This is a genomic window from Pseudomonas aestiva, assembly GCF_039908605.1.
Taxonomy (GTDB): Bacteria; Pseudomonadota; Gammaproteobacteria; order Pseudomonadales; family Pseudomonadaceae; genus Chryseomonas; species Chryseomonas aestiva.
This window is the reverse complement of the sequence record NZ_CP150916.1, coordinates 3,797,501-4,025,071: the sequence shown is the minus strand read 5'-3', so window position 1 is coordinate 4,025,071 and position 227,571 is coordinate 3,797,501. Positions and strand designations below refer to the sequence as shown.

General features: G+C 65.1%; 205 protein-coding genes, 4 tRNA genes, 1 other RNA gene and 1 riboswitch (2 of these 211 only partly in view). Of the genes, 123 read left to right on the top strand and 87 right to left on the bottom strand.

What is annotated here, in order from left to right:
- The 4 genes in view from ileS to ispH are tightly spaced (at most 34 nt apart) and all read left to right on the top strand, a layout consistent with a single transcriptional unit that may run on beyond the window.
- Nucleotides 1–1,150, top strand: the 3' end of a protein-coding gene (ileS, locus tag AABM56_RS18675; protein WP_133861311.1) for an isoleucine--tRNA ligase. Its footprint begins 1,685 nt before the window's first position; 1,150 of the gene's 2,835 nt are visible here — the last part of the coding sequence; its start codon lies beyond the left edge, outside the window; it ends in the stop codon at nt 1,148–1,150.
- Nucleotides 1,143–1,646: a signal peptidase II gene (gene lspA / locus AABM56_RS18670; protein WP_133861310.1), complete on the top strand. Its 504-nt coding sequence runs from the start codon at nt 1,143–1,145 to the stop codon at nt 1,644–1,646. Before ileS ends, lspA begins: the two co-directional genes overlap by 8 nt.
- On the top strand, nt 1,639–2,085 hold the full coding sequence (locus tag AABM56_RS18665; protein WP_133861309.1) for a peptidylprolyl isomerase: 447 nt from the start codon (nt 1,639–1,641) through the stop codon (nt 2,083–2,085). The genes lspA and AABM56_RS18665 overlap by 8 nt, the downstream gene beginning before the upstream one ends.
- A gap of 34 nt (nt 2,086–2,119) precedes the next feature.
- Nucleotides 2,120–3,064, top strand: a complete 945-nt coding sequence (gene ispH / locus AABM56_RS18660) for a 4-hydroxy-3-methylbut-2-enyl diphosphate reductase (protein ID WP_133861308.1) — start codon at nt 2,120–2,122, stop codon at nt 3,062–3,064.
- 15 nt (nt 3,065–3,079) lie between these two features.
- Here ispH and AABM56_RS18655 read toward each other — a convergent pair whose 3' ends face one another.
- The 7 genes from AABM56_RS18655 to AABM56_RS18625 form a co-directional block, all read right to left on the bottom strand.
- Nucleotides 3,080–3,538 carry a type IV pilin protein gene (locus AABM56_RS18655; protein WP_133861307.1) on the bottom strand — a complete coding sequence of 153 codons (459 nt, stop codon included), beginning with the start codon at nt 3,536–3,538 and terminating at the stop codon, nt 3,080–3,082.
- On the bottom strand, nt 3,535–7,434 hold the full coding sequence (locus AABM56_RS18650) for a PilC/PilY family type IV pilus protein (RefSeq protein ID WP_166655910.1): 3,900 nt from the start codon (nt 7,432–7,434) through the stop codon (nt 3,535–3,537). Before AABM56_RS18650 ends, AABM56_RS18655 begins: the two co-directional genes overlap by 4 nt.
- Nucleotides 7,435–7,450: 16 nt before the next feature.
- The gene (locus AABM56_RS18645) at nt 7,451–7,921 is read right to left on the bottom strand and encodes a PilX N-terminal domain-containing pilus assembly protein (RefSeq protein ID WP_133861305.1); all 471 of its coding nucleotides are present in this window, start codon (nt 7,919–7,921) and stop codon (nt 7,451–7,453) included.
- Entirely contained in the window at nt 7,918–8,925 is a 1,008-nt protein-coding gene (locus AABM56_RS18640) for a PilW family protein (RefSeq protein ID WP_133861602.1), read from the bottom strand. The genes AABM56_RS18645 and AABM56_RS18640 overlap by 4 nt, the downstream gene beginning before the upstream one ends.
- Nucleotides 8,922–9,413, bottom strand: coding sequence for a type IV pilus modification protein PilV (gene pilV, locus AABM56_RS18635; RefSeq protein ID WP_133861304.1), 492 nt, complete (start codon nt 9,411–9,413; stop codon nt 8,922–8,924). Before pilV (AABM56_RS18635) ends, AABM56_RS18640 begins: the two co-directional genes overlap by 4 nt.
- Entirely contained in the window at nt 9,410–9,886 is a 477-nt protein-coding gene (locus AABM56_RS18630; RefSeq protein WP_133861303.1) for a GspH/FimT family pseudopilin, read from the bottom strand. The genes pilV (AABM56_RS18635) and AABM56_RS18630 overlap by 4 nt, the downstream gene beginning before the upstream one ends.
- Before the next feature lie 105 nt (nt 9,887–9,991).
- Nucleotides 9,992–10,516, bottom strand: a complete 525-nt coding sequence (locus tag AABM56_RS18625) for a GspH/FimT family pseudopilin (RefSeq protein WP_133861601.1) — start codon at nt 10,514–10,516, stop codon at nt 9,992–9,994.
- Between the two features lie 95 nt (nt 10,517–10,611).
- Between AABM56_RS18625 and thiO the strand changes: the two genes are divergently transcribed.
- Complete coding sequence (thiO, locus tag AABM56_RS18620; RefSeq protein WP_133861302.1) at nt 10,612–11,715, top strand: glycine oxidase ThiO; 1,104 nt, start codon at nt 10,612–10,614, stop codon at nt 11,713–11,715.
- Here the strand turns inward: thiO and AABM56_RS18615 are convergent, their stop codons facing one another.
- From AABM56_RS18615 to AABM56_RS18605, 3 genes are read right to left on the bottom strand one after another with little or no spacing between them, the layout of a single operon-like run.
- Nucleotides 11,716–13,056, bottom strand: a complete 1,341-nt coding sequence (locus AABM56_RS18615; protein ID WP_133861301.1) for a sigma-54 dependent transcriptional regulator — start codon at nt 13,054–13,056, stop codon at nt 11,716–11,718.
- A gap of 2 nt (nt 13,057–13,058) precedes the next feature.
- Complete coding sequence (locus tag AABM56_RS18610) at nt 13,059–14,633, bottom strand: ATP-binding protein (protein ID WP_133861300.1); 1,575 nt, start codon at nt 14,631–14,633, stop codon at nt 13,059–13,061.
- Nucleotides 14,617–14,865 carry a PP0621 family protein gene (locus tag AABM56_RS18605; RefSeq protein WP_133861299.1) on the bottom strand — a complete coding sequence of 83 codons (249 nt, stop codon included), beginning with the start codon at nt 14,863–14,865 and terminating at the stop codon, nt 14,617–14,619. Before AABM56_RS18605 ends, AABM56_RS18610 begins: the two co-directional genes overlap by 17 nt.
- Before the next feature lie 131 nt (nt 14,866–14,996).
- On the opposite strand from AABM56_RS18605, the gene AABM56_RS18600 reads away from it, so the two are divergent.
- Nucleotides 14,997–16,619 carry an NAD+ synthase gene (locus AABM56_RS18600; RefSeq protein ID WP_133861298.1) on the top strand — a complete coding sequence of 541 codons (1,623 nt, stop codon included), beginning with the start codon at nt 14,997–14,999 and terminating at the stop codon, nt 16,617–16,619.
- Between the two features lie 67 nt (nt 16,620–16,686).
- Here the strand turns inward: AABM56_RS18600 and AABM56_RS18595 are convergent, their stop codons facing one another.
- Nucleotides 16,687–17,712 (bottom strand): outer membrane protein assembly factor BamD, encoded by a 1,026-nt coding sequence (locus AABM56_RS18595; protein ID WP_007160812.1) that lies wholly within the window; start codon nt 17,710–17,712, stop codon nt 16,687–16,689.
- A 188-nt stretch (nt 17,713–17,900) separates the two neighbouring features.
- Between AABM56_RS18595 and rluD the strand changes: the two genes are divergently transcribed.
- The 11 genes from rluD (at nt 17,901) to AABM56_RS18540 (ending at nt 29,389) form a co-directional block, all read left to right on the top strand.
- Nucleotides 17,901–18,860: a 23S rRNA pseudouridine(1911/1915/1917) synthase RluD gene (rluD, locus tag AABM56_RS18590; protein WP_133861297.1), complete on the top strand. Its 960-nt coding sequence runs from the start codon at nt 17,901–17,903 to the stop codon at nt 18,858–18,860.
- Nucleotides 18,857–19,588 (top strand): peptidoglycan editing factor PgeF, encoded by a 732-nt coding sequence (gene pgeF, locus AABM56_RS18585; RefSeq protein WP_133861296.1) that lies wholly within the window; start codon nt 18,857–18,859, stop codon nt 19,586–19,588. The genes rluD and pgeF overlap by 4 nt, the downstream gene beginning before the upstream one ends.
- Before the next feature lie 130 nt (nt 19,589–19,718).
- The gene (gene clpB / locus AABM56_RS18580) at nt 19,719–22,283 is read left to right on the top strand and encodes an ATP-dependent chaperone ClpB (protein ID WP_187980245.1); all 2,565 of its coding nucleotides are present in this window, start codon (nt 19,719–19,721) and stop codon (nt 22,281–22,283) included.
- A 162-nt stretch (nt 22,284–22,445) separates the two neighbouring features.
- Nucleotides 22,446–22,521, top strand: a tRNA-Asn gene (locus AABM56_RS18575).
- A 10-nt stretch (nt 22,522–22,531) separates the two neighbouring features.
- Nucleotides 22,532–22,608, top strand: a tRNA-Pro gene (locus AABM56_RS18570).
- Nucleotides 22,609–22,613: 5 nt separating this feature from the next.
- Nucleotides 22,614–22,689 (top strand) — tRNA-Lys (locus tag AABM56_RS18565).
- Nucleotides 22,690–22,959: 270 nt separating this feature from the next.
- Nucleotides 22,960–23,493, top strand: a complete 534-nt coding sequence (locus AABM56_RS18560; RefSeq protein ID WP_347883617.1) for a GspH/FimT family pseudopilin — start codon at nt 22,960–22,962, stop codon at nt 23,491–23,493.
- Nucleotides 23,494–24,090 carry a type IV pilus modification protein PilV gene (pilV, locus tag AABM56_RS18555; RefSeq protein WP_347883616.1) on the top strand — a complete coding sequence of 199 codons (597 nt, stop codon included), beginning with the start codon at nt 23,494–23,496 and terminating at the stop codon, nt 24,088–24,090.
- Nucleotides 24,091–24,093: 3 nt separating this feature from the next.
- The gene (locus AABM56_RS18550; RefSeq protein WP_347883615.1) at nt 24,094–24,879 is read left to right on the top strand and encodes a prepilin-type N-terminal cleavage/methylation domain-containing protein; all 786 of its coding nucleotides are present in this window, start codon (nt 24,094–24,096) and stop codon (nt 24,877–24,879) included.
- Complete coding sequence (locus AABM56_RS18545) at nt 24,876–25,481, top strand: PilX N-terminal domain-containing pilus assembly protein (protein ID WP_347883614.1); 606 nt, start codon at nt 24,876–24,878, stop codon at nt 25,479–25,481. Before AABM56_RS18550 ends, AABM56_RS18545 begins: the two co-directional genes overlap by 4 nt.
- Nucleotides 25,478–29,389: a PilC/PilY family type IV pilus protein gene (locus AABM56_RS18540; RefSeq protein WP_347883613.1), complete on the top strand. Its 3,912-nt coding sequence runs from the start codon at nt 25,478–25,480 to the stop codon at nt 29,387–29,389. The genes AABM56_RS18545 and AABM56_RS18540 overlap by 4 nt, the downstream gene beginning before the upstream one ends.
- A gap of 70 nt (nt 29,390–29,459) precedes the next feature.
- Here AABM56_RS18540 and cyoE read toward each other — a convergent pair whose 3' ends face one another.
- The 6 genes from cyoE to AABM56_RS18510 all read right to left on the bottom strand — a co-directional run bounded on the left by cyoE (nt 29,460) and on the right by AABM56_RS18510 (nt 34,713).
- The gene (gene cyoE / locus AABM56_RS18535) at nt 29,460–30,347 is read right to left on the bottom strand and encodes a heme o synthase (protein WP_252977194.1); all 888 of its coding nucleotides are present in this window, start codon (nt 30,345–30,347) and stop codon (nt 29,460–29,462) included.
- Between the two features lie 11 nt (nt 30,348–30,358).
- Nucleotides 30,359–30,697: a cytochrome o ubiquinol oxidase subunit IV gene (gene cyoD / locus AABM56_RS18530; RefSeq protein WP_133861289.1), complete on the bottom strand. Its 339-nt coding sequence runs from the start codon at nt 30,695–30,697 to the stop codon at nt 30,359–30,361.
- Nucleotides 30,697–31,311 carry a cytochrome o ubiquinol oxidase subunit III gene (locus AABM56_RS18525; protein WP_133861288.1) on the bottom strand — a complete coding sequence of 205 codons (615 nt, stop codon included), beginning with the start codon at nt 31,309–31,311 and terminating at the stop codon, nt 30,697–30,699. Before AABM56_RS18525 ends, cyoD begins: the two co-directional genes overlap by 1 nt.
- A gap of 4 nt (nt 31,312–31,315) precedes the next feature.
- On the bottom strand, nt 31,316–33,304 hold the full coding sequence (gene cyoB, locus AABM56_RS18520; RefSeq protein ID WP_133861287.1) for a cytochrome o ubiquinol oxidase subunit I: 1,989 nt from the start codon (nt 33,302–33,304) through the stop codon (nt 31,316–31,318).
- Between the two features lie 3 nt (nt 33,305–33,307).
- Nucleotides 33,308–34,231, bottom strand: coding sequence for a ubiquinol oxidase subunit II (gene cyoA / locus AABM56_RS18515; RefSeq protein ID WP_133861286.1), 924 nt, complete (start codon nt 34,229–34,231; stop codon nt 33,308–33,310).
- Nucleotides 34,232–34,637: 406 nt separating this feature from the next.
- Nucleotides 34,638–34,713: transfer RNA gene (locus AABM56_RS18510), tRNA-Thr, on the bottom strand.
- A gap of 290 nt (nt 34,714–35,003) precedes the next feature.
- Between AABM56_RS18510 and AABM56_RS18505 the strand changes: the two genes are divergently transcribed.
- Complete coding sequence (locus tag AABM56_RS18505; RefSeq protein WP_347883612.1) at nt 35,004–36,002, top strand: SDR family oxidoreductase; 999 nt, start codon at nt 35,004–35,006, stop codon at nt 36,000–36,002.
- A gap of 110 nt (nt 36,003–36,112) precedes the next feature.
- Here the strand turns inward: AABM56_RS18505 and AABM56_RS18500 are convergent, their stop codons facing one another.
- The 4 genes from AABM56_RS18500 to AABM56_RS18485 form a co-directional block, all read right to left on the bottom strand.
- Nucleotides 36,113–37,009, bottom strand: a complete 897-nt coding sequence (locus AABM56_RS18500) for a glycosyltransferase (protein ID WP_347883611.1) — start codon at nt 37,007–37,009, stop codon at nt 36,113–36,115.
- Nucleotides 37,006–37,917, bottom strand: a complete 912-nt coding sequence (locus tag AABM56_RS18495; RefSeq protein WP_347883610.1) for a glycosyltransferase family 2 protein — start codon at nt 37,915–37,917, stop codon at nt 37,006–37,008. The genes AABM56_RS18500 and AABM56_RS18495 overlap by 4 nt, the downstream gene beginning before the upstream one ends.
- Nucleotides 37,905–39,230, bottom strand: coding sequence for a Wzy polymerase domain-containing protein (locus AABM56_RS18490; protein WP_347884133.1), 1,326 nt, complete (start codon nt 39,228–39,230; stop codon nt 37,905–37,907). Before AABM56_RS18490 ends, AABM56_RS18495 begins: the two co-directional genes overlap by 13 nt.
- Nucleotides 39,231–39,665: 435 nt before the next feature.
- Nucleotides 39,666–40,100, bottom strand: coding sequence for a pilin (locus tag AABM56_RS18485; protein ID WP_347883609.1), 435 nt, complete (start codon nt 40,098–40,100; stop codon nt 39,666–39,668).
- A 212-nt stretch (nt 40,101–40,312) separates the two neighbouring features.
- On the opposite strand from AABM56_RS18485, the gene pilB reads away from it, so the two are divergent.
- The 5 genes from pilB (at nt 40,313) to yacG (ending at nt 45,109) form a co-directional block, all read left to right on the top strand.
- Nucleotides 40,313–42,007: a type IV-A pilus assembly ATPase PilB gene (gene pilB, locus AABM56_RS18480; protein WP_347883608.1), complete on the top strand. Its 1,695-nt coding sequence runs from the start codon at nt 40,313–40,315 to the stop codon at nt 42,005–42,007.
- 210 nt (nt 42,008–42,217) lie between these two features.
- The gene (locus AABM56_RS18475; protein ID WP_347883607.1) at nt 42,218–43,435 is read left to right on the top strand and encodes a type II secretion system F family protein; all 1,218 of its coding nucleotides are present in this window, start codon (nt 42,218–42,220) and stop codon (nt 43,433–43,435) included.
- Entirely contained in the window at nt 43,435–44,307 is an 873-nt protein-coding gene (locus AABM56_RS18470) for an A24 family peptidase (protein WP_347883606.1), read from the top strand. The genes AABM56_RS18475 and AABM56_RS18470 overlap by 1 nt, the downstream gene beginning before the upstream one ends.
- On the top strand, nt 44,304–44,915 hold the full coding sequence (gene coaE, locus AABM56_RS18465) for a dephospho-CoA kinase (protein WP_347883605.1): 612 nt from the start codon (nt 44,304–44,306) through the stop codon (nt 44,913–44,915). The genes AABM56_RS18470 and coaE overlap by 4 nt, the downstream gene beginning before the upstream one ends.
- Complete coding sequence (gene yacG / locus AABM56_RS18460; RefSeq protein WP_007160931.1) at nt 44,912–45,109, top strand: DNA gyrase inhibitor YacG; 198 nt, start codon at nt 44,912–44,914, stop codon at nt 45,107–45,109. Before coaE ends, yacG begins: the two co-directional genes overlap by 4 nt.
- A 12-nt stretch (nt 45,110–45,121) precedes the next feature.
- Here the strand turns inward: yacG and AABM56_RS18455 are convergent, their stop codons facing one another.
- On the bottom strand, nt 45,122–45,619 hold the full coding sequence (locus AABM56_RS18455) for a hypothetical protein (protein ID WP_347883604.1): 498 nt from the start codon (nt 45,617–45,619) through the stop codon (nt 45,122–45,124).
- A 181-nt stretch (nt 45,620–45,800) separates the two neighbouring features.
- Between AABM56_RS18455 and recC the strand changes: the two genes are divergently transcribed.
- The 4 genes from recC (at nt 45,801) to rmuC (ending at nt 56,622) form a co-directional block, all read left to right on the top strand.
- On the top strand, nt 45,801–49,232 hold the full coding sequence (gene recC / locus AABM56_RS18450) for an exodeoxyribonuclease V subunit gamma (protein WP_347883603.1): 3,432 nt from the start codon (nt 45,801–45,803) through the stop codon (nt 49,230–49,232).
- Entirely contained in the window at nt 49,229–52,891 is a 3,663-nt protein-coding gene (recB, locus tag AABM56_RS18445) for an exodeoxyribonuclease V subunit beta (protein ID WP_347883602.1), read from the top strand. Before recC ends, recB begins: the two co-directional genes overlap by 4 nt.
- A complete protein-coding gene (recD, locus tag AABM56_RS18440) occupies nt 52,884–54,965 on the top strand; it encodes an exodeoxyribonuclease V subunit alpha (RefSeq protein ID WP_347883601.1) in 2,082 nt (693 codons plus the stop codon). The genes recB and recD overlap by 8 nt, the downstream gene beginning before the upstream one ends.
- Nucleotides 54,966–55,038: 73 nt before the next feature.
- A complete protein-coding gene (gene rmuC, locus AABM56_RS18435) occupies nt 55,039–56,622 on the top strand; it encodes a DNA recombination protein RmuC (protein ID WP_347883600.1) in 1,584 nt (527 codons plus the stop codon).
- Nucleotides 56,623–56,725: 103 nt separating this feature from the next.
- Here the strand turns inward: rmuC and AABM56_RS18430 are convergent, their stop codons facing one another.
- The 3 genes from AABM56_RS18430 to AABM56_RS18420 all read right to left on the bottom strand — a co-directional run bounded on the left by AABM56_RS18430 (nt 56,726) and on the right by AABM56_RS18420 (nt 60,922).
- Nucleotides 56,726–58,309, bottom strand: coding sequence for a peptide chain release factor 3 (locus tag AABM56_RS18430; protein WP_133861275.1), 1,584 nt, complete (start codon nt 58,307–58,309; stop codon nt 56,726–56,728).
- Between the two features lie 93 nt (nt 58,310–58,402).
- Nucleotides 58,403–59,578 carry an acyltransferase gene (locus AABM56_RS18425; RefSeq protein WP_347883599.1) on the bottom strand — a complete coding sequence of 392 codons (1,176 nt, stop codon included), beginning with the start codon at nt 59,576–59,578 and terminating at the stop codon, nt 58,403–58,405.
- 297 nt (nt 59,579–59,875) lie between these two features.
- Nucleotides 59,876–60,922, bottom strand: coding sequence for a glycoside hydrolase family 5 protein (locus AABM56_RS18420; RefSeq protein WP_347883598.1), 1,047 nt, complete (start codon nt 60,920–60,922; stop codon nt 59,876–59,878).
- 1,213 nt (nt 60,923–62,135) lie between these two features.
- Between AABM56_RS18420 and AABM56_RS18415 the strand changes: the two genes are divergently transcribed.
- From AABM56_RS18415 to AABM56_RS18400, 4 genes are read left to right on the top strand one after another with little or no spacing between them, the layout of a single operon-like run.
- The gene (locus tag AABM56_RS18415) at nt 62,136–62,846 is read left to right on the top strand and encodes an ABC transporter permease (protein ID WP_347883597.1); all 711 of its coding nucleotides are present in this window, start codon (nt 62,136–62,138) and stop codon (nt 62,844–62,846) included.
- Nucleotides 62,847–62,855: 9 nt separating this feature from the next.
- A complete protein-coding gene (locus AABM56_RS18410) occupies nt 62,856–63,758 on the top strand; it encodes a glycine betaine ABC transporter substrate-binding protein (protein ID WP_133861271.1) in 903 nt (300 codons plus the stop codon).
- A gap of 3 nt (nt 63,759–63,761) precedes the next feature.
- A complete protein-coding gene (locus tag AABM56_RS18405) occupies nt 63,762–64,421 on the top strand; it encodes an ABC transporter permease (protein ID WP_133861270.1) in 660 nt (219 codons plus the stop codon).
- Between the two features lie 10 nt (nt 64,422–64,431).
- Nucleotides 64,432–65,586, top strand: coding sequence for an ABC transporter ATP-binding protein (locus AABM56_RS18400; RefSeq protein WP_347883596.1), 1,155 nt, complete (start codon nt 64,432–64,434; stop codon nt 65,584–65,586).
- A 215-nt stretch (nt 65,587–65,801) separates the two neighbouring features.
- On the opposite strand, the gene AABM56_RS18395 is transcribed toward AABM56_RS18400, so the two are convergent.
- A complete protein-coding gene (locus AABM56_RS18395) occupies nt 65,802–66,338 on the bottom strand; it encodes a murein L,D-transpeptidase family protein (protein ID WP_208692612.1) in 537 nt (178 codons plus the stop codon).
- A gap of 23 nt (nt 66,339–66,361) precedes the next feature.
- Nucleotides 66,362–66,916, bottom strand: coding sequence for an NUDIX hydrolase (locus tag AABM56_RS18390; protein WP_347883595.1), 555 nt, complete (start codon nt 66,914–66,916; stop codon nt 66,362–66,364).
- 128 nt (nt 66,917–67,044) lie between these two features.
- Between AABM56_RS18390 and AABM56_RS18385 the strand changes: the two genes are divergently transcribed.
- The 4 genes from AABM56_RS18385 to AABM56_RS18370 all read left to right on the top strand — a co-directional run bounded on the left by AABM56_RS18385 (nt 67,045) and on the right by AABM56_RS18370 (nt 70,745).
- A complete protein-coding gene (locus AABM56_RS18385; RefSeq protein WP_347883594.1) occupies nt 67,045–67,632 on the top strand; it encodes a CoA pyrophosphatase in 588 nt (195 codons plus the stop codon).
- A 219-nt stretch (nt 67,633–67,851) separates the two neighbouring features.
- Nucleotides 67,852–68,049 (top strand): DUF1289 domain-containing protein, encoded by a 198-nt coding sequence (locus tag AABM56_RS18380; RefSeq protein ID WP_208692610.1) that lies wholly within the window; start codon nt 67,852–67,854, stop codon nt 68,047–68,049.
- 21 nt (nt 68,050–68,070) lie between these two features.
- Nucleotides 68,071–69,252: a formate-dependent phosphoribosylglycinamide formyltransferase gene (gene purT / locus AABM56_RS18375; RefSeq protein WP_347883593.1), complete on the top strand. Its 1,182-nt coding sequence runs from the start codon at nt 68,071–68,073 to the stop codon at nt 69,250–69,252.
- 125 nt (nt 69,253–69,377) lie between these two features.
- The gene (locus AABM56_RS18370) at nt 69,378–70,745 is read left to right on the top strand and encodes an IS4 family transposase (protein WP_347883592.1); all 1,368 of its coding nucleotides are present in this window, start codon (nt 69,378–69,380) and stop codon (nt 70,743–70,745) included.
- Nucleotides 70,746–70,751: 6 nt separating this feature from the next.
- Here the strand turns inward: AABM56_RS18370 and AABM56_RS18365 are convergent, their stop codons facing one another.
- Complete coding sequence (locus AABM56_RS18365; protein ID WP_133862630.1) at nt 70,752–72,056, bottom strand: MFS transporter; 1,305 nt, start codon at nt 72,054–72,056, stop codon at nt 70,752–70,754.
- A 188-nt stretch (nt 72,057–72,244) separates the two neighbouring features.
- Nucleotides 72,245–73,045 (bottom strand): cytochrome c biogenesis protein CcsA, encoded by an 801-nt coding sequence (locus AABM56_RS18360; RefSeq protein WP_347883591.1) that lies wholly within the window; start codon nt 73,043–73,045, stop codon nt 72,245–72,247.
- A gap of 420 nt (nt 73,046–73,465) precedes the next feature.
- Here AABM56_RS18360 and ffh point away from each other — a divergent pair, with 420 nt between their 5' ends.
- The 13 genes from ffh to AABM56_RS18295 all read left to right on the top strand — a co-directional run bounded on the left by ffh (nt 73,466) and on the right by AABM56_RS18295 (nt 85,608).
- The gene (gene ffh, locus AABM56_RS18355) at nt 73,466–74,845 is read left to right on the top strand and encodes a signal recognition particle protein (protein WP_347883590.1); all 1,380 of its coding nucleotides are present in this window, start codon (nt 73,466–73,468) and stop codon (nt 74,843–74,845) included.
- Nucleotides 74,846–75,095: 250 nt separating this feature from the next.
- Nucleotides 75,096–75,344: a 30S ribosomal protein S16 gene (gene rpsP / locus AABM56_RS18350; protein ID WP_017640797.1), complete on the top strand. Its 249-nt coding sequence runs from the start codon at nt 75,096–75,098 to the stop codon at nt 75,342–75,344.
- A gap of 5 nt (nt 75,345–75,349) precedes the next feature.
- Nucleotides 75,350–75,886, top strand: a complete 537-nt coding sequence (gene rimM, locus AABM56_RS18345) for a ribosome maturation factor RimM (RefSeq protein WP_347883589.1) — start codon at nt 75,350–75,352, stop codon at nt 75,884–75,886.
- 3 nt (nt 75,887–75,889) lie between these two features.
- Nucleotides 75,890–76,627, top strand: a complete 738-nt coding sequence (gene trmD, locus AABM56_RS18340; protein ID WP_133862626.1) for a tRNA (guanosine(37)-N1)-methyltransferase TrmD — start codon at nt 75,890–75,892, stop codon at nt 76,625–76,627.
- A gap of 42 nt (nt 76,628–76,669) precedes the next feature.
- Complete coding sequence (gene rplS / locus AABM56_RS18335; RefSeq protein WP_007160957.1) at nt 76,670–77,020, top strand: 50S ribosomal protein L19; 351 nt, start codon at nt 76,670–76,672, stop codon at nt 77,018–77,020.
- Nucleotides 77,021–77,089: 69 nt separating this feature from the next.
- Nucleotides 77,090–77,503, top strand: a complete 414-nt coding sequence (locus AABM56_RS18330) for an acyl-CoA thioesterase (RefSeq protein WP_133862625.1) — start codon at nt 77,090–77,092, stop codon at nt 77,501–77,503.
- Nucleotides 77,500–78,390 (top strand): site-specific tyrosine recombinase XerD, encoded by an 891-nt coding sequence (gene xerD / locus AABM56_RS18325; RefSeq protein WP_187980224.1) that lies wholly within the window; start codon nt 77,500–77,502, stop codon nt 78,388–78,390. The genes AABM56_RS18330 and xerD overlap by 4 nt, the downstream gene beginning before the upstream one ends.
- A 62-nt stretch (nt 78,391–78,452) precedes the next feature.
- Nucleotides 78,453–79,178, top strand: coding sequence for a thioredoxin fold domain-containing protein (locus AABM56_RS18320; RefSeq protein WP_007160960.1), 726 nt, complete (start codon nt 78,453–78,455; stop codon nt 79,176–79,178).
- Between the two features lie 60 nt (nt 79,179–79,238).
- A complete protein-coding gene (locus AABM56_RS18315) occupies nt 79,239–80,543 on the top strand; it encodes a homoserine dehydrogenase (RefSeq protein ID WP_027600220.1) in 1,305 nt (434 codons plus the stop codon).
- A gap of 46 nt (nt 80,544–80,589) precedes the next feature.
- On the top strand, nt 80,590–81,999 hold the full coding sequence (gene thrC / locus AABM56_RS18310) for a threonine synthase (protein WP_263258829.1): 1,410 nt from the start codon (nt 80,590–80,592) through the stop codon (nt 81,997–81,999).
- Between the two features lie 176 nt (nt 82,000–82,175).
- The gene (locus AABM56_RS18305) at nt 82,176–82,715 is read left to right on the top strand and encodes a YaeQ family protein (protein WP_133862621.1); all 540 of its coding nucleotides are present in this window, start codon (nt 82,176–82,178) and stop codon (nt 82,713–82,715) included.
- The gene (gene recJ / locus AABM56_RS18300; RefSeq protein ID WP_347883588.1) at nt 82,715–84,436 is read left to right on the top strand and encodes a single-stranded-DNA-specific exonuclease RecJ; all 1,722 of its coding nucleotides are present in this window, start codon (nt 82,715–82,717) and stop codon (nt 84,434–84,436) included. Before AABM56_RS18305 ends, recJ begins: the two co-directional genes overlap by 1 nt.
- A 68-nt stretch (nt 84,437–84,504) precedes the next feature.
- The gene (locus AABM56_RS18295) at nt 84,505–85,608 is read left to right on the top strand and encodes an NADH:flavin oxidoreductase/NADH oxidase (RefSeq protein ID WP_347883587.1); all 1,104 of its coding nucleotides are present in this window, start codon (nt 84,505–84,507) and stop codon (nt 85,606–85,608) included.
- 39 nt (nt 85,609–85,647) lie between these two features.
- Here the strand turns inward: AABM56_RS18295 and AABM56_RS18290 are convergent, their stop codons facing one another.
- Nucleotides 85,648–86,118, bottom strand: coding sequence for a nuclear transport factor 2 family protein (locus tag AABM56_RS18290; RefSeq protein WP_280311498.1), 471 nt, complete (start codon nt 86,116–86,118; stop codon nt 85,648–85,650).
- 191 nt (nt 86,119–86,309) lie between these two features.
- On the opposite strand from AABM56_RS18290, the gene AABM56_RS18285 reads away from it, so the two are divergent.
- Nucleotides 86,310–87,005 (top strand): tellurite resistance TerB family protein, encoded by a 696-nt coding sequence (locus tag AABM56_RS18285; RefSeq protein WP_208692565.1) that lies wholly within the window; start codon nt 86,310–86,312, stop codon nt 87,003–87,005.
- A gap of 3 nt (nt 87,006–87,008) precedes the next feature.
- Here AABM56_RS18285 and AABM56_RS18280 read toward each other — a convergent pair whose 3' ends face one another.
- Nucleotides 87,009–87,911 (bottom strand): LysR family transcriptional regulator, encoded by a 903-nt coding sequence (locus AABM56_RS18280; protein ID WP_347883586.1) that lies wholly within the window; start codon nt 87,909–87,911, stop codon nt 87,009–87,011.
- Nucleotides 87,912–88,057: 146 nt separating this feature from the next.
- On the opposite strand from AABM56_RS18280, the gene AABM56_RS18275 reads away from it, so the two are divergent.
- The 8 genes from AABM56_RS18275 (at nt 88,058) to AABM56_RS18240 (ending at nt 97,859) form a co-directional block, all read left to right on the top strand.
- The gene (locus tag AABM56_RS18275; protein WP_347883585.1) at nt 88,058–89,731 is read left to right on the top strand and encodes a GMC family oxidoreductase; all 1,674 of its coding nucleotides are present in this window, start codon (nt 88,058–88,060) and stop codon (nt 89,729–89,731) included.
- 109 nt (nt 89,732–89,840) lie between these two features.
- A complete protein-coding gene (locus tag AABM56_RS18270) occupies nt 89,841–91,463 on the top strand; it encodes an MFS transporter (protein ID WP_187980217.1) in 1,623 nt (540 codons plus the stop codon).
- A 100-nt stretch (nt 91,464–91,563) separates the two neighbouring features.
- A protein-coding gene (prfB, locus tag AABM56_RS18265) for a peptide chain release factor 2 (RefSeq protein WP_133862613.1) occupies nt 91,564–92,659 on the top strand; the annotation gives its coding sequence in 2 pieces (ribosomal slippage) (nt 91,564–91,635 and nt 91,637–92,659; 1,095 coding nt in all).
- A 96-nt stretch (nt 92,660–92,755) separates the two neighbouring features.
- Nucleotides 92,756–94,258 (top strand): lysine--tRNA ligase, encoded by a 1,503-nt coding sequence (gene lysS / locus AABM56_RS18260; RefSeq protein ID WP_158891302.1) that lies wholly within the window; start codon nt 92,756–92,758, stop codon nt 94,256–94,258.
- A gap of 258 nt (nt 94,259–94,516) precedes the next feature.
- Nucleotides 94,517–95,524, top strand: a complete 1,008-nt coding sequence (locus AABM56_RS18255; protein WP_347883584.1) for a transporter — start codon at nt 94,517–94,519, stop codon at nt 95,522–95,524.
- 227 nt (nt 95,525–95,751) lie between these two features.
- The gene (gene cbpA / locus AABM56_RS18250) at nt 95,752–96,696 is read left to right on the top strand and encodes a curved DNA-binding protein (RefSeq protein ID WP_347883583.1); all 945 of its coding nucleotides are present in this window, start codon (nt 95,752–95,754) and stop codon (nt 96,694–96,696) included.
- Nucleotides 96,696–97,016, top strand: coding sequence for a chaperone modulator CbpM (locus AABM56_RS18245; RefSeq protein WP_133862609.1), 321 nt, complete (start codon nt 96,696–96,698; stop codon nt 97,014–97,016). The genes cbpA and AABM56_RS18245 overlap by 1 nt, the downstream gene beginning before the upstream one ends.
- A gap of 99 nt (nt 97,017–97,115) precedes the next feature.
- Nucleotides 97,116–97,859 (top strand): TIGR00266 family protein, encoded by a 744-nt coding sequence (locus AABM56_RS18240; RefSeq protein WP_187980213.1) that lies wholly within the window; start codon nt 97,116–97,118, stop codon nt 97,857–97,859.
- Between the two features lie 36 nt (nt 97,860–97,895).
- Here AABM56_RS18240 and AABM56_RS18235 read toward each other — a convergent pair whose 3' ends face one another.
- Nucleotides 97,896–98,804, bottom strand: a complete 909-nt coding sequence (locus tag AABM56_RS18235; protein WP_133862607.1) for a helix-turn-helix transcriptional regulator — start codon at nt 98,802–98,804, stop codon at nt 97,896–97,898.
- Between the two features lie 332 nt (nt 98,805–99,136).
- Here AABM56_RS18235 and AABM56_RS18230 point away from each other — a divergent pair, with 332 nt between their 5' ends.
- From AABM56_RS18230 to AABM56_RS18215, 4 genes are all read left to right on the top strand, one after another.
- Complete coding sequence (locus tag AABM56_RS18230; protein ID WP_133862606.1) at nt 99,137–100,471, top strand: MFS transporter; 1,335 nt, start codon at nt 99,137–99,139, stop codon at nt 100,469–100,471.
- A 185-nt stretch (nt 100,472–100,656) separates the two neighbouring features.
- Nucleotides 100,657–101,406, top strand: coding sequence for a fumarylacetoacetate hydrolase family protein (locus AABM56_RS18225; RefSeq protein WP_263258830.1), 750 nt, complete (start codon nt 100,657–100,659; stop codon nt 101,404–101,406).
- Nucleotides 101,403–102,167, top strand: coding sequence for an SDR family oxidoreductase (locus AABM56_RS18220; protein WP_263258831.1), 765 nt, complete (start codon nt 101,403–101,405; stop codon nt 102,165–102,167). Before AABM56_RS18225 ends, AABM56_RS18220 begins: the two co-directional genes overlap by 4 nt.
- A 20-nt stretch (nt 102,168–102,187) precedes the next feature.
- On the top strand, nt 102,188–103,144 hold the full coding sequence (locus tag AABM56_RS18215; RefSeq protein WP_347883582.1) for a 2-hydroxyacid dehydrogenase: 957 nt from the start codon (nt 102,188–102,190) through the stop codon (nt 103,142–103,144).
- 7 nt (nt 103,145–103,151) lie between these two features.
- Here AABM56_RS18215 and AABM56_RS18210 read toward each other — a convergent pair whose 3' ends face one another.
- From AABM56_RS18210 to AABM56_RS18195, 4 genes are all read right to left on the bottom strand, one after another.
- Nucleotides 103,152–104,048, bottom strand: coding sequence for a metal ABC transporter ATPase (locus AABM56_RS18210; RefSeq protein WP_133862602.1), 897 nt, complete (start codon nt 104,046–104,048; stop codon nt 103,152–103,154).
- Between the two features lie 98 nt (nt 104,049–104,146).
- Complete coding sequence (locus AABM56_RS18205; protein WP_133862601.1) at nt 104,147–104,962, bottom strand: aldo/keto reductase; 816 nt, start codon at nt 104,960–104,962, stop codon at nt 104,147–104,149.
- The gene (locus tag AABM56_RS18200; RefSeq protein ID WP_347883581.1) at nt 104,959–106,134 is read right to left on the bottom strand and encodes an FAD-dependent oxidoreductase; all 1,176 of its coding nucleotides are present in this window, start codon (nt 106,132–106,134) and stop codon (nt 104,959–104,961) included. The genes AABM56_RS18205 and AABM56_RS18200 overlap by 4 nt, the downstream gene beginning before the upstream one ends.
- A 62-nt stretch (nt 106,135–106,196) precedes the next feature.
- Entirely contained in the window at nt 106,197–106,529 is a 333-nt protein-coding gene (locus tag AABM56_RS18195; RefSeq protein ID WP_187980208.1) for a multidrug efflux SMR transporter, read from the bottom strand.
- A gap of 84 nt (nt 106,530–106,613) precedes the next feature.
- Between AABM56_RS18195 and AABM56_RS18190 the strand changes: the two genes are divergently transcribed.
- Nucleotides 106,614–107,498, top strand: coding sequence for a LysR family transcriptional regulator (locus AABM56_RS18190; protein WP_347883580.1), 885 nt, complete (start codon nt 106,614–106,616; stop codon nt 107,496–107,498).
- 220 nt (nt 107,499–107,718) lie between these two features.
- Nucleotides 107,719–109,005: an MFS transporter gene (locus AABM56_RS18185; protein WP_263258834.1), complete on the top strand. Its 1,287-nt coding sequence runs from the start codon at nt 107,719–107,721 to the stop codon at nt 109,003–109,005.
- On the opposite strand, the gene AABM56_RS18180 is transcribed toward AABM56_RS18185, so the two are convergent.
- Together AABM56_RS18180 and AABM56_RS18175 are read right to left on the bottom strand one after the other, a co-directional pair.
- Entirely contained in the window at nt 109,002–110,366 is a 1,365-nt protein-coding gene (locus tag AABM56_RS18180) for an MFS transporter (protein WP_133862596.1), read from the bottom strand. The two genes, AABM56_RS18185 and AABM56_RS18180, sit on opposite strands and share 4 nt — an antisense overlap.
- Before the next feature lie 166 nt (nt 110,367–110,532).
- Complete coding sequence (locus AABM56_RS18175; RefSeq protein WP_133862595.1) at nt 110,533–111,480, bottom strand: LysR family transcriptional regulator; 948 nt, start codon at nt 111,478–111,480, stop codon at nt 110,533–110,535.
- Between the two features lie 108 nt (nt 111,481–111,588).
- On the opposite strand from AABM56_RS18175, the gene AABM56_RS18170 reads away from it, so the two are divergent.
- Genes AABM56_RS18170 through waaA form a run of 3 tightly spaced genes read left to right on the top strand, consistent with a single transcriptional unit; the run spans nt 111,589 to nt 115,901 of the window.
- Nucleotides 111,589–112,770: a fumarylacetoacetate hydrolase family protein gene (locus tag AABM56_RS18170; protein ID WP_133862594.1), complete on the top strand. Its 1,182-nt coding sequence runs from the start codon at nt 111,589–111,591 to the stop codon at nt 112,768–112,770.
- A 32-nt stretch (nt 112,771–112,802) separates the two neighbouring features.
- Nucleotides 112,803–114,587 carry an IlvD/Edd family dehydratase gene (locus AABM56_RS18165; RefSeq protein WP_347883579.1) on the top strand — a complete coding sequence of 595 codons (1,785 nt, stop codon included), beginning with the start codon at nt 112,803–112,805 and terminating at the stop codon, nt 114,585–114,587.
- Between the two features lie 48 nt (nt 114,588–114,635).
- Nucleotides 114,636–115,901, top strand: coding sequence for a lipid IV(A) 3-deoxy-D-manno-octulosonic acid transferase (gene waaA / locus AABM56_RS18160; RefSeq protein ID WP_347883578.1), 1,266 nt, complete (start codon nt 114,636–114,638; stop codon nt 115,899–115,901).
- On the opposite strand, the gene AABM56_RS18155 is transcribed toward waaA, so the two are convergent.
- Nucleotides 115,847–117,343, bottom strand: coding sequence for a TolC family outer membrane protein (locus AABM56_RS18155; protein ID WP_263258836.1), 1,497 nt, complete (start codon nt 117,341–117,343; stop codon nt 115,847–115,849). The genes waaA and AABM56_RS18155 overlap by 55 nt on opposite strands.
- A gap of 109 nt (nt 117,344–117,452) precedes the next feature.
- A riboswitch (TPP riboswitch) is annotated at nt 117,453–117,579 on the top strand.
- A gap of 102 nt (nt 117,580–117,681) precedes the next feature.
- Here AABM56_RS18155 and thiC point away from each other — a divergent pair.
- Together thiC and cytX are read left to right on the top strand one after the other, a co-directional pair.
- The gene (gene thiC / locus AABM56_RS18150; protein WP_133862590.1) at nt 117,682–119,559 is read left to right on the top strand and encodes a phosphomethylpyrimidine synthase ThiC; all 1,878 of its coding nucleotides are present in this window, start codon (nt 117,682–117,684) and stop codon (nt 119,557–119,559) included.
- A 97-nt stretch (nt 119,560–119,656) separates the two neighbouring features.
- Nucleotides 119,657–120,919, top strand: coding sequence for a putative hydroxymethylpyrimidine transporter CytX (gene cytX / locus AABM56_RS18145; RefSeq protein ID WP_347883577.1), 1,263 nt, complete (start codon nt 119,657–119,659; stop codon nt 120,917–120,919).
- 206 nt (nt 120,920–121,125) lie between these two features.
- Here the strand turns inward: cytX and AABM56_RS18140 are convergent, their stop codons facing one another.
- On the bottom strand, nt 121,126–121,875 hold the full coding sequence (locus AABM56_RS18140) for an RsiV family protein (RefSeq protein WP_263258839.1): 750 nt from the start codon (nt 121,873–121,875) through the stop codon (nt 121,126–121,128).
- A gap of 186 nt (nt 121,876–122,061) precedes the next feature.
- Here AABM56_RS18140 and AABM56_RS18135 point away from each other — a divergent pair, with 186 nt between their 5' ends.
- The 8 genes from AABM56_RS18135 to AABM56_RS18100 all read left to right on the top strand — a co-directional run bounded on the left by AABM56_RS18135 (nt 122,062) and on the right by AABM56_RS18100 (nt 130,548).
- A complete protein-coding gene (locus tag AABM56_RS18135; protein WP_263258840.1) occupies nt 122,062–122,682 on the top strand; it encodes an NUDIX domain-containing protein in 621 nt (206 codons plus the stop codon).
- Nucleotides 122,673–123,128 (top strand): DUF1249 domain-containing protein, encoded by a 456-nt coding sequence (locus tag AABM56_RS18130; protein WP_132832828.1) that lies wholly within the window; start codon nt 122,673–122,675, stop codon nt 123,126–123,128. Before AABM56_RS18135 ends, AABM56_RS18130 begins: the two co-directional genes overlap by 10 nt.
- Before the next feature lie 122 nt (nt 123,129–123,250).
- Entirely contained in the window at nt 123,251–124,075 is an 825-nt protein-coding gene (gene cpdA, locus AABM56_RS18125; protein ID WP_178083930.1) for a 3',5'-cyclic-AMP phosphodiesterase, read from the top strand.
- 93 nt (nt 124,076–124,168) lie between these two features.
- Entirely contained in the window at nt 124,169–124,777 is a 609-nt protein-coding gene (locus AABM56_RS18120; RefSeq protein WP_133862585.1) for a YqiA/YcfP family alpha/beta fold hydrolase, read from the top strand.
- A gap of 7 nt (nt 124,778–124,784) precedes the next feature.
- Nucleotides 124,785–126,683: a DNA topoisomerase IV subunit B gene (gene parE / locus AABM56_RS18115; RefSeq protein WP_133862584.1), complete on the top strand. Its 1,899-nt coding sequence runs from the start codon at nt 124,785–124,787 to the stop codon at nt 126,681–126,683.
- A 140-nt stretch (nt 126,684–126,823) separates the two neighbouring features.
- Nucleotides 126,824–129,076 (top strand): DNA topoisomerase IV subunit A, encoded by a 2,253-nt coding sequence (gene parC, locus AABM56_RS18110; protein ID WP_263258842.1) that lies wholly within the window; start codon nt 126,824–126,826, stop codon nt 129,074–129,076.
- Nucleotides 129,077–129,170: 94 nt separating this feature from the next.
- Nucleotides 129,171–129,869, top strand: a complete 699-nt coding sequence (locus tag AABM56_RS18105) for a membrane integrity-associated transporter subunit PqiC (RefSeq protein WP_263258843.1) — start codon at nt 129,171–129,173, stop codon at nt 129,867–129,869.
- Nucleotides 129,870–129,957: 88 nt separating this feature from the next.
- On the top strand, nt 129,958–130,548 hold the full coding sequence (locus AABM56_RS18100) for an LON peptidase substrate-binding domain-containing protein (protein ID WP_263258844.1): 591 nt from the start codon (nt 129,958–129,960) through the stop codon (nt 130,546–130,548).
- Nucleotides 130,549–130,854: 306 nt separating this feature from the next.
- Here the strand turns inward: AABM56_RS18100 and AABM56_RS18095 are convergent, their stop codons facing one another.
- On the bottom strand, nt 130,855–131,394 hold the full coding sequence (locus AABM56_RS18095) for a type 1 glutamine amidotransferase domain-containing protein (protein ID WP_263258845.1): 540 nt from the start codon (nt 131,392–131,394) through the stop codon (nt 130,855–130,857).
- 157 nt (nt 131,395–131,551) lie between these two features.
- Between AABM56_RS18095 and AABM56_RS18090 the strand changes: the two genes are divergently transcribed.
- The 3 genes from AABM56_RS18090 to AABM56_RS18080 are packed head-to-tail and all read left to right on the top strand — an operon-like array spanning nt 131,552 to nt 133,649.
- Nucleotides 131,552–132,439 (top strand): HDOD domain-containing protein, encoded by an 888-nt coding sequence (locus tag AABM56_RS18090; RefSeq protein WP_133862579.1) that lies wholly within the window; start codon nt 131,552–131,554, stop codon nt 132,437–132,439.
- A 26-nt stretch (nt 132,440–132,465) separates the two neighbouring features.
- Nucleotides 132,466–133,278: a bifunctional DNA-formamidopyrimidine glycosylase/DNA-(apurinic or apyrimidinic site) lyase gene (gene mutM / locus AABM56_RS18085; RefSeq protein WP_093256224.1), complete on the top strand. Its 813-nt coding sequence runs from the start codon at nt 132,466–132,468 to the stop codon at nt 133,276–133,278.
- A complete protein-coding gene (locus AABM56_RS18080) occupies nt 133,275–133,649 on the top strand; it encodes a cytochrome c family protein (RefSeq protein ID WP_133862578.1) in 375 nt (124 codons plus the stop codon). Before mutM ends, AABM56_RS18080 begins: the two co-directional genes overlap by 4 nt.
- An 8-nt stretch (nt 133,650–133,657) precedes the next feature.
- Here the strand turns inward: AABM56_RS18080 and AABM56_RS18075 are convergent, their stop codons facing one another.
- From AABM56_RS18075 to AABM56_RS18060, 4 genes are read right to left on the bottom strand one after another with little or no spacing between them, the layout of a single operon-like run.
- Nucleotides 133,658–135,184, bottom strand: a complete 1,527-nt coding sequence (locus AABM56_RS18075; protein ID WP_133862577.1) for a DHA2 family efflux MFS transporter permease subunit — start codon at nt 135,182–135,184, stop codon at nt 133,658–133,660.
- 54 nt (nt 135,185–135,238) lie between these two features.
- Nucleotides 135,239–136,450 carry an efflux RND transporter periplasmic adaptor subunit gene (locus tag AABM56_RS18070; RefSeq protein ID WP_133862576.1) on the bottom strand — a complete coding sequence of 404 codons (1,212 nt, stop codon included), beginning with the start codon at nt 136,448–136,450 and terminating at the stop codon, nt 135,239–135,241.
- A 16-nt stretch (nt 136,451–136,466) separates the two neighbouring features.
- Complete coding sequence (locus AABM56_RS18065) at nt 136,467–137,921, bottom strand: efflux transporter outer membrane subunit (protein ID WP_133862575.1); 1,455 nt, start codon at nt 137,919–137,921, stop codon at nt 136,467–136,469.
- A gap of 3 nt (nt 137,922–137,924) precedes the next feature.
- Nucleotides 137,925–138,395 carry a MarR family transcriptional regulator gene (locus AABM56_RS18060; RefSeq protein WP_347883576.1) on the bottom strand — a complete coding sequence of 157 codons (471 nt, stop codon included), beginning with the start codon at nt 138,393–138,395 and terminating at the stop codon, nt 137,925–137,927.
- A 182-nt stretch (nt 138,396–138,577) separates the two neighbouring features.
- On the opposite strand from AABM56_RS18060, the gene AABM56_RS18055 reads away from it, so the two are divergent.
- A complete protein-coding gene (locus AABM56_RS18055) occupies nt 138,578–139,516 on the top strand; it encodes an alpha/beta hydrolase (protein ID WP_133862573.1) in 939 nt (312 codons plus the stop codon).
- Nucleotides 139,517–139,522: 6 nt separating this feature from the next.
- On the opposite strand, the gene AABM56_RS18050 is transcribed toward AABM56_RS18055, so the two are convergent.
- On the bottom strand, nt 139,523–140,260 hold the full coding sequence (locus AABM56_RS18050; protein WP_133862572.1) for a DUF2059 domain-containing protein: 738 nt from the start codon (nt 140,258–140,260) through the stop codon (nt 139,523–139,525).
- Between the two features lie 178 nt (nt 140,261–140,438).
- Between AABM56_RS18050 and AABM56_RS18045 the strand changes: the two genes are divergently transcribed.
- Both AABM56_RS18045 and AABM56_RS18040 read left to right on the top strand, forming a co-directional pair.
- Nucleotides 140,439–141,071, top strand: a complete 633-nt coding sequence (locus AABM56_RS18045; RefSeq protein WP_133862571.1) for a 2OG-Fe(II) oxygenase — start codon at nt 140,439–140,441, stop codon at nt 141,069–141,071.
- Nucleotides 141,072–141,102: 31 nt separating this feature from the next.
- Nucleotides 141,103–141,597 (top strand): DUF523 domain-containing protein, encoded by a 495-nt coding sequence (locus AABM56_RS18040; protein ID WP_133862570.1) that lies wholly within the window; start codon nt 141,103–141,105, stop codon nt 141,595–141,597.
- On the opposite strand, the gene AABM56_RS18035 is transcribed toward AABM56_RS18040, so the two are convergent.
- The 10 genes from AABM56_RS18035 to osmE form a co-directional block, all read right to left on the bottom strand.
- Entirely contained in the window at nt 141,594–141,794 is a 201-nt protein-coding gene (locus tag AABM56_RS18035; RefSeq protein WP_007162082.1) for a hypothetical protein, read from the bottom strand. The two genes, AABM56_RS18040 and AABM56_RS18035, sit on opposite strands and share 4 nt — an antisense overlap.
- 121 nt (nt 141,795–141,915) lie before the next feature.
- Nucleotides 141,916–143,274 (bottom strand): nucleobase:cation symporter-2 family protein, encoded by a 1,359-nt coding sequence (locus AABM56_RS18030; RefSeq protein WP_133862569.1) that lies wholly within the window; start codon nt 143,272–143,274, stop codon nt 141,916–141,918.
- Nucleotides 143,275–143,385: 111 nt separating this feature from the next.
- Nucleotides 143,386–145,272 carry a methyl-accepting chemotaxis protein gene (locus AABM56_RS18025; RefSeq protein WP_347883575.1) on the bottom strand — a complete coding sequence of 629 codons (1,887 nt, stop codon included), beginning with the start codon at nt 145,270–145,272 and terminating at the stop codon, nt 143,386–143,388.
- 165 nt (nt 145,273–145,437) lie between these two features.
- A complete protein-coding gene (locus AABM56_RS18020) occupies nt 145,438–146,205 on the bottom strand; it encodes an ATP-binding cassette domain-containing protein (RefSeq protein WP_042137188.1) in 768 nt (255 codons plus the stop codon).
- A complete protein-coding gene (locus AABM56_RS18015; protein ID WP_133862568.1) occupies nt 146,205–147,287 on the bottom strand; it encodes an ABC transporter permease in 1,083 nt (360 codons plus the stop codon). The genes AABM56_RS18020 and AABM56_RS18015 overlap by 1 nt, the downstream gene beginning before the upstream one ends.
- 106 nt (nt 147,288–147,393) lie before the next feature.
- A complete protein-coding gene (locus tag AABM56_RS18010; RefSeq protein ID WP_007162077.1) occupies nt 147,394–148,422 on the bottom strand; it encodes a sugar ABC transporter substrate-binding protein in 1,029 nt (342 codons plus the stop codon).
- 63 nt (nt 148,423–148,485) lie between these two features.
- Nucleotides 148,486–149,679 (bottom strand): carbohydrate porin, encoded by a 1,194-nt coding sequence (locus AABM56_RS18005; RefSeq protein ID WP_133862567.1) that lies wholly within the window; start codon nt 149,677–149,679, stop codon nt 148,486–148,488.
- A 473-nt stretch (nt 149,680–150,152) separates the two neighbouring features.
- Nucleotides 150,153–151,988, bottom strand: a complete 1,836-nt coding sequence (gene ilvD, locus AABM56_RS18000) for a dihydroxy-acid dehydratase (RefSeq protein WP_133862566.1) — start codon at nt 151,986–151,988, stop codon at nt 150,153–150,155.
- Nucleotides 151,989–152,392: 404 nt separating this feature from the next.
- Nucleotides 152,393–152,914 (bottom strand): hypothetical protein, encoded by a 522-nt coding sequence (locus AABM56_RS17995; RefSeq protein WP_132832850.1) that lies wholly within the window; start codon nt 152,912–152,914, stop codon nt 152,393–152,395.
- Nucleotides 152,915–153,106: 192 nt separating this feature from the next.
- Complete coding sequence (osmE, locus tag AABM56_RS17990) at nt 153,107–153,445, bottom strand: osmotically-inducible lipoprotein OsmE (protein WP_133862565.1); 339 nt, start codon at nt 153,443–153,445, stop codon at nt 153,107–153,109.
- 279 nt (nt 153,446–153,724) lie between these two features.
- Between osmE and AABM56_RS17985 the strand changes: the two genes are divergently transcribed.
- Nucleotides 153,725–154,945, top strand: coding sequence for an N-acetylmuramoyl-L-alanine amidase (locus AABM56_RS17985; protein ID WP_133862564.1), 1,221 nt, complete (start codon nt 153,725–153,727; stop codon nt 154,943–154,945).
- On the top strand, nt 154,942–155,346 hold the full coding sequence (locus AABM56_RS17980) for a hypothetical protein (RefSeq protein ID WP_133862563.1): 405 nt from the start codon (nt 154,942–154,944) through the stop codon (nt 155,344–155,346). Before AABM56_RS17985 ends, AABM56_RS17980 begins: the two co-directional genes overlap by 4 nt.
- Nucleotides 155,347–155,353: 7 nt before the next feature.
- On the opposite strand, the gene AABM56_RS17975 is transcribed toward AABM56_RS17980, so the two are convergent.
- Nucleotides 155,354–156,007 (bottom strand): sulfite oxidase-like oxidoreductase, encoded by a 654-nt coding sequence (locus AABM56_RS17975; RefSeq protein ID WP_133862562.1) that lies wholly within the window; start codon nt 156,005–156,007, stop codon nt 155,354–155,356.
- Between the two features lie 148 nt (nt 156,008–156,155).
- On the opposite strand from AABM56_RS17975, the gene AABM56_RS17970 reads away from it, so the two are divergent.
- Nucleotides 156,156–156,392, top strand: a complete 237-nt coding sequence (locus tag AABM56_RS17970) for a DUF2171 domain-containing protein (RefSeq protein WP_133862561.1) — start codon at nt 156,156–156,158, stop codon at nt 156,390–156,392.
- A 62-nt stretch (nt 156,393–156,454) separates the two neighbouring features.
- Here AABM56_RS17970 and AABM56_RS17965 read toward each other — a convergent pair whose 3' ends face one another.
- The 4 genes from AABM56_RS17965 to AABM56_RS17950 are packed head-to-tail and all read right to left on the bottom strand — an operon-like array spanning nt 156,455 to nt 159,808.
- A complete protein-coding gene (locus AABM56_RS17965; RefSeq protein ID WP_133862560.1) occupies nt 156,455–157,027 on the bottom strand; it encodes a BON domain-containing protein in 573 nt (190 codons plus the stop codon).
- A complete protein-coding gene (locus AABM56_RS17960) occupies nt 157,024–157,617 on the bottom strand; it encodes a phosphoheptose isomerase (protein ID WP_007162067.1) in 594 nt (197 codons plus the stop codon). The genes AABM56_RS17965 and AABM56_RS17960 overlap by 4 nt, the downstream gene beginning before the upstream one ends.
- A 32-nt stretch (nt 157,618–157,649) precedes the next feature.
- Nucleotides 157,650–158,024, bottom strand: a complete 375-nt coding sequence (locus AABM56_RS17955; RefSeq protein ID WP_133862559.1) for a YraN family protein — start codon at nt 158,022–158,024, stop codon at nt 157,650–157,652.
- Nucleotides 158,021–159,808, bottom strand: a complete 1,788-nt coding sequence (locus AABM56_RS17950) for a penicillin-binding protein activator (protein WP_263258848.1) — start codon at nt 159,806–159,808, stop codon at nt 158,021–158,023. The genes AABM56_RS17955 and AABM56_RS17950 overlap by 4 nt, the downstream gene beginning before the upstream one ends.
- 123 nt (nt 159,809–159,931) lie before the next feature.
- Here AABM56_RS17950 and rsmI point away from each other — a divergent pair, with 123 nt between their 5' ends.
- The 17 genes from rsmI to lpxC all read left to right on the top strand — a co-directional run bounded on the left by rsmI (nt 159,932) and on the right by lpxC (nt 178,334).
- Nucleotides 159,932–160,783 (top strand): 16S rRNA (cytidine(1402)-2'-O)-methyltransferase, encoded by an 852-nt coding sequence (gene rsmI, locus AABM56_RS17945; RefSeq protein WP_263258849.1) that lies wholly within the window; start codon nt 159,932–159,934, stop codon nt 160,781–160,783.
- 66 nt (nt 160,784–160,849) lie between these two features.
- Nucleotides 160,850–161,205: RNase P RNA component class A (rnpB, locus tag AABM56_RS17940), an RNA gene on the top strand.
- 288 nt (nt 161,206–161,493) lie between these two features.
- Nucleotides 161,494–161,949: a division/cell wall cluster transcriptional repressor MraZ gene (mraZ, locus tag AABM56_RS17935; protein ID WP_007162063.1), complete on the top strand. Its 456-nt coding sequence runs from the start codon at nt 161,494–161,496 to the stop codon at nt 161,947–161,949.
- 2 nt (nt 161,950–161,951) lie between these two features.
- Nucleotides 161,952–162,893: a 16S rRNA (cytosine(1402)-N(4))-methyltransferase RsmH gene (rsmH, locus tag AABM56_RS17930; RefSeq protein WP_187980180.1), complete on the top strand. Its 942-nt coding sequence runs from the start codon at nt 161,952–161,954 to the stop codon at nt 162,891–162,893.
- Nucleotides 162,890–163,183, top strand: coding sequence for a cell division protein FtsL (gene ftsL, locus AABM56_RS17925; protein ID WP_059315975.1), 294 nt, complete (start codon nt 162,890–162,892; stop codon nt 163,181–163,183). The genes rsmH and ftsL overlap by 4 nt, the downstream gene beginning before the upstream one ends.
- Nucleotides 163,180–164,928, top strand: a complete 1,749-nt coding sequence (locus AABM56_RS17920; protein WP_263258850.1) for a penicillin-binding protein 2 — start codon at nt 163,180–163,182, stop codon at nt 164,926–164,928. Before ftsL ends, AABM56_RS17920 begins: the two co-directional genes overlap by 4 nt.
- On the top strand, nt 164,925–166,394 hold the full coding sequence (locus AABM56_RS17915) for a UDP-N-acetylmuramoyl-L-alanyl-D-glutamate--2,6-diaminopimelate ligase (protein WP_133862554.1): 1,470 nt from the start codon (nt 164,925–164,927) through the stop codon (nt 166,392–166,394). The genes AABM56_RS17920 and AABM56_RS17915 overlap by 4 nt, the downstream gene beginning before the upstream one ends.
- A complete protein-coding gene (gene murF / locus AABM56_RS17910) occupies nt 166,387–167,754 on the top strand; it encodes a UDP-N-acetylmuramoyl-tripeptide--D-alanyl-D-alanine ligase (protein WP_133862553.1) in 1,368 nt (455 codons plus the stop codon). Before AABM56_RS17915 ends, murF begins: the two co-directional genes overlap by 8 nt.
- Nucleotides 167,754–168,836, top strand: a complete 1,083-nt coding sequence (gene mraY / locus AABM56_RS17905) for a phospho-N-acetylmuramoyl-pentapeptide-transferase (protein WP_007162057.1) — start codon at nt 167,754–167,756, stop codon at nt 168,834–168,836. The genes murF and mraY overlap by 1 nt, the downstream gene beginning before the upstream one ends.
- A gap of 5 nt (nt 168,837–168,841) precedes the next feature.
- Entirely contained in the window at nt 168,842–170,185 is a 1,344-nt protein-coding gene (gene murD, locus AABM56_RS17900; protein ID WP_347883574.1) for a UDP-N-acetylmuramoyl-L-alanine--D-glutamate ligase, read from the top strand.
- Nucleotides 170,185–171,384, top strand: a complete 1,200-nt coding sequence (gene ftsW, locus AABM56_RS17895; protein WP_133862632.1) for a putative lipid II flippase FtsW — start codon at nt 170,185–170,187, stop codon at nt 171,382–171,384. Before murD ends, ftsW begins: the two co-directional genes overlap by 1 nt.
- Nucleotides 171,374–172,444: an undecaprenyldiphospho-muramoylpentapeptide beta-N-acetylglucosaminyltransferase gene (gene murG / locus AABM56_RS17890; protein ID WP_133862551.1), complete on the top strand. Its 1,071-nt coding sequence runs from the start codon at nt 171,374–171,376 to the stop codon at nt 172,442–172,444. The genes ftsW and murG overlap by 11 nt, the downstream gene beginning before the upstream one ends.
- A gap of 34 nt (nt 172,445–172,478) precedes the next feature.
- Nucleotides 172,479–173,894, top strand: a complete 1,416-nt coding sequence (murC, locus tag AABM56_RS17885) for a UDP-N-acetylmuramate--L-alanine ligase (protein ID WP_218568719.1) — start codon at nt 172,479–172,481, stop codon at nt 173,892–173,894.
- Nucleotides 173,895–173,959: 65 nt separating this feature from the next.
- Nucleotides 173,960–174,814, top strand: coding sequence for a cell division protein FtsQ/DivIB (locus tag AABM56_RS17880; RefSeq protein WP_133862549.1), 855 nt, complete (start codon nt 173,960–173,962; stop codon nt 174,812–174,814).
- A gap of 16 nt (nt 174,815–174,830) precedes the next feature.
- Nucleotides 174,831–176,075: a cell division protein FtsA gene (gene ftsA / locus AABM56_RS17875; protein WP_017640704.1), complete on the top strand. Its 1,245-nt coding sequence runs from the start codon at nt 174,831–174,833 to the stop codon at nt 176,073–176,075.
- Nucleotides 176,076–176,128: 53 nt separating this feature from the next.
- Nucleotides 176,129–177,310, top strand: a complete 1,182-nt coding sequence (gene ftsZ / locus AABM56_RS17870; RefSeq protein ID WP_133862548.1) for a cell division protein FtsZ — start codon at nt 176,129–176,131, stop codon at nt 177,308–177,310.
- Between the two features lie 109 nt (nt 177,311–177,419).
- Entirely contained in the window at nt 177,420–178,334 is a 915-nt protein-coding gene (lpxC, locus tag AABM56_RS17865; protein WP_017640702.1) for a UDP-3-O-acyl-N-acetylglucosamine deacetylase, read from the top strand.
- A gap of 57 nt (nt 178,335–178,391) precedes the next feature.
- Here lpxC and AABM56_RS17860 read toward each other — a convergent pair whose 3' ends face one another.
- From AABM56_RS17860 to AABM56_RS17845, 4 genes are all read right to left on the bottom strand, one after another.
- Nucleotides 178,392–178,730, bottom strand: a complete 339-nt coding sequence (locus tag AABM56_RS17860; protein ID WP_133862547.1) for a HopJ type III effector protein — start codon at nt 178,728–178,730, stop codon at nt 178,392–178,394.
- On the bottom strand, nt 178,727–179,020 hold the full coding sequence (locus AABM56_RS17855) for a DUF1244 domain-containing protein (RefSeq protein WP_133862546.1): 294 nt from the start codon (nt 179,018–179,020) through the stop codon (nt 178,727–178,729). Before AABM56_RS17855 ends, AABM56_RS17860 begins: the two co-directional genes overlap by 4 nt.
- 15 nt (nt 179,021–179,035) lie before the next feature.
- Nucleotides 179,036–179,734, bottom strand: a complete 699-nt coding sequence (folM, locus tag AABM56_RS17850) for a dihydromonapterin reductase (protein WP_133862545.1) — start codon at nt 179,732–179,734, stop codon at nt 179,036–179,038.
- Between the two features lie 96 nt (nt 179,735–179,830).
- On the bottom strand, nt 179,831–180,391 hold the full coding sequence (locus AABM56_RS17845) for an antibiotic biosynthesis monooxygenase (protein WP_133862544.1): 561 nt from the start codon (nt 180,389–180,391) through the stop codon (nt 179,831–179,833).
- 221 nt (nt 180,392–180,612) lie between these two features.
- Between AABM56_RS17845 and AABM56_RS17840 the strand changes: the two genes are divergently transcribed.
- From AABM56_RS17840 to AABM56_RS17830, 3 genes are all read left to right on the top strand, one after another.
- The gene (locus AABM56_RS17840; protein ID WP_133862543.1) at nt 180,613–181,062 is read left to right on the top strand and encodes a flavodoxin; all 450 of its coding nucleotides are present in this window, start codon (nt 180,613–180,615) and stop codon (nt 181,060–181,062) included.
- 112 nt (nt 181,063–181,174) lie between these two features.
- Nucleotides 181,175–181,558 (top strand): CidA/LrgA family protein, encoded by a 384-nt coding sequence (locus AABM56_RS17835; RefSeq protein WP_166655938.1) that lies wholly within the window; start codon nt 181,175–181,177, stop codon nt 181,556–181,558.
- Nucleotides 181,551–182,240: an LrgB family protein gene (locus AABM56_RS17830; protein ID WP_133862541.1), complete on the top strand. Its 690-nt coding sequence runs from the start codon at nt 181,551–181,553 to the stop codon at nt 182,238–182,240. The genes AABM56_RS17835 and AABM56_RS17830 overlap by 8 nt, the downstream gene beginning before the upstream one ends.
- Here the strand turns inward: AABM56_RS17830 and AABM56_RS17825 are convergent.
- A complete protein-coding gene (locus tag AABM56_RS17825; RefSeq protein WP_133862540.1) occupies nt 182,237–183,043 on the bottom strand; it encodes a SirB1 family protein in 807 nt (268 codons plus the stop codon). The two genes, AABM56_RS17830 and AABM56_RS17825, sit on opposite strands and share 4 nt — an antisense overlap.
- A 207-nt stretch (nt 183,044–183,250) precedes the next feature.
- Here AABM56_RS17825 and AABM56_RS17820 point away from each other — a divergent pair, with 207 nt between their 5' ends.
- Nucleotides 183,251–183,724, top strand: coding sequence for a phosphate-starvation-inducible protein PsiE (locus tag AABM56_RS17820; RefSeq protein ID WP_133862539.1), 474 nt, complete (start codon nt 183,251–183,253; stop codon nt 183,722–183,724).
- Between the two features lie 79 nt (nt 183,725–183,803).
- Here the strand turns inward: AABM56_RS17820 and AABM56_RS17815 are convergent, their stop codons facing one another.
- Entirely contained in the window at nt 183,804–186,419 is a 2,616-nt protein-coding gene (locus AABM56_RS17815) for a DEAD/DEAH box helicase (protein ID WP_133862538.1), read from the bottom strand.
- A 124-nt stretch (nt 186,420–186,543) separates the two neighbouring features.
- Between AABM56_RS17815 and AABM56_RS17810 the strand changes: the two genes are divergently transcribed.
- On the top strand, nt 186,544–186,714 hold the full coding sequence (locus tag AABM56_RS17810; protein ID WP_166655937.1) for a hypothetical protein: 171 nt from the start codon (nt 186,544–186,546) through the stop codon (nt 186,712–186,714).
- 97 nt (nt 186,715–186,811) lie between these two features.
- Here AABM56_RS17810 and pyk read toward each other — a convergent pair whose 3' ends face one another.
- The gene (pyk, locus tag AABM56_RS17805) at nt 186,812–188,263 is read right to left on the bottom strand and encodes a pyruvate kinase (RefSeq protein ID WP_133862537.1); all 1,452 of its coding nucleotides are present in this window, start codon (nt 188,261–188,263) and stop codon (nt 186,812–186,814) included.
- 196 nt (nt 188,264–188,459) lie between these two features.
- Here pyk and AABM56_RS17800 point away from each other — a divergent pair, with 196 nt between their 5' ends.
- Complete coding sequence (locus AABM56_RS17800; protein WP_133862536.1) at nt 188,460–188,846, top strand: tol-pal system YbgF family protein; 387 nt, start codon at nt 188,460–188,462, stop codon at nt 188,844–188,846.
- Between the two features lie 57 nt (nt 188,847–188,903).
- Entirely contained in the window at nt 188,904–189,266 is a 363-nt protein-coding gene (locus AABM56_RS17795; RefSeq protein ID WP_007162035.1) for a PilZ domain-containing protein, read from the top strand.
- Here the strand turns inward: AABM56_RS17795 and AABM56_RS17790 are convergent.
- The 3 genes from AABM56_RS17790 to AABM56_RS17780 are packed head-to-tail and all read right to left on the bottom strand — an operon-like array spanning nt 189,251 to nt 192,236.
- Complete coding sequence (locus tag AABM56_RS17790; RefSeq protein ID WP_133862535.1) at nt 189,251–190,045, bottom strand: hypothetical protein; 795 nt, start codon at nt 190,043–190,045, stop codon at nt 189,251–189,253. The genes AABM56_RS17795 and AABM56_RS17790 overlap by 16 nt on opposite strands.
- A complete protein-coding gene (locus AABM56_RS17785) occupies nt 190,042–191,037 on the bottom strand; it encodes a MoxR family ATPase (RefSeq protein WP_133862534.1) in 996 nt (331 codons plus the stop codon). Before AABM56_RS17785 ends, AABM56_RS17790 begins: the two co-directional genes overlap by 4 nt.
- On the bottom strand, nt 191,034–192,236 hold the full coding sequence (locus AABM56_RS17780) for a DUF4350 domain-containing protein (RefSeq protein WP_263258853.1): 1,203 nt from the start codon (nt 192,234–192,236) through the stop codon (nt 191,034–191,036). Before AABM56_RS17780 ends, AABM56_RS17785 begins: the two co-directional genes overlap by 4 nt.
- Before the next feature lie 108 nt (nt 192,237–192,344).
- Between AABM56_RS17780 and sbcB the strand changes: the two genes are divergently transcribed.
- On the top strand, nt 192,345–193,790 hold the full coding sequence (gene sbcB / locus AABM56_RS17775; protein ID WP_263258854.1) for an exodeoxyribonuclease I: 1,446 nt from the start codon (nt 192,345–192,347) through the stop codon (nt 193,788–193,790).
- Between the two features lie 244 nt (nt 193,791–194,034).
- Here sbcB and mvaT read toward each other — a convergent pair whose 3' ends face one another.
- Nucleotides 194,035–194,418 (bottom strand): histone-like nucleoid-structuring protein MvaT, encoded by a 384-nt coding sequence (gene mvaT / locus AABM56_RS17770; protein ID WP_187980162.1) that lies wholly within the window; start codon nt 194,416–194,418, stop codon nt 194,035–194,037.
- A gap of 300 nt (nt 194,419–194,718) precedes the next feature.
- On the opposite strand from mvaT, the gene purU reads away from it, so the two are divergent.
- Together purU and AABM56_RS17760 are read left to right on the top strand one after the other, a co-directional pair.
- On the top strand, nt 194,719–195,570 hold the full coding sequence (gene purU / locus AABM56_RS17765) for a formyltetrahydrofolate deformylase (RefSeq protein ID WP_133862531.1): 852 nt from the start codon (nt 194,719–194,721) through the stop codon (nt 195,568–195,570).
- On the top strand, nt 195,542–195,793 hold the full coding sequence (locus AABM56_RS17760) for a hypothetical protein (RefSeq protein ID WP_133862530.1): 252 nt from the start codon (nt 195,542–195,544) through the stop codon (nt 195,791–195,793). Before purU ends, AABM56_RS17760 begins: the two co-directional genes overlap by 29 nt.
- Here the strand turns inward: AABM56_RS17760 and AABM56_RS17755 are convergent.
- Both AABM56_RS17755 and nadC read right to left on the bottom strand, forming a co-directional pair.
- Complete coding sequence (locus AABM56_RS17755; protein WP_133862529.1) at nt 195,781–196,002, bottom strand: hypothetical protein; 222 nt, start codon at nt 196,000–196,002, stop codon at nt 195,781–195,783. The two genes, AABM56_RS17760 and AABM56_RS17755, sit on opposite strands and share 13 nt — an antisense overlap.
- A gap of 118 nt (nt 196,003–196,120) precedes the next feature.
- Entirely contained in the window at nt 196,121–196,969 is an 849-nt protein-coding gene (gene nadC / locus AABM56_RS17750; protein WP_347883573.1) for a carboxylating nicotinate-nucleotide diphosphorylase, read from the bottom strand.
- 285 nt (nt 196,970–197,254) lie between these two features.
- On the opposite strand from nadC, the gene AABM56_RS17745 reads away from it, so the two are divergent.
- Complete coding sequence (locus tag AABM56_RS17745) at nt 197,255–199,429, top strand: DUF1631 domain-containing protein (RefSeq protein WP_263258856.1); 2,175 nt, start codon at nt 197,255–197,257, stop codon at nt 199,427–199,429.
- A 67-nt stretch (nt 199,430–199,496) separates the two neighbouring features.
- On the opposite strand, the gene AABM56_RS17740 is transcribed toward AABM56_RS17745, so the two are convergent.
- Nucleotides 199,497–200,789: an NAD(P)/FAD-dependent oxidoreductase gene (locus AABM56_RS17740; RefSeq protein ID WP_133862526.1), complete on the bottom strand. Its 1,293-nt coding sequence runs from the start codon at nt 200,787–200,789 to the stop codon at nt 199,497–199,499.
- A 257-nt stretch (nt 200,790–201,046) separates the two neighbouring features.
- The gene (locus AABM56_RS17735) at nt 201,047–201,526 is read right to left on the bottom strand and encodes an MOSC domain-containing protein (RefSeq protein WP_133862525.1); all 480 of its coding nucleotides are present in this window, start codon (nt 201,524–201,526) and stop codon (nt 201,047–201,049) included.
- A gap of 83 nt (nt 201,527–201,609) precedes the next feature.
- On the opposite strand from AABM56_RS17735, the gene AABM56_RS17730 reads away from it, so the two are divergent.
- Nucleotides 201,610–202,086 (top strand): FAD/FMN-containing dehydrogenase, encoded by a 477-nt coding sequence (locus tag AABM56_RS17730; RefSeq protein WP_133862524.1) that lies wholly within the window; start codon nt 201,610–201,612, stop codon nt 202,084–202,086.
- On the top strand, nt 202,086–202,646 hold the full coding sequence (gene ampD, locus AABM56_RS17725) for a 1,6-anhydro-N-acetylmuramyl-L-alanine amidase AmpD (protein WP_133862523.1): 561 nt from the start codon (nt 202,086–202,088) through the stop codon (nt 202,644–202,646). Before AABM56_RS17730 ends, ampD begins: the two co-directional genes overlap by 1 nt.
- On the opposite strand, the gene AABM56_RS17720 is transcribed toward ampD, so the two are convergent.
- Both AABM56_RS17720 and cra read right to left on the bottom strand, forming a co-directional pair.
- Nucleotides 202,643–203,440, bottom strand: a complete 798-nt coding sequence (locus AABM56_RS17720; protein ID WP_347883572.1) for a TatD family hydrolase — start codon at nt 203,438–203,440, stop codon at nt 202,643–202,645. The two genes, ampD and AABM56_RS17720, sit on opposite strands and share 4 nt — an antisense overlap.
- Nucleotides 203,437–204,429, bottom strand: a complete 993-nt coding sequence (gene cra / locus AABM56_RS17715; protein ID WP_133862521.1) for a catabolite repressor/activator — start codon at nt 204,427–204,429, stop codon at nt 203,437–203,439. Before cra ends, AABM56_RS17720 begins: the two co-directional genes overlap by 4 nt.
- Nucleotides 204,430–204,710: 281 nt before the next feature.
- Here cra and ptsP point away from each other — a divergent pair, with 281 nt between their 5' ends.
- From ptsP to AABM56_RS17695, 4 genes are all read left to right on the top strand, one after another.
- The gene (gene ptsP, locus AABM56_RS17710) at nt 204,711–207,593 is read left to right on the top strand and encodes a phosphoenolpyruvate--protein phosphotransferase (protein WP_133862520.1); all 2,883 of its coding nucleotides are present in this window, start codon (nt 204,711–204,713) and stop codon (nt 207,591–207,593) included.
- Nucleotides 207,590–208,558 carry a 1-phosphofructokinase gene (pfkB, locus tag AABM56_RS17705; RefSeq protein ID WP_347883571.1) on the top strand — a complete coding sequence of 323 codons (969 nt, stop codon included), beginning with the start codon at nt 207,590–207,592 and terminating at the stop codon, nt 208,556–208,558. Before ptsP ends, pfkB begins: the two co-directional genes overlap by 4 nt.
- Nucleotides 208,555–210,312 carry a PTS fructose-like transporter subunit IIB gene (locus tag AABM56_RS17700; RefSeq protein ID WP_133862518.1) on the top strand — a complete coding sequence of 586 codons (1,758 nt, stop codon included), beginning with the start codon at nt 208,555–208,557 and terminating at the stop codon, nt 210,310–210,312. The genes pfkB and AABM56_RS17700 overlap by 4 nt, the downstream gene beginning before the upstream one ends.
- A gap of 73 nt (nt 210,313–210,385) precedes the next feature.
- On the top strand, nt 210,386–211,741 hold the full coding sequence (locus AABM56_RS17695) for a chloride channel protein (protein ID WP_263258858.1): 1,356 nt from the start codon (nt 210,386–210,388) through the stop codon (nt 211,739–211,741).
- Between the two features lie 144 nt (nt 211,742–211,885).
- Here AABM56_RS17695 and AABM56_RS17690 read toward each other — a convergent pair whose 3' ends face one another.
- The gene (locus AABM56_RS17690; protein WP_133862516.1) at nt 211,886–212,632 is read right to left on the bottom strand and encodes an SDR family oxidoreductase; all 747 of its coding nucleotides are present in this window, start codon (nt 212,630–212,632) and stop codon (nt 211,886–211,888) included.
- A gap of 316 nt (nt 212,633–212,948) precedes the next feature.
- On the opposite strand from AABM56_RS17690, the gene AABM56_RS17685 reads away from it, so the two are divergent.
- The 4 genes from AABM56_RS17685 (at nt 212,949) to AABM56_RS17670 (ending at nt 219,703) form a co-directional block, all read left to right on the top strand.
- A complete protein-coding gene (locus AABM56_RS17685; RefSeq protein WP_133862515.1) occupies nt 212,949–215,390 on the top strand; it encodes a glycogen/starch/alpha-glucan phosphorylase in 2,442 nt (813 codons plus the stop codon).
- Between the two features lie 266 nt (nt 215,391–215,656).
- Complete coding sequence (gene glgX / locus AABM56_RS17680) at nt 215,657–217,753, top strand: glycogen debranching protein GlgX (RefSeq protein WP_263258859.1); 2,097 nt, start codon at nt 215,657–215,659, stop codon at nt 217,751–217,753.
- Between the two features lie 164 nt (nt 217,754–217,917).
- Nucleotides 217,918–218,928: a class 1 fructose-bisphosphatase gene (locus AABM56_RS17675; protein ID WP_133862513.1), complete on the top strand. Its 1,011-nt coding sequence runs from the start codon at nt 217,918–217,920 to the stop codon at nt 218,926–218,928.
- A gap of 169 nt (nt 218,929–219,097) precedes the next feature.
- Entirely contained in the window at nt 219,098–219,703 is a 606-nt protein-coding gene (locus AABM56_RS17670) for an outer membrane protein (protein WP_187980150.1), read from the top strand.
- 33 nt (nt 219,704–219,736) lie between these two features.
- On the opposite strand, the gene copD is transcribed toward AABM56_RS17670, so the two are convergent.
- The 8 genes from copD to AABM56_RS17630 all read right to left on the bottom strand — a co-directional run.
- Nucleotides 219,737–220,633, bottom strand: a complete 897-nt coding sequence (gene copD / locus AABM56_RS17665; protein ID WP_133862511.1) for a copper homeostasis membrane protein CopD — start codon at nt 220,631–220,633, stop codon at nt 219,737–219,739.
- A gap of 2 nt (nt 220,634–220,635) precedes the next feature.
- On the bottom strand, nt 220,636–221,007 hold the full coding sequence (gene copC, locus AABM56_RS17660; protein ID WP_133862510.1) for a copper homeostasis periplasmic binding protein CopC: 372 nt from the start codon (nt 221,005–221,007) through the stop codon (nt 220,636–220,638).
- A gap of 33 nt (nt 221,008–221,040) precedes the next feature.
- Entirely contained in the window at nt 221,041–222,831 is a 1,791-nt protein-coding gene (locus AABM56_RS17655; RefSeq protein WP_263258860.1) for a SulP family inorganic anion transporter, read from the bottom strand.
- A gap of 207 nt (nt 222,832–223,038) precedes the next feature.
- Complete coding sequence (locus tag AABM56_RS17650) at nt 223,039–224,250, bottom strand: ammonium transporter (RefSeq protein WP_133862631.1); 1,212 nt, start codon at nt 224,248–224,250, stop codon at nt 223,039–223,041.
- Between the two features lie 195 nt (nt 224,251–224,445).
- Complete coding sequence (locus tag AABM56_RS17645; protein WP_133862508.1) at nt 224,446–225,030, bottom strand: YigZ family protein; 585 nt, start codon at nt 225,028–225,030, stop codon at nt 224,446–224,448.
- Nucleotides 225,027–225,683, bottom strand: coding sequence for a TetR/AcrR family transcriptional regulator (locus AABM56_RS17640; protein ID WP_133862507.1), 657 nt, complete (start codon nt 225,681–225,683; stop codon nt 225,027–225,029). Before AABM56_RS17640 ends, AABM56_RS17645 begins: the two co-directional genes overlap by 4 nt.
- 70 nt (nt 225,684–225,753) lie before the next feature.
- Nucleotides 225,754–227,130, bottom strand: coding sequence for a uracil-xanthine permease family protein (locus AABM56_RS17635; RefSeq protein WP_133862506.1), 1,377 nt, complete (start codon nt 227,128–227,130; stop codon nt 225,754–225,756).
- Between the two features lie 69 nt (nt 227,131–227,199).
- On the bottom strand, nt 227,200–227,571 hold the 3' portion of the coding sequence (locus AABM56_RS17630; protein ID WP_133862505.1) for an outer membrane protein OmpK. The gene runs 426 nt beyond the window's last position; the window shows 372 of its 798 coding nt (coding positions 427–798); the start codon falls outside the window, past its right edge — the gene reads right to left on this strand; the stop codon is at nt 227,200–227,202.

Genomic DNA, 227,571 nt, shown 5'->3' with positions numbered 1-227,571 from the left:
AGCCGATCTCTACCTTGAGGGTTCCGACCAGCATCGCGGCTGGTTTCACTCCTCGCTGCTGACCGGTTGCGCCATCGACGGCCATGCCCCCTACAAGGAACTGCTGACCCACGGTTTCACCGTGGACGAACAGGGCCGCAAGCAGTCCAAGTCGCTGGGCAACGTGGTCGCTCCGCAAAAGGTCATCGACAGCCTGGGTGCCGACATCCTGCGCCTCTGGGTCGCCTCGACCGACTACACCGGCGAGATGGCGGTCTCCGACCAGATCCTGCAGCGCAGCGCCGACTCCTATCGTCGCATCCGCAACACCGCGCGCTTCCTGCTCTCCAACCTGTCCGGCTTCGATCCGGCGGTCAACCGGGTCGCGCCCGAAGACATGATCGACCTGGATCGCTGGGCCGTGGATCGCGCCCTGCTGCTGCAGCAGGAAATCGAGCAGGCCTACGCCGAGTACCGCTTCCTCAACGTCTACCAGAAGGTGCACAACTTCTGCGTGCAGGAGCTGGGCGGCTTCTACCTTGACATCATCAAGGACCGCCAGTACACCACCGGCGCCGACAGCCTGCCGCGGCGTTCCTGCCAGACCGCGCTGTATCTCATCGCTGAAGCCCTGGTGCGCTGGATCGCGCCCATCCTGTCCTTTACCGCCGACGAGATCTGGCAGTACCTGCCGGGCGAGCGTGAAGAGTCGGTGATGCTGACCACTTGGTACGACGGCCTCTTCGCCCTGCCCGAGAGTGCGACCCTGGATCGCGCCTACTGGGATCAGGTGATGGCGGTCAAGGCCGCGGTCAACAAGGAGCTGGAGAACCAGCGCGCCGCCAAGACCCTGGGTGGCAGCCTGCAGGCGGAGATCACCCTCTACGCCGACAGCGCCCTGCAGACCGTACTGGAGGCCCTGGGCAACGAACTCAGATTCGTGCTGATCTCGTCCCAGGCCGCTGTCCAGCCGCTGGAAAAGGCCCCGGAAGGCGCCGTGACCAGCGAACTGAGTGGACTCAAGCTGGTGGTGCGCAAGTCCGAGGCCCCCAAGTGCGCCCGTTGCTGGCATCACAGCCACAGCGTCGGCCAGGATGCCGCACACCCGGAGATCTGCGAGCGTTGCGTGACCAACGTCTACGGCGCAGGCGAGGTGCGTGAGCATGCGTGACGCCCAGCGTTTCGGTGCCTTGCCCTGGTTGGCCCTGAGTGTGCTGGTGATCCTGCTGGATCAACTGACCAAGCTTTACTTCCAGGCCAACCTGTCGCTCTACCAGCAGGTGCCGGTGATTCCGGACATCCTCAGCTGGACCCTGGCCTACAACCCGGGCGCTGCCTTCAGCTTCCTGGCCGATCACTCCGGCTGGCAGCGCTGGTTCTTCGCCGGCATCGCGGCGGTGGTGAGCGTGGTCCTGGTGGTCTGGCTCAAGCGCCTGCGCAACGACACCTGGACCGCCATCGCCCTGGCCCTGATCCTTGGTGGCGCCCTGGGCAATCTCTATGATCGCCTGGTGCTGGGCCACGTCATCGACTTCATCCTGGTGCACTGGCGCCAGGAGTGGTACTACCCGGCTTTCAACCTGGCCGACAGCGCCATCACCGTCGGTGCCGTGATGCTGGCCCTGGACATGTTCCGCAAGAAGAAGCCCGAGGAAGCCCATGGCTGAAATCACCATCGGCCCGGATACCCGGGTCACCCTGCATTTCGCCATCAAACTGCAGAACGGCGACGTGGTGGATAGCACCTTCGACAAGGCGCCGGCCACCTTCACCGTTGGCGACGGCAATCTGCTGCCCGGTTTCGAGCAGGCGCTGTTCGGCCTGGAAGCCGGTACCAAGACCAGTCTGACCATTCCACCGGAGCGCGGCTTCGGCCAGCCCAACGACGGCAACCTGCAGACCATGGCCCGGGACGACTTCAGTGACATGGAGCTGTCGCCCGGACTGCTGATCATCTTCAGCGACGCCGCTGGCGGCGAGATGCCCGGCGTGGTCAAGAGCTACGATGAGGAGCAGGTGATCATCGACTTCAACCACCCGCTGGCCGGCCGTGTGCTGACCTTCGACGTGGACATCCTGGCCATCGAGCCTGCCGTCTCCCATTGATCTACCGCCGCCCGTGAAGCGGGCAGAGGAGCCTATGCAGATCAAGCTCGCCAATCCCCGCGGCTTCTGCGCCGGCGTGGACCGCGCCATCGACATCGTCGATCGGGCGCTGGACGTTTTCGGTCCGCCCATCTATGTGCGTCACGAAGTGGTGCACAACAAGTTCGTGGTCGACAACCTGCGCGCCCGGGGCGCCGTCTTCGTCGAAGACGTGGCCGACGTACCGGACGATGTCATTCTCATCTTCAGCGCCCATGGCGTCTCCCAGGCCGTGCGCCGCGAGGCCGTCGAGCGTGGCCTCAAGGTGTTCGACGCCACCTGCCCGCTGGTGACCAAGGTGCACATGGAAGTCGCGCGCTACAGCCGCGATGGCCAGGAATGCATCCTTATCGGCCACGCCGGGCATCCGGAAGTGGAGGGCACCATGGGCCAGTACGACGACCGTGCCGGCGGTGCCATCTACCTGGTGGAAGACGAGGACGACGTGGCAAGGCTCGAGGTGCGCAATCCTGAAGCCCTGTTCTACGTCTCCCAGACCACTCTGTCGATGGACGACACCCGCATTGTGATCGACGCCCTGCGCGCCAAGTTTCCCCACATCAACGGCCCGCGCAAGAACGACATCTGCTACGCCACCACCAACCGCCAGGACGCGGTAAAGACCCTGGCGCTGGAAAGCGACGTAGTGCTGGTAGTGGGCAGCCCCAGCAGCTCCAACTCCAACCGTCTGCGCGAACTAGCCGAACGTCTGGGCACCCCGGCCTACCTCATCGACGGCGCCGAAGACCTGCAGCAGAGCTGGTTCGAAGGTGTACAGCGCATCGGCGTCACCGCTGGCGCCTCTGCCCCCGAGGTGCTGGTACGCGGCGTCATCGACCAGCTACGGAGCTGGGGCGCCACCGGCGAGGTCGAGCTGGAAGGCGAGCCGGAACACATCACCTTCACCCTGCCGCGAGAGCTCAGGGTAAAGGCGGTATAGGACGTCGCTGGCGCCCTAGCGGCGCCAGCAGTCGGCGGCGGTGGCGTCGGTTGCTTGTCCCTTCAGTCCGGTATTGGTAAGTGTCAGACTTCCGCATCGATCACCTGCCATGGGGCCACCTGCACGTGGGGCCGCCTGAAGCGTATAGCTAGTTGCCGTGACTGCGCTCAGGCTCAAATCGTAGATGGCCCGTCCGCCATCCTTGGGAGTGGTAGTGAACGGCAGAGTGGGTGCCGTTGTACCAGCTACATCCGTCGTATAGCGTCCGAGGCGGGTGTAGTTTCGCTCCATGAGCTGCGCCAACTCCATGAGCGAGGCCTCAGCGTCGGCCCTGTTTCCCTTGCGTACGTGCTCCGTGTAAGACGGATAGGCAATGGCCGCCAGGATGCCAACTATAGCCACAACGATCATCAGTTCGATGAGCGTGAAGCCTCTTTGGTGGTTTGAGTGCTGATTTTGCGTAATTGACTTCATCTAATTTCGCGCCAGGTCATGCGTTTCGAACTGCTATTCGGATCATTGATATCTTGGCAGATCGTGTTGCCACTCGCGTCCGAGTGGCACAATTTTCCCGTTGCTGTAGAGCCGTCGGTCGTGTTGCCGTTACCGCGAACGAAGCTGGGCGTCTTGATGATGCCGCTTTGATCGTCTGAGATCCCAGAGAAAGGGACTTTGGTGCCATTTGCCAAGCTGTAATAGTCACGCTGATCAAAGGTTCCGTCACCGTTGTAGTCGAAGAAACTGAAGTTGAGAGTGCCTCCATTCAGCACATTCAACGTCATGATCCAGCTTGTACCTCCGCCGCCGCAGGGATCACTGTTGGGTGTCATGGTAGTGAAGACCAAGACGCCGTTTCTCAGCGTCGGCCGGGCAATGACCCTTTCGCTTGTTAGCGTTCCGGACCCGCCATTGCTGCTCTTCCACGCCAGATCCATGAACCAGCCTGATTTATCTGCACCGATCTCGGCACTGGTGACTGCGCGAGCACGGCGGTTACCGATGGTTTGTTGGGCAATAATGGCCTGTTCGACGAGATTGCTACGGTTGATTTGCTGTCCCCTGTCGATCAGGCCATAGAAGGTTTCTAGGCGCGGGTTGGCAGGTACCTCATTGTCTCCGATCTGGTAGTAGCTTCCGGTACCAAAAAGAATGATCGGATTGCCGTCGCTGTTGAGGGCGGCTTCGAGAGGCGCAGTGATAGGTTGAGTGGGATTGCCGGCGCCATTGGCTGTCCTTGCAATGAACAAGGGCAGAATGTTTGCCCCGCTCTTTAGGGCTGCAGGAGCGTCCCAGTTTGCCGGGTTGGCGCCTTTTAGGTCGAAGCGCCAGATATTGCCGGCAGTATCGCCCGCATAAAGGCGGTCTACGATGCGGTCGTTATTGGTATCAATGGCAAGCGGCTCTCCCAAGCCGCCGGTCGTAGCGACAGTAAAGGTCTTTAGGACACTGCCAGTGGCGGCGTCCAAGATCCAGATCTTGCCCTGGCTGACACTGCTGTCACTGAAGCCACTGGTCACGATCACACCGAACTTGCCATTCTCCAGCGCGACTAGAGCCGGCTTCTGAATGGGATACCTCATGTCGGGCGAAGAGAACTCCCAGAGTACGTTGCTGGGAGCCATGTTGCTCGGGTCACTCGCGTCCAGCGCAAACACGGTGTTTCCTCCGGCGCCCGCCGTCCCCACGATGAGGGACTTCCAGCTGTTGTTGATCCAGGCGTCTCCTCCCGTTGGCGAGCCGTCTACATAGTAGCGATGGCTGTAGCTGGGGTCGGTTAGGCGGTAGAGTTCACCCATCAGGGTACGAGGCACATAGGCGAACAGTTCATTGCCGCCATCGGCCAGGCTGGCGTCGAAACCATGAAGCATGCCGTCATTGGCGCCGACTACGACCAGCGACTTGCGTGCCTGATAGGCTGTGCTTTGACGGTAGGTCAGATAGCTTTCACCCGCACTTCCCCATACGGATCCGGCTAGACGGTTATAGCCGTAATCTGGTTTTCCTATATATAAAGGGTCTGAGTTTACGATGTCGCCCAGGCGACTCTTGCGTTTGCGCATGGGATTGCTAGTGACGGTCTCCTGGCTCCGATCACCGCGCAGATAGTCGAGACGTCGCGACCCTTCTGTGGTGCTTACGTTGGTGCCTGTCGTCGCGGTTCCTTGCAGCGCGACCTTGCTCTCGGCATCCAAGCCGCTCCAGAGAAAATTGACGCCCTGGCCTGCAGCCAAGGAATAGGCGTTGTTGCTCTGGGCCGTTAGGGTATTGCTCGTAAAAATCTTCCGGCTACTTGGCTCAAGGGTGTCAAGCTTGTTTCCCGCGCTCCAACTGGAGGAGCTGGCTACACCCGAAGCACTTAGCGTTCTGGCCAGAAGATCGCCACTCCAAAACTTGGCTTCGAATTGAGTTTGAAAGGTGCCGCTGCCGGTATCGAGTTGCTGGCCGTTGGTGCTGATCGAGGTTGTCGAAGTAGTTACCTCTTGAACGATCTTGGCAAAGGCCGCACGAAGACCCTTGATCATGTTGGGGGCATCGCTAGCAACGTAGAAATTGTCAGGGCGCTTGTAATTGGAAGAGAGATACTCACCGCTGGTCCACCAGAGATCGTCGGTAATGCTAGCAGCGGTGGCTGCGCTACTGGCAAAGCCTTGAGGGACTGTGAAGCCGCCATATTTAGCAGCGAGCCAGTACTGGTTCGACGATCTGCCGGCCAGACTTTGGTTCTCGCGGACATCCATCCAGTAGGTGGAGATGGTCTGGCTACCTGCTTTGTCGCTTCGCTGATCCCGCGTATGGGCATCATAGGCAAGGCCGGCGATGTAAGCAGAGTTGCCGCGACCGGTGAAGGGTGTGCTTATGGTGATGTTTTCGAGACTGGCGACCTTCTGTGTCAAGGCCTCCACATCTATAGAGGTGTCGCTGTTCACTTCTGCAGGCTTGGCCGGTTCTCCGCCCGAGGAAGTGATACCTCCCGGTAGATTCTTGTCATTCCAGGTATTCGTGTCACCGATGCCGAGAATGACGTTCTTCTGACAGGAATAGGTGATGGGGTCTTGCCAGTTGGTCACTACGGGAAAGCCATCGGCTTGGGCGTATTTGTCGGTATCCGTAGAACCGGACAAGGTACTGTAGGCAGATACGTTCCCCTGGTTCTTGAAGTAACGTAGCGCTGTATAATAGAGCTCGCTAACCGGGTCGTTGCTTTTCAGGTTCAGGTAGGTGTTCGGCGCATAAGGCATTGAACCAAACTTGTTCAGATAGTTGATGACGCCGCTATCTGCTACTCCAAAGCCTGTCGACGAGGCTTCACTGGCAGAAGGATTGCGCACCAGGATGCCAGTTTGCGGGTCCCATTCGGCGCGTGCAGAGTTACTACTGAGATCTGGTTTGAGCGGGCCAATGAAGCTTTGGTTGGCCCGCAGGACACCGCCATCGCGTGTCGCGCTGGAATCATTCAGATAGCTGAATACCGAGTAGCGCAGCTTGTCAGAATACTGTTGCAGAAGGCCTTCTGGCTTGTAGTTGCTCGCCGAGTATCTTTTGCAATTGGACTCCAGACCAATGGTAGGGTCGCATACTTTTACCTGAACTCTTACTCGATAGACACTATAGCGAGTTGAGTTGAGTATCGAGCCCGCCGTATAGTCAGCCTTGAGTAAATTTCCGCTCCATTGGTTGTTATCGTTTGGATCCAGATTCACCCAGACGCTCGACATATTGTTGCCTGCGCCATAGTCGGCAGAGCCGCCGCCACCGATTCGATCGTTCCAGTTAGAGAACAACATGTCGAACCCCTGGCCTTCCAGACGAACATAGAAGCCAGCCCAGTTGGCCGCAAAGGGGGTAGCGCCAGCAATCTCTGACGCTGGAAGCAGTCCCTGACCGCTATTCAAACGGTTGCCAGCAGAGTTTTGTCCGCTGTGACGCGCTTTTTGCAAGACGGTAAGGCCGACATCGTCCCGCACCCTGGCACCGCCAGTCAGGGCACTGCGGAAAGGGTCGATGGTTGGAGTAGCGGCCCAGTTGAGAAAATTGCCGCTCCATTGCCTGGCACCGCTGCAGCGGCGGCTATTGGCGGCGCTGACAGGGTTGAACCAACTATTGTCCAGTGAGCCGCCAAAGGCGTAGGTGTAGCACTTGTCCGAATCGAAGTACCCGCTATAAATATTGCCGGAACTGTAGCTGCCAAGGTTGGCTACAGATAGGACCGTCGGCCATTCTACCGAGGGCACCAACGCCAGGCTGCCCGGAATGTCTCCTCCTACGGCCAGCGGAGTCTGGGATACCGTAGCGTTACCGGACGTACTCAGCAGAAGCAGCACCATCGCCGAAGGCAGAGTCCACGTCAGAAATCGCAACTGATAAGGCATGACGCTCTCCAAGTATCTATCGCCTGACAAAGATGGTGTTGATGGTGACATTCGCCGTGGACGCCGACCCGGCTCCGGCAGTGGTAGCTGCTCCAGCACCTTGGGTTTCGATGCGCAGCACACTGACATCCAGCGGAATCACCTGAAGGCCGTCGCCGGATCTCAGCGGATTGACCCCCGGTGTTGGATTGATCCTGAAGCGGGATTGATTGGGCAGGTCTGTCAAAGCATCCGCATTTGTCCAGTTGGCAGTTTGGGCAGTGTTTTGCCAATCGGTGACGCTGCGTGTGAGGGCGAAGGCTTCGGCCTGTCGCTGCGCCATCTCCGACGCCTGAAACGCCTGGCTTTGGTCGCGGGCATTACCCGCCATGCGTTCCTGCAGCGTAGTGCCCCTCATGCTGGCGAGAGCGATCAAGGTCATGAGTAGCAGCATTACCAACGTCACGATCAATACCGCGCCCTGTTGGCGTTCGACCGACTTTCTCATGGCAGGTGGTTCCGAATGCTGACAGTTTGGTTGAACACCTGCCCCAGGCGGCCATTGGCAAGGGTGACGGTATTGCCACGGAAGGTAAGTTGCTGATCGGGCGATACGGCCTGGGTATCTCTACTCACGGCGATCAAGTTGATCTGAGCGGAAATCACTGCCTGCCAATCGGTAATCAGCTGGGCATCTCTGTATTCACCCGTTATCTGACCGTTGCTGTCACCTACGGCATATTGGATCTGCAGGTCCTGAATGCCACTGACCAACTCCTCATCGACAATCAAAGGCTGAGCGTCGGCTGTGGCCAGATAGCGGACTCGCCGTAGAGCAGGAAGGCCGGCTGCAACGGCACTCTGACCTATGTAATAGAGCGAACTTTGGAAATTCGAGATTACCGCCGTTTGCGCATAAGCGCGGTTGATTACCTGCTGCGTTGTAAGCGTGGCTGCGTTGGCTGCGCTCTGATTAATGAAAAGCTGGCAACCGGCTGTGTCGGAAATGATCAGCAGGCTACCGGGTGTCTGGCCGGTTGCTGCTGTGGTTGCAAGCCTGTCGGTGTTCGCACCTATCGAATTGGACAGTGTTATCCCGGTCGCGCCAGCGGCATGCTTGAGCAGAACAACGTCCGTTCCGGCTCGCCGGCTTGTGGCGTAGACGTCGTTCAGCCAGCCAGGGATCGAGTTTTCTCCCGTGTCATTCCAGCCTTCGATGCCGGTGCCGAGGACATAGCGCTCGTCTTTGGTCAAAGTTGAAGGGGTTGGATCATAGAGCGGAAACAGACAGTCTCCGCGATAGCCGGCGTTCTTCAGATCATAGGCCAGGAAGTCCAAGGCGAAGCGTCCTGATTCCTGTACCTGAGATAGCGCGGAATTGGTCTGATAGGTCTGCCGGGAAGACAGGAAGACCTGCATGACGCCGCCCATGAGCAATAGGCCCAGAAGCAAGGCGATCATGAGTTCGATTATGGAGAGGCCGGATTGGCGGCGAGTCGCCCGGTGTTTCATAGGCGAGTCCTGTAGGAGAAGACTTCGAACCCCGAATTCTCGGCGGTAGAGGTACAGCTGTCGTTCTGTGGCGCCACGTATTGAGTGGACTTGATCCGGGCTCGGCTGTCGTTCCAGCAGATGGTCAGGGTCACTATCTTTCCGCTGGTCACTATGGTGCCTGTACCCTGTGGCAGCGTGGCTGCGAGATTGTTGAGCCATTGCCCTGTATCGCGCTGTGCCGGGGTACCAGTAATGGCGTTACTGGTCGAAGGAGCGGGAAAGGTGGTCAGGGCGTAGCTGCCGGCCAAGGCAGCGGTACGGTTCGCACGCATGCGATCAGCCATGTCGTTGGCCAGGATGGTCGCCTGTGAGCGGTAGTAGGCACCCTGGTTGCTCTGTACGCTTACCGATTGCAGCCCTGCAAGCCCCAGTAGGCCTATGGCCAGAATGACCATGGCAACCAATACCTCGATCAGGGTTGCGCCCCTTTGCTGCTTTGCATTCATGGCGACTGGCAGCCGTTCTGGTTGACGAAAGCGTCGCCGGTGAGGCTTACCGAAACCGTGCGGCGGCAACTCGGTGTTTCGATGCTGAATGATTGGGCGGCAGCCAGGGTGGTGAGACCGGTGCTGCGATAGGTGACGCCATTGACGAGACCAGTCAAGGTAATGCCGGTGGTGGGCTCCCAGATCCGAATGACGTTCGCGCCCTGAATCATCAGCCAACCTGCTGTCCAGTCGGTGCCGTTTTCGCAGGCATCACCCGCGATGTTGCGCCGACATAACGTGACGTCAGCGCGACGTTTAAGGGCCTCGGAGCGTGCTATCTGCATGGCGCCAAGCAATTCATTGCTCATGACCGCAGCCCTGTTGCTCTGTAGCGTTCGGGTAAACGACGGCGCAGCAATGCTGACCACGATCGCCAGAATGGCGAGCGCTACCAGGGTTTCGATCAGGGTAAAGCCGTACTGGGTACGCATCGTCGTTTTCGCCAGGCTGGAAAGCCAAGCATGGGGTATCGCAGGCGGCTGGAACAGCGTACGGCGGATATCCGGTCGAAACGGGAAGGTGTCTGGTCAGGGCGTTCAGGCGCAGCGATCGCTGTCGCGAAGATCCGCGGTCTCGATCCGTCCGGCCTTGTTCAGGACCAGTCGCGCGCGTGGCTCGGTGCCCTGGCAGAGGACGAAGCTGCCGTTCAGGGCGTTGGTCACGCCGCTGTTCAAAAACGTCAGATGAGGTAGCGTACGGAAATTGTTCCAGCGCCAGTGCAAGCCATCAGGGAGCTGACTGGTCAGCAGGGTGGGCTCCTCGGCTGACTGAAGGCCGTCGCGATCCCAGTCGCGGAAGACCCGCGTGGTGACCGACCAGAGATTCGAGCTGTCGCAGTCGCCTGCCGGTGCATGACAAATGGACACGCTGCCAGCGCCGTTGATGGCAGCCGCCCGGGCGAAGTTGACCGTCTCTCTGAGTTGTTGAATGGCGAGCTGCTGACGATTGCGCTGCAGCATTCCACCGAAGGCGGGAATGGCGAGGGAAGCGACGATGCTCAGCACGCTGAGGCAGATCAGGGATTCGAAGAGGCTGAAGCCTCGCGCGAGGCGATAGGTCATGTTGACGTCCTTGTGGGTAGGCGGCCTTCCTGGCCGTGCTAGCCGTTTTGCGCCAAGACGGCGGAACAGTCAATTGCAGGATGTAGAGGTGTGACGTGAGCTTTGATGTAGCGGTGGTGGGGGCGGGTGCGCTAGGGCTGATGTCGGCCTATTGCCTGTCCTTGAGCGGTCGGCGGGTGGTGGTGGTCGAGCGTGGCGAGCCGGGGCGGGAGGCATCCTGGGCTGGCGGCGGGATCGTTTCGCCGCTGTATCCCTGGCGCTATCAGCCGGCAGTGACGGCGCTGGCGCACTGGTCGCAGGATTTCTATCCGGTGCTGGGGGAGCGGTTGCGGCAGGAAACGGGGGTGGACCCCGAGGTCGAGGTGACCGGGCTGTACTGGCTCGATCTGGAGGACGAAGCCGAGGCGCTGGACTGGGCGCGGCGCAATGTGCGGCCGCTGGCGGCGGTGTCGGGCGCGGAGGTACGGCGGCGGGTTCCGGTGCTGGGGCCAGGCTATGAGCGAGCGGTCTTCATGGCCGGGGTGGCCAATGTGCGCAATCCCCGGCTGGTGCGCGCCCTGCGCGAAGCCTTGCTGCGCATGCCGAATGTGACACTGGTGAGCGAGTCGCCGGTGACCGGCTTCCTGCGCCAGGGCAAGCGCGTGGTGGGCGTCCAGACCGCGCGCGAGGCCATCCATGCCGAGTCCGTGGTGGTCTGTGCCGGGGCCTGGAGCGGGGAATTGCTGCAGAGTCTGGGGCTGGCGGTGCCGGTGCGGCCGGTGAAGGGACAGATGCTGCTGTATCGCCAGCCGGTGGGCTTTCTGACCAGCATGGTGCTGGCCAAGGGGCGCTACGCCATTCCGCGACGCGATGGTCATATCCTCATCGGCAGCACCCTGGAGCATGCCGAATTCGACAAGACCCCAACCGCCGAGGCACTGGCCAGTTTGCAGGCCTCGGCCGCCGAGTTGCTGCCGGCGCTGGCCGGCCAGGCACCGGTGGGGCACTGGGCAGGGCTGCGGCCAGGATCGCCGGATGGCGTGCCCTTCATCGGGCCGGTGCCCGAGCTGCCCGGCCTGTGGCTCAACTGCGGGCACTATCGCAACGGCCTGGTGCTGGCACCGGCCTCCTGCCAGTTGCTGACCGATCTGCTCACCGAACGCACGCCGATCATCGATCCGGCGCCCTATGCGCCAGGCGCGCGGCTGGCGGCGGGCTGATCAGTCGATGCCGAGCTTCTTCAGGCGGTAGCGCATCGACCGGAAGGAGAGACCCAGGCGTTCCGCGGCGGCGGTGCGATTCCAGCGGGTCTCTTCGAGCGCCTGCATGATCAGCTGGCGCTCGATGGACTCCAGGTGGTCTTCCAGATTGGCGATATTGGCCAGGCTGGCTTCGCCAGTGGCGGTGGCCGCTGGCGCATCGGCCAGGCGCAGGTCGGCCGGGCGGATGACGTCGCCTTCGCAGAGGGTGTAGGCCCGCTCCAGCATGTTTTCCAGTTCCCGCACATTGCCGGGGAAACGGTAGCTCTTGAGCTTGGCCAGGGCATCGTCGCCCAGCGTGGCCGCGGCCAGGCCGGAATCGCGCGCCAGACGTTCGAGCATGTGGCTGGCCAAGGCGCCGATGTCTTCGCGGCGCTCGCGCAGGGCCGGCACCTGCAGTTCGATGACGTTGAGGCGGTAGTAGAGATCCTGGCGGAAGGTCCCGGCGGCGACCTCGGCGGCGAGATCCCGGTGGGTGGCGCTGAGAATGCGCACGTCCAGGCTGAGCTCCTGCTGGCTGCCTACCGGGCGCACGGCCTTTTCCTGGATGGCGCGCAAGAGTTTGACCTGCATCGGCAGCGGCAGGTCGGCCACCTCGTCGAGAAACAGGGTACCGCCCTGGGCGGCCTGGAACAGGCCCTGCTTGTCTTCGATGGCGCCGGTGAAGCTGCCTTTGCGGTGGCCGAAGAATTCGCTCTCCACCAATTCCGAGGGGATGGCGCCGCAGTTGACCGGGACGAAGGGGCGGCCCGCGCGCGGACCCTGCTCATGGATTAGCCGCGCTACGCGCTCCTTGCCGCTGCCCGATTCCCCGCTGATGTAGACCGGCGCCTGGCTGCGCGCCAGCTTGGCGATCTGGCCCCGCAGGGCGCGCATGGGCGGCGATTCGCCGAGCAGCTGGGTTTCGCTGGCGCCGGCCGCTGCCGCGGCAGGCCCGGACAGCCGCAGGGCGGTGCCCACCAGCTCGCGCAGGCGCGGCAGGTCCACCGGCTTGGTGAGGTAGTCGAACGCACCGGCCTTGAGGGCCTGGACCGCGGTTTCCAGACTGCCGAAGGCGGTGATCATGGCGACCGGCAATTGCGGAAAGCGTTGCTGGATGAACTGGATCAGGTCCAGTCCCGAGCCGTCGGGCAGACGCATGTCGGTCAGGCAGAGATCGAAGCTTTCCCGTTCGAGGACGGCCCGGGCGTCGGCGATGTTCTTGGCGCTGGCGGTGTCGAGTTTCATCCGCCCCAGGGTGATCTCCAGGAGTTCGCGGATATCGGGTTCATCGTCGACGATCAGGACTTTCTGTCGGGCCATGCTCAGCTCATTGTGCGGGGATGGGCGAAGGTGATGCGAAAACAGCTGCCATTCGCCAAGGGATGATAGCCAAGTCTGGCCTGGTTGCTCTCGCAAAGCTCGCGGGAGATGTACAGGCCCAGCCCGGTCCCCTTGTTTTCGGTGGTGAAGAAGGGCTCGAACAGGTGGTCGAGCTGCTCGGCGGCGACGCCGGCTCCGTCGTCGACCACCTCGAGGATGGGCAGGTCGCTTTCCGGATCGCGGTAGGTGCTGAGCCAGACCTGGCCGATGCCATTCTTCTGGCAGCTGTAGCGCAGGCCGTTCTGCACCAGGTTGGTCAGGATCTGGCCCAGCTGGTGAGGATCCATGTGCGTCTGCAGGGTGCCTGGCTCGGTCTTGACGTGCAGCGTCTGGCCGGCGGGCAGGGTAGGGCGCAGCTCCCCGGCGAAACGGTGCGCCCAGTAGCGCAGATCGATCAGCTGGGGGGCGGCCTGCTGGCGGCGTGACAGCTGCAGGACGTTTTCCACCACCCGGTTCATCCGCCGCGACTGGTCCTGGATGATCTGAGCCAGGCGCCGATCCGGCGTGGTCAGTTCTTCGGATTCCTGCAGCAGTTGCGCGGCGTGACTGATGGCGCCCAGCGGATTGCGGATCTCGTGGGCGATGCCGGCGGTGAGACGGCCGAGGGAGGCGAGCTTGAGTTGCTGGGCTTGCTGGGCGATGCGTGAGACGTCTTCGAGAAAGGTCAGCACCCGCTCACCCTCGCCCTGCTGCAGGCGGGCGAAGCTGGGTTGCAACAGGGGGCCGTTGGCATAGGCGCGCCAGGGCGCGGGCCGGATACTGGGATTGCGCTCCCATTCCTCGAGGCGCTGGGCGAGACCCAGGGCCAGGGGAGCGATGGTGTCCTCGTTGTCCACCCCCAGCAGGCGGCGGGCTGCCGGATTCACCAGCAGCACCTGGTATTCGGCATCGAATACCAGGATACCGGTCCGCATGCGTTCGAGGATCAGCGCGTTGAGGGCTTCCAGTTCGGCCACGGCGGTGGCGCGGGTTTCGGCCAGGGCCTGGCTGTCCAGCAGGCGCCGGACCAGGCCTTGCACCAGCAGCGCCGTGGCGAAACAGAGGGTGCCCAGGCCCGCCGCCTGCACATAGCCACTGCCACTGTCGCCGCGGCGCAGGTCGAGATAGCTGGTCGCCAGTAGCAGGGCGATGGCGGCCAGGGCGGCGATCAGCAGGCCGCGGCGGCCCCGGATCAGGACGTTGGACACCCCGACGGTCACCACCAGCAGACTGCCCATGCCGCTGGCGATGCCGCCGGCCAGGAAGAACAGGCCGCCCAGGGCGAGGATATCGATCAGCGCCAGGGTGAAGGCGCGGCCACGCAACAGCCGCTGGCCGACCGCCAGCACGGCGTTGATGGCGAGGTAGGCCCAGCTGGCCTGGCGGAACAGTTGGCCGTCGACGGTGCGCAGCCAGTGCTGATCCAGGTCGCTGGAAATCAGCACCACCAGCGCCAGGCCGATGACGATGCGATAGAGATGATAGAGCCGCAGGACCGCGTCGGCTCTCAGGGTGCCTGGATCAGTCGCGGCGCTCATGCTGCAACCGGCGGTGTTCGGCGCTGCAATACCAGCGCTGGCCTTCGCCATCGGCCAGGGCTCTTGCCTGGGGCACATGCACGCCGCAATGGGCACAGCGCACCATGGCATTGGGCGGCAGCGTGGGCGCCTTGGCAGCGGGCGTCTGCGTCTTGCCGCGCCACCAGCGTCTGATCATCCAGAACAGCGCGCCCAGGAGGACGAGCCACAACAGCAGGCGAAGCAGACCCATGGCGATCTCGCAGCGTGAAGGAGGGTGGAGTTTAGCAGGGCTACCGCAGCCGGTGAGCCCTGCATGGCATCGATTGTCCCGCTTCGCTGCATGCGGGAAAATGCGCCGATCAATCGGGTAAGGAAGAGTGCATGAGTCAGCTGCTGAACGTCGTGATGGCGCAAGTGAACCTCAAGGTCGGTGACATCCACGGCAATGTGGATCGGATCATCGCCGCGGCCCGCGAGGCCCGGGATGACTTGCACGGCGATCTCATCGTCTTCCCGGAATTGTCGCTGTGCGGCTATCCCCCGGAGGACCTGCTGCTCCGCTCGAGCATGCAGCGCCGGATCGAGCAGGGCTTGCAGCGGATCCGCCAGGAGATTGCCGGTATCCATGTGCTGGTGGGTTTTCCCTGGCTGGAGGAGGGACGGCGCTACAATGCCTGCGCGGTCTATCGCGATGGCGCTGAGCTAGCCTTCTATCGCAAGCAGCAATTGCCCAACTATCGCGTGTTCGACGAGAAGCGCTACTTCGAGCCGGGCGACAGCGCTGCAGTATTCGATTACCAGGGCGTGCCCATCGGCGTCACCATCTGCGAGGACATCTGGTTCGCCGAGCCCATGGCCAAGGCACGCGCGGCCGGGGCGCGGCTGATGCTCAACCTCAATGCCTCACCCTTCCACGGCGGCAAGCAGCCGGAGCGCGAGGCGGTGGTGGGCGAACGTGCCCGCGAAGGCAACATGCCGGTGGTCTACGTCAACCAGGTGGGTGGCCAGGACGAACTGGTGTTCGACGGTCACTCCTTCGTGGTCGATGCCCGGGGGCAGGTCAGCCAGCGCGCGCCGGCCTTTGCCGAGGGGCTCTATCCGGTCATCTTCGATGAGGATCTGCAACCGCAGCCGGCCGCGCTGGTCCCCGTCGCCTCGCTGGAGGCCAGCGTCTATGACGCCCTGGTGCTTGGGGTGCGCGACTACGTGCGCAAGAACGGCTTCAGGGGTGTGGTAATGGGATTGTCCGGTGGTATCGATTCGGCCCTGGTGCTGGCGGTCGCCGCGGATGCGCTGGGCGCGGAGCAGGTGGAGGCGGTGATGATGCCCTACCACTACACCGCCCAGATCAGTCTGGAAGACGCCGAAGCCGAGGCGCAGACCCTGGGGGTGCGCTACAGCGTGCTGCCCATCGCGCCCATGGTCGAGGCCTTCCAGGAGACCCTGGCCGGCGAATTCGCCGGGCTCGGGCGGGATACCACCGAGGAGAATCTGCAGGCGCGCTGCCGCGGAACCCTGCTGATGGCCATTTCCAACAAGAAGGGCTATCTGGTGCTCACCACCGGCAACAAGAGCGAGATGGCCGTCGGTTACGCCACCCTCTATGGCGACATGGCCGGCGGCTTCGATGTGCTCAAGGATGTGCCCAAGACCCTGGTATTCCGCCTCTGCGAGTACCGCAATCGAGATGGCAAGGTGATTCCGCAACGGGTGATCGACCGGCCGCCGTCGGCCGAGCTGTCGCCCGACCAGAAGGACGAGGACTCGCTGCCGCCCTATCCGGTGCTCGACGAGATCCTGCGCCTGTATGTCGAGCAGGATCTCTCGGCGGTGGATATCGTCGCCGCCGGCTTCGACGAGGAAACGGTGCGCAGGGTGCTGCGCCTGGTGGATCTCAACGAATACAAGCGGCGCCAGGCGGCGGTGGGCGCCCGGGTCACCCAGCGCGGTTTCGGGCGTGACCGGCGCTACCCCATCACCTCGGGCTGGCGCATTGGCGACTAGGTCACCGGTTCCGGCGCAATAAAAAAGGGGAAGCCACTGGCTTCCCCTTTTCACGTCCGACGCGGAATCAGTCGAACAGACCAAAGGTCAGGCGGCTGAACCAGGAACGCTTGGCCGGCGCCGGCGTCGCGCCACCGGCCTTCTCGGCCTCGGCCGGGTCGACGATGCGCAGCTCGGGCGCCAGGTTGTCACGCTCTTCCTGGTACTTGCGCTGGATGTCCTGGCTGGCGCGGGTCTCGCCGGGCGGCAGCGGATCGCTCGGGCGATCGATCAGGCCCAGGGTCGCACGGGTCAGCCAGGAGCGCTGCTGATCCTTGTCGTCCGGCTCGCGCAGCTGGAATTCGCCATCCTTGAGGCTGACGTTGTCCGGGTAGTTGAGCTTGAGGGTTTCCAGGCTGGTGGCCGCCAGGTCGTTGAGGCCCAGGTGCTTGTAGGCTTCGGTCATGATCGCCAGGCCGTCACCCACGGACGGGGTGCCCTGGAAGTTCTCGACCACGTAGCGACCGCGGTTGGCGGCGGCCACATAGGCCTTACGGGTCAGGTAGTAGTGGCCGACGTGCACGTCGTAGGCCGCCAGCAGGTTGCGCAGGTAGACCATGCGCGCCTTGGCGTCTGGGGCGTAACGGCTGTTGGGGAAGCGGCTGGTGAACTGGGCGAAGTCGTTGAAGGAGTCGCGCGCCGCGCCCGGATCACGCTTGGTCATGTCCAGCGGCAGGAAGCGCGCCAGCAGGCCGCGATCCTGTTCGAAGGAGGACACGCCCTTCATGTAGTAGGCGTAGTCGACGTTGGGGTGCTGCGGATGCAGGCGGATGAAGCGATCCGCCGCCGTGCGCGCCGCTTCCGGCTCGCCGTTCTTGTAGTTGGCGTAGATCAGCTCGAGCTGGGCCTGTTCGGCATAGCGACCGAAGGGATACCGCGACTCCAGGGCCTTCAGCTTGCTGATGGCATCCGTGTAGCTGCTGTTGGAGATATCGCGCTGAGCCTGGGTATAGAGTTCGCCCTCCGGCAGATTTTCCGGAACCTCGGGCGCTTTCGAGGAGCAGGCGGCGGTGAGGACTAGGCTGGTGACCAGCAGCAGGTGCTTCAATTGCATGGCGGCTTGGATTCCCCGAAACGGTCGGCGGTGCAGGGATGAGCGCGGAGAGCACTCACCTAGCCTGTGACGGGGCCGGAACCGTCCTGTTATGATGATCGACCCGGAATGCCGGGGCAAAAAAGTCGCCGTATTTAACCACAGGGTCGGGCCGATTCCAAAAGCCCCGCCATTGCCCGCGCAGATCCATGTCCGAATCCATCGTTCTTAATGCCGAAGTCCCCTACGAACTGGGTGGTCAGCGCCTCGATCAGGTCGCTGCCCAGCTGTTCGCCGAACACTCCCGCTCGCGTCTCGCCGCCTGGATCAAGGACGGCAGTCTGACCGTCGACGGCGCCGTGTTGCGCCCGCGCGACACCGTCCATGGTGGCGCCCAGCTGGCGCTGCGAGCCGAACGCGAGGCCCAGGGCGAATGGGTGGCCCAGGACATCGAGCTGGACATCGTCTACGAGGACGATCACCTGCTGGTGCTCGACAAGCCGGCCGGGCTGGTGGTGCATCCGGCCGCCGGCCATGCCGATGGCACCCTGCTCAACGCCCTGCTGCACCACGTGCCCGGCTTGGAGAGCGTGCCGCGTGCCGGCATCGTCCATCGCCTGGACAAGGACACCACCGGACTCATGGTGGTGGCCAAGACCCTGGAAGCCCATACCCATCTGGTCTCCCAGTTGCAGGCACGCTCGGTGAGCCGCATCTATGAAGCCGTCGTCGCCGGGGTGATCGTCGCCGGCGGCACGGTCAATGCGCCCATCGGCCGTCATTCCCAGCGTCGCCAGCAGATGGCGGTGATCGCCGGCGGCAAGCCCGCTGTCAGTCACTACCGGGTACTGGAGCGCTTCCGCGCCTATACCCATACCCGGGTCAAGCTGGAAACCGGGCGCACCCACCAGATCCGTGTGCACATGACCCACGTCGGTTTTCCACTGGTGGGCGATCCGGTCTATGGCGGGCGCTTCAAGATCCCGCCGGCGACCAATCCGACCCTGATCAAGACCCTGCGCGAATTTCCACGCCAGGCGCTGCACGCGCGCTTCCTCGAACTGGATCATCCGGTGACCGGCGAGCGCCTGCGCTGGGAGTCGCCGCTGCCCGAGGATTTTGTCTGGCTGCTGGATCTACTGCGCCAGGACCGGGAATCCTTCGAATGATCGGCGCCGACTGGCTGCGGCCGGACTGGCCGGCGCCGGTCGGCGTCCAGGCCTGCGTCACCACCCGTTTGGGTGGGGTCAGTCAGTCGCCTTTCGCCAGCTTCAACCTCGGTAATCACGTCGGTGACGATCCGCCGGCGGTTGCCGAGAATCGTCGACGCCTGGGCGAAGCCCTGGGGTGTCAGCCGGCCTGGCTCGAACAGGTCCATGGTACCGCTGTGGTCGAAGCTGATCCTACGCTGGTGCTGCGTGCCGATGCGGCCTGGACGGCCACGCCCGGTGTCGCGGTGACCATGATGACCGCCGATTGCCTGCCGGCGCTGTTCTGCCGGCGTGACGGCTCCCGCGTCGCGGCGGCCCATGCCGGCTGGCGCGGTCTGGCGGGTGGCGTGCTGGAAGCTGCCGCGGCCAGTCTGGAGGTGGCCCCCGCCGAGGTACTGGTCTGGCTGGGCCCGGCCATTGGTCCGGCCAGCTTCGAGGTCGGTGCCGAGGTGCGTGAGGCCTTTGTCGCCCAGCAGGGCGACGCCGAGCGCTGCTTCGTGGCCAGGGGCGGGGACAAGTACCTGGGCGATCTCTATGCCCTGGCTCGTCTGCGTCTCGCCGCTCAGGGCATCACGGCGGTCTATGGTGGCGGCTTCGATACCTTCGCCGATGACCAGCGTTTCTTTTCATATCGGCGCGCCGCCCGTACCGGGCGCTTCGCCAGCCTGATCTGGATCAAGCCCTAGGTCTTTTTTTGGGATGTCAAGCCTCTCTGGCTTGAATCGTTACGCATCGCCCCTATCTAAAGGTCATTCCCGCGGGTAATCGAAAGCGCCTACTGCCGCGCCGTCCCGCGTTTCAGATAGGACCTTGCCCATGCGTATAGACCGTTTCACCAGCAAATTGCAGCTCGCCCTGTCGGATGCCCAGTCCCTGGCCGTCGGCCACGATCATCCGGCCATCGAGCCGCTGCACCTGTTCTCTGCCCTGCTCGAACAGCAGGGCGGTTCCATTTCCCCGCTGCTGCGGCAGGTTGGCTTCGACCTCGCCAGCCTGCGCAAGACCCTTGCCGAAGAACTGGACAAGCTGCCCAAGATCCAGAATCCCAACGGTGATGTGAATCTCTCCCAGGATCTGGCGCGCCTGCTCAATCAGGCCGATCGCCTGGCCCAGCAGAAGGGTGACCAGTTCATTTCCAGCGAGCTGGTGCTGCTCGCCGCCATGGACGAGAACACCCGCCTCGGCAAGTTGCTGCTGGGGCAGGGCGTTTCGCGCAAGGCGCTGGAGAATGCCATCAATAACCTGCGCGGCGGCGAGGCGGTCAACGACGCCAACGCCGAGGACAGCCGCAAGGCCCTGGACAAATTCACCGTCGATCTCACCAAGCGCGCCGAGGACGGCAAGCTCGACCCGGTGATCGGTCGGGACGACGAGATCCGCCGCACCATCCAGGTCCTGCAGCGCCGCACCAAGAACAACCCGGTGCTGATCGGCGAACCCGGCGTCGGCAAGACCGCCATCGCCGAGGGCCTGGCCCAGCGCATCATCAATGGCGAAGTACCCGACGGCCTCAAGGACAAGCGCCTGCTGGCGCTGGACATGGGTGCCCTGATCGCCGGCGCCAAGTTCCGCGGTGAATTCGAGGAGCGCCTCAAGGGCGTGCTCAACGAACTGAGCAAGCAGGAAGGCCGCATCATCCTGTTCATCGACGAGCTGCACACCATGGTCGGCGCCGGCAAGGCCGAGGGCGCCATGGATGCCGGCAACATGCTCAAGCCGGCCCTGGCCCGTGGCGAGCTGCATTGCGTGGGTGCCACCACCCTCGATGAGTATCGCCAGTACATCGAGAAGGACGCGGCCCTGGAGCGGCGTTTCCAGAAGGTACTGGTGGACGAGCCGAGCGAAGAGGACACCATCGCCATCCTGCGGGGCCTCAAGGAGCGCTACGAGGTGCACCACAAGGTGGCCATCACCGATGGCGCCATCATCGCCGCGGCCAAGTTGTCCCATCGCTACATCACCGACCGCCAGTTGCCGGACAAGGCCATCGATCTGATCGACGAGGCCGCCAGCCGCATCCGCATGGAGATCGACTCCAAGCCGGAGGCCTTGGATCGCCTCGATCGCCGGCTGATCCAGCTCAAGGTGGAACGTCAGGCGCTGAAGAAGGAAGAAGACGAGGCCGCGCGCAAGCGTCTGGAGAAACTCGACGAAGACATTGCCCGCCTCGAACAGGAATACGCCGATCTGGAAGAAATCTGGAAAGCCGAAAAGGCCGAGGTCCAGGATTCCGCCCAGTTGCAGCAGCGCATCGAGCAGGCGCGCACCGAACTGGAGGCGGCCCGGCGCAAGGGTGACCTCAACCGCATGGCCGAGCTGCAGTACGGCACCATTCCTGACCTGGAGCGCAGTCTGCAGATGGTCGACCAGCACGAGAAGCCGGCCAACCAGCTCTTGCGCAACAAGGTCACTGAAGACGAGATCGCCGAGGTGGTCTCCAAGTGGACCGGCATTCCGGTCAGCAAGATGCTCGAAGGCGAGCGCGACAAGCTGCTGCGCATGGAAGAGGCCCTGCACAACCGGGTGATCGGCCAGGACGAGGCGGTCACCGCCGTGGCCAACGCCGTGCGTCGCTCGCGGGCCGGGTTGTCGGACCCCAACAAGCCCAGCGGTTCCTTCCTCTTCCTCGGCCCGACCGGAGTGGGCAAGACCGAGCTGTGCAAGTCGTTGGCGGAATTCCTCTTCGATACCGAAGACGCCATGGTGCGCATCGACATGTCCGAGTTCATGGAGAAGCACTCCGTGGCTCGGCTGATCGGTGCACCGCCCGGCTACGTCGGCTACGAGGAGGGCGGCTACCTGACCGAGGCCGTACGGCGCAAACCCTATTCGGTGGTCCTGCTCGACGAGGTGGAAAAGGCGCATCCGGATGTGTTCAACATCCTCCTGCAGGTGCTGGACGATGGTCGCCTGACCGATAGCCAGGGCCGTACCGTGGACTTCCGCAATGCGGTGATCGTCATGACCTCGAACCTGGGCTCGGCGCAGATCCAGGAGCTGGTGGGCGATCCCGATGCCCAGCGGGCGGCGGTGATGGATGCGGTGGCGGGGCATTTCCGGCCCGAGTTCGTCAACCGTATCGATGAGGTGGTGGTGTTCGAGCCCCTGGGGCGCGAGCAGATCGCCGGTATCGCCGAGATCCAGCTGCAGCAACTGGGTCAGCGCCTGGCCGAGCGCGATCTGCACCTGGAGCTGACCCCGGAGGCCTTGGACAAGCTGGTCGCGGTGGGTTACGACCCGGTCTATGGGGCACGTCCACTCAAGCGGGCGATCCAGCGCTGGATCGAGAACCCGCTGGCCCAGCGCATCTTGTCCGGGGCCTTCGCGCCGAACAGCCGGATCCAGGGCCGACTGGAGGGCGACGAGATCGTCTTCGCCTAGGAAATGGCCGGGCGATCCCAGGGTCGCCCGGCGTTTCCGATAAATTTGTGAAAAAACAGCAGGCTAGGTGTTGACGTCTGTTTCTACTTCCGTAAAATGGCGCACCTCACTTACGGCAAAGCTCGAAAGGCACTGACGTAAGAGGGGTTGGAAGAGAGAAATTCCGCGATAGCTCAGTCGGTAGAGCAAATGACTGTTAATCATTGGGTCCCTGGTTCGAGTCCAGGTCGCGGAGCCACTTCCATTCTCGGGGTATAGCGCAGCCCGGTAGCGCGCCTGCTTTGGGAGCAGGATGTCGGGAGTTCGAATCCCCCTACCCCGACCATATTTGGGTCGTTAGCTCAGTTGGTAGAGCAGTTGGCTTTTAACCAATTGGTCGCAGGTTCGAATCCTGCACGACCCACCATTTTTACCAGAAACCCTCCGCCAGGAGGGTTTTTGCGTTTCTGGGACATTATTTTCTCAGCGCCAGGCTGAGCGTCATCCCGAAATCTTTCTGCTTCCCGTATTCCGGCTTGCCATCCTCGGCTCATCACGCCACGCTCTATTTCGCTCATCTCCGGCGAACACCTTGATCCAGGTAGCTTCCCCCGCAAATAGAAGCGATAGCCGGTCATAGCGGCTGCCTGAGCCCTTACTACTATCAGGTGAAGTAACGAGCTTTCAGGCGGTGGGAATGCAGTCGAAACGCCTCTCGGGTTTCACGCTCATCGAGGTCCTGGTCGTCATCGCGCTGCTGGGCATCGTCACGGCGCTGGCGGCGCCTGGCTTCGCGAACCTGGTGCAAAGCAACCGCGTCCAGGCGGCAGCGGGGGAGTTGCAGCGCGCGCTCTATTACGCGCGCAGTGAAGCCATGAGCCGGGGAGTGAACGTCGTGATCACCACCGAGCCGGAAGATACCAATGGCTGGATGGGCGCGCTGAAAATCACCACAGCCAAGACCGTGGTGCTGCCCAATGCCGAAGTCCTGCGGCAATACAGTGGCGGGCTGGGAAATGGCGTCAACGGGACAGGTTTCATCGGCGGTGCTCCCCTTACCAGTTTGACCTTCCAACCCAATGGCAGTCTGAAACTCAGCGGCGAAGCCACCATTCGCGTCTGCGCCACCAATGCGCTTACCCAGGGCAAGCAATTCACCCTCAACCAGGGTGGGGTGCTGACGGTAATCGACTACACGCCTAACCGTGCCAGCGCCGTGGGGTGCAGCTAAATGAAGCGCCGCAAAGGTGGGTTCAGCATGATCGAGGTGCTGGTCAGTCTGGTGATCATCTGCATCGGCGTGCTGGGCATGGTCGCCCTGCAGACCCGCAGCGTGGCGCTTTCCCAGGACTCCGTGCAGCGCAGCAACGCCATGGTTCTGGCCAACGAGCTGCTCGAACTGATGCGCAGCAATCGTGACCAAGTGGTGGCAAGTGACAAGGTCAAGATCGACGGCGCCTATATCAAGCAGCCCGGTACCAATTTTCGCACCAAGGCCCTCGATGCCGGCAAGACCTGTTTGACCCGGGATCGCTCTGCGGGCGGCGAGACGGTAGCGGGGCAGGATCTGGTTTGCTGGTTGAATCAGGTGAAAGCCTTGCTGCCGGTAACAGACGCGCTGATCGCCAGCAGTTTTGCGGTCTGTCCGGCGTCCGGCGTACCGAAACTGCCGTCCAGCGATCCCGCAGGCAACACGACGCCGCTGGGTGCCTGTGAGGCCAATGCGGTAGCACCGGTGATGGTGGTGGTGGCCTGGCAGGACGTCAGCAACGATTCGTTGAATTGCCCCAGGGGCGTCTGCTACTACGCCCTGCGCTCGGAGCTGTAGGCCATGGACCTCAAGCCACGCAGACAGAGGGGCTTTTCCCTCATCGAGATGATGATCGCCCTGACCGTTGGCACCTTTCTGGTGCTGGGCGTTTCGCAGATCTATATCAACAACAAGCGCAGCTTTCTCTTCCAGCAGGGCCAGACCGGCAATCGCAACAACGCCCAGCTGACCTTGCAGGTGCTCGATCGGCAATTGGCGCGGACCGGCTTCCGCGCCGAAATCCGTTATCAGGGTAGCCTGCAGGCAGCCTTTCCGGCGGTGGGTGAGGTCAGGGATGCCGATGACATCAGCTGTCCAGCCTTCGCTGCCGGCGCCACCTTCGCAGCGACCACGGACAGCGTCAACGCACCCACTGGTGTCTGCATTCGCTATCAGGGCGCCCTGGACAGCAAGGATCAGGACTGCCTGGGTAATCCCATCCCACGGGTGAATCTCAATGCGGGCGGCAACGTCTTGCTCAAGCTGCGTTATACGGCAGGCAATACCCCTGGCGGTGGCACCCTCAGCTGCACGGTCTGGAGCGAGCGTGGAGGCGTGCTGACACGCAAGGGCAGTGCGGTGCTGGTGCAGGGGCTGCAGGACTTTCGTTGGTCTATTCCACTCAAGGCGGATGCACCGGCCGTGCGCTATGCGGCGTTGCTCAGCACCACTGAGGCGCTAACCAGCGATGTAACCAGTAACACGGCTACCAATTGGCAGACCTTGACCGGGCTACAGATCGCTGACGCCAGTCGACCCATGCAGATACTGCAGAGCACCGTCACCCTGAGGAATCTTGCGCTATGAGCCCAGTCCTTGGCAGGCAGCGCGGCGCGACCTTGCTGATCACCCTGGTGATGTTGTTGCTGCTGTCGCTACTGGCCGCCTCCAGCATGCGTCAGACCTTGCTGCAGGCGCGCAGTGGCGGTGCCGCTCTGGAAAACACCCAGGCCTTCAATGCTGCGGAGGCGGCGCTGCGCGAAGGTGAGCGGCGATTGGTGGCCCTCAGTCAGCAACCGTCCTTCACGGCGTTCAGTGCCGGCTTCGCCAGTTGTTCGGAAAGCGTGCCAGCGGTACGCAGTGCCTTCGCTAAGGCGCCAACCGGCGACCTGTGCATCCTGACCAAGGCTAGCGATCTCAATACCGGTGCCCTGACCCAGACCTGGGCAGCAGCGGCGCTTCAGGCAAGCGGGACCGATCCTACGGCGCGTACCGTCGCCTATCGCGGCTCCGATGGTAGCGCTTCCTTCGCCCAGACACCCCGTTGGGTAGTGACGGCCATAGGTAGCAGCTCGGTCGATGTCTCGGCGCCAGCCACCAACCTGTTTCGGATCACTGCCGTGGCCCAGGATCGCGGCAAGCGCTTTCCGGTAATCCTGCAAAGTGTCGTCGCCCTGGAGGTGCCATGAGCCGAGCTATACCGGGCATCGGGTCTCTGGCCCTGCTGCTGACCCTGGCCGCACCTGCGGCTCAGGCTGCGGCCCTGAATCTGAGCCAACAGCCGCTGTTTCTGACCAACAGTGTCGGTCCCAATCTGTTCGTTACCCTGGACAATTCCACCAGCATGCAGATGGCGGTGGTGCCGGATGCCTCCAATACCGATGCCATCCGCCCAACCCGCCGTGCCAAATCAGCGGCCTTCAACAGTCTCTACTACAACCCGGCGATCAGCTATCCGGCGCCCTATGCGGTGAGCTACAGCAGTACGGGCGGGCTGACCCGTACGCGACTGTCCACCAGCTTTACCAGTGCCTATGTAAACGGCTATCGATCGAGCCTGGGTAGCGTCAATCTGGCCACCGACTACCGCGTCAGCTGGAGTTATAACCCCAATCTGGTTACTACAGATCCCAATATAGCGCGGGGTAACTCCTACGGAAATCCGGGGCTGCAGAACAACAGCCCGAGCATGCTGGCGGAGAACCCGTCTCAGGATTTTTTCAGTAGTGGTAATTACCGTGGAACCAGCTCGACCTATGGCAGCCTCACGCTGCTCACTATTCTGTTGGGTGTCGGCTTCAGCGAGAACATCAACGGTGCTCAAGTCAGTATCAGCGACGCCTCCCTGCTTGAGCGCCTACTGACAGGGGCAGCGCTCAATGGTGGCTGTACTGCGAGCATTGCCAATACGACGTCGGTTACCTACAGCAATGTTACCTGTACCCGCAACGTGGACTACGGGCTGCTTGGGGTAGTTTCCTCGGTCAACTACACGGTCACGGCCAATACCAATATTTCTGCTGCCATCACTGGCGTGCAGGCCTATTACTATCTCTACGATACGACGCTCAGTACCTGTCTTCCCGTCGCCTTACAGACCGAGGGCTGTTACCGGCGGGTACTGGTCGGCAGCTCTTCCGGTCCCGGCGGGACGGACGAGCGGCAGAATTTCGCCAACTGGTATTCCTTCTATCGCAGCCGTGCCCTGGCCGCTCAGACATCGACCAACCTGGCCTTGGCCGATGCCTCGGAAAATCTCCGACTTGGCTGGCAGGCATTAGGTACCAGTGACAGCTGCATTTTGGTAACAGCCAACGCCAACTGCCGCGGCATCAGCAACTCCAGTTCCACTACTTATGACAATCGGCTGAGACCCTTTGCTGGTGCGCACCGGGCGGCTTTCTTCACCTGGCTCGGTGATGTCTATTACAACCAGAGCACGCCGCTGCTCCAGGCGGTTGCTCGTGTCGGCGAGCTGCTCAAGACCAGTGGGAGCAATAGCCCATACGCCTACGATCCAGGTAACAGCGAGTCACCGGTCTATGGCTGTCGCGCCAGCTATAGTCTGGTGGTGACGGACGGGATCTGGAATTCGGCTTTTACCTCCAGCAACGCCGACGGCTCTGCCGCGACCCTCCCGGACGGACAGCAGTACTCACCCCAGGCACCCTTCCAAGACACCACCTCCAGCACTCTCGCAGACCTGGCCTTTCTCTACTGGCGCACCGATGCCCAACCCGGGCTCGACAACAAGGTACCGCCCTACAATACCGTGACCAACAGCGAGGTTCGGGGCCCCAATACGCTTTCGCCCTACTGGAATCCGCGCAATGACCCCGCCACCTGGCAGCACCTCACAGGGTTCTACGTGGGTATCGGCTTGAGCAGTGCGCTGATCAATCCCGATTGGGATGGCGATACCTTCGCCGGTGGCTACGCTGGCTTGGCCGCAGGCACTACGCCCTGGCCGGTGGCGGGTGCGGATAACTCGGTCAATCAGAACAACGTCTACGACCTCTGGCACGCGGCGATCAATTCGCGGGGCGAGTTCTTCAGTGCGGAAAACGCCAGCGATCTGATCACCTCCCTTGGCAAGGTCGTCACGCGGATCACCCAGTCCACCAGCGTCGGCGCCAGCCAGACCGTATCGCCCACCCGGGTAGGGGACACCAACGCGCTCTTTACCTATTCCCCATCCTTCTCCAGTGCCGACTGGAGCGGGGATGTCATCAAGTACCAACGCACGGGTACCACCCAGACGAGGATCTGGAGCGCTGCTCAACAACTTGATGGCAAGTACGCTGCAGGTAATACCGTCTTCGGCACTCGCAAGATCTACATGGCCAAGGGCGGCGCCTTGACCGATTTCGCCTGGGTGAATCTGAATACCGATCAACGACTCAGTCTCAACAAGACTTCCGGAGGTGCCACCGACACCTATGGCAGTCGCCGGGTGGATTATCTGCGTGGGGATCGTGGCCAGGAGGCGCCTGGCGCTACGCCGTCGTTCCGGCCGCGCAGTCATATCCTTGGTGACATCGTGAATTCCTCACCGGTGGTAGTGGACGGCCCCAATAGTCCCATCGCCCTGATGAACGCGACCGTTGGCGACAATTCCTACGCGACGTTCCGCACTAGCAATGCAGCCCGTGAGCGGCGTATCTATGTGGGTGCCAATGACGGCATGCTGCATGCCTTCGACGACCAGGGGCAGGAGGTCTATGCCTTCATTCCCAGCGCCGTCATCGGCACTCTCAACCGGCTGACCGAGCGCAGCTACAACGGCGGCGGGCATCAGTCCTATGTCGACAATACGCCGGTGGTGGGGGACGTCTATTTCAATGGGGCTTGGCGCACGGTACTGATCGGCACGCTGCGCGGGGGAGGGCGGGGCATCTTTGCACTGGACATCACCAATCCCAATGCCCCGGTGCTGCTCTGGGAAAAGTCTGACGCCGACGCCAGCTACAAGGACCTGGGCTTCACCTTCGCCCAACCCGTCATTACCCGGCTGCATACCGGCGGCTGGGGCGTGGTGGTCAGCAATGGCTACAACAGTGCCCAGGACAACGCCGTGCTCTATGTAATGAACGTGGCCGATGGCAGCCTGATCAAGGTGCTGCCCGCTATCGATAACGTCGCGGCACCCAATGGGCTGAGTTCCCCCTTCGTAGCCGATGTCGACGGCGACCTGATCGCCGACTATGCCTATGCCGGTGACTTGCACGGCAATCTTTGGCGCTTCGATCTGATCGGTACCTCCCTGACCGCAACGGCCGCAGCGGACAACTTCCGTGTCGCCTTTGGGGGGCGGCCCCTCTATACCGCCCAGGCCAGTAGCCTGGCGCCCGGTACCACCAATCTGGTCCAGCCGATCACCGCCAGTCCTGCGGTCGTGGCTCATCCGAGTGGAACGGGCCATCTGGTGCTCTTTGGTACCGGCAAATATCTCGAGGCCAACGATGCCCTGGCCAATACCAGTAAGGCCATGACCCTCTACGGCATCTGGGATCGCCAGACCGATGGATCGGTGGCCAGCAGCACTCCAGTTCTGACGATCGCCAGTCTGCAGCAGCAAACCCTGGGCGCCGATCAGCGCATCAACTACACCAGTTCTGCCGGTTCCAGCGTCAGCAGTACGGCGAACACCCTTTCCACGACGTCGGTCAGCTATGACGCCAATACGGCGACCAATGGCAAACAGGGCTGGTATCTGAATCTGCCCTTGAATGGCGAGCTGGTGATCAACAAACCCCAACTATTCAGCGGCACTCTGTTGATGAGCTCCCTGATACCTAGCACCGACGCCTGTACCGCCGGCGTCACCACCTACCTCTATGCCCTGGATCCCTACACCGGCGGCAACAACAGTGGCCTGTTCAATCTGGGGACGGATACGGTCTATGGGCGTATCCAGCTCGATGGTCTGCTCGGTGGGATCGTGCCCTTCGTCTATGGTGATGGCAGTTTCAGCATGGAAGGAACCCTGGCGGACGCGGCGATCTATGGCAGCGACGGCAAGGCGCCGAATGGCTTGCGGGGTGACCTGCCCGCCAGCCGCCGTCAGACCTGGCGCGTCATCACCAACCAAGATTAGCGGCAGCAGCTTTCACGCAGGCATGAAAAAGCCCGGCATCAGGCCGGGCTTTTTCATGGAACGGTGCGTCTCAGCGCGCGTAAGTCAGCAGCACGTCGCCCGGGATCTGGAAGTCCACCGACATCATGACGCTCAGGGCGGTGATGGCGATGATGGAGAACCCGAACAGCTTGCGTGCCCATTGCACGTCGTTCTCGGCCTGATAGCCCATGAAGGCCAGGCGCAGCCACCAGGCGCCGATCACGGCGGCCACTGCCAGATAGACGTAGCCGGCATAGCCGAGCACGGTCAGCAGCAGGGTGGCGGCCATGAAGGCCACGGTGTACCAGACGATGTGACGCTTGGTCACCGCGATACCCTTGGCCACCGGCAGTACCGGAATCGAGGCCGCGGTGTAGTCCTTGAGACGGAAGATGGCGATGGCGTAGGAATGCGGCATCTGCCAGAGGCAGAAGATCAGCAGTAGTACCGCAGCGCCACTGTCGAACTGGCCGCTGGCGGCGCAGTAGCCGATCACCGGCGGTGCGGCACCGGACAGGCTGCCGACCAGGGTGCCGTATACCGAGGTGCGCTTCAGCCAGAGGCTGTAGAGCCCTACATACACCACGAAACCCATCACCGCGAAGGCGGTGGCGACCAGATTGGTCGCCCCGTACAGCAGCCCCACCCCGGCCAGGCCGAGGAGGGCGGCATAGGCCAGCGCCACCTTCGAGGAGATCGTGCCCTGGACCAGGGCGCGATTGCAGGTTCTTTCCATCTTCTGATCGATGTCCCTATCGATCACGTTGTTGAACACACAGCCGGAAGCAATGACCAACGACACCCCGATCGCCGTCGCCAGCAGCAACAGCGGGTCGATGCTCCCTTTGGACGCCAGGAAGAACCCGCCGGCAACCGAGATCAGGTTGCCGAAGATGATGCCCGGCTTCGTCACGAGAAGGTACTTCTTGATCATCACGTCGGCCCGGTTCAGTGGATCATCATGTTGTTGTGCATGTGGTACATGATCCACAGGGACCCCACGACCACGATACCGACGATGACCACGGTGAAACCAAAGGAGATCACGTTCCAACGCTGCTCTTCGGAGGTGTTCAGGTGCAGGAAGAAGTACAGGTGCACCAGCAGCTGTACCACCGCCATGATCACCACGATCGCCAGGGTCGCGCCCTTGGAGAAGGTGGGGAACATCACCAGACCGAAGGGAATGACCGTCAGGATGACCGACAGGATGAAGCCGACCATGTAGCTCTTGAAAGTGCCATGGCTCTCGGCGGTGTGCCCGTGGGCGTTATGATCGTGCGCCATTACAGAACCCCCATCAGATAGACGATGGTGAAGACGAAGATCCAGATGATGTCCAGGAAGTGCCAGAACAGGCTCAGGCACGACAGGCGGGTCACGTTGGTGGTGGTCAAGCCCTTGGAAGCGACCTGCAGCATCAGCACGATCATCCAGATCAGACCCGAACTCACGTGCAGACCGTGGGTACCGACCAGCGCGAAGAACGACGACAGGAAGGCACTGCGATCCGGACCGTAGCCCTCTTCGATCAGGTGATGGAACTCATAGACTTCCATGCCGATGAAGCCGGCACCGAACAGCCAGGTGACCGCCAGCCAACCCAGAACGCCACCCTTGCTGCCATGGTGCTGAGCAATCATGGCGAAGCCGTAGGTGATACTGGAGAACAGCAGCAGGAAGGTTTCGACCAGGACGAACGACAGTTCGAAGATGTCCTTCTGGGAGGGGCCATCGGCATGGGCCCCGCTCAGGACTGCATAGGTCGCAAACAGCGTCCCGAACAGAATGCAGTCGGTCATCAGGTAGGACCAGAAGCCGAACGTCTTCATCGATCCGGCGTCGTGGTGCCCATGCTCCTCGGCATGGGCGACTTCGTTATGCATAACTTGATTCGCCATTGGATTAGGCCTGCTTGAATTTCGCCAGGGACTGAATGCGCGCGGTTTCGATTCGCGCCACTTCTTCCGCCGGTACGTAGTAGTCGACATCGTCGTCGTAGCTGCGGACGACCGCACTGACGATGCAACCCACGAAGCTGGCGATGGCCAGCCACCAGATGTGCCAGATCAGGGCGAAGCCGAGGATCAGGGCGAAGAAGCTGATCACGATGCCGGCAGCGGTGTTGCGCGGCATGTGGATCTTCTTGTAGTCCGCATCCTTCTTCTCGGTGATGCCTTTTTCCTTCATGCCCCAGTAGGCGTCGATGTCGTGCACTTCCGGCACTTCAGCGAAGTTGTAGAAGGGCGGCGGCGACGAGGTCGACCATTCCAGGGTACGGCCATCCCACGGATCGCCCGTCACGTCCACGTTTTCCGGCAGATTGCGGTCGCGGATACTGACGTAGAACATCCACAGCTGGCTGAGGATGCCCAGGGCGATGATGCCGGCGCCAATGGCGGCGGTCACCAGGAAGGGGTGCCAGTCAGGGTTGTCGTAGTGGTTCAGACGACGGGTCATGCCCATGAAGCCCAGCATGTACAGCGGCATGAAGGCGACATAGAAACCGATCAGCCAGCACCAGAAGGCCTGCTTGTTCAGCTTCTCGTTCAGCTTGAAGCCGAACACCTTCGGGAACCAGTAGATCATGCCGGCGAAGTAGCCGAACACGGCGCCGCCGATGATCACGTTGTGGAAGTGGGCGATCAGGAACAGGCTGTTGTGCAGCACGAAGTCCGCACCCGGTACCGCCAGCAGTACGCCGGTCATGCCGCCGATGCTGAAGGTCACGATGAAGCCCAGGGTCCAGAGCATCGGCGAGGTGAACTGGATACGACCCTGGTACATGGTGAACAGCCAGGTAAAGATCTTCACCCCTGTCGGGATCGCAATGATCATCGTCGCGATGCCGAAGAAGGCGTTGACGTTACCGCCCGAACCCATGGTGAAGAAGTGGTGCAGCCAGACGATGAAGGACAGCACGGTAATGGCTACCGTCGCCCACACCATCGATACATAGCCGAACAGACGCTTCTTGCTGAAGGTGGAGGTCACTTCCGAGAACACGCCGAAGGCCGGCAGGATCAGGATGTATACCTCGGGGTGGCCCCAGGCCCAGATCAGGTTGGTGTACATCATCTGGTTGCCACCGGCTTCCGCGGTGAAGAAGTGGAAGCCCAGGTAACGGTCCAGGGTCAGCAGCGCCAGAGTCACGGTCAGGATCGGGAAGGCCGCCATGATCAGAATGGCAGTACACCACGAGGTCCAGGTGAAGATCGGCATGCGCATCAGGGTCATGCCCTTGGTACGCATCTTCAGCACGGTCACGAAGAAGTTGACGCCGGTCAGGGTCGTCCCGATACCGGAAAGCTGAAGGGCCCAGATGTAGTAGTCCATCCCTACGCCTGGGCTGTACTTGATGCCTGACAGCGGCGGATAGGCCACCCAGCCGGTCGCGGCGAATTCGCCCACGAACAGCGACATCATGATCAGCACGGCGCCGGCCACGAACAGCCAGAAGCTCAGCGAGTTCAGGAAGGGGAAGGCCACGTCGCGGGCACCGATCTGCAGCGGTGTCACCACGTTCATCAGGCCGGCCACGAACGGCATCGCCACGAAGAAGATCATGATCACGCCGTGGGCGGTGAAGATCTGGTCGTAGTGGTGCGGTGGCAGGTAGCCCTCGGCGCCGCCAGAGGCGATGGCCTGCTGGCTACGCATCAGGATGGCGTCGGAGAAGCCACGGAGCAGCATGATCAGCGCGACGATGAAGTACATCACGCCGATCTTCTTGTGGTCGACGGTGGTCAGCCACTCTTTCCAGAGATAGCCCCACTTGCCGAAGTAGCTGAGCGCCCCTATGAGTCCCAGGCCGCCCAGGGCGACCACAACGAACGTCACGAGAATGATCGGCTCGTGATACGGAATATCCGCCAGAGTTAATTTACCGAACATAACTTATTCCTCGGTACCGTGTTGACCACCGTGCTGGCTCATGTCCATCACGTGATCGGTCTGCTTGCTGAAGTCGGACTTCATGAACTTCTTGATGACCGTTCTGAACAGATCCGGCTCGACCGTCGAGTAGTAGGCGATCGGCTGCTTCTCGCTGGGCTTGGCCAGCTCGGTGTAGCTCGCCTGATCCAGGGTCTTGCCACCCGATTGCTTGACCTTGTTCACCCAGGCGTCGAAATCGCCAGCGGTGGGTACCGCGTGCACGGTAAAGATCATGTCGGAGAAGCCGGCGCCGCTATAGTTGGCCGAGCGACCCTCGAACTCGCCGGGGTGATCGGCGATCAGGTGCAGCTGGCTCTGCATGCCGGACATTGCGTAGATCATGCCGCCCAGGGCCGGGATGGACAGGGTGTTCATGACCGACTCGGAGGTGATCTTGAACTGCACCGGACGATTGACCGGGATGGCGATCTCGTTCACCGAGGCGATGCCCTGCTCGGGATAGATGAACAGCCATTTCCAGTCCATCGAGACCGCTTCGATCACCAGCGGCTGCTCGGGATGATCGAGCGGCTTGAAGGGATCCAGTTCGTGGGAGGTCTTCCAGGACAGGATGCTCAAGAACACCACGATGGCCAGGGGGACCAGCCAGACCACGGCTTCGATCTTGTAGGAGTGGGCCCAGTTCGGGGTGTACTTGGCTTCCTTGTTGGTAGCGCGGTACTTCCAGGCGAACAGGAAGGTCATCACGATGACCGGGATCACCACGATCAGCATGAGGCCGAACGCTGTGTAGATGAGGTTGCGTTCTTGCACGCCGATGGAGCCTTTCGGATCCAGCAGCACGGCGTCGCACCCGCTGAGCAGCAGCGCGGCGGCACCGGCCAGAAGCCAACCGGTTGGTTTTAGATACTTCGTTAGTTTCATCTCACGACCTCAGTAGAGCGGCTCATCGTGGTTATTCTCTCAACGTGCCTGTCGCCAGCCTCATGCTCCGCAACGGACAGGCATCCGTGCGGCAGACTGATGGATTGCAGAAATTGCGGGATTTCGCAGCGCGGTATGGTGCCACAGAGGGGCTGGATATTCGACCCTTTGGTCAGCCACCGTTCAGGTCTTGCCGGCCGTCAAGAAAGCCGAAATCAGGCGGTGTAAGGCACTGTCATGCGCTGGGTAAGAGTAGCCGAGGGACGGGGAGTCGCCAGTTTGATCGGGCTTCCACGGTTGTCCGGCTGGCAAGGTTCAGGTCGGGGAAGGGCGCATAAAGGCGCGGCCCAAGGCGGCTAAGGCCTTGAAGGCTTTGAAAAGACACGGAGAGGACGAAGCGGAAGGATGGTGCCGGAGATAGGAGTCGAACCTACGACCTTCGCATTACGAATGCGCTGCTCTACCAACTGAGCTACACCGGCACGAAGCTTTCAATGATAAGTCTTCAGTTATCTGCTGTGCAAGCCTGGTCATTGAGCGCGTATTGCGGCCTGTGGCGATGTGTCGCACTGCTGTCTGCGCTGGATTTCACGATTCGCCAATGCTTCTCGGCCTGACGCGATTTTTGGAAGGAGAGGTCAGCGGTCAGGGCAGAGTCCATTCTGGAAACCTTTGCCCAAGTCGTCATACCTAATTCTTCGCGGATCCAGCCTTGCCGCAGATTCGACCCCATGATCCTGCCAATAGATAGCTGCCCGTGCGGAGAGCCTCGATGACCGATTACTCCCTTACCCGTCGTAACGTACTCGTCGGCTCCGCCGTCGGGCTCGCCGCCGCTGCCTCAGGTGCGGCCGTCGCCAAGGATGGTACCAGCGCGACTCGCCCCGCCAGGCCGCTGCAGGATCCGCGCACCAAGTACAGTCGCGAACCCTTCAAGGAGCAGCGCCAGGAATGGCCGGCGCTGACCAGCAAGATGGAGCCGCGTCCGGACCATGGCGAGACCAGCTATCACGGCTCGGGCCGTCTGGCTGGACGCAAGGCTCTCATCACCGGCGGCGACAGCGGCATCGGTCGCGCCGTGGCCATCGCCTTCGCTCGCGAGGGGGCAGATGTGGCCATCAACTATCACCCTTCCGAAGAGTCCGACGCCCAGGAAGTGGTCAAGCTGATCACCGAAGCCGGTCGCAAGGCCATCACCCTGCCGGCTGACATCCGTACCCAGGAGGCTTGTGAAGACGTCGTGAGCAAGGCCATCCGGCAACTCGGCGGTCTGGATCTCCTGGTAAACAACGCGGCCTATCAGCAGAGCAAGGCGGACATCCTCGAGATCACCGACGAGCAATTCGACCGGACCTTCAAGACCAACGTCTATCACGTCTTCCGCTTCAGCAAGGCCGCCATCCCGCACCTGCCGCCGGGCGCCAGCATCATCAATACCGTCTCGGTGAACTCCTATGACCCCGGCGAAGAACTGATCGATTACGCCTCGACCAAGGCCGCCATCCTCAACCTCACCAAGGGCATGGCCAAGCAACTGGCCAAGAAGGGCATCCGCGTCAACGCCGTGGCGCCGGGTCCGGTATGGACACCGCTGCAGGTGGCGGGTGGGCAGTTGGAAGGGCAGATGAAGGAGTTCGGCCAGGACACGCCGCTAGGAAGGGCAGGGCAGCCGGCTGAGTTGGCGGGGTTGTATGTGGCGTTGGCAGAGGAGGATGCGAGTTTTAGTACGGGGACGGTGGTGGGGGCTTTTGGGGGGAAGGGGATGCCATAATTACTAGCAATCGGTAGCCGTATTTATATTTTCGTATAGGCGTTTTTATATGACTGCGCTCTACCTAAATATATTGACTTTCGGTGTTTTATTTGGTGTTGCGAGGTTTTCTATAAGATGTTTGCGATCGAAAAAACCACCATAAGTACTTGGTCTTTTCTGCGTCTTCTCAAGTTTAAAAAGTTTTTTAAGATAAAAGATTTTTTTATTCTGCCGTCGTCATGGTGTTTTATACTTGGGATAAGTTTTGGCTGAAAAAGAGCGACTAGTTTTAGAACCTTTTTGCTATATATACCTTCCTTGATTTGTTTGATCCGCTTCCTAGCCGCTTTTATTCCTAAATTAGCGCCAAGTGCATTGTATTCATGTTGGCGATATAATACAAAGGAGTCATTCTCATCAATCAGCCATCTGAAGTTTCTTGATCTTGAGAAGGCATATATTGTCCAGTCATGAACGTCTATGCTCAATATTTCGCTGCGATGATTTTTGAAGAACTCTAGAAAACTTTCTGCTAGGAATTTGGATATCACGTACGTGCAACCAGGGCCGGCTGACTCAAATAGATAATCCCATTTCTTTTGAGGCTGTGATTTTTTTATCGAAACTTTCCTGCCGTTTTCCCAGAACGCAGTTACATTGCTCGAGTATCCGAGGTAGTTACCGTCTCTTATTTTTTTATAGGCAGTAATAAGCTTGTTTTCTGACCAGATGTCATCTTGATCTGAAAAGCAAAGGTAGTCGTATTGGTGAAGCGGTATCTTTTCTAGCAAATGGTAAAAGCTTTTAGCTGCACTACCAAAGCTTTTTCTTTCATTAAGTATAGTTATATTTTTTTGAAATTTCGTTGCTTCGGCAATAATCTTTTCGGTATTGTCGTCTGATTTATCAATATTTATATATATATGTAGGTCAATGTCTTTTTGTGCAAGGATGCTAGCTATTTGTTCTGATATCCATTCTTCTCCATTTTTCGCTGCTAGCAATATAGCGAATTTTGCGTTCATTTTTTCGTAGGCCCTTGCAGCGTTTTAATGCCATCCATGAATCCCGCAAATAATGATCTTATGTATTTCTTTTTGTCGTTCTTGTATAAAAAAAAGAATGCGTGATGAAATATACATGCGGCAATTTCCCTTAGCGCAATTGCGGTGGGTATGTGCGGTAAGCCAAGTAAAATTATTGAGTTTCGTGCCCTATAGTATCTTCGTTCAGGCGAATGTATCGGGATGGTGAATCCCAGAAAGCTAGTGGAGCTCTCGCCTATGGTATGAGTCATTTCACAGCGTGTTGAGCTAAATAGATGAAAGCCTTTGTTTTTTGCTCTAAAGCACCATTCGGTGTCGACGTAATCTATAAAAAGCGCTTCGTTCATCATTCCCACTGTATCAAAAACTTTTGTAGGAATTACTTTTCCAGATGATATTAAAAGATCTACCTCTCTAGGTTTCGATGCTTTTTTTGCTCTTGTTTTTACTAAAAAACCATATTTAGATACTTTTATATGATTGGCATATTTATTGTTGTGCTGTCTACCTCTATAAAGTGGGGCAATTGCAGCAATATTATAGTGAGGAGAAATGAGCTTTAAGTCATTAAGTAAATTTTCGATTGTGCTTTTGGAGATAAAACTGTCTTGATCTAAGAGTAAGACGTTCTCAAATTTTCTAGATTTTGCATATTTCAATCCTTGGTTTTGAGCTGCTGCTAAACCTGCGTTTTTTTCGTTTTCTATGAATGCAAACGTTTGGCTATCTATAACTGGTTTTATCGCGCTGCCATTATCAATTACAAGGGTGCTTATTTTTGAGCGCTCTAGTTCAAGTAACAATGCATCTAGCTTAAGCGTTTCTGGATTGTATGTAACTATTATTGCTAGTATCCCAGAGAGCTCTTTTTCTTCTAGTTCGAGCACGAGCGTATTTCCTCAAATTTATAAAGGGTTTCCTCGGGCTTGTTTTCCTTTGCGGAGGCTATGTCTTTTTTGATTGCTTTTTGATCTTTTTCCGAAAAACCTTTTATGTCTTCGAGGAATACTTCTTCGCTTTCGGTTGGGTATGCTTTGTAGCGGCTATTAACGACACTTTGTGCGAGTTTGTTTTCTTCTGCCGTGTAAAGCTCAATTGCCAACTTATCAAGTAGCGTGTAGGTGGGGAGCGATTTTGCCATTCGATAAATAAGACAAAGGCGTAAATTGCCGCTAGCTATTGGTAAGAAGTTTAGATTCGAAAGATCAGCGGCGAAGCTCAAAGCCGGGTTGGCAGCTATGCGAGTAAAGTTTGCCGTTTTTTCTATATTTGAAAGTTGATCTGATGATTTGTAGGTGTTTTCTACTAAATAAGAGTATTTGAATGACGTGATAATGGAGAGCGTTAGTAGCGATAAACAAGCTCCGCATATTACTGTTTGTGTAATTTTCGTCAATGGGATTTCGGTTCTTTTTAGATTGGAAGAGCCAATTATCGCGACTACTAATATGAGGAAGTGCGTATACCAAAGAGGGTATTCCAATAGGCTGTGTAGCGCCAGTGTGATAACTGAAAGCACTGAGAAATAGTCTTTCTTGGTGTTTTTTAGTGATCTTGTTAGTTGAATGCTAATTAGTGCTAGGCCGACTAGTGCTGGAGCTGCTGCTATGCCTAATTCGCTTAATAAGTTTATCACTATATTGTGTGAGTGGGTCCAGGTGATGTTTTGTGCTGAGTTAGATTCCTTTAGTTGCTCCAGAAAACTATAGTGCGCATAATTTCCCCAGCCTGTTCCCCACGGGAGATTATTCAATATTATGCTTAGGGATTTTTGCCACTCGGCCACACGAATGGCGTCTCCGCCGGCAAGTCGCTTCATGCCTGTTTCTTGGTTGGCAAATACAGTTGCTAGTACTTGGCAGGCTAATAAGGTTGCCAGCGAATAAAACAGTACTTTTAGGAAGCGCCGAGAGTAGTCTGTTGGCCGTCCCGTTCTAGAAAATATAAATATCAAAATTATCGAAGCTGCTAGATATAAGAAGATTGACCTTGATGCGGAAAATGCCAATAGGGGGGATATTAGAAGTAATAATGTGACTAGAATATACCGGTTTTTTGTAGTGCTCTCGTTTGAGTAGATATGTATAGCACAAAGTAGTCCTATAAAAATGTAGGAAGTAAATAGATTTCTTTGTGCAATGTTTCCGTAAATGGTTGCGTTAGGGTTGTTAGGCTCCCAGAAAACGTAGGGCTTTACCATTTCGGTGAGGTTGAAAAGCTGGATGTAGCCCGCCACGCAGTTGAGGATTGTCCCAGCTATCAATCCCCATATTATCGGTTCTTTAGATTCACTCTGGATAGTCGCCGAAAGGAGGGTCGCCGCAAAGATAACCAATACGGACGAATAAGAGTATTCGTTTATCTTTGGATTTAATAGTATGGCAAGTAATAGATAAAATAATAATAGAGGTGTTGTGGAGAAGTAAATCTTGCCATGCTTGTATGTCGAATACGATACTAGTCCGACGGAGAGCGTAAATGCTAATATTTGACTTGTAAAGTCGCCATCGGGGTACAAATGTATGGGGTTTATGAAGGGTATCGAAGCGATCCCGAAAGATAAAAGAGCTGATAGGCTGTATTTTTTCATCGAAATATTAAAAAAGGCCTTTCGGCCTTTTTCAATCTCTATTGATTAGCCGCGGCATTCGGAGGGGACGTATTTCGCCTTTGTAGCATCGCTCACTGCGCAAACCCACGTAATTGCACCCGGCGGAACAGTTCCAGAGCTCAAAGCTGCACCACTAGATTTAGGCGTCAAGGTCAAGGTGACGTTTCCTGCGCGAGAGGTAGTAACAATACTAATAACGCCTGTATCACTTGCAACAGAAACAGAGCTGACGTTAGTAGTTGCGGGCGGAGCCGACCAGCCCTGTGCCAAACTAGAAGCGCCATTTGCAGCATTCTCAGCTACTGCAAGCCTAGCGGGCGAAGCCAGGCTAAGGCCTTCAGAGACCCTAGCGCGAACTGTGTAGTCTTGGTAGGCAGGAATTGCCACCGCCGCCAAAATGCCGATGATCGCTACCACGATCATCAGCTCGATCAAAGTAAAGCCTTTCTGAGCATTCATTCAAAATCTCCGGGTTGGTTCAGGCCAACATGCCTGTCAGTACCAAAGCATAGGCCGTGCCAAAAAAAATGCCTACTCCAGCACGCTTTCTCTGTCGATGGCGTCAACAAAGGGGCAGGTCATGACAAAAAATGTCAGTGGTCTGGCGCCATTTTGCGGGCGGGGCAGGGGGGTGCTATAAGGCCAGCTAACGCAGGCTTGGGTAATCAACGATGAACGAGACGGTGATGCTGTCGGGACTGGCGCGGCAACTGGTGGATGCGCAGTTGCTGGCGGAGGCGGCTGCCCAGCAGGCGGTGGTCAAGGCCAAGCAAGCCAAGGTGCCGCTGGTCACCTATCTCGTGCAGCAGCGATTGGTGCAGAGCCGGCCCTTGGCGGAGCTTGCTGCCCAGGAGTTCGGGGTGCCCTTTCTCGATCTGGCGGCTATCGACAAGGAGCAGCTGCCCAAGGACATCGTCAACGAGAAGCTGATGCAGCAGCATCATTTCCTGCCTTTGAGCAAAAGAGGCAACAAGCTTTTCATCGCGCTTTCCGATCCTACCAACCAGCAGGCCATCAATGATGTTTCCTTTGGCAGCAAGCTGGCGGTGGAGGTCGTGCTGGTCGAAGATGACAAGCTACATCAGGCCATCGAGCGATACCTCGATACGGGAACCGGTGGGCTGGAGTTGTCCGATCTCGATCTCGATCTGGAAGCTGAGGGAGGAGAACGGCCTCAGGAAGCCGTTGCGGGTACCGACGCCGACGATGCGCCCGTGGTGAAGTTCGTCAACAAGATGCTGCTCGATGCCATCAAGAAGGGGTCCTCCGACCTGCACTTCGAACCCTATGAAAAGATGTACCGGGTGCGCTTCCGTACCGATGGCGTCTTGCACGAGGCGGCGCGGCCGCCGGTGCAGCTGGTGTCGCGGATCTCGGCGCGGCTCAAGGTGATGTCCAATATGGATATCTCCGAGCGGCGCAAACCCCAGGATGGCCGGGTCAAGCTAAAGGTCTCCAAGACCAAGTCCATCGACTTCCGGGTGAACACCCTGCCCACCCTCTGGGGCGAGAAGATCGTGATGCGGATTCTGGATTCCTCCAGCGCCCAGATGGGGATCGATGCCCTGGGCTATGAGGATGTGCAGAAGGAGCTCTATCTGCAGGCACTCAAGCAGCCGCAGGGGATGATCCTGGTGACCGGACCAACCGGTTCGGGGAAGACCGTATCCCTCTATACCGGCCTTAACATCCTCAATACCGAAGACATCAATATTTCCACGGCGGAAGACCCGGTGGAGATCAACCTGGAAGGCATCAACCAGGTCAACGTCAACCCGCGGCAGGGACTCGACTTCTCCCAGGCACTACGCGCCTTCCTGCGTCAGGATCCTGACGTGATCATGGTGGGTGAGATCCGCGATCTGGAAACGGCAGAGATCGCCATCAAGGCGGCCCAGACCGGTCACATGGTGATGTCGACCCTGCACACCAACAGCGCGGCGGAAACCTTGACGCGTCTACGTAACATGGGGGTGCCCGCCTTCAATCTGGCGACCTCGGTCAATCTGATCATCGCCCAGCGCTTGGCGCGCAAGCTGTGCAACAAGTGCAAGAGAGTTCATGAGGTGCCGCGTGAGGCCCTATTGGCCGAAGGCTTCCGCGAGGAAGAGATCGGCAGTTTTACCCTTTACCAGCCCATCGGCTGCGAGGACTGCAATGCGGGTTATCGCGGGCGAGTGGGGATCTATGAGGTGGTGAAGGTCACGCCAGCGTTGCAGCAAATGATCATGGAGGAGGGCAACTCCATCGAGATCGCGGCGCGGATGCGCAAAGAGGGCTTCAATGATCTGCGGCGGTCAGGGCTGGTGAAGGCGATGCAGGGGATTACCAGTCTGGAAGAGATCAATCGGGTGACTAAGGACTAATGACTTTCCCTCACCCTAGCCCTCTCCCAGAGGGAAAGGGGACTAGAGCGGTGCGTCGGATAGTTGCTGTCCATGCGTCTTGATTGTCGCAGAGCGCTAAAGCCGTCGACGTTTGGCGCGATGCTTGCCTTTAAAGCCGCAACCGGCTCTGCATAGAGCATTCTTCTGACGCGTCCGCCAAGGCGGACCGAGTCTTTGTGAGTCGAGGCCATGGCCGATAAAGCTATCAAGATGGGCAGCTTCACCTGGGAGGGGACCGATCGCAAAGGGACCAAGGTGAAGGGCGAGATGACGGGCCTGAATCCTGCGTTGATCAAGGCGCAGTTGCGCAAGCAGGGGATCAATCCGACCCGGGTGCGCAAGAAGTCGGTGTCGCTATTCGGCAAGGGCAAGAAGATCAAGCCCATGGATATCGCCCTGTTTACTCGACAGCTGGCGACCATGCTGACCGCAGGTGTGCCTCTGCTCCAGGCCTTTGACATCATTGGTGAGGGCTTCGACAATCCCAACATGCGCAAGATGGTCGACGACATCAAGCAGGATGTTGCCGCAGGTAATAGCCTGGCCAACTCCTTGCGCAAGCAGCCGCAGTATTTCGACGACCTCTATTGCAATCTGGTGGATGCGGGTGAGCAATCGGGTGCCTTGGAGACCTTGCTGGATCGGGTAGCCACCTACAAGGAAAAGACCGAGGCGCTGAAGAAGAAGATCAAGAAGGCCATGACCTATCCGGCGGCAGTTATCATCGTCGCGGTAATCGTGTCGGCCATTCTGCTGATCAAGGTGGTGCCTCAGTTCCAATCGGTGTTCGAGGGCTTCGGGGCGCAACTACCTGCGTTCACCCTGATGGTGATCGCCATTTCCGAAGTCCTGCAGGAGTTGTGGCTGCTGGTACTGGGCGGGCTCTTCGTGCTGGCCTTCGTCCTGCGGCACTTCTACAAGAAATCGGAAAAATTCCGTGACGCTACCGACCGTGGACTGCTGAAGATTCCGTTGATTGGCTCCATTCTCTACAAGTCGGCCATTGCCCGTTATGCCCGTACTCTCGCCACCACTTTTGCGGCCGGCGTTCCGCTGGTGGATGCCCTGGACTCGGTGGCGGGTGCGACCGGCAATGTAGTGTTCCGCAACGCCGTGGAGAAGATCAAGGGCGATGTCTCCACCGGTATGCAGCTCAACTTCTCCATGCGTACGACCGGGGTGTTCTCGTCCATGGCCATCCAGATGACGGCCATCGGTGAGGAGTCGGGTTCGCTGGACGAAATGCTGTCCAAGGTGGCGACCTTCTATGAGGACGAAGTCGACAACATGGTCGACAATCTCACCACCCTGATGGAGCCGATGATCATGGCGGTCCTCGGGGTGCTGGTGGGTGGTCTGATCATTGCCATGTACCTGCCCATCTTCCAGCTCGGCTCGGTGGTCTGATGGCGCTGCTGGAATTATTAGCCAGCGCGCCTCTGGCCGCGGCGCTTTGCGCGCTGATCCTGGGGTTGCTGGTGGGCAGCTTTCTCAATGTGGTGGTCTATCGGCTGCCGGTGATGCTGAGGCGGGATTGGCAGACGGAGGCGCGTGAGGTGCTGGAGCTGCCGGCCGAGCCCGTGGGGCCTGCTTTCAATCTGGCTCGGCCTGCCTCGCGTTGCCCCCATTGCCAGCGGGCCGTGCGGCCCTGGGAAAACGTGCCGGTGGTGAGTTATCTACTCCTGCGCGGTCGTTGCAAGGGTTGTCAGGCTTCCATCAGCCTACGTTACCCGCTGGTTGAGCTGGCTTGTGGGCTGCTGTCCGCCTGGGTCATCTGGCACCTAGGCGTGACCTGGCAGGGCGGGGCCTTTCTGCTGCTGACCTGGGGCCTGCTGGCGGCCAGTTTGATCGATGCCGATCACCAGCTGTTGCCGGATGTGATCGTTCTGCCGCTGTTGTGGCTGGGGCTGGTCGCCAATCAGTTCGGGCTGTTCACCAACCTCGGCGATGCCGTCTGGGGCGCGGTGGCGGGTTATCTGAGTCTGTGGCTGGTGTTCCAGCTGTTCCGCCTGGTGACCGGCAAGGAAGGCATGGGCTATGGCGACTTCAAGTTGCTGGCGCTGCTCGGTTCCTGGGGGGGCTGGCAGATCCTGCCCTTGACCATCCTGCTGTCATCGCTGGTGGGTGCCATCCTGGGCGTCATCACCCTGCGGCTGCGGCGTGCGGAAACCAGTACGCCCCTGCCCTTTGGCCCTTATCTGGCCGTGGCGGGGTGGATTGCCTTGCTCTGGGGTGATCAAATAACCGGCCTGTACCTGAACTTCGCCGGATTCCGATGACTTCTGCCTGGACCCTCGGCCTGACCGGGGGCATCGGCAGTGGCAAGAGCGCCGCTGCCGAGCATTTCGCCCAGTTGGGCATCACCTGTGTCGACGCCGATCAGGCCGCCCGCTGGGTGGTGGAGCCGGGCCGGCCGGCACTGGCCGAGATCGCGGAGCATTTTTCGCCTGCTGTCTTGCGGCCGGATGGCAGCCTGGATCGGGCGGCGCTGCGGGCGGCGATCTTTGTCGATCCGGCCGAGCGGCGCTGGCTGGAAGCCCTGCTGCATCCTCTCATTCGCCAGGAAATTCTGGCAGCCCTGGCCCGCGCAGCGTCGCCCTATGCCATCCTGGTGTCGCCGCTGCTGTTCGAATCCGGCCAGCGGGCGCTGGTCCGGCGGGGGCTGGTGATAGACGCGCCGGAAGCGCTGCAGCTTGAGCGGGCCATGCGTCGCGATGGGGTCGACGAGGCTCAGGTGCGGGCCATCCTGGCGGCACAGCTGCCGCGTACCGAGCGGCTGGCCAAGGCCGATGATGTCATCTGCAACGACGGCGATCTCGCCCAGCTCCACACCGAGGTGGAGCGCCTGCATTCCTTTTATCTGACCCTTGACGGAGGCCAAGCATGAGCACTCTTACCGTGGATTGTCCCACCTGTGGCGCACCCGTGGAATGGAGCGAAAAGAGCGCCAACCGGCCCTTCTGTTCCGACCGCTGCAAATTGATCGATCTGGGTGCCTGGGCGGCGGAAGAACACGCCATCCCGGGCAATGAGCTGGAAGACGATCTTTACTCCGAAGACCTCAATCGCCGCGGCCACTAGGACGCGCCTTCCCTATAGCCGCTGCGCCCAGGCCTGGGCGGTCGCCTGGGCCGCCTGGCGCAGCTTGGCGGCCAACTCGGGTTTCTCGTATTCCAGCGGACTGGACGCCGTGATCGTGTGGATGCGGTCGCGCTTGATGAAGAAGACCTGGGTGCCCAGCAGCGGCTTGCTGCAGGCGCTGGCGCCTTCGCCGAGGCCATCGATGGCCTTGCACTCCAGTTGCTCGCTGAGCGATTGCACCTGCCGCCGCAGCTTGGGCAGCGCCCGACCGCCATTCTCGTAGCCCGCCGACAAGCCCAGCAGATAGTTGGCCGGTTGCCCGGTGTCGCGATCGGTGAAGGCGCAGCCGCCGGCGATCTGCCGGGCATAGGCCAGCGGCAGGCCGGAGGTCTGCTGGAGCGCCGGTAGCGGCAATTGGGCCTGCAGGCTGGCGCAGTCGACGGGCTCGCCGTTATCGGCATGGGCGAGGGCAGCGCCCAGGAGCAAGGGGAGGGCAACGAGGAAACGCATGAAAACATCCTGTCGATGGCCGACGGCCGATAGACCGTGAGTCTACCGGCTGGAACCCCGTCGCAGGGGGGAGACGCGGGCGGCTGTGCGCTGCGTCATGCGTCGGTCAGCACATTGCGGACTGGTATCCGGCGCGGGTGATCCTTACCCTGGCCGCAGACAGCGAACAGCGAGGCGTAGGATGTCCGAGGCGCTCACTCCCGGATTCATGGTGGTACACGGCAATCGGCTCGAAGAGCTGCGCGGCCTGGCGGTCGGCTGGATGCGGCGCTATCCCCTGGCACCGTTGGAAAACGAACAGGTGCTGGTGCAGAGCAATGGCATCGCCCAGTGGCTCAAGCTGGCGCTGGCTGAAGATCCGCGCGGGGACGACGAGGGCGGCTGCGGAGTGGCCGCGGCGCTGGAAGTGCAACTGCCGGCGGCCTTTCTCTGGCGGACCTATCGCCAGGTACTAGGTCGTGACCAGGTACCGCCTTCCTCGCCGCTGGACCGCGCGCCCCTGACCTGGCGCCTGATGCGGCTCTTGCCGACGCTGCTCCTGCAACCGGACTTTGCCGCGCTGCGGCGCTTTCTCGACGATGACGGCGATCTGCGCAAGAGATACCAGCTGGCCGAGCGGCTGGCCGATCTCTATGACGGCTACCAGGTCTATCGCGCCGACTGGCTCAACGACTGGGCGGCGGGCCGCGATCTGCTGGCCAGCTTGCGTGACGGCCGGCGCCCGCTGCCGGAGAGTTGTCGCTGGCAGGCGCAGCTGTGGCGGGCGCTGCTGGCCGACGTGGGCGACGGTGGCCTGGCCCGCAGTCGCGCCGGGGTGCACCGGCGCTTCCTGGAGGTCATGCAGGCGGCGACCGAGCCGCCGGCCGGTCTGCCGCGGCGGGTGGTGATCTTCGGGCTGTCGGCGATTCCGGCGCAGACTCTCGAGGCCCTGGCCGCGCTGGCGCGCTTCAGCCAGGTGCTGCTCTGCGTGCACAACCCCTGTCGCCATCACTGGTCCGACATCGTTGCCGACCAGGACCTGTTGCGGCAGAACTACCGACGCCAGCAGCGCAAGCCGGGCATGCCGCAGACGCTGGATGCCGAGGCGCTGCACCAGCACGGCCAGCCGCTGCTGGCGAGCTGGGGCAAGCAGGGGCGCGACTACATCCATCTGCTGGACGAATTCGACGAACCCGATGGCTATCGTCGCCTGTTCGAGGACCTCAACGGTGGGCGCATCGACCTCTTCGCCGACACCGAACCCCAGCACCTGCTCGGCCAGTTGCAGGACGATATCCTCGAACTGCGTCCGCTGAGCGAGACCCGCGAACGCTGGCCGGCAGTGGATCCGGCGCGCGACAGGTCCATGCGCTTCCATGTGGCCCACAGTCCGCAGCGCGAAGTGGAGATCCTGCATGACCAGTTGCTGGCGCGCTTCAGCAGCGATGGCAGCCTCAGGCCGCGCGACGTCATCGTCATGGTGCCGGACATCGATGCCTATGCGCCGCACATCCGCGCGGTGTTCGGCCAGCTCGAACGCCAGGATCCGCGCTTCATTCCCTTCAGCCTGGCCGACCAGCACCAGCGCGGTTTCCAGCCGCTGCTGATCGCCCTGGAGCACCTGCTGCAACTGCCTGACAGCCGCTTCGCCCTGAGCGAGATCCTCGATCTGCTGGATGTGCCGGCGCTGCGCGCCCGCTTCGGACTGCGCGAAGGTGATCTGCCGACCCTGCACCTCTGGCTGGAAGGCGCCGGCGTGCGCTGGGGGCTGGATGCCGAGCAGCGCAGTCGTCTCGATCTGCCCGAGGGGCTGACGCAGAACACCTGGCGCTTCGGGCTGAGGCGCATGCTGTTGGGCTACGCCGTGGGCAGCGGCGCCGCCCTGGGCGATATCGAGCCCTTCGACGAGGTGGGTGGCCTGGACGCGGCCCTGGTCGGGCCGTTGGTGGATCTGCTCGATGCCCTGGACGCGGCCCAGGCGGCGCTGGCCCAACCGGCCCGGCCGGCGGAGTGGGGCGCCCGTCTGCAGGCGCTGCTGGCGCTGTTCTTCAGCGCCCAGGACGAGCACGACGAATACCTGCTGGAGCAGCTGGAAAATCTCCGTGAGCGCTGGCTGGAGTTGTGCGAGGACGTCGCCCTGGATGAAGAGCTGCCGCTCACCGTGGTCCGCGAGGCCTGGCTGGCCGGACTGGATTCAGGGGGCCTGGCCCAGCGCTTTCTCGCCGGAGCGGTCAATTTCTGCACCCTGATGCCCATGCGCGCCATTCCCTTCCGTGTGGTCTGCCTGCTGGGCATGCACGATGGCGCCTATCCGCGCATCCAGTCGCCGCTGGATTTCGATCTCATGGCCCAGGACTATCGTCCCGGTGACCGCTCGCGGCGTGAAGACGACCGCTATCTGCTGTTGGAGGCGCTGCTCTCGGCGCGCGATCAGTTCTATGTCAGCTGGGTGGGGCGCAGCATCCGCGACAACAGCGAGCGTCCGCCGTCGGTGCTGGTCGCCCAGTTGCGTGACCATCTTCAGGCCGGTTGGCGGCTGGCGGGGCACGAAGAAGAACCGGAGCGCCTGCTGGCCGCCCTGACCCAGGCGCATCCGCTGCAGCCCTTCAGCGCCCGCTACTTCCGCGGCGAGCGCGGCTATTTCAGCTTTGCCGCCGAATGGCTGGGCGTGCATGACCGCACCACCCGCGACGAGGATGACCTGTTGCCGGCACTGGCACCCGAAGAACCCCTGGGCCTCGATGACCTGGCGCGCTTTCTGCGCGGACCGGTGGACCTGTTCTTTGCCAATCGCCTCAAGGTGCACTTCGCGGCGCCCGATGCGCCGGCGGAAGACGAAGAGCCCTTCGGCCTGGATGCCCTGGCCCGCTACCAGTTGGGCGAAGACCTGCTGGCGGCGGCACTGTCCGTGCCGGCCGAGGCGGATCAGGCGCTGATGGCCGCCGCCGAGCGCTTGCGCGGCAGCGGTCGTTTGCCGCTGGCGGGCTTTGGCGAACGGGCCGGGCGGGCCTTGCGCGAGCCGCTGCCCGCCGTGGTCGCCCAGGTCGAGGCCCTGGCGCTGCGCTGGCCCGAACCCCTGGAAGAGGCTGTGACCCTGGATCTCGCCCATAAGGAGCTGCAGTTGGTGGCCAACCTCGAACGGCTGCGTCGTGGCCCTGAGGGGTTGCTGGCCCTGACTGCCCAGGCCAATGGGCTGGGCAATACCCGCACTCGCAAGTGGCATCGGCTGCTGCGACCCTGGGTGCAACATCTGGTCGCCGCGGCCGGTGGCCTGCAGCTTACCACCGCGGTGGTGGCGACCGATCTGACCCTGCTGCTGGCGCCGCTGGACGCCGAGCGGGCCCGGCGTCAGCTGAACGAATTGCTTGATGCCTGGGCCCTGGGGCAGCGGCGTCCGCTGCCGGTGGCGCCGCGCACCGCCTTCGCCTGGCTGGCCAATGACCCGGACAAGTCCCTGGCCGCCGCCGAGCAGGCCTATCAGGGCGAGGCCGCGACCCACCCGGCACTGCGCCGGCAGTATCCGGACTTCGCCGCCTTGCTGGCCGACGAGGAATTCGATGGCTGGTGCCAGACCCTCTATGCGCCGGTGCACACCGCCGGCTGGCAGGTGGTGGGCGGGGAGGGACAGGCATGAGTCAGCGTCCGCTCGCCCTGCGCTTTCCGCTGCAGGGCAATCAGCTCATCGAAGCCAGTGCCGGCACCGGCAAGACCTTCACCATCTCCGCACTCTATGTGCGTCTGGTGCTGGGGCACGGTACACCCGAGACGGCCTTCGGCCGCGAGCTGTTGCCGCCGCAGATCCTGGTGGTGACCTTTACCGAGGCCGCCACCCAGGAATTGCGTGATCGCATTCGCCATCGCCTGGCCGAGGCGGCACGCTTCTTCCGCGACGAGATCGCCGCGCCCGATCCGCTGCTCGCCGAATTGCGCGAGGACTTTGCCGTCGAGGCCTGGGCCGATTGCGCCCGGCGCCTGGACATCGCCGCCCAGTGGATGGACGAAGCGGCCGTCTCCACCATCCACAGCTGGTGCCAGCGCATGCTGCGCGAGCACGCCTTCGACAGTGGCAGTCTCTTCGTGCAGAACCTGGAGCAGGATCAGAGCGAGCTGCTCGCCCAGGTGGTGCGCGACTACTGGCGGCGCTTCTGCTATCCCCTCGAAGGGGAAGCGCTGGACTGGGTGATCGAGCACTGGGGCGAACCCCGTGCCCTGGCCGCGCGCCTGCGCCCCCTGTTGAGCGAGGCCCTGGGCGCCCCCCGGGGCGAACCCGCCGCCTTGCTGGCTACCGCCCTGGCCGAACGCCGAGAGCGGTTGGCGCGGCTCAAGGCGCCCTGGAGCAAGTGGGCCGAAGAGTTGCGCGAACTCTGCCAGGCCGGCTGCGATGCCAAGGTGGTCGACGGCCGCAAGTTGCAGAAGAGATTCTTCGGGCCCTGGTGCGACAAGCTGGTCGCCTGGGCGGACAACCCCGCCAGCGAGGACCTGGATATCGGCACCGGCTTTACCCGGCTGACCGAGGAGGGCTTCGCCGAGGCCTGGACCAAGGCCAGTCCGCCGGATCATCCGGCCCTGGCGGCCATGGCGCGCCTGCCCGGGCAACTGGCCGAGCTGCCCAGCCCCGAGGTGCCGCTGCTGGAGCACGCGGCGGCCTGGGTGCAGCAGAAATTCGAGCGCGAGAAGCTGCGCCGCGCCGAGCTGGGTTTCGACGACATCCTCACCCGCCTGGATAGAGCCTTGCAGGCCGATGGTGCCGGGGCGCGGTTGGCGGCGCTGATCCGCGAGCAATTCCCGGTGGCGCTGATCGACGAATTCCAGGACACCGACCCGGTGCAGTACCGCATCTTCAACACTGTCTATGGCGCGGGCGAGGGTACCGGCCTGTTCCTGATCGGCGACCCCAAGCAGGCCATCTATGCCTTTCGCGGCGCCGATATCCATACCTACCTGCAGGCGCGTCGTGCCAATGCCGGTCACCTGCACTCGCTGGACACCAACTTCCGCTCCACTGCCGCCATGGTCGCGGCGGTCAACCAGGTATTCCAACACGGCGAGATGACGGCACCGCGCGCTGCCTTCCTGTTCCGTGAGGGCGAGGACAATCCGGTGCCCTTCGAGCCGGTTCGCGCCCAGGGCCGGCGCGAAGCCCTGGAAATCGACGGCGTGCCGGGCGCGGCCCTGACCTTCTGGCAACTGGCCGGCGACGAGCCCCTGGCCGGCACCGCCTATCGCGCCACCCTGGCCGAGGGCACCGCCAGCGAGATCGTCCGGCTGCTGAGCCTGGCCGCCGAGGGCAGGGCCGGCTTTCGCCGTGAAGACGGCGAACTGGTGCCGCTGCGGCCCGCCGATATCGCCATCCTGGTGCGCGCCGGCAGCGAAGCCCAGGCGGTGCGCCAGGCGCTGGTGCGGCGCGGGGTGCGCAGCGTCTACCTGTCGGACAAGGACTCGGTATTCACCGCCCAGGAGGCCCGCTGCCTGCTGGACTGGCTCAAGGCCTGCGCCGAGCCCGATGTGGATCGCCGGCTGCGCGCCGCCCTGGGCAGCCTGACCCTCGACCTGCCGCTGGCCGAACTGGATGCCCTCAACCACGACGAGCAGGCCTGGGAGTCGCGGGTCCTGCAATTCCGTGGCTATCGCCAGCTCTGGCGCGGCCAGGGGGTGCTGCCCATGCTGCGGCGCCTGCTGCAGGACTTCCGGCTGCCGCAGCGGCTGATGGCCCGCGCCGATGGCGAGCGGGTGCTGACCAATCTGCTGCACCTCGCCGAGCTCTTGCAGCGCGCCGCTGGCGAGCTGGACGGCGAACAGGCGCTGATCCGCCACCTGGCGGAGCAACTGGCCGCCCAGGGGGCCGCCGACGAGCAGATCCTGCGCCTGGAAAGCGACGCCGAGCTGGTCAAGGTGGTGACGGTGCACAAGTCCAAGGGCCTGGAATACCCGCTGGTGTTCCTGCCCTTCGCCTGCGCCTATCGCGCCGAGGAGGGCGCCACGCTGCCGCTGCGCTATCACGATGACCAGGGGCAGGTGCGCCGGACCTTCAAGCCCTCCGCCGAGGAACTGGCCCGCGCCGACGACGAGCGTCTGGCCGAAGACCTGCGCCTGCTGTATGTCGCCCTGACCCGGGCCCGCCATGCCTGCTGGGTCGGGGTGGCCGATCTCAAGCGCGGGCGCAGCAAGGAATCCGGCTTCGCCCGCAGCGCCCTGGGCTACCTGGCCACCGGTGGCGAGCCCCTGGCGAGTTCGGCGGCCCTGGACACGGCCCTGACCACCCTGGTCGGTGCGCAATCCGACACCCTGATCCTGCCGTTGCCCGCCGCCGATCCGGCCCGCCTGGCCGAGGCCCGTGAAGCCCCGGTGACCCTCAAGGCGCTAACAGCCCGGCGGGCCGCCCGCGAGGACTGGTGGATCGCTTCCTACAGTGCCCTGCGCATCGGCACGCGGCTGGGCGAGGCACGGGAGGGGGACCCGTTCAACCTGGAGCTGGACCTGGATACCCCGGCGGCCCAGAAGCTGTTCGACGACGACCGCCTGGCCCCGGACGAGGCGCGCCAGCCGGCGGCCGGCGAAGACCTGCATCGCTTTCCCCGCGGCCCCGGTCCGGGAACCTTTCTGCACAGCCTGCTGGAGTGGGTCGGCGAGGAAGGCTTCATCGCCATCCAGGCCGCGCCCGAGCGGCTGGACGACCTGATCGCCCGGCGTTGCCAGCGGCGTGGCTGGAATCACTGGATTCCCATCCTGCAGGGCTGGCTGCGCCAGTTGCTGGAATTGCCGCTGCCGTTGCCGGGGGGCAACCAGCGCCTGGGCGAACTGGCGCGCTACCAGGTGGAGATGGAATTCTGGTTCGCCACCCATGGCGTCGATCTGGAGCGGCTGGATGATCTGGTGAGTCGTGGCACCCATGGCGGCCAGGCGCGGCCGATGCTGGAGCCGGGCCAGCTCAACGGCCTGTTCAAGGGCTTCATCGACCTAGTCTTCGAGCACGAGGGCCGCTATTTCGTGGTGGACTACAAGTCCAACTGGCTGGGCGCCGAGGCCGGGGCCTACACCCGCGCGGCCATGGAAGCCGCTGTCCTGGCCAAGCGCTATGACCTGCAGTACGTCCTCTACAGCCTGGCCGTGCACCGGCTGCTCAAGGCGCGGTTGCCCGACTACAGTTACGAGCGCCATTTCGGCGGCGCCGTCTACCTCTTCCTGCGCGGCTGCGATCCGGCCGGCCACGGCGTCTTCGTCGAGCGACCCGCCCAGGCCCTGATCGAGACCCTGGATCTGCTGTTCAGTGGTGCGGAGAATGCCCATGTCTGATTTCAGCCCCGCCACCGAACGGCTGCTGCGCCTGGCATCCCTGGCCCAGGAGCGTCCCCTCGCCCCGCTCGAACAGCGTGACGACCTCTTTCGCCTGCTGGAACTCTGGGTGCAGCGCGGCTGGCTGCGCCAGGTGGACCGGGCCTTCACCAGCTTTCTCGGCGAACTCGAACCCCAGGGCGACTCGGCGGTGCTGCTGGCCGCGGCCCTGGCCAGCCATCAGCTCGGCCATGGCCATGTCTGCCTGGATCTCGCCGCCACCCTGCGCAATCCCGACGCCGCCCTGTCGCTGCCGCCCGAGGGCGACGAGGCACGCGCTTCGCTCTTGCCGTCGCAGTTGCTGCATGGCCAGACCCTCGACGCCTGGCAGCGGGCGCTGCGGGCCAGCGTCCTGGTCGATGGCGACGGCAGCTGTCCGGAGCGACCGCTGGTGCTGGGCGGCGAGCGCCTCTACCTGCGGCGCTACTGGAGTTACGAACGGGCGGTGGCCGCCAGCCTGCGTCAGCGCCTGGCCACTCCCGAGCCGCTGCCGGCGGATCTCGCCGAGCGCCTCGACCGGCTGTTTCCGCCGGATCCCGAGGCGGGTGGCGAACCCGACTGGCAGAAACTGGCCTGCGCCCTGGCAGTACGGGGCGCCTTCAGCATCATTACCGGCGGCCCCGGCACCGGCAAGACCACCACCGTGGTGCGGCTGCTGGCGCTGCTCCAGGCGCCCGCAGTGGCAGCCGGTCGCCCCCTGCGCATTCGCCTGGCCGCACCGACCGGCAAGGCGGCTGCACGCCTCACCGAATCCATCGGCGGCCAGGTCAGTCGCCTGCCGGTGGACGACGAGTTGCGCCGGCACATCCCCACCGGAGTGACCACGGTGCACCGGCTGCTGGGCAGTCGCCCCAACACCCGGCACTTCCGTCATCACCGCGGGCAGCCCTTGCCGCTGGACGTGCTGGTGGTGGACGAAGCCTCGATGATCGACCTGGAAATGATGGCCAGCCTGCTGGCGGCCTTGCCGCCCAGAGCGCGCCTGGTCCTGCTGGGTGATAAGGATCAGCTGGCCTCGGTGGAGGCGGGCGCGGTGCTGGGCGATCTCTGTCGGGATGCCGAAGCCGGACGCTACAGTCCGGCTACCCGCGCCTGGCTGGAAGCCGTGAGTGGCCAGTTGCTGGCCCAGACGCCGCTGACGGTCGGTGACGACCAGGGTGACGCCCTGGCGCAGCAGGTGGTGATGCTCAGACGCTCGCGGCGCTTCGGTGCCGGCAGCGGCATCGGCCAGCTGGCCCGTCGGGTCAATGCCCAGGACGGCCCGGGTGCACAGCAGGTGCTGGTCGACGGCGGCTACGCAGATCTTCATCGCGTGCTGCTCAAGGGCCCGGAGGATCGTGCCCTGGAACGCCTGGTGCTGGAAGGGCGCGGGCGCGCCCGCGGCTATCGTCATTATCTGCAGGTCCTGCAGGAGGCCCGGCCCCAGCTCGACACCGTGCTGGAGGACCCGGCCTGGACGCGCTGGGCCGGCCAGGTGCTGGCCGCCTTCGACGACTTCCAACTGCTCTGCGCCGTGCGCAAGGGGCCCTGGGGCGTGGAAGGCCTCAACCTGCGCATCGCCAGCGCCCTGCTGGCGGCTGGTCTGCTCGCGGGCGAGCATGGCTGGTACGAGGGCCGCCCGGTGCTGGTGACGCGCAACGACTACAGCCTGGGGCTGATGAACGGCGACATCGGCATCACCCTCTGCCTGCCGGACGCCAACCAGCCGGGGCGCAAGGTCCTGCGGGTCGCCTTTCCCCGCGGCGATGGCAGCGGCGGCCTGAGATTCGTCCTGCCCAGCCGGCTGGCGGCGGTGGAGACGGTGTTCGCCATGACCGTGCACAAATCCCAGGGCTCGGAATTCGCCCATACCGCCCTGCTGCTACCCGAGCAGCTCAGTCCAGTGCTGACCAAGGAGCTGGTCTATACCGGCATCACCCGGGCGCGCGATGATTTCACCCTGATCGAGGCCCGCGGCGGCATCTTCGCCGAGGCCGTGGCCCGACGGGTCCGCCGCGTCAGCGGGCTGGATCTGGATTTGCGAAACACTGTGTAAATGTACAGATAAATGCTGGACGCTCCCCGTGCGCCTGCCTAAGGTGAGGGGAGCCGTCCGCGATGAGAGCGCCATGACTTCCCTGCCTTTCGTTTCCCTTGTGCTTCCCCTGTTGCTGCTGGCTGGCTGGGCGGGTTCGGCCGTCTGGCTGACCGGGCGCCAACGCTACCTGCAACAGCAACTCGACAGCGCCGCTGAGCGCTACGACATGCTGCGCGACGACCTGCAGCGGGCCGAGCTGGCCAATGGTCGCCAGGTGGTGGAACTGGGCGCCGAGCGCGAACGCACCGCCACCCTGCAGCGTCAGTTGGAGGCCACTCGCGAGCTGGAAGCCGAGTTGCGCCAGCAGACCCGCCAGGCCCAGTTGCAGGCCGCCGAACAGCACGCCCTGGCCGAGGCCACCCGGGCTCAGCTACAGGGCAGCCAGGAGCAGCTCGCCGAACTGCGCGAGCGCCAGCACCGCGAGCAGCAGCTGCATGCCGAGGTGCAGGAGCGTCATGCGCGCCTGGCCGAAGAGCACGCCACGCTCAGGACCACCCTGGAGCAGAAGGAAGAGCACTTCCAGGCGCAGCAGCTGCTGCTGCGCGAGAGTCGCGAGCAACTTAAGCTGGAATTCGAACAACTGGCCGGGCGCATCTTCGACGCCAAGGGTCAGGCCTTCGCCCAGCACAGCCAGCAATCCCTGGATGCGCTGTTGCGGCCGTTCCGCGAGCAGATCGAAGGCTTTCGCGCCAAGGTCGAGGACATCCACCACAAGGATGTCCAGCAGCAGGCGGCGCTCGGCCAGCAGTTGCTCGACCTCAAGGAGCTCAACCGCCAGATCACCCAGGAGGCCCACGACCTGGCCACCGCCCTGCGCGGCCAGAAGAAGGCCCAGGGCAACTGGGGCGAGCTCATCCTGGAAAACGTGCTGGAACGCTCCGGCCTGCGTGAAGGGCGTGATTTCGTCCGCGAACGCAGCTTCACCACCGAGACCGGTCGGCGGCGGCCGGACGTGCTGATCCATCTGCCGCAGAAGAAGCACCTGGTGGTGGACGCCAAGGTGTCGCTCAACGCCTATACCCGCTACGTCAACAGCGAGGACGAAGGCGAGCGCCGCCTGGCCCTGGGCGAGCACGTACGCGCCGTGGGCGAGCGCATCCGCGAGCTGGCCGATCGCGAATACTTCAGCCTGCCGGGGCTGAATTCGCCGGAGATGGTCTTCCTGTTCATCCCCATCGAATCGGCCTTCGTCGAGGCGCTCAAGGCCGACGAAAGCCTGTTCCAGCGCGCCATCGAGCAGAACGTGCTGGTGGCGACGCCGACCACCTTGCTGACCAGCCTCAACATCGTCCGCCAGCTCTGGCGCTTCGAAGACCAGAATCGCCATACCGCCGAACTGGCCGAGCGCGCGGGCAAGGTCTACGACAAGCTGCGCACCTTTCTCGGCAGCATGGACGGTATCGGCAAGAGTCTGGACAAGGCCGGCGAAGCCTATCGCAAGGCCTGCGGCCAACTGGTGGGCGGCCCGGGCAACCTGGTCAAGCAGGTGGCCGACTTCAAGGAGCTGGGCGTGGCGGTACGCACCGAACTGGACGGCGAGTGGACCGAGCGGGCGGAGCTGGAGTTGACGATGGTGGAGCTGGAGGCCGCAGCCGAGTCTTCCGACCGGGACTGATGCGGGAAGACCTGGCAGGAGAGCGGGCGATCCGCCTGGACGATTCGGGGAGGCGGACGATACGCCTGACCGGCGCCAGGTGCACCGGTCAGGGCGATTACCTTTAGTGGTGCTCGCGGGTGGCGCGGAATTTGATCTCCGGCCAGCGCTCTTCCATCAGCGCCAGGTTGACCCGGGTCGGCGCCAGGTAGGTGAGGTGACCACCGCCATCCACCGCCAGGTTCTCGAAGGCCTTGTTCTTGAAGTCCTCGAGCTTCTTCTTGTCGTCGCATTCGATCCAGCGCGCCGACCAGACGTTGATGGCCTCGTAGGCGCACTCCACCTTGTATTCTTCCTTCAGGCGACTGGCGACCACGTCGAACTGCAGCACGCCCACGGCGCCGAGCACGATGTCGTTGTTGCGCTCGGGGAAGAACACCTGGGTGGCGCCTTCCTCGGCCAGTTCCTGCAGGCCCTGGCGCAGCTGCTTGGATTTCAGCGGATCCTTGAGGCGCACGCGGCGGAACAGTTCCGGGGCGAAATGCGGGATACCGGTGAAGCCCAGCAGCTCGCCTTCGGTGAAGGTATCGCCGATCTGGATGGTGCCATGGTTGTGCAGGCCGATGATGTCGCCGGCGAAGGCCTCTTCCAGGTGCTCGCGCTCGCTGGAGAAGAAGGTCAGGGCATCGGCGATCTTGAGGTCCTTCTTGATCCGCACGTGGCGCAGTTTCATGCCCTTCTCGTACCTGCCCGAGCAGATGCGCATGAAGGCGATGCGGTCGCGGTGCTTGGGATCCATGTTCGCCTGGATCTTGAACACGAAGCCGGAGAACTTCTCTTCCACCGGTTCCACCACCCGCTCGTGGGCGGCGCGCGACAGCGGGCGCGGCGCCCAGTCGACCACGGCGTCGAGCACCTGGTCGACGCCGAAGTTGCCCAGGGCGGTACCAAAGAACACCGGGGTCATCTCGCCGCGCAGGAAGGCCTCGCCATCGAACTCGTGGCAGGCGCCCTGCACCAGCTCCAGCTCCTCGACGAAGCGCTCATAGAGATCGCCCAGGTGGGCGCGGGCCTCGTCGGAGTCCAGCTTGTCGATGGTCTTGGTGGCGATGCGCTCGTGACCATGACCGGGGGTGTAGACGTAGATGCGGTCGTCCGAGAGGTGATAGACGCCCTTGAAGTCGCGATAGCTGCCGATCGGCCAGGTGATGGGCGCGGCCTTGATCTTGAGCACCGCCTCGATCTCGTCGAGCAGTTCGATGGGGTCGCGGATGTCACGGTCGAGCTTGTTGATGAAGCTGACGATGGGGGTGTCACGCAGGCGGCAGACGTCCATCAGGGCGATGGTGCGGGGTTCGACGCCCTTGCCACCGTCGAGCACCATCAGCGCCGAATCCACCGCGGTCAGGGTGCGGTAGGTGTCTTCGGAGAAGTCTTCGTGGCCGGGGGTGTCGAGCAGATTGATCATATGCTCGCGGTAGGGGAACTGCATCACCGAGGTGGTAATGGAGATGCCGCGCTGCTTTTCCATCTCCATCCAGTCGGAAGTCGCATGGCGGTCGGATTTACGCGACTTCACCGTGCCCGCGACGGCGATGGCCTGGCCCATCAGCAGCAGCTTTTCGGTGATGGTGGTCTTGCCCGCATCGGGGTGGGAAATGATGGCGAAGGTACGGCGCTTGGCGACTTCGGCGGCCTGGGTGGTCATGGATGAACCTGGGCGGGAAGAAAAAAGAGGGGGCGGAGTATAGCAGAGGGCAGCCCCACCGGCTTGAGGTCGGTGGGGCTGCCAGGGCGCTGCTCAGCGCTGCGGCTGGATGTTGCCGTCGCAGCAGGGCGGGGTGCGTTTGCGGCGGACCAGCCGCTTGCCCAAGGCCATGCCCGGGATCTCGATGTACCTGTGGGTCAGGCAGGCGAAGGCGAAGACCGCCGCCAGTTCCACCAGTACCACCAGGTTGTCCAGCACGACGCTACCCGTGGCGATGTAGCGGATCATGAAGGGCAACGGCGCGTCGTGGGAAGGCGCCACCACCGTGAAGTCCTGGTGCAGCAGCTTGCCCAGCACGATGAAGGCACTCTTGACCACGAAGATCACCGCGGCGTGGCACAGATAGATCGAATAGGACAGCACGCCCAGGCGTACGAAGAGCCCCTGGTGCAGCACGCTGGAGACCAGGCCGCGCTCGAAGGCGAAGGTGAGGACGGTGACGCAGAACACCAGGGTCGCCAGCACGCCCTTCTTGGGCACCGGCAGATCGGAGGTCATCACCGCGGCACCGGCGATCAGGCAGGCCAGCTCCAGCAGGGTGCCACCGAATTGCCCCCGGTTGTGCTGCTTGATCCAGACGTAGAGGCGATAGGTGCAGGCGCCGGCGAAAAAGCACGACAGGCCGCGGAAGATCTCGGTCTTCAGCGGCAGGAAGGGAAACAGCAGCTGCACGAACGCCAGCAGGGCGATCGCCAGAAACCACTGGCGCTGATGACCCTGGCCCTTGAGTACCAGCAGACCGAAGATCAGATAGAGGTAGAACTCGATGCTGATGCTCCAGGACGGGTAGTTGAACGAACCGGTGATGGCCTGGCCCAGCCAGGATTGCAGCAGCAGCAGATTGGGCAGGAATTGCTCGGGTGCGGTGGCGCCGCTGAAAGCCGGATCGTTGAAGCCGACCCCCAGCTTTTCCGCCAGCAGGCGACCGCATTCCAGCAGTACATAGAGCCCGAGCATGGCCAGGTGCAGCGGCAGGATCCGCGCCGAGCGACTGATGGCGAAATCGCGGTAGTCGTCCAGGGTCCGCAGCCGGTTTTCGTAGGTGTGCATGAGCACGAAGCCGCTGAGCACGAAGAAGAATTCAACGAACAGGTAGGCGTTGGCGATCAGCGGATTTTCCGAGGCGGCCTGAGCGACATAGGTATGGAACAGGACGACGGCGACGGCGAGCAGGCCGCGAAAGCTATCCAAAGCGACAAATCTTTCCATGGGAGATCCCTGAGGGTGCGGCAAGAAAGGCGAACGGATGCAGCGCTGCCGTTAGGGGGAAAGAGCGCAGGGGTAGTGCGGAAATACGAAAGCTGACATGGCATCCTTTCTCTTGTACGTCGCAAGCGTCTTAATAGTCGCACTATTACTTGCTGTTACATTTTGATCGCTAAACGCCAGCAAGTTCTTGCCAGGCCGTCCATGGCCAGGCGTTTTGTGATTGCAGTCACCGATTTCCGGACATGTTGTCGCATAACTGCAAGAAGGCGCCGCCTGGTTCGCCTGGCGGCGCTGCGGTCAGCGCGGGCCCAGCGCCTGGCAGTCGGCGGGCTTCACGTACTTCTGCAGCACGCTCCACTGCGGCCGGGGTTTGCCCTTGACCGGCTCGATTGCCAGCGGGTAGTCGCCCCAGTTGGGACCGGCTGCCCAATACATGGCCGGGATGCATTCCTGCCGCAGCCGTGCCAGCAACCTGTCCATGGCTGCCAGCCAGCGCGGATCGTTGTCCGGTACGCCGAATTCGCCGATGTGACCGCGCTTGCCGTGCTGCTTGAGCCAGGTGATGAAGGGCTCGACCCGGCGGATGCCGACATCCGGGTCGAAGTCGGTCATGTCCTTTTTGAGGTATTTGCCGCCACCGTCGTTGTCGAAATAGACGTGCGCCGAATAGATCAGGTTGTCGGCCGGGTCCTTGAGGCCGAGCAGCTTGGCGTTGTAGCGCGGCCAGAGATAGCTGCTGGACCAGCCGTTGCCTTCGATCAGGATCGGTCGTGCCCGATCGACGTCACGCACGGCATCGATGCCGTGCTGCGCCGCCACCGGCCACTGCTCAACCGCATCGTGGGGCTCGTTCATGATGTCGTAGGCGACCAGGGCAGGGTGCTCATGCCAGCGCTGGGCGATTCGCTGCAGGACATCGGCATAGGCCGGATAGGGCACCGCCGCGCTGCCGATGATCTGGCCGCGGTATCTCATGTAGTTGTGCAGATCCAGGATCACATTCATGCGATAGCGCTTGGCGTTGTCCAGGGTCTGGTCGATCAGCTTGGCGTAGGCGGGATCCAGGGGTTGCCCCAGACGCGGCTGCAGGCGCTCCCAGATGACCGGGAAGCGGATCACCCGGACACCCTTGGCCGCCCAGCGCCGGTAATGACCGGCGTCGGGAAAGAAATAGTTGGTGCCCGGTTTGCCCGGCAGTACGTGAGGGGCGAAGCCGGCACCGGAGAAATTCAGTCCGACCAGATCGGTGGGGAAATCCCGCAGAGCGGCCTGGGTGACCGGTGTGGCTGCCAGGCAGAGCAGGGCGAACAGGGTGGTGATAGCGGATTTCAGGCGTAGCGTCATCGGCAAGGTCCCGGACAGTGACGGAAGACGTTGGGTGATCGGGCGCAGGGGCTCGACTCGCCATCAGGCCTGAACAGACGCCGGGAAGTTGCAGTGCAACGCTCAGAAGGTGCGCCAGACAACGTTAATGCCAGGCGAAATCAGCGGAAATGCGAGCTGGGTAGGGCTGGCGGACAGCGCAAGGCCGGCCGTTGGGGCGTCTGGCGAGGGGCGGGATGAAGGACACTTGAGCAGATAATGAGCTGCCTGTGACTGCTTTCCATCGGTTGATGGCGCAGGCAGATCATTCGAAGGCGGTGTTTAGCGACGCAGGCAGATGCCAGCCCACTGCTCGGCTTCGCGGCGGGCCGAAGCCTCGTCATCGAAATCGGCGATCAGACCGCCATGAGCATAGACCACGACCCAATTTTCCACCTTGGGTTGCAGCAGCATTACGGGGGCAGAGAATAGAACAGCAGAGTCCAACGATGCACAAGCCGTCATGTCATTCATAACGTTCCCTTTGAAGTTAGCTCAATGAATAGTCTGTTTTTATAGCGGTACCAGGAATGGCGCTTGGTGCTATCACTGGGCCACCTATTGACCTTGGTATGGCTGAATGTTCCCTCAAAGCGTCAGCCACTCGTCGGCATGATAAAGAGGTGCCAAAACCTCGTCACCGCACTGGCGCACAGAAAGATGTTTCAGTGATGACCGTACGTCAGTAAGCCTGTGTGCCGCTCCACGAAACCGAGGCGGCTTGCGACGTTGCCTGTGACAAGCTTCGCGCTGGTGCTGCCAAGCAGCTAACAGTAAGTTTATTAAATTTATCGTCACACATTTACCAGCGGCTCTAGCCCGCGCCTCTCGTCCGTGGTGGGAGATGAAAGCCTCTCGCCCGGGCTTTTCACCCTGTCAAGTCATGCAGTTTTCGCGATCGGATTGGCATTGAGCGAGTCTATTGGGTTAGCCTGAAAAGGAGCTGACGAACTATCGACTGAGATAGGCGTCAATCTCTTCGGTCGAGGCAAGGCGCCATGTCGTTCCCCAGGGAGCGACACCCAAGGGCTAGGCAGATCCGAGATCCGCAGTGCCCCGTTGGTCCAGCCGGCATACCCGCCATGCCCTGCTGTGTCTCGACCCTGAACCCGGACAGCCGTCCTGCGCCTCGCGCCTGTCGCGAGGTCCGCACTCGGAAGGCATGCGGCCTGTCCGCTCGTTGAAGGAGCCTGACATGGCGAAGTTCAAGACCCTCCTGCTCGGCACGGCCGTGGGAGTGGTGATCCTGGCACTGCTGGTGCACTGGATCGGTAGGGATACCCTCGCTACCTATCGCGCGGATCTGCTGTTCTATCTCCAGGCCCATCTCTATCTGGTGGCCGTTTCCATGGTATTGGCGCTGCTGGTGGGACTACCCGCCGGGGTGCTGCTCAGTCGACCGCGATTCGCCCGCAGCGCCGAGCGCTTCATGCAGGTGTTCAACATCGGCAATACCGTACCGCCGCTGGCGGTGCTAGCCATTGCCCTGGGCATCGTCGGCATTGGCGACGGACCGGCGATCCTGGCGCTGTTCCTCGCCTCGCTGCTGCCCATCGTGCGCAACACCTACGAGGGGCTGAAGAACGTACCCGCCTCGCTCAAGGAAGCGGCCACCGGCATCGGCATGACGCCTACCCAGGTGCTGACCAAGGTGGAGCTGCCCAATGCCGTGCCCATCATCATCGGCGGGGTTCGGGTTGCCCTGGCGATCAATGTCGGCACCACGCCGCTGGTATTTCTCATCGGCGCCAACAGCCTGGGCAGCCTGATCTTTCCCGCCATCGCCCTGGAGAACCAGTCACAGCTGCTGCTGGGCGCCGCCGCCACCGCACTGCTGGCGCTGCTGCTGGATGGCCTGGTGCTGCTCGCCAGTCGCCTCTGGCTGGAACGCGGCCTGGCCCGCTAAGGAGACGAGATGAAGAAGTTGCTTATCGCCCTGGGCGCCGCCTGGTTCGGATTGACGCTGGCCAGTGGTGCCCAGGCCGATCCGATCCGCATCGGTGCCAAGGTCTTCACCGAGCAGGCCATCCTCGCCGAACTCACCGGGCAGTATCTGTCCAGGCACGGCTACCAGCCGGAGATCGTCGGCGGCCTGGGCAGCACCATCGCCTGGAACGGCGTGAAGAACGCCCAGCTCGACCTCACCTGGGAGTACACCGGTACTTCGCTGGTGGCCTACAACCATGTCACCGAACGACTGGACAAGGACGCCTCCTACCAGCGGGTCAAGCAGCTGGACGCCAAGGTCGGTCTGGCGTGGCTGGCGCCCACCCGCTTCAACAACACCTATGCCCTGGCGCTGCCGGAGAAGGTCGCCCGGCAGCATCCCGAACTCAACAGCATCAGTGACCTGGCCGGGCTGCTCAAGGCCGAGGCGGGCAAGCGCCACCTCACCGCGCTGGACATCGAGTTCGCCAACCGCTCCGACGGCCTCGCCGGTCTGGTCAAGGCCTATGGCCTGAGCTACACCCGCGATGACATCCGCCAGATGGACCCGGGCCTGGTCTACACCGCCCTGCGCAACGGCCAGGTGTTCACCGGTCTGGTCTACACCACCGACGGCCGCCTGGACGCCTTCAAGCTCAAGGTGCTGGAAGACGACAAGGGCTACTTCCCCGACTACACCGCCGCACCGGTGGTGAACGCCCGTTACCTGGAAAGGCATCCAGATCTCGCCACGTTGCTCAAGCCCCTGGCGGAAAGCCTGGACCAGGCCACCATGCGCCAGCTCAATGCCAAGGTGGACATCGAGCGACAGACCCCGGCCCAGGTAGCTCGCGACTTCCTTGCCCAGCATCCCCTAGACGGAGGGCAGTGACCCATGGATTTCGTCACCTCCTTCAATCACATCGACTGGTTGCAGGTCCTCGAACTGACCCGCCAGCACATCACCCTGGTCGGCGTCGCCGTGACCCTGGCGATCCTTGTGGGCGTGCCCCTGGGCATCCTCATGACCCGCTACCCTGCACTGGCCGGACCGCTGCAGGCGCTGGCCACGGTGGTCATGACGCTGCCTTCCATCGCCCTGTTCGGTCTCCTGCTGCCGTTCTACTCCAAGTTCGGCCAGGGCCTCGGTCCGCTGCCGGCGATCACCGCGGTGTTCCTCTATTCGCTGCTGCCGATCCTGAGAAACACTTACCTGGCGCTGACCAGCGTCGAACCGGGGATCCGCGAGGCGGGCGCCGGCATCGGCATGACCTTCTGGCAGCGCCTGCGGATGGTCGAGCTGCCCATCGCCCTGCCGGTGATCCTGGCCGGGGTGCGCACCGCCGTGGTCATGAACATCGGCGTCATGACCATCGCCGCCACCATCGGCGCCGGTGGCCTGGGCGTGCTCATCCTCACCGCCATCAGTCGCAGCGACATGGCCACTCTCATCGTCGGCGCCGTGCTGGTCAGCCTGCTGGCCATCGTCGCCGACCTCGTCCTGCAGTGGCTGCAACGCCGCCTCACCCCGCGCGGCCTGCGCAGCGCCTCTTAAGGAGCCCCAGATGATCGAACTCGACCGCCTGACCAAGACCTTCAAGCAGCACGGCAAGGACGTGACCGCGGTGGACGCCGTGAGCCTTACCGTGGAGGAGGGCCAGATCTGCGTCTTCCTCGGCCCCTCCGGCTGCGGCAAGACCACCACCCTGAAGATGATCAACCGCCTGATCGAACCCACCTCGGGACGGGTACTGATCAATGGCGAGGACACCACCGGCATCGACGAGGTGACCCTCAGGAGACACATCGGCTACGTGATCCAGCAGATCGGGCTGTTTCCCAACATGACCATCGAGGAGAACATCACCGTGGTGCCCAAGCTCTTGGGCTGGGACAAGAAGAGATGCCGCGAGCGCGCCACCGAGCTGATGAGCATGGTGCAGCTCGAACCCAGGCAGTACCTGTCGCGCTATCCGCGCGAACTCTCCGGCGGCCAGCAGCAGCGCATCGGGGTGATCCGCGCCCTGGCGGCCGAGGCGCCGCTGCTGCTGATGGACGAACCCTTCGGTGCGGTGGACCCGATCAACCGCGACGCCATCCAGAACGAGTTCTTCCAGATGCAGCGGGCGCTGAACAAGACGGTGATCATGGTCAGCCATGACATCGACGAAGCCATCCGCCTGGGCGACAAGATCGCCGTGTTCCGTGGCGGCCGCCTGGTGCAGTTCGACCATCCGGACACCCTGCTGGCCCATCCCAAGGATGAATTCGTCAGCAACTTCGTCGGCCAGGACAGCACCCTCAAGCGCCTCTTGCTGATCCGTGCCGAGGACGCGGCCGACAATGCCCCGTCGATCCAGGCCGAGACCCTGATCGGCGACGCCGTGGAGTTGATGGAAGAGCACGATCGCCGCCATGTGGTGGTGACGGATACCGCCAACAAGGGCCTGGGCTATGTGCGTCGGCGTGACCTGCGCGGCCAGAGCGGACCGGTGGCGCCCTTTGTCACCCCGTTCAAGGCCACTGCGGCCTTCGACGAGCACCTGCGCATCCTGCTGTCACGCATGTACCAGTTCAACACCTCCTGGCTGCCGGTACTCAGCGCCGACAACGACTTCCTTGGCGAGGTCACCCAGGAATCCATCGCCGACTATCTCAGCAGCGGTCGGTCGCGTGGCAAGACCACCATCGTCTCGCCGGCGGAGCAGGTGGCGGGGTAGGACAGGGGACGCCTATCGGCGCAGAGTCTGTGCAAAGGCCTGGGCGCCCCCGCGAAGACACCTGAGGAAGCGGATCGGACTCGCGCTCGACCGAGCTCGCGCGCGAGTTTACGAAGGGAAAGTGAGCATTGCGACGGGGCCGCCCAGGCCAGGCTGGCGACCCAGGGCCTCTTCAGCGCGGTTCGGCCGACGCGCAGCAGCCTTTGGATAGACTCTCAGGGGCGGATCTCGATCAGGGTGCCGTCCTTGACCAGGCCCCAGACCTCACGCATGTCCTGGTTGGTCAGCGCGACGCAGCCATTGGTCCAGTTCAGCGAGTTGAAGTACCACTCGGGGTATTCCTCGTCGATGGGCGTACCGTGCAGCATGATCATGCTGCCAGGGGGTACGCCAGCCTGATGCGCGCGGGCCAGATCCTCCCGGTTGGGATAGGAGATGTGCATGGCCAGGTTGAACTTGTCGCTGGTCTTGCGCCAGTCGATCCAGTAGAAACCTTCCGGCGTACGCTGGTCGCCCTCGCGCAGCTTGGGGCCGCGGGGATTCTTGCCCAGCGAGATGCGATAGGACTTCATCACGGTATCGCCGCTGAGCAGTTGCAGCTGGTTGCGCGACTTGATCACCAACACCTTGTCGATCAGCGGCGCGGCCGGCTGGCGGATCACCGTGACACTGGTGCTGGCCTGAGCCAGCTGGGGAAGCAACGAACCGCACAGCACATAGCAGAGCGCCAACAACAGGTGCAACGGACGCATGTCGGGAAGATCCTCGGAAGAGCTCAGGCAGGCTTGGGGGCGACCACCATGGGCGCCATGCCCTCATGGCGCAGTGAAAACTCGCCGCGACGACGGTCAGCGAAAAAGCATTCTAGTGTTCGCGTGATGGTCGGAAAAGCGAGAGACGACCAGGGGATGTCGGCTTCGTCCAGAAGGCGCACGTCCAGGCTTTCCTCGCCGACGGCAAAGCGGCCGTCGACCAGCTCGCCGCGGAACAGCATGTAGATCTGATCGATGTGCGGCAGATCGAAGAGGGTATAGAGCTCCAGGCCCTGCACCTGCGCGCCGGCTTCCTCGAAGGTCTCGCGGGCGGCGGCTTCGGTGGTGGTCTCGCCGTTTTCCATGAAGCCCGCCGGCAGCGTCCAGTAACCCTGGCGCGGCTCGATCGCGCGCTGGCAGAGCAGCACCTTGCCCTCCCAGGTCGCCAGGCAGCCAGCCACCACCCGCGGATTCTGATAATGCACTGCGCCGCACTGGCTGCAGACCAGGCGCATCCGCTTGTCACCCGCGGGAATGCGCGCTTCCAGCAGGCCGCCACAGTGATTGCAATGCTTCATGGTTCATCCTCGTTTTGCTGCAGTGTGCCGGGACGCTCCCGGGCCTCGCAAGCGATGGCAGGACTTGGGATTGCCCGGCGGGCATGCCATGATCCAGGGGGATACGATGAGCAAGGGAGAATCTTGGCGTGGATGAGTTGCTCCAGCGCCTGCGTCACTATCAGCCGCGCACCCTGAGCGGCACCGAAAGCTACCAGGAAGCGGCGGTGCTGGTGCCCATCATTCGTGGCGAGCATCCCGAGTTGCTGCTCACCCTGAGGGCCAGCAACCTGTCCACCCACGGTGGCGAGGTGGCCCTGCCGGGCGGGCGGCGCGATCCCGAGGATGCCGACCTGGTGGCCACCGCCCTGCGCGAGGCCGAGGAAGAGGTCGGGCTGCCGCCGGGCCTAGTTGAGGTGATCGCCCCCCTGAGTCCGCTGGTGTCGCGCTACGGGCTGGCGGTGACCCCCATCGTCGCCCTGATTCCGGATCAGCTCGAATACATTCCCAGCGAAGCCGAGATCGCCGCGATCTTCACCGTGCCCCTGCGGTTCTTCTGCGAGGTGCCGCCGGATTACACCTTCCGGGTCGACCACGACGGCCTGCGCTGGCAGGTGCCCAGCTATCAATATGGCGAGCACCGCATCTGGGGGCTGACCGCGGTGATCATCGTCGAACTGGTCAACCTGCTGTACGACGCCGGTATCGTCCTCAAGGCACCGCCCAGGCGGGATTGAGCGTTAGGCTCTGTACGAAAAGTCGCCGAGCGAAGGTCAGGCGAGGAGAAAAGCGCTGAGGAAGCGGAGTTTACGAGTGGTAAATGAGCATTCCGAGGCGTTTTTCAACGAAGCATCACCGAGCGCAGGCCTGTTCATGCAGAGCCTAGCGACAAGGTAAAGGCACATGCCAAGTCGGACGTTAACGGGCACAATGCGCGGCCATTCGAGGGAAGCCGCATGACCACCGCCGATTCACCCGTGCGTTCGCCCTGCGTCCATGTCTGTGCCCTGGACGAACAGGACATCTGCATCGGTTGCCAGCGCAGCGCTGCCGAGATCACCCGCTGGATGTCCATGAGCGAGAGCGAGCGCCGCGAGGTGCTGCTGCGTTGCGACGAGCGGGCGCGGGCGAGCGGTGCGGCCTTCCTGACCTGATATCAGCCGGAGAGATCTGTCATGCCCCGTATCGGTACCCCCCTGTCCCCCAGCGCCACCCGCGTGCTGCTCTGCGGCTCCGGCGAACTGGGCAAGGAAGTCGTCATCGAACTGCAGCGCCTGGGCGTCGAAGTCATCGCCGTGGATCGCTACGCCGATGCCCCGGCCATGCAGGTCGCCCACCGCAGTCACGTCATCGACATGCTCGACGGTGCCGCCCTGCGCGCGGTGATCGAGCGCGAGCAGCCGCACTTCATCGTGCCGGAAATCGAAGCCATCGCCACCGCCACCCTGGTGGAGCTGGAAGGCGAGGGCTACACCGTGGTGCCTACCGCCCGCGCCGCCCAGCTGACCATGAATCGCGAAGGCATCCGTCGCCTCGTCGCCGAGGAACTGGGCCTGCCCACCTCGCCCTATCACTTCGCCGACACCTACGAGGACTACGCCGCCGCCGCCGAGGCGCTGGGCTATCCCTGCGTGGTCAAGCCGATCATGAGTTCCTCGGGCAAGGGCCAGAGTCTGCTGCGCAGCGCCGACGAGCTGCAGGCCGCCTGGCAGTACGCCCAGGAAGGCGGGCGTGCCGGCAAGGGCCGGGTGATCGTCGAGGGTTTCGTCGACTTCGACTACGAGATCACCCTGCTGACCGTGCGCCACGTCGGCGGCACCTCCTTCTGCGCACCGGTCGGGCATCGCCAGGTCAAGGGCGACTACCACGAGTCCTGGCAGCCCCAGGCCATGAGCGAGCAGGCCCTGGCCGAATCCGAGCGGGTCGCTCGCGCCGTCACCGAGGCCCTGGGCGGTCGCGGTCTGTTCGGCGTCGAACTGTTCGTCAAGGGCGACCAGGTCTGGTTCAGCGAGGTTTCGCCGCGGCCCCACGACACCGGCCTGGTGACCCTGATCTCCCAGGATCTCTCCGAATTCGCCCTGCATGCCCGGGCCATCCTCGGCCTGCCGATTCCCACCATCCGCCAGTTCGGCCCCTCGGCCTCGGCGGTGATCCTGGTGGACGGCGACTCGCGCCAGACCGCCTTCGCCAACCTCGGCGCGGCCCTGGCCGAACCCGACACCGCACTGCGTCTGTTCGGCAAGCCGGAGGTGAAGGGGCAGCGCCGCATGGGCGTGGCCCTGGCCCGCGACGAAAGCATCGAGGCCGCACGAGCCAAGGCCGTGCGTGCCGCCCAGGCGGTGAAGGTCGAGTTGTAACCTCGTCTGCGCATCACGAAAAAAGGGCCCCGCGGGCTAATGCCAGTCAGTTAAGAGCTTCACCTTGACGCCTGACTGTCGTCGCACAGAATCCGGTGCTTGATTCCTCAAGCACCGGATTTTTTATGCGTATTGCTCAAGCCTTGGAAATGACTCGCGAGCTCTCTTCGGCCACACAGACACTGGAGGCCCTGGGCGAACTGCTCGATCCTGAGCTGGTCAAGACCGCCCTGGAAACGGCCGGAGTCGCTACCCTACGCAAACGCAGGCTGCCGCTGGAATCCATGCTCTGGTGCGTCATCGGCCTGGCCCTGTTTCGTCGCCTGTCGGCCTGGGATGTGGTCAACCAACTGGACATCATGCTGCCCGGTCAGAAGCCATTGGTAGCGCCCAGCGCGGTGGTGCAAGGCCGTCAGCGATTGGGAAGCGACGCTGTACGGGAGGTGTTTCAACTGACCCAACAGCGCTGGCATGAGACGGCCGAACATCCAGGCTGGCAGGGGCTGCGCTTGCTCGGTGTGGACGGCGTGGTCTGGCGCGCTCCGGACACGCTCGAAAATCGCGAGCGCTACGGCTCGGCGATCAATCAGTACGGTGATGGAGGATTTCCCCAGATCCGCATGGTGTGCCAGATGGAACTGACCAGCCATTTGCTGGTAAGCAGCGCCTTCGACGCTTATGCCAGCAATGAAATGAAGCTGGCCGAGCAATTGATCGAGGGCACCCCCGACCATTCGCTGACGTTGTTCGACAAGGGCTTTTACTCTTTAGGTCTGCTACATCGCTGGCAGCGAACCGGTAACGAACGGCACTGGCTATTGCCACTGCGCAAAGACGCCCAATACGAGGTGATACGCTCACTGGGCAAGCAGGATGCGATTGTCAGCCTTCGAACTTCGCCGCAGGCCCGCCGACAATGGCCCGGCTTGCCGGACACCTTGCAGGCGCGACTGCTGAGCAAGACCGTCAAGGGCAAGCGGCGCCAGATCCTTACTTCCATGACGGACCCTGGGCGTTTCGTCTCCGATGAGATCGTCGATCTCTACAGCCACCGCTGGGAAATCGAGCTCGGCTATCGTGAGATCAAGCAGGGTCTACTCGATGGCCGTTACACGCTACGCAGCAAAACGCCCGACATGGTGGCGCAGGAGCTATGGGGGCTACTGCTGGGATACAACCTACTGCGTTATCAGATGGTACAGATGAGTCGCCAGTGCCCGGGAGTTCATCCCTGCGAGATGAGCTTCTCCGCCTGCAGCTGGGCCATCCTGAAATTCCTGCTGAGCCTTTCGCTGAATAGCCCTGGCAACATCCCACGTGATATGGCCGAACTGCACGCCTTGGCACCGCACTTCGTTCTACCGCATAGGCGCGATTACCGGGCCTATCCGAGAGTCATCAAGGCCAAGCCCTCGAAGTATCCGACCAGAAAAAAAATGCCAGTCAGCTTAACTGACCGGCATTACCCCGCGGGGCCCTTTTTTATTGGGTAGAAAAATCTACAGCGACTGGTCGCGCGTTTCGCGCATGCAGAGCACCGCCACCAGGCTGATGGCCGCCGCCGCCGAGACATAGCCACCCACCCAGCTCAGGCCACCGGCTTCCACCAGTTGCTGCGCGGCATAGGGCGCCAGGGAGGCGCCGAGGATGCCGCCCAGGTTGTAGGCCGCCGAGGCACCGGTGTAGCGCACCCGGGTCGGGAAGATCTCCGGCAGCAGGGCGCCCATGGGGCCGAAGGTCATGCCCATGAGAAACAGCTCCAGGGCCAGGAACAGGCCGACCGCCTGGCTGGAACCATGGGTCAGCAGCGGCTCCATGGCGAAGCCCGACAGCAGGGCGGCGATGGCGCTCACCGCCAGTACCGGCTTGCGGCCGAAGCGATCCGCCAGCCAGGCCGACAGCGGCGTGGCCAGAGCCATGAACAGCACCGCCACGCAGAGCAGGCCGAGGAATTCCTGGCGGCTGTAGCCGAGGTTCTTCACCCCGTAGCTCAGCGAGAAAACCGTGGAGATGTAGAAGAGGGCGTAGCACACCACCATGCTCAGAGCGCCCAGCAGCACCGCCTTGCCGTGCTTGCCGAAGGTCTCGACCATGGGCAGGCGCAGCTTCTCGCGACGGGCCATGGCCTCGGCGAACACCGGCGTCTCGTGCAGCGACAAGCGCACATAGAGGCCGACCACCACCAGCAGGGCGCTGAGCAGGAAGGGGATGCGCCAGCCCCAGGCGCGGAATTGCTCGTCGTCCAGCAGCAGCGCCAGGGCCAGGAACAGGCCGTTGGCCATGAGGAAGCCGATGGAAGGGCCGAGCTGGGGGAACATGCCAAACCAGGCGCGCTTGCCGGGTGGGGCATTCTCGGTGGCCAGCAGCGCCGCGCCGCCCCATTCGCCACCCAGGCCCAGGCCCTGGCCGAATCTTAGCAGGCACAGCAGGATCGGTGCCCAGACGCCGATGCTGGCATAGCCGGGCAGGAGACCGATCAGGGTGGTGGAGATGCCCATCAGCAGCAGCGAGGCCACCAGCGTGGACTTGCGGCCGATGCGATCGCCGAAATGGCCGAACAGCAGCGAACCCAGGGGGCGCGCCAGGAAGGCGATGCCAAAGGTGATGAAGGCGCTGAGGGTCTGGGCCATGCCCGCGCCCTGGGGAAAGAATACCGGGCCGATCACCAGGGCCGCGGCCGTGGCATAGACATAGAAGTCGTAGAACTCGATGGCGGTGCCGATGAAGCTGGCGGTGGCCACGCGGGTGGGGGAATTGCGCGGCACGGAGGTGGGCGCATCGAAGGCGGCAGCGGTCGTGGACATGCAGGGTTACCGGGCAGTCGTTCTTGTAGGAGGCGTCTGCCGGAGCGGCCCGATGGGGCAGCGGCTGTCCGAGGATGGGGACGGGCGGGACGACCTGTTATGACGTGCCGGGCGCGAAGCGGCTGTTGGCCGGGTCGCGCCGAACGTGGTTCGGTCGCCTGATTATGCAGGTAGTGGAACGACGACTGTCAACGATGCAGGATGAATTCCCGCACCAGCTTGCTACCGAAGTAGGCCAGCATCAGCAGGATGAAGCCCAGCAGCGTCCAGCGGATCGCCGTATGGCCGCGCCAGCCCAAGCGATGGCGACCCCACAGCAGGATGCCGAACACCACCCAGGCGATGCAGGAGAGCACCGTCTTGTGGATCAGGTGCTGGGCGAACATATCCTCGACAAAGAACCAGCCGGAGATCAGCGCCAGTGACAGCACTACCCAGCCAGCCCAGAGAAAGCCGAACAGCAGGCTTTCCATGGTCTGTAGCGGCGGAAAGCTGCGGATCAGTCCCGAGGGGTGCTTGTTCTTGAGTTGACGGTTCTGCAGCAGCACCAGGCAGGACTGCAGCACCGCCAGGGTGAAGAGACCATAGGCGATGATCGACAGCAGTACGTGCACGACGATCCTGGGCGATACGTCCAGCGGGGTCACGGTGCCCGGCGGCACGAATTCGGCCAACAGCGCGGTGACGGCGCCGAGGGGATAGACCAGTACCAGCAAGGGTTGCAGCGGCATGCGCAGGCAACCGATCAGCATCAGGGCGATGGCGGTCGCCGAGATCAGGCTCGAGGCGTCGAAGAAGTCCAGGCTCAGGGTCGGCTCGAGGATCAGCTGCAGGTAGACCGCCAGGGCGTGGGGCAGCAGGGCCAGGATGCCGGCACCCAGGACCAGGGGCTTGTTCGATGGCTGTTTGCGCAGCAGGCAACTGCCCTGGTAGAGGGTCGCGAGCAGATAGAGGGCGGCGGCCAGGAGGGTGGGCAGCAGGGCGTGCATGGTCCGGTTTCAGCAGAGCGGAAAGCAGGCGAGTGTGGCACAGACAGGGCGGTACAGAAAGTCTGAGCCGCGCCCTGGCGCCGGCTGGCCAGACTGGGCGAACCCTTGCCGCCACCGGGTGGTCCCAAGAGGTACATATCTAGAAGAGGTCGCGACCATGCTTAAATTTCTCGGCGGTACCATGGGCATCATCTTTCTGATCGGCCTGGTGGTAGTCATCGGCATCTTCTCGCTGATTTTCTGATCCCGTCCCCTCGGGCACCGGCCTGGGCGCCGGTGCCTGTCCTACCCTTCCCAGCTGCCCGCCGAATCGGGCACTGCTGACGGATTCATGCGGTACAGGCCCCAGCGGCTATCCCTGGTCAGGCGCTCTTTCGTTATACTTGTCGGTCAGCCGCCGTTTCTGCCCTGGATGTCCGCATGTTCGAGAATCTCACAGACCGCCTGTCCCAAAGCCTGCGCCACATTACCGGCAAGGCCAAGCTCACCGAAGACAACATCAAGGACACCCTGCGCGAGGTGCGCATGGCGCTGCTCGAGGCGGACGTCGCCCTGCCGGTGGTCAAGGAGTTCGTCAACCGGGTCAAGGAGCGGGCGGTCGGCACCGAGGTGTCCAAGAGCCTGACGCCGGGACAGGCCTTCGTGAAGATCGTGCGCGCCGAACTCGAAGCCATCATGGGTGCGGCGAACGAGGATCTGGCGCTCAATGTCGCGCCGCCGGCGGTCATCCTCATGGCCGGCCTGCAGGGTGCGGGCAAGACCACCACCGCGGGCAAGCTGGCGCGCTTCCTCAAGGAGCGCAAGAAGAAGACCGTCATGGTCGTCTCCGCCGACGTCTACCGCCCGGCCGCCATCAAGCAGCTGGAGACCCTGGCCGGGGAGGTCGGGGTCACCTTTTTCCCCTCCGACATCAGCCAGAAGCCGGTGGAGATCGCCCAGGCCGCCATCCGTGAGGCCAGGCTCAAGTTCATCGACGTGGTCATCGTCGATACCGCCGGTCGCCTGCACATCGATAGCGAGATGATGGCGGAGATCCAGCAGGTCCATGCCGCCACCAAGCCGGCCGAGACCCTGTTCGTGGTCGACGCCATGACCGGTCAGGACGCCGCCAACACCGCCAAGGCCTTCAACGATGCCCTGCCGCTGACCGGCGTGATCCTGACCAAGGTCGATGGCGATGCCCGGGGCGGTGCCGCCCTGTCGGTCCGCCACATCACCGGCAAGCCGATCAAATTCATCGGCATGGGCGAGAAGAGCGAAGCCCTCGATCCCTTCCACCCGGATCGTGTCGCCTCGCGCATCCTCGGCATGGGCGACGTCCTCTCGCTGATCGAGCAGGCCGAGCAGACCCTGGATCGCGAGAAGGCCGACAAGCTGGCCAAGAAGCTCAAGAAGGGCAAGGGCTTCGATCTCGAAGACTTCCGCGACCAGTTGCGGCAGATGAAGAACATGGGCGGCCTGGGTTCGCTGATGGACAAGCTGCCGACCATGATGGGCGGCATGAACATCCAGCAGATGGGCAATGCCCAGGGCGCCGCGGAAAAGCATTTCAAGCAGATGGAAGCCATCATCGACTCCATGACCCCGGCCGAGCGCCGTGATCCGGAGCTGATCAGCGGCTCGCGCAAGAAGCGTATCGCCCTGGGTTCCGGTACCCAGGTGCAGGACGTCGGCCGCCTCATCAAGCAGCACAAGCAGATGCAGAAGATGATGAAGAAGGTCACCGCCAAGGGTGGCATGGCCAAGATGATGCGCGGCATGGGCAGCATGCTCCCCGGCGGCGGCATGCCCAAGATGTGATTTCCTGGTGCCGCCCGTCGCCAGATGGTCGGCACCGGCAAGGGCTCTGTGAAGGGCGTCGGCACCAGTGCTGATGCACCTTCGCGAGCGACGAGGCTCCGCTGCTGGAGTCTCCAGGCTGCCGCAATGCCGAGGGCACCGTTTAAAGCCATTGGCAAACCGGGTGACAGCCCTTAGAATATGCGGCCTTTCGGGCCATGTGGCCCAGTGTGCCCACAGCTACAAGCACCGACTACAGGAACGAAGTTCAATGGTAACCATCCGTCTAGCCCGTGGCGGCTCCAAGAAGCGCCCCTTCTACCACCTGACCGTGACCAACAGCCGCAATGCGCGTGATGGTCGTTTCGTCGAGCGCATCGGTTTCTTCAACCCGGTGGCCAGCGGCGCCGAAATCCGTCTGTCGGTGGATCAAGAGCGTGCCAGCTACTGGCTGTCGCAGGGCGCCCAGCCGTCCGAGCGCGTCGCTCAGCTGCTCAAGAGCGCTCAGGCTACCGCCTGAAGATCATGAGTACGCCGACCTCCGCCCCCGACCTGGTGGTCCTGGGCAAGATAGTTTCGGTCTTCGGCGTACGCGGTGAGCTTAAGATCTACTCCTTTACCGATCCGCTCGACAATCTGCTGGACTATCGGACCTGGACGCTCAGGCGCGAAGGCGAGATCCGGCAGGTCAAGGTGCTCGGCGGTCGGTTGCACGGCAAGGTCCTGACGGTACGTCTGCAGGGCCTGGACGATCGTGAAGAAGCCCGCCTGATGGCCGGTTTCGAGATCTGCGTGCCGCGCAGCGAATTGCCCCAGCTGGGCGCCGGTGACTACTACTGGCATCAGTTGGAAGGTCTCAAGGTGATCAATCGCGAAGGCCAGTGGCTGGGTGTGGTGGATCATCTGCTGGAGACCGGGGCCAACGACGTCATGGTGGTCATGCCCTGTGCTGGCAGCCTCGACGATCGTGAGCGTCTGTTGCCCTATCTGCCCGACCAGTACGTGCTGGCGGTGGATCTGGCCAAGGGCGAGATGCAGGTCGACTGGGACGCGGATTTCTGATCCATGCGTATCGATGTCATCAGCATCTTTCCCGAGATGTTCGAAGCCGTGAGCGCCTATGGCGTGAGCGGTCGCGCGATGAAGCAGGGGCTCCTGGAGCTGACCTGCTACAACCCGCGCAGCTATACCGAGGATCGCCACCAGACCGTGGACGACCGGCCCTTTGGCGGCGGTCCCGGCATGGTCATGAAGATCCAGCCGCTGGAGCGCGCCCTGGCCGATGCCCGGGGTGATTCGGCGGCGAAGGTGATCTACCTGTCCCCCCAGGGTCGCAAGCTCGACCAGGCGGCGGTACGGGAACTGGCGCAGGAGGAGCATCTGATCCTCATCGCCGGGCGTTACGAAGGCATTGACGAGCGTTTCATCGAGACGCACGTGGATGAAGAATGGTCGATTGGCGACTATGTGCTGTCCGGCGGTGAATTGCCGGCCATGGTGCTGATCGATGGGGTTACGCGACTGCTGCCCGGAGCCTTGGGGCATGTGGATTCCGCCGAGCAGGATTCGTTTACCGACGGCCTGCTCGATTGCCCGCACTACACCCGACCCGAGGTGTATGAGGGCCGTCGCGTACCCGACGTGTTGCTCAGTGGTAACCACGAGCATATCCGGCGCTGGCGCCTGCAGCAGTCCCTGGGACGCACTGCGGAGCGACGCGCCGATCTTCTGGATGGCCGCTCGCTTTCTGGGGAAGAGCAGAACCTGCTGGCGGAATATCTTCGTCAGCGGAACGATAGTTAGGTATCGATGGCGGGCCGCGGCCTGTCTTAGGAGCAGAGTGACATGACCAACAAAATCATTGCCCAGATCGAAGCTGAGCAGATGAACAAAGAAATCCCGGCGTTCGCCCCCGGCGACACCGTGATTGTCCAGGTTAAGGTGAAGGAAGGCGACCGTCAGCGTCTGCAGGCCTTCGAAGGCGTGGTGATCGGCAAGCGTAACCGCGGCCTGAACAGCGCCTTCACCGTACGCAAGATCTCCAACGGCGTTGGCGTCGAGCGTACCTTCCAGACCTACAGCCCGCTGGTCGACAGCCTGAGCGTCAAGCGTCGCGGTGACGTGCGCAAGGCCAAGCTGTACTACCTGCGCGAACTGTCCGGCAAGGCTGCTCGCATCAAGGAAAAGCTTTCCTGATCGCGGCGTGACCAGAAAAAAGCAGCTTCGGCTGCTTTTTTCGTTTCTGAGGTTCGAGGTATTGCAGATATGAGCACCCGCGAAGCGGAAATCCAGCGGCGCACGGCGCTGTCGGAAACCCGGGTGGCCAAGGCGGTCTTCCCGCCCACCACCAATCATCACGACACCCTGTTCGGCGGCACCGCCCTGGCCTGGATGGACGAGGTGTCCTTCATCACCGCGACGCGCTTCTGCCGCAAGCCGCTGGTCACGGTCTCCACCGACCGGATCGATTTCAACCACCCCATTCCCGCCGGCTCCATCGTCGAGCTGATCGGCCGGGTGGTGAAGGTTGGCAACACCAGCATCAAGGTGCAGGTGGAGGTGTTCGTCGAAGGCATGCTGGCAGAAGGGCGTGAACGCGCCATCAACGGCGCCTTCAGCTTTGTCGCCGTCGATGACGAGGGCAAGCCGACGCCGGTGCTGCCCGGCTTCGCCGCGTGAGCGCCGAACGGCTGATCGAGGAATTCCTCGATGCCCTGTGGCTGGAAAAGGGGCTGTCGCCCCATACCCGCAGCGCCTATCGCACCGATCTGCTGGCCTTCGCCCGGTGGCTGGAGGGCAGGGGCCTGACCCTGGAGACGGTCGGCCGTGACGCCGTGCTCGATCATCTCGGCTGGCGCCTGAGCGAGGGTTACCAGGCGCGTTCCACCGCGCGCTTTCTCTCCGGGCTGCGCAGTTTCTACAAGTACGGCGTGCGCGAAGGGCGGATCGCCGAGGACCCGACGCTGCTGGTCAGCATGCCGCAGCTGGGCGCGCCGCTGCCCAAGAGTCTGTCCGAGGCGGATGTGGAGGCGCTGCTGGCGGCGCCGGATACCGACGACAGCCTCGGTCTGCGCGACCGCACCATGCTCGAGGTGCTCTATGCCACCGGCCTGCGGGTGACCGAACTGATCAGCCTGACCCTGGACGAGATCAATCTGCGCGAGGGTTCGCTGCGGGTCTTCGGCAAGGGCAGCAAGGAGCGGCTGATTCCCCTGGGCGAAGAGGCCATCGCCTGGCTGGAAAGCTATCTGAAGACCGCGCGTCCGCTGCTGCTGGGCGGCCAGCCCGGCGACATCCTCTTTCCCAGCCAGCGGGGCACGCCCATGACCCGGCAGACCTTCTGGCACCGCATCAAGCTGCATGCCCAGGTGGCCGGCATCCGCACCTCGCTGTCACCGCATACCCTGAGGCACGCCTTCGCCACCCATTTGCTCAACCACGGCGCCGACCTGCGCACGGTGCAGATGCTGCTCGGCCATACCAGCCTGTCCACCACCCAGATCTACACCCACGTCGCCCGCGTGCGGCTGCAGCAACTGCACGCCCAGCACCATCCGCGCGGCTAGGGCCCACCGCCGTAGCCGGCAGGTCTGTGATAGGCTTGCCGGCGTCTCAACAGGAGTCAAACATGCGTATTTCCCAACTGTTGCTCGCCGCTTGCCTGGGGCTCGGCGTGCAACTGGCTCAGGCCGAACCTGAGCAGGCCATTCGCCAGAGCCTGACCGCGCTGCAACCCAATCTCGCCATCGAGTCCATCGCCAAGAGTCCGCTGGAAGGCCTCTACCAGGTCCAGCTCAAGGGCGGCCGCGTGCTCTATGCCAGCGGCGATGGCCAGTTCGTCATGCAGGGCTATCTGTACCAGGTCAAGGACGGCAAGGCCTCCAACCTGACCGAGAAGGCCGAGAACGTCGCCGTGGCGCGGCAGATCAATGGCCTCGATCGCAACCAGATGATCGTCTATCCCGCCCAGGGCGAGACCAAGGCGCACATCACCGTCTTCACCGATACCACCTGCCCCTATTGCCAGAAGCTGCACGCCGAGGTGCCCGAGCTGAACAAGCGCGGCATCGAGGTACGCTACCTGGCCTTCCCGCGCCAGGGCATGGGCTCGCCGGGTTCCAAGCAGCTAGAGGCGGTCTGGTGCGCCAAGGACAAGCCGGCGGCGCTGAACCAGATGTTCACCGGCCGTGAGGTCAAGTCCGAGAGCTGCCAGAATCCGGTCGCCCAGCAATTCGCGCTGGGGCAGAACATGGGCATCCAGGGCACGCCGGCGATCATTCTCGCCGATGGCCAGATGATCCCGGGCTACCAGCCGGCCGACCAGCTGGCGGAAGCGGCAATCGGCGCCCGCTAGGCGCTGCGAAAGATTTCAACGGCGCTGCGGAGCGGCGCCACCTGATAGGGGGATAAGGGTGTGAAGCCGGTCAAAGTAGGCATCTGTGGTCTGGGTACCGTGGGCAGCGGGACCTTCAACGTACTCAAGCGCAACGCCGAGGAAATCGCCCGGCGCGCCGGGCGGGGTATCGAGGTGGCGCAGATCGCCCAGCGCCGACCCAATCCCCAGTGCGATACCGGCAGCACGCCGATCACCGCCGATGTCCTGGCGGTGGCCGACAATCCCGAGATCGACGTGGTGGTGGAGCTGATCGGTGGCTACACCCTGGCCCGCGAGCTGGTGCTGCGCGCCATCGCCAACGGCAAGCACGTGGTCACCGCCAACAAGGCGCTGATCGCCGTGCACGGCAACGAGATCTTCGCCAAGGCCCGCGAGCAGGGCGTGATCGTCGCCTTCGAGGCCTCGGTGGCCGGCGGCATCCCGGTGATCAAGGCGCTGCGCGAAGGCCTGGCCGCCAACCGTATCAACTGGGTGGCCGGCATCATCAACGGCACCGGCAACTTCATTCTCTCCGAGATGCGCGAGAAGGGCCGCACCTTTCCCGATGTCCTGGCCGAAGCCCAGGCGCTGGGCTATGCCGAGGCCGATCCGACCTTTGACGTCGAAGGCATAGATGCCGCCCACAAGCTGACCATCCTGGCCTCCATCGCCTTCGGCATCCCGCTGCAATTCGACAAGGCCTACACCGAGGGCATCACCCGCCTGACCACCGCCGATGTCGGCTACGCCGAGGCGCTGGGCTATCGCATCAAGCACCTGGGCGTGGCGCGCAGCACCGACCAAGGCATCGAGCTGCGGGTACACCCGACGCTGATCCCGGCCGATCGCCTGATCGCCAACGTCAATGGCGTGATGAACGCGGTGATGGTCAATGGCGACGCCGTCGGTTCGACGCTGTTCTACGGCGCCGGTGCCGGGCAGGAGCCGACCGCCTCGGCAGTGGTGGCCGACTTGGTGGATGTGGTTCGCGCCATGACCTCGGATCCCGAGAATCGCGTGCCGCACCTGGCCTTCCAGCCCGATGCGCTGTCCGACCATCCGGTGCTGTCGATCGAGGCCTGCGAGAGCGCCTACTATCTGCGCATCCAGGCCAAGGATCACCCGGGCGTGCTGGCCCAGGTGGCGAGCATCCTCTCGGCGCGTGGCATCAACATCGAGTCCATCATGCAGAAGGAAGCCGAGGAACATGACGGCCTGGTGCCCATGATCCTGCTGACCCATCGCGTGACCGAGCGCCACATGGTCGAGGCCATCACCGCCCTGGAAGCCCTGGACGACGTCGTCGGCGATGTCGTCCGCATCCGCGTCGAGCACCTGAACTGAGCAGCCTGGCGGCGCCCGGCGCCGCCGTCTTTCCCGAGGTCGAGTCATGCGTTACATCAGTACCCGCGGCCAGGCGCCCGCGCTGAATTTCGAAGAAGTGCTGCTGGCGGGTCTCGCCAGCGATGGCGGTCTCTACGTCCCGGAGAACCTGCCGCGCTTTTCCCTGGAGGAGATCGCCTCCTGGGCCGGTCTGCCCTATCACGAGCTGGCCTTCCGGGTGATGAAGCCCTTCGTCGCCGGCTCCATCGCCGATGCCGAATTCAAGGCCATCCTGGAAGAGACCTACGCCGGTTTCGCCCATGGCTCGATTGCGCCGCTGCGCCAGCTGGATGCCAACGAGTGGGTACTGGAGCTGTTCCACGGCCCGACCCTGGCCTTCAAGGACTTCGCCCTGCAACTGCTGGGGCGGCTGCTCGACCATGTGCTGGCCAAGCGCGGCGAGCGCGTGGTGATCATGGGCGCCACCTCCGGTGATACCGGCTCGGCGGCCATCGAAGGCTGCAAGCGCTGCGAGAACGTCGACATCTTCATCCTGCATCCGCACCAGCGGGTGTCGGAAGTGCAGCGCCGGCAGATGACCACGCTGCTGGGCGACAACATCCACAACATCGCCATCGAAGGCAACTTCGACGACTGCCAGGAGATGGTCAAGGCCAGCTTCGCCGACCAGGGTTTCCTCAAGGGCACCCCGCTGGTGGCGGTCAACTCGATCAACTGGGCGCGGATCATGGCCCAGATCGTCTACTACTTCCACGCGGCCCTGCAGCTGGGCGCCCCGGCGCGCTCCATCGCCTTCTCGGTGCCCACCGGCAACTTCGGCGACATCTTCGCCGGGTACCTGGCGCGCAACATGGGTCTGCCGGTGAGCCAACTGGTGGTGGCCACCAACCGCAACGACATCCTGCACCGCTTCATGTCCGGCAATCGCTACGACAAGCAGCAGCTGGAAGCCACGCTGTCGCCGTCCATGGACATCATGGTCTCGTCCAACTTCGAGCGCCTGCTGTTCGACCTGCACGGTCGCGATGGCCTGGCCCTGGCCGAGCTGATGGCGAATTTCCGCAGCAGCGGCACCCTGACGGTGGCGGACGATCGCTGGACCGAAGCGCGCAAGCTGTTCGACTCCCTTGCCGTGAGCGACGAAGAGACCTGCGCCACCATCGCCGAGGTTTATGCCACCACCGGCGAGGTGCTGGATCCGCACACCGCCATCGGCGTGCGCGCCGCTCGCGAATGCCGGCGCAGCCTGGCCACCCCGATGGTGGTGCTGGGTACCGCCCACCCGGTGAAATTCCCCGAGGCGGTGGAAAAGGCCGGCATCGGCGCGACCCTCAGCCTACCGACCCACCTGGCCGATCTGCTGCAGCGTGAAGAGCGTTGCACCGTGCTGCCCAACGACCTCGCCGCCGTCCAGGCCTTCGTCAGCCGCCACGGCAAGCGTGGTCAGCCGCTGTAAGACGCTAGGCTAATCGCGGTCATGGACCGCTCCTACAGTCAGGCCTGAAGTGTAGGAACGGTCCATGACCGCGATTCGGTCTATACCGCCCCGTCGATCCCAAAGCCTCCTACCGATCCCAAGCCCCTCGGCCTTTTCCGGTACAATGCCCGGCTTTCCCTGCCGGTGACCCGCCCATGGCTCTGCAAGCCACGCCCTACAAAGTCGAACTCAACCTCACCGATCTGGATCGCGGGGTCTACGAGAATCTGCGTCTGACCGTGGCGCGGCATCCCTCCGAGACCGAGGAGCGCATGGCGGTACGGTTGCTGGCTTACGTGCTCTGGTACAACGAGCAGCTGGCCTTCGGCCGCGGCCTGTCCGACGTCGACGAGCCGGCGCTGTGGGAAAAGAGCCTCGATGGCCGGGTGCTGCACTGGATCGAAGTCGGCCAACCCGATGCCGACCGCCTGACCTGGTGCAGCCGTCGTACCGAGCGGACCAGCCTGCTGGCCTACGGCAACCTGCGCGTCTGGCAGACCAAGGTGGTGGACGCGGTCAGGACGCTGAAGAATCTGCACATCGCCGCGGTTCCCGCCGAGCCCCTGGCCGAGCTGGCCCGCGATCTGCCGCGCAGCATTTCCTGGCAGGTGATGATCAGCGAAGGCACCCTGTTCGTCACCGACGACCGCGGTCAGCACGAATTGCAGCTGGAATGGCTGCTGGGCGAACGTTGATGCGCCTGGAGCCCCGTCCGCTGCCGGCGGTGTTGCCCGACCTGGGCGATCTGCCGCCGCTGCTCACCCGGCTCTATGCCGCGCGCGGCGTGACCCAGCCGGAAGAACTGGACAAGGGGCTGGCGCGGCTGGTGCCCTATCACCAGCTCAAGGGCATCGAGGCGGCGGTGGAGCTGCTGGCGCGGGCTCTGGAAGAGCGCCGGCGCATCCTCATCGTCGGCGACTTCGATGCCGATGGCGCCACCGCCAGTGCCGTGGGCGTGCTGGCCCTGCGGCGCCTGGGCGCGGCCTGGGTCGACTACCTGGTGCCCAATCGCTTCGAATACGGCTACGGCCTGACACCCGAGATCGTCGCCGTGGCCCTGCAGCGTGAACCCGAGGTGCTGCTCACCGTCGACAACGGCATCTCCAGCCTGGACGGCGTGGCTGCGGCCAAGGCGGCCGGGCTGCAGGTGGTCATCACCGACCACCACCTGCCAGGCGCCGAATTGCCCGCCGCCGATGCCATCGTCAATCCGAATCAGCCGGCCTGCGCCTTTCCCAGCAAATGCATCGCCGGGGTCGGGGTGATCTTCTATGTGATGCTGGCCCTGCGCAGTCGCCTGCGCGAGAGCGGCTGGTTCGCCCGTCAGGGCCTGGCCGAGCCCAATCTGGCCGAGTTGCTGGATCTGGTCGCCCTCGGCAGCGTCGCCGACGTGGTGCCGCTGGATGCCAACAACCGCATCCTGGTGCACCAGGGGCTGATGCGGATCCGCGCCGGTCGGGCACGACCGGGGCTCAAGGCGCTGCTGGAAGTGGCCGGGCGCCAGCCGGGCAAGGTGGCCTCCAGCGACCTCGGTTTCATTCTCGGCCCGCGGCTCAATGCGGCCGGGCGCCTGGACGACATGTCCATCGGCATCGAATTGCTGCTCTGCGAAGACCCGCAGCTGGCGCAGGAATACGCCCAGCAGCTGGACGACTTCAACAAGGATCGCAAGAGCATCGAGCAGGGCATGCAGCGCGAGGCGCTCAAGCAGCTCAAGGAGTTGCCGGAAGACAATCTGCCCTTCGGTCTCTGCCTGTTCGACCCGGAGTGGCACCAGGGCGTGATCGGCATCCTCGCCTCGCGCCTCAAGGAAAAGTATCACCGCCCGGCGCTGGCCTTCGCCGACGACGGCAGTGGCAACGGCATGCTCAAGGGCTCGGCGCGCTCGGTACCCGGGCTGCATATCCGCGATGCCCTGGATGCCGTGGCGACCCGTCATCCGGGGCTGATCACCAAGTTCGGCGGTCACGCCATGGCCGCCGGCCTCAGCCTGCCCCAGGCGCACTACGAGACCTTTGCCGCCGCCTTCGATGCCGAGGTGCGGCGTCACCTGCAGGCCGAGGATCTCAGCGGTCGCCTGCAGACCGATGGCTGCCTGGCCCCGACCGAATTCCAGCTCGGCCTGGCGCAGGCCCTGCGCCAGGCCGGTCCCTGGGGACAGCAGTTTCCCGAACCGCTGTTCCACGGCACCTTCGAGATCCTCTCCCAGCGTCTGCTCAAGGAGCGGCACCTCAAGCTGACCCTGCGCAGCGAGCAGGGTGGCCCGGAGCTGGATGGCATCGCCTTCAACATCGACCGCGACACCTGGCCCGATCCCAACATCCGCTGGGCCGAGCTGGCCTATCGGCTGGACGTGAACGAATTCCGTGGCAACGAGAACGTGCAGTTACTGGTGGTGCACCTGGCACCACGTTAGTCGGATCGGCGATCTATTCTGTTCGGGAACACTCCAATGCGGTGAATCCCGACTAGACGAGGTCCGCCATGAGTCTCCTGTTCCAGCCCCTGACCCTGCGTCAGCTGACCCTGCCCAATCGCGTGGTGGTCTCCCCGATGTGCCAGTACTCCAGCGAAGACGGCTTCGCCAACGACTGGCACCTGGTCCATCTCGGCAGTCGCGCCACCGGTGGCGCCGGTCTGGTGATCTTCGAGGCCACCGCGGTCACCGCCGATGGGCGCATCACGCCCCAGGACCTGGGGCTGTGGAAGGACGAGCAGATCGAGCCCTTGCGGCGGATCACCCAGTTCATCGAGGGACAGGGCAGTGTCGCCGGCATCCAGCTGGCCCATGCCGGTCGCAAGGCCAGCACCTGGCAACCCTGGCTCGGCAAGCACGGCAGCGTGCCCATCGCCGAAGGCGGCTGGGTGCCGGTGGCGCCTTCGGCCATTGCCTTCGATCCCCAGCACACCCGGCCCACGGCGGTGGATCGCGACGATATCGCCAGCATCCGTCGGGCTTTCGTGGACACCGCCGAGCGGGCCCTGGCGGCCGGCTTCAAGGTGGCCGAGATCCATGCCGCCCACGGCTACCTGCTGCACCAGTTCCTCTCGCCGCTCTCCAACCGCCGCGAAGACGACTACGGTGGCAATTTCGAGAATCGCATTCGCTTGCTGCTGGAAGTGACCGCCGATGTGCGGGCGGTCTGGCCGGAAGAGTTGCCGCTGTTCGTGCGGGTCTCGGCCACCGACTGGGTGGAAGACGGCTGGGACGTCGACGAGACGGTGGAGCTGGCGCGGCGACTGAAGACCCTGGGCGTCGACTTGATCGACGTCTCTTCCGGCGGTACCGCGGCCCAGGCCGACATTCCCACCGGGCCCGGCTACCAGACCCAGTTCGCCGAGCGGGTGCGCAAGGAAGCCGGGATTCCCAGTGGCGCGGTGGGCATGATCACCGATGCCGCCCAGGCCGAGCACGTGCTGCGTACCGGCCAGGCCGACCTGGTGCTGCTGGCCCGCGAACTGCTGCGCGATCCCTATTGGCCGCTGAATGCCGCCGAGGCCCTGCGCGAAAAGGTCTCCTGGCCGCCGCAGTACGTGCGCGCCGCCCACCGGGATACGCCGCTGCGCAAGCCGTTCGGAGAAGAATAGGGCGCGGAACGGAGCCATCCGCGCGGATGGCTCCCCGGTTCAGGGCTTGGCCGGGCGCAGCATCGCCTCCAGGGCGTCGCTGTCGTAGTAGTCGCCCAGGTACCAGATGCGGCCGTCGCGGATCTTCATGATGCTGGCGCCGCGGATCTTGACCGGTTGCTTGCCGGTGGCGGTGACGCGGTTGCCGGTCAGTTCCCATTCGAAGGCGATGCTGCGCGGGCCGATGACCGGCTTGTGCACCATCTTCACCTGCAGATCGGGCACGGCCTTGAGGGTGACCTTGACGATCCGGTCGCGGGCCTGGGTGCGGCTGGTCTCGGTGGTGGCGGCGCCACTGTCGAAATACTGCACCTTGGGATCGAGCAGGGCGCTGGCGGCCTCGGCATCGTGATCGTTCCAGGCATCGAGGTAGCGATTGGCGATGAGACGCGCGTCCTCGGCGGCGGCCTGAACCTGGCCGGCGGTGAGGGCGAGCGAAAGCGCGAACAGCACAGCCAGACGCGAGCGCATGGGGTGTCTCCGGCAACTGCAAGGGGAAGGCGCAAGAGTAGCGCCGTGGGCGGTCCGCGGTCAGCAATATTTTGTATCGACCGGCTGGTCGCGACGGCGACCCCGGCAACATTCGGTAAGCAGGTGGCGGGAGCCAGACGGTGTGGCCAGTGGTCCTAAAGGGCTGAATCCTGACTCTGTGGAGGTCATCCATGAACACCCGCGGTTTGCTTGATCAATTGCTCAAGGCGGGCCAGCAGGCGCTGGCCAAGAAGACCGGTCACTCGGCCCCCCGACCCGGCACGGCGTCCACCGGCAAGGATCCCCTGGGCGGTCTGCTCTCCGGACTGGGCAACAGCGGCCTGGCGGCCGGGGCCCTGACCGCGCTGCTGGGCAGCAAGCGCGGTCGCGCCATGGGTGGCAAGGCGGTCGGCTATGGCGGTCTGGCGGCCCTCGGCATGGTGGCCTACAAGGCCTATCAGTCTTGGCAGGCCAATCAGGCCCAGGGGACGGCGGCCGTCGAGCCGCGTACCGTGGATCGGGTACCGGAGCACGAAGCCGAGGCCCATGGCCGGGCGGTGCTGATCGCCCTGATCGCGGCTGCCAAGGCCGATGGTCACGTCGATGACCAGGAGCGCCAGGCGATCGAGGCCGAGATGGCCAAGCTGGACAACGATCCCGAGTTGCGCAGCTGGCTGCAGCGCGAACTGGAGCAGCCGCTGGATCCGGCCAAGGTCGCCGCCGCCGCGGAAACGCCCGAGATGGCCGCCGAGATGTACCTGGCCAGCCTGATGCTGATCGACGATCAGCAGTATATGGAAAAGGCCTACCTGGACGAGCTGGCGCGCCAGCTGCGCCTGGAGCCCGGTCTGCGCGCCGAGCTGGAGCGTGAGGCCGCGGCGGTCTGACGGCTAGGCGTGCGGGCGTTCCTCGCCCAGCAGGACGCTCCGCTCCGCCGCGCAGAGCTGCAGCAGGAAATCCCAGACCACGCGCAGGCGCGCTGAGCGGTGCAACTCCCGGTGGGTCGAGATCCAGTACTCGCGGGTGAAGGACCGCTCCGGGAGTACGCCTTCCAAGGGGGTGTTCTGGCCCACCAGGTAGCAGGGCAGTACCGCGATGCCGATGCCGGCACAGGCCGCTTCGCGCTGGGCGATGACGCTGGTGCTGCGAAAGACGATGCGTGGCTCGGGGCAGAGGCCCTGGATGAATTGCAGTTCGCGGGTGTACAGCAGGTCATCGACGTAGCCGATGAAGGTCTGCTCGCCGAGGTCGGCCTGGGCGTCCAGCGCGGGTGCCCGATCCAGGTAGGCGCGACTGGCATAGAACCTCAGGCGATAGGGCGTCAGCCGCCGGCCGATCAGGCCTTCGGCGGTGGGTCTTTCCAGGGTGATGGCGATGTCCGCCTCGCGGTTGGTGACGCTGACGAAGCGTGGCACCGACACCAGCTCCACTTCCAGCCCGGGATAGTCGCGCAGCAGCGCCTCCAGGCGCTGGGCGAGAAAGCCGGTGCCCAGGCCCTCGGTCACTCCGACCCGCACCTGGCCCAGCGGATTGAGGCGCTGGGTTACCGCCTCCTGGGCCAGCAGCGCGGCTTCTTCCATCGCCTGGGCATGCGCGAGCAGCGCCTGACCGGCCGGGGTGAGCTGATAGCCGCTGGCCTGTTGCACCAGCAGCTGGCTGCCCAGGGCGCGCTCCAGGGCCTCCAGGTGGCGGGCGACGGTCGCATGACTGACGCCCAGACTGCGAGCGGCGGTGAGCAGGCGCCCATGGCGCTGGACCTCCAGAAAAACCCGCAGATCGTTCCAGTCGAACATCCCTTTTCCTCGTCTAGGCCTGTCTGCCGGGCCGCTTGCTGATCACTGTTCAGAAATGCACAACCGTTGCCCGTTTTCTGCGACTGTTGTTCGCGGATGACGACACTAGGATAGGGACCACAACAACAAAAAAGCGAGGGAACGTCATGCCCGGTCCTGCTGCGGAATATGACTTCATCATCGTCGGCGCCGGTCCGGCCGGCTGCCTGCTGGCCAATCGGCTGTCCGCCGATCCGAGTCATCGTGTGCTGCTGCTGGAAGCCGGCGGCCGTGACAACCATCCCTGGATCCACATCCCCGTCGGCTATCTGTTCTGCATCGGCAATCCACGCACCGACTGGTGCTTCAAGACCGAGGTGGAAGCGGGTCTGGGTGGCCGCGCGCTCAACTATCCTCGCGGGCGGGTGCTGGGCGGCTGCTCCTCCATCAACGGCATGATCTACATGCGCGGCCAGGCCCGCGACTATGACGGCTGGGCCGCCGCCGGCAATCCCGGCTGGGGCTGGCAGGACGTGCTGCCGCTGTTCAAGCGCATGGAAGATCATTGCGATGGCGCCTCGGCCTTTCATGGTGCCGGGGGCGAATGGCGGGTCGAGCGGCAGCGTCTGCACTGGACGCTGCTCGACGCCTTTCGCAGCGCCGCGGGCGAAACCGGCATTGCGCCGGTAGAAGACTTCAACACCGGTGACAACGAAGGCTGCGGCTACTTCCAGGTCAATCAGCGCAATGGCGTGCGCTGGAATGCCGCCAAGGCCTTTCTCAAGCCCATCCGCCAGCGCGCCAATCTGCAGGTGCTGACCGGTGTGCAGGCGGAGCGGGTGCTGCTGGAGGAGGGCAGGGCACGGGCGGTGCTGGCGCGGCTGCCGGGCCAGGCCGAGCCCCAGCGCCTGGTGGCGCGGCGGGAGATCGTGCTCTGCGCCGGCGCCATCGGCTCGCCGACCCTGTTGCAGCGCTCCGGCATCGGTCCGCGCGGTCTGCTCGAAGGCCTGGGTATCGGTGTCCGGCACCGGCTGGAAGGGGTGGGCGGCAATCTGCAGGATCACCTGCAACTGCGGCTGATCTATCGGGTGCACGGCGTGCCGACCCTCAATGCCCTGGCCGGCAGTCTCTGGGGCAAGCTGGGCATGGGCCTGGAATACCTCTGGAAGCGCAGTGGCCCCCTGGCCATGGCGCCGAGTCAGCTGGGCGCCTTCGCCCGCTCCGACCCGGCGCAACCCTCGGCCAATCTGCAATACCACGTGCAGCCGCTGTCGCTGGAGCGCTTCGGCGAGCCGCTGCACGGCTTTCCCGCCTTTACCGCCTCGGTGTGCAACCTGCGACCGGCCAGTCGTGGCCAGGTGAGCATCCGCAGCGCCGACCCGCTGGCCGCGCCGCTGATCCAGCCGCGCTACCTCAGCGCGCCGGAAGACCTCAGGGTGGCCGCCGATGCCATCCGCCTGACCCGGCGCCTCGTCGCCGCCCCGGCCCTGGCCGCCTATCGGCCCGAGGAATACCTGCCGGGACCGGCCTACCAGAGCGAAGCGGAGTTGCAGCAGGCCGCAGGGGCCATAGGCACCACCATCTTCCATCCGTCCGGCACCTGCCGCATGGGCCAGGACGCCGACGCCGTGGTCGATGCGCGCCTGCGGGTACATGGCATCCCGGGGCTGCGGGTAGCCGACGCCTCCATCATGCCGACCCTGGTCTCGGGCAACAGCTGCTCGCCGACCCTGATGATCGCCGAGCAGGCGGCCACCTTCATGCTGGCCGAGGCCCGCGAACAGGGCCGCCACGAGTTGCCCGCCGCGATCGCCAGGGCCAGCGCGGTCTCCGCTGCCTAGACGCGTCCATCCGGTTTCACCGACGGTGGGGCCTCCCGCCGTTTCCACCGTAGTAGCTGTCGCCCATAACAACAATCAGCCCGGCGATCCCGGGTCAGGAGAACGTGCGATGTCCGACTATGCCCAACCCCGGGTACAACCCAGCGCGGCCAGCAGTCGCCGCGAAGAGCGCAAGGTGATCTTCGCCTCGTCCCTGGGGACCGTCTTCGAGTGGTATGACTTCTTTCTCTATGGCGCCCTGGCGGCGGTGATCAGCAAGCAGTTCTTTGCCGGCGTCAACGACACCACCGCCTTCATCTTCGCCCTGCTGGCCTTTGCTGCCGGCTTCGTGGTGCGACCCTTCGGCGCCCTGCTGTTCGGACGCCTGGGCGACCTGGTCGGCCGCAAGTACACCTTTCTCGCCACCATCATCCTCATGGGCATCGCCACCTTCGGCGTCGGCCTGCTGCCCACCTACGCCAGCATCGGCGTGGCCGCGCCCATCATCCTGGTAGTGCTGCGCCTGCTGCAGGGCCTGGCCCTGGGTGGGGAATACGGCGGTGCCGCCACCTACATCGCCGAGCATGCGCCGCCCGGCAAGCGCGGCGCCCACACCAGCTGGCTGCAATCCACCGCGACCCTGGGGCTGTTGCTGTCGCTGGTGGTGATCCTGGTCTGCCGCTACCTGACCGGCGACCAGTTCGAGGTCTGGGGCTGGCGCCTGCCGTTCCTGCTGTCGATCTTCCTGCTGGCCATCTCCACCTGGATCCGCATGTCCATGCACGAATCGCCGGCCTTCCTGCGCATGAAGGCCGAGGGCAAGCAGAGCAAGGCACCAATCCGCGATTCCTTCACCAACTGGAGCAATCTCAAGGTGGTGCTGATCGCGCTGTTCAGCATCAACGGCGGCCAGGCGGTGACCTTCTACCTGTCGCAGTTCTACGTGATGTTCTTTCTCACCCAGACACTCAAGCTCGACCCGGTGCTGGCCAACAACCTGCTGATCATCAGCGTGATCCTGGGCGCCCCCTTCTTCGTCATCGCCGGCTGGCTGTCGGACAAGGTCGGGCGCAAGCCGATCCTGATGCTGGGGCTGCTGCTGGCCACGGTGCTCTACTTCCCGCTGTTCAAGGCCCTGACCCACTACGCCAATCCGCAGATCTACCAGGCCAGCCAGCAGGCGCCCATCGTGGTGACCGCCGACCCGGCCACCTGCACCTTCCAGTTCGACCCGGTGGGCAAGGCGCGCTTCGACAGTCCCTGCGATAGGGTCAAGACGCTGCTGGCCAAGAGCGGGCTGCCCTACCGCAGCGTGGCGGCGGCACCGGGGGACGCGGTGCAGGTCAACGTCGGTGACAAGGTCATCGTCGGCTTCGACGAACCGGCCCTGCGCGCGGCGGTACAGGCCGCCGGCTATCCGGCCAAGGCCGATGCGGCCCAGGTCAACAAGCCCATGGTGGTAGCGGTGATCTTCGCCCTGATCCTGATCGCCACCCTCTGCTACGGACCCCTGGCGGCGCTGATGGTGGAGCTGTTCCCCACGCGCATCCGCTACACCTCCATGTCGCTGCCGTACCACATCGGCAACGGCTGGTTCGGCGGCTTCCTGCCGACGGTGTCCTTTGCCCTGGTGGTCTATACCGGCGACATCTTCTACGGCCTCTGGTACCCAGTGCTGGTGACCGGCGTCAGCCTGGTGGTGGGGCTGCTGTGCCTGCCGGAAACCCGCCACCGCGATCTCGACGCCGATTGAGGCCAGTGCGGGCGGCGCACCCCGCCGACCGCTGAGTTTCGCCGCCGATTGGGTTATACTCGCGAGCTTTTCCACAGCTTTTCTCGCGAGTGTTTCCCCCATGGAAATCAACCCGATCGTCACCAGCATCAAGGACCTCTCCAGCCGCACCGAGACCATTCGGGGGTATCTTTGACTACGATCTGAAGAAGGATCGTCTGGTCGAAGTCGAGCGCGAGCTCGAAGACCCCGCTGTCTGGAACAAGCCCGAGTACGCCCAGAATCTTGGCCGCGAGCGCGCCCTGCTGGCCCAGGTGGTCGGTACCCTGGACGAGTTGAACGGCGGCCTGGCCGATGCCACCGACCTGCTGGAAATGGCTGCCGAAGAGGAAGACCAGGGCGCCGTCGATGACGTGGCGGCCGAGGTGGAGCGCCTGCGCGGCATCCTCGAGAAGCTGGAATTCCGCCGCATGTTCAGCGGCGAGATGGACCCGAACAACTGCTACCTGGACATCCAGGCCGGCTCCGGCGGCACCGAGGCCCAGGACTGGGCCAACATGCTGCTGCGCATGTACCTGCGCTGGGCCGACCAGCACGGCTTCAGCGCCGAGATCGTCGAATTGTCCGAAGGCGAGGTCGCCGGCATCAAGGGCGCCACCGTGCACATCAAGGGCGAATACGCCTTCGGCTGGCTGCGCACCGAGATTGGCGTGCACCGCCTGGTGCGCAAGAGTCCCTTCGACTCGGGCAACCGTCGCCACACCTCGTTCACGGCAGTGTTCGTCTCGCCCGAGATCGATGACAACATCGACATCGAGATCAACCCCTCGGATCTGCGCGTCGACACCTACCGCTCCTCGGGCGCCGGCGGTCAGCACGTCAACACCACCGACTCCGCGGTGCGGATCACCCACGTGCCCACCAACACCGTGGTGGCCTGCCAGAACGAACGCTCCCAGCACGCCAACAAGGACACCGCCATGAAGATGCTGCGGGCCAAGTTGTACGAGCTGGAGATGCAGAAGCGCAACGCCGCGTCCCAGGCTCTGGAAGACTCCAAGTCCGATATCGGCTGGGGCCACCAGATCCGCTCCTATGTGCTCGACGCCTCGCGGATCAAGGATCTGCGCACCGGCGTGGAACGCAGCGACTGCGACAAGGTGCTCGACGGCGATCTGGACGAATACCTCGAAGCCAGCCTCAAGCAGGGCGTTTAATCCATCATTTCCTATAGGAGCGGCTCATAGCCGCGATAGAGCTCTATCGCGGCTATGAGCCGCTCCTACGGTCAGCACCCCAGGTAAACAGCAGACATGAGCGAACAACCCCTAGATCCCCAAGCCCAGGAACAGGAAGACAACAAGCTGATCGCCCAGCGCAAGGAAAAGCTTTCCGCGCTGCGCGACCAGCAGGCCATTCCCTTCCCCAACGACTTCCGCCGCGACAGCCTGGCCGGTGACCTGCAGCAGCAGTACGCCGACAAGACCAAGGAAGAGCTGGAAGCCGCAGGCATCAAGGTCAAGGTGGCCGGGCGCATCATGCTCAACCGCGGCGCCTTCATGGTGCTGCAGGACACCAGCGGGCGCATCCAGGTCTACGTCGACCGCAAGACCCTGCCGGCGGCAACCCTGGAAGCGGTCAAGAGCTGGGACCTGGGCGACATCATCGCCACCGAAGGCACCCTGGCCCGTTCCGGCAAGGGCGATCTCTATGTCAACATGAGCGACGTGCGCCTGCTGACCAAGTCGCTGCGCCCGCTGCCCGACAAGCACCATGGCCTGACCGACACCGAGCTGCGCTATCGCCAGCGCTATGTCGATCTGATCGTCAACGAGGAGGTCCGCCAGACCTTCCGCGTACGCTCCCAGGTCATCGCCCACATCCGCCGCTTCCTCATGGAGCGGGGTTTCCTCGAAGTCGAAACCCCCATGCTGCAGACCATTCCCGGCGGCGCGGCGGCAAAGCCCTTCGAGACCCACCACAACGCCCTGGACCTGGCCATGTTCCTGCGCATCGCGCCGGAGCTGTACCTCAAGCGCCTGGTGGTCGGTGGCTTCGAGAAGGTCTTCGAGATCAACCGCAACTTCCGCAACGAAGGCGTCTCCACCCGGCACAACCCCGAGTTCACCATGCTCGAGTTCTACCAGGCCTACGCCGACTACCACGACAACATGGACCTCACCGAGGAACTGTTCCGCGAACTGGCCATGGCCGTGCTCGGCAGCACCGACGTGCCCTATGGCGACAAGGTCTTCCACTTCGGCGAGCCCTTCGTGCGCCTGTCGGTGTACGACTCCATCCTCAAGTACAACCCGGACATCACCGCGGCAGACCTGCAGGACGTCGAGAAGGCCCGCGCCATCGCCAAGCGGGCCGGCGCCAAGGTGCTCGGCCACGAAGGCCTGGGCAAGCTGCAGGTGATGATTTTCGAGGAGCTGGTGGAGAGCAAGCTGGAGCAGCCGCACTTCATCACCGAGTATCCCTTCGAGGTCTCGCCGCTGGCGCGTCGCAACGACGACAACCCCAGCGTCACCGACCGCTTCGAGCTGTTCATCGGCGGCCGCGAGATCGCCAATGCCTACTCGGAGCTCAACGACGCCGAAGACCAGGCCGAGCGCTTCATGCTGCAGGTCCAGGAAAAGGACGCCGGTGACGACGAGGCCATGCACTACGACGCCGACTTCATCAACGCCCTGGAATACGGCATGCCGCCCACCGCCGGCGAAGGCATCGGCATCGACCGCCTGGTCATGCTGCTGACCAATTCGCCGTCGATCCGCGATGTCATCCTCTTCCCGCACATGCGTCCGCAATAAGAGTGGCGCCCCGTTCGGGGCGTCGCTCCGGCTGCCGCCGACCGGGGCTCTGTCATCAAAGGTTCATCCGGACCTGCTAAGAGCCTGTTCAGAGTCTAGCGAGCTAGAGCCAAACAAGGCGAAAAGGGCTGAGGAAGCGGAATTTACGAAGGGTAAATGAGCATTCCGAGGGCGTTTTCAACGCTGTTTGGCCGACGCGCAGCAGACTTTGAACAGGCTCTTAAAGAGCCCTGATGTCGCGTCCCTTTGCAGGTAGCCATGACCAATACGTTGATCCCCTTGCATCCAGCCGCTGAACGGCTGGGGCTGCTCTACGCCTACCATTTCACCTCGGGCCAGCCGGGCCGGGCCCTGACCATGGCGCCGGAAGATCCCTGGGAGGCGGAAGAGGGCGGTTTTCGCTGGCTGCACTTCAACCTGGCCCACGCCGCCGCCGAACGCTGGATGCGCGAGCACCTGGGGTTGCCCGAGGAGTTCTTCGAATCCCTGCACGCCGGTTCCCATTCGACCCGGCTGGAACCGGCCGACGACACCCTGCTCGGGGTGGTGAACGACGTGACCCTCGCCTACGGCCAGGTCTCGGTGGACGTCGCCACCCTCTGGGCCTGCGCCCGCCCGGGACTGCTGGTGACCGCCCGCGCCCAGCCACTGCGCTCGGTGGATCGCCTGCGCCATGCGGTACGCCGCGGCGAGGGCTTCGGCTCGACCCTGGAACTGCTGGTGCATCTCCTGCGCGACCAGGCCGATGTGCTGACCGGCATCATTCGCGACACCACCGTCAAGGTAGATGCTATCGAGGATCGTCTGCTGTCCCAGCGGCTGTCCGCCAGTCGCGCCGAATTGGGCAGCCTGAGACGCGCCCTGGTGCGGCTGCAGCGATTGCTGGCCCTGGAGCCGGGCTCCTTGCTGCGGCTGCTCAACCGGCCGCCGGCCTGGCTGCGGCGCGACGACATCCAGACCCTGCGCGAGGCGACCGAGGAATTCGACCGGGTGCTGGACGACCTCGCCGCCCTGGTGGAGCGGCTCAAGCTGCTGCAGGAAGAGATCGCCGCCGCCTCCGCCGAGCAGACCAATCGCACCCTGTTCACCCTGACCCTGGTCACGGTGCTGGCCCTGCCGATCAACATCATCGCCGGCTTCTTCGGCATGAACGTCGGCGGCATCCCGCTCTCCGACTCGCCCCACGGTTTCTGGATCCTGGTGGCGCTGGTGGCGACCTTCACAGTGCTGGCCGGCAGCCTGGCCTTTCGCAAGCGCGGTGACTGACCGGCTGCGTGCAACCCCCGGGCGTGCGTCGCGGTCTTTAGTGCGGTGCTTCAGAAGTTGACTGCACAATTTTGGCGGCGCTTTTTGCTCCTGGACGTTGTTGCCACTCCTCGCCATAGCCCTGCTATGACTCGTCGCGGCGCCTAGCCCAAGAGGAAAAATCACTCGCCAACTCTTGCGCGAACCGCTGTAGCACCACACTAGGCAGCCTCCCACTGGAGACCACGATGGACTTCAAGGACTACTACGAGGTGCTCGGCGTCGCCCCCGACGTCGACGACAAGACCCTCAAGACCGCCTATCGCAAGCTGGCGCGCAAGTACCACCCCGATGTGAGCAAGGAGGCCGAGGCCGAGGCCCGCTTCAAGGAGGTGGCCGAGGCCTATGACGTCCTGCGCGATCCGCACAAGCGGGCGGAATACGACCAGATACGCCTCTACCAGCAGCAGGGCGAACGCTTCCAGGTGCCGCCGGACTGGCAGCCGGGTTCCGGCGCCGACTACAGCGATCCCCAGGCCGGTTTCGGCGAGGACTATTCCGACTTCTTCGAGTCCCTGTTTGGCGCCGCCGGGCGTTCCCCGCACGGCGGCTTCGCCCACCGGGGCCGTGACATCGAACTGGAGCTGCCGCTGTTTCTCGAAGAGAGCCAGGCCGGCAGCACCAAGCCGCTGAGTTTCAGTCTGCCGCAACGGGATGAACTGGGCCGCCGCGTGGGTGAGACCACCAAGACGCTCAATGTCAAGATTCCCGCCGGCAGCGTCGACGGCGAACGCATCCGCCTCAAAGGTCAGGGCGAGCCGGGGCTCGGCGGTGCCGAGGCGGGAGACCTCTATCTGGTCATCCGCCTGGTTCCTCATCCGCTGTTCGACGTGGACGGCCAGGATCTGGTGGTCAGTGTACCGCTCGCCCCCTGGGAAGCCGCGTTGGGCGCCAGGGTGCAGGTGCCGACGCTGGATGGGCAGATCATGCTCAGTATCCCGCCCGGCAGCCAGAATGGTGCGCGGTTGCGGGTGCGCGGCAAGGGCCTGGCCGGCAAGGCCGGGCAGGGCGATCTGCATGCCCTGCTCAAGGTGGTGATGCCGCCTCAAGGCGACGAAGAAACCCAGGCGCTGTGGCGCCAACTGGCCGAGCGGGCGGCCTTCGATCCCCGCCGCGACTGGAGGAGAGTCTGATGAGCAGTCTGATCGTCCTGCAGGAATTCTGCGTGCTCTGCGAGGTAAGCGAGCCGGTGGTGGTGGAGATCGTCGAGCATGGCATCCTGGCGCCACAGCGGGGCAAGCGCCCGTCCGAGTGGCACTTCGATACCGGCGCCCTGCACCGCGCCCGTCGCGCCGTGCGCCTGAGGCGCGAACTGGAACTGGACTGGCCCGCCACCGCCCTGGCCCTGCACCTGCTGGACGAGGTGGAAGAGCTGCGCCGCGAGAACCGGCGCCTGCGGCGGCGCCTGGAGCGCTTCGCCGGTGAGCTGCGAGACGTGGGCGCCGATTCGTAGGGTGGAAAACCGCGCAGCGTTTTCCACGCGCCTTGCCCCTTCGCAGGACAGCGGAAAAGGCTACGCCGTTTTCCACGCTACATCAGGAGTTCGACAGCCATGCCCAGCCATATCCTCGACCACCGCATTCTCGGCGAATCCCTGCAGGCGGTGGAGATCGGTCTCGATCCCGGCGAGACTGTGATCGCCGAGGCCGGTGCCATGACCTACATGGAGGCCGACATCGACTTCACCGCGCGCATGGGCGACGGCTCCGCTGGCTTGCTCGGCAAGCTCTGGGGCGCCGGCAAGCGCATGCTCGGCGGCGAGTCGCTGTTCATGACCCATTTCACCAACGAAGGGCGCGAGAAGCGCCACGTCGCCTTCGCCGCGCCCTATCCGGGACAGGTGATTCCGCTGGACCTCGCCGCCCTGGGCGGCACCCTGTTCTGCCAACGCGATTCCTTTCTCTGCGCCGCCAGGGGCACCCGCATCGGCGTGGCCTTCACCCGGCGCCTGGGCGCCGGCTTCTTCGGTGGCGAGGGCTTCATCCTGCAGCGGCTGGAGGGGGATGGCATGGCCTTCGTGCATGCCGGCGGCACGGTGATCCGCAAGGACCTCAGGGGCGAGACCCTGCGCCTGGACACCGGTTGCCTGGTGGGTTTCACCAGCGGTATCGACTACAACATCAAGCTGGCGGGTGGCCTGCGCAGCATGCTGTTCGGCGGCGAAGGCCTGGTGCTGGCGACCCTGAGCGGCCACGGTACCGTGTGGATCCAGACCTTGCCCTTTTCCCGGCTAGCCGGCCGGGTCCAGGCCGCGGCCGGCGGCGTCACCGGTGAACGCCGCGCCGGTGGCGACTGATCCGTTCGGCCCACCCCGGGCATGCCCGGCGGTGGCTCAGCTGCCCAGCTGACGGCGAAACTGGCTGGGTGGTACGCCCTGGGCCTGGCGGAAGCGCCGGGAAAAGTAGGCTTCATCGGCGAAGCCGCAGCGCATGGCGATCTCGCCCACCGAGAGTTCGGTGTCCAGCAGCAGGCTCCTGGCCAGGTGCATGCGGCGCTCCAGCACCAGTTCGCTGAAGGTCTTGCCGGTTTCCTTGCGCAGCCAGTGCGACAGGTAGTTTGGCGACAGGAAGCTGGCTGCCGCCACGGTCTTCAGGTCCAGTTCTGGATCGGCAAGATGATGGCGTACGTACTCGGTCATCCGTGCCAGGGCGTTGCGGCGGTTGCGTCGGGTGGCATTGGCCGCAGCGAGCGCCTGCAGGGGATCGGCGTAGGCCCGGCAGACGAGCGCGATGAGTTGCAGCAGACAGCCCTTGAGGTATTCCCGCGTGCCGAAGGGGCGTTCCGCCGCGGCATCCAGAGCCTGCATCCGCTCGAGCAGGGCGAGCACCTCCGCCCAGTCCTGCTCGTCCAGGGCGAAATCCAGCTCGCCCTGGAAACGAAACGGGGCGAGTTCGGGAGCCTGCTGCAGACTGACGTCTTCCAGGTCCAGAGGCGAGCAGTTCAGGTGGGGCAGCAGGAAGTGCTGGTCGAAGTTCAGCAGCAGCGCCCGGCTACCGGGCTCCGGCGGGATGTGATGCAGCCGATGCGGCAGGACGAAGGCCAGGCTGCGTTCGGCGAAGGGCCGCTCGACGTTGCCGATGCGCTGGCTGCCCGCCGCGCCCAGATTGACCTGTATCTGGAAATACTCGTGGCGATGGGGCAGGGGTTCGCCGGTGGAAAAGGATTTTTCGCGGATATGGAAGTCGGCCTTGGCACTGCGTTGGCGCATGCCAAAAGTGGGAACGCGGGGGGTGGCACGCATCTTTCTCTCCAAAGGCAGGCGCAGGAACGCTGCCGGTAAAGGTGTCGCTGCGCGGGCGCTGGCGATCGTCCAAGTCGATCAATGAACGGCCTTCACTCGATCCGCTCTAGCCCGCGACTCCACTCCCGTCCGGATAGGTGCCGGGGCGCGTAGGGGAATCTGGATTTATCCACGCACTTGATGGCTGACCCCTTCGCCAGGCTTCCCGGACGGTTGTCAAGGTGTAGTCGTACGATAACCTACATCTATTGCAACAGGGGTAACGCCGTTCCGCCGGCGGCCCCGGGAAACCTCCCGCCACGCGCTCTCCAACAATAAAAAGGGGCTCTGGAATGTCGACTCTCTCTACCTCTCCCAAGACGGCCGCCACCGGCGATGCCGCCGCCACCCGGGCACTGCCGACGCGGCGCCGCTGGTTCATGCTGACGTTGCTGCTGGTGGCCACCGTCATCAACTACGTGGACCGGGTGAACATCTCCATCGCCGCGCCCTTCCTGTCCCGTGACCTCGGCCTGGACAAGGTCCAGATGGGCCTGATCTTCTCCGCCTTCGCCTGGACCTACGCCTTCGCCCTGGTGCCCGCCGGTTTCATCGCCGATCGCTTCGGCTCGCGGCTGGTGTACGGCGCTTCCCTGATCACCTGGTCCGCCGCGACAGTGGGGCAGGGCATGGTCAGCGGCTTCGCGTCGCTGTTCGGCCTGCGGCTCGCCGTCGGCGCGCTGGAAGCGCCGGCCTTTCCGGCCAACAGCCGGGCGGTCACGGTGTGGTTCCCGGCGCGCGAGCGCGGCATGGCCAGCAGCATCTACGTCTGTGGCCAGTACCTCGGCACGGCGCTGTTCACCGGGGGCTTGCTGTGGCTCGCCACTCACTACAGCTGGCGCCACGTGTTCTACGTGACCGGCAGCGCCGGCATCCTCTTCGGCCTGGTCTGGCTGTGGCTCTATCGCGATCCGAGCGAATGCAAGAAGGTCAGCCCGGAGGAGCTGGCCTATATCGAAGAAGGCGGCGCCCTGGTCAAGAGCGCGGGCGAGCGTACGCGTTTCGACTGGCGGCAACTGGCTGAACTGCTCAGCTACCGGCAGGTGTGGGCGATCTGCCTGGGCAAGTTCGCCAGCACCTCGGCGTTGTATTTCTTCCTCACCTGGTTCCCTACCTATCTGATGGAGGAACGCCAGATGAGCACCATCAAGGTCGGCATCTTCGCCGTGCTGCCCTTCGTCGGCGCCACCGTGGGCATCCTGCTGGCCGGGGCGGTATCGGACCTGCTGATCCGTCGTGGCTGCTCGCTGTCGTTCGCGCGCAAGCTGCCGTTGGTGGTGGGGTCGGCACTGGGCATGTCCATCGTGTTGGTCAACTTCACCGACTCCAACCTGTTGTGCATCGCCATCCTGACCTGCGCCTTCTTCGCCCAAGGAATCGCCTCGGCGTCCTGGGCGGCGGTTTCGGAGGTGGCACCCAAGGAGCTGATCGGCGTCACTGGCGGCTTCACCAGCCTGGCGGCAAACATCGGCGGGATCGTCACCCCCACGGTGATCGGTTTCATCGTGCAGAACACCGGCAGCTTCGCCTACGCCTTCTGGTTCATCGGCGCGGTGGCCCTGATGGGCACGCTGTCCTACTCCTTCCTGCTCGGTCGGCTGCACCGCATCGAATTGCGCCCGCGCTAAGCGCCTGCGGGTGGGCCTCGTCGAAAGCCGCCACTCCATTCGGGAGCGGCGGCTTTGGTCCGTCGAGGGACCTGGTCCGCGCCGCTCAGGAGCCGTCATTTGTCCAGACGATAGCCGGAAAACTGCAAATCCCCTCGATGACGTTCTCCTAGCATGAGGTCACCCAACCGCTCAGGACGATCCCCATGCTCGTCGATGCCACCCCTTCCCTCGCCTCACCTCTGCCGCCTCTGCCAGCGCCACCGCCGCCTGCAAGCATCGCTATTGCCGGCCATGGCGAGCGCTTCTTCGTCGGCCGGGTGTTCTGCCTGGGGCGCAACTATGGCTGGGACGGGACGCCCGCCGTCCGCGGGGCCACGCCGCTGTATTTCATGAAGCCTGCCAACGCGGTGATGGACGCCCAAGGTGAAGTGCCCTTTCCGCCAGCCACCAGCGAGTTCTGCCATGAGGTGGAACTGGTGGTGGCCATAGGTCGCGGCGGCTTCCGCATCCCGGTGACGACGGCGCTCGAGCACGTCTGGGGCTACGCCGTGGGATTGGACATGACCCGCCGCGACCTGCAGGCCCGAGCCAAGGCCGAGGGCCAGTCCTGGGAGGCGGCCAAGGGCTTCGACGGGGCGGCGCCCATCGGGCCGTTGTTCCCCGTAGCCCAGTGTGGCCATCCCATCCAGGGCGCCATCTGGCTCGCGGTGAACGGCGAGGAGCGGCAGCGCGCCGATCTGGGCGAACTCATCTGGTCGGTGGCCGAGGCTATCAGCCTGCTGTCCGGCTACCTACCGCTGCAGCCCGGCGACCTGCTCATGACCGGTACGCCGCCCGGTGTTGCGCCTCTCGCGGCGGGCGATGTCATCACCGCCGGCATCGCCGGTCTCGGGCGGCTCGATCTGGCGGTCGGCCACCCCCCGCAACCCTGGAATCCTGGAGAACAACAATGAAAGAGACTTCCACCCCGCGCATCGCCCTGGTGACCGGTGCCGGCAGCGGCATCGGCAAGGCCGTAGCCCTGGCCCTACTTGACGCGGGCTTCACAGTGGTGCTCGCCGGGCGGCGCAGTGAGCCGTTGCAGGCGCTGGTCGACCAGGCCCTGGGTCAGGGGCAGCAGGCCCTGGCGATCCTTACCGACGTGCGCGATCCGGCCAGCGTGGAGCGACTTTTCTCCCAAATCGAGCGGGAGCTGGGGCGCCTGGACCTGCTGTTCAACAACGCCGGCGTCAACGCCCCCGCGGTGCCGGTCGACGAGCTGCCGCTGGACAATTGGGACAACGTCCTCGCCACCAACGTCACTGGCGTCTTCCTGTGCGCCCGCGCGGCCTTCGGCCTGATGCGGCGCCAATCGCCCCAGGGCGGGCGGATCATCAACAACGGCTCCATCTCGGCCCACGCCCCGCGGCCGTTCAGCGCGCCCTACACGGTGAGCAAGCATGCGGTGCTGGGACTGACCAAGAGCCTGGCGCTGGATGGTCGGGCCTACGACATCGCCTGTAGCCAGATCGACATCGGCAACGCCCTCACCGAACTGTCGGAGCGCATGACCCGGGGCGTGCGTCAGGCCAACGGCGAGATCGCCGTGGAGCCCATGTGCGACGTCCGGCACGTCGCCGATGCGGTGCGCTACATCGCCGGACTGCCGCTGTCGGCCAACGTCCTGAATCTGACCGTGATGGCGACGAAGATGCCCTTCGTCGGCCGCGGCTGAAACCCGTGGAGGAATTCCTCATGAGCAAACCCGTCATCCTGCAACTCAGCGCCATCCTGATTCCTGCGATCCGCGAGCGCCTCGCCGAGCGCTTCGAGGTACACCGCTACTTCGAGATCGAAGACCAGGCGGCCTTCCTCGTCAGCCACGGTGCCCGTATCCGCGGCGTGGTGACCGGCGGCCATACCGGCATCGCCCGGACACTGCTGGAGCAGTTGCCGGCGGTGGAAGTGATCGCCGTCAATGGGGTCGGTACCGATGCCATCGACCTGGCCTACTGCCGCGACCGCGGTATCAAGGTGGCGGCTACCCTGGGTGCCCTGACCGAGGACGTGGCCGACCTGGCCGTAGGCCTGCTCATCAGCGCCTGTCGCGGACTCATGGAAGGCGACGGCTTCGTTCGCGCGGGCCACTGGGCCAGCAGTCCCACGCCGCTGGCACCGTTGCCGCTGGCGCGCCGCTTCAGCGGCATGCGGGTCGGGATCGTCGGCCTGGGCCGGGTCGGACGGGCGGTGGCCACCCGGGTCGCCGCCTTCGGTTGCCCGGTCGCCTACACCGATCTGCGGCCGATGACCGATGTCGAGCACACCTTCGTTGGTGACCTGGTCGAACTCGCCCGCCAGAGCGATGCCCTGGTGGTCGCCGCAGCGGCGGACCAGGCCAGCGGCATCATCGATGCCCAGGTGCTGGAGGCGTTGGGCCCGGACGGCTTTCTGGTCAACATTGCCCGCGGCAAGCTGGTCGATGAAGCCGCGCTGATCGCCGCCCTGCGCGAAGGGCGGATCGCCGGCGCCGGGCTGGACGTCTTTGTCGACGAGCCGCGGGTACCGGCGGCACTGAGGCAGGATTGGCGGGTAGTGCTGCAACCGCATCGGGCCAGCGCCACGCTGGAAACCCGGACGCGAATGGGCGATATGGTGATCGAGGCCCTGGAGACGGGCCTCGCCGGGGGCGAACCGGTTGGGCGCGTGGCCTGAGTCGGCCTCAGGCCCGCTGCAGGGCGCTCTGGGGCGCCATGCGCTCCAGCCAGTCGCGCCAGCGCACCCGGCTGTCGTGGACCAGCCAGCCGTCCTGGCGGGCGAAGCTTTCCGACAGCCAGAGGCCGCGGGTCGACACCGGCAGGCGCTGGCCGGCGGACAGGGTGTAGAGCTCGCCGGTGGGCTTGCCGTCGTCCAGGGCGACCAGATAGAGGTCCGGGCGCTGGCGCGCCAGGCGCGCCAGCAACTGGCCGTTCTCGATCTTCTCGTCGACGTGGAACAGGCTTGGCGCCTTGCATTCCTTGGGCAGTTCCAGCAGCAGGTCATAGACCAGTTGCAGCGAGGCGGTGGGGGTGTGCACATAGGCGCGGGGGCGCTCCAGCAGCGCCAGGCTGCCGCAGCGCACCGGCCGCGCCGCGCCCGAGCGCGGGGTCAGGCGAAAGGCCACGTCCTCGCGATAGGGCAGGGCCGGGGCATAGGGCGTCGGCAGCCAGGTGTCGGCAAAGCGTCCGGCCAGCCAGCCGCGCGGCGTCTCGATCAGGCACTCCTCGGCCACCTCCTGCACGGCGGTGAGCAGCGGCAGGGCCAGTTCGTGGGTCGGGATGTAACCGGAGATCAGCTTGAGCACCACGTCGCCCCGGTCGGGCCGGCGCTGGCGCACCAGTAGCCAGTGGTCCTGGCCCTGCCAGTTCAGCGTCAGGCGCACCGAGACGCCCAGGTTGGCGAGCTTCGCACTGAAGTGCTGGGCATCGTCGATCTCGATCGGCTTGCGCCGCTCCAGCATCTCGCTGAAATTCAGCGGTTGGCCGAGCGCCTGGTAGGTGAGGCCGTCATGATTGGCCTCGACCGAAAGGGGCAGGGTCTTGAACGCCTTGGGATTGTGGCGGGCGATGAGCTGGGGCATGGCCGACTCCTGTTGTAGTGTGCCGCGGACGCGCCGTCCCGGGCGACCGGGCAGGACGTCCAGCGGACGAAGGCAAGGGTTCAGCGAAACGCTCTGGATCAGGGCCGAGCGGAGATCACTTCGGCCAGGGTACGGACATTATGTGACAGGTGCAGGGGATCGATAGTGCCGACTATCGCACCGCTCACCCCGGGCTCGCCGAATACCCGGGCGAAGCTCGCGCGCACCGGATCCTGGCCGGTACCGAGCACCGCGTGGCCGCTGGCCAGGGCCTTCTTGATCAGGATGCCTTTGCCCTGGGCGGCGGCGGCCCGGATCACCGGGATCTCGGCGTCTTCGTTGAGGTTGAAGGTGACCATGGCGCAATCGCCGGTCTCCAGCGCCTTGAGACCGCCCGCGACGGTCTTGCCGGAAAAGCCGAAGGCGCGGATCAGGCCTTCGCGCTTGAGCTCGGCCAGGGTCTCGTAGCAGCCGCTGTCCTGGAGGATGGCCAGGTCGTTGCCATCGGAATGCACCAGCACTAGGTCCAGCCAGTCGGTCTCCAGCCGGCGCAGGCTGCGTTCCACCGAGCGGCGGGTATGGGCCGGGCTGAAGTCGAAGCTGGACAGGCCATCGGTGAATTCCTCGCCGACCTTGCTGGCGATCACCCAGTGCTGGCGCTGGCCACGCAGCAGCGGACCCAGGCGTTCTTCGCTGCGGCCATAGGCCGGCGCGGTGTCCAGCAGGTTGATGCCCAGCTCGCGGGCCAGGCTGAGCAGATCGGCGGCGCTGCGGTCGTCGGGGATGGTGAAACCGTTGGGGTACTTCACGCCCTGGTCGCGGCCGAACTTGACCGTGCCCAGACCCAGAGGGGAAATCTCGAGACCGGTGCTGCCCAGCGGACGCTGCAGACCGTGCAGGGTGCGCAGGCTCATGGCAGCAGCTCCTCCCAGAAGGGCGCGGCCACCGGTGGGTGCGGATGGGCGGGCAGGGCGGGGTGCTGTCCCGGCGCGATGCCGTCGCGGTCGAGATTCGCCAGGACCCGGTCGGCCAGGTCCGGCGACAGCGCCAGCTTGGTCGGCCAGCCCACCAGCAGGCGGCCTTCCTCGGCCAGGAAGGCGTTGTCCGGGCGCACCAGTCCGGATTGCGCCGGCTCGGCGCGATCCACGCGCAGGGTTGCCCAGCGCGCGCCGTCGAAGTCGATCCAGGGCAGCAGGCGCTGCAATTCCTCGCGCGCCGTGGCGATCTGCGCCGCTGGCTCACGCGCCACGCCTTCGGCCTCGGCCAGGTCGCCGCCCAGGTACCACAGCCACTGGCCGTCGGCGGTGGGGTGGCTAGTGATGGTCACCCGCGGCTTGGGGCCGCCACCCAGACAGTGCGCATAGAGGGGTTTGAGCATGGGGCCCTTGACCACCACCATGTGCAGCGGGCGGCGCTGCATGGCCGGTTGTTTTAGATGGAGCGCCTGGAGCAGCTCGGCCATGCCGGCGCCGGCGGTGAGCACGATGCGGCGGGCGCGGATGGCCTGGCCGTCCACCACCAGACCGGTCAGCTCGCCGTCTTCGCGCAGGGGCTGGAGGTCATGTCCGGCCAACAGGCTGTCGCCGGCCAGTTCGGCCAGGCGTGCGACCAGGCTGGGTACGTCCAGCACCAGCTCGGCCAGGCGATAGACCTTGCCCTTGAAGGCGCGGTCGCGCAGGGCCGGCGGCAGTTCGTCGCCCTTGACCGCATCCACCCGGCCGCGCACTGCCTTGCTGGCGAAGAAGCTGGTGAGGTTGCCGGCCAGACTGCCCGGCGACCAGAGGTAGTGGGCCTCGGAGAGCAGGCGTACACCGGAAAGATCCAGCTCGCCGCTGCCGGCCAGGCTTTCGCGCCAGCGCCGCGGCATGTCGGCGATGGCCTCGGAAGCCCCGGTCAGCATCCCGGTCAGGGCATATTTGGTGCCGCCATGGATAATGCCCTGGGACTTGCCGCTCTGGCCGCCGCCCAGGGCGCCGGTCTCCACCAGCACGGTGGCGTAGCCGGCGCGTCTGAGACGGGCGTTGAGCCAGAGGCCGGCGACGCCGCCGCCGACGATGAGGATATCGGTGGACCAGGGTTGGGACATGAACGGCCTGCTCGGATGATCGGCAAAGGAGTGATTTTACACGCTCCTCGCCGCCGCTGGTCTCAATGCCCGGTGCTGCCGGAAAACAGCTGGATCACCACCACCCCGGCGACGATCAGCCCCATGCCCAGCATGGCCGGCAGGTCCAGCTTCTGATCGTAGAGCACCGCCGCGGCGATGCTGACCAGCACGATGCCCAGCCCGGCCCAGATGGCGTAGGCGACGCCCACGGGGATGCTGCGCACCACCAGGGTCAGCATCCAGAAGGCCAGGCCGTAGCCTGTGATGACCAGAATCAGTGGCAGTGGCTTGCTGAAGCCACTGATGGCCTTCATGGAGGTGGTGGCGACGACTTCGGCGGCGATGGCAATGGCCAGGTAGATGTATCCGCTCATGATGATTCCTCCTGTCGAAGGGCCCCATTGTGCCTTTTCGGGCGATAGGTGAAAGTTGATACCTATCTGTTAGGGAGATGGGTCGTGCAGTGGAATCTGGAGCAACTGGAAATCTTCGTCGGCATCGCCGAGGGTGCGAGTTTCTCGGCCATGGCGCGCCGTCTGGGGCGGGCGCAATCGGCGGTGAGCGCCGCCATCGCCCTGCTGGAGACTGACCTGGGCGTCGTGCTGTTCACGCGCAGCAACGGTCGCACGCCGGTCATCACCGCGGCCGGGCTGGCGCTGCTGGAGGAGGCGCGTGAGGTGCTCCGCCAGTGCCAGCGCCTGGACAGCCGCGCCCAGGCGCTCTGTGCCGGTCAGGAACCGCTGTTGCGCCTGGCGCTGGACGAAGCCATGCCCTACCAGCCGGTGCTCGATGCCCTGGACGCCCTGGCGGCGGCCTTCCCACACCTGGAGGTCCAGCTCACCAGCGGCGCCCAGGGTGATGTGGCGCGCAAGCTGCTGACCGATCAGGCCGACCTCGGCCTGCTGTTTCGCCATGAGCACATGCCCGAGGCCCTAGAGCGCCAGGCGCTGGGCGATGTGGCCCAGGTCACCGCCTGCGGCGCCCAGCATCCCCTGGCCCGCCAGCGTGGGGTAGGGCGACGCGAACTGGCCCGCCATCGCCAGCTGCTGATCGCACCGCTGGAGCATCCCTATCCCGGCGGCGAGCAGATCGCCCCCCAGGTCTGGCGCGCCGACAGCTTCTACCTGCTCGCCGAATTGCTGATGCGCGGCCTGGGCTGGGGCTGGCTGCCGCGGCACGTGGCGCGCTATCCCTCCTACCAGGGCCTGCTGGCCGAACTGGATTGCGACTGGGTGCCGCCGGCCCTGGTGGTGGAGCTGGCCTGGCGCCGCAACGCCGCGCCGGGGCCGGCCGCGCGCTGGCTGGCGCAGCGGCTGGCGGAGGAGCTGCGAGCGATTGGTTGAATGAATGTGTTGGGCTTCGCTGTGCTCAGCGCCAACCTACGGTGCTCTGCGTAGGTTTAGTCGAGCGCAGCGAAGCCCGACATGCCTGACCCCAGCACTCGCCCACGACCCATGCCAAGGAAAGTCCCATTCTGGCCAGATCCGTGGGGCAGCTTGACCAGCGCCAGGTCGCCAGGACTGCAATACTCGACTTATCCCTTCCCCGCTCGTGACGATCGCCATGACCCCACCTCCCACCCTCGGCCAGCGCTATGTCTTCGTCGTCCTGGCGCTGATCTTTCTCGCCCTGCTGGTCTCGGCCGGGGTAAGGTCCACCCCAGGCGTATTGCTGCTGCCGCTGCAGGAGACCTTTGGCTGGAGTCGCGAGACGGTCTCGCTTTCCGCCGCCATCGGCATCTTTCTCTATGGCCTGGTCGGGCCCTTCGCCGCCGCCCTGATGCAGACCCTGGGCATCCGCCGGACCCTGCTCGGCGGCCTGACCCTGATCAGCCTGGCCACCGCCCTGAGCACCCTGATGCGCGAACCCTGGCACCTGGTCGCCACCTGGGGTGTGCTCAGCGGCCTGGGTACTGGTTGCGTGGCCATGGTGCTGGGGGCCGCCATCGTCAATCGCTGGTTCGTCGCCCGCCGGGGCCTGATGATGGGCCTGCTGGCCGCCAGCACCGCCACCGGCAACCTGGTGTTCCTGCCGCTGCTGGCCCATCTCGCCAGTCAGGAAGGCTGGCAGACCGTGGTGCTGACCGTGGCGGTGGCCAGCGCCGCCCTGATCCCGCTGGTGGCCTGGCTGCTGCCGGAGCGTCCGGCGGACGTCGGCCTGCGGCCCCATGGCGCCCCAACGGACTACCAGGCGCCAGCGGCCTCAGCACCGGGCAATCTGTTTCGCGTGACCCTCGGCACCCTGGCCATGGCCAGCCGGCGGCGCGATTTCTGGCTACTGTTCCTGACCTTCTTCGTCTGCGGCTTCACCACCAATGGCCTGATCGGCACCCACTTCATCGCCATGGGCCACGATCATGGGCTGTCCCAGGTGCAGGCCGCCGGCATCCTCGCGCTGATGGGCATCTTCGACCTGGTGGGCACCACCGCCTCCGGCTGGCTGACCGACAGATACGATCCGCGCCGGCTGCTGTTCGTCTACTACAGCCTGCGCGGCCTCTCGCTGATCTACCTGCCGTTCTCCGGCTTCGCCCCCGAGCAACTGCTGCTGTTCGGCATCTTCTACGGGCTGGACTGGATCGCCACCGTGCCGCCCACGGTCAAGCTGACCAACCAGAGCTTTGGTGAAAGGAGCGCGCCGGTGGTGTTCGGCTGGGTATTCTGCGGGCACATGCTCGGCGCCGCCTGCGCGGCCTTTCTCGCCGGGGCCCTGCGCGAGCACTTCGGCTCCTACCAGGAGGCCTTGGTGCTGGCCGGCCTGACCGGTCTGCTGGCGGCGCTGATGGCGCTGTGGATCGGCCGGCCGAGCGCCGCGGGAGCCGGGCGCTCGGCCGTGCCCGAGGCGGGCTAGGCGGGCTTGAGGTCCAGCGGCACGGCGGTCGGCGTGCGCTGCAGCATCGAGGCCGGGATCGCCAGGATCAGCAGGCCGCTGACGAACAGGCAGGCGCCGAGCACATAGGTGCCGTTGTTGATGTCGCCGGTGAGGGTTTCCATGGTCGCGGTGATCATCGAGCCGGTGAAGCCGGAGAGGTTGCCGATGGCGTTGATCATGCCGATACCCGCCGCCGCGGCGACGCCGGAAAGCAGGGTGCCGGGCAGCGACCAGAAGATCGGCATCAGCGCCAGCAGGCCCGAGGCGGCCACGGTGAGGAAGAAGATCGACAGCACGATGTTGTGTATGAACCAGGCGCTCAGCACCAGGCCCAGGGCGCCGACGAAGGCCGGCACCGCCGCGTGCATGCGCTGCTCGCCGGTGCGTGCCGAGTGGCGGGCGTTGAGCAGCATGACCACCAGGGCGACGCTGTAGGGGATGGCGGTGAGCAGACCGATCTGCAGGCTGCCACTGACCCCGGCGTTCTTGATGATCGAGGGCATCCAGAAGGCCAGGCCATAGAAGCCGGTGTTGAAGGTCAGCAGGATGAACACCAGCAGCCAGACCCGCGGATTGAAGAACACCTCGCTGAGGCGCGACGCCTTGCCGGCGTTCTGCTGCTCCAGATTGCGCTTGAGCAGGGCCTTTTCCCGGGCGTCCAGCCAGGGCGCCTGGTCAATGTTGTCGCTCAGGCAGCAGAACACCACCACCGCCATGATGATCGAAGGCACCCCTTCCACCAGCAGCATCCACTGCCAGCCGGCCAGGCCGTGCCAGTTGTGCAGGCTGCTCATCAGCCAGCCGGAAAGCACGCCGCCAAAGCTCAGACTGAAGGGCAGGGCGATGAGAAAGCCCGACATCACCCGACTTTGCCGGCGGGTCGGAAACCAGTAGTTGAGATAGAGGATCACCCCGGGAAAGAAGCCCGCCTCGCAGACGCCCAGCAGGAAGCGCAGCACATAGAAGAGGGTGCTCGACTGCAGGCCGAAGAATTGCGCCAGCGGCTGGGTGAAGGCCACCGCCATGGAGATGATCGCCCAGGTCAGCATGATGCGGGCGATCCAGAAGCGCGCGCCGTAGCGATGCAGCAGCAGGTTGCTGGGGACCTCGAAGAGGAAGTAGCCCCAGAAGAACATGCTGGCGCCGAGGGCATAGACGGTGTTGCTGAAGCCCAGGTCATCGAGCATGTCCAGCTTGGCGAAGCCGACGTTGACCCGGTCTAGGTAGGCGGCGATGTAGCACAGCAGCAGGATCGGCAGGATACGCAGCACCACTTTTCGGTAGGTGCGTTCTTCGAAGGCGTCGCCAGCGGCGCCCTGGGCAGCGGTGGTCTCGAACATGGGAATGACCTTCGGGGCCTTGGGGCCCGTTGTTGTTATTGAAGAGGTCGAAGGCGGCCGGGGATGCGGGGTGGCCGTCTGAATCGCCTGGCCACTCTAGGAGCGGGAGCGATTCTTTCCCAATGGCATTTGCGGATCATTCGATAACGGCGCGTTATCGAGCTGTCTAGGCTGCGGACTCCTCGCGACCGGCATGGCTCAGCAGGATGGCGGCGAATTCCCGGGCCGCCTCGCCGAGGGGTTCGCCCTTGCGGGTGAGAATGCCGTAGTCCTGCGCCGGCAGATGCAGCGGCAGCTCTAGGGCACTGAGCGCGCCGCTGGCGAGATAGGGCTCGACCATGGCCTCCGGCAGCATGCCGATCATGGGGCCGGCGCGCAGCACCTGGAGAAAGGTCTGCATGGAGATGGTGTCGATGGTGTTGCTCGGCACCGGCAGGCCGGCGGCGGCGAAGGCCCGCTCCATGCGCCCGCGGATGGGCGTGCCCTTGGGATAGAGGATCCAGGGCCAGGCCAGCACCTGGTCGAGGCCCACGGGCCCGCTGCCCACCAGCGGGTGATCGGCGTTGACCACGAAGCGGAAGGGCTCCGGCGCCAGGGGCTGGAAGTCGAAGCGCTGGGCCTGGGCTTCGTCCGTGAAGCGCGCCACCGCCAGGTGCAGCAGCTTGTCGTCGAGCATCTCCATCAGGTGATCGCTGGTCTGCTCCACCACCTCGATGGCCAGCAGCGGCCAGCGCTGCTTGATCGCGACGATGGCTTGCGGCAGCGCCACCGCCGTGGCGGCGAAGATGCCGCCGACCTTGAGCTGGCCGTGGCCGCCGCGTCTCAGGCTGTCGATCTGCTCGGCGAAGTCGCGGGCATCGTTGAGCGCCACCCGGGCATAGCGCAGCACGTGCTCGCCCAGCGCCGTGGGCGGCATGCTGCGCGGCTGGCGCTCGAACAGGGCGAAGCCCAGCAGGTGCTCGAGCTCCTTGAGCATCTTGCTGATGGCCGGCTGGCTGAGGTTCATCTGCTGCGCCGCCAGGTGCATGTTGCGGGTGCGCCCCAGGGTGTCGATCAGCAGCAGGTGGCGGAACTTGAGCCAGTGGCTGATCTGGCTGAACGACGGCTCGGACACGCATGCCTCCCAGGCGATAAGTGCAGGTTATCGAATGATGAAATAAGCCCATTTGAGTTTATCAGTCCGGCTGCCTAGCGTGGACCCATCAGCCCTGGAGTCCTGCCCATGTCCCTTCGTCTCTCGCCTGGCAACACCCTTCCCACCGATGGCCTGGCCGGCACCCTGGTCGGTCGTGCCTGGGTGCCCGGTCCGCTGGCCGGTCCCTCGCCCGTGGTGCTGCGCGAAGACGGCGTCTTCGATGTCTCGACACGCTTCGCCACGCTGAGCGCCCTGTTCGAGGAAGAGACGCCGCTGCAGGCCCTGCGCGATACCCCCGGGCGCTACCTCGGCAGCGTGGAGGAACTGCTGGCCAACAGCGGCGAACAGGCCGATCCGGGCCGCCTGCACCTGCTGCCGCCGGCCGACCTGCAGGTGATCAAGGCCGCCGGGGTGACCTTTGCCGCCAGCATGCTGGAACGGGTAATCGAAGAGCAGGCCGGCGGCGATGCCGGGCGCGCCGTGGCCATCCGCGAGCAGGTGCAGGCGGTGATCGGCGCGGACCTGCAGGGCCTGGAGCCGGGCAGTCCGCGCGCCCAGGCGCTCAAGACGCTGCTGATCGAGAAGGGCATGTGGTCGCAGTACCTGGAGGTGGGCATTGGCCCGGACGCCGAGATCTTCACCAAGGCGCCGGTGCTGGCCGCGGTCGGCAGCGGCAGCGCCATCGGCATCCACCCCGTGTCCCAGTGGAACAATCCCGAGCCCGAGGTGGTGCTGGTGGCGGACAGCCGCGGCCGCCTGCATGGCGCCACCCTGGGCAATGACGTCAACCTGCGCGACATCGAGGGCCGCAGCGCCCTGCTGCTGAGCAAGGCCAAGGACAACAACGCCTCCTGCGCCCTGGGGCCCTTCATCCGCCTGTTCGACGAGACCTTCGATCTCGACCAGGTCCGCCAGTGCGTGGTGACCCTGGAAGTCCAGGGCGAAGACGGCTTTCACCTCAATGGCAGCAGCTCCATGGCGCAGATCAGTCGTGATCCCACCGATCTCGCCGCCCAGACGCTCAATGCCAACCACCAGTATCCCGACGGCTTCGTGCTGTTTCTCGGCACCCTGTTCGCCCCGACCCAGGACCGTGACGCCCCGGGCGGCGGCTTCACACACAAGGTGGGTGACGTGGTGAGCATCGCCAGCCCGCTGCTGGGAACCCTGCACAATAGGGTGACCACCAGCGACCAGGCCCCGGCCTGGCGCTTCGGCCTCGGTGCCCTGATGCACAACCTGGCCGCTCGCGGCCTGCTGGGCCGCTAAGCGCTCTTTCCTAATAACAACTAGAGACCATCATGACTTCCGCCAAACGCCCGCTGCGCAGCCAGCAATGGTTCGATGATCCTGCCCACGCCGACATGACCGCGCTCTATGTCGAGCGCTACATGAACTACGGCCTGACCCGCGACGAACTCCAGTCCGGTCGCCCCATCATCGGCATCGCCCAGACCGGCAGCGACCTCACCCCCTGCAACCGTCATCACCTGGAACTGGCCCAGCGGGTCAAGGCCGGTATCCGCGACGCGGGCGGCATCCCCATGGAGTTCCCGGTGCATCCCATCGCCGAGCAGAGTCGCCGCCCCACCGCGGCCCTGGATCGCAACCTGGCCTACCTCGGCCTGGTGGAGATCCTGCATGGCTTTCCCCTGGACGGCGTGGTGCTCACCACCGGTTGCGACAAGACCACCCCGGCCTGCCTGATGGCCGCGGCCACCACCGACCTGCCGGCCATCGTGCTGTCCGGCGGGCCCATGCTGGACGGGCATTTCAAGGGCGAGCTGATCGGCTCCGGCACCGTGCTCTGGCACGCGCGCAACCTGCTGGCGACCGGCGAGATCGATTACGAGGGCTTCATGGCCCTGACCACCGCCGCCTCGCCCTCCGTGGGCCACTGCAACACCATGGGCACGGCCCTGTCGATGAATGCCCTGGCCGAGACCCTGGGCATGTCGCTGCCCGGCTGCGCCAGCATCCCCGCGCCCTATCGCGAGCGCGGCCAGATGGCCTATGCCACCGGCAAGCGCATCTGCCAGCTGGTGCTGGACGACGTCCGCCCCTCGCGGATCATGACCCGCGAGGCCTTCGAGAACGCCATCGTGGTGGCCTCGGCCCTGGGTGCTTCCAGCAACTGCCCGCCGCACCTGATCGCCATTGCCCGCCACATGGGCATCGAGCTGTCGCTGGACGACTGGCAGCGCCTGGGCGAGGACATCCCGCTGCTGGCCAACTGCATGCCGGCCGGCAAGTACCTGGGCGAGGGCTTCCACCGCGCCGGCGGGGTACCGGCGGTGCTCCACGAACTGCTCAAGGCGGGGCGCCTGCACGGCGACTGCCTGACGGTATCCGGGCGCACCATCGGTGCCATCGCCGAAGGTGCGGCCAGCACAGATCCTGCGGTGATCCAGCCCTACGACGCGCCGCTCAAGCACCGCGCCGGGTTCATCGTGCTCAGCGGCAATTTCTTCGACAGTGCCATCATGAAGATGTCGGTGGTGGGCGAGGCCTTTCGCCAGACCTACCTGGCCGAACCCGGCAAGGAAAACAGCTTCGAGGCGCGAGCCATCGTTTTCGAGGGTCCGGAGGACTATCACGCGCGCATCGACGACCCGGCCCTGGACATCGACGAGCGCTGCATCCTGGTGATTCGCGGCGCCGGGCCGGTGGGTTATCCGGGCAGCGCCGAGGTGGTCAACATGGCCCCACCGGCGGCGCTGATCAAGAAGGGCATCGACTCCCTGCCGTGCCTGGGCGACGGTCGTCAGAGCGGTACCTCGGCCAGTCCGTCGATCCTCAACATGTCGCCGGAAGCGGCGGTGGGCGGTGGCCTGGCGCTGCTCAAGACCAACGACCGGTTGCGCGTGGACCTCAATGCCCGCAGCGTCGATGTGCTGCTGGATGAGGCCGAACTGGAGCGCCGTCGCGCCGAATGGACGCCCAACCTGCCGCCGGCCCAGACCCCCTGGCAGGAGCTCTATCGGCAACTGGTGGGCCAGCTTTCCACGGGCGGCTGCCTGGAACCGGCCACCCTGCACCTCAAGGTGATCGCCCGCGAAGGCGGGGTGCCGCGGCATTCGCACTAGATTGAACAGGCTCGCACTGGCGGCCTTGCTTCATTAAGCTCTGCCGCCATGAACCGTACCCTCTATAGCCTGATCTTCACCCTGGCCTTGCCCTTCATCCTGCTGCGCCTGCTCTGGCGCGGGCGCAAGGCTCCTGCCTATCGGCAACGCATCGGCGAGCGCCTGGCGCTGGGCTTGCCAGAGGTGCCGCCCGGCGGCATCTGGGTGCATGCGGTGTCGGTGGGGGAGAGCATTGCCGCCGCGCCGGTGATCCGTGCGCTGCGCCAGCGCCATCCGCAGCTGCCGATCACCGTGACCTGCATGACGCCCACCGGCTCGGAGCGCATTCGCGCCCTGTTCGGCAGCGACGTCCACCACTGCTATCTGCCCTACGACCTGCCGGGGCTGGCCGGACGCTTCCTCGACCGGCTGCGGCCAAGCCTGGGGGTAGTGATGGAAACCGAACTCTGGCCCAACCTCATCCACCAGGCGGCGCGCCGTGACATTCCCATCGCCCTGGCCAATGGCCGGCTGTCCGAGCGCTCCGCCCGGGGCTACGGCAAGCTGGGCGGGGTGACCGCGCCGATGCTGGCGGAGCTGGCCTGGCTCGCGGTGCAGACGCCGGTGGAAGCCGAGCGCTTCCGGGCCCTCGGTGCCCGTGCCGAGCGGGTCACGGTGACCGGCTCCATCAAGTTCGACCTGCGCATCGACCCCGAGCTGCCGGCGCGCGCGGCTGCGCTGCGCCAGGGCTGGGGCAGTCGCCCGGTGTGGATCGCCGCCAGCACCCATGCCGGTGAAGACGAGATCCTGCTCCAGGCCCAGCGCCAACTGCTGGCCACCCGTCCCGATGCCCTGCTGATCCTGGTGCCGCGTCATCCCGAACGCTTTCCCGAGGTGCTGGGCGAGGTGCGGGGTGAAGGCTTCAGCGTGATCCAGCGCTCGACGGGGGAGGCGGTGCAACCGCAGACCCAGATCCTGCTGGGCGACACCATGGGCGAGCTGCTGTTTCTCTATGCCCTGGCCGACGTGGCCTTCGTCGGTGGCAGCCTGATCGAGCGTGGCGGCCATAATCCGCTGGAGCCGGCAGCCCTGGGGGTGCCGGTGCTCAGCGGTCCGCACGTATTCAACTTCCTCGACATCGTCGCCCAGTTGCGCGACGCCGGCGCTTTGGAAACAGTAGCGGAAGCCTCGGCCATCGCTGCCGCCGTGGCCCAACTCTGGGCCGAACCGGCGGAAGCCGCGCGGCGCCGGCAGGCGGGCCTGGCGGTATTGGCCGCCAATCAGGGCGCGCTGGAGCGCCTGCTCTCCGGGCTCGACGGGCTGCTCAAGCCCTGAGCGGAACGCGCCGGCAGGACGTCGGCGCGGGTCTTGGCCAGGTCCGGCGGCAGGAAGTCGCGATCCGGGTCGTAGTGGGGGTCGAGATAGCCGGACAGGGCCAGCAGGTCGTTGGGCGCCAGGGTGCCGGCCGCCTGCTTGAGTCTCAGAGTGTCCAGGATGTAGTTGTAGCGGGCGTCGTTGTACTGGCGCACGGCGTTGTACAGCAGCCGCTGGGCGTCGAGCACGTCGACGATGGTGCGGCTGCCCACCTGGTAGGCGATCTCGGTGGCTCTCAGGGCGCGCTGGCTGGAGGCGATGGACAGCCGTCGGGCGCGCACCTGCTCGATGTCGGTGTTGATCGCCCGATGGGCATTGCGGGTGTTCTGCACCACCTGGCGGCGCAGGCTTTCCTGCTGCTGCTCACTGCGGTCCAGCTGCTGGTAGGCCTGACGCGCCTGGGAGCTGGTGGCGCCGCCGCTGTACAGCGGCACCTCGACCTGGATACCGATGCTGCGGCTGTTGACCGGGCTGCCGAACAGGGACAGCTGCTCGGCGTTGGGCAGATTCACCGCATCGTTGTCGCTGTGGCTGTAGCGCGCCACCGCATCCACTGTCGGCAGGTGCCCAGCGCGACGCTGGCGCAGGGTTTCCTGGGCCGCATTGACACCCTGGCCGGCAGCCAGCAATTGCAGATTCTGGCGCATGGCGGTGTCCACCCACTGGCGGGCATCGTTGGGTTGTGGCGGCAGGATCGGCAGGTCGTGGCGGATGCCGGCGATGCTGCCATAGTCGCGATCGGTCAGCCGGGTCAGGGCCTGGAAGGCGTCGGCCACCTGCTGCTCGCTCTGGGAGCGGTTGGCCTGGGCGTTGTCGAAGCTGGCCTGGGCCTGGAGCACGTCGGTGTCGTCGGTCAGGCCGACCTTGTAGCGCTCGCGGGACTGGTCCAGCTGACGGTACAGCGCCTTTTCCTCGGCACGGGCGGTGGCCAGGGCGTCCTGGGCGCGCAGGGCGCTGAAATAGCCCTCGGCGGTCTGCAGGATGAGTTGCTGCTGGGCAGCGGAAAACTGCAGCTCGGCCTGCTCGGTGGCGGCCTGGGCCGCCTTGAGCTGGAACCAGCGATCGGCGCGGAACAGTGGCTGGCTGAGGGTCGCCTGGATCAGCTGGCTGCTGCGATCGCTGCTGTAGCGGCCACCCTGGACGCCCAGCGCCGGATTGTCCTTGAGCTGCAGGCTGGTATGGGTGTCGTTGAACTGGGCACCGAGCCCGATCTGCGGCAGCAGGCCGGCGCGCGCCTGGGGCACCGCCTCGCGCTGGGCGCCAAGCCCGGCGCGTTCGGCGGCGAGGTCGGCATTGTTGTCCAGCGCTTCGCGGTAGACGTCGAGCAGGCCATTGCCGGCGACCTGGGCCTGGGCCAGCCCGGCCGTGCTGCAGAGCGCCGCGAGCAGCAGGAATCTTCGCATTCTTGGAGCCTTCCTTGAGGGACCGCGCCAGTGTAGTGGCTTCGTCCGAATCCGCCATAGGAGAGGAAATAGCGGTCGAAGTTTCTGCCGCTCTGGGTTTACACTGGCCACGTTCTTGTCGGGGTGCGCTACGAGGCGCTGAGATCGGGTAGTCCCGGATCCCGTTGAACCTGATCAGGCTAGGCGCGCCGCATGGCGGTGCGTCAACCTGCGTAGGGAACAAGAGGGCGTCCGCCGTCTCCATCCGTGGTCGCCATCCGTCCGGGCTTGCCTCTTCTTGCGTGCCCACCCTTCGTCCAGGTTCTTCCCTCGGCAACGCGCCCACCAGGAGAGCCTCGATGAACAAGCAGAACAACGTCACCGACTTCACCCGCGTCGACCGTCAGTCCACCCAGCCGTTGCCCAATTCGCGCAAGGTCTATCTGACCGGTTCGCGTCCCGACATTCGCGTGCCGGTGCGGGAAATCTCCCTCGCCGATACTCCCACCGCGTTCGGCGGTGAAAAGAACGCCCCGGTGTGCGTCTACGACACCTCCGGTCCCTATACCGACCCGGCCGCCCGTATCGACCTGCGCAAGGGCCTGCCGGACGTGCGTTCGCGCTGGATCGAAGAGCGCGGCGACACCGAGCTGCTGGCCGGGCTGTCTTCCGAGTTCGGCCAGGCGCGCCTCGCTGATCCGAGCCTGGCCGCCCTGAGATTCGACCTGGCGCGCCAGCCGCGCCGGGCCAAGGCCGGGCGCAACGTTTCCCAGATGCACTATGCCCGCCAGGGCATCGTCACCCCGGAGATGGAATACATCGCCATCCGCGAGAACATGAAGCTGCAGGAAGCCCGCGCCGCCGGCCTGCTCGGCAATCAGCACCGCGGCCAGAGTTTCGGCGCCAGCATTCCCCAGGAGATCACCCCCGAGTTCGTCCGCGACGAGGTGGCCCGCGGCCGCGCCATCATCCCGGCCAACATCAACCACCTGGAGCTGGAGCCGATGATCATCGGCCGCAACTTCCTGGTGAAGATCAACGGCAACATCGGCAACAGCGCCCTGGGCTCTTCCATCGAGGAAGAGGTCGAGAAGCTGACCTGGGGCATCCGCTGGGGCGCCGACACCGTGATGGACCTGTCCACCGGCAAGCACATCCACGAGACCCGCGAGTGGATCATCCGCAATTCGCCGGTCCCCATCGGCACCGTGCCCATCTACCAGGCCCTGGAAAAGGTCGATGGTGTCGCCGAAGAACTGACCTGGGAGCTGTTCCGCGACACGCTCATCGAGCAGGCGGAGCAGGGCGTGGACTACTTCACCATCCATGCCGGGGTGCGTCTGCACTACGTGCCCCTGACCGCCAAGCGCGTCACCGGCATCGTCTCCCGCGGCGGCTCCATCATGGCCAAGTGGTGCCTGGCGCATCACAAGGAAAACTTCCTCTATACCCACTTCGAAGACATCTGCGAGATCATGCAGGCCTACGACGTGAGCTTTTCCCTGGGTGACGGCCTGCGCCCGGGCTCCATCGCCGATGCCAACGACGCCGCTCAGTTCGGCGAGCTGGAAACCCTCGGCGAGCTGACCAAGATCGCCTGGAAGCATGACGTCCAGACCATGATCGAAGGTCCGGGCCATGTGCCCATGCAGCTGATCAAGGAAAACATGGACAAGCAGCTGGAGTGCTGCGACGAGGCGCCGTTCTACACTCTCGGTCCGCTGACCACCGATATCGCCCCCGGCTACGACCACATCACCAGCGGCATCGGCGCCGCCATGATCGGCTGGTTCGGCTGCGCCATGCTCTGCTACGTGACGCCCAAGGAGCACCTCGGCCTGCCCAACAAGGACGACGTCAAGACCGGCATCATCACCTACAAGATCGCCGCCCATGCCGCCGATCTGGCCAAGGGGCACCCTGGCGCCCAGATCCGCGACAACGCCCTGTCCAAGGCGCGCTTCGAATTTCGCTGGGAAGACCAGTTCAACCTGGGCCTGGACCCGGACACGGCGCGCGCCTTCCACGACGAGACCCTGCCCAAGGACTCGGCCAAGGTGGCGCACTTCTGCTCCATGTGCGGGCCCAAGTTCTGCTCCATGAAGATCACCCAGGAAGTCCGCGACTACGCCAAGGAAAACGGCCTGACCGACGAGCAGAAGGCCATCGAGGCCGGCTTCCAGGAACAGGCGGCGCGCTTCAAGGACGAAGGCGGGGTGATCTACAAGCAGGTCTGACGACCGTAGGTTGGCGCTGAGCGCAGCGAAGCCCAACAATGCCCGGCGTCACCCCACGACGTCGGGCGTCCTCAACCCCTTGCTCACGAGACCCATCATGGCCCAGGCCCCCGGCCTCTATACCCCCACCATCCCCGTTCCGGCGGACCGCCGCATCCTTGGCGGGCGCGATCTCTTCACCCTCTGGTTCTCCCTCGGCATCGGTCTCATGGTGGCCCAGGCCGGCGCGTTGCTGGCACCCGGCCTCGGCCTGGCCGATGGCCTGCTGGTGCTAGTGCTCGGCACCGGGGTCGGGGTCCTGCTGCTGGCGGCCGCCGGCCTGGTGGGCAGCGATACCGGCCTGGCCGGCATGAGCGCCCTGGGCCAGAGCCTCGGCGAGCGCGGCGCGCTGTTGCCGGCGGTGCTCAACATCACCCAGCTGATCGGCTGGGGCGCCTTCGAACTGGTGGTGATGCGCGAGGCTGCCAGTGTGCTGCTGGGCAGCTGGGGCCTGCAGAGCTGGGCCTCGCCGGTGCTCTGGACCCTGGTCTTCGGCGCCCTGGCCACGGCCCTGGCGGTGGCCGGTCCCCTAACCTTCGTGCGCCGTTTCCTCAGCCGCTGGGGCATCTGGCTGCTGCTCGGGGCCTGCACCTGGCTGACCCTGGACCTCTTCCTGCGCGCCAACTTGGCCGCGCTCTGGCAGCGTTCGGGCGACGGCTCCCTGACCCAGGCCCTGGGCTTCGACCTGGTGGTGGCCATGCCGCTGTCGTGGCTACCGGTGATCGCCGACTACACCCGCTTCGCCCGCACCGGGCGTAGCGCCGGGCGCGGCGTCATGCTGGGCTATTTCTGTGGCAACCTCTGGCTGATGGGCCTGGGCTTCGCCTACACCCTGGCTTTCGCCAGCGGCGGTGAAGCCGACGCCCTGCTGCGCGCCCTGGCCGTGGCCGGCCTGGGCCTGCCGCTGCTGCTGATCCTGCTGGACGAATCGGAAAACGCCTTCGCCGCCTATCACTCGGCGGCGGTGGCGACGGGTTTCCTGGCCCAGGTGAAGATCTGGCAGCTGACCCTGGCTATCGGCATCCTCTGCACCCTGCTGGCGCTGCTGGTGCCCCTGGCCCAGTACGAACACTTCCTGCTGCTGATCGGCTCGGTGTTCGCCCCGCTGTTCGGCGTGGTGCTGGTGGATCACTTCCTGCTGCGCCGCCGCAAGGCTCCGCAGCGGATACGGGCGCTGCGCCTGGAATCCCTGATCGCCTGGGCCCTGGGCGTGGCCGTCTACCACCTGCTGCCGGCCCTGCTCCCCGCCTGGGGCGCGACCCTGCCAGCCATCGTGGTGGCCGGCACCGCGCAGGCGCTGCTCGGATTGAAGCGGGTTTAGGGGCCGGCCTGTTGGGCTTCGCTGCGCTCAACCCAACCTACGCCTAACTGCCCCCTCTCCCGCGTGCGGGGGAGGGTTGAGGTGGAGGTATCGTGGCCATGGGTCCGGCAATGCGGCCGCTCCTACAGAAGATTGAGTCCGCTGTAGGAGCGGCCCATGGCCGCGATCAAACCCGCTTGCAGCAGATGATTTCGGTTGACCAGGTCCTACGGCTGCCGCGCCTTGCCCCGCCCCGGGAAATACTCGCCCTTGAGGATGCCATTGAGCTTGGGATAAGGGATCTTCAGCTCCGGATGGCCCATGGCGTAGGGGGCGATGCTGCCGATGTCGTACTTGAGCGTCAGGGCGCCGAAGTCCAGGGCCACGTTGTTGGTCTTGAGGAAGGGCCACTGCTGGCGGAAGTCGGCATCGCCGACGTTGTTGCTGACCATCCAGGCCTCGCGCGACAGCTGCGCCAGCCGCCAGAACTCGGTTTCCTGCCCCGGCACCAGCATGTCGCCCAGGGTGATCTGCCGGTCGAGATGGCGATCCCAGGTGACGAAGTCACGGCCGGCCAGACCATGGGCACCGCCATTGGCAAGGTAGCTGGAGAACTCGATGATCACCAGGCCGTCATGCTGTTCACGCACCTTGGCCTGCAGATAGCTGCTCCAGCGTGGCTGCGCCTTGGCGAGGAAGTCCCGCTCGTAGCTCTCCAGCGAAGCCGGGATGGGCGCACCCGGCTCGGCGCGGGCCAGGCCCAGCAGGTGCCGCTGCACCAGGGCGTCCAGCGCCGGGTCGCCGAATTCCACGTAGTCGATGTTGATCAACGGGCAGTCTTCGCCCTGGCAACCGGCCGGGCGGTGCTCCCAGGCCTGATTGCGAGGCGTGAGGGGTTTATCGAGGTTGGGGCCGAAGACGCTTTGGCAACCACCGAGCAGCAGGCCGGCGAGCACGAGGAGTGGGCGGATACGCATGGGATTCCTTGTCATGGAAACAGAGAATGACGGCTTTCGAACCCGTCTGGCTCGATAAGTTTGCCAGGGGCGGACGGAGGTTTCCCGGCTTGTTGTCCTTTTCGCGACTTGGCGCGCCAGGGGCTGCACGAGCGCGGGGGGCACGCTAGGATGAGCTGATCACCTTCATTCAGCGCTGGAGCGCCCATGACCGAAGCCAACGAATCCCAGGCGCCCGCCGTTGAAATCCTGAGCCGCGAGATCTGCTTCCAGGGCTTCTACCGCATGGCCCGCTTCCGGCTGCGCCACCGCCAGTTCTCCGGTGCCCTGGGGCCGGAACTGGAGCGCGAGGTCTTCGTGCGTCCCGATGCAGTCTGCGTGCTGCCCTACGACCCCGCGCGGGACGAGGTGGTGCTGATCGAGCAGTTTCGCGTCGGCGTCATGGAAAAGACCGCTCATCCCTGGCTGCTTGAGCCGGTGGCAGGCTTGGTGGACAAGCAGGGCGAGGCCGTCGAGGCGGTCGCTCATCGGGAAGCCGAGGAAGAAGCCGGGCTGACCTTGCAATCGCTCTGGCCCATCTCCACCTACTTCCCCTCGCCTGGCGGCAGCGACGAACAGGTCTATCTCTACCTGGGTCGCTGCAGCACCGCGGATGCCGGTGGCGTCCATGGCCTGGAAGAGGAGGGCGAGGACATTCGCGTCCATGTCTGGTCGCTGGACGAGGCACTGGCCGGGGTTCGCGACGGTCGAATCAATAACGCAGCGGCTATCATCGCCCTGCAATGGTTGGCGCTCAATCGCGCCGAGGTACGGGGGTTATGGGGCTGAAACTGCGAGATCGCTATCGAGTTGACCTGCCGGGCCTGCAGGCCACGTGCGAGGCCAACTACGTGCGGCTGATGCGGCTTCTGCCCAAGATGCGCGAAGCCGTGGTGTCGCGCCGCGTCATGTTGTCGCAAGGCGAGCGCCCACTGGGCGTGCTCGCCCTGGAAGTCACCGAGGCCTGTCCCTACACGACGGTCTTGCGGGTGCGTCAGGAACTGGGGCTGCCCTGGTTGCCGGTGCCCGAACTGGAAGTGCGCGTCTATCACGATGCGCGGATGGCGGAAGTGGTGTCGGCCGGGGCCTCCCGGCACCTGCTCGGACGCTATCCCTATCCCAATCAGGCCATGTATCAGCCTGACGAAAAGAGTCAGCTCAATCTGTTTCTCGGTGAGTGGCTGAGTCACTGCCTGGCCTGTGGCCACGAAGCTGAACCTATCCTGCAGCGATGAGCACTGGGGCGCAACGCTGACAGCCGTAGCTTCCCTCGCGCGGTGCAAGCTGCGAAAATGTGAAGCATGCACGCAAGTTCCCGGGAACTTTTCTGCACCCTGCCTGCGCTCGTTGTTCCCTTATGCCCCAGGAGGCTTTGGTGAGTTTGCCGGATAGTGTCAACGCTCCCCTCGTCGTCCAATTGACCGATAGTCATCTGTTCGCGCGCGCCAACGGTCGGTTGTTGGGTATCGATACGGCAGCCAGCCTGCAACAGGTGGTGGCCCAGGTGGTCCGGGAGCAGCCACGCATCGATCTGCTACTGGCCAGCGGTGATCTCTCCCAGGACGGCTCCGTAGCCTCCTATCAACGCTTCTGCGAGCTGACCGAACCCCTGGCTGCGCCCATGCGCTGGCTGGCTGGCAATCATGACGAGAACGTGCCCATGGCCAAGGCCTGTGGCAATCGCGATTTCCTGGAAACCGTCACCGACCTGGGCGCCTGGCGCTTGATTCTGCTCGACAGCACCGTGCGCGGCTGCGTCTTCGGCGAGCTGGAGCAGGCGCAGCTGGTGACCCTGGACGAGGCTCTGAGTGCCGCGCCCGAGCGTCCGGCACTGATCTGCCTGCACCATCATCCGGTACCCGTGGGGTGTGGCTGGATGGAGCCCCTGGGCCTGCACCGGGCGGACGAGCTGTTTGCCGTGCTGGATCGCCATCCCCAGGTCAAGGTGGTGCTCTGGGGGCACATCCACCAGGAGTTCGATCAGCTGCGCAACGGCGTGCGCCTGCTGGCCTCGCCGTCCACCGGCCTGCAATTCGAGCCGGGCAGCCAGGACTTCAAGGCAGGCGATCAGGCCCCGGGCTATCGCTGGTTGCGCCTGTTGCCCGACGGCAATCTGGAGACCGGTGTCTCGCGTCTGCAACAGCATGCCTTCACCGTGGATCACAGCGCCGCGGGCTACTAGGGTCGCCCGGGCTGACGCCGGTCGGCTGTCTTGGTCGCGAGGGTCGAAACGGGTTACTCTTTGCCTGTTTATTTATCCAGTAGGAGCGGCCCGATGCCGTCGATCCTCTATATCCATGGTTTCAACAGCTCACCCGCGTCCCTGAAGGCGCGGCAGCTCACTGCCTGCATGACCCGCCTCGGCCTGGCGGACCGCCTGCGCGCGCCGGCGCTGCCCAATGATGCCGACGCTGCCTTCGCTTTGCTGGAGCGCGAACTGGCCGAGCTGGACGCCCCCTTGCTGGTCGGCAGCTCCCTGGGCGGCTACTATGCCACCGTCCTGGCTGAGCGCCATGGGCTCAAGGCCGTACTGATCAATCCGGCGGTCCGGCCCTGGCGCTTCATGGAGCACTACCTGGGCCCCCAGCGCAATCACCATACCGGCGAGAGCTGGACCCTTACCGAGGCCCACGTCGAGGCCATGCGTGCGCTGGAAGTCGCGGCGCCGGCGGATCCCGAGCGTTTCCACGTCTGGCTGCAGACCGGCGACGAGACCCTCGACTACCGCGACGCCGAACGTTACTACGGCGGCTGTACCCTGCGCATCGAGCAGGGTGGCGACCACGGCTTCCAGGGCTTCCATCGCCAGCTGCCGCTGCTGCTGGAGCTGGCCGGCTTCGACCCGGCGCTCTGGCGCGAGCTGGATTTCAACACCTTCGAATAGAGACCCCATGGCCACGCAGAACGCCTATAACGCCGACGCCATCGAAGTCCTCTCCGGACTCGATCCGGTGCGCAAGCGCCCTGGCATGTACACCGACACCTCGCGGCCCAACCACCTGGCCCAGGAAGTCATCGACAACAGCGTGGACGAGGCCCTGGCCGGTCATGCTCGCCAGGTGCAGGTGATCCTGCACGCCGACAACTCCCTCGAAGTCATCGATGACGGTCGCGGCATGCCGGTGGACATCCATCCGGAAGAGGGCGTCTCCGGCGTCGAGCTGATCCTTACCAAGCTGCACGCCGGTGGCAAGTTCTCCAACAAGAACTACCAGTTCTCCGGCGGTCTGCACGGCGTGGGCATCTCGGTGGTGAACGCCCTGTCGACCCGGGTCGAGGTGCGTGTCAAGCGCGAGGGCAACGAATACGGCATGGCCTTCGCCGATGGCTTCAAGGCCAGCGAACTGGCCGTGGTCGGCAGCGTTGGCAAGCGCAATACCGGCACCAGCGTGCACTTCTGGCCGGACCCCAAGTACTTCGATGCGCCCAAGTTTTCCGTCAGCCGCCTGAAGCACGTGCTCAAGGCCAAGGCGGTGCTCTGCCCGGGCCTGGCGGTGAGCTTCCTCGACGAAGCCAGTGGCGAGCGCAGCGAATGGCATTACGAAGACGGGCTGAGATCCTATCTGATCGACACCGTGGGCGACGCCCTGCGGCTGCCCGAGGCACCCTTCCACGGCACCCTGGCCTCGGCCCGGGAAGCGGTTGACTGGGCGCTGTTCTGGCTGCCCGAAGGCGGCGAGTCGGTGCAGGAAAGCTACGTCAACCTGATTCCCACCGCCCAGGGCGGCACCCATGTGAACGGCCTGCGCCAGGGCCTGCTGGACGCCATTCGCGAATTCTGCGAATTCCGCAACCTCCTGCCGCGTGGCCTCAAGCTGGCCCCGGAAGACGTCTGGGAGCGCATCGCCTTCGTCCTCTCGATGAAGATGCAGGAGCCGCAATTCTCCGGCCAGACCAAGGAGCGCCTGTCCTCCCGCGAGGCCGCGGCCTTCGTCGCCGGTGTGGTCAAGGACGCCTTCAGCCTCTGGCTCAACGCCCATCCCGAGCTGGGCCAGCAGATCGCCGAACTGGCCATCAACAACGCCGGTCGCCGCCTCAAGGCGGGCAAGAAGGTCGAGCGCAAGAAGATCACCCAGGGCCCGGCGCTGCCCGGCAAGCTGGCCGATTGCGCCGGTCAGGATCCGATGCGTTCCGAGCTGTTCCTGGTGGAGGGCGACTCCGCCGGTGGCAGCGCCAAGCAGGCGCGCAGCAAGGAATTCCAGGCCATCATGCCGCTGCGCGGCAAGATCCTGAATACCTGGGAAGTGGACGGCAGCGAGGTGCTGGGCAGCCAGGAGGTGCACGACATCGCCGTGGCCATCGGTATCGACCCGGGCAGCGCCGACCTGAGCGGCCTGAGATACGGCAAGATCTGCATCCTCGCCGACGCCGATTCCGACGGTCTGCACATCGCCACCTTGCTGTGCGCGCTGTTCGTGCAGCACTTCCGGCCTCTGGTGGATGCCGGCCACGTCTATGTGGCGATGCCGCCGCTGTACCGCATCGACCTGGGCAAGGAAGTCCATTACGCACTCGATCCCGCCGAGCGGGATGGCATCCTCGATCGCCTGGCGGCGGAGAAGAAGCGCGGCAAGCCCCAGGTGACCCGCTTCAAGGGCCTGGGCGAGATGAATCCGCTGCAGCTGCGCGAGACCACCATGGACCCCAATACCCGGCGCCTGGTGCAGCTGACCCTCGACGACGTGCCCGCCACCCTCGAAATGATGGACATGCTGCTGGCCAAGAAGAGATCCGGCGACCGCAAGAGCTGGCTGGAATCCAAGGGCGATCGCGCGGAAGTGCTGCTCTAAACATGTTGGCTGCGCCTATCGCGGCCATGGCGGTTCGCCGCAGCGACCGCTCCTACAGGTGTATCGAGCGCCTGTAGGAGCGGTCCATGACCGCGATGGACCGGGCCCCCCGATCAAAGACGTAACACCAAAGGACCCCCATGAGTGCACCCCTCGACCTGAGCCTGGATGGCGTCGAACGCCGATCGATGGCCGACTTCACCGAGAAGGCGTATCTGGATTACTCCATGTACGTCATCATGGATCGCGCCCTGCCGCACATCGGCGACGGCCTCAAGCCGGTCCAGCGCCGCATCATCTACGCCATGAGCGAACTGGGGCTGGATGCCGACGCCAAGCACAAGAAATCCGCCCGTACCGTGGGTGACGTGCTTGGTAAGTACCACCCCCATGGCGACTCGGCCTGCTACGAAGCCATGGTGCTCATGGCGCAGCCGTTCTCCTATCGCTATCCGCTGGTGGATGGCCAGGGCAACTGGGGCGCGCCGGACGATCCCAAGTCCTTCGCCGCCATGCGCTACACCGAGGCACGTCTGTCGCGCTATTCCGAGGTGCTGCTCAACGAACTGGGGCAGGGCACCGTGGACTGGGTGCCCAACTTCGACGGCACCCTGAACGAGCCGGCGGTGCTGCCGGCGCGGCTGCCCAACCTGCTGCTCAATGGCACCACCGGCATCGCCGTGGGCATGGCCACCGACATCCCGCCGCACAACCTGCGCGAGGTGGCGGCCGCCTGCATACGCCTGCTGGACGATCCCATCGCCGGGATTCCCGAACTGCTCGAACACGTGCCGGGCCCGGACTTTCCCACCGAAGCCGAGATCATCACGCCCCGCGCCGATCTGCGCAAAATCTACGAGACCGGTCGCGGCTCGGTGCGCATGCGCGCCGTCTACCGCCGCGAAGACGGCGACGTGGTCATCACCGCGCTGCCGCACCAGGTCTCAGGTTCCAAGGTTCTGGAGCAGATCGCCGCCCAGATGCAGGCCAAGAAGCTGCCCATGGTGGCCGACCTGCGCGACGAGTCGGACCACGAGAATCCGACCCGCATCGTCATCGTGCCGCGCTCCAACCGCATCGATGCCGACGAACTGATGCAGCACCTGTTCGCCACCACCGATCTGGAGTCCAGCTACCGGGTCAACCTCAACGTCATCGGCCTGGACGGCAAGCCCCAGGTCAAGGACCTCAGGCAGATCCTCCAAGAGTGGCTGATCTACCGCATCGGCACAGTGCGCCGCCGCCTGCAGTTCCGTCTGGACAAGGTCGAGCGCCGCCTGCACCTGCTGGATGGCCTGCTGATCGCCTTCCTCAACCTGGATGAAGTCATCCACATCATCCGCACCGAAGAGCATCCCAGGCAGGCGCTGATGGCCCGCTTCGAACTCTCCGAGGACCAGGCCGACTACATCCTCGAGACCCGCCTGCGCCAGCTGGCGCGCCTGGAAGAGATGAAGATCCGTGGCGAGCAGGCCGAACTGCTCAAGGAGCAGAAGCGCCTGCAGACCCTGCTGGGCAGTGACAAGAAGCTACGCAACCTGGTCCGTGACGAACTGATCAAGGATGCCGAGACCTATGGCGACGCCCGCCGCTCGCCCATCGTCGCCCGGGCCGAGGCCAAGGCGCTGTCCGAAACCGAGCTCATGCCCACCGAGCCGGTGACCGTGGTGCTTTCCGAGAAGGGCTGGGTGCGTCAGGCCAAGGGCCATGACGTCGATCCGACCGGGCTGTCCTACAAGGCCGGCGACGGCTTCAAGGCAGCGGCCCTGGGCCGCTCCAATCAGTTCGCCGTCTTCATCGACTCCACCGGCCGCAGCTATTCCGTCGCCGCCCATTCACTGCCGTCGGCGCGTGGCCAGGGCGAACCCCTGACCGGACGCCTGACGCCGCCGCCGGGTGCCAGCTTCGAGTGTCTGCTGCTGCCGGACGACAGCAGCCTTTATGTCCTGGCCTCGGACGCCGGCTACGGCTTCGTGGTCAGGGGCGAGGACCTGCAGGCCAAGAACAAGGCCGGCAAGGCGCTGATCAGCCTGCCCAATGGCGCCAGGGTGCTGTCTCCAAAACCGGTGGCCTCCCTGGAAGACACCTCCCTCGCGGTGGTCACCAACGAAGGGCGGCTGCTGGTGTTCGCCATCACCGAGCTGCCGCAACTGGCCAAGGGCAAGGGCAACAAGCTGATCTCCATTCCCGGCGAACGGGTCGCCAAGCGCGAGGAATACGTGGTCGACCTGGCCGTGGTGCCGGCCGGCGCCTCCCTCACGCTGCAGGCCGGCAAACGGCCCTATACCCTCAAGGGCAGCGACCTGGAGCACTATCGTGCCGAGCGCGGCCGGCGGGGCAACAAGCTGCCTCGGGGCTTCCAGCGGGTGGACTCGCTGCAGGTGGAAACTTGAGCCGCCCGCGGTCAGCCGCTAGCATAGCCCGGATTTTTTCGACCAGGACTCGCCGGGCCTCGCTGCCCGTCGAGAGAGAGCCTCAATGAAACGGATGTGTCTTGTCAGGCTGGCGCTCGTTGGCCTGCTGGCCGGCCTGGGTGGCTGTGCCAGCCTCGGCCCCAGCCACTACTACCAGCTCGATGGCGGCAATGCGCGTGCGCCGGCGAGCAGTGAGCGCGGCCTTGCGGTGTGGATCGAAAGCCTGCAACTGGCCGACTACCTGCAGCGCGACGTGCTGCTGGAGCGCCAGCCCGACGGCAGTCTCAAGACCACCCGCGATCACTGGGCCGGACCGCTGGACGCCAACGTGCGTCAATTGCTGCAGCGGCAGCTCGCCGGTCGGCTGAACAGTGGACGGGTGATCGTCGGTGAACAGCCAGCGGGCTTCGATCCGCAGTACCGGGTGGAGCTGGTGGTGACCCGCCTCGATGCCGGTGACCAGGCGCCTGCCACCCTCGATGCCAGCTGGCAGTTGCGCGACGGCCAGGGCCGGCTGCTGGATACCGAGGTGATCCACCTGCAGACCCGGCACGCGGGCGATCGCGCGGCCCAGGTGCGGGCCCAGGGCGAATTGCTGCAACAACTGTCGGCGCGGCTGGCCGCCGATCTCACCAAGGTCGCCCAGCGCGGCCGCCGCGAGACCGAGATGGCGCGCAAGGAGCCGAAGAAACTTGTCGAAGAGGCCCAGGCTCGGCCGACGCTGCCGGCTGTGGTGCCCATCCGCACTGGCGCCGAGGTCTATCGCTTCTGACCCGACCAGGCCCCGCGCGTCGCCGCGCGGGAGCCTTCGGCGGCGCTCGATGCTCTATCCAGCAGGACCCTCAAGCCCCGGAGGTTTCATGACGCTGCCCCTGTTTCCGCTCAATACCACCCTGTTCCCTGGCTGCCGCCTTGATCTGCAGCTGTTTGAAGCCCGCTATCTGGACATGCTCGGTCGCTGCCTCAAGCAAGGCAGCAGCTTTGGCGTGGTGACCATCCTCGAAGGCCGCGAGACCGGGGGCGCGCCGAATCGCCTGGGTGCCTACGGTTGCGAGGCGCTGATCCGCGACTGGCAGCAGCAGAGCAACGGCCTGCTGGGTATCCGCATCGAAGGCGGTCGACGCTTTCGCCTGCTGAGCCAGGAAGAGCAAACCGATCACCTGGTGGTGGGTGAGGTGGAGTGGCTCCCGGAAACTGATCCCCAGCCGCTACGCGATGGCGACGCCGACCTGATGGCGCTGCTGGCGGCCCTGGCCCAGCATCCGATGGTGGCCAGCCTGGACATGGGCGGCGAGGTTGTCGACCGCCAGGCCCTGGGCTGCCAGCTGGCCTATCTGCTGCCGTTCGAGGCGCACCTCAAGCTGGATTGGCTGGGCATGAGCGATCAGGGCCAGCGTCTGGCCGACATCGAGCGCCATCTGGTGGATCTGCAAGGTGATTTCCAGGCCTGAAGCCTATTCATAATCGGCTACGTGTCGGCCAGACGGCGTTGCAAACACCCTGGAAGGCCGGCCCCGTCGTCTACCTGCGTAAACACCGAGCGCGGGTCCGATCCGCCTCCTCAGGCGTTTTTGCGGGGCCGCCCGAGCCTTGTTTGACTCTAGCTCGCAAGATTCTGAAAAGGCTCCAGCCAAACGCCGGGCAAAAGAAAGCCCGCCGGGCAGGGCGGGCTAAAAGTGCTTTGGGGGCACTCGATAAGACTCTGGCACTTTGCCATAAGTTCAGTCTTATGAGATCAAAGTGCCAGTCTTGATGACTCAGCCTGCCAGCAGCTTGATGAACTCGCGATTGAAGGCCGGAATGTCGTCTGGCTTGCGGCTGCTCGCCAGTTGACCGTCGACGATGACTTCCTGGTCCTGCCAGGTGGCACCAGCGTTCCTGAGGTCGTCGGTCAGCGAGGGCCAGCTGGTCAGGGTCTTGCCCTGCACGAGGCCAGCGGAGATCAGCAGCCAGGCACCGTGGCAGATGACGGCGACCGGCTTGCCGGCGTCGGCGATCTGCTTGGTCAGCTGCTGGGCCTGCTCGTCGATTCGGATGGTGTCGGCGTTGACCACGCCGCCGGGCAGCAGCACGGCGTCATAGTCGCCGGCGTTCGCCGCGGCGAAGGTGAGGTCCACCGGAAAGCTGTCGGCCGGCTCGGTGCCGTCCCAGCCGCGCACCTCACCGTTCTCGGCGGAGATGATGTGGGTCTGGGCGCCCGCCTGTTCCAGGGCCTGCTTGGGGCCGGTGAGTTCGGCCTGTTCGAAGCCGTCGGTGACCAGGATGGCGATTTTCTTGCCGTTCAGGAATGTAGCCATGGTTGCGGATACCTCGATTGGAATTCGGTCGGGCTAGCCTTTTGCCAGCGCTCCTAAATCCGTCTCGCTTTACCCCTCTGAAGTTCCTTCGTCGCGCCCGATGGCATAGCCGAGCGGTGCGGAGTAGATTTGCGACATCCATCGCAGAGTAGTCCCCATGTCCCAAGCGTCCCCTCAGCTGTCCGAGGAGCAGATCCGTCAGGCTCTGCAAGGCATCAGCATTCCGCCGCAGCCGCAGATCATGGTGGATCTGCAACTCGAACAGCTCATGCCCAGCCCCGATCTCAAGGTCATCTCCCGCCTGATCGGCCAGGACCCGGGGCTCTCGGGCGCCCTGCTCAAGCTGGTGAACTCGCCGTACTTCGGTCTCAGCAATCGCATCACCTCGATCCAGCGGGCGGTCAATCTGCTGGGCAGCCAGTCGGTCATCAACCTGATCAACGCCCAGTCGATCAAGGGCGAGCTCACCGACGAGACCATCGTCATCCTCAACCGCTTCTGGGACACCGCCCAGGACGTCGCCGAGACCTGCCTGAGCCTGGCCAAGAAGACCGGCTATCCGACCCCGGACGAGGCCTATGCCCTGGGTCTGTTCCACAACTGCGGCATCCCGCTGATGCTCAAGCGCTTCCCCAACTACATGGCGGTGCTGGAAGAGGCCTATGCCAGCGTCAACGAGCAGGTGCGGGTGGTGGACGTGGAGAACCGCATCTTCAGCACCAATCACGCCGTGGTGGGCTATTTCATCTCCCGCTCCTGGCGCCTGCCGGAACACGTCGGCCAGGCCATCGCCAATCACCACAACGCCCAGTCGGTCTTCGACGAGGACTCGTCCACCGACATCCAGATCAAGAATCTGCTGGCGCTGCTGAAGATGGCCGAGCACATCTGCCGCTGCTATCGCGCCCTGGGTGGCCAGGACGAGGATCACGAGTGGCAGGCCATCGCGCCGCGGGTGCTGGATCACGTCGGCCTGTCCGAATACGACTTCGAGTCGCTCAAGGAAACCATCCTTGAAATGGGCAGCGGTCGGATCAATTACTAAGGCGTCCGCAATCCTTCTGGATCCTCATGCCCGAACTACCTGAAGTCGAAACCACTCGCCGGGGCATCGAGCCCCATGTCGTCGGTCAGCGCGTGCGCCGGGTCATCGTCCGCGATGGCCGGCTGCGCTGGCCGGTACCCGAGGACCTGGATGTGCGCCTCTCCGGGCAGCGCATCGAGGCCGTCGAGCGACGGGCCAAGTACCTGCTGATCCGCGCCGAGAGCGGCACCCTGATCGGTCACCTGGGCATGTCCGGCAGCCTGCGCCTGGTGCCCGCCGACCAGCCGCCGGCCAAGCACGAGCACGTCGACATCGAGCTGGAATCCGGGCTGTCGTTGCGCTACACCGATCCGCGCCGCTTCGGTGCGCTGCTCTGGACCCAGGATCCCCATGCCCATGTGCTGCTGAGCAAGCTGGGGCCCGAACCGCTGACCGAGGCCTTCGACGGCGGTCGGCTGTTCGAGCTGTCGCGCGGGCGCAGCATGGCGGTCAAACCCTTCATCATGGACAACGCCGTGGTGGTGGGGGTGGGCAACATCTACGCCGCCGAGGCGCTGTTCGCCGCCGGCATCGATCCCCGCCGGGCCGCTGGCAGCGTTTCCCGGGCGCGCTACGAGCGCCTGGCCGTCGAGATCAAGAAGGTCCTGGCGCGCTCCATCGAAAGCGGCGGCACCACCCTGCGCGACTTCATCGGTGGTGATGGGGCGCCGGGCTATTTCAAGCAGGAGCTGTTCGTCTACGGGCGCAAGGGCGAATTCTGCAAGGTCTGCGGGACTGGCCTGCAGGAGATCCGCCTGGGCCAGCGCGCCAGCGTCTATTGCCGGAAGTGCCAGCGATGAAGGGCCTGGCTGGGCTGGCCGTGCTGGCATTGCTCGGCGGTGAACTGGCCTGGGCCGATGCCGACAATGGCCGCAATCTCTTCCTGCGCCGCTGCCACAATTGCCATTCGGTGGGACCGGGCGCCCAGTCCGGTTTTGGCCCCCAGCTCAACGACCTCTTCGGTCGCCAGGCCGGGAGCCTGGCCGGCTATAACTATTCCGAGGCCATGCGCCAGGCCGGCTTTGCCTGGGATCGCGAGGCCCTGGCGGCCTTTCTGCGCGATCCCGAGCGGAAGGTGCCGGGCACCAAGATGAGATTCTGGGGCATCGGCGACGCCGACGACCTGCGCGACATCGCCGACTACCTGGAGACCCAGCCCGGCACTCCCTGAATGCCGGGCTAGTGGTCGCCGCCACCGGCCCCCGGCTTGGCCGCGAAGGGCGGCTTGGCCAGCCAGATGATCAGGAACAGGCCCATGAAGATCCAGCCGAGCAGGGTGAAGTAGTCCACCGTGGAGAGCATGTAGGCCTGGCTCTCCACCACCTTGTCCAGCTGCGCATAGGCCTGCTGCGACGGCCCGCCGAGGGCGTCCAGGTAATGCTGGGTGGCCGGGCTGTAGACGGTGACGTCCTCGGTCAGCTGGGCATGGTGATGGATGGCGCGGCGCTGCCACAGCCAGGTGGTCAGGGAGGAGGCGAAGCTGCCGCCCAACACCCGCAGGAAGGTCGCCAGACCGCCACCATCCGCCAGCTCCGACGGCTTGAGGCTGGACAGCAGGATGCTGGTGGTCGGCATGAAGAACAGCGCCACACCCAGGCCCATGAAGGTCTGTACCTCGGCGATGTGGCGATAGTCCACCTCGTTGTTGAAGGTGGCGCGCATGAAGCAGGATGCCCCTATCACCAGGAAGGAGCCGCCGGCCAGCAGGCGCAGGTCGGTCTTGTGCGCGAACTTGCCCACCAGCGGCGAGAGGATCACCGGCAGGATGCCGATGGGTGCCGCGGCCAGACCCGCCCACACCGGGGTGTAGCCGAGCTGGGTCTGCAGCCACTGGGGCAGCAGCAGGTTGATGCCGAAGAAGCCCGAATAGCCCAGCACCAGCGCCAGGGTGCCGAAGCTGAAGTTGCGATAGCGGAACAGCCGCAGGTTGACGATGGGATGCTTGTCGGTCAGCTCCCAGATCACCAGGGCGGTGAGGGCCACGGCGGAAAAGGCCGCGCCCAGGCAGATCAGGTTGGATTCGAACCAGTCCAGGTCGTTGCCCTTGTCCAGCACCACCTGCAATACGCCCACACCCAGCACCAGGAGGATCAGCCCGACATAGTCGATGGGCTGGTGCACCAGCTTTTCCGGCTTCTTGCCCAGCTGGCTCCAGACCACCAGGGTGGCAAAGATGCCGATGGGGATGTTGATGAAGAAGATCCACGGCCAGCTGTAGTTGTCGGTGATCCAGCCGCCGGCGATGGGGCCGATGATGGGCGCCACCACCGTCACCATGGCCAATAGCGCCAGGGCCATGCCGCGCTTGGCCGCTGGAAAGATCGCCAGCAGCAGGGTCTGGGCCATGGGATAGAGCGGGCCGGCGACGAAGCCCTGCATGGCGCGGAAGATCACCAGTTCCGGCATGGAAGTGGCGATGCCGCACAGGAACGAGGTGATGACGAAGAGCACCACGGCGGCCATGAACAGCTTGACCTCGCCGAAGCGCCGCGCCATCCAGCCGGTCAGTGGGAGGGCGATGGCGTTGCTCACGGCAAAGGCGGTGATGACCCAGGTGCCTTGTTCCGAACTCACCCCGAGGTTGCCGGAAATGGTGGTCAGGGCGACGTTGGCGATGGTGGTGTCGAGCACCTGCATGAAGGTGGCCAGGGACAGGCCCACCGTGGCGAGCACCAGGCTCGCCGGGCGAAAGGCGTTATCGCTCATGACGGATTACCAGAAGGGGTGGACGGGGAGGCTCGCAGGGAGCCTCCTTGGCTGTCAGCGCTTGGCGACGCCCGCGGCACGCGCCGCCGGACCGTTGTTGTGGACGATCTGCTGGATCAGCTGGTCGGCATCGGCCAGCTGATGGTCGTAGACGTCGGTGCTGTAGCGCGGCTGCTGCGGTGTGGTGGTGGGCAGGCGGGCGCCGTCCTGGTCGTGCAGGTCGACATCGACCACGGTCGACAGGCCGATGCGCAGCGGATGCTTGTCCAAGTTGTCGCCTTCCAGGCGGATCCGCACGGGCAGGCGCTGGACGATCTTGATCCAGTTGCCGGTGGCGTTCTGCGCCGGCAGCAGCGAGAAGGCGCTGCCGGTACCCACGCCCAGGCTTTCCACCACGCCGCGATAGCGTACGTCGTCGCCATAGAGGTCGGAATGGATTTCCACCGGCTGGCCGATACGCATCTCGGCGAGCTGGGTTTCCTTGAAGTTGGCGTCGATCCAGATCTGGTCCAGAGGCACCACGGCCATCAGCGCCGCGCCGGGCTGCACGCGACTGCCGACCTGCACCGAGCGCTTGGCGACATAGCCGCTGACCGGCGCCACCAGGGTGCTGCGGGCATGGTTCAGATAGGCCTGGCGCAGCTGGGCGGCGGCGGCCTTGACGTCCGGGTGCGAGGCGATCTCGGTGTCGTCCACCAGTGCCTGGTTGGTGTCCAGTTGCTGCTGGGCGGAGGTCAGGGAGCTCTGCGCCGCGACCAGGGTGTCCCGGGCATGGGCCAGTTCTTCTTTGGAGATGGCGCCGCCCTTGGCCAGTTGCTGGCGACGGGCGTAGTCGGCGCGGGCCCGTTCGACCTCGACGCGCCGGGCGGCCACCTGGGCCTTGTAGCTATCGACGTTGCTGTACAGACCGCGCACCTGGCGCACGGTCTTGGCCAGGTTGGCCTCGGCGCTCTGCTGGGACACGGCGGTGTCGCTGGGATCGAATTCCACCAGCGGCTGGCCCTGGCGGACGAAGTCGCCATCGTCCACGGCGATGCGGGTCACGGTGCCGACGACCTGGGGCGTGATCTGCACCAGGTTGCCGTTGACGTAGGCGTCGTCGGTGCTGGCATGGAAGCGGCCATAGAACAGGTGGTAGCAGTAGACGCCCACGCCGGCCAGGATCACCACCAGCAGCAGGAGCAGCAGGAGGACTTTGCGTTTGCCGGAGCGCTGCGGTTTCTGCTCCTGGGCATTGTCATTGGGGGTTGCGGCGGAATCGGCCATGGTCGGGCTCTCGGTATCAGTGTGTGGCCGCGGCGGCGGGCGCCGGCGGCAGTTTGGACGGTTGGAAGCCGCCACCCAGGGCCTGCATCAGCAGCACGCCGCTGTCGACGCGATCGGCCTGGAGGCTGGCCAGCTGGCGCTCGGCCTGCAGCAGTTGCTGCTCGACGGTCAGGGCGTCGAGGTAGTTGCCGATGCCGGCGCCATAGCGCTGCATGGCGATGTCGAAGGAGCTCTTGGCAATGTCGCGGGCCCGTTGCTGCTGGACGATCTGCTGATCCAGCGAACGCTGGCGGGTGATGGCGTCGGCGATGTCGCCCAACGCCTGCACCAGGGTCTGGTTGTACTGGGCCACGGCCAGATCGTAGTCGGCGTCCCGGCTGGCGAGATCGGAACGACGGCGACCGCCGTCGAAGATCGGTAGCGACAACGCCGGGCCGACGTTGAAGAAGCGCGCCGGACCGCCGAACAGGGCATCGCCGAGGATGGCCTTGCTGCCGGCCGCCACCGTGAGGTTGAGGTTGGGATAGAAGTTGGTCTTGCTGGCGACGATGTCCTTGCTCGCGGCCTCCACCCGCCAGCGGGCGGCGATCAGGTCCGGGCGGCGACCGGCCAATTCGGCGGGCAGCTGGCCGGGCAGGTTTACCGCGGCGGGAGCAATCAGCTTCGGTCGTGGAATCTCGGCGCCACGGTCTGGCCCCTTGCCCAGCAGCACGGCGAGGCGGATCTGGGCCGTACGCACCTGCTGCTCGGCGGCGGTGTGGGCCGCGGCCGAGCTGGCTTCCAGGCTCTGGGTCTGCTGCAGCTGGTAGTCGCTGTCGAGACCGGCGTCGACCCGGCGCTGGGCCAGGTCGAGCATGCCGCGCGTACGCTCCAGGTCCTGCTGGGCCACGTCCATGTTGGCGTAGGCCAGGCCGAGTTGGTTGTAGGCGCGGCTGACGTTGGCCGCCAGGGTCAGGCGCGCGGCCTGGCGATCCACCTCGCCGGCGCGAGCACGGCCGAGAGCGGCTTCCCAGGCGGCGCGCTGGCCACCCCAGAGGTCGAAGCTGTAGCTGCCGCTCACATCGAACTGGCGCAGCGTGCTGTAGCGTTCGCCCTGGCCGACGGGATCGTCCGGCCGTGCAAGGCGCGAGCGGGTGACGCCGCCATTGGCGTCGATCTGCGGATAGCGGTCGGCATCGGCAGCGAGTACCGCAGCATCGGCCTGGCGGCTGCGCGCATCGGCTTCCTGCAGCGAGGGGCTGTCACGCAAGGCCTCGCGGATCAGGCTGTCGAGTTGCGGATCGCCCAGCCGGGTCCACCAGTCGGCGCTCGGCCACTGGGCGGGGGAGAGGCGATCGCTGGCAAAGGTGGCTTCGCCCTTGAGCGTCGCCGGATCCACAGCGCGCCCCTGGGTATGCAACCCCTCGGACGACACGCAGCCGGCCAGCAGCAGGGCGGCGCAGAGGGCGGTCAATGGCAGGCGAAAGGTCATGGGTCAGAGGTCTCCAGAGGTCTCCGGCAACAGGCCGGAGGGGCTGAGCAGGCGGCGGAGCAGGCGTTCAAGGTCGTCCAGTTCCTGGCGATCCAGGCACTGGGTGAGGTCGTTGAGGGCGTCGACGCCGATTTGCATGAGTTCACTGCTCAGGGCCTTGCCCTGTTCGGTCAGTTCCAGGCGCACCTGGCGGCGGTCGCTCGAGCTGCGCACGCGGCGCAGCAGCTCCTTGGCTTCCAGACGATCGAGCATGCGGGTCATGGCGCCGCTGTCCAGCGACAGGCAGCGGCTGAGTTCGGCCGGGGTGTCGGTCAGGTCGCGGGCGAGCAGCAGCAGCACCTTGAACTGGGCAGCAGTGATGTCGTAGGGCACCAGGTGACTGTCCAGCAGGCGATCCTTGTACTGATTCGCCAGGTGGATCAGATGGCCTACGGAATAGCGCAGAGGAAAGTTGCTACGGTCGAAATGTGACATTGCAGTATCTGCCCAGGCAATGAAGCGGATCCAGAATACTGCCTAGGCAGTGAAATATTCAGACACCTTTGCGCAGGGAAGAGTTGCGCATTTTGAAACAATTGGAAAAGTCCTTTGGCGAACCCTTGTCCTGTAGCGGCCCGGGCGCCGATCATGGGGGCCACTTCGCCGTGAACCGAGCCATGACGCCTTCCTTCGATCTAGACCGCCTCCGCCAGGCCCTGGTGCCCTTGCATCGCGACCTGCCGGCGGATCTCGACCACCAGGCCTATCGCCGCCATTACCGCCTGGCAGACAGCCTCGCGCGACCGGAGGTGACGGTGGCCCTGGGCGCACTTACCGCCGGCGGCTACCAGCTCGCCGTGCAAGGCTGGTGGCCGCGCGAGCCGCGGGGCAGCCTGCTGCTGCTGCACGGCTACTACGACCATATGGGCCTCTATGGTCACGTGGTGGACTGGGCCCTATCACGGCAGTGGGCGGTGCTGGCGTTCGATCTGCCCGGGCATGGCCTGTCGAGCGGGGCCCGCGCCAGCATCAACGACTTCGCCGAATACCAGACCGCCCTGACGGCCCTGGTCGCCGAAGCCCGCCGCCTGGACCTGCCACGGCCCTGGCACCTGCTCGGCCAGAGCACTGGCGGCGCCATTCTGCTGGACTATCTGCTGCGCGGTGAGCCCGCCCCCGAACTGGGCGAGACGATCCTGCTGGCGCCCCTGGTCAGGCCCCACGCCTGGCGCCAGGGCCTGTGGACCTATCGCCTGGTGAAGCCCTTCGCGCGTGCCCTGCCGCGGCGCTTCTCGGTGAATTCCGGGGATCCGGCCTTTCTCGACTTCCTGCAGCAGGACAGTCTGCAGCCACGCGAGTTGCCGGCGCAGTGGGTTGGCGCCCTGGCGCGCTGGATTCCGCAACTGGAGAGGGCGCCGGCCAGTAACCGGAGCTTGCTGGTGATCCAGGGCGAGCAGGATTTCACCGTCGACTGGCGGCACAACCTAGGAGTGCTGGAGGCCAAGTTCGCTCGGCCCGAGGTGCTGCGCCTGCCGGAGGCGCGGCACCATCTGGTCAACGAGACCGAAGCCCTGCGCCAGCGCTATTTCCGCTGGCTGGACGACCGTCTCGCCTGAGCCGTCTTACTGACCGCCGCCACCCAGGCCGGCGCGCAGGGCCGCCACGGCGGCACGGTAGTAGGCGCTGCCATTGGGCGAGCTGGCGAAGTCGGCGAACTGGCCGAGTTCGCTGTCGTTCAGGGGGCGATAGACATAGAGCAGGGTGTTTTCCAGGTCACCGGCATTCATCTGCTGGATGAATCGCTGGCGCTGCTGCTCGATCATGCCGCCGGATTGCTGCTGGCCCAGCAGGCCCGGCAGCATCGAACTCAGGCTGTCGGCGGCGAGGCCCGCCAGGGCCACGCTGACCTCGGCCCCGGCTTCGCGCACGGGCAGGGCAGTGGCCAGGCGCTTGGCCTGGGCACGCCGGGCCGGGCTGGCCTGCATCTGGGGTACGCCATTGGCGTTCTTGGCCAGTTGATCGCTGCGCGTGGCGGCGATTTCCGCGGCGACCACCTTGCGTCCCACCGGCGACTGGAAGAACTGCAGGGCGGGGCCGTCGGCCGGCAGGCTCTGGCGCAAGGCGGCCAGGGCGCGCTGATCGATGGCCGCGGCGGTGTAGCGCTTGTTGCTGTTGTCCACCAGGCTCTGGTAGAGCGCCGGCGGCAGGCTGTTCTGGTAGCGCTGCTGGGCAGCCTGCAGGGCGTCACGGAAGTGTCCGCGCTGCTCGGGCCAACCTGCGGCCTGATAGAGACTGACCGTATCGTCGGCCAGGGCGGGCAGGCTGATGGCGAAAAGCAGGGAAGCGAACAAAACGCGCATGGACACCTCGGGCAGCGGCGCAGAGCCGGAAAGTCCGCCATTGTCGGCAACCCCAGGCTGGCTGTCGAGGCGCTCATCCCGGGCATTCGTCGCCTGGTCAAGGCAGGCGCGCAGCCGTGGCCGACTTCTCTTACACTCGGCATCCCGCCGGCCTGGCCCGGTTCTGACGGTTTCCGCGATGGCTCTGCACCCCGAGCATCCCCTGCTGCAACGTATCGTCGACGATCTCGCCGAGCACGGCTGGTCGCGGCAGAGCATCTTCCTGCCCCTGGACCTCACTGCCGAGCTGGCCGCCGAGTGCAGGTTGCGCCACGCCCGCGGTGAGCTGGAGCGCGCCGGCATCGGTCGCGGCGAAAGCCCGCTGATCCGCGAAGGGGTACGAGGCGATCATATCGCCTGGCTGGAGCCGGACGATGCCCATCCCGGCGTGCAGCGTTATCTGCAACTCATGGACACCCTGCGCGAGGCCTTCAACCGCTCCCTGTTCCTGGGGCTGGAAGACTACGAGAGCCACTTCGCCCTCTATCCGCCCGGCGCCTTCTATGCACGGCACCTGGATCGCTTCCGCGACGATGACCGGCGCATGGTCTCCCTGGTGCTCTATCTCAACGATGCCTGGTTGCCGGAGCAGGGCGGCGAGCTGCGGCTCTATCTGGATGAGCGGCACCAGCAGGATGTCCTGCCCCTGGGCGGCAGCCTGGTGTGCTTTCTCTCCGGCCAGTTGCCCCACGAGGTGCTGCCGGCCACCCGCGAGCGGCTGTCGCTGACCGGCTGGTTCCGCCGGCGTGGCGACAATCCGCTGCAGGCCTAGGGCGTAGACTGGCGGCGGACCGGGAGGCTGCATGGAAAAGATACTGGTGAGTCGCTGCCTGCTGGGGCATCGGGTGCGCTATGACGGCGGCGCCCACGGCCCCTTCGACCTGCTGGCGGTCTGGCAGGCCCAGGGCCGCATCGTGCCGCTCTGTCCGGAAGTGGCCGGTGGCCTGCCGACGCCCCGTCCGCCGGCGGAAATTCCCGGCGGCCAGGGTGGCGCAGTGCTGGACGGTCGGCTGCCGGTGGTGACCGATAGCGGAGAGGACGTGACCCGGGCCTTCGTCGCCGGGGCCACGGCCGCGCTCGAACTGATCGCGCGCCATGGCATCCGCCTGGCGGTGCTAAAGGCGCGCAGTCCGTCCTGCGGCAATGTGGAAAACTACGACGGCAGCTTCAGCGGCACCCGGGTGGCGGGCGAGGGCGTCACGGCGGCGGCGCTGAAGCGCGCGGGCGTCGCCGTCTTCAACGAGACCGAACTGCAAGAGGCGCAGCGCCTGCTCGCGGCGCTGGAAGGCAACGCCTAGAGAGTCTCCGGCTGGCGGCCCAGCAGGCTCTGGAAATGCGCCTTCTGCACAAAGCAGCCCTTGGGAAAGCGCCAGCCGACCAGTTCGCCCGGCTGCTTTTCGAGGTTCTGGGCAAAGACGGTGGCGCCCATGGCACGCGCCAGGACGGCATATTCGCGCAGCGGGACCTTAACGACAGGAACATCCGGGCTGATCATGGGCGCTCTGCTGGGTGGGTCGCCCACGGTCGAAACGACGACCGTGGCGAGTCCACAGGTGACTTGCCCAGGCTATCGGCACCCCCGCGTGGAACTTCAGTCCGCGGATGAAAAAGGGCGTCTAGCCGGCGGTCTTGGGCGTTTCCGGCAGGAACCAGTTCATCAGCAGGGCGCACAGGCCGCCGGTGGCGACGCCGGATTCCAGCACCGCTCTCAGGCCGGCCGGCATATGGGCGAGAAATTCCGGTACCTGGGAAATGCCCAGGCCCAGCGCCAGGGACACGGCGATGATCAGCAGCGCGCGTCGGTCCAGCTCGACACTGGCGAGGATGTTGATCCCCGAGGCGGCGACCGCGCCGAACATCACCATGGCCGCGCCGCCGAGCACCGGCTCGGGCACTGCCTGGATCACCCCGGCCACCGCCGGGAACAGCCCCAGCAGGACCAGGATGGCGGCGATCCACAGACCGACATGGCGACTGGCGATGCCGGTCAGCTGGATCACCCCGTTGTTCTGGGCGAACACCGAACTGGGAAAGGTGTTGAATAGCCCGGCCAGCAGCGAGTTGGCGCCGTTGACCAGCACCCCGCCTTTGATCCGCTGCATCCACAGCGGACCTTCCACCGGTTCGCGGGAGACCTTGCTGGTGGCGGTGATGTCGCCGATGGCCTCCAGCGAGGTCACCAGGTAGATCACCAGCAGGGGCACGAACAGCGACCAGGAAAAGCCCAGGCCGAAGTGCAGCGGCAGGGGGATCTGCACCCAGGCGGCCTCGTGCATGCCGGTGAAATTCAGCCGGCCCAGCCAGGCCGCGAGGGCGTAGCCCAGCAGCAGGGCGACGACGATGGCGCTGCTGCGCAGACCGCGCAACGGAAGGCGATTGAGCACCACGATGGTGGCCAGTACGGTGCCCGACAGCAACAGGTTCTCGCCATTGGCGAAGGTGCCGTTGCCCAGTGCCGCGAAGCCACCGCCCATGCTGATCAGGCCGACCTTGATCAGCGTCAGGCCGATCATCAGCACCACGATGCCGGTCACCAGCGGGGTGATGAGGCGCTTGACGAAGGGCAGCACCCGCGACACCCCCATCTCGACGAAGGAACCGGCCATGACCACGCCGAAGATGGCCGCCATCACGGCTTCCACCGGGGTGCCGTTCTTCACCATCAGGGCGCCACCGGCGATCAGCGGGCCGACGAAGTTGAAGCTGGTGCCCTGGACGATCAGCAAGCCGGCGCCGAAGGGCCCGAAGCGGCGACACTGGACGAAGGTGGCGATGCCGGAGATCACCAGCGACATGGACACGATCAGGTTGGTGTCGCGGGGCGAGACACCCAGGGCCTGGCAGATCAGTAGACCGGGGGTGACGATGGGCACGATGATCGCCAGCAGGTGCTGGATGGCCGCGAGCAGGGCGATCAGCGGGCGCGGTCGGTCCTGGGGACCATAGAGCAGTTCGGAGCAGGAAGGCTGGGACATGGGCGGAGTCGTCGCGGAAAAAGCGCCGATCTTACCGGATGCCCGCCCCGTGGCGCAGGGTCTTCGGCCGGGACGCAGCCGCCGGCCCGGGGGGTGGCTGCGCCTGAGGGGTTACAGGATGAAGCGGGCCACGTCGCGATTGAGATCGGCGGCGTGATGCTGCAGGGAGCGCGACTGGCGTTCCGAATCCTCGGCGCCGCTGGCCAGGGTGTCGCCGAGGCCCTTGATGGTGATGACGTTGCGGGTGATCTCCTCGGTGACCGAGGTCTGCTCCTCGGCAGCCGTGGCGATCTGCAGGGACATCTCGGAGATGACGCCGGCACTCTGGGCGATCTCTTCCAGGGCGCTGGAGGCGCGTTCCACGTCGGCGACGCTGCGCTCGGCGATGGCCATGCTGCTGTCCATGCGCTGCACCGCCTGGCGGGTCATCTGCTGCAGGGTGCCGATGGTCTCGTTGATCTCCCGGGTCGAGGCCTGGGTTCGCTGCGACAGCGTCCGCACCTCGTCGGCGACCACCGCAAAGCCCCGGCCGTGCTCACCGGCGCGGGCCGCTTCGATGGCCGCGTTGAGCGCCAGCAGGTTGGTCTGCTCGGCGATGCTCTGGATGCTGTCCAGTACCTTGGCGATGGCCTGGGAGTGGTGGTCCAGTTCGCCAATGACCCGGGTGGCGTCGTCCACTTCCCGCGCCAGGCTGTTGATGGATTCCTTGCTGGTCTGCACCAGGGTCAGGCCCTGGGCGGTGCTGTCGGAGGACTGGCGGATGGCCTCGGCGGTCTGCTCGGCATTGCGGGCGATCTCCTGGGTGGCGGAAGCCATTTCCGTAACGGCCGTGGCCACCAGGGTGATCTCCTGCTGCAGGCGACCCAGCTCCTGGGTGGCCGCGGCGCTGCGTTGCAGGACCTTCTGCGATTCGGCGTCGACGCTCTGGGCATGCTGGCGCACGCCACCGATCAGGCCGTGCAGGCTGGCCACGAACTGGTTGAAGTGGCCGGCCAGACCGCCGACCTCATCGGTGCTCTGCACGGCGATGCGGCGGGTCAGATCGCCCTGGCCCTCGGCGATCACCTGCAGGCCGCTCGAGACCACACCCAGGGGCCGGAGCAGATAGCTGCACAGCAGGTTGATGAGCAGCAGCGAGCCACCCAGCACCACGGCCAGGATGGCGAGGCTGATCCACAGCTGGCGTTGCAGCGGCGCCATGAGCACGCCGCTGTCGACGATCATCACCAGAGTCTCGCCATTGTGATTCATGGGCGCGGCATAGAGGCGCTGGCCGGCGACCGTGTCGACATGGCGCTCGCCGGGCGCCTGGGCCAGGCGCTGGAGGGTGTCCGCGTCGAGCTGGGGAAAGAGCTCGGTGATCGGCTTGGCCAGCAGGGCGGGGTCCTCGTGGCCCAGGACGATGTTCTGGCCGTTGACCAGCACGGCGCTGCCGGCGCCCGGCAGTTGCACGCGCTTGAGCTGATCGAGGATGTCGCTGATGCTGACGTCCGCGCCAAGGATCGCCGTGGTCTTGCCCGCCGACTGCAGGGCCCAGCCCAGCGACAGGACGTTCTGCTTGGTCGCCGCCGCCACGGTGGGAATGGAAAAGAACACCTTGCCGGGATTCTGCTGCGCCTGCTGGTACCACAGCCACTTACGCGGATCGTTGTTGTCCGGCGGCAGCTGGACGCCATTGGCATTGACCTGGCTGCCATCAGGCCGGGCATAGAAGACGTTGTCGAAGCCGCCGGAGTTCTTGACCTGATTGAGCCCGGCCGGGAGGTTCGCCTCCTGGGTGTCGGCGGCCAGGGCGCCTAGCGCCGCGGCCTTGCCGTCCAGCCACTGGCGCACCCCGCCGTTGAAGACGAAGCTGACCGTCTTCAGCTGCTCGACCGTGGAGGCTTCCAGCGCCGTGCGGGTATTGAAGAAGTTGATGGCGGTCAGACCCACCCCCACGACCAGGACGGCCGCGGTGGCAGACAGCGAGAGTTTCTGTTTCAACGACAAGGCAGGCACGGCGAGGCAACTCCGACAGTTATTTGTCAGACTTTATCGGTGCCTGCCGGAGATAACTTGAGCGGCCGGTCAGGTTTTTCCTGTCGGGCCGGATCATGGGCGATCAGGCAGGCCCCGGGTCTCCCGCTCAGCCGTGGGCTGGGAAACCCTGGGCCTGGCCTGTGCCTAGGCGGCCACCGTCTGGGCGCCGGTCATCAGCGCCACGGCGTCGGCCATGGAGTGCTGGCGCGGATCGATCACCGTCAGCCGGCGACCCAGGCGATGGATGTGGATGCGATCGGCGATCTCGAACACATGGGGCATGTTGTGGGAGATCAGCACGATGGCGATGCCGCGGGCACGCACGTCGAGGATCAGCTCCAGCACCTTGCGCGATTCCTTCACCCCCAGCGCCGCGGTGGGTTCGTCGAGGATGATCACCTTGGAGCCGAAGGCCGCCGCCCGGGCCACGGCCACGCCCTGGCGCTGGCCACCGGACAGGGTTTCCACCGCCTGGTTGATGTTCTGGATGGTCATCAAGCCCAGTTCGGAGAGCTTTTCCCGGGCGATGCGCTCCATTTCCTTGCGGTCCAGGGTGCGGCAGAGGGTGCCCAGCAGCCCCGGCTTGCGCAATTCGCGACCGAGGAAGAGGTTGTCGGCGATGGACAGCGCTGGAGACAGCGCCAGATTCTGGTAGACCGTCTCGATGCCGGCCCGCCGCGCCGCGATGGGCGAGGCGAATTGTACCGGCTGGCCCTCGAAGCGGATCTCGCCCTCATCGGGCCGCAGGGCACCGGAGATGGCCTTGATCAGCGAGGACTTGCCGGCGCCGTTGTCGCCGATCACGGCGAGGATCTCGCCGGGCAGCAGGTCGAAGTCGGCGTGGTCGAGGGCGGTGACGCGGCCGTAGCGCTTCACCAGGCCACGGGCCATGAGCAGGGGTTCGGTAGTCATCAGCTGGCCGCCTTTCTGATCCATTGGTCGATAGCCACGGCCGCGATGATGAGCGTGCCGATCAGCAGATAGGTCCATTGCACATCGGTGCCCAGCAGCCGCAGGCCGAGGGCGAAGACGCCGACGATCAGGGCGCCGAACAGCATGCCGAGGATGGAGCCGCGGCCGCCGAACAGCGAGATGCCGCCGATCACCACGGCGGTGATGGACTCGATGTTGGCGAATTGGCCAGCGGTGGGCGAGACCGAGCCGATGCGGCCGATCAGCACCCAGCCGGCGAAGGCGCAGATGAGCCCCGACAGCCCGTACACGGTGATCAGCATGCGGCGGACGTTGACCCCGGCCAGCGCCGCGGCCTCGGGATCGTCGCCCACGGCATAGAGGTGCCGACCCCAGGCGGTGTGGTTGAGCACGTACCAGAGCAGGGCGACCAGCACCACCAGGGCGATCACGCCATAGGTGAAGACCGCGCCACCCAGGCGGAAATTGTCGCCGAACACCTGCAGCAGCGGCGCGGTCGCGCCGATTTCCTGGGCGCGGATGGTCTCGTTGCGCGAATAGAGGAAGTTGGCCGCGAGCACGATCTGCCACATGCCCAGGGTGACGATGAAGGGCGGCAGCTTGATGCGGGCGATCAGCCAGCCGTTGGCCATGCCGCACAGGGTGCCCACCGCCAGGCCGCAGAGGATCGACAGCTCCACCGGCAGGCCGTAGCGGAAGGTGAACTGGCCCATGACCACCGAGGACAGCACCATGATGGCGCCCACCGAGAGGTCGATGCCGGCGGTGATCACTACCAGGGTCTGGGCCGCGCCGACGATGCCGGTGATGGCGACCTGCTGCAGGATCAGGGTGAGGGCGAAGGCGGAAAAGAACTTGCCGCCCAGCAGGGCACCGAAGATGGACAGCGACAGCAGCAGCACCAGCAACGAGACCGCCGAGGGGCGCGAATGCAGGAAGTGACGGAATTTGACCAGCGGGCTGCGCTCGTCACGGGCGAAGGAGGCGACCTCCGTGGCACTGTGCTTGAGCACCTGTTCGAAGGGCTGGCCGGACGGGGAGGGCGAGGTCGGATCGCTCATGGCAATCTCCTGAGAGCGGGAAAGCGGCCGAGAGTCGATCGCCCGCGCCGTCGCGGCAGGCGCTCAGGCGGGGCGATCGATCTGCTCTAGCCTGGACGAGAGGCCATCAGCCCCAGCATTTCTGCAGGGCGGTCTTGCTGTCGATGGACTGGATGCCGGGGACCGGCTTGTCCGTCACCAGCTTCACGCCGGTGTCGACGAAGCTCTTGCCTTCGGTGGGCGTCGGCTTCTTGCCGGTGTCGGCAAAGGTCTTGATCGCCTCGATGCCCAGCGCTGCCATCTGCAGCGGATACTGCTGGGAGGTGGCGCCGATGACGCCGTCGGCGACGTTGTGCACGCCTGGGCAGCCGCCGTCGATGGAGACGATCAGCACGTCCTTCTCGCGACCCACGGCCTTGAGCGCCTCGTAGGCACCCGCGGCGGCCGGTTCGTTGATGGTGTGCACCACGTTGATGGTCGGGTCCTTCTGCAGCAAATTCTCCATCGCTGCGCGACCGCCTTCCTCGTTGCCGTTGGTCACGTCGTGGCCGACGATGCGCGGATCGGTCTCGTCGCCGATACGGCTCTGGTCCTTGGGATCGATGCCGAAGCCGAGCATGAAACCCTGGTCGCGCAGGACGTCCACCGAGGGCTGGGAGGCGTTCAGGTCGAGAAAGGCCACCCGGGCGTCCTTGGCCTTGTCACCCAGGGTTTCCCGCGCCCACTGGCCGATCAGCTTGCCAGCCAGCAGGTTGTCCGTGGCGAAGGTCATGTCGGCGGCGCTCACCGGATCCAGCGGGGTGTCCAGGGCGATCACCAGCAGACCGGCTTCGCGTGCCTTCTGCAGGTTGGGCACGATGCCCTTGGTGTCCGAGGCGGTGATGAGGATGCCCTTGGCGCCGTCGGCGATGCAGGTCTCGATGGCGGCCACCTGGCTTTCGCTGTCGCCGTCGATCTTGCCGGCGTAGGCCTTGAGCGTCACCCCCAGCTCCTTGGCCTTGGCGGTGGCGCCTTCCTTCATCTTGACGAAGAAGGGATTGGTATCGGTCTTGGTGATGAGACAGGCGGAAACGGGGGCTGCCTGGGCGGTGCCGCTGGCGAGGGCGGCAGCCAACAGGCAACCGGCGAAGGACGCGAGGGAGACGGTTCTTTTCATTGTTGTGCGCTCAGGTTCGGAGACAGGAACGCGACCGGCAGAACGCCGGTCGCGGTGGAGCTGTTACCACCACTGCTCGACTTGGAAGCCGATGTTGGAGCCGTGCAGATCGTTGCCGAAGTTGCCGGTGCTCGACAGCGTGGAGCCGGCGTCGAAATCATCGGCTGCCTGCTGGGCTGCCCGGTTCCAGGCGGCGTAGGTGTAGAACAGACGGAATTCGGGACGGGTCTTGAATTCCGGACCCTTGGGCGACCAGGTCGGTGCCAGGGTCAGCTTGGTCAGCTTGCGGGTGCCGCCGGGAGCCTGCACCTGGTCATGACCCAGTTCGGTGGAGAACTTGAACTGGTCGCTGATGCCGTACACCAGGCGGCCACCCAGCGAGGTCCAGCGCAGGTCGTTGCCATTGGGACGTTCGTCCTTCTGGTAGACCGCGGCGACCTGACCACCCCAGTAGCGGCTGATCTGCCAGTCGAAGAAGTCCACCACGCGGTAGGAGACGTCCGAACTGCTCAGGGTCGGATCGCCGGTGCTGCCCAGAGCGGTGCCCGGGCCCTGGCCGCGCTGCACGGCAAAGGTGTTCACGCCACCCCAGCCCATGAAGTTGGCCTGCTTGTGCTGCAACGTCACCGCGATGCCGCTGTTGGCATTGGGCTGGTTGGTCGGCTTGTCCAGGTAGCTGACGCCGATTTCCAGCGAGCCGTTCGGATTGGTGTTGAAGCCGGCGACGTTGAAGTCGAAGCGGTTCTGGAAGTCCTTCTGGTTCTGGTTGTCCTTGCGCGAGAAGGCCACGCTGTATTTCAGGCCGCCGATGTTGACGTCCTCGATACCGCCGCCGGTGGCGCTCTGGTTCCAGTAGAAGAAGTCGGAGATGTGGATGTCGTTCCGCTTGTAGTAGCGGCGACCGGCCCAGACGTTACCGCCGTTGAGGGCAGCGACGTTGTTCCAGTAGGCATAGGCCTGGGGCAGGCGAATCTGGCCGTTGTCACCATTGAAGGTCGGCGTGCGATCGTACTGGTTGTAGAGGCTGGCCATGCCGAAGACGCCCACGGCGGAGCCATCGTCCAGGGTCAGGAAGTCCTGCTTGGCGGCGAATTCACCGTACTGTTCGCATTCGTTACCCAGACGATACTTGGACTGGGCGCCCTGCAGCTTGAAGCAGCGCATCGAATTGGAACCGGAGGAGTCTCCCAGGCCGGCGCGGAAATAACCGGTGGTTTCGAAGGCGTGTGCTGCGGGGATCAGGAGCAGGGTGCTCATCAAGGACGCGACCGAAACCCTGGCCAAGGGGATAGCCTTTTTCTTATTCATTTATGTTCCCTGTTTATTGTTGTTGTGTAACTCAGTGCCTGGCCAGCACCTGATCCGCCGTGCTCGAGCGGAAGATCGGTATAGGTGTGACCATTGGAAACCAACCTGACTACAAACTTATCGCTGAATCAATTCAGCGGCAGACGGAGGGTAGCCTTTGATCACTCAACGGCCTAGCGGGTCGATTACAGCGAGGTGTGAGCTGAATCACAGGCTGTGCTTCTGCAAAAATAGCAAGCCAAGCAACTGTGGAACCCCTCTGGAATGGGGTCATGGCGAGTGCTGCTCCAGGTGAAGGAGCGGCAGGCGAAGCGCAGAGGAAAGGACGCGAGCGGAAGGGCGAAATAGAGCGGAGAAAGCAGGAGGGAAGGTGGGGCGGAGCGTCCGGGAGACGGCGGATGCCGTCCCCCGGAACCTGCGGATCAGCCCAGCAGGGCCTTGTCGCGCACGCCGCCCTTGTCGGCACTGGTGGCCAGCAGGGCGTAGGCCTTGAGCGCGGTGGTCACGCGGCGGGCACGGGGTTGTGCCGGCTTCCAGCCCAGCTTGTCCTGCTCGATGCGGCGGTGGGACAGCTCTTCGTCACTCACCAGCAGGTTGATGCTGCGCTGGGGAATGTCGATCAGCACCTTGTCGCCATCCCGCACCAGGCCGATGGCACCGCCCGCCGCGGCTTCCGGCGAGGCATGGCCGATGGACAGGCCCGAGGTGCCGCCGGAGAAGCGACCGTCGGTGAGCAGGGCGCACTGCTTGCCCAGGCCCTTGGACTTCAGGTAGCTGGTGGGATAGAGCATCTCCTGCATGCCCGGGCCGCCCTTGGGCCCTTCGTAGCGGATGATGACGATGTCGCCGGCCTTGACCTCGTCGGCGAGGATGCCGCGCACCGCCGCGTCCTGGCTTTCGAAGACCTTGGCATTGCCCTCGAACACATGGATGGATTCATCCACGCCGGCGGTCTTCACCACGCAGCCGTCCAGGGCGATGTTGCCGTAGAGCACGGCCAGACCACCTTCCTGGGAATAGGCATGCGCGACGCTGCGGATGCAGCCCTCGGCGCGGTCGTCGTCCAGGGTGTCATAGCGAGTCGCCTGGCTGAAGGCTTCCTGGGTCGGGATGCCGGCGGGACCGGCGCGGAAGAAGGTCTTCACCGCCTCGTCCTGGGTCAGGGTGATGTCCCACCGCTCGATGGCTTCGCCCAGGGTCCGGCTGTGCACGGTGGGCAGATCGGCATGCAGGAGACCGCCGCGGGCCAGTTCGCCGAGGATGCTGAAGATGCCCCCGGCGCGGTGCACGTCTTCCATGTGGTACTTCTGGATGTTCGGCGCCACCTTGCACAGCTGCGGCACCTTGCGCGACAGGGCATCGATGTCGCGCAGATCGAAGTCCACCTCGGCTTCCTGGGCGGCGGCCAGCAGGTGCAGGATGGTGTTGGTCGAGCCGCCCATGGCGATGTCCAGGGTCATGGCGTTCTCGAAGGCCGCATGGCAGGCAATGTTGCGCGGCAGCGCCGACTCGTCATTTTCCTGGTAGTAGCGACGGCACAGCTCGACGATGGTGCGGCCGGCCTGCAGGAACAGCTCCTTGCGGTCGGCGTGGGTGGCCAGGGTCGAGCCGTTGCCGGGCAGGGCCAGGCCGAGGGCCTCGACCAGGCAGTTCATGGAGTTGGCGGTGAACATGCCCGAGCAGCTGCCACAGGTGGGGCAGGCACTGCGTTCGTATTCGGCGACCTTCTCGTCGCTGGCCGAGCTGTCGGCGGCGATGACCATGGCGTCCACCAGGTCCAGGCCATGGCTGGCCAGCTTGGTCTTGCCGGCTTCCATGGGGCCACCGGAGACGAACACCACCGGGATGTTCAGGCGCAGGGCGGCCATCAGCATGCCGGGGGTGATCTTGTCGCAGTTGGAAATGCACACCAGGGCATCGGCGCAGTGGGCATTGACCATGTATTCCACGGCGTCGGCGATGATCTCGCGACTCGGCAGCGAATAGAGCATGCCGTCGTGGCCCATGGCGATGCCGTCGTCCACGGCGATGGTGTTGAATTCCTTGGCCACGCCGCCGGCCTTCTCGATTTCCCGGGCGACCAGCTGGCCGAGGTCCTTGAGGTGGACATGGCCCGGCACGAACTGGGTAAAGGAGTTGGCGATGGCGATGATGGGCTTCTTGAAGTCTTCGTCCTTCATCCCGGTGGCGCGCCAGAGCGCCCGGGCGCCAGCCATGTTGCGGCCCTGAGTGGAGGTTTTCGAGCGATAGTCAGGCATGAAGCGTCTCTCCGAGGCGGCTTTCTAGATCACGGTTCTGGTCATCGTGAGCGCAGACGAGGCACGGTGCAAACGCGGAGTGACGGTTGCCGGGCCGGAGGGCGGCCACGCCATGCGGGATCTCCACAGGGGCTGCCAGGGCTCACGAACCCGCCGGAGGATGCTGGCGGAGGGGAATTCGGATCATACACCCGGGCGCCAGCACTGCACAGCAGGCCGGCGTCCAAGGGGTAGGACTTGTCTGAAAGTCGCCGAGCGATGGTCAGGCAAGGCAAAAATCCGTGAGGAAGCGGATCGGACTCGCGCTCGATTTCACGAAGGGCAAATGAGCATTCCGGTCGGACTGGCGACCCAGCGGATTCTTAACGCCGCATGACCGAGCGCAGGCACTTTTCAGGCAAGGTCTAGGGCGCTTCCTGTTCGCCGTCGGGGGCGTCTTCCAGATATTCGTCCATGGGCTCCTGGCCGGCTAGGGTCTTGAGACTCAGGTCCACGGCTTCGGGCAGGGTGATGTCGACGCGCTGCTTGTCGCTGCCTTCCAGCGAGGACTCGTAGCTCAGCGCATGGCGCAGGTGGCCGTTCTCGAGGATGGCGCCGACACTGGCCAGCTGGGCGGCAGCTGGAGCCAGGCGCTCGAGGGCGGCCTTGGGCCAGGTGGCCTCGACGGTCGCGTTGCAGGTATAGAAGCCTGCTTCGCCGCTGTCCGAGGGTTCTTCCTGGGTCTTGATGTCGACCAGCGACACCTGGCCGGCTTCCAGCGCAGGCTGGCCGGCGGCGATGTCGTCCGCATAGATCTCGTTGATGGTCTGGGCGTATTGCTGACGGACCAGCTCGGCGGTCTTGGCCGCATCGCAACTGTAGTCATAGCCACCGCAGCCAGTCAGGGAAAGCACCGCAGCTGTGAGTATGAGGTGACGTCTGGACATGCCTGAATTCCTTGGAACGATGGGTAGAACCTGGCGGCGCTGGCCGCGCCTGCGTCGATCCACAGTGCAGGAGGTTGGTGCAGCGATCGGGAATGGCGAGGGCCCATGGTGCTGCCGCTCGCCCATCCTGTCCATCAGACGCCGCCAGCGTCTTTCAGGACACCCGGCCTGGCCGGCCGGTCAGCTCCCGGCTCAGGCGCGATCGGCGCTTTCGCAGGTCTCGAAGTCCTTGCTGTCGACGCGGTTCATGCTGTCGAAGCCGATCGAATAGACCTGCTCCTTGCCATCCTTGTTGAGCACATAGTTGTTGCAGGTGCCGGGACGGAATTTGCGGGTATAGGTGCTCGACGGGGTGCCACCGAGGCGCAGCACGTCAGCCTTGCTCATGCCCTTGTCCACCTGCTTCACCAGCGGTTGCTCGCGAAATTCGACGCGGCCCACGGTGTAGTCTGCGGTGTTCTTCACCGAGGAGCAGCCCGCCAGCACGGTGCCAGCCAGCAGCGCGGTCGCGACAGCAATTTTCTTGTTCATGGTGTGATCCCTTCAAAGGCGGAAGTGCCTGACACTTCGACGATGGCGGCGCCGATAAATTCGCTCTCTGTCGCACTTCTCGCGGTTTGTCACTTTGACGGACCGGCTGCTGGCCTCGGCAAGTGACTGTATCTAAAGCTGATTCTGCAAACGAACGCTATGCCCCCGTTTTCTAAGGATTATTTTGCTCGAATGGCAGTTGACAGAGACCAGGCGGCAAGCGATCTTTAGCGTTATGTTGTAACTTCCCAGCCGTTTCTCGTTTCTCGCGAGGACCTCATGAATCGCCGTCGTCTGCTCAATCTGATCCTGGCTGGCATGACCTTGCCCGTCGGGTTGCCGGCGTTTGCCGCCCGGCAGCAACTCAAGGGTGCCCGGGCCTGGCAGGATGCCGAGAAGCTCCGCCTGGTCTTCGATCTCACCGGACCGGTGCGCTACAAGACCTTCACCCTGGTCGCGCCGGATCGCATCATTCTCGATCTTGCCGATACCCAGGCCCCCGCGGTGCTCAATCACCTCGCCCTGCAGGGATCGCCGGTGCGCGCCGTGCGCAGCGCTCACTATGGCGCCCAGGACACCAGGGTGGTGCTGGAGCTGGCCCATCCGGTAGAGGTGGAAAGCTTCATCCTTGGTCCGGGCGAAGGCGCGGCCAATCGTCTGGTGCTCGATCTCAAGCGCGCCGGAGCGCCGGTGGTGGCTGCCCGCAAGCCGGCCGACGCCGAGCCGCCACTGGAGGTCAAGCGCGGCAAGGGCCTGGCCACGGGTCGCGACATCATGGTGGTGGTCGATGCCGGTCACGGCGGCAAGGACCCGGGTGCGCTGAGCGCCCGGGGCGATCGGGAAAAGGACATCGCCCTGATCGTGGCGCAGAATCTGGCGCGCCGCATCAACCTGCAGAAGGGCTTCAAGGCCAAGCTGGTGCGCAACGACGACTTCTTCGTGCCGCTGCGCAAGCGCGTCGAGGTCGCGCGCAGCTACAACGCCGACATGTTCGTCTCGGTGCATGCCGATGCGGCGCCGCGGCGCACCGCCTACGGCGCCTCGGTCTATGCCCTGTCCGAGGGGGGGGCGACTTCCACCACGGCGCGCTTCCTGGCCGACAGCGAGAACAACGTCGACCTGATCGGCGCCAACGAAATTCTCAAGGGACGAGATCCCATGCTCGCCGGTGTGCTACTGGACATGTCGATGAACGCCACCATCTCGTCGAGCCTGGACCTGGGCCACAAGGTGCTGGGGCAATTGTCGAGCATCACCAACCTGCACCAGAAACGAGTGGAGCAGGCGGGCTTCGCTGTGCTCAAATCGCCGGATATCCCCTCGATCCTGGTCGAGACGGGCTTCATTTCCAATGATCGCGACTGCCGGCGCCTGCTCGACAGTCGCCACCAGAAGCAGCTGGCCGATTCGATCTTTGCCGGTCTGCATGGCTATTTCCAGGAGCGCCCCCCGCTGGGCACCTACCTGGCGAGCCTCAAGAACACCCAAGGAGTGACATGAGTTTGCAAGACAAGGCGCGTCGTTACTGGCGCGTGGTGGTGCTGGTGATAGGTGCGCTCTGTATCGTGGCCGGACTGATCGGCTACGGTCAGGGCGGGCGCGACAAGCAGGGCAGTGCCCAGGAAGGCTTCGTCAACAAGGTCTGGCAGATCAAGACCAGCAACAGCATCGAGCCGGGGATGCTCTACGTCTTCCTCAGCGACGGCACCCTGGTGATGGCGTCGCCGAGCAGCCAGCCCTCCCTGGGCCGCTGGACGCGCACCGAGAAGGGCCTGAACATGATCGAGGAAGGCATCACCTATCCCACGGAAATCCTCAGCCTCAGCCGCGACGAATTCCGTATCCGCAGCCTCAATCCCGGCGATCCGGTAGAGCTGCAACTGGCCCCGGCGGCGCACTGAGGCGCCTTCAGGCGTCCTCGGAATAGCGCTGCTCCTGCCAGGGATCGCCGCGGTCGTGATAGCCGCGCATTTCCCAGAAGCCAGGCGTGTCGCCGACCCGGAAGTCGATGCGCCTGAGCCACTTGGCGCTTTTCCACAGATAGAGATGCGAGATCAGGGCCCGTACCGGCCCCCCGTGCTCGGCCGTCAGCGGCTGGCCTTCCCAGCTGTGCACCAGCATGGCGCCCGGCGCGGCGAAATCGGCCAGCGGCAGATTGGTGATGTAACCGTCATGGCTGTGCAGGAGCACATGGGTCGCCTCGTCCCGCGGCTGCACCTCGTCGAGCAATTCTGCTATCGGCAGACCGATCCAGCGATTGTCATAGCGTGACCAGGTGGTGACGCAATGCATGTCGCTGACCGTCTCGGTAGTCGCCCGCGCGGCGAAGGTCTCCCAGTTCCAGCGCAGCGTCTTGCGGACCGCGCCGGTCACCGCCAGTTGCCAACGCTCCCGGCTGACCTCCGGGCGGATGCCCAGATCCAGGACCGGCCAGTTGCTGACGCGGTGCTGGCCAGGTGGCAGACGCTCGCTTTCCGCACGCGCACCCTGGCCGGTGAGGAAGCGTCCCTCCTGGGCCCAGCGCTCCTTGGAACGGGTCAGCTTGCTCGGCTCGTCGCTCATCGATGGATCCTCTTCACAGGTCGCGGGCTTCTGACCGTCATGATGGCCTTTCGTCGGCATGGGCCGAACCCAGACGACGTCTTGCGCCTCCTATCCTGCAGGCACTCAGAGAGGCGCCTCCTTTTTCCTAACCTGCCGGAGAACCACCATGGTAGATGCAACCCAGATTAAAGAGCATGCGGAAGTTGTCGGTTCGGACGGCCAGCACGTGGGCACCGTCGACCATATGGAAGGCGCCGATCGCATCAAGCTGACCAAGCGCGATCAGGATGCTGATGGCAAGCATCACTATATTCCGCTGAGCTGGGTCCAGTCGGTGGATGGCAGTCAGGTACGCCTGTCCAAGACCCGTGACGAGGCCGAAAGCGAGTGGCAGGCTGCCTAAGGCACGCCGCCCAATAAAAAGCCCCGCTGATGCGGGGCTTTTTATTGGGCGGCGAATAGGGATCAGTTGATGTATTCGAACAGCTTGACGATGCGCTGCACGCCCGAGACGCTCTGGATCAGTTGCACGGCATGGGCGCCTTCCTGCTGGGTCACCAGGCCCAGCAGATAGACAATGCCGTTCTCCGTGACCACCTTGATGCGCGAACCAGGGATGTCTTCATCGGCGAACATCTGGGTCTTGATGCGGGTGGTCAGCCAGGAGTCGTTGCTGCGTGCCAGCAGCGAGGAGTTGCCGGTCACCTGCAGTTCGTTGTGCACCGTCTTGACCCGCTGCACGCTGCGCACGGCCTGTTCGGCCTGGGCCTTGAGATCGGCGCGCGGCGTCTGGCCGGCGATCAGCACCACGCCGTTGTAGCTCACCACCACGATGTGCGAACTGGCCAGATCGGGGTTGGCCTTGGAGATATTGACCGAGGCCTTGGTCTCGATCAGGGCGTCATCCACGGTGCTGCCCAGGGTGCGGGTGCCGCGGTTGTCGTCGATGGGCTTGTCGCGGCTGGCGGTGACCACGTTGCTACAGCCGGCGACCGCAAAGGACAGCGCCAGGATGGCGAGCAGGGGAGCCTTCTTCATTCTTCGCTTCCAAACAGTTGCTGATCGATCTGGTCGCACAGGCAGTGGATCACCAGCAGGTGCACTTCCTGGATGCGGGCGGTGACCTTGGCAGGCACGCGAATCTCGACGTCTTCGGGCAGCAGCAGGGAGGCCATGCCGCCGCCGTCTCGGCCGGTAAGGGCAACGACGGTCATCTCGCGGTCGTGGGCAGCCTGAATCGCCTGAATCACGTTAGCCGAATTGCCGCTGGTGGAGATGGCCAGGAGGATGTCGCCCGGCTGACCCAAAGCGCGGATCTGCTTGGAGAACACCTCGTTGTAGCTGTAGTCGTTGGCGATGGAGGTCAGCGTCGAGGTGTCGGTGGTCAAGGCCAGGGCCGGCAGGCTGGGCCGCTCGCGCTCGAAGCGATTCAGCAGCTCCGAAGAGAAGTGCTGGGCGTCGCCGGCGGAGCCGCCATTGCCGCAGGTGAGAATCTTGCCTTCGTTGAGCAGGGCCGCAACCATGACCTGGCTGGCCAGATCGATATGCGGAATCAGGACTTCCATAGCCTGACGCTTGGTTTCGATGCTGTCCCGGAAGAGTTTCTGGATGCGGGCGTGGGTGTCCATCGCGATATCTTTGACCTGTGCTGTGGAGGGCCTCAGGCGTCGAAGGCCTGTTTGATCCATTCGAATGCCTGAGGGGACGCGTCGGCCCCGGGGCCGATCGCGATCACGTCGAAACGACAGGGCCGCTTGGCCCAGCGCGCTTCGGATTGCAGAAAGAGGGCGGCGCTGTTGACCAGTCGCTGCCGCTTGCGGGCATCTATGCTTTCCGCGGCGCCGCCCCAGGCGGTGTGCCTGCGGGCGCGTACCTCGACGAATACTACTGTATCGCCGTCGAGCATGACCAGATCGAGCTCGCCACCCTGCCAGCGCCAGTTGCGGGCGATCAGCCGCAGGCCGCGCGTCTGCAGGAACTGCAGGGCGCGATCCTCGGCTTGCCTGCCGCGCTGGAGATGCGGCGCCTGCTTCACGGGGTACTGAGCGAGGCCGGCACGCTGGTGGTGGGCAGCGGTGCATTGTTGGCCGGCAGCGGCTGGGCCACGCCGTTGCGGAATTCCGCCCAGGGCAGGTGACGCACCACGCGCTGGTCGGGCGCCACGCTCAGGTTGCCGGACAGGCCGGGCAGCTCGGAGTTGGGCAGGGCCTTGAGCTGCTGCAGGTGCAGCGCCAGCAGGTAGGCATCGGCGCCCATGGCATAGAGCCGACCGATGCTGGTGCCGGCCTGCGGCCACTGGGCGGTGATCTTGGCGCGCAGCGGATTGCTCGGGTCGAGCAGCCAGGGGGTTTCGCAGAACAGGATGCCGTTGAGATCCTGGTTCACGCCGGGTTCGTTGACGCCACTGTTGAGGTTGGAGGTGGCGTATACCGGCAGATCGCGGGCGTTCTGGTAGACCAGGATCGGCTTGATCTGGCGGGCCTGGGCCGGGGTCGAGGCGAGGAAGATGAAGTCCATGCCCTGGCGCATCTGCAACAGGCTGGTGATGCGATTGGCGATCTCGACCGGTTGGCCGATGCGCTCGGCGGCCACCAGGCGACCGCCCAACTGCTGCCACTCGTTCTGGAAGGCGGCCAGCACGCGGGCACCCCAGTCACCCTGGGGCACCATGGCGCCGGCACTGCGCTTGCCGTCGGCCCAGGCACGGCGCGCGGCCTCGCGGGCCTCGTCCTCGGCGGCCAGGCCGAACTGGAAGAGTTGCGGCGGCTGGGCGCCCTGGCTGTCGCCATAGTTCAGCGCCAGGGTATTGATCGGCAGTTGCGGGCGATCGCCCAGCTGCTTGACGAAGTTCTTCTCCAGCGGGCCGACCACCAGCTGGATGCCGGCGGCCTGGGCCTGGCGGTAGAAGGCGTCCAGCGAACCCATCTGGGTACTGTCGTAGACGGTCACGGCAGGGGCACTCTGGCCGGCGGCCAGGGCCTCGTAGCGGGCGGCCATGAAACCGTCCTGCAGCGCGCGCGAGACGCCGGCGAGCTGGCCCTGCAGGGGCAGCAGCAGGGCGACGCGGTTGAGCGGTTCCCGCGCCAGGGTCTTCAGGCGCTCCAGATCATCGGGCAGATTGCGCGCGGCGGGATGGCCGGGGTTCTGCTTCTGCCATTCCTCGATGGCGGCGAGCTGCTGATCCAGCGCCAGGTTGCCGCGGGTGATGGCGGCGAGCGCCAGCCAGCCATTGAGGTCGGCGTCCTTCACGCTCTGGCGCAACTGCGCGTCCGGCAGGCTGGTTACCAGCTGCCAGATCTGCTCGCGGTTGTCATGGGCGGCGTCGCCGTCCAGCAGCGGGCCGAGAAAGATGCGCTCCTGGGCGGCGGCGAGCGGCTGGCCGTTGGCGGCCTGGGCCGCGGCCTTGGTCAGGCCGCTGCGGATCTGCTGCTGGGCCGGCAGTTCGCCCAGTTGGGCGAAGCTCGGGTGGTCGAAACGCTTGAGCGCCTGGGCCGGCTGCTTGTCGAGCAGGTCGAGCTGGGCCAGCAGCGTCTGGGCAAACATCTGCTGTGCCGGCTTGAGGCCTTCGATATTGATGGAGCCGAGGATCTGCCGCGCTTCGCGGGAATTCTGCTGGGCATAGGCCTTGTCGGCGGCGGTCAGGCGCAGCAGATTGGCCTGCTCGGACTGACTGGAGCCAGCCTGATTCAGCAGCTGCTCGATGCTCGCCTGGCTGGACTGGGGCAGGTCGCCGAGGGCGTTGTTGACGGGCGAGCTGCTGCAGGCGGCGAGCAGGGCGAAGGCGGTGGCGCAGAGCAGCGGACGCAGGCGGAACTTCATGCTGTGGTTCCTGAGCAAATGTCTGGAAAGGGGGCGATTGTCTCACAGCACCCAAGCGCTGCGAACGCCGAGGGCGAGAGCGGCGTACACTGTTGGGCTATTTCCAGTCCGTCAGGTTTCATCATGATTTCGCCGGGTACTCTTTATGTGGTTGCCACGCCCATCGGCAACCTGGACGACATCACCGCCCGCGCGCTCAAGGTCCTGCGCGAAGTGGCCCTGATCGCCGCCGAAGACACCCGTCATTCGGCGCGTCTGCTGCGTCATTTCGGCATCGAGACGCCGCTCGCGGCCTGTCACGATCACAACGAACGCGATGCCGGTGGCCGCTTCATCACCCGGCTGCTGGCGGGGGAAGACGTCGCCCTGATCTCCGATGCGGGCACGCCGCTGATTTCCGATCCGGGCTTTCACCTGGTGCGGGCGGCGCGCGCCCAAGGCCTCCGGGTCTCGCCGATTCCCGGCGCCTGCGCCCTGGTCGCGGCGCTGTCGGCGGCCGGTCTGCCCTCGGATCGCTTCAGCTTCGAAGGCTTCCTGCCGGCCAAGGCGGTAGGCCGGCAGGGACGCCTGGCGGCGCTGCGCGAAGACCCGCGCACACTCATTTTCTATGAGGCGCCCCATCGGCTCGAGGATTGCGTGGCCGACATGGTGAGCACCTTCGGGCCTGAGCGACACATCGTCCTCGGGCGCGAATTGACCAAGACCTTCGAGACCCTGCGCGGCCTGCCCGCCGGCGAGCTGTTGGCCTGGATTCGCGCGGATCTGGATCAGCAGCGCGGCGAGTGCGTGCTGCTGGTGGGTGGCTGGGCGGCGCCGGAGGACGCGGAGGTCGATGCCGAGACCCTGCGCATCCTCGATCTGCTGCTGGCCGAGCTGCCGATCAAGCGCGCCGCTGCCCTGGCCGCCCAGATCACCGGCGCGCGCAAGAACCAGCTCTATCAGCTGGCCCTGGAGCGCAAGGGCGAGCCGGGCTGAGTCAGGGTGAATTAGTGGGCATCTTTCCTTGTTATCCGCCCCCAGTCTCTATACCCTTGCGCCGCGAGAGCCGACCGGGCAGTCGCTGTCGTGATCCGCAAGGGTTGCGAGGGAGGAAAGTCCGGGCTCCATAGGGCGAGGTGCCAGGTAACGCCTGGGAGGCGTGAGCCTACGGAAAGTGCCACAGAAAATAACCGCCTAAGCGCGCAAGCGCCGGTAAGGGTGAAAAGGTGCGGTAAGAGCGCACCGCACGGCTGGCAACAGTTCGTGGCTAGGTAAACCCCACCTGGAGCAAGACCAAATAGGAATCCATAGGCGTGGCCCGCGCTGGATTCGGGTAGGTCGCTAGAGGCAATCAGCGATGGTTGTCCCAGAGGAATGACTGTCCTCGACAGAACCCGGCTTACAGGTCGGCTCTCGCACCCCTCCCTCCTGGGCCTCTGCGCCCGGGGTCTGAGACCTCTTCTTAAGACATCACTTTAATCAATTGAGCCAATCAATTGACTTCATTTCCGTTTGTCGGAAATCGATGTCGTTCGTCCTGGTCGTGAACTCGTGCAATTTGCTCGAAATCCCCGTCCCACGCGGCCTGGCTACCCCCTCGCTTACCTTGACTGAAAGCGGCCCTCCTCAATATAGTGGCGGCCGGTGGTACGAAGTGGGGCGAAGTGGGATTTAATGGCAAGGACAGCCTATTAGAGGACGCGAAATTGTTCCGGGGAGCGAACGCCATCAGTCTCGACGCCAAGGGGCGCGCCGCGATGCCGAGCCGGTATCGTGACGAGCTGCTGGAGCGTTGTGCCGGCCAGCTCATCGTGACGATCGATGCCGTCGACCCCTGCCTTTGCGTCTATCCACTCCCGGAATGGGAAATCATCGAAAGCAAGCTGCGGCAGTTGCCCTCGCTGCGTGAGGAGACTCGCCGCCTGCAGCGCTTGCTGATCGGCAATGCGGTGGATCTGGAACTCGACGGTAGTGGCCGTTTCCTGGTTCCGCCGCGCCTGCGTGAATACGCCAAGCTGGACCGGCGCGTGATGCTGGTCGGTCAGCTCAACAAGTTCCAGTTATGGGATGAGGACGCCTGGAGTGCCGTATGCGACGCGGATCTCCTGGCGATTAAGGAACCCGGCGGTATGCCGGATGAAATGCGCGATTTGATCCTGTGACCATGAACCCAGTCTTCCACCACGTCTCCGTTCTCCTGGACGAGGCCGTACAGGCATTGGCCATCCAGCCTGCCGGCCGTTATCTGGACGGCACCTTCGGCCGCGGCGGACACAGCCGGGCCGTGCTGCGCCTGCTGGGTGGAGAAGGGCGGCTGCTGGGCTTCGACAAGGATCCCCAGGCGATCGCCGCCGGCCAGGCCCTGGCCGCGGAAGATCCCCGCTTCGAAATCGTCCAGCGCAGCTTCGCCGAACTGGGTGATGAACTCGTCAGCCGTGGCTGGTCCGGCCAGGTCGATGGTGTGCTGCTGGATCTGGGCGTGTCCTCGCCCCAACTCGACGATCCCGAGCGCGGTTTCAGCTTCATGCAGGACGGTCCCCTGGATATGCGCATGGATCCGAGTCGGGGGCAGAGCGCCGCCGCCTGGATCGCCACGGCGCCCGAGGCCGACATCGCCCAGGTATTCAAGGAATTCGGCGAAGAGCGTTTCGCCAAGCGCATGGCGCGCGCCGTGGTGCAGCGTCGTGAAGTCCAGCCCTTCGAACGCACCGGCGATCTGGCCAAGGTGCTCACCGAGGCTAATCCGGCCTGGGAAAAGGGCAAGCATCCTGCTACCCGTGCCTTCCAGGGGCTGCGTATCTACATCAATCGCGAACTGAGCGATCTGGAGCAGGGCCTGCAGGCGGCCTACGAGCAATTGGCCGTGGGTGGCCGGCTGGTAGTGATCAGCTTCCACTCGCTGGAAGACCGCATCGTCAAACAATTCATGCGCCGACTGGCCAAGGGCGAGGCCGACCAGCTGCCGCGCGACCTGCCGATCCGCGCCACGGTCTTCGAGCCCTCGCTGCGCCTGCTGGGCAAGCCGGCCTATGCCAGCGAAGCCGAACTGGCCGCCAATCCCCGCGCCCGCAGCGCCGTGATGCGCGTTGCCGAGAAGCTGAAATGAGCCGGCTCTTCGTCAAGAAACTGCCCCTGGGCAGCAGCGTCATGCTGGTGCTGTTCGTCGGTGTACTGCTGTCGGCGGTAGCCGTGGCCTATAGCGCCCACTGGAATCGCCAGCTGCTCAACACCCTCTATGGCGAGATGGCCATCCGCGACAAGGCCCAGGCCGAATACGGTCGGCTGCTGCTGGAGCAGAGCACCTGGACCGCCCACAGTCGCGTCGAGGCCCTGGCCAGCGGCCAATTGCAGATGCGCATTCCCGATCCGACCGAAATCCGGATGGTCAATCCGTGAAAGGCCTGATCGCGCGCCTGCCATGGCGCTTCAGCCTCATTATCGGGCTGTTGCTGGTCATGGTCGGCACCATCATCTGGCGCATCGTCGATCTGCACGTGATCGACCGGGCCTTTCTGAAGGGGCAGGGCGATGCGCGCAGCGTGCGCACCATCCCCATTCCCGCACACCGTGGCCTGATCACCGATCGCAACGGCGAGCCCCTGGCCGTGAGTACGCCGGTCACCACCCTGTGGATCAACCCCAAGGAACTGCTGGGCGCCGAGGATCGCTGGGCGACCCTGGCCGATGCCGTCGGCCAGCCACGTGCGGAATTGGCCAAGCGCATCGAGCAGAACGCCAGCAAGGAATTCCTCTACCTGGCCCGTGGCCTGACGCCCGAGCAGGGCGAGGCGGTGATGAGCCAGGTCAAGGCGCACAAGATTCCCGGTGTCTACGACATCGAGGAATTTCGGCGTTTCTATCCGGCGGGTGAGGTGGCGGCCCATGTGGTCGGCTTCACCGATATCGACGATCACGGCCGCGAAGGCATCGAACTGGCCTTCAACGAGTGGCTGTCCGGCGTGCCGGGTCGTCGCCAGGTGGTCAAGGATCGCCGCGGTCGGCTGATCCGCGATGTCCAGGTCTCCAAGAACGCCAAGCCGGGCAATACCCTGGCGCTGTCCATCGACCTGCGGCTGCAGTATCTCGCCGCGCGCGAACTGCGCAATGCCCTGACCCAGTTCGAAGCCGAGGCCGGCAGCCTGACCATCGTCGACGTCAAGACCGGCGAGGTCCTGGCGATGGTCAACATGCCCACCTACAACCCCAACAATCGCCGCAGTCTCGAACCGGCCGCCATGCGCAACCGGGCGATGATCGACGTCATGGAGCCCGGCTCGGTGATGAAGCCGATCTCCATGACCGCGGCGCTCGCCAGCGGTCGCTGGAAGCCCACCGACAAGGTCAACGTCTATCCCGGTTCGCTGCAGATCGGTCGCTACACCATCAAGGACGTCTCCCACAGCGACGGCGCCCTGGACCTGACCGGCATCCTCATCAAGTCCAGCAACGTCGGCATGAGCAAGATCGCCTTCGACGTCGGTGGCGAGAACATCTACAACGCCATGCGCGCCGTAGGCCTCGGCCAGGACACCGGTCTGGGCTTTCCCGGCGAGCGGGTCGGCAATCTGCCCAACCATCGCACCTGGCGTCCGGCCGAGACCGCGACCCTGTCCTATGGCTATGGCCTGGCGGTAACCGCCGTGCAACTGGCCCATGCCTATTCGGTGCTGGCCAACGACGGTCGCTCGGTGCCGCTGTCCATGGTGCGCCTGGACAAGGCCCCGGCCAGCGATCAGGCGGTGGAAGAACGCGTTGCCAAGACCCTGCAGGGCATGCTGCAGCAGGTCGTGGAAGCTCCGGGCGGGGCCTTCCGCGCTCAGGTACCGGGCTACCACGTCGCTGGCAAGAGCGGTACCGCGCGCAAGACCAGCACCGGCACCCGTGGCTATGCCGAGAATTCCTATCGCTCGCTGTTCGCCGGCTTCGGCCCGACCAGCAATCCGCGCCTGGCCGCGGTGGTGGTGATCGATCGTCCGAGCAAGGGCGGCTACTACGGTGGCGTTGTCTCGGCACCGGTGTTCAGCCGCGTGATGTCCGGCGCCCTGCGCCTGATGAACATCCAGCCGGATAACCTCCAGCCGCTGCCGGTGCAGCAGGCCCAGGCCGGCAAGCCGCTGCTGGTCGGGGAGCGTGATCGATGAGCCGCCTGCTGACCGACCTCCTGCCTGAAGCTGCCACTGCCGTCGACATCGGCGGTCTGGCACTGGACAGCCGCGAGGTCCGCCCGGGCTCGCTGTTCTTGGCCATTCCCGGTCTGCACAGCGACGGCCGTGCCCATATCGCCAGCGCCGCCGAACGCGGCGCCGCGGCCATCGCCTATGAGGCGAAGGACGCTCCCGCACTGCCGGCCCTGGACATTCCCCTGGTCGCCGTCGAGGGCCTGGCCGCGCGGCTGTCCGCCATCGCCGGTCGTTTCCATGGCGAGCCGAGCCGGCGCCTGGCGCTGGTCGGCATCACCGGTACCAATGGCAAGACCAGTGTCAGCCAGTTGATCGCCCAGGCCTGCGACCTGCTCGGTCAGCGTTGCGGCATCGTCGGCACCCTGGGTAGCGGCTTCCATGGCGCCCTCGCCGAAGGCCGTCACACCACCCCGGATGCCCTCAAGCTGCAGGCGACCCTGGCCGAACTGGCCGAGGACGGCGCCACTACTGTCGCCATGGAAGTCTCTTCCCATGGCCTGGCCCAGGGTCGGGTGGCGGCGCTGGCCTTCAAGGTCGCGGTCTTCACCAACCTGTCTCGCGATCACCTCGATTACCACGGGACCATGGCCGCCTATGGCGAAGCCAAGGCCCAGCTGTTCGCCTGGCCGGGGCTCGGTACCCGCGTCCTCAATCTGGACGATGCCTTTGGCCGCGAGCTGGCGGCTCGCCCCAGTCCGGCCGCGACCCTGACCTACAGCCTGAGCGATCCGGCCGCCAGCCTCCATTGCCAGGCCATCCAGTTCGACGACCACGGCGTGCGGGCCAAGCTGGTCACCGCCCAGGGTACCGGTGAGCTGCGCAGCCAGCTGATCGGGCGCTTCAACCTGAGCAACCTGCTGGCCGCTATCGGTACCCTGCTGGGGCTCGGTCATGCGCTGGCCGACATCCTCGCCATCCTCCCGCAGCTGCAGGGCCCGGCCGGACGCATGCAGCGCCTGGGCGGCGCTGGGCGACCGCTGGTGGTGGTGGACTACGCCCACACCCCCGATGCCCTGGACAAGGTGCTCACCGCCCTGCGGCCCCATGTCGGTGCCCTGGGTCGCCTGGTCTGCGTGTTCGGCTGTGGTGGCGATCGCGATCGCGGCAAGCGGCCGGAGATGGCCGCGGTGGCCGAGCGCCTGGCCGATCAGGTGGTGGTGACCGACGACAACCCCCGTACCGAGGATCCGGCCGCCATCGTTGCCGACATCCGCGCCGGCTTCGCGCATCCCGAGCAGGTGAGCTTCGCCGGCCGGCGTGAAGCGGCCATCGCCCAGGCCGTGGCCGCGGCGACCGCCCAGGACATCGTGGTGCTGGCCGGCAAGGGCCATGAGCCCTACCAGGAAATCGCCGGTGTCCGTCATCCCTTTTCCGATCTCGACCAGGCCGAGCGGGCCCTGACCGCCTGGGAGCGACAGCATGCTTAGAACCTTCACCCTCACCGAAGTGGCCGAGGCCCTGACCGGCAATCTGCTGGGTGCCGATGCCCTGTTCGACGGCGTCGGCACCGACAGTCGCAAGGCAGTGGCCGGGCAGCTCTTCGTCGCCCTGAGCGGGCCGCGCTTCGATGGTCATGCCTATCTGGCCGACGTGGCCGCCCAGGGTGCCGCGGCAGCCCTGGTGGAGCGGGCCGTGCCCGAGGTCCAGCTGCCCCAGCTGGTGGTGGCCGATACCCGCCTGGCGCTGGGTCGCCTCGGCGCCTTCAATCGTGATCTGTTCCAGGGCAAGCTCGCTGCCGTGACCGGCTCCAGTGGCAAGACCACGGTCAAGGAGCTGCTCGCCGCCATCCTGCGTCAGCAGGGCGCCACCCTGGCCACCCAGGGTAATCTGAACAACGACCTCGGCGCGCCCCTGACCCTGCTGCAACTGGCCGCCGAGCATGCCTATGGCGTCATCGAGCTGGGTGCTTCGCATGTCGGCGACATTGCCTACACCGTGAGCCTGACACGCCCGGATGTCGTTATCATTACCAATGCCGGCCAGGCCCATGTGGGCGAATTCGGCGGCGTCGATCGTATCGTCGAAGCCAAGGGCGAGATCATCGAAGGGGTGGGCGAGGCGGGCACTGTGGTGCTCAATCGCGACGACGCCGCTTTCGAGACCTGGCAGCGCCGCGCTGCCGGTCGCAGCGTCGTCGCCTTCGGCCTGGACGCCCGCGCCGATGTCCGCGCCAGCGAGGTGACCCTGGATGCCCAGGGCCGCCCGAGCTTCCTCTTGCACACTGCCCAAGGCCAGGCGCCGGTCACCCTGCAGCTGCTGGGTGCCCACAACGTCGGCAATGCCCTGGCCGCCGCGGCCGCAGCGCTCAGCCTGGGGCTGGAGCTGGCCACCATCGCCCGTGGTCTCGCCGCCGCGGCACCGGTCCAGGGCCGCACCCTGACCCGCACCAGCCAGCGCGGCGCCCAGGTCATCGACGACAGCTACAACGCCAACCCCGCGTCGGTTAAGGCCGGGATCGACCTGCTGGCTGCCCTGCCGGGCCGTCGGGTGGCGGTCCTGGGCGACATCGCCGAGCTGGGCGAGTGGACCGAACAGGGCCATCGCGAGGTGGGCGAGCACGCCCGCGGCAAGGTGGATGCCTTCTACAGCGTCGGTCCCTCGATGGCCCATGCGGCCCGCGCCTATGGCGCCGAGGCCCGGCATTTCGCCGATCGCGAACAACTGATCGAGGCCCTGGCGGACGAGGACCGGGCCGGAACCACCCTGCTGATCAAGGGATCCCGCAGCGCCGCGATGGACAAGGTCGTCGCCGCGCTCTGCGCTATCAACACCGAGGAGAAACACTGATGCTGCTGCTGTTGGCGGAGTTCCTGCAACAGTTCTACAAGGGCTTCGCCGTCTTCCAATACCTCAGCCTGCGCGGCATTCTGGGCGTTCTGACCGCCCTGTTGCTGTCGTTGTGGCTCGGCCCCTGGATGATCCGCACCCTGCAGATCCGCCAGATCGGCCAGGCCGTGCGCAACGATGGCCCCCAGTCGCACCTGTCCAAATCCGGCACCCCCACCATGGGCGGCGCCCTGATCCTGACCACCATCGGCATCAGCACCCTGCTGTGGGCCGATCTGCACAACCGTTACGTCTGGACCGTGCTGGCGGTGACCTTCCTGTTCGGCGCCATCGGCTGGGTCGACGACTATCGCAAGGTGATCGAGAAGAATTCCCGCGGTCTGCCCAGTCGCTGGAAGTACTTCTGGCAATCGGTATTCGGCCTGGGGGCGGCGATCTTCCTCTATGTCACGGCCAAGGCGCCGATCGAAACCACGCTGATCCTGCCCCTGCTGAAGAACATCGAGATCCCGCTGGGGATTTTCTTCGTTGTGCTGACCTACTTCGTCATCGTCGGCTCCAGCAACGCGGTCAACCTCACCGATGGCCTCGACGGCCTGGCGATCATGCCCACCGTGATGGTCGGCGGCGCCCTGGGCATCTTCTGCTACCTGTCGGGCAACGTGAAATTCGCCGACTACCTGCTGATTCCCTATGTGGAAGGCTCCGGCGAACTGATCGTCTTCTGCGGCGCCCTGATCGGGGCGGGCCTGGGCTTTCTCTGGTTCAACACCTATCCGGCCATGGTGTTCATGGGTGACGTCGGCGCCCTGGCGCTGGGCGCCGCCCTGGGCACCATCGCCGTGATCGTCCGCCAGGAAGTGGTGCTGTTCATCATGGGTGGCGTCTTCGTCATGGAGACCCTCTCGGTGGTCATCCAGGTCGCCTCCTTCAAGCTGACCGGCAAGCGCGTCTTCCGCATGGCGCCGATCCACCACCATTTCGAATTGAAGGGCTGGCCCGAACCGCGGGTCATCGTGCGCTTCTGGATCATCACCGTGATCCTGGTGCTGTTCGGTCTCGCCACCCTGAAACTGAGGTAATCGCAGTGCTCATCGCTTCCGACCAGTTCCGTATCGTCGTCGGCCTCGGCAAGAGTGGCATGTCGCTGGTGCGCTTTCTCGCGCGCCGGGGCGTGCCCTTCGCCGTGGCCGACACGCGGGAACAGCCGCCGGAACTTGCGACCCTGAGAACCCAGTATCCCCAGGTCGAGGTGCGCTGCGGCGAGCTGGATGTCGACTTCCTCGCCCGCGCGGCCGAGCTCTATGTGAGTCCCGGCCTGGCCCTGGAAACGCCGGCGCTGCAGGAAGCCGCCGCCCGTGGCGTGCGGCTGTCCGGCGATATCGAGCTGTTCGCGCGCCAGGCCCGGGCACCCATCGTCGCCATCACCGGTTCCAACGCCAAGAGCACCGTCACCACCCTGGTGGGTGACATGGCGCTGCGCGCCGGCAAGCGGGTGGCCGTGGGGGGCAACCTCGGTACCCCGGCGCTGGACCTGCTGGCCGATGACGTCGAACTCTATGTGCTGGAGCTGTCGAGCTTCCAACTGGAGACCTGTGAGCGACTCAATGCCGAGGTGGCCACGGTGCTCAACCTCAGCGAAGACCACATGGATCGCTACACCGGCATGCCGGCCTATCACCAGGCCAAGCACCGCATCTTCCGTGGCGCCCGCCAGGTGGTGGTCAATCGCGACGATGCCCTGTCGCGGCCGCTGATCGGCGATGACGTGCCGCGCCTGACCTTCGGCCTGGGACGGCCCGATTTCCGTGCCTTCGGCATTCGCGAGGAGGAAGGCCATCGCTATCTGGCGCTGGCCTTCGACAACCTGCTGGATGTCGAGGAACTCAAGATCCGCGGTACCCACAACCACAGCAATGCCCTGGCCGCGCTGGCCCTGGGCCAGGCCGCCGGTCTGCCGCTGGCACCCATGCTGGAGGCCCTACGCGCCTTCCCGGGTCTGGAGCATCGCTGCCAGTGGGTCGGCGAGGTCGCGGGCGTCAACTACTACAATGATTCCAAGGCGACAAACGTCGGCGCTGCCCTGGCTGCGGTCGAAGGCCTGGGTGATGACATCGCCGGCCAGTTGGTGCTGATCGCTGGTGGCGACGGCAAGGGCGCCGATTTCAGTGCCCTGCGCGAGCCCATCGCGCGTCACTGTCGCGCCGTGGTGCTGCTGGGGCGCGATGCGGCACGGATCGCCGAGATCCTGCCGGCCACCGTGCAACAGGCGCGTGTCACCACCCTGGAAGAAGCCGTGGCCGAGAGCCGCCGGCTGGCCCAGCCAGGCGACGCCGTGCTGCTGTCGCCGGCCTGCGCCAGTCTCGACATGTTCCGCAACTTCGAAGAACGCGGGCGGCTGTTCGCCCAGGCCGTGGGAGCTCTGGCATGATCCTCAGCCTGCTGCGCCCCTATCCCTCGCCGCTGGCCAGCCGCCACGGCATCGACCTGGACTTCCCGCTGCTGGCGGGTTGCCTGCTGCTGCTCGGCCTCGGCCTGGTGATGGTGACTTCGGCTTCCTCCGAGGTGGCCGCCGCCCAGTCGGGCAATCCGCTGTACTTCATGTACCGCCACCTGGTCTACCTGGCGATCGGCTTCGTCTCCTGCGGCGTGGTGATGCTGATTCCCATGGCCACCTGGCAGCGCTTCGGCTTTCCGTTGCTGATCATCGCCTTCCTCCTGCTGGTGGCGGTGCTGGTGCCCGGCATCGGCCGCGAGGTGAACGGTTCCCTGCGCTGGATCGGCTTCGGCATCTTCAACGTGCAGCCCTCGGAGATTGCCAAGGTCTTCGTGGTGCTCTATCTGGCCGGTTACCTGGTTCGTCGTCAGCATGAGGTGCGCCACACCTGGGCCGGCTTCTTCAAGCCCTTCATCGTGCTCCTGCCGATGGCCATGCTGCTGCTGCGCGAACCCGACTTCGGTGCCACCGTAGTGATGATGGGCGCCGCCGGTGCCATGCTGTTCCTTGGCGGCGTCGGTCTGTTCCGCTTCCTGATGATGGTCGCCCTGGCCGTGCTGGCGGTGTTCGTGCTGGTGCAGACCCAGTCCTACCGGATGCAGCGCCTGATCACCTTCACCGATCCCTGGGCCGACCAGTTCGGCTCCGGCTATCAGCTGACCCAGGCGCTGATCGCCTTCGGTCGCGGCGGCTGGACCGGTCTCGGCCTGGGCAACAGCATCCAGAAGCAGTTCTATCTGCCCGAGGCCCATACCGACTTCCTCTTTGCCGTGCTGGCCGAAGAACTCGGCCTGATCGGGGCCATGGCCACCGTCGGCCTGTTCCTCTTCGTCTGCGTGCGCGGGCTGTTCATCGGTCACTGGGCCGAGCAGTCCAAGCAGTTCTTTTCGGCCTATGTGGCCTACGGCCTGTCGATGCTCTGGATCGGCCAGTTCCTGATCAACATCGGCGTGAACGTCGGCCTGCTGCCGACCAAGGGCCTGACCCTGCCGTTCCTCAGCTACGGCGGCAGCTCCCTGGTGATCTGCTGCGTGAGCATGGGCCTGCTGCTGCGCATCGAGTGGGAGAGACGCACCCTGGTAGATACCGAGGATGTGGAATTCACCGAAGAGGATTTCGCCGATGTCCGCTAACGTCCTCATCATGGCCGGCGGTACCGGCGGGCACGTCTTCCCGGCCCTGGCCTGCGCCCATGAATTCGAAGCCCGCGGCTATACCGTGCACTGGCTGGGTACCCCGCGCGGCATCGAGAACGACGTGGTGCCCAAGGCCGGCATCACCCTGCACCACATCCCGGTCACCGGCCTGAGAGGCAAGGGCGTGCGCTCCCTGGTGAAGGCGCCGCTGCAACTCAGCGGGGCGCTCATGCAGGCCATGGGTCTCATGCGCCGGCTCAAGCCGGTCTGCGTGCTGGGCCTGGGCGGCTTCGTTACCGGTCCCGGTGGCCTGGCCGCCAGGCTGTGCAACATTCCGCTGGTGATCCACGAACAGAATGCCCATGCCGGCACTGCCAACCGCCTGCTGGTGCCCATGGCCGCGCGGGTCTGCGAAGGCTTCGCCGACACCTTCCCGGCGTCCGCCAAGCGTCTGTCCACCGGCAATCCGGTGCGCGCCGAACTCTTCGCCCCGGTGACCCGCGCGCCGCTGGAAGAGCGTGCCGCCAATCTGCTGGTACTGGGCGGCAGCCTGGGCGCCGAGCCGCTCAACAAGCTGCTGCCCGACGCCCTGGCCCAGCTGCCCGCGGGCCTGCGACCCAATGTGCGCCACCAGGCCGGCCGCCAGCATGCCGAGGTGACCGCCGAGCGCTATGCCAACGTCGCCGTGGAGGCCGATGTCCAGCCCTTCATCGCCGACATGGCTGCCGCCTATGCCTGGGCCGATCTGGTGATTTGCCGGGCCGGTGCCTTGACCGTCGCCGAGCTGACCGCCACCGGTCTGCCGGCGCTGCTGATCCCCCTGCCGCACGCCATCGACGACCACCAGACCAGCAATGCGCGCTTCCTGGAGCGCGCCGGTGCCGGTGTGGTGCTGCCGCAACATTCCACCCGCCCGGCGGATCTCGCCGCGCAGCTTACCGAGGTCCTGATGCATCCCGAACGTCTTGCCGGCATGGCCGCTCGCAGCCGTGCCCTGGCCAAACCCGATGCCACCCGTGCAGTCGTCGACGCCTGTCTGGAGGTTGCCCGTGGTTAAGTCGCAAAGTGCCATTCAGGCCGAAGTTCGGCGCATGCGCAGCATCCGGCGCATCCATTTCGTCGGTATCGGCGGCGTCGGCATGTGCGGCATCGCCGAGGTGCTGCTGAACCTGGGTTACGAAGTCTCGGGCTCGGACCTCAGGGAATCCGCGGTGACCGCGCGCCTGCAGCAATTCGGCGCGCGCATCTATATCGGCCACCGCGCCGAGAACCTGGATCAGGTCGACGTGCTGGTGGTGTCCAGTGCCATCAACAGATCCAATCCGGAAGTCTCCGCCGCCCTCGAGCAGCGCATTCCCGTGGTGCCCCGCGCCGAGATGCTCTCCGAGCTGATGCGCTATCGCCATGGCATCGCCGTGGCCGGTACCCATGGCAAGACCACCACCACCAGTCTGATCGCTTCGGTGTTCGCAGCCGAAGGCCTGGACCCGACCTTCGTCATCGGTGGCCGCCTCAATGCCGCCGGTACCAATGCCCAGCTCGGCACCAGCCGCTACCTGATCGCCGAGGCGGACGAGAGCGACGCCAGCTTCCTGCACCTGCAGCCCATGGTTGCCGTGGTCACCAATATCGACGCCGACCACATGAGCACCTACGAAGGTGACTTCAATCGGCTCAAGCGCACCTTCGTCGATTTCCTGCACAACCTGCCGTTCTATGGCCTGGCCGTGCTCTGCGTCGACGATCCGGTGGTGCGCGAGATCATTCCCCAGGTCGCCCGGCCCACCGTCACCTACGGCACCGCCGAAGACGCCGACGTCCGTGCCGTGGACATCCGCCAGGAAGGCATGCGCACCTATTTCACCGTGCTGCGCGAGGGCCGCGCACCGCTGGCGGTCTCGGTCAACATGCCGGGCGTGCACAACGTGCTCAACGCCCTGGCGACCATCGCCATCGCCACCGACGAAGGCGTCAGCGACGAGGCCATCCTCAATGGCCTGTCCGGCTTCCAGGGAGTAGGGCGGCGCTTCCAGGTCTATGGCGAACTGCCGGTCGCCGGGGGCAGCGTCATGCTGGTGGACGACTACGGTCACCATCCCCGTGAAGTCGCCGCGGTGATCAAGGCCGTGCGCGGCGGCTGGCCCGAGCGCCGGCTGGTGATGGTCTATCAGCCGCACCGCTTCAGTCGCACCCGCGATCTCTACGAAGACTTCGTCCAGGTGCTGGCCGATGCCAACGTCCTTTTGCTGATGGAAGTCTATCCGGCCGGCGAAGAACCCATTCCCGGCGCCGACAGCCGCCAGCTCTGCCACAGCATCCGCCAGCGCGGTCAGCTCGATCCCATCTACGTCGAGCGCGGCAGCAACATCGCGCCGCTGGTCAAGCCACTGCTGCGCCCGGGCGACATCCTGCTCTGCCAGGGCGCGGGCGACATCGGCGCACTGGCGCCGCAACTGCTCAGCCATCCGCTGTTCGCCACTGCCGCGACCACCGGGAGTTCGGCATGAGCCGCCATCCGTACAACCCCTTGCCGGCAACCGCTGTTGCCGGCGCGCACGTGGAGGGCTGAACCTTGGTCGCCACCCTACGTCACAACCAGCCCGGCTTCGGTCGGTCGCGCAACGTCGAACAGCGGGGCGCCAGTCGCCTGGTCGCCGAAGAGCCGCTGTCGACACGCCTGCCACGCCCCAGTCTGGGCCTGCTCAAGCGCATCCTCTGGCCGTTCCTGCTGCTGGGCCTGGGCTTCGGCACCTACGAGGGCGCCCAGAAATTGCTGCCCTATGCCGACCGGCCGATCGCCAAGGTCAGCGTCAAGGGCGATCTCTCCTACATCAGCCAGGCCGCGGTGCAGCAGCGGATCGCGCCCTTTGTCGGCACCACCTTCTTCCAGGTCGACCTGGCCGACATGCGCCACGAACTGGAAACCATGCCGTGGATCGCCCACGCCGAGGTGCGCCGGGTCTGGCCGGACGAGATCAGCATCCGCCTGGAAGAGCAGATGCCCATCGCCCGCTGGGGCGACGAGGCGCTGCTGAACAACCAGGGTGAGGCTTTTGCCCCGCAGGATCTGGCCAACTATGACAATCTACCGCGGCTGTACGGCCCCAAACGGGCCCAGCAGCAGGTGATGCAGCAGTACCAGATGTTCAGCCAGATGCTCCGGCCGCTCGGTTACACCGTGTCGCGCTTGGAAATGCATGAGCGCGGCAGCTGGTACCTCACCACCGGTCAGGGCCTGGAACTGGTGTTCGGCCGCGACCAGCTGGTGGAAAAGATGCGGCGCTTCATGCGCCTGTACGATCAGGTGCTCAAGGCACAGATGGACAATATCGCGCGGATCGATCTGCGTTATCCGAACGGTCTGGCCGTGGCCTGGCGTGATCCCGCTGTCGCCGCCACCCCCGTGACCGAACCGGCCAAGCATTGAGGAGAAGTTTTTTACTATGGCAAGCGTGCAAAGCGGCAAGATGATCGTCGGCCTCGACATCGGCACTTCCAAGGTCGTGGCTCTGGTCGGCGAGGTGTCTTCCGATGGTCAGATCGAGATCGTCGGGATCGGCACCCATCCGTCGCGCGGGCTCAAGAAGGGCGTGGTGGTCAATATCGAATCCACCGTCGCCTCCATCCAGCGGGCCATCGAAGAAGCCCAGCTGATGGCCGGTTGCCGGATCCACTCGGCCTTCGTCGGCATTGCCGGCAATCACATTCGCAGCCTGAATTCCCACGGCATCGTGGCGATCCGCGATCGTGAAGTGAGCCCGGCGGACATCGAGCGGGTGCTCGATGCCGCCCAGGCGGTGGCCATTCCCGCCGACCAGCGCGTGCTGCACACCCTGGCCCAGGACTATGTGATCGACAACCAGGAAGGGGTGCGCGAGCCCCTCGGCATGTCCGGCGTGCGACTGGAAGCCAAGGTCCATGTCGTCACCTGTGCCGTCAACGCTGCGCAGAACATCGAGAAATGTGTTCGTCGTTGCGGTCTGGAAGTCGACGACATCATTCTCGAGCAGTTGGCGTCGGCCTATTCGGTGCTGACCGACGATGAAAAGGAACTGGGCGTCTGCCTGGTGGATGTTGGCGGCGGCACTACCGACATAGCCATCTTTACCGAGGGCGCCATCCGCCATACGGCGGTAATACCCATTGCTGGCGACCAAGTCACAAATGACATTGCCATGGCCTTGAGAACCCCAACGCAATATGCCGAAGAAATCAAGATTCGGTATGCTTGTGCCTTGGCGAAACTGGCTGGGCCGGGCGAAACCATCAAGGTGCCCAGCGTGGGTGACCGTCCGCCGCGAGAATTGTCGCGTCAGGCCCTCGCGGAAGTGGTCGAGCCCCGTTACGATGAGCTATTCACATTGGTGCAAGCGGAACTGCGCCGCAGTGGTTACGAGGATCTGATCCCCGCAGGGATCGTACTCACCGGTGGTACCGCGAAGATGGAAGGCGCGGTCGAACTGGCGGAAGAGATTTTCCATATGCCGGTACGCCTGGGGGTGCCCCAGACGGTCAAGGGTCTGACTGACGTAATCAGCAACCCGATCTATTCCACTGGCGTCGGCCTGTTGCTCTATGGTCTGCAAAAGCAGACCGATCCCTTGCCGGTTGTTTCTGGCGGATATAGCAGCGAAACCAAATCCACAGTCCTGGAACGCATGAAGCGTTGGGTCCAGGGCAACTTGTAATTCACAATTAAACCGCGGCAGTAGGCGAAGATCCGAAAGGAAGAGAGGGGACCATGTTCGAACTCGTAGACAACATTCCACAAAGCGCCGTGATCAAAGTCATCGGCGTGGGCGGTGGCGGTGGCAATGCCGTCAACCACATGGTCAAAAGCGGTGTTGAAGGCGTCGAATTCATCTGTGCAAATACCGACGCCCAAGCCCTGAAGAACGTCACATCCCGTACCGTGCTCCAACTCGGCCCGGGCGTCACCAAGGGTCTTGGTGCGGGCACCAACCCGGAAATCGGCCGCCAGGCGGCCATGGAAGATCGTGAGCGCATCGCCGAAGTCCTCGAAGGCGCCGACATGGTCTTCATCACCACCGGCATGGGCGGTGGCACCGGTACCGGTGCCGCGCCGATCATCGCTGAAGTGGCCAAGGAGATGGGTATCCTGACCGTTGCCGTGGTCACCCGTCCGTTCCCCTTCGAAGGCCGCAAGCGCATGCAGGTCGCCGACGAAGGCATTCGCTCCCTGTCCGAATGCGTCGACTCGCTGATCACCATCCCCAACGAGAAGCTGCTGACCATTCTGGGCAAGGACGCCAGCCTGCTGGCCGCCTTCGCCAAGGCTGACGACGTCCTCGCCGGCGCCGTTCGTGGTATCTCCGACATCATGCAGCGTCCCGGCCTGATGAACGTCGACTTCGCCGACGTCAAGACCGTGATGGGCGAGATGGGCATGGCCATGATGGGTACCGGCCACGCCAGCGGTCCGAACCGTGCGCGCGAAGCCACCGAAGCCGCCATCCGCAACCCGCTGCTGGAAGACGTCAACCTGCACGGCGCCCGCGGCATCCTGGTCAACATCACCGCTGGCCTGGATCTATCCCTGGGTGAATACGCCGCCGTCGGCGAGATCATCGAGGACTTCGCGTCCGAGCACGCCACCGTCAAGGTCGGCGCGGTGATCGATCCGGAAATGCGCGACGAGCTGCACGTTACCGTGGTCGCCACCGGCCTGGGTGCGCGCATCGAGAAGCCGGTCAAGGTGGTGGACAACACCGCTCAGACCCTGGCCGCGGCCCGTCAGGAAAGTGCTCCGGTCAACTACGACGACCTCAAGTACCCGACCTCGATGCGCTCCGGTCGTGGCAGCCAGAATCATGGCGGCTCGGCAGCGGCGACCAAGGTCAATCCCAACGACGACCTGGATTACCTGGACATCCCGGCCTTCCTGCGTCGTCAGGCTGATTGATCGGGTATATCACAAGCCAGGGTGTGATTAGTGGGCATCGATTTTCGCATCTGCTATCATCGCGACTTCGTTGAACACCATTCGCACCCTGCGACCGAGCGGCCCTGGCATGATTAGACAACGCACCCTCAAGAACACCATTCGCGCCACTGGCGTCGGCCTGCATTCCGGGGAAAAGGTTTACCTGACCCTGAAGCCGGCTCCGGTCGATACGGGGATCGTGTTCCGTCGCACCGATCTCGATCCGGTCGTGGAAATCCCGGCCTGGGCCGAGAACGTGGGTGAAACCACCATGTCGACCAACCTGTTCAGTGACAGTGGCGTCAAGGTCGGTACCGTTGAGCACCTGCTGTCGGCCATGGCCGGTCTGGGGATCGACAATGCCTACGTCGAGCTGTCCGCGGTCGAAGTACCGATCATGGACGGCAGCGCTGGTCCCTTCGTGTTCCTGATCCAGTCCGCCGGTCTGCAGGAACAGGAAGCGGCCAAGCAGTTCATCCGCATCAAGCGTGAAGTGAGCGTCGTCGATGGTGACAAGCGCGCCACCTTCGTGCCCTTCGACGGCTTCAAGGTGACCTTCGAAATAGATTTCGATCACCCGGTGGTCAACAACCGTACCCAGAAAGCCTCGGTGGACTTCTCGAGCACCTCCTTCCTCAAGGAAGTCAGCCGTGCCCGTACCTTCGGCTTCATGCGTGACCTGGAATTCCTGCGTTCGCACAACCTGGCCCTGGGTGGCAGCGTCGACAACGCCATCGTGGTCGACGAGAAGGGTGTGATCAACGAAGACGGCCTTCGTTACGAAGACGAATTCGTCAAGCACAAGATCCTCGACGCCATCGGCGACCTCTACCTGCTCGGCAAGAGCCTCATTGGCGAATTCCGCGGCTACAAGTCCGGCCATGCCATGAACAATCGCCTGCTGCGTGCGCTGCTGGCCGATCGTGATGCCTGGGAAGTGGTGACCTTCGAAGACTCCGGTCTGGCACCGATTTCCTACATGAGACCCGCGGCTGCGGTCTAAGCCCGGTCCAAGAAAAAGCCCTGCATTCGCAGGGCTTTTTTTGTTCGCTGAAAAGGTCTAGCGACGCGTCAGGGGCTCGCCCTGGAAGTTCACGCCGGCCAGGCCGTGGGCGATAAGGGCGCGGATATTGGCGTGATCGCTACCCTCGGGCGTCTGCAACACGCTGCGATAGTGCTCGCCAAAGGCCAGCAGGGCCTCCTTATCGCTCAGGCCCTCGAGTCTGGCCAGACCCAGGGTCTTGCAGGAGCCTTCGTTCTGGCCCGCGGCATTGTCCACCTCGCCGTTGCGAAAGGCCGTGGGCTGGTAGTGGTAGTGCTCGGCGATGAAGACCAGGGTGTCGGCGAAGGCATGGTCGCCCTGGGCCAGGCTGGCGCGGAAGCTGGCGAGATCGCTCATTTGCTCTGCTGCTCCTGGAAGGCCGCGGCCTGGGCTGGCGAGGCCTCGGTCTGGTACCGGGCTTTCCAGTCGGCATAGGGCATGCCGTAGACGACCTCACGGGCATCGTCCAGGCTCAGTTCCAGGCCCTTGTCGTCGGCCGCTGCCTTGTACCACTTGGACAGGCAGTTGCGGCAGAAGCCGGACAGATTCATCAGGTCGATGTTCTGCACATCGGTGCGCTTGCGCAGGTGCTCGACCAGGGTGCGGAAGGCAGCGGCTTCCAGTTCCAGGTGGTCTTGTTCGGTCATGACTGATTCCTCTTGCTAGCGGCGGCCGTGGCGTAGGTGGCGCCCGCCGTTGACGGTAAAGGTACTGCCGGTGGCGTACTGGGTCGACAGCAGATAGAACACGGTATCCACGATGGGATCGGCGCCGGGTTCGAAATCCAGTAGCGCCTTGTCCAGGGTCGCCTGGCGATAGGCCTCGTCTGCGCCTTCCTTGAAGATCAGCAGGCCCGGCGCGATGGTGTTGACCCGCACCCTGGGTGCCAGGGCTTCGGCAAAGGACAGGGTCAGATTGTGCAGGGCGGCCTTGGTGGCGGCGTAGCCGATGTGATTGCGGCTGCCGCGTGTGGCGCTGTCGTCGCCGATATGGATGATGTCGGCCCGCGGCGCGGCCAGCAGCAGGTCCTGCAGGCCCAGATTGAGGTGGTAGGGCGCTTCCAGATGCAGACGGTAGAGCAGCCGCAGATTTTCCAGGCCGTCTTCGACCCAGACCGAAGCGTTGTGCACGATGCCGCGCAATGCCGGATGGCGTTCATGCAGTTGCTGCAGCAGGGTGTCGCGCTGTGCCTCTTCCGCCAGATCGACCTGATAGGCCTCGATCTCAAGGTCACGCAAGGGGCCCGGATCGTCGCGATAGACGGCGATGACGGGTTGGCCCTCCGCCAGCAGCCGGCGGGTCAAGGCGAGACCGACGCGGCGATTGGCGCCGGTGACCAGAAGGGGAAGGGTTGCGGACATGAGGGTACCCGATCCTGATGAGCGAAGCGGCCAGGGGGCTGGCCGTGGCCATTGTACGCATTCGACGCGTCAGGATGCAGGCCGATCCGTGCTGGCCTAGCGGGCGCTACCGCGCCAGTCGCCGGTCCGCGACGAGGCACTGTGCAGCCAGCCCTTCAGCGCGCGGGTGATCAGCGGAATGAAGACACAGACCATCACCGGGGTGAGGATCAGGGTGCTCAGCAGGATGCGCGGCAGTAACGGCAGATGCGCCAGGTAATCGCCGAAAGCGGCATTGAACAGCAGCGAGATGGGAAAAAACGCCAGCCAGACGGCGATGCTCTGTTTCCAGCGCGGCGGCGGCTGGATGCCCGCGCCGAACCAGTCGTCCATGCCCTGGGCACGCCGTGCCAGGCGCGCTTCGAACAGGCCCTGGCCACGCTCCAGCCAGAGGCGCCGCGTCTCCGAGTGTTCCCAGGCGTCGAGGGTCTGGGGACAGGCGAAGCGAAAGATGATCTGTACCAAATTGTCGCCTGGAGGCGGGGTCAGGACCCCCGAACCGAGATAGCCGGGATACCCGGTGGCCAGGGCTTCGCCTTCGCGCAGCCAGATCAGAAAGGCATCGTATTGGCCGGCCGCGACGCGCCGCGCGACCATGAGGGTAACAGGCTGATTCATGCTCCAACTCCGGGCGATCGGGCCGGATAGGCCGGATGCCGTCATGCCGCCGGGTAGGCGGACAGGTGGCGAAAACGCCTGGGGTAGCAGGCGGCGCTAGCATAACAAGCCTTGAGACCCCTGGCTGCAGCCGGGGTTGCCAGCGGAGCCATCTTGCTGACGGAGCGCCAAGCGCGGGCCGCGCCAGGCATACTGGGCGGGATTCCACGCAAGAGGTCCGTATGAAAGTCGCACTGTTGAATGGCTCGGTCTATGGCACCGCGGAAGATATCGCCCGACAGGTGAAGGCGCGGTTGACCACGGCAGGCCATGAGGTCTGGCACCAGCCCAATGCCGATCTCGGCAGCCTGGAGGCCTTCGCACCCGAAGCCTTGCTGGCCATTACCTCCACCACCGGCATGGGCGAATTGCCCGCCAACCTGGAATCCCTGTATTTCCAGCTGCGCGATCGGTTGCCGCCCTGGTCCGGACGGCCCGGCGCGGTGCTGGCCCTGGGTGATTCCAGCTATGGTGACACCTATTGCGGTGGCGGCGAGCTGATGCAGGAGTTGTTCGCCGAGCTGGGGCTGCGCGAACTGCTGCCCATGCTGCGCATCGATGCCAGTGAAACGGTGACGCCGGACGAAGATGCCGAGCGCTGGGTCGCCGAGGTCATCGCCGCCCTGGGCTGATCTTGCCCAGGCTGCAAAGCTGCTTTACCCGTGCTGATCCCGCCGCCTGGTCCGGTTTGCTGTCCTCGTCCCCTCAGCCTCGGTATCCTTGAGCGCCTGATGAAGATTTGAGATGGAGCCCTGGGTGAATAGATATCTGCGCCTGGCTCTGGAGCTGTGCGGATTGGGCGCGTTGTGGGCCGTGGGTACCTGGCTGGCGACCTCTTTCGCCTTGCCGGTACCGGGTGGTGTGGTAGGTCTGGCCATGCTGCTGGTGCTGCTGGCCGCGCGCATCGTCGAACCCGAGTGGTTACAGGGCGGCGTGCGCCTGCTGCTCGGCGAAATGCTGCTGTTCTTCATTCCCGCGCTGCTGAGCCTGCTCGACTACGGCCCGCTGCTACGGCAGGAGGGCGTGCGCATCCTGTTGGCCATCCTGCTCAGCACCGTGCTGACCATGATCGCGACCGCCTGTACCGTGGACTGGATGTTCCGCCGTCGGGGACGTCGCGATGCCTGATCTGCCCGGGCTCTTCTGGCTGTTGCTGACGGTGGCCGGGTACGTGGTGAGCCGCGTGCTCTATGCGCGCCTGCGCTGGTATGTGGTCAGTCCGATCATCTTCGTCACGGTGCTGCTCTATGCCGCCACGCTCTGGCAGCAGGTGAGCTATGCCGAATACGCCCACTACAGCCACTGGCTGATCACCCTGCTGGGACCGGCGACGGTGGCCTTCGCCGTGCCGATCTGGCAGCAACGCCGCTTGCTGGCGCGCTACTGGCAGGCGCTGCTGGCCGGCCTCTGCGTGGGCAGTGGCGTGGCCATCGGCAGTTCCTGGCTGCTGGCCCGCCTGCTGCTGCTCGATGACCGGGTGCTGCTGTCCATGCTGCCGCGCTCCATCAGTACCCCCTTCGCCATGCCGATGTCCGCCACCGTGGGGGGTGTCCCCGAGTTGACCGCGGCCTTCGTGATGATCACCGGCCTGGGTGGCGCCATCCTCGGCAGCCTGCTGATCAAGCTGCTGCCGCTCAAGTCGGCCCTGGCCCGTGGCGCCCTGTTCGGCATGGGTGCCCATGGCGTGGGGACCAGCAAGGCCTACGAGGTCGGTCTGGAGGAGGGCACCGTGGCCGGCCTGGTCATGGTGCTGGCCGGGCTGAGCAATCTGCTTGGCGCCCAGCTGGTGCTCTGGTTGCTGCGCGGCTAGTGCAGGGTGGCGGAAGGCGCGCCCAGTTGCTCCAGCCGCCGTCGCACCTGCTCGCGTTCGGCGTCATCTTCGCTGATCAGCAGGGCGTGCTGCAGGTCATAGCGCTCGGCCTGGGGGCAATCGAGTTGGCGGTACAGGTCGGCGCGCGCCAGGTGATCGATGACCCCGACTGCGCCCAGCTCGATGACCCGCTGGGCATCCTTGAGCGCGGCCAGCGGCTGGTCGCCTTGGCGATGCAGTTCACGCAGATTGCGCGAGAGGCGCTGCATCATCTGCCGCGGACCGAGGGGCGCCAGGTAGCTCGCCTGCAGTTGCGCGGCGGGACCGAACTGATCCACCAGCAACTGACGGCAGTCGTTCATGTACAGGCGGCGTCCGCCAAAGGGTTCGAGCAGGTGATCCGCGCCGGGGACGCGCAGCAGGAAGTGCCCGGGAAAGCCGATGCCCTGCAGGTCGATCTCCAGGCGCCGCGCCAGTTCCAGGGCTACCAGCGCGATCGACAGGGGTTGGCCGCGCCGCCTTGCCAGGACCTCGTCGAGCAGGGCTGCGGTGGGATTCAGGGGCCACTCGGCGGCGCGAAAGCCGGCATCGCACAATTGCCGCAACAAGGCTTGGGCACGCTCGGATTGACTGGCATCGCCATCCAGGGTGGCGACCAGGCGCAGCGCCAGATCGTCCAGCGAGTGTAGCAAAGCCGGCGGATCGATCTGGTCATGGTGCTCGGCCGCGATCCACAGAGCAGCTTCCAGCAGCCGGGGATCGGGCCGGTCCAGGCAGGCGAGGCAGGATAGACGCGCTTCCACAGTAGACTCCAGAGCCCTTGCGGGCTTTTCCTCAGGTTTTAGCCTGCCAGCGGCGGGCCGTCCAGTCTGCGACAGTTGCGCACTGGTCGGCGGTCCGGCTTCTCGCTATAAGAGCGGCTGGTGCCAGAGCAACCTTGAGAACGGGAATTTCAACATGGACGAGTCTGCAGGTGGGTGTATTCGGACACGGCAGTGGGGTGGCAGGCCATGAAATGGGCAGACAGCGGTCGCAAACGCATGCACGACGGGGCGAACTCCCTCGGCAACCTGATGGTGGAAGGCTTCCACTACTTCGGCCTGTTCGCCATTGGCGCGGCCACGGCCTGGGCCTCGGTGATGGCCTTCATGGAGATGTTCAACAAGGGCCAGGCGAGCATCGATGACATCCTGCTGCTCTTCATCTATCTCGAGCTGGGCGCCATGGTCGGCATCTACTTCAAGACCAACCACCTGCCCATCCGCTTTCTGCTCTATATCGCCATCACTGCCCTGACCCGCTACCTGATCGGTGATGTCTCTCATCATCGGCCGCCGGATGTCGGGCTGCTGTATCTCTGCGGCGGCATCTTCCTGCTGTCGCTGTCGGTGCTGGCGGTCCGCGTCGCCTCGAACAGATTCCCTTCCAGCAAGGTGCTGGACGCGACGGGGGATGTGGTGGGCGAGGGTGCGGGCGACAAGTAGCGCGGTGCGGGCTTTTCCGCTCTGCTCCTGACGCCGCCGGTTGCCCCGCGTCGTCAGGAGCGACAGTCGACCTGGCTTGCTAGCGATCCAGTGGTGCCAGCAGCTGGGCCAGGTCACTTTCGGTCAGGCGCCAGTCGCCACTGTTCTCGCTGAGGATACCGGCGCTCAGACGGGCCTTTTCCTGCTGCAGCTGCTGGATACGTTCTTCCAGCGTACCGCGGGCGATCAGCTTGTAGACGAACACCGGACGATCCTGACCGATGCGGTAGGCGCGGTCGCTGGCCTGCTGCTCGGCAGCCGGATTCCACCAGGGATCGAAGTGGATCACCGTGTCCGCCGCCGTCAGGTTGAGACCGCTGCCGCCGGCCTTGAGACTGAGCAGGAACACCGGCACCTCGCCACTCTGGAAGCGCTGCACCGGGGTGCGCCGATCCCGGGTTTCGCCGGTCAGGGTGACGTACTCGATGCCGCGCTGGTCGAGGTCGGCGGCGATGAGATCGAGCATGCTGGTGAACTGGGAGAACACCAGGACCCGACTACCGCCGGGGAGCAGGGCGTCGAGGCGCTCGTTCAGCGCCGCCAGTTTCGCCGAGGGCTTGGCCACGCTGGCGTCTTCGTGGGGTACCAGGCGCAGATCGCAGCAGACCTGGCGCAGCCGCAGCAGGGCATCGAGGATCAGCAGCTGGCTGCGACCGATACCCTGACGGGCGATTTCGGCGCGGACGCGTTCGTCCAGCAGCAGCCGCAGGTCTTCGTAGCGCTCGCGCTGCGCCGTGCTGAGCTCGACCAGCTGGACGATCTCGGTCTTGGGTGGCAACTCACTGGCGACCCGCTGCTTGGTGCGGCGCAGCATGAAGGGCCGCACCCGTGCCTTGAGCGCCGCCAGGCGCTGCACATCGCCTTCGCGCTCCACCGGAATGCGATAGGCCTGCTTGAAGCCTTTCTCGTCGCCCAGCCAGCCGGGCATCAAAAAGTGGAATTGCGACCAGAGTTCGCCCAGGTGGTTTTCCAGCGGCGTGCCGGTCAGGCAGAGACGATGGCGGGCACGCAGGTGGCGTGCGGCCTGGGCAGCCTTGGTGGCGGCATTCTTGATCGACTGGGCCTCGTCCAGCACCTGCAGGTGGAAATCGTAGTTGGCCAGGCGCTCGGCATCGCGGGGTAACAGGGCATAGGTGGTGAGCACCACATCGTGCTCGGGAATCCGCTCGAAGCGACTGCTGCGGGCGCTGCCCTGCAGGGTCAGCACGCGCAGTCCGGGGGCGAAGCGGGCAATCTCGTCCTGCCAGTTGGGGATCAGGCTGGTCGGCATGACGATCAATGCCGGTGCGGTCAGGCGCCCGGCGGCCTGTTCGACGAGGATGTGCGCCAGGGTCTGCAGCGTCTTGCCCAGGCCCATGTCGTCGGCCAGGATGCCGCCCACTTCCAGTTCGCGCAGCGCCTGCAGCCAGGCCACGCCGTCGCGCTGATAGGGGCGCAGTTCGGCGTGCAGGGTGTCCGGCAGGACGACGGGCTCGGCCGCGTAGCTGCGCAGCCGCTCGGCGAAGCTGCGCAGGCGTTCACCGCCTTCCCATTCCAGCGGCAGGCGCTCGTCCAGCTCGGCCAGGCGCGCGGCGTCCAGGCGCGGCAGGCGCAGGGCACGGTCCTGGGTGAGGCGGTCGGTCGCATAAAGCTCGCCGAGGATCTGCAGGATCGGCTTGAGCCGACCCAGGGGCACGGCGACCCGTTGTACCCGGCCCTGCGGGCCGGCGAGGCGTGGAGGATCGATGCGCAACAACACGGGTTCGTCGTCGGCGCGCTTGGCCAGCATCGCCGGCTCGTACTGGGAGGGTTCGCGGCGCAGGGCGTCGATCAGCAGCGGAATCAGGCTGACGCGGCGCTGGCCCAGGCGGATACCCAGCTCGACATCGAACTGGCCGTTCGCGGCGGTCGGATCCTGCACCTCTTCGAGGTGACCGTACCAGCCTTCCACCGGTGTCAGGTCGAAGGTGAATTCGGGATGGGCCTCGATCTGCCAGCCGGCTTCGCGCAGACCGGGGATGACCTGCTGCACGAATCTGAGCCAGGCGGGGTCGTCCGGCAATTCGAACATCTCGCCACTGTCGTCGGGCAGCGCGGCGCTGCGCCGGGTGGCCAGGCGCAGGCCATGATCGAGCAGCGTCTGCCGCCAGCGTTGTTCGGCCGGCAACTGGCGCGCGGGATAGGCGGCGTCCGGGGTACGCGGCGGGGTACCGAACAGTCGCCGCGGGCCATAGGCAAAGGCCAGGGCGGCGCGATGGCGCACCGTGGGTCGCATCTTGCCGATGTGCCGGTCGTAATCGATCTGGGTATGGCTGCCGAGGGTCAGGACCGGTTGCGGCAGCTCCGGATTGGCAACCGGCGTGGCCGGCAAGTCGGCCTCGCTGCGTTGCAGCCGTTCGAGCTCGATGAGGGCGGCGGCGGCATGCTTGCAGTTGCGGCCGACCGGGCAGGTGCAGCGGGCGTCGACCCGCCAGGCGGTCTCGCCCGCGCGCAGGCTGATCGCCTGCCGATAGGCCGGTCCGGCCGGGCTGCTGCACTCGGCATAGAGCTGGCCCCTGGCTGCCGAGCGCAGCTGCACCAGGCCGTCGAGTGCCAGGCGCCGACCGCGCTCGTAGTTGCGCTCCGTGAAGGCGCCTTTCCAGTCCTGCCACTTGAGCCGTTCGAAACGTAACGCCATCGTTCACCCAGGCTGTTCGCACCAAACCGGCTATTCTGCCACAGTCCGGTAGTCGCTCGTCGGACTCCCTTGATCTATGTGAGAATGAGAATATAGTGCATTAAGAGACCGGGGGAGCGAAACGATGCGTGAATCACCGTTGGCCAACGTTGCGCTGCTCGATGCCACGCGCCTGGCGGCCCGCCGTGAGGGGCGCTTGCGCTCGCTGCAGCGTGGCATCCTCATCGTCTGTAGCCTGGGCGTGCTGGGTGCGGCGGCCTTGCACCTGGCCTACCTCGCCTTCAAGGGTCTCTAGCGCTGCCCTGTAGGTGCCACCCGCGCCCAAGAAAAAGCCCCGAGCAGTCGCCTGTTCGGGGCTTTCGTCAGCACCGGTCAAGGACCGGCGGCAGGGATCAGACCAGCAGGTCGCCCACGCGGTACATCTTCATGGTGTTGGTGCCGTCACGCTTGGTGTAGCTGTCGCCCTTGGTGAGGATGACCCAGTCACCGTGCTCGACGATGCCGCGCTTGAGCAGCTCGTCCACCGCCGCCTGGCTCACCTTGTTCGCCGGCATGGTGGTCGGGTCGAAGGGAATGGTGTGCACGTTGCGGAACAGCGCGGTGCGGGCCTGGGTGGCGCGGCTGGAGGCGAAGGAGAAGATCGGCACCGAGGAGCGCAGGCGCGACATGATCAGCGGGGTGTAGCCGGTGTCGGTCAGACTGATGATCGCCTTCACGCCCGGGAAGTGGTTGGCCACGTAGATGGAGGCCAGAGCGATACTCTCGTCCCACCGGGTGAAGGTATGGCCCAGGCGGTGGCTGGACAGCTTGCTGGTAGGCTGCTTCTCGGCACCGACGCAGACGCGCGCCATGGCCTTGACCGCTTCCACCGGGTACTGGCCGGCGGCGCTCTCGGCGGAGAGCATCACCGCGTCGGTGTTGTCCAGCACGGCGTTGGCCACGTCGGAGACTTCCGCACGGGTCGGCATCGGGCTGCTGATCATCGACTCCATCATCTGGGTCGCGGTGATCACCGCCTTGTTGAGGCGGCGGGCGTGGGAAATGATGCGCTTCTGGATGCCCACCAGTTCGGCATCACCGATTTCCACGCCCAGGTCGCCCCGGGCCACCATCACGGCGTCACTGGCATGGATCAGGCCGTCCAGGGCTTCGTCGTCGGCCACGGCTTCGGCGCGCTCGATCTTGGCCACCAGCCAGGACTTGCCACCGGCGGCTTCCATCAGGCGACGGGCTTCGTGCATGTCTTCGGCATCACGCGGGAAGGACACGGCCAGGTAGTCGACCTCCATGGAGGCGGCCAGCTTGATGTCGTCCCGATCCTTGTCGGTCAGCGCAGGGGCGGTGAGACCGCCGCCACGCCGGTTGATGCCCTTGTGATCGGACAGCGGGCCGCCGATCAGGGTGGTGCAATGCAATTCGGTGGCGGTCATGCCTTCCACGCGCAGGACCACGCGGCCATCGTCCAGCAGCAGTTCGTCACCCACGCGGCAGTCGGTGACCAGGCCCGGGTAGTCGATGCCGACCACTTCTTCGGTGCCTTCGGTGCGGGGATGGGCGATGGACAGGCGGAAGGGATCGCCGACCTTGAGTTCGATGCGCTTGTTGACGAACTTGGCGATGCGGATCTTCGGACCCTGGAGGTCGCCGAGCAGGGCGACATGGCGACCGTGCTTGGCGGCGAGATCCCGTACCAGCTGACCACGGGCCCGGTGCTCGTCGGGCGTTCCATGCGAGAAGTTCAGGCGGGCGACGTCGATGCCGGCGATGATGAGCTGCTCGAGGACTTCCGGAGAATTGCTGGCCGGGCCGAGGGTGGCGACGATCTTGGTACGGCGATAAATCATGCAGTCTTTCCTTTAGCGGATTGCAACCATGAGTCGGCGCCTCAGCGCCGAGTCGACGTAGAACACGAAGCGCACCTCATTGTAGCGCTGTCGCGTGGCCAGCACATGACGGCTTTTCGCAGCTCCGTCACACCAATGGTCGTTTGCCCTCAAGAAGCGCGCCCCGGCGCCGATCTAGCGAACAGGAGGACTTTCCATGCGCCCTTATCTCTGCCTGTTCCTGTTGTTCGGCCTGACCGGCTGCACCAGCGTTTCGATGAATTCCTATCTCGACGCCGCCTACAAGTCCTATGCTGAAGGCGACTGCACCAATGCCCTGCTGCAGATCTCCCAGGCCGAGCGCAAGGGTCGCGCCCGCCCCTGGCTGCAGCCGGAATTCTCCATGCTGCGTGGCCAGTGTCTCGAGCAGCAGCAGCTGTACGCCGACGCCGCTCAGACCTATCGTTTCATCCAGGTCCGGTTTCCGGCCAGCGAATACGCCTTTCGGGCCCAGGCCCGACTGGACACCCTGCGCCAATTGGGGCTAGATGGCGGAACGGCCGTTGCGACGCCCCAACCGGTGCGAAAACTACCGCAGCGCTGAGCTTTCCAGGACGTTGTCGGTAAAAGTGGCTTTACCGTGTGCAGGATGAATCGCACCATGACTCAGAATCGTCGTATCGAGCGCCACCAGCTGCCCTACTATCTGAAGGTGTTCAACCGCTTCACCGACAAGCCCATGGGCTACATCGGCAACATCTCCCGCGAGGGGTTGCTGATGATCAGCCAACTGCCCATGCTGGTGAATGCGCGTTTCGAACTCCGGCTGAAGATTCCGGGGCAGGACGGTCAGCTGCACTTCGTCGACTTCGACGCCCGCTGCCAGTGGAGCCACGAAGATGTCACCCCGGGCAACTATGACTCGGGTTTCAGCGTCGCCGAACCGCCAGCGGAATTCGCCGAGCTGATCGACGTGTTGCAGCACTATTTCACCTTCGGCCGCCTGTCTCAGTCGGCGGCCTGATCCGGATCGCCGGCATTCCATAGCTGCAACAGGCGGCTCTGCAGATCCGCCGTCGCGCTGGCAGGCAGCCAGTGGATTCCCCTTCTCTCCAGGCGCGCGGCCAGACGCTCGCCCTGAATCCTGGTCTGCCAGGCCTCGGCATAGCGGCAGGCGTCGCGCCAGGTACGGATGTCGTCGGGCTCTGCCAGCTCCTCCAGCGCGGTATCGACCAGCCAGAGCTGCAGGCCGCGTCGGCCCGGATCCAGACGACCGAGCCAGGCCACCCTGGCTTCATCCAGTGGCGCCAGAACCACCAGGACACTGCCGGGTCGCGCCTGGCTGCAAAGCCGCGCCAGCGCCGCCTTGAAATCAGCCGTCGCGCCTGGGACCGACCGCGGAAGGACATCAGGCTTCAGGGGGCGAGCGGGTGTGGCCGCCGCCAGCAGGCGCAGCTCGGGATCGAGGCCGTAGAGCCGCAGTTCATTGCCGCTGGCCGCCAGCGCCTGCCAGAAGCCCAGTGCCTGTTCGCGGCTTCCGCGTCCGTCGGTCTTTACCAGTCCCGAGCTGGCGATCAGCAGTTGCACAGGCGTGTTCGCCCGCAGGCGTGCCCTGGCTGGCTGCGCGATGAGCGGATTCGCCCGGATCTTTCGCCAGTGCCGGCGCTCCAGCAGGGCCAGCCCCAGGAGCAGCGATGCCCCTGCGGCCGGCAGGGCCTGCCAGCGCAGAGGCGCCAGCCAGCCCAGGATCAGGCTGAGCAGAGCCAGGGCGCCCAGCGCCAGGGGCAGCCAGCGCTGGATCATGGGCGCGGTGCCGGACACTGTCCCAGCAGCTTGAGGATCTGCCCATCCAGGCTGTCGCCCTCGAATTCGCGCTCTGGGGTCAGCCGCAGGCGTGGACGCAGCACGGCGGGCAGCAGGGTGCGCACATCCTCGGGCGTCACGCTGTCGCCACCCCGCAGAAAAGCCTGTGCCTGGGCCAGACGCAGCAAGGCCTGCCCGGCGCGCGGCCCGGCGCCCTGCTCGAAGGCCGGCCACTCCCGGGTGAGGCGGATCAGGCGCACGGCATGCTCGAGGACCGGCTCCGCGACCGGCAGGCCGGCCACCAGTCGCTGCAGGGCTGGCAGATCCCGCGCCTGCAGCAGCGGGCGCAGGGTCGCCGCTTCCAGGGGATCGCCGTGAGCCTGCTGGACAGCCTGGCGCAGGGCGGCGAGCTCCTGGCCTTCTGCCGGCCACTCCAGTCGCAGGTGCGCCAGGAAGCGATCCCGTAGCGCCAGCGGCAGATCGCTGCTTGAGGAGCGGGTAGCGATCACCATGAAGGGCGCTGGCAGGGGCACCGGGCGGCCGCCCAGACTCAGCTGGCGACCCTGCAGGGCGTCGTCCAGCAGGTTGAGGATCGCTGGCGGAGCCCGCTGCAGCTCTTCGAGCAGGACCAGGGAGTTGAACAGGGGCCCCCGACGCAGACGGGCACTGTCGCTGCCGGCGTCCGTGACGATTTCGCCGGCCACCTCGGCAGGGGTCAGTGCCGGATGGCACTGCAGCCGGGCGAAGCCGGCGTCCAGGCTGGCGGCCAGGGCGCGAACCAGCAGCGTCTTGCCGGAGCCGGTCGGACCTTCCAATAGCAGGTGACCGCCGGCCAGCAGGGTGGCGAGCAGACCGTCCACGGCGGCCTCCTGCTGCGGCAGCACCTTGAGCAGCGCCTGTCGCAGGGCCTGCAGTCGGGCCAGGGCGCGGGCCTTGACGCCGCTTTCGCCGGGGTCCGCCGGGGTGGCGTCAGGAGCAGAGCTGTCGGTCATCGGAAGTCCTCGGAAACGGGGGCGCGCACGGCCAGGCGCAACAGGCGCAGCTGGGCGATGCGGCGGGTGAAGTCGCGGGTGGAGAGGCGCGCCGGGCTGGGCCGCATCGCCTCGCCCACCACACGGGTGCTCAGACCGCTCAGGCGCGCCAGATATTGCCAGCGCTCGGCCACAGTCTGATCGGTGAGTTCGGGGCGACGGCGGCGCACCTCGCGCTGGATATCGCGCTGCAGGGTGGCGATCAGTTCGGGCCAGCGTCTGGCGTCACGCCGGGGCGCCGGATGGTCCTGGCGGCGTCTCAGCCAGAGACCCGCCGCCAGCGTCAGGAGGAGCAGGGCCAGGCCATAGCGTTGCAAGGCGTCCAGCCACAGGGGGAGCGGTGGCGCCGGGGCGATCAGGGTCACCGGCGCGCCCTGGGTGAGGTACCACAGCAGCCAGGCATTGTCGTACTGGGCGAGGTGGGCGTTGCTCCAAAGCGCGGTGTCCGACAGCAGCGTCACGCTGCCGTCGCCCCAGGGCAGCATCAGCATATGGGTGGCGCTGGCGCTGCTGGCCCAGGCCACCGCCTGATCACCGACATCGAACAGATGGCGGCTGTCGTCGAAGCTGAGGTAGGCGGGGGCGTCGTCCTCGGCGAGATAGAGCTGGGTCAGGTTGGGCCAGAGCGGCAGCGCCATGATGGGTGGGGCGGCACCCCCCAGCTCGCGGGTCGGCATGGGGCGAACGCCCAGGGTCGCGCTGAGCGCCAGAGTGCTGTCATCGGCGACGGCCACCAGATGGCCGCCCGCCTCGACCCAGTCCAGCAGCGTCTGCGCCTGAGTCTCCGCCAGGGGCGGATTGCCGGCCAGCCAGAACCTGACGTCCCCGGCCGGCAGCTCGGCGAGCTGTTCGGCTTGGCCGTGCCGCACCCGACTGCCGAAATGCTGCAGGTAGGCCGCGGCCAGCGCCTGGGGATCGGTGCCGCGGGTGGTCGCGCCGAGTTGGGTGGCGAGCTGGCGTGCGGTCCGGCTGTCGAGTCCCTGATGGGTCAGGCGCAGGCTGCCCGGACCACTGTCGGACTGCGGCGGCAGGGGACAGGACAGCGGCTCCTGCTGCGCGAGGCAGGCCAGGGACAGGGTCAACGCCCAGACGGCGGCGCCCAGGCGTACGCCGATACCTCGGCACCTGAAGCGAAGGGAGAGCCGATCGACTGAACGCATGGGCAGAGAGAATACGCGGTAGACAGGCGCCAGAGCCTAGCGGGTGCGGGCGTTCGGGAGCAAGGCGCACGACGATGCTAGACTGCGCCGATTCTAGGGGAGGGCGGTGTGACGCAAAGTATCTTCTGGTACGACTTCGAGACCACGGGGATCGATCCACGGCGGGATCGACCGCTGCAGGTGGCCGGGGTGCGTACCGATCTGGAGCTCAACGAAATCGAGGCGCCGCTCAACCTGCATTGCCAACTGAGCGAGGATGTCCTGCCCCATCCCGCCGCCTGCCTGGTCACCGGTATCCTGCCGGCCACCCTGCAGCGCCTGGGGCTGCGCGAGCGCGACTTCGTCCAGCGCCTCCACGAGGAGTTGCGGCGTCCCAACACCTGCGCGGTCGGCTACAACAACCTGAGATTCGACGACGAAATGGTACGGCACAGCCTGTACCGCAACTTCCACGATCCCTATGCCCGCGAATGGCAGCAGGGCAACAGTCGCTGGGATGTGCTCGGCCTGATCCGGGCGCTCTATGCCTTCCGCCCGGAGAGTCTGAGCTGGCCGCAGGACGCTGAGCGCGTTTCCCTGCGCCTGGATCGCCTGACTGTCGCCAACGGCATCGAACACGCTCAGGCCCATGACGCCCTGGCGGATGTCCGCGCGACCCTGGCCCTGGCGCGCCTGGTCAAGCAGCGGCAACCAAGGCTCTATGACTATCTCTGGACGCAGCGCCAGAAGAAGGCGGCGATGGCGCGCATCCGTCTGCTCGAACCCCTGTTGCACGTCTCCGGCCGCTTCAGCGCCGAGCGACACTTTCTCGCACCCGTGCTGCCGCTGGCCTGGCATCCGGTCAATCGCAACGCGCTGATCGTCTGCGATCTCGGCCTGGCGCCGGAGCCGCTGCTGGAACTGGATGTCGAGACCCTGCGCGAACGCCTCTATACCCGGCGGGAGGCGCTGGCCGAGGGTGACCTCCCGGTGCCGCTGAAGCTGGTACAGATCAACAAGTGTCCGATTCTGGCGCCCTTCAGCGTCTTGCGCCCTGCGGACACGGAGCGGCTGCAATTCGATCAGGCCGCCGTCTGGCGCCGCGCCCGCCAATTGCTCGACCAGCGTGCGACCTGGCAACCCAAGGTGCAGGCGCTCTATGCCGAGGCCTCCGGTTTTGCCACCCAGGAACAGGATGCCGAAGAGAGGCTGTACGACGGTTTCATTGCCGCCGAAGAACGGCAACTCTGCGAACAGGTTCAGCAGTGTCCGGCAGAGCAACTTGGCAGCCGGCCGTGGCCTTTTCAGGACGAGCGACATCCGGAGCTGTTCTTTCGCTATCGTGCGCGCAACTTTCCCGAGTTGCTGACCGCGGAAGAGGGCGCGCGCTGGCGACAATTCTGCCGGCAGCGCCTGCTGGGTGAAGAAGGTCAAGGCCATATGACCTGCACGCAGTTCATTACCCTGGCCGAACAACTGCAGCCTGAGGTGGCCAGCGAGCGGGTACCGATTCTCGAGGCCTGGTCCGCCCATGTTCGGGCGTTGATGCAGCGGTTGGATAATCCTGTTGCCTGAAGTCGCGAACAACAAAGGTCGTTAGAGACGTCTGCTAACAGAAAAGACGTGCACAGGCAAAGGTGCCGCGGCCAAGGACCGCAGCTTCAGTTGAGAAAGATGTTGCTTGGACAATATGAAAGACGCGGTGAACGGTCGTGTCAGCGGAGTCTTGAAGCTGGCAGTCGGTGTTTGGGGATTGGCCGGTTGCGCAACCCTTTGCCGTGCAGGCAAAAAAAACGCCGGCTGGCCGGCGTTTTTCTGATCAATCCAGCAGGGTTACCCAGGACTCGACGTCGTCCGAACCCCACTTGGCTTTCCACTCTTTCAGCGTCTTGTGATTGCCACCCTTGGTTTCAATCACTTCGCCATTGTGCGGATTCTTGTATTGCTTAACTTTACGGGCGCGCTTGGGCGTACTGCCATTGCTGGCCTTGGGAGTTCGGGTCTGGCGAGCGGGCTTGGCTTCAGTATCGAGAATGCCGATGATGTCACGCAGGGATTTCTGATACTCACCCATCAGTGCGCGAAGTTTCTTCTCGAACTCCAGCTCGCGCTGCAGTTTGTCGTCCTCTTGCAGCGACTTCAGGCGTTCCTGCAATTCCTTGATGGCTTCTTCGGTCTGGCGATATTCGTTGATGAGCGACATAAACGGCCTTTGTTCTGAGTGATGCAGAGATGAAATGCTGCATCGATCATAGATTGGCTATTGGAATAAGTAAACTGTCCACATGACAGTCCGATAATTAAGGCGGCGTCCGTCGCAACAATGATGTTGGTAAAAGTCGCGCAACTTTCAGCAAGGCGGCAGTGGAACTTGTCGGTCCTTACTTGTCCTTTGCAAAGTCTTTACCCTAGCCGTACAGGCGCGCGCCTTGGCACCTTGCGCCGCTCGACGCTGCAGGCGACTGCGCCTAGAATGCAGCCCCTTTTCGTTCGAGGTTGTGCTATGCAAACGTTTCGTCTGGTGATCGCCTGTCCGGACGGGGTAGGTATCGTGGCCAAGGTCAGCAACTTCCTGGCGACCTATAACGGCTGGATTACCGAAGCGAGTCATCACTCGGATACGGAGAGTGGCTGGTTCTTCATGCGCCACGAGATCCGCGCGGATTCACTGCCCTTCGATCTGGCCGGCTTCAGTCAGGCCTTCGCGCCCATCGCGCGGGAATTCTCCATGCAGTGGCGGATCACCGATTCGGCCCAGCGCAAGCGCGTGGTGCTCATGGCCAGTCGCGAATCCCACTGCCTGGCCGACCTGCTGCACCGCTGGCACAGCGGCGAGCTGGACTGCGAGATCCCCTGCGTCATCTCCAACCACGACACCCTGCGCAGCATGGTCGAGTGGCACGGCATTCCCTTCTTCCACGTGCCGGTCGATCCCGCCAACAAGCAGCCGGCTTTCGACGAGGTATCGCGGCTGATCGATCTGCACCAGGCCGATACCGTGGTCCTGGCGCGCTACATGCAAATCCTGCCGCCGGATCTCTGCGCGCGCTATGCCCACCAGGTGATCAACATCCACCACAGCTTCCTGCCGTCCTTCGTCGGCGCCAAGCCCTATCACCAGGCGTCGCTGCGTGGCGTCAAGCTGATCGGCGCCACCTGCCACTACGTGACCGAAGAGCTGGATGCCGGTCCGATCATCGAGCAGGACGTGGAGCGCGTCAGCCACCGGGACAATGTCGAGGACATGGTGCGGCTGGGCAAGGACGTCGAGAAGATGGTGCTGTCCCGCGGTCTGAGATACCACCTGCAAGAGCGGGTCATGGTCCATGGCAACAAGACCGTCATCTTCGACTGACAGCGACTCCCCGGCGGCTGCTCCCGGTACCGCGGAGCAGCCACCCCGTCTGGGCGAAGGTTGCCTGGCCCGCTACGACCTGCAGGCGATGACTCTCGACGGCGGCGCCGACTTCACTGCCGCCGCGGCACTCTGGCGGCAACTGCAGGCACGGCAAGGCGACGAAGACGGCGTGGCGGACGCTCCGGACAGCGGGTCTGAAGACTCGCCTCAGGTGTCCTGAGTGATGGACTCGTCGCTGGCTTTGGCCTTGAGATCGGCGATCTTGCGCACTTCCGAGGCGAACACCTCGTCCTGCACGGTCGGCCGTTTCTTCCAGGGCTTGCGGTCGGGTTTGGGTTGCGCGGCGTAGGTGACGATTTCGCCACCGTAGACATCCTGATAGCGCTGGGCCTGGCGTTCCAGTTCAGCGCGAAGTTGATCTTTGGTCACGGGTTCGATCTTGTTCGAGTGTCGCGAGAGGCGAGCGGTCGTCAGGACCGCTCGAAGCCGTTGCGCAAGAGGCGCGGCTGCGGAGTCTAGCCGCCGCGCGGGACTTTGCCTATCCCGCTCAGTTCAGGATGCGCATGGACAGGTCGACGGCCTTGACGTCCTTGGTCAGGGTGCCGATGGAGATGTAGTCGACACCGGTCTGGGCGATGCCGAGCAGGGTGTCCTGGTTGACGCCGCCCGAGGCTTCCAGCTTGGCCCGGCCCGCGGTCAGGGCCACCGCCGTGCGCATGTCGGCCAGACTCAGCTCGTCCAGCATGACGATGTCCGCGCCGGCGCTCAGGGCCTGTTCCAGCTCCTGCAGATCTTCCACCTCGACTTCCACCGGACGCCCCGGCGCCAGTTGCCGCGCGGTGGCCACGGCCTGGGCGATGCCGCCGCAGGCGGCGATGTGGTTTTCCTTGATCAGGAAGGCGTCGAACAGCCCGATTCTATGGTTGTAGCAGCCGCCGCAGGTGACCGCGTATTTCTGGGCACGGCGCAGGCCGGGCAGGGTCTTGCGGGTATCCAGCAGCCTTACGGCGGTGTCCTGCACCAGGTCGGCATAGTGGCGGCAGCGGGTGGCGGTGCCGGACAGCAGTTGCAGGAAATTCAGCGCGCTGCGCTCGCCGGTGAGCAGGGCGCGTGCGGGACCCGCGAGTTCGAACAGCACCTGGCCCGCTGCGACCCGCTCGCCATCGGCCACCCGCCAGCGGACTTCCACCGCGGGATCCAGCACCCGGAACACCTCGTCAACCCAGGCCGTGCCTGCCACCACCGCGGCTTCGCGGGTGATGATCCGCGCCCGGGCGTGCTGATGAGCGGGGATCAGACCGGCCGTGAGGTCGCCACTGCCGACGTCTTCGCGCAGTGCGGCGGCGACATTGTCAGTAATGACCTGGGCGAGATCGGCAGGGGTAGCGCTGGGCATGAAAAGACTCCGAGAAGGGCTGCGGGAGGCGAGCGGGCAACTTTAGGGGAGGTTGACGATCTGAGATAGACAACGTCGAATTATTTGAAGGGCAGGCGCTGACTGACAGGTGCCTTGTGAACCCTGTCATGTACTGTGCAGATGTCGATTGGTCGATGCCTTGGCAAAGCAAATAATGGCACATCGACAACGTTTCACCTCGCGGCCAGGGCGGCCAACGTTGTTCAATGCTCCTGTAGTGGAACGCGATTCAGCCGAACGCAAGAACGGTTGTGGGAGGCGGTGGTGCAGAACGACGTAAACGTAGTTCATTTCAAGGCGCTCGGGGAATCTTCTTCCCGATTGCCCGCAGTACTTTTACCGGTCAGGGATCGCGCCGCTCAGCGACTCAATGCGTCCTTGCAGCAGCTGTTCGACAACGCCGACGATGCGCTGTTTGAAATGGCCGATCGGGCCGGCAGCAACCAGGAACAGAGTCTCTACTTCGAAGCGATGCGTGATCTGCGCCTCCGGCGCAAGAGCATCGAGCGCAGCTTTCTCCAGCAGTATTTCGAGCGCTTCGCGGCGCTGAACAACCTGGTTGGCAGCAAGCCGGAGATGCGCCTGGACAGCGTCTCCTACGAAGACCTCAGTCTGGTGCAGAACGATGCGCTGGAAGAGAGCGTCGCGGTGGACACCATGGTGGCCAAGGCCCTCAGCAACAACGCCATGGCCATCAGCCACCTGACCATCAGGTTCAATACCCAGCTGTCGAGCAAGCTGGACGACTCGACCCATCCGCTGGGGCCGCGCCGCCTGTGCGAGGCCTTCGTCGAAGCCTGTCGTGATCTTGACACCGACATCAAGGTCAAGCTGATCATCTACAAGCTGTTCGAGCGCTTCGTGCTCAACGGGCTGGGTCAGCTGTATGCGGAATCCAATCGTCAGCTGGTCGAGGCGGGCGTACTGCCCCAGCTCAAGGCCATTCCCCAGCAGGTGCCGAGCCGCTCGGCCAAGGGCTACAGCGGACGCACCCCGGGCCACGTCAACAGCGAAGACGACGGTCAGGAACTCTTCGGCACCCTGCAGGGCCTGCTGGCTCAGCTGCGGACGCCGACCAGTGCGGCCCTGGGTGGCGCCATGACCGCAGATGAAGGCACCGCGACCGGTGATGGCCAGGTCATCACCAGCTATGACCTCATGCGTCTGCTGTCCCACCTGCAGCAGCAGATCTCCAGTCAGTCCCTGGATGGCTACGACCTCAAGGCGCAACTGGGTGTGGCCCTGGGCCGCATCAGCGAGCGCTCGGGTCGAAAGCGCGTGGTGGGGCAGGTCGACGAAGACGTCATCAACCTGGTGGCGATGCTGTTCGAATTCATTCTCGACGACCTCACCCTGCCGGATTCGCTCAAGGCACTGATCGCTCGCCTGCAGATTCCCATGCTGAAGGTCGCGGTCCTCGACAAGACCTTTTTCAGCCGTGGCAGCCATCCGGCCCGGCGACTGCTCAACGAGATCGCCGCCGCTTCCCTGGGCTGGGGCGAGCAGAGCGACCTGCAGCGCGACGGCCTGTACCAGAAGATCGAGCAGATCGTGCAGCGCCTGCTGTCCGACTTCGTCGACGATCCGGAGATCTTCGCCGAGCTGCTGGCCGACTTCATGGCCTATGTCAGCGACGAGCAGCGGCGCAGTGAGCTGCTTGAACAGCGCACTCGTGATGCCGAGGAAGGCCGGGCGCGCGCCGAGATCGCTCGCTTGCAGGTCGAGCATGTTCTCAGCCAGCGCCTGCAGGAGCACCCGTTGCCCGCTGCCGTGCAACGTGTCCTGCGCGAGGCCTGGAGCCAGGTGCTGCTGCTGACCTGCCTGAAGCAGGGCTATGATTCCAGCGAATGGCGCGCAGCCCTCAAGACCATGGATGATCTGATCTGGAGCATCCAGCCGCACCACGACGTCGCATCGCGCCAGCGCCTGCTGGAAATGGTGCCCGGCCTGCTCAAGGCACTGCGGGAAGGCCTGGCCAGCGCGGCCTTCGATCCCTTTTCCACCTCCGAATTCTTCACCGAGCTCGAATCCCTGCACGTCCAGACCTTTCAGCAGACCCGTCCCGAACTGGCGGATACGGCGGTCGTGGTGCCGGCGTCGGTGCCTGTCGACGAGCCCTTCGAGCTGCCGCGCGCGGCTGAGCGGATCACCGGACTGACCAGCGACTCCCTGGAGTGGGTGGATGTCCTCTCGGTGGGCGCCTGGTTGGAAATCCAGGATGCCGAGCAGAAGCTGCGCTGCAAGCTGGCCGCGGTCATCCGTCCCATGGGCCGCCTGGTGTTCGTCAATCGGACCGGCATGAAGGTGCTGGACCGGACCCGCGAGGAACTGGCGCTGGATTACCAGGAGGGTCGGGTACGGCTGCTGGACGATGCCCTGCTGTTCGACCGGGCCATGACTTCGGTGATCGGCAATCTGCGCGGTCAGTCGCCTTCCTGAGTGCTTTGCGCAAGGCATGAAAAAAGCCGTCCCCAGGGACGGCTTTTTTCATGCCCAGACCAGGGGCCTAGTGCAGCTTCAGGCGCGGCTCGGTCTTGCGTCTCAGGTGATCGCCGGCAAACAGCGCCAGGGCACGCAGCGGGCCATAGAGGGCGACTTGGTGCATCCGGTAGAGCGACACGTAGAAGGTCCGCGCCAGCCAGCCTTCCAGGGTCAGGCTGCCGAGGGCGCCGCCCATGAGATTGCCCACCGCGCTGAAGCGCGACAGTGAGATCAGCGAGCCGTAGTCCTTGTAGACATAGTCGGGCAGCGGCTTGCCTTCCAGGCGCGCCTTGAAGGTCTTGACCAGCAGTGAGGCCTGCTGGTGGGCGGACTGGGCGCGCGGTGGCACGGTACGGGTGTCGCCGGGTGTCAGGGGGCAGGCCGCGCAGTCGCCGAGGGCGAAGACGTTCGGGTCGCGGGTGGTCTGCAGCGTCGAGTTGACCACCAGTTGGTTGATGCGATTGGTCTCGAGGCCCGCCAGGTCCTTGAGAAAGGCCGGGGCGCGGATACCGGCGGCCCAGACCTTGAGACTGGCCGGAACGAATTCGCCCGCGGTCTGCAGGCCGTCGGCGCGGACTTCCTTGACCGCCGAACCGGTCAGCACCCGTACGCCGAGTTTCTCCAGGGTGCGGTGCGCCTGGCCGGCGATCCGCTCGGGCAGCGCCGGCAGGATGCGTGGACCAGCTTCGACGAGGGTGATGCGCAGGTCTTCGGGACGGATGCTGTCCATGCCGTAGGCCTGCAACTCTTCGGCGGCGTTGCGCAATTCGGCCGCCAATTCCACGCCGGTAGCACCGGCGCCGACAATGGCCACCTCGATGTATTCACCCGGCTGCTCGCTGACGTGGGCGCGCAGGTAGTGGGTCAGCAGCTTGCGGTGGAAGCGTTCGGCCTGGGCACGGGTGTCGAGGAAGATGCAGTTTTCCGCAGCGCCAGGCGTACCGAAGTCGTTGGTGGTACTGCCGATGGCCAGCACCAGGGAGTCGTAGCCGATCTCCCGTTCCGGGACCAGGACGGCGCCGTCGTCCTCGATCGCGGCCAGCTGCACCTTGCGGCGCTCACGATCCAGGCCGGTCATGCGGCCGAGCTGGAATTCGAAGTGGTTCCACTTGGCCTGGGCGACATAGCTGAGTTCGTCCTCGGTGGAATTGAGCGAGCCGGCGGCCACCTCGTGCAGTAGCGGTTTCCACAGGTGGGTGGCGTTGGCGTCGATCAGCACGATCTGCGCCTGGTCGCGCTTGCCGAGGCTGCGTCCCAGGCGGGTAGCCAGTTCCAGGCCGCCGGCGCCGCCGCCGACGATAACGATGCGATGGGTCATGGAGAGCACTCATGGAGAAGGAAAGCGGGGGCCGGACCGGGCGCGTCGCCGCAAGCGGGCGCAGTCCCGGGTCGGTAGATATCTGGGGGTCGTCGCAACGCGCGATAGTCGCGCCATCTAGCAGAGAAGATGGGCGAAAAGTCGTGACTTTCAAGGGAGGCGGCGTGCATCTGCTCTGGCAAGGATGTCTGCGGCGACGAGAGGTAGCGCTAGTTTAACCGGGCTGACCCGGCCATTCGACCCTGGAGAAACTGGGGTCAATCCAGGACCTCCACCCGATCGCCCAGGCGGATGATGCCGCTTTCCAGCACCCGGGTCGTGAGGCCGCCATGGCCGCGCATGGCCTGGAAGGTCCCCGGGCCCAGGCGTTCTTCCAGGCGCGCGCAGGGCTGGCACCAGCCCGTGGTCTCCAGGATCGCCTGGCCGATGCGAAAGCGCCGGTTCTTCAGGCTGAACAGATTGATCCCGGCGATGGCCAGATTGCGGCGCAGATCGGCGGGTGCGACCGTCTTGCCGATCAGCGCGGCCACCACCGGCAGGTGTTCCCACTGGATGAGGGTGACCTGGCGCTGGTTGCGCGGGGTAGGGCGGGCGTGATCGCCGGTCAGGCCCGCGTCACGCCGGGCTTCCACGGCCTCGATCTCGACCATGGGCGCACGGGAGGCGGGTCGCACGCCGATCCAGCGCACCTCGCCGGACTGGGGGACCTGGGCGAGCAGTTCTTTGAGCGGGATCATGGGGCTCCTCGACGCGATGGTGGTGCCAATTCGAGCGGTAGGGCAGGATAGCGGCCTCGATAGACCTTTCAAGAGAGGATGCCATGCGCGCTGGAGTTCTGGCGTTATTGCTGTCGTGTCTGCTGCTGCCCCTGACCGCCCTGGCGCTCGAACCCGGCGAGCGGGTGGCGCCCTTCACCCTGCTCGATCAGCGTGACCAGCCCTATACCTTCGACGACCAGCTGCAGGTCCTGCTGGTGGCGCGCAGCATGAGCGGCTCCGGCCTGGTCAAGGAAGCCATGCGCGAGCAGCCGGCGAACTATATCGACGGCAGCCGGGTGGCCTACATCGCCGATATCAGCAGCATGCCGGCGGCCATCACGCGGATGTTCGCCGTACCGGCCATGCGCAAGTACGGCTACCGAATCCTGCTCGATCGCGAATCGCGGATCGTGCCGCGCTTTCCGGGCGCTGCCGACAAGGTGCTCTGGGTGACCCTCGATCATGGCCGCTTCGTCAGCCAGCGCGAATTCAGCGACGCCACCGCGCTGCGCGACGCGCTCAAGGCCAAGGCCCGCTGATGGAGCGGGCGTTCGTCGAGGGCTGGTATCGCGAGGCGCGCCGCTGTCCTTCGCCCAACCACAACGAACGCCCGGCAGGGACCGAGGTGTCCCTGCTGGTGATCCACAACATCAGCCTGCCGCCCGGGCAATTCGGCACCGGCTGCGTCCAGGCGTTCTTCCAGAATTGCCTGGATCATTCGGCCCATCCCTTCTTCGCGGAGATCGCCGAACTGAAGGTGGCGGCGCACTTTCTCATCGAGCGCGACGGGGCCGTGACCCAGTTCGTCTCCTGCGAGCAGCGCGCCTGGCATGCCGGTATCTCCTGCTTCGACGGGCGCGATAACTGCAACGACTTCTCCCTGGGCATCGAACTGGAAGGCACGGACGACCTGGCCTACACCGACGCCCAGTATCTTGCCCTGGGGCGGCTGACGCGGGCGCTGCAGCGCGCCTATCCGGCGATCAGCGCCGAGCGCATCCAGGGCCACAGCGCTATCGCCCCGGGGCGCAAGACCGATCCGGGACCGGCGTTCGACTGGCAGCGTCTGCACGCCGAGTTGCAGGACGGCGACGTCTAGGCCAGCCGATCCGCGTCCCAGCCGAACACCGCGCAGGCATTGCGCGTAGTGGTCGCCGCGAGTGTCTCGGCCGAAACCTGCCACAGCGGCGCCAGGGCGGCGCAGATGGCCGGCAGATGGGTGGGGCTGTTGCGCACGTCCGGATGCATGGCGGGTGGCATGTCGGGCGCATCGGTCTCCAGCACGATGCCCTCCAGCGGCAACTGTGGCAGTACCCGCTGCAGTCTTTTCGCCTGCGGCCAGGTGGGCGCGCCGCCCAGGCCGATCTTGAAGCCCAGGCGTAGGTATTCGCGCGCTTCTTCATAGCTGCCGGAAAAGGCGTGGGCGATGCCGGCTCGGGGTGGCTTGAGACGCTTCAGGATCCTGACCACATCGGCATGGGCGCGGCGCACGTGCAGCAGCACCGGCAAGTCCAGCTCCATGGCCAGGCGCACCTGCTGTTCGAAGAACCAGGCCTGGCGCGTTTTGTCCGGCGTCTCGATGAAATAGTCCAGACCGATCTCGCCCAGGGCGCAGAGGCGGGGATCGCTCCGGCGTTCCAGGCAGAAGGTCCGGAGCGCCTCGATATCGGCCTTCTGATGGCGCTGCAGGTACAGCGGATGCAGGCCGGGCGCCGCATGGAGGCCGGCGTTTTCCGTGGCAACCCGCCAGAGTTGCGGCCACTGGCTGCGCTCGACGCCGATCAGCACCTGGCGAATCACCCCGAGTCGCGCGCATTCGGCCAGCAGGCCCGGTCGCGCGGCGTCGAAGTCCGGGTAGTCCAGATGGTTGTGGGTATCGATCAGCAGGCTCATGGCAGGCGGCGTTTGAGCACCCTCGGGATGGCCTGCACACCGGGCAGGTAGTGATCGTTTTCCAGGGCGTCCAGCATCAGCTCCAGGGCGCGCTCGGTGATGACCTCGTGCTGCTGGGAGATGGCGTTGACCTTGAACGGCAGATAGTCCAGCAACTGGGTATCGCCGAAGGTGGCCAGGCGCAGGGTGTCCCCTGCGGCCAGTGGATGATCGCGCAGCACATCCAGCACGCCTTGCAGCAGGACGTAGGAGGTGGTCAGCAGCGCCTCGGGCCAGTGGCCGAGTTCTTCGATCATGGCCAGCGCCTGGGCGCGACCGCCTTCCCGGCTGTAGTGGGGTGCATGCCGCTCCCAGTGGCGCGCCGGGTGGTCGGCGAGGGCCGCGGCGAAGCCGGCGGCGCGGGCGCGGCTGATGGCCAGGTCGGGACGGGCGCCGATCAGCGCGATGCTGTGGGTGTTCGGTGTCAGCAGCGTGGCCGCCAGTTGCCGGCCGGCGGTGTGGTCGTCGCTGACCACCGAGCAGAATTGCGCCGGATCGAGCTGGCGATCGATGGCGATGATCGGGATGTTGTGTTCCTGCAGCTGGCGGTACGGGGCGTCGTCCTCGGCGAGGCTGCTGGCGGTGAACAGGCCGTCGCAGCGGCGCGCGCGAAACAGCGCGATCAGCTGGCGTTCGCTGTCGGGATTGTCGTCGGTGCAGGCGATCAGCAGCTGATAGCCACGCGCCCGTGCCCGGCGTTCCAGCTGCTTGGCCAGGCGCGCATAGCTGGGGTTCTCCAGGTCGGGCAGCAGGAAGCCCAGGGTGTGGGTGGCACCACGGCGCAGGCCTGCGGCGCGCTGGTCGGGCTGGTAGCCGTGGGCTTCGACCACGGCCATGACCCGCGCCACGGTCGCCGCACTGATGCGTCTTTGCGCCGCCTTGCCGTTGATGACGTAGCTGGCGGTGGTGAGGGATACGCCGGCCAATTGGGCGATGTCGCTGAGTTTCACGCCTGTTCCTCATGGGACCTGAATGGCCTGGCGCTGTACGGCGCTGGCGAGACGGTCTTTATTGTGTGTTGTGCTTCAAGGATCGGCGATTATCGAGTAACGTTCCAGTCCCATTGGGTGAAACGTTTCAGCTTTCTGTTGTCCGAGGGCTGGCACGAATCTGCCAAGGGCCCTGCCACGCCGCTCCCGACGCGATTGCAGGGCTGAGCGAGCCGGCAAGCATCTATTACAAGAAAGGCACGGCGCCAGGATCAGGCGCGCGGCGCCGGAGGTATCCTTCCATGTTCGAACTCAATGCCCAGCATATCCGCATGGCCCAGCAGGCGCCGGACAAGGCGACTGCCCTGGCCATGCTCGCCGAGTCCCTGGTGACCGACGGTCTGGTCGCCCCGGGTTATCTCGAAGGGCTGAAGGCCCGCGAGGCCCAGGGCTCCACCTACCTCGGCCAGGGTATCGCCATTCCCCATGGTACGCCTCAGACCCGCGACCAGGTGTTCGTCACCGGCGTGCGGATGATGCAATTCCCGCACGGGGTGGACTGGGGTGATGGTCAACTGACCTACCTGGCCATCGCCATCGCCGCCAAATCCGACGAACACCTGCGCATCCTGCAGCTGCTCACCCGGGCCCTCGGCGAAAGCGACCTGCAGCAGGCCCTGCGCGAGGCCCGCGAACCCCAGCAGATCCTCGACCTGCTGCAGGGCGCGCCCCAGGCGCTGGCGCTGGACGAAGAACTGGTGCAACTGGCCATCGATGCCGAGGACCTGGAAGACCTGGCCTGGCAGGGTGCGCGCATGCTCAAGCACATGGAATGCGTGGGGGCCGGCTTCGCCGGTGCCCTGCAGGCCAGCCAGCCGCTGCCGCTGGGCGACGGCCTCTGGTGGCTGAACAGCGAGACCGCGGTCAAGCGCCCCGGCCTGGCCTTCGTTACCCCGCTGCAGACCCTGCAGGTGCAGGAGCAGCCGGTGCGCGGCCTGTTCTGCCTGGCCAGCCTGGGCGAGGGCCATCGTGCCCTGCTCGAACGCCTCTGCGATCTGCTCGTCGCCGGCCGTGGCCAGGAGCTGGCCCAGGCCACCTCCCGCCGCGCCGTGCTCGAAGCCCTGGGCGGCGAAGTCGCCCCGGACTGGCCCAATGCCCAGGTGGTGCTGGCCAACGCCCATGGCCTGCATGCCCGTCCGGCCAAGGAGCTGGCGCGGCTGGCCAAGGCCTATGACGGCGAGATCCGCGTGCGCGTCGACAACGGCGCCCCGGTCTCGGCCAAGAGCCTGTCGCGGCTGCTGGCGCTGGGGGCCCGTCGCGGCCAGACCCTGGAATTCCTCGTCGAGCCTGGCACCCCGGCCGAGGCCACGCTCAACGATCTGATCGGCGCTGTGCAGGCCGGTCTCGGTGAGGAAGTGGAACCGGTCACCGCCAGCGCACCGGCCCCGGCCGGCGCTGCCCGGGTTACCGCCATCAGCCTGGTGGACCCGTCCGAACAACTGCCGCTGGCCCCGGGCGATCGCGCCCAGGCCGTGGCCGCCGCCCCCGGCCTGGCCGTGGGCCCGGCCCATGTGGTGGCACCCCAGCACTTCGACTATCCCGCTACCGGCGCAGGCGCCGCCGCCGAACGCCAGCGCCTGGATGCGGCCCTGGCCGCGGTACGCGCGGATATCGAGGCGCTGATTGCGCGCAGCGAGGCCAGCGCTCTGCGCGAGATCTTCCTGACCCACCTGGAGATGCTGGAAGACCCGGATCTGCAGCAGGGCATCGCCGCCCGCCTCAAGGCCAACGCCAGCGCTGCGGCCGCCTGGGACGCCCAGATCGAGGAAGCCGCCAGCCAGCAGGAAGCCCTGCAGGACAAACTGCTCGCCGAGCGCGCTGCCGACCTGCGCGACGTCGGCCGGCGGGTACTGGCCCAGCTGTGCGGCGTCGAATCCGCCCGCGAGCCTGAAGAACCCTATGTGCTGGTGATGGACGAGGTCGGCCCGGGCGATGTGGCGCGGCTGGACCGCGAGCGCGTCTGCGGCATCCTCACCGCCCGTGGCGGCGCCAGCTCCCACAGCGCCATCGTCGCCCGCGCCCTGGGCATTCCGGCCATCGTCGGCGCCGGTCGCCGCGTGCTGGACCTGGCGCCGCGCAGCGTGCTGCTGCTGGATGGCGACAAGGGCACCCTGGAAATCGCCCCGGATGCCCGTCGCATCGACGCCGTGCAGCGTGAGCGCGAGGTCCAGGCCGAACGCCGCCGCGCCGCCGAAGCGCGCCGTTTCGAAAGCGCCACCACCCGTGACGGCCACCACGTCGAGATCGCCGTGAACCTGGGCGATACCGCCCAGGCCGCCGCCGCGGTGGAGCAGGGCGCCGAAGCCGTCGGCCTGCTGCGAACCGAACTGGTGTTCATGAGCCACGACAGCGCGCCCGATGAGGCCACCCAGGAAGCGGAATACCGCCGCGCCCTCGATGGCCTGGCCGGCAAGCCGCTGGTGGTGCGCACCCTGGACGTCGGTGGCGACAAGCCGCTGCCCTATCTGCCGCTGCCGCCGGAAGAGAACCCCTTCCTCGGCATCCGCGGCATCCGCCTGACCCTGCGCCGTCCGGAACTGCTGGAAACCCAGCTGCGTGCCCTGCTCAAGGCCGCCGACGGCCGGCCGTTGCGGATCATGTTCCCCATGATCGGCCGCGTCGAGGAGTGGCGTCAGGCGCGTGACATCCTCAACCGCCTGCGCCAGGAGATCCCCACCACCGACCTGCAGGTCGGCATCATGATCGAGGTGCCCTCGGCCGCGCTGCTGGCCCCGGTGCTGGCTCCGGAAGTGGACTTCTTCAGCGTCGGTACCAATGACCTGACGCAATACACCCTGGCCATCGACCGCGGCCATCCGCTGCTGTCCGGCGAGGCCGATGGCCTGCACCCCAGCGTGCTGCGCCTGATCGACATGACGGTGCGCGCCGCCCATGCCCACGGCAAGTGGGTAGGCGTCTGCGGCGAGCTGGCGGCCGATCCCCTGGCGGTGCCGGTACTGGTCGGCCTGGGCGTGGACGAGCTGTCGGTCTCGGCCCGCAGCGTGCCGCTGGTCAAGGCCCGGGTGCGCGAACTGGAGCTGCGCCTGGTGCAGTCCTGCGCCGCCCGCGCCCTGGAACTGGCCACTGCCGCGGAAGTGCGGCAGAGCGTGGAGGCCCTGCGATGAGCCGCATCCTCACCCTGACCCTCAATCCGGCGCTGGACCTCACCGTCCAGTTGCCGGAGCTCAAGCCCGGCGCGGTGAATCGCAGCGAGGCGGTGATCGTCCATGCCGCCGGCAAGGGCATCAACGTTGCCCAGGTGCTGGCCGATCTCGGCCATGACCTGACGGTGAGCGGGTTTCTCGGTGCCGCCAACGCGGCCGCCTTCGAGGCCCTGTTCGCCCGCCGCGGCTTCACCGATGCCTTCGTCCGGGTCGCCGGTGAAACCCGCAGCAATCTCAAGCTGGCCGAGGCCGCTGGGCGCATCACCGACATCAACGGACCCGGCCCGGAGGTGTCCGCCGCCGCCCAGCAGGAATTGCTCGAAACCCTCGATCGCCTGGCCCCTGGCCACGACGCCGTGGTGGTGGCCGGCAGCCTGCCGCGCGGGGTGACCCCTGAGTGGCTGGCCGCGCTGGTCGGTCGGCTCAAGTCGCTGGGCCTGCCGGTGGCCCTGGACACCAGCGGCGCCGCCCTGCGCGCCGCCCTGGCCGCCGGTCCCTGGCTGATCAAGCCCAATACCGAAGAATTGGCCGAAGCCTGTGGGGCACCCGCCGAGACCGCCACCGAGCAGACGCTGCTGGTCGAGCAACTGCGCGCCCTCGGCATCGAGCATCTGGTGATCTCCCAGGGCGCCGACGGCGTGCGCTGGTACGGTCAGCAGACCCTGGAGGCGCAGCCGCCCAAGGTCACCGTGGCGAGCACCGTCGGGGCGGGGGATTCCCTGCTGGCCGGCATGCTGCACGGCCTGCTCACCGGCCAGTCGCCGGAACGCACCCTGGCCACGGCCACCGCCATCGCGGCCCTGGCGGTCACCCAGATCGGCTTCGGCATCAATGATCCCGCGCAACTCGCCACCTTCGAAGACCAGGTGCGGGTACGCGTCCTTCCCGACTTTCCGCTAGAACAAGAATCAGGGGTAAACCCATGAACATCGCCATCGTCACGACCTGCCCGACCGGCATGGTCACCAGCGTGCTCAGTGCGCGCCTGCTGGACGCCGCCGCCCAGCGCCGCGGCTGGACCACCAGCGTCGAGATCCACGACGGCCCCGAGGCCACCCTGCTGACCGACGACCAGGTGGCGCGCGCCGAACTGGTGGTGGTGGTCCATACCGGAGCGGTCGACCTGTCCCGCTTCGTTGGCAAGCGTGTCTATTGCGCCGCTCCGGCCGAAGCCCTGCGCGACGTCGATGCCTTCCTGCAACGCGCCGCCAGCGAAGCCAAGGTGCTGGAACAGGCCCCGGCGGCCAGCGGCGCTGCGCCAAGCGTACCGGCCAGTGCCAGCGAGACGCCACGGCTGGTGGCCATCACCGCCTGCCCGACCGGTGTCGCCCATACCTTCATGGCGGCCGAGGCGCTGCAGAATGCCGCCAAGAAGCTCGGTTATCGCCTGCACCTGGAAACCCAGGGCTCGGTAGGGGCGCGCAATCCGCTGCCGGCCGAGGCCATTCGCGATGCCGACGTGGTGCTGCTGGCCACCGACATCGAGGTCAATGTCGAGCGCTTCGCCGGCAAGCGCGTCTATCGCTGCGGCACCGGGGTCGCCCTCAAGCAACCCGAGGCGACGATCAAGAAGGCGCTGGCCGAGGGCGAAACCCTGGCCGGTAGCGCCGTGCCAGCGGCGGGCGAGGGCGCCAAACCCGCCAAGAAGGAAGGCGCGGGCGTCTACAAGCACCTGCTCACCGGGGTGTCCTACATGCTGCCGATGGTGGTGGCGGGCGGTCTGCTGATCGCCCTGTCCTTCGTCTTCGGCATCGAGGCCTTCAAGGAGCAGGGCACCCTGGCCGCGGCCCTGATGCAGATCGGCGGCGAATCGGCGTTCAAGCTGATGGTCCCGGTGCTGGCCGGCTACATCGCCTATTCCATCGCCGACCGTCCGGGTCTCGCGCCCGGCATGATCGGTGGCTGGCTGGCCGCCAGTCTGGGCAGCGGCTTCATCGGCGGCATCATCGCCGGCTTCCTGGCGGGCTACGTGGCCAAGGCCATCGCCCAGCACGTCAAGCTGCCGGCCAGCGTCGAGGCGCTCAAGCCGATCCTGATCATCCCGCTGTTCGCCAGCCTTATCGTCGGCCTGGTGATGATCTATCTGGTCGGCACCCCGGTGGCCGGCGCCCTCAGTCGACTCACCGACTTCCTCAACAATCTCGGCACCAGCAACGCCGTGCTGCTCGGCCTGATCCTCGGCGCCATGATGTGCATCGACTTTGGCGGCCCGATCAACAAGGCCGCCTATGCCTTCACCGTCGGCCTGCTGGCGTCCAAGACCTACGGACCCATGGCCGCCACCATGGCGGCCGGCATGGTGCCGCCCATCGGCATGGGCATCGCCACCCTGCTGGCGCGGCACAAGTTCGCCCAGAGCGAGCGCGAGGCCGGCAAGGCGGCCTCGGTGCTGGGGCTGTGCTTCATCTCCGAGGGGGCGATTCCCTTCGCCGCCAAGGATCCGCTGCGGGTGATCCCGGCCAGCGTCATCGGCGGCGCCCTTACCGGCGCCCTGGTGATGCTGTTCAACTGCAAGCTGATGGCGCCCCACGGTGGCCTCTTCGTGCTGCTGATCCCCAACGCCATCAGCCACGCCTGGTTGTACCTGGGCGCCATCGCCGCCGGCAGTCTGGTGACCGGGGTCATCTACGCGGTGCTCAAGCGCAACGAAGCCGCCACCGAGCTGGTCCCCGCGGCCTGATCAGGGCCCTGACGATACCGCTGTAACAAGAGGTTACACTGGGAGGCTCTCGCTTCCTGGTGTCCTCTTCTCCATGTCCGATCCCGTCTTTCCCGATACCGATCCCGAAGTCGCCGCCCGGCGTCGGCTGCATCTGCTGCGCCATCGCCGGCGCCGTCGGCTGCGCGAGTGGCGCCAGCGCATCGCCTTCTGGGTCGGCGCGGTGCTGGTAGGGCTGGCCGGTCTGGCCTTCGCCTGGCTGGCCGATGCCTCCTTCGGCCTCTTCCAGAAAATGCTACGGCACAGTGCGATCTGGCCCTGGCTGGTGACGCCGCTCGGCTTCGCCGGACTGGTCTGGTTGACGCAAGGCGTGTTGCGCGATGCCCGTGGCAGCGGCATTCCCCAGGTCATCGCCACCCTCGAAAGACCCGAAGCGGATCTGCGTGCCCGGCTGCTGGCGCCACCCATCGCCCTGGCCAAGCTGCTGCTCACCGCCGGCGCCCTGCTGGTGGGCGGCTCGGTGGGCCGCGAAGGACCTACGGTACACGTGGGCGCCGCGCTGCTCTATGGCTTCGGCAAGCGCCTCGGCCTGCATGGCCGCCGCACCCTGTCCGGACTCATCCTCGCCGGAGGCGCCGCCGGGATCGCCGCCGCCTTCAACACGCCCCTGGGCGGGGTGGTCTTCGCCATCGAGGAACTGACCCACACCTTCGAGCAGCGCTTCAGCGGCCTGGTGCTGACCGCCGTGCTGCTCGGCGGCATCGTCACCCTGGGCATCGTCGGCCCCTACAGCTATCTCGGCGCCTTGGATCTGCACCTGACCTGGGGCCTGGGCTGGATCGGCGTGGCAGTGATCGGCGTCGTCGGCGGACTGCTGGGCGGTTGCTACGGCCGCCTGGTGCTGCCCACCGACCGGGGCTGGCTGGGGCGCCTGAACGCCCTGCGCGGGCGGCGTCCGGTGGCTTTCGCCGCCGGCTGCGGACTGGTGCTGGCGGCGCTGGGGTTGCTTTCCGGCCAGCATGTGTTCGGCACCGGCTATGCCGAGACCCATGCCATCCTGGCCGGCGAGCCGGTGACCGGGGGCGACTTCCTGCTGTGGAAATTCCTCGCCAATGTCGTCTCCTACCTGGCCGGGGTGCCAGGTGGCCTGTTCTCGCCTTCCCTGGCGGTGGGGGCCGCGCTCGGCCCCTGGCTGGCCGACTGGCTGCCGGGCACCAGCCTGCCGCAATGCGCCCTGTTGGGCCTGGCCGCCTACCTTGCCGGCGTCACCCGTACCCCGCTGACCGCCACCGTCATCACCCTGGAGTTGGCCCACAGCCCGGACATGGCGCTGCCGGTGCTGGCGGCCTGTCTGCTGGCCGCCGCCGTCTCCGGCTGGCTGATGCCGGTGCCGCTCTACCATGCGCTGTCGCAACAGGTGCTCAATGCCCTCACGCCCCGGCGCGACTAGACTCTGTACGAAAAATGCCTGCGCTTGGTGATGCTTCGTTGAAAACACTTCGGAATGCTCATTTACCACTCGTAAACTCCGCTTCCTCAGCGTTTTTCGCCTCGCCTGACCGTCGCTCGGCGATTGTTCGTACAGAGCCCGGCCCTAGCGTCCACCGCCGATATCCAGCAGGGCGCCGGTGGTGTAGGAGGCTTCGTCCGACAGCAGCCAGAGAATGCCGGCGGCGATTTCCTCGGCGTCACCCGCACGCCCCAATGGTGTGGTCACGCCCAGGCGCTCGGCACGCCCCGGCTGGCCACCGCTGGCATGGATATCGGTGAGGGTCACGCCCGGTCGCACCGCGTTGACCCTTACCCCGTGCGGACCGAGTTCCTTGGCCAGACCGAGGGTCAGGGTGTCCAGCGCCGCCTTGCTGGCGGCGTAGTCGACGTATTCGTTGGGGGAGCCCAGGCGGGCGGCGATGGAGGAGACATTGACGATGGCCCCCCCGCGGCCGCCGCGTTCCCGCGACAGGTGACGGGCCGCTTCGCGCGCGCAGAGAAAGGCGCCATAGACGTTGACCTCGAACATCCGTCGCAGGCGCTCTGCGCTCATGTCCACCAATGGCTGGGAATGGTCGACGATCCCGGCATTGTTGACGAAGCCGTCCAGCCCGCCGAAGCGCGCCACCGTGCGCTCGAACAGCGCCAGCACCTGGGCCTCGTCGGCCACGTCGCCGCGCAGTGCCAGGCCTTCCACGCCCAGACCCTCGATCTCGGCCAGGGTGGCCCGGGCCGCGGCCTCGTCCTGGCGATAGTTGAAGGCGACATTCCAGCCGCGGCGAGCGGCGCCAAGGGCCGTGGCGCGGCCTATACCGCGACTTGCACCGGTGATGAGCAGGGTCTTGCGCATGATGAAAACCTCGGGCTAGAGAGCGGAGAGGGGAGACGGCTAACCGTCTGATGTGTCGAAAAAAGCTTGGACGTGCCAGACGTTTCGCCTAAAAGTAGGGTGAACGGCACGCGCCGCATTATCCGCGGCCACTTCGCGATCTGATTCCCAGGCTTGTCTGAAAGGTCACCGAGTGAAGGTGAGACAAGGCAAAAATCAGCGAGGAAGCGCAGTTTACGAGCGGTAAATGAGCATTCTGAGTTGATTTTCAACGCAGCATCACCGATGCGCAGGTACTTTTCAGACAAAGCTCAAGCGCTTGCAGAGGTCAATCCTGATGACAAGACCCCGCTTCATCTCGCCCAACGAAGTTTCCGCGCTCCGTACCAACATCCTCTCCAAGCTCACCTACGCCGTCGGCAAGGACCCCGACAACGCCCTCGACCACGACTGGTTTCAGGCCACCGCCCTGGCCGCCCGTGACTACATCGTCGACCGCTGGATGAGTCGCACCCGCGACGCCTATCGCACCGGCCAGAAGCGGGTCTACTACCTTTCCCTGGAATTCCTCATCGGTCGCTTGCTGATCGACAGCCTGTCCAACCTCGGCATCCTCGAAGAGACCCGCCGTGCCCTGGCCGACCTCGGCGTCGACCTGGAGCGCATCCGCGGCCTGGAGCCGGACGCCGCCCTGGGTAACGGCGGTCTCGGCCGGCTGGCCGCCTGCTTCATGGAAAGCATGGCCACCCTGGGCATCGCCAGCCATGGCTATGGCATCCGTTACGAGCATGGTTTGTTCCGCCAGGTGATTGCTGATGGCTTCCAACTGGAGCAGCCGGAGAACTGGCTGGATTTCGGCAACCCCTGGGAGTTCGAACGGGCCGAGGTGGTGTACGAGATCGGTTTCGGCGGTCACGTCGCGCCCTATGGCGAAGGCGATCCGCGCCGCCAGGTGTGGACGCCTGGCGAACGCATTCGCGCGGTGGCCTATGACACCCCGGTGATCGGCTGGGGCGGGGAGGGCGCCAACACCCTGAGACTCTGGCGCGCCCGACCGCTGGAGATCCTCCACCTGGAAACCTTCAACGCCGGCGACCATGTCGGCGCCGTGGCCAACGAGGCGCGCGCCGAGAGCATCTCGCGGGTGCTCTATCCGGCCGACAGCAGCGAAGCCGGCCAGGAACTGCGCCTGCGCCAGGAGTACTTCTTCGTCGCCGCCTCCCTAGCCGACCTGACCCGCCGTCATCTCAAGCAGCACAACGACTTGCTCAGCCTGCCCGAGCACGTGTCCATCCAGCTCAACGACACCCACCCGGCCATTGCCGTGGCCGAGCTGATGCGGCTGCTGGTGGACGTCCACGGCATTCCCTGGGACGCCGCCTGGAGCACCACCGTCGGCACCCTCAGCTACACCAACCACACCCTGCTGCCCGAGGCGCTGGAGACCTGGCCGGTGCAGCTGATGGAGCGTCTGCTGCCGCGGCACATGCAGATCATCTACCTGATCAATGCGCAGTTCCTCGACTCCCTGCGCGCCCGCGGCGAGACCGATGGCGCCATGATCTCCTATGTCTCCCTGATCGACGAAAGCCAGGGTCGCCGGGTGCGCATGGGCAACCTGGCCTTCCTCGGCTCGCACAGCACCAATGGCGTGTCGGGACTGCACACCGACCTGATGCGCAAGACGGTCTTCCGCTCGCTGCACCGACTCTATCCGGATCGCATCAACAACAAGACCAACGGCATCACCTTCCGCCGCTGGCTGCACCAGGCCAATCCGGCGCTCACCGACCTGCTGGTGGATACCCTGGGCCAGGGCGTGCTGCACGATCCGGAAAAGACCCTGCCGCAGCTCAAGCCCTATGCCAACGACAGCAACTTCCGCGAGCGCTTCGCCCTGCAGCGTCAACGCAACAAGGACACCTTCACCAGCCTGGTGAAACAGCGGATGGAGATCGATCTCGACCCCGCCGCGCTGTTCGACGTCCAGATCAAGCGCATCCACGAGTACAAGCGGCAGCTGATGAATCTGCTGCAGACCATCGCGCTGTATCAGGCCATCCGCGACAACCCCAACGGCGACTGGACGCCGCGGGTCAAGATCTTCGCCGGCAAGGCCGCCGCCAGCTATCACCAGGCCAAGCTGATCATCAAGCTGGCCAATGATGTGGCCAAGGTGGTCAACAACGATCCCCTGACCCGCGACCTGCTCAAGGTGGTCTTCCTGCCCAACTACAACGTCAGCCTGGCCGAGGTCATCATCCCGGCGGCGGACCTGTCCGAGCAGATCTCCACCGCCGGCATGGAAGCCTCGGGCACCAGCAACATGAAGTTCGGCCTCAATGGCGCCCTCACCATCGGCACCCTGGACGGCGCCAATGTGGAGATGTGCGAGCTGATCGGTGAGGAGCACATGTTCATCTTCGGCCTCAAGGCGGCCGAGGTGGAGGAGCGCCAGCGCAGCGGCGGCATCTCCTCGGACATCATCGAGAATTCGCCACGCCTGGCCCAGGTTCTGGCGGGTCTGCGCGGTGGCCAGTTCTCCCCCGAGGATCCGGCTCGCTACAACAGCCTGCTCGACGTGCTTACCTGGCACGACCGCTTCCTGGTCTGCGCCGACTTCGATGCCTACTGGGACGCCCAGCGCCAGGTTGAAATGCGCTGGCAGCAGCCGGACAAATGGTGGCAATCGGCGGTGATCAACACCTCCAGCATGGGCTGGTTCTCCTCCGACCGCACCATCCGCGAATACGCCACGGAGATCTGGAAGGCGCTGTAGTCGAGCACGTGTCGCGGCCATGGCGGTCCGCCGCTGCGGCCGCTCCTACGGGTAAGGCACCCTCCTGTTGGAGCGGCCCATGGCCGCGATAAGGGCCACGACAGAGCCGGCGCCCAGGCAGGATGTGCTGGGCTTCGCTACGCTCAACCCAGCCTACGGCGGCTGGCCATGGCCACGATCAGCCACTCCCCGACTGAGAACCCCTGCCTTCCACGACGTCTACATCCTTGCAGTATCCGCCCCGCAAGCCCGTCACCGGAGTCCCCATGCCCCGCACCTCTACCCGCCTCGAAGCGGGCAATCCTGCCCATTACGGTGCCACCCTCGTCGACGGCGGGATCAACTTCGCCGTTTGGTCGCCGGCCGCCGAAGCGGTCGAACTCTGCCTCTATGACGCCAAGGGCGAGGCCGAGACCCAGCGCCTGGCCTTTCGCGAGCACGAGGGCGGCGTCTGGCACGGTTTTCTGCCCGGCGCCAAGCCGGGGCTGAGATATGGGTTGCGCGCCCAAGGCGCCTATCGTCCCCGGGACGGTCTCAGATTCAATGCCAACAAACTGCTGGTGGACCCCTGGGCCCTGGCGGTGGACCGGCCCTTCCAGCTGCACCCCAGCACCTATGGCTTTCATCCCGACGATCCCGACCATCCGGACGCGCGCGACAGCGGCGCCCATGTCCCCAAGGCCGTCGTCCTGCCGCCGGTCGACAGCCTGGCGCCGACGCCCGAGCGCCGCGCTGCCGGGCTGATCTACGAGCTGCACGTGCGTGGCCAGACCCAGCTGCATCCGCAGGTGCCTGCCCGCCAGCGCGGGACCCTGGCGGCGCTGCGGCATCCCGCGCTGATCGAGCACTGGCAGCGCCTCGGCGTCACTACCCTGGAGCTGCTGCCCATCGCCGCCTGGGCCGACGACCGCCATCTGCCGGCCCTGGGCTTGGCCAACTACTGGGGCTACAACCCGGTGCTCATGGCCGCCGTCGATCCGCGCCTGGCCGGGCACGAGGCCCTGGGCGAATTGCGCGAGACGGTAGCCACCCTGCAGGCCGCCGGCTTCGAGGTGCTGCTCGACGTGGTCTTTAACCATACCGGCGAAGGCGATGAACTCGGCCCCACCTTCAATCTGCGCGGCCTGGACAATGCCGGCTACTACCGCCTGCAGCCGGACGATCCGGCGCGTTATATCAACGACATGGGCTGCGGCAACTGCCTGGCCCTGTACAGCCCGCCAGCGCTGCGCCTGACCCTGGACAGCCTCCGGCACTGGGTCACCGCCGCCGGCGTCGACGGCTTCCGCTTCGATCTGGCGCCGGCGCTGGGTCGTCTGGAAAGCGGCTTTGATCGTGACGCACCGCTGCTCCAGGCTCTGGCCCAGGATCCGCTCCTGCGCCAGGTGCGGCTGGTGGCCGAGCCCTGGGACATCGGTCCCGGCGGTCATCAGGTCGGCGCCTTCCGCGCGCCCTGGCAGGAATGGAACGACGCCTTCCGCGACGACGTCCGCCGCTTCTGGCGCGGTGACGAGGGGCTGCGTGGCGCCCTGGCTACCCGCCTGGCCGGTAGCGCCGATCTCTTCGGCGCGGGCGATCGCCTGCTGCGCACCAGCGTCAACTTCATCACCGCCCACGACGGCTTCACCCTCGCCGACCTGGTCAGCTACGCCGAGAAGCACAATGAGGCCAACGGCGAGGGCAATCGCGACGGCACCACCGACAACAAGAGCTGGAACAACGGCGTCGAAGGCCCGAGCGACGATCCGGCCATCCAGGAGGCCCGCGCCGCCGACCAGCGAGCCCTGCTGGCGACCCTGATCCTCGCCGGTGGCGAACCCATGCTGACCGCTGGCGACGAATTCGGTCGCACCCAGCAGGGCAACAACAACGCCTATGTGCAGGACAACGAATTGTCCTGGCTGGACTGGCAGCAGGCCGGCAGCCCCGCCGGAAGGCTGCAGAGTGCCTTTGTCGGCCGCCTCATGGCACTGCGCCAGGCATTACCGGCGCTGCAGGCGCAGCGGCTGCTCGGACGACCCGATCCCCGTAGCTGGGTCCGGATCGAATGGCTCGATGCCGACGGCGCGCCGATGGATGACGGCCGCTGGCAGGCGGGGGGCAGCTTGCCGCTCGCCCTTACCCTGGAGCCCCTCGATGGCGAGGATCAGCCCCAGGCCGCACGGATCTGGCTGGCCTTCCAGCCGCGCCGGGAGGAAATCGACCTGAGATTGCCTTCGTCACGTGACGGACATCACTGGGTGATACAGCTGGACAGCCGTCAGCCTGAACTGGAACCCGACTCGGCAGTCTACCCCAGCGCTGAAAATCTCCGTGCTGGCCGAGGCGTACTGCTGGCCGTGGAGACTCCGAACGCGCGCTAGGCGCGCGTTCCTTGTCGGCCGCCGGTGCCCGGTGCCTCGTCGCCCTGGCGATCAGGCCTGGAATCGGCACTGGCTGGCAGACCTGGCCTGACGGTCCGCTCTGCTTGAGACGGAGCTTGAGCTTTGGCGCTACACTCGCGCCCATCATTACAAGGAGCACCGCGATGTCCCGGATATCCCTCAGTCGTTACCTCATCGAGCAGACCCGCAGCCACAAGACCCCGGCCGACCTGCGCTTCCTCATCGAAGTCGTGGCCCGGGCGTGCAAGCGCATCAGCTACGAGGTGTCCAAGGGGGCGCTGGGTGGCGTGCTCGGCAGCATGGGCACCGAGAACGTCCAGGGCGAGGTGCAGAAGAAGCTGGACGTACTGTCCAACGAGATCCTGCTGGAAGCCAACGAGTGGGGCGGCACCCTGGCCGGCATGGCCTCCGAGGAAATGGACCAGGTTCACCAGATCCCCGGTCACTACCCCAAGGGCGCCTACCTGCTGATGTTCGATCCCCTAGACGGCTCGTCCAACATCGACGTCAACGTCTCCGTCGGCACCATCTTCTCCATCCTCCGCAAGGACTTCGTCAGCAGCACCACCGGTGACGTGACCGAAGAAGCCTTCATGCAGAAGGGCACCGAGCAGGTCGCCGCCGGTTACGCCATCTACGGTCCCCAGACCATGCTGGTGCTGACCCTGGGCGACGGCGTCAAGGGCTTCACCCTGGATCGCGAACTGGGCAGCTTCGTGCTGACCCACGAAGACATCACCATCCCCGAGACCACCGCCGAATTCGCCATCAACATGTCCAACCAGCGCCACTGGGAAGCCCCGGTCAAGCGCTACGTGGACGAACTGCTGGCCGGCAAGGAAGGTCCCCTGGGTAAGAACTACAACATGCGCTGGATCGCCTCCATGGTGGCCGATGTCCATCGCATCCTTACCCGTGGCGGCCTCTTCATGTACCCGCGCGACGCCCGCGAACCGGAAAAGCCCGGCAAGCTGCGCCTGATGTACGAGGCCAATCCCATGGCCCTGCTGGTGGAGCAGGCCGGTGGCGCTGCCACCAACGGTCACCAGCGCATCCTCGACGTCCAACCCGATGGCCTGCACCAGCGGGTAGCGGTGTTCCTGGGCTCCAAGGAAGAAGTGCAACGCGTGACCGAGTACCACCGTCAGCGTTGATCGCCTGCAAGCCGGGCCGCCTGCAACGGGCGGTCCGGTTCACTCCTCGCGTCGTGCCTCAGCGTTCAGCTCCGATTCAGTCCCCTTAATCCGCCGCTAATCCGCCTCCGCCGAAGATGGCCGCGCAGCCGGTCGGGCTGTATTCGCATCATGTGAGGAGCCTTTCACCATGAACGCCCTGAAATCCCGTGTCGTCCTCTTCGGCCTGCTGGCCCTGGCCAGTCATCAGGTCTTTGCCGCCGATACCCAGAACTTCGCCGGCCTCACCTATGGCAAGAGCTACGACAACTTCAGCAACAGCCACGCCCTCGACCGCAACCTGAACAGCCCCGATACCGATGGTGCCATCGATGGCAGCAACACCTGGGGGCTGCGCCTCGGTCAGCAGAACGACACCGGTCGCTACTATGCCACCCTCGACCAGGCCAGCGGCAGCAGCGCTGGCCTCGGGCTCAAGCAGCAGGACCTGACCGGCAGCTACGATGCCTTCTATCCCCTGGGCAGCAATACCAAGCTGTTCGGTGGCGGGACCCTGGGCGTCGCCCGGGTCACCCAGGATGGTTCCAGTTTCGGCCACGACAGCGACCTCGGCTATGTGGCCGGGGTCCAGGCCGGCATCCTGCAGCAGGTCAACGAGCGCACCTCCCTGGAAGCCGGCTATCGCTACCTGCGCAGCAATGCCAAGCCCGATATCGACCAGGACGGCGCCAAGCTCGGCTCGAGCCAGCTCGACAGCAGCAAGGAAATCTACCTGGGCATGAACGTCTATTTCTGAGGCGTGCCGGGGCGCCAGCGGGCGCCCCGACTTTCAGCTGAAGGGATCCAGCCCCGCGAAGACCGCCACCAGCGCGACGGCGACCACCCCCAGGGCGATCTCCATGGCCGTGGCCCGGCGCAGCAGCTGCCATGCCTGCGGCCCCTGTCCCAATCGCGGCACCAGCAGATAACGATTGGCCAGGGCCAGGACGACCATCGTCGCCACCACCAGTACCTTGGCCAGCAGCAGAGCGGAGTAGGGCGTCAGCCGCAGCAGGCCGTCCGGCCCCAGGATCAGCAGGCTGTTGAGCGCGCCGCTGAGCAAGGCCAGCGCCACGCAGATCTGCCCGGGCAGCGAGTAGCCGCGCAGCAAGTGCTGGACGTCATCCCTCAGGTCCGGGGGTGGCTGCCCCAGGCACAGCAGCACCCCGGGCAGACTGCCCAGCCAGAGCCCCGTGGTGAGCAGATGCAGGGCCTGGTTCAGCTGGTGCGCCAGGCCTAACCCGGCCGCCGTCGCGGCGGCATGGCCACCCAGGGCCAGACTGGCCAGCAGCAGGCCGCTGAATCCCCATAGCCACCGACTGCCGTGAATCCCGGGTCCCACCAGCAGCCACAGCGCCAGCAGCAGACCCAGTGGCAATTGCCAGCGCCAGCCATGGCCGGCCTCGGTGGCCAGATACAGCTGCCACAGCGGCAGGTTGAAGGCATCCGTCCAGCCCTCGCCCACCAGCGCGGCCTGCAGCGGCAACTGGCTCGACATCCCGAGCAGCAGCAGCGCGCCCAGCAGGCGGGCCGAGAGGCGGGCGCGTGCCAGTAGCCAGAGCCGCAAGCCGGGGCGACCCAAGCAGAGCGCCAGGGCCAGATAGCCCCAGGTCAGCAGCAGCGGCAGCAGCAGCAGGGTACGGGCGACGGGGCGCCAGGCATCGGGCGTCGCCAGTCCGCCGTCCATCCTTACTGGACGGTGAAGCGGTAATCGCCCTGGGTCTTGTGCCCGTCCTTGGCCAGTACGCGCCACTTCACCTGGTAGCGACCCGGTTCCAGCGGCGCATCCAGCGGCACGTCCAGGGTGCGCTCGTCGCGCCCGGAAATGACCTTGCCGGTAGTGATCGCCGTGCTGGCCTGGCCATCCTGACGTTGCAATAGCACCTGACTGAGAGACGCCTCGATCCCTTCGGAAAAGCTCAGACTCAATTGCTTCGGTGCCGCGCTGGTGCTGTCGGGGGCGGGCTCGGCGCTTTTGAGATGACCATGGGCCAGGGCCAGGCCGGGCAACAGCAGGGCGGTCAGGGCGAGGCGGCGAGCGAGACGCAGGGCAGCGGTCATGGAAATCTCCGGCGGCAGAAGGAAACCGCCAGCTTAGCAGTCCGTCCGGGTGGCGTCCGCGCCTGGCGCCCGCTCCGCCGCGCGCGCCGCGCATTCGACGAAGGTGCGCGCGGTGCAGGTGCGGCAGACCTCCGGGTCCAGCCGCGGATAGATGCTGCGCAGGGCCTGATCCTTGGACGAGAAGACGTGGCCATCGCCCAGCTCCTTGAGAAACCCGGTCTTGGCGAACAGCTGCAGGACCGGCGTGCGGGGCCGATGGAAATAGAGATCACCGCCCTGGGCCCGGCGCTCGCGCCACTCCCGCCGCCACAGGTCGTTACCCGCCAGGTCGATGAAATTCATGCTCTTGGTCATGAACAGGGCGTGCTTCTGGCCAGGCTGGGCACGGCGAAAGCCATCCAGCTGATCGCCGACATGGGGTACGGCGCCAAAGAACACCGAGCCTTCCACCCGCACCAGCTTGAGTTGCGGACACTCCTGCGCCGGCTGGCCCAGTTCGTCCAGTGGGGTGAAGCGACGCTCGGGGGTACGGGGATCCGGCACCAGCGGGCGGATGGCGGGGTGCGAGGTGCGATAGAGATAGGCCACCAGGGACACCAGCGTGCCCAGCAGCACGGCGCGGTCCAGGGGAATGGTCAGGGTCGCCAGGAAGGTCACCCCGGCCACCAGGGCCTCGGTGCGGCTGACCCTCAGCACCTCGCGCCAGCGCCCCAGGTCCAGTAGGCCGCGCGCCACCAGCAGCAGGGTGGCGGCGATGGCCGCCAGTGGAATGGCGGCGATCAGGGCACCCCCGAAGGCGACCAGGGCCACCACCAGCAGGGCGGCGAACACTGCCGCCAGCGGCGTACGGGCTCCAGCTTCGAAATTGGGCATGGAGCGATTCAGCGAGCCGCAGGAGACATAGGCCGAAAAGCAGCCGCCGACCAGATTGGCCAGCCCCTGACCGCGGAATTCGCGATTGACGTCCAGCCGCTGTCCGGAGCGCTGGGCCACCGCCTTGGCGATCGACAGCGACTGCCCCAGGGCCACCAGCGTCAGGGCCACGGCGATCCCGGAGAGATTGCCCAGGTCCTGTAGGGTGACGTCGGGCAGATGGAAGGGCGGCAGCGCCGAGGGAATCCGTCCGACCGTGGCGATCCCCTGGGCCGCGCCCGGCACGCTGCGCTCCAGGATCCAGGCGCTCAGGCAACCGGCCAGCAGGCCCAGCAGCATGGTCGGCCAGCGCGGGCGCAGCCGGCGCAGCAGCAGGGTGGCGAGCAGGGTCACCACACCGATGACCAGCGAGGGCCAGTGGATCGCCAGCGGATGGGCGAGCACATAGCCGAGGACGCCGAAGGCCGAGGTGCCCAGTGGCGGCGACAACCCGAACAGGTCCTTGAGCGAATAGAGCCCGATCAGCACGGCCGCACCACTCATGAAGCCGAGCAGCACCGAAGGCGAAATGAAGTTGGCCACGGCGCCCAGGCGCAGGGCTCCCACCGTCAGTTGCAACAGACCGACCAGCAGGGTTACCGCCAGGGCCAGGTCGATGTAGGGGCCGGAGCCCGCCAGCGCTAGCGGCGACAGCGCTGCCAGCAGGGCCAGGGAGTTGGCATTGGTCGGACCGGTCACCACATGGCGACTGGAACCCGCCAGGGCGGCGACGATGCAGGGCACCACGGCGCCATAGACGCCATATTGCGGAGGCAGTCCGGCCAAGGTGGCGAAGGCCACGCCCTGGGGCAGCGCCAGGACCGCGCCCAGCAGACCCGCACCCAGGTCCGCCTTCAGGGTGGTGCGGTCCACCTCGCGGAGCCAGGGCAGCAGGGTCGAGAGGGCGGGCATGGGGCACTCCTGGAAAAAGGATCGCCCACTCTACCGATTACTGTTACTGGCCGGCTACCGGCTGCCCGCCATCCACGGTTGCCGCCACGACCGCACGTGCTCATTTCTTCACCAGTCGCCGCCAGACCGGTCTCCGTGGCGTTCTCGTGACTTCATGCACGGGTTATCCACATTACTGTACACGCTGGCTGTGGGTAACCTGGGCCACTAGCCATCGTGGCTGTTGGCGGCGATGCGATGGATCGACAGATCGGCGCCCTGGTATTCCTCTTCCTGACTCAGCCGCAAGCCCAGCACGGCCTTGAGCAGCCCGTAGACGGCCAGTCCACCGAGCAGGGCGATCGCGATACCCAGGGCCGTGCCGGCCAGCTGCGCCAGCAGGCTTACCCCGCCCAGGCCACCCAGCGCCGTCTGGCCGAACAGACCGCAGGCGATGCCACCCCAGGCGCCGCAGAGGCCATGCAATGGCCAGACGCCCAGTACATCGTCCAGCTTCCAGCGCGTCTGCACCGCGGTAAAGGCCCAGACGAACAGTGCGCCCGCCACCAGGCCCGTGGTCAGCGCGGCGATGGGATGCATCAGGTCGGAGCCGGCGCAGACGGCGACCAGTCCCGCCAGGGGACCGTTGTGCAGGAAGCCGGGATCGTTGCGCCCGAGCAGCAGGGCAGCCGCCGTCCCGCCGACCATGGCCATCAGCGAATTCAGCGCCACCAGTCCGCTGACACCCGCCAGGCTTTGGGCGCTCATGACGTTGAAGCCGAACCAGCCGACGATCAGGATCCAGGAGCCCAGCGCCAGGAAGGGAATGTTCGACGGCGGAAAGGCCACCAACCGGCCTTCGCGATAGCGACCCTGACGCGGCCCCAGCAGCATCACCGCCGCCAGGGCCAGCCAGCCACCTACCGCGTGCACCACCACCGAGCCGGCGAAGTCGTGAAAGCGCGCCCCGAACAGCGCTTCGAAGCTGTCCTGCAGCCCCAGGTTGTTGTTCCACATCAGGCCTTCGAAACAGGGATAGACGAAGGCCACGATCAGCGCCGTAGCGCACAGCTGCGGTACGAAGCGCGCCCGCTCGGCGATACCGCCGGAGATGATCGCCGGAATGGCCGCGGCGAAGGTCGCCAGGAAAAAGAACTTCACCAGTCCGTAGCCGCTGTCGGCGGTCAGCACCTGGGCCGGGGCGAAAAAGGTCACGCCATAGGCGATCCAGTAGCCGACGAAGAAGTACACCAGGGTGGAAATGGCGAAGTCGGCGAGGATCTTGGACAGGGCGTTCACCTGGTTCTTGTGCCGCACGGTGCCGGCTTCGAGAAAGGCGAAGCCGGCGTGCATGGCCAGCACCATCACGGCGCCGAGCAGGAGAAAGAGGGTATTGGCACTGTGGACCAGGGTCGCCACGGCAGAAGGCAATTCGTTCATCAGGGCAGTCATCTGAAAGGGTTGCACCAAAAACATGCCTGACGGCTGCTTGATGCGCGCTTTTGGGGCGGGCTGCAGCTCTTGGCAGGTTCAGTCTTGCCGCCAGACAAGACACAACCCGGGTAGAGCACAGGAATGCGCCAGGGCGGTGCAAGTCGGAAAGGCATGCACCACTAGACAGCAAAGGTCGTGCCGCTAAAGCGAGCGCAGAACGATCCGACCACTGCTCAGATTGGTCAGCAAGGTCGCCAACTCGTCGCGACGCTGCGGTTCCACGGCGATCCGCAGGACGATCTCCAGCGCCTGGTAGTCCTCTTCGAGCAGCACCACTGCCAGGGCGGCTAGGCGCGCCTTGATCAGTGGCCACTCCGCATAGGTACAGGCGAAGCCGTAGTCCTGCCGCAGCACCAGCGGCTGCCTGTCCGCCTGCTGCAGGCAGCGCGCAGCGCAACCGCCATAGGCACGCACCAGTCCGCCGGTACCCAGCTTGATGCCGCCGTACCAGCGGATGACCACTACCACCACCTGGTCGCAATCCTGCCCCTCGATGGCAGCGAGGATGGGCCGGCCCGCGGTGCCGCCGGGCTCGCCGTCGTCATTGAAGCGGTATTGGTTGCCAAGCTTCCACGCCCAGCAGTTGTGGGTCGCGGTCGGTACGCTCACGCGCTCGATAAAGGTCATGGCCGCTTCCACCGTGGAAACGGGCGCGGCGAGGGCCAAAAAACGACTCTTGCGCACCTCTTCTTCAAGGGCGGCATCCCGGATCAGGGTGAAGGTCATGGCGCCGGGAGGCCCAGTCCCTTGAGGATGACATGGGTCAGGGTCCGCCCCGCTTCGTCGAAATCCTGCCGCGTCAGGCGGCTGCGTCCCGTCACCTGGCAGATCTGGCTGGCGAAGTCGGCATAGTGCTGGGTACTGCTCCACAGCAGAAAGATCAGGTGGACCGGATCTACTGGATCCATCTTGCCGGCCGCGATCCAGGCCTCGAACACCGCTGCCCGGCTGCGAAACCAGGTCTGGTAGTCCTGATCGAAATACTCGTACAGGCAGTGACCACCACCGATGATCTCCATGGCGAAGATCCGCGAGGCCAGCGGCTGGCGCCGCGAGAATTCCAGCTTGGCGCGGATGTAGCGGCTGAGGGCCTCGGCGGGGTCGTCTTCCACGGTCAGGTGGTTGAAGGTGCTGTCCCAGAGTTCGAGGATGTTGCCCAGCACCGCCATGTAGAGGCCGAGCTTGTTGTTGAAGTAGTAGTGGAGATTGGCCTTGGGCAACCCGACGCGCTGGGCGATGGTGTTCATGCTGGTGCCCTTGAAGCCATGGCGGGCGAATTCTTCCTCCGCCGCGCTCAGGATCGACTCCTCATTCTTCTGCCGGATGCGTCCGGCCGGCTTGTCCTGGCCGGCGTGATGGGCGGGTACGAGAAGGGTCATGACAACGATAGGATCCAAAGGCGCGGCAGGCATCAATAGCGTACCCCCGGTCTCGGACACAAGGGCTCTTTTATGGGTGTGGCGCCGGCGAGCGGCATTCCGTCAGCGCTGCGCTGCGCTCTTCGGGCAACAGCAGGTTGAGCAGGATGGCGGTGATGCCGCCGCTGGTGATCGCGGTGTCGAAGAGACTCTTCACCAGTGGCGGCAACTGATCCAGCAGTGTCGGCTGGCTGGCGATACCCAGGCCCACGCCAAGGGAAGTGGCGATGATCAGCAAACTGCGACGATCCAGCGTGCACTGTGCCAGCAACCGTATTCCGGCCGCAGCGACACTGCCGAACAGCACCAGGGTCGCACCGCCCAGCACCGGTTTGGGAATCTGCTGCAGGACGGCGCCCAGGATGGGGAACAGACCCAGCACCAGCAGGATGGCGCCTATCCAGTAGCCGACATGGCGGCTGGCCACGCCGGTCAGCTGGATCACCCCGTTGTTCTGCGCGAAGGTGGTGCTGGGAAAGGTATTGAAGGTAGCCGCGAGCAGGCAGGCGACACCGTCGCCCAGGACCCCGCCCCGCAACCGCCGCAGATAGCCGGGACCTTCGATGGGTTGCCGCGAGATCAGGCAATTGGCGGTCAGGTCGCCGGTAGTCTCCAGGGTGCTGATCAGATAGATCAGCGCGACTGGCAAAAAGGCCGACCAGTCGAAGGCGAAGCCGAAGCGAAAGGGGAGGGGGACGCTGATCAGGGGCAGATCCGGCAGCGCCTGGGGTTTCAGCAGTCCACAGCTCCAGGCGGCCAGGGAGCCCACCAGCAGGCCGATCATCACCGCCGACAGCCGCAACCAGGGTCGCCGTGACAGGTTCAGGCCGATGATGATCACCAGGACCAGGCCGCCGAGAGCCAGGTTGAGCGGTGCGCCGAAGTTGGCGGCCCTGGCGCCGCCGCCGAGATCGATGATGCCCACCCTGATCAGGCTGATGCCGATCAGGGTGATGACGATGCCGGTCACCAGTGGCGTGATCACCCGGCGCAACAGGCCCAGGCAGCGACTCAGGCCGATCTGGACGAAGGCGCCAAAGAAGCAGACGCCAAAGATCATCGCCAGGATGTCCTCCGGTGTCCCGCCCCGCTGCTTGACCAGCATCCCGGCCGCCAGCACCGCGGACAGAAAGGAGAAACTGGTGCCCTGCAGGCAGATCATGCCCGCCCCCAGCCCTCCGGCACCGCGGGCCTGCAGAAAGGTGCCGACGCCCGACACCATCAGCCCCATGCTGATCAGATAGGGCAGGTGCTCCTGCAGACCCAGGGCCCCGGCAATGATCAGCGGTGGAGTAACGATCCCCACGAAGCTCGCCAGGACATGCTGCAGGGCAGCGCAAAAGGCAGCGAGCGGGGCGGGACGTTCGTCCAGGCCATAGAGCAGATCATCGTGTACGGGACTGGGCATGGTGATTACCTCGCAGTGGTGCGGCGGGCCGGGAAGGCGGCTACAGCACCGAAAGTGGGTCTGTCCGGACTAGAACTGATACTTCACCAGGAAGCTGAAAACGCTCTGGTCGGTACGGAATCCCTCGCTGTCCTTGATGCCGTACTTGTCCGACCAGTAGTCGTACTCGGTACCCACATAAAGGTGCTTGGCCTCATAACCCATGGCCTTGCCCAGGTCGTACTTGACCTGTGGATTGAAGTGCAGGTTGGCGTGGTAGCTACCCTTGTTGTTCATCACCCAGTCCAGGTAGCCATCGATGAGCAGATCCGAATTGCCCAGGGGCAGGGTATAGGCCCATACCGGCGTGAGCTGCCAGGCACCCGAGGGCGCATTGCCGCCATCCGGCTTGCGGTAGTAAAGGTTCAGCTGGAAGTAGTCGAAGCCCGGCACCTTGAGGTC

Coding starts and splice junctions, on each gene's coding strand:
- AABM56_RS18140 (WP_263258839.1), bottom strand. CDS start 121,875: ATGCGTATCCGCCCACTCCTCGTGCTCGCCGGCCTGCTGCTCGGTGGT.
- AABM56_RS18330 (WP_133862625.1), top strand. CDS start 77,090: ATGAGCACCCGCGAAGCGGAAATCCAGCGGCGCACGGCGCTGTCGGAA.
- AABM56_RS18020 (WP_042137188.1), bottom strand. CDS start 146,205: ATGACTACCGAACCCCTGCTCATGGCCCGTGGCCTGGTGAAGCGCTAC.
- recJ (WP_347883588.1), top strand. CDS start 82,715: ATGCGCCTGGAGCCCCGTCCGCTGCCGGCGGTGTTGCCCGACCTGGGC.
- AABM56_RS17960 (WP_007162067.1), bottom strand. CDS start 157,617: ATGGACACCCACGCCCGCATCCAGAAACTCTTCCGGGACAGCATCGAA.
- cyoA (WP_133861286.1), bottom strand. CDS start 34,231: ATGAAACTAACGAAGTATCTAAAACCAACCGGTTGGCTTCTGGCCGGT.
- waaA (WP_347883578.1), top strand. CDS start 114,636: ATGAACCGTACCCTCTATAGCCTGATCTTCACCCTGGCCTTGCCCTTC.
- AABM56_RS18245 (WP_133862609.1), top strand. CDS start 96,696: ATGAGCAGTCTGATCGTCCTGCAGGAATTCTGCGTGCTCTGCGAGGTA.
- pilV (WP_347883616.1), top strand. CDS start 23,494: ATGAAGCGCCGCAAAGGTGGGTTCAGCATGATCGAGGTGCTGGTCAGT.
- lspA (WP_133861310.1), top strand. CDS start 1,143: ATGCGTGACGCCCAGCGTTTCGGTGCCTTGCCCTGGTTGGCCCTGAGT.
- purU (WP_133862531.1), top strand. CDS start 194,719: ATGCAAACGTTTCGTCTGGTGATCGCCTGTCCGGACGGGGTAGGTATC.
- AABM56_RS18645 (WP_133861305.1), bottom strand. CDS start 7,921: ATGAGAAAGTCGGTCGAACGCCAACAGGGCGCGGTATTGATCGTGACG.
- coaE (WP_347883605.1), top strand. CDS start 44,304: ATGACTTCTGCCTGGACCCTCGGCCTGACCGGGGGCATCGGCAGTGGC.
- AABM56_RS18650 (WP_166655910.1), bottom strand. CDS start 7,434: ATGCCTTATCAGTTGCGATTTCTGACGTGGACTCTGCCTTCGGCGATG.
- pilV (WP_133861304.1), bottom strand. CDS start 9,413: ATGAATGCAAAGCAGCAAAGGGGCGCAACCCTGATCGAGGTATTGGTT.
- AABM56_RS18410 (WP_133861271.1), top strand. CDS start 62,856: ATGAAGAAGTTGCTTATCGCCCTGGGCGCCGCCTGGTTCGGATTGACG.
- AABM56_RS17675 (WP_133862513.1), top strand. CDS start 217,918: ATGTCCCGGATATCCCTCAGTCGTTACCTCATCGAGCAGACCCGCAGC.
- AABM56_RS18360 (WP_347883591.1), bottom strand. CDS start 73,045: ATGCACGCCCTGCTGCCCACCCTCCTGGCCGCCGCCCTCTATCTGCTC.
- AABM56_RS18290 (WP_280311498.1), bottom strand. CDS start 86,118: ATGCGCTCGCGTCTGGCTGTGCTGTTCGCGCTTTCGCTCGCCCTCACC.
- AABM56_RS18095 (WP_263258845.1), bottom strand. CDS start 131,394: ATGGCTACATTCCTGAACGGCAAGAAAATCGCCATCCTGGTCACCGAC.
- AABM56_RS17830 (WP_133862541.1), top strand. CDS start 181,551: ATGCCTGATCTGCCCGGGCTCTTCTGGCTGTTGCTGACGGTGGCCGGG.
- mutM (WP_093256224.1), top strand. CDS start 132,466: ATGCCCGAACTACCTGAAGTCGAAACCACTCGCCGGGGCATCGAGCCC.
- AABM56_RS17780 (WP_263258853.1), bottom strand. CDS start 192,236: ATGCGTTCAGTCGATCGGCTCTCCCTTCGCTTCAGGTGCCGAGGTATC.
- AABM56_RS18065 (WP_133862575.1), bottom strand. CDS start 137,921: ATGACCTTTCGCCTGCCATTGACCGCCCTCTGCGCCGCCCTGCTGCTG.
- cyoB (WP_133861287.1), bottom strand. CDS start 33,304: ATGTTCGGTAAATTAACTCTGGCGGATATTCCGTATCACGAGCCGATC.
- AABM56_RS18255 (WP_347883584.1), top strand. CDS start 94,517: ATGACCAATACGTTGATCCCCTTGCATCCAGCCGCTGAACGGCTGGGG.
- AABM56_RS17695 (WP_263258858.1), top strand. CDS start 210,386: ATGTCCGATCCCGTCTTTCCCGATACCGATCCCGAAGTCGCCGCCCGG.
- rluD (WP_133861297.1), top strand. CDS start 17,901: ATGTCCGAATCCATCGTTCTTAATGCCGAAGTCCCCTACGAACTGGGT.
- pfkB (WP_347883571.1), top strand. CDS start 207,590: ATGAGCCGCATCCTCACCCTGACCCTCAATCCGGCGCTGGACCTCACC.
- AABM56_RS18050 (WP_133862572.1), bottom strand. CDS start 140,260: ATGCGCGTTTTGTTCGCTTCCCTGCTTTTCGCCATCAGCCTGCCCGCC.
- AABM56_RS18560 (WP_347883617.1), top strand. CDS start 22,960: ATGCAGTCGAAACGCCTCTCGGGTTTCACGCTCATCGAGGTCCTGGTC.
- AABM56_RS18485 (WP_347883609.1), bottom strand. CDS start 40,100: ATGAATGCTCAGAAAGGCTTTACTTTGATCGAGCTGATGATCGTGGTA.
- AABM56_RS17785 (WP_133862534.1), bottom strand. CDS start 191,037: ATGACCGACAGCTCTGCTCCTGACGCCACCCCGGCGGACCCCGGCGAA.
- AABM56_RS18030 (WP_133862569.1), bottom strand. CDS start 143,274: ATGTCCCAGCCTTCCTGCTCCGAACTGCTCTATGGTCCCCAGGACCGA.
- ftsZ (WP_133862548.1), top strand. CDS start 176,129: ATGTTCGAACTCGTAGACAACATTCCACAAAGCGCCGTGATCAAAGTC.
- AABM56_RS18080 (WP_133862578.1), top strand. CDS start 133,275: ATGAAGGGCCTGGCTGGGCTGGCCGTGCTGGCATTGCTCGGCGGTGAA.
- AABM56_RS18405 (WP_133861270.1), top strand. CDS start 63,762: ATGGATTTCGTCACCTCCTTCAATCACATCGACTGGTTGCAGGTCCTC.
- AABM56_RS18270 (WP_187980217.1), top strand. CDS start 89,841: ATGTCCGACTATGCCCAACCCCGGGTACAACCCAGCGCGGCCAGCAGT.
- AABM56_RS17650 (WP_133862631.1), bottom strand. CDS start 224,250: ATGAACGAATTGCCTTCTGCCGTGGCGACCCTGGTCCACAGTGCCAAT.
- AABM56_RS18100 (WP_263258844.1), top strand. CDS start 129,958: ATGACGCTGCCCCTGTTTCCGCTCAATACCACCCTGTTCCCTGGCTGC.
- AABM56_RS18200 (WP_347883581.1), bottom strand. CDS start 106,134: ATGTCCCAACCCTGGTCCACCGATATCCTCATCGTCGGCGGCGGCGTC.
- AABM56_RS18550 (WP_347883615.1), top strand. CDS start 24,094: ATGGACCTCAAGCCACGCAGACAGAGGGGCTTTTCCCTCATCGAGATG.
- thrC (WP_263258829.1), top strand. CDS start 80,590: ATGCGTTACATCAGTACCCGCGGCCAGGCGCCCGCGCTGAATTTCGAA.
- AABM56_RS17735 (WP_133862525.1), bottom strand. CDS start 201,526: ATGATCCCGCTCAAAGAACTGCTCGCCCAGGTCCCCCAGTCCGGCGAG.
- AABM56_RS18605 (WP_133861299.1), bottom strand. CDS start 14,865: ATGGGTCTGCTTCGCCTGCTGTTGTGGCTCGTCCTCCTGGGCGCGCTG.
- AABM56_RS18215 (WP_347883582.1), top strand. CDS start 102,188: ATGAGCAAACCCGTCATCCTGCAACTCAGCGCCATCCTGATTCCTGCG.
- AABM56_RS18130 (WP_132832828.1), top strand. CDS start 122,673: ATGGGGCTGAAACTGCGAGATCGCTATCGAGTTGACCTGCCGGGCCTG.
- pyk (WP_133862537.1), bottom strand. CDS start 188,263: ATGATTTATCGCCGTACCAAGATCGTCGCCACCCTCGGCCCGGCCAGC.
- AABM56_RS18610 (WP_133861300.1), bottom strand. CDS start 14,633: ATGAGCGCCGCGACTGATCCAGGCACCCTGAGAGCCGACGCGGTCCTG.
- AABM56_RS18395 (WP_208692612.1), bottom strand. CDS start 66,338: ATGCGTCCGTTGCACCTGTTGTTGGCGCTCTGCTATGTGCTGTGCGGT.
- nadC (WP_347883573.1), bottom strand. CDS start 196,969: ATGCCCAGCGCTACCCCTGCCGATCTCGCCCAGGTCATTACTGACAAT.
- AABM56_RS18305 (WP_133862621.1), top strand. CDS start 82,176: ATGGCTCTGCAAGCCACGCCCTACAAAGTCGAACTCAACCTCACCGAT.
- lysS (WP_158891302.1), top strand. CDS start 92,756: ATGAGCGAACAACCCCTAGATCCCCAAGCCCAGGAACAGGAAGACAAC.
- AABM56_RS18235 (WP_133862607.1), bottom strand. CDS start 98,804: ATGCGTGCCACCCCCCGCGTTCCCACTTTTGGCATGCGCCAACGCAGT.
- AABM56_RS17855 (WP_133862546.1), bottom strand. CDS start 179,020: ATGACCGAACAAGACCACCTGGAACTGGAAGCCGCTGCCTTCCGCACC.
- AABM56_RS18185 (WP_263258834.1), top strand. CDS start 107,719: ATGACCCCACCTCCCACCCTCGGCCAGCGCTATGTCTTCGTCGTCCTG.
- AABM56_RS18540 (WP_347883613.1), top strand. CDS start 25,478: ATGAGCCGAGCTATACCGGGCATCGGGTCTCTGGCCCTGCTGCTGACC.
- rpsP (WP_017640797.1), top strand. CDS start 75,096: ATGGTAACCATCCGTCTAGCCCGTGGCGGCTCCAAGAAGCGCCCCTTC.
- AABM56_RS18295 (WP_347883587.1), top strand. CDS start 84,505: ATGAGTCTCCTGTTCCAGCCCCTGACCCTGCGTCAGCTGACCCTGCCC.
- AABM56_RS17645 (WP_133862508.1), bottom strand. CDS start 225,030: ATGACCTTCACCCTGATCCGGGATGCCGCCCTTGAAGAAGAGGTGCGC.
- glgX (WP_263258859.1), top strand. CDS start 215,657: ATGCCCCGCACCTCTACCCGCCTCGAAGCGGGCAATCCTGCCCATTAC.
- recB (WP_347883602.1), top strand. CDS start 49,229: ATGAGTCAGCGTCCGCTCGCCCTGCGCTTTCCGCTGCAGGGCAATCAG.
- cpdA (WP_178083930.1), top strand. CDS start 123,251: ATGCCCCAGGAGGCTTTGGTGAGTTTGCCGGATAGTGTCAACGCTCCC.
- parC (WP_263258842.1), top strand. CDS start 126,824: ATGAGTGCACCCCTCGACCTGAGCCTGGATGGCGTCGAACGCCGATCG.
- AABM56_RS18545 (WP_347883614.1), top strand. CDS start 24,876: ATGAGCCCAGTCCTTGGCAGGCAGCGCGGCGCGACCTTGCTGATCACC.
- murC (WP_218568719.1), top strand. CDS start 172,479: ATGCGCAGCATCCGGCGCATCCATTTCGTCGGTATCGGCGGCGTCGGC.
- AABM56_RS17860 (WP_133862547.1), bottom strand. CDS start 178,730: ATGAGCGATCTCGCCAGCTTCCGCGCCAGCCTGGCCCAGGGCGACCAT.
- AABM56_RS18625 (WP_133861601.1), bottom strand. CDS start 10,516: ATGACCTATCGCCTCGCGCGAGGCTTCAGCCTCTTCGAATCCCTGATC.
- AABM56_RS18220 (WP_263258831.1), top strand. CDS start 101,403: ATGAAAGAGACTTCCACCCCGCGCATCGCCCTGGTGACCGGTGCCGGC.
- pgeF (WP_133861296.1), top strand. CDS start 18,857: ATGATCGGCGCCGACTGGCTGCGGCCGGACTGGCCGGCGCCGGTCGGC.
- AABM56_RS17640 (WP_133862507.1), bottom strand. CDS start 225,683: ATGACCCTTCTCGTACCCGCCCATCACGCCGGCCAGGACAAGCCGGCC.
- AABM56_RS18230 (WP_133862606.1), top strand. CDS start 99,137: ATGTCGACTCTCTCTACCTCTCCCAAGACGGCCGCCACCGGCGATGCC.
- AABM56_RS18390 (WP_347883595.1), bottom strand. CDS start 66,916: ATGAAGCATTGCAATCACTGTGGCGGCCTGCTGGAAGCGCGCATTCCC.
- yacG (WP_007160931.1), top strand. CDS start 44,912: ATGAGCACTCTTACCGTGGATTGTCCCACCTGTGGCGCACCCGTGGAA.
- mraY (WP_007162057.1), top strand. CDS start 167,754: ATGCTGCTGCTGTTGGCGGAGTTCCTGCAACAGTTCTACAAGGGCTTC.
- clpB (WP_187980245.1), top strand. CDS start 19,719: ATGCGTATAGACCGTTTCACCAGCAAATTGCAGCTCGCCCTGTCGGAT.
- AABM56_RS18470 (WP_347883606.1), top strand. CDS start 43,435: ATGGCGCTGCTGGAATTATTAGCCAGCGCGCCTCTGGCCGCGGCGCTT.
- AABM56_RS17820 (WP_133862539.1), top strand. CDS start 183,251: ATGAAATGGGCAGACAGCGGTCGCAAACGCATGCACGACGGGGCGAAC.
- AABM56_RS18615 (WP_133861301.1), bottom strand. CDS start 13,056: ATGGCCCGACAGAAAGTCCTGATCGTCGACGATGAACCCGATATCCGC.
- AABM56_RS18400 (WP_347883596.1), top strand. CDS start 64,432: ATGATCGAACTCGACCGCCTGACCAAGACCTTCAAGCAGCACGGCAAG.
- AABM56_RS18135 (WP_263258840.1), top strand. CDS start 122,062: ATGACCGAAGCCAACGAATCCCAGGCGCCCGCCGTTGAAATCCTGAGC.
- mvaT (WP_187980162.1), bottom strand. CDS start 194,418: ATGTCGCTCATCAACGAATATCGCCAGACCGAAGAAGCCATCAAGGAA.
- lpxC (WP_017640702.1), top strand. CDS start 177,420: ATGATTAGACAACGCACCCTCAAGAACACCATTCGCGCCACTGGCGTC.
- cbpA (WP_347883583.1), top strand. CDS start 95,752: ATGGACTTCAAGGACTACTACGAGGTGCTCGGCGTCGCCCCCGACGTC.
- AABM56_RS17730 (WP_133862524.1), top strand. CDS start 201,610: ATGCGCGCTGGAGTTCTGGCGTTATTGCTGTCGTGTCTGCTGCTGCCC.
- AABM56_RS18380 (WP_208692610.1), top strand. CDS start 67,852: ATGACCACCGCCGATTCACCCGTGCGTTCGCCCTGCGTCCATGTCTGT.
- AABM56_RS18060 (WP_347883576.1), bottom strand. CDS start 138,395: ATGTCACATTTCGACCGTAGCAACTTTCCTCTGCGCTATTCCGTAGGC.
- murF (WP_133862553.1), top strand. CDS start 166,387: ATGCTTAGAACCTTCACCCTCACCGAAGTGGCCGAGGCCCTGACCGGC.
- AABM56_RS18205 (WP_133862601.1), bottom strand. CDS start 104,962: ATGAGCCTGCGCACCCTGCACGGTCTGCAGCGTCCGCTGGGCAGCACC.
- AABM56_RS18600 (WP_133861298.1), top strand. CDS start 14,997: ATGAGTCAGCTGCTGAACGTCGTGATGGCGCAAGTGAACCTCAAGGTC.
- ftsA (WP_017640704.1), top strand. CDS start 174,831: ATGGCAAGCGTGCAAAGCGGCAAGATGATCGTCGGCCTCGACATCGGC.
- AABM56_RS18430 (WP_133861275.1), bottom strand. CDS start 58,309: ATGACCACCCAGGCCGCCGAAGTCGCCAAGCGCCGTACCTTCGCCATC.
- AABM56_RS17810 (WP_166655937.1), top strand. CDS start 186,544: ATGCGTGAATCACCGTTGGCCAACGTTGCGCTGCTCGATGCCACGCGC.
- AABM56_RS18420 (WP_347883598.1), bottom strand. CDS start 60,922: ATGACGCTACGCCTGAAATCCGCTATCACCACCCTGTTCGCCCTGCTC.
- parE (WP_133862584.1), top strand. CDS start 124,785: ATGGCCACGCAGAACGCCTATAACGCCGACGCCATCGAAGTCCTCTCC.
- AABM56_RS18370 (WP_347883592.1), top strand. CDS start 69,378: ATGCGTATTGCTCAAGCCTTGGAAATGACTCGCGAGCTCTCTTCGGCC.
- AABM56_RS17915 (WP_133862554.1), top strand. CDS start 164,925: ATGAGCCGCCTGCTGACCGACCTCCTGCCTGAAGCTGCCACTGCCGTC.
- AABM56_RS18630 (WP_133861303.1), bottom strand. CDS start 9,886: ATGCGTACCCAGTACGGCTTTACCCTGATCGAAACCCTGGTAGCGCTC.
- AABM56_RS18500 (WP_347883611.1), bottom strand. CDS start 37,009: ATGAACGCAAAATTCGCTATATTGCTAGCAGCGAAAAATGGAGAAGAA.
- purT (WP_347883593.1), top strand. CDS start 68,071: ATGCCCCGTATCGGTACCCCCCTGTCCCCCAGCGCCACCCGCGTGCTG.
- AABM56_RS18090 (WP_133862579.1), top strand. CDS start 131,552: ATGTCCCAAGCGTCCCCTCAGCTGTCCGAGGAGCAGATCCGTCAGGCT.
- AABM56_RS18015 (WP_133862568.1), bottom strand. CDS start 147,287: ATGAGCGATCCGACCTCGCCCTCCCCGTCCGGCCAGCCCTTCGAACAG.
- AABM56_RS18275 (WP_347883585.1), top strand. CDS start 88,058: ATGCCCGGTCCTGCTGCGGAATATGACTTCATCATCGTCGGCGCCGGT.
- AABM56_RS18210 (WP_133862602.1), bottom strand. CDS start 104,048: ATGCCCCAGCTCATCGCCCGCCACAATCCCAAGGCGTTCAAGACCCTG.
- AABM56_RS18180 (WP_133862596.1), bottom strand. CDS start 110,366: ATGTTCGAGACCACCGCTGCCCAGGGCGCCGCTGGCGACGCCTTCGAA.
- AABM56_RS18035 (WP_007162082.1), bottom strand. CDS start 141,794: ATGATCAGCCCGGATGTTCCTGTCGTTAAGGTCCCGCTGCGCGAATAT.
- AABM56_RS18165 (WP_347883579.1), top strand. CDS start 112,803: ATGACTTCCGCCAAACGCCCGCTGCGCAGCCAGCAATGGTTCGATGAT.
- copD (WP_133862511.1), bottom strand. CDS start 220,633: ATGGACGGCGGACTGGCGACGCCCGATGCCTGGCGCCCCGTCGCCCGT.
- AABM56_RS18655 (WP_133861307.1), bottom strand. CDS start 3,538: ATGAAGTCAATTACGCAAAATCAGCACTCAAACCACCAAAGAGGCTTC.
- AABM56_RS18075 (WP_133862577.1), bottom strand. CDS start 135,184: ATGAGCGATAACGCCTTTCGCCCGGCGAGCCTGGTGCTCGCCACGGTG.
- AABM56_RS17975 (WP_133862562.1), bottom strand. CDS start 156,007: ATGAGCGACGAGCCGAGCAAGCTGACCCGTTCCAAGGAGCGCTGGGCC.
- AABM56_RS18225 (WP_263258830.1), top strand. CDS start 100,657: ATGCTCGTCGATGCCACCCCTTCCCTCGCCTCACCTCTGCCGCCTCTG.
- AABM56_RS18320 (WP_007160960.1), top strand. CDS start 78,453: ATGCGTATTTCCCAACTGTTGCTCGCCGCTTGCCTGGGGCTCGGCGTG.
- trmD (WP_133862626.1), top strand. CDS start 75,890: ATGCGTATCGATGTCATCAGCATCTTTCCCGAGATGTTCGAAGCCGTG.
- ftsL (WP_059315975.1), top strand. CDS start 162,890: ATGAGCCGGCTCTTCGTCAAGAAACTGCCCCTGGGCAGCAGCGTCATG.
- AABM56_RS18005 (WP_133862567.1), bottom strand. CDS start 149,679: ATGAGCACCCTGCTCCTGATCCCCGCAGCACACGCCTTCGAAACCACC.
- rsmH (WP_187980180.1), top strand. CDS start 161,952: ATGAACCCAGTCTTCCACCACGTCTCCGTTCTCCTGGACGAGGCCGTA.
- AABM56_RS17835 (WP_166655938.1), top strand. CDS start 181,175: ATGGAGCCCTGGGTGAATAGATATCTGCGCCTGGCTCTGGAGCTGTGC.
- AABM56_RS17970 (WP_133862561.1), top strand. CDS start 156,156: ATGGTAGATGCAACCCAGATTAAAGAGCATGCGGAAGTTGTCGGTTCG.
- AABM56_RS18055 (WP_133862573.1), top strand. CDS start 138,578: ATGACGCCTTCCTTCGATCTAGACCGCCTCCGCCAGGCCCTGGTGCCC.
- AABM56_RS17700 (WP_133862518.1), top strand. CDS start 208,555: ATGAACATCGCCATCGTCACGACCTGCCCGACCGGCATGGTCACCAGC.
- AABM56_RS17720 (WP_347883572.1), bottom strand. CDS start 203,440: ATGAGCCTGCTGATCGATACCCACAACCATCTGGACTACCCGGACTTC.
- AABM56_RS18045 (WP_133862571.1), top strand. CDS start 140,439: ATGGCTCTGCACCCCGAGCATCCCCTGCTGCAACGTATCGTCGACGAT.
- AABM56_RS17685 (WP_133862515.1), top strand. CDS start 212,949: ATGACAAGACCCCGCTTCATCTCGCCCAACGAAGTTTCCGCGCTCCGT.
- AABM56_RS18425 (WP_347883599.1), bottom strand. CDS start 59,578: ATGGAAAGATTTGTCGCTTTGGATAGCTTTCGCGGCCTGCTCGCCGTC.
- AABM56_RS17965 (WP_133862560.1), bottom strand. CDS start 157,027: ATGAAGAAGGCTCCCCTGCTCGCCATCCTGGCGCTGTCCTTTGCGGTC.
- AABM56_RS18280 (WP_347883586.1), bottom strand. CDS start 87,911: ATGTTCGACTGGAACGATCTGCGGGTTTTTCTGGAGGTCCAGCGCCAT.
- AABM56_RS17690 (WP_133862516.1), bottom strand. CDS start 212,632: ATGCGCAAGACCCTGCTCATCACCGGTGCAAGTCGCGGTATAGGCCGC.
- pilB (WP_347883608.1), top strand. CDS start 40,313: ATGAACGAGACGGTGATGCTGTCGGGACTGGCGCGGCAACTGGTGGAT.
- rsmI (WP_263258849.1), top strand. CDS start 159,932: ATGATTTCGCCGGGTACTCTTTATGTGGTTGCCACGCCCATCGGCAAC.
- recD (WP_347883601.1), top strand. CDS start 52,884: ATGTCTGATTTCAGCCCCGCCACCGAACGGCTGCTGCGCCTGGCATCC.
- folM (WP_133862545.1), bottom strand. CDS start 179,734: ATGTCCGCAACCCTTCCCCTTCTGGTCACCGGCGCCAATCGCCGCGTC.
- rmuC (WP_347883600.1), top strand. CDS start 55,039: ATGACTTCCCTGCCTTTCGTTTCCCTTGTGCTTCCCCTGTTGCTGCTG.
- ilvD (WP_133862566.1), bottom strand. CDS start 151,988: ATGCCTGACTATCGCTCGAAAACCTCCACTCAGGGCCGCAACATGGCT.
- rplS (WP_007160957.1), top strand. CDS start 76,670: ATGACCAACAAAATCATTGCCCAGATCGAAGCTGAGCAGATGAACAAA.
- AABM56_RS18525 (WP_133861288.1), bottom strand. CDS start 31,311: ATGGCGAATCAAGTTATGCATAACGAAGTCGCCCATGCCGAGGAGCAT.
- AABM56_RS17655 (WP_263258860.1), bottom strand. CDS start 222,831: ATGCCCGCCCTCTCGACCCTGCTGCCCTGGCTCCGCGAGGTGGACCGC.
- recC (WP_347883603.1), top strand. CDS start 45,801: ATGTCCGAGGCGCTCACTCCCGGATTCATGGTGGTACACGGCAATCGG.
- rimM (WP_347883589.1), top strand. CDS start 75,350: ATGAGTACGCCGACCTCCGCCCCCGACCTGGTGGTCCTGGGCAAGATA.
- AABM56_RS18155 (WP_263258836.1), bottom strand. CDS start 117,343: ATGCGAAGATTCCTGCTGCTCGCGGCGCTCTGCAGCACGGCCGGGCTG.
- ffh (WP_347883590.1), top strand. CDS start 73,466: ATGTTCGAGAATCTCACAGACCGCCTGTCCCAAAGCCTGCGCCACATT.
- AABM56_RS18010 (WP_007162077.1), bottom strand. CDS start 148,422: ATGAAAAGAACCGTCTCCCTCGCGTCCTTCGCCGGTTGCCTGTTGGCT.
- AABM56_RS17985 (WP_133862564.1), top strand. CDS start 153,725: ATGAATCGCCGTCGTCTGCTCAATCTGATCCTGGCTGGCATGACCTTG.
- osmE (WP_133862565.1), bottom strand. CDS start 153,445: ATGAACAAGAAAATTGCTGTCGCGACCGCGCTGCTGGCTGGCACCGTG.
- AABM56_RS18365 (WP_133862630.1), bottom strand. CDS start 72,056: ATGTCCACGACCGCTGCCGCCTTCGATGCGCCCACCTCCGTGCCGCGC.
- AABM56_RS17840 (WP_133862543.1), top strand. CDS start 180,613: ATGAAAGTCGCACTGTTGAATGGCTCGGTCTATGGCACCGCGGAAGAT.
- AABM56_RS18040 (WP_133862570.1), top strand. CDS start 141,103: ATGGAAAAGATACTGGTGAGTCGCTGCCTGCTGGGGCATCGGGTGCGC.
- cytX (WP_347883577.1), top strand. CDS start 119,657: ATGGCCCAGGCCCCCGGCCTCTATACCCCCACCATCCCCGTTCCGGCG.
- AABM56_RS17845 (WP_133862544.1), bottom strand. CDS start 180,391: ATGAATCAGCCTGTTACCCTCATGGTCGCGCGGCGCGTCGCGGCCGGC.
- AABM56_RS18070 (WP_133862576.1), bottom strand. CDS start 136,450: ATGGCCGATTCCGCCGCAACCCCCAATGACAATGCCCAGGAGCAGAAA.
- AABM56_RS17800 (WP_133862536.1), top strand. CDS start 188,460: ATGCGCCCTTATCTCTGCCTGTTCCTGTTGTTCGGCCTGACCGGCTGC.
- AABM56_RS17950 (WP_263258848.1), bottom strand. CDS start 159,808: ATGAAGTTCCGCCTGCGTCCGCTGCTCTGCGCCACCGCCTTCGCCCTG.
- AABM56_RS18455 (WP_347883604.1), bottom strand. CDS start 45,619: ATGCGTTTCCTCGTTGCCCTCCCCTTGCTCCTGGGCGCTGCCCTCGCC.
- AABM56_RS17980 (WP_133862563.1), top strand. CDS start 154,942: ATGAGTTTGCAAGACAAGGCGCGTCGTTACTGGCGCGTGGTGGTGCTG.
- AABM56_RS18240 (WP_187980213.1), top strand. CDS start 97,116: ATGCCCAGCCATATCCTCGACCACCGCATTCTCGGCGAATCCCTGCAG.
- thiC (WP_133862590.1), top strand. CDS start 117,682: ATGAACAAGCAGAACAACGTCACCGACTTCACCCGCGTCGACCGTCAG.
- AABM56_RS18195 (WP_187980208.1), bottom strand. CDS start 106,529: ATGAGCGGATACATCTACCTGGCCATTGCCATCGCCGCCGAAGTCGTC.
- AABM56_RS18105 (WP_263258843.1), top strand. CDS start 129,171: ATGTGTCTTGTCAGGCTGGCGCTCGTTGGCCTGCTGGCCGGCCTGGGT.
- murG (WP_133862551.1), top strand. CDS start 171,374: ATGTCCGCTAACGTCCTCATCATGGCCGGCGGTACCGGCGGGCACGTC.
- AABM56_RS18170 (WP_133862594.1), top strand. CDS start 111,589: ATGTCCCTTCGTCTCTCGCCTGGCAACACCCTTCCCACCGATGGCCTG.
- copC (WP_133862510.1), bottom strand. CDS start 221,007: ATGACCGCTGCCCTGCGTCTCGCTCGCCGCCTCGCCCTGACCGCCCTG.
- AABM56_RS17790 (WP_133862535.1), bottom strand. CDS start 190,045: ATGATCCAGCGCTGGCTGCCCCTGGCGCTGGGCGCCCTGGCTCTGCTC.
- AABM56_RS18475 (WP_347883607.1), top strand. CDS start 42,218: ATGGCCGATAAAGCTATCAAGATGGGCAGCTTCACCTGGGAGGGGACC.
- AABM56_RS17740 (WP_133862526.1), bottom strand. CDS start 200,789: ATGACCCATCGCATCGTTATCGTCGGCGGCGGCGCCGGCGGCCTGGAA.
- AABM56_RS18285 (WP_208692565.1), top strand. CDS start 86,310: ATGAACACCCGCGGTTTGCTTGATCAATTGCTCAAGGCGGGCCAGCAG.
- AABM56_RS18595 (WP_007160812.1), bottom strand. CDS start 17,712: ATGCAATTGAAGCACCTGCTGCTGGTCACCAGCCTAGTCCTCACCGCC.
- ispH (WP_133861308.1), top strand. CDS start 2,120: ATGCAGATCAAGCTCGCCAATCCCCGCGGCTTCTGCGCCGGCGTGGAC.
- AABM56_RS18640 (WP_133861602.1), bottom strand. CDS start 8,925: ATGAAACACCGGGCGACTCGCCGCCAATCCGGCCTCTCCATAATCGAA.
- AABM56_RS18490 (WP_347884133.1), bottom strand. CDS start 39,230: ATGGTAAAGCCCTACGTTTTCTGGGAGCCTAACAACCCTAACGCAACC.
- AABM56_RS17635 (WP_133862506.1), bottom strand. CDS start 227,130: ATGCCCAGTCCCGTACACGATGATCTGCTCTATGGCCTGGACGAACGT.
- AABM56_RS17670 (WP_187980150.1), top strand. CDS start 219,098: ATGAACGCCCTGAAATCCCGTGTCGTCCTCTTCGGCCTGCTGGCCCTG.
- cyoD (WP_133861289.1), bottom strand. CDS start 30,697: ATGGCGCACGATCATAACGCCCACGGGCACACCGCCGAGAGCCATGGC.
- AABM56_RS18665 (WP_133861309.1), top strand. CDS start 1,639: ATGGCTGAAATCACCATCGGCCCGGATACCCGGGTCACCCTGCATTTC.
- AABM56_RS17815 (WP_133862538.1), bottom strand. CDS start 186,419: ATGGCGTTACGTTTCGAACGGCTCAAGTGGCAGGACTGGAAAGGCGCC.
- AABM56_RS18120 (WP_133862585.1), top strand. CDS start 124,169: ATGCCGTCGATCCTCTATATCCATGGTTTCAACAGCTCACCCGCGTCC.
- ampD (WP_133862523.1), top strand. CDS start 202,086: ATGGAGCGGGCGTTCGTCGAGGGCTGGTATCGCGAGGCGCGCCGCTGT.
- AABM56_RS18415 (WP_347883597.1), top strand. CDS start 62,136: ATGGCGAAGTTCAAGACCCTCCTGCTCGGCACGGCCGTGGGAGTGGTG.
- AABM56_RS17760 (WP_133862530.1), top strand. CDS start 195,542: ATGGCAACAAGACCGTCATCTTCGACTGACAGCGACTCCCCGGCGGCT.
- AABM56_RS17995 (WP_132832850.1), bottom strand. CDS start 152,914: ATGTCCAGACGTCACCTCATACTCACAGCTGCGGTGCTTTCCCTGACT.
- AABM56_RS17795 (WP_007162035.1), top strand. CDS start 188,904: ATGACTCAGAATCGTCGTATCGAGCGCCACCAGCTGCCCTACTATCTG.
- ptsP (WP_133862520.1), top strand. CDS start 204,711: ATGTTCGAACTCAATGCCCAGCATATCCGCATGGCCCAGCAGGCGCCG.
- AABM56_RS18505 (WP_347883612.1), top strand. CDS start 35,004: ATGACCGATTACTCCCTTACCCGTCGTAACGTACTCGTCGGCTCCGCC.